Source organism: Nocardioides sp. YJ-D4 (assembly GCF_054031495.1).
Genome location: NZ_CM132932.1, coordinates 4,500,917 through 4,725,701, shown reverse-complemented (window position 1 = coordinate 4,725,701; position 224,785 = coordinate 4,500,917). Strand labels below are relative to the sequence as shown.

Genomic DNA, 224,785 nt, shown 5'->3' with positions numbered 1-224,785 from the left:
GAGCGGAGCGGGTGGTGGCGGCGTACGTTCGGACGGCCTCGGCGGCCGCGAGGGACAGGGGCGTCTGCGTTCCCGACTTCTCCATGCAGAAGACATTACGGTGACGTCCACCACAGCGCCCCAAATCACGATACAGTTATGTATCGAGCGAGGAGGCACCATGGCCAAGAAGTCGCGCACGGCAGGACTGGACCCGGAGACCGAGTTCCAGGAGATCTCGAGGCGTCTGGGGCTCTACGAGTTCCCCTGGGACACGACTCAGGCGCTCAGCTTCGCACTGTTCCGGACCTACGCGGTGCCCTCGATCGGCCGGCTGCTGGCCGACACGCACCAGTTCACCGAGAACACCCAGAAGCGCTATGACGACACCGCGCTGCTGCTGGAGGACGCGGCGATCGAGGACCTGGACAGTCCTCGCGGCCGGGCCGCGGTGCGGCGGATCAACCAGATGCACAAGATGTACGACATCTCCAACGACGACATGGTCTATGTCCTCTCCACGTTCGTGGTGATCCCCCGGCGCTGGAACCAGGAGTTCGGCTGGCGGCAGTCGACCCCCGACGAGCAGCTCGCCGCCCTGCGCTACTACCAGGCGCTCGGGAAGCGGATGGGCATCAAGGACATCCCGGCGACCTATGAGGAGTTCGAGCAGCTCCTCGACTCCTACGAGGCCGAGCACTTCGGGTACGACGAGGGCGGCCGTGCCGTCGCCGACTCGACCCTCGAGCTGCTGACGACCTTCTACCCGCGGCCCTTGGCTCCGCTCATCCGCATCTTCTCGCTGTCGCTGATGGAGCCGCATCTGCTGGAGGCGTTCGGCTATCCCGAGCCCGGGCGGCTCGCCCGGACGCTGTCGCGTGGGGCGCTGAAGGTGCGGGCGCGCGTCGTCGCGCTGCTGCCGGCACGGCGCAAGCCCGCGTACGTCCGAGACATGCCGCGCATCAAGAGCTACCCGCACGGGTTCAACACCGAGGACCTCGGCACCTTCGCGCCGGGCTGCCCGGTGCACCGTACGGCCGAGACCGCTTAGCCCGGTTCTCCCCCGCCCGTCACCACGGCTTTACCGGGCACCGCTTCGCTGTTGTCGATAACCCCATATCGACAGGAGCACGTCGTCCATGCCTGCCCCCAGCAACACTCCTGATCTCCGCCCTGACCTCCGTGGCGCCCTCCGGGGCCTCGACCGCCGCCGCTTCCTGACCGTCTCGGCCGCCGCGACCGCGCTGGCCTTCACGACCGGCCTGCCGCGTACGGGCGCCTTCGCCGCTCCGGCCGGCTCCCCCGCCGACATCACCTCGGACCCGTTCACCCTCGCCGTGGCCTCCGGCGACCCGCTGCCCGACTCGGTGCTGCTGTGGACCCGGCTCGCACCGCTCCCGCTGGAGCCCACCGGCGGGATGCCGCCGTCGCGCTTCGACGTCGGCTGGGAGGTGGCGCGCGACGCCGCCTTCAGACGCGTCGTACGCCGCGGCACCGCTGCCGCGCACACCGAGTTCAACCACTCAGTGCATGCCGAGGTCCGCGGCCTGGACGCGGCGACCGAGTACTTCTACCGCTTCCGGGTCGGCCAGTGGATCAGCCCGGTCGGCCGGACCCGGACCGCCCCGGCCGTGGGGGCCGCGGTGTCGTCGCTGACCTTCGCCCTCGCCTCCTGCCAGCGCTACGACCAGGGCTACTACACGGCGTACCAGCATCTCGCCGACGAGGACGTGGACGCGGTCTTCCACCTGGGCGACTATCTCTACGAGTACGCCGTGAACGCCACCGCCGGGGCGCGCGCCTACACCGAGCCGCTGCCGGCGCACCTCAACCACGAGACCGTCACACTGGACGACTACCGGGCGCGCTACGGGCTGTACAAGTCCGACCCGGACCAGATCGCCGCCCACCTGGCGCACCCGTTCATCGTCACCTGGGACGACCACGAGACCGAGAACAACTACGCGGCCGACATCCCGGAGAACTCGGTGCCGCCGGAGGAGTTCCTGGTGCGCCGCGCCGCCGCCTACCGCGCCTACTGGGAGAACCAGCCGCTGCGGCTCCCGCAGCAGCCGTCCGGTCCCGACCTGACGCTCTACCGTCGGCTGCAGTGGGGCCGACTGGCGCAGTTCGACATCCTCGACACCCGCCAGTACCGCACCAACCAGGCCAACGGCGACGGCTGGAAGGTGCCCTCGGCGGCGTCCGAGGCCGAGTCGATGACACTTCCGGGGAACGAGCAGGAGCAGTGGCTGATCAACGGCTGGCGACGCTCCTCAGCGCTGTGGAACATCGTCCCGCAGCAGGTCACCTTCTCGCGCCGCGACAACCCGTCCGGCGACGGCACCCGCTCGATGGACTCCTGGGACGGCTACCCCGCCTCCCGGCGCCGGATCCTCGAGGGCTGGAAGGCATCCGAGCAGTCGAACCTGATGGTGCTGACCGGTGACGTGCACGTCCACTACGGCCTCGACATCCACGACGACTTCGACGACCCGTCCTCGCGGGTGCTCGGCACCGAGATCGTCACCAGCTCCATCACCTCGGGTGGCAACGGCGCCGAGCACCCGGCCAACTGGGCCGCCTACCTCCAGCGCAACCCGCACATGAAGTTCTACAACGGTCTCCGCGGCTACACCACGATCTCCCTCGACACCGCCGGCGCCGAGATCACCTACAAGAACGTCGCCCAGGTCAGCACCCCCGGCGCTCCGCTCACCGTCGGTGGGCGCTTCGTCACGGAGTCCGGCCGCCCGGGTCTCGTGGAGGCGTAGGGATTCGTACGTTCCGGCCGCGCCCGCGCCGCTACCCTCAGAGGCGTGACCCGGCCGCGGTACTCCCCTGCTGTCGGGATCGTCGTTGCCGCGCAGGCTGCCGTGCTGCTGGCGATGAGCCCTTTCTACGGGCCGCATCGGGACGAGCTCTACTTCGTCTCCGCAGGTCAGCGGTTGGCCTGGGGATATCCCGACCAGCCGGTGCTGACGCCGTTGCTGGCGCGGGTCGCGACCGAGATCGCCCCGTACAACCTCGTCGTACTGCGGTTGTGGAGTCTGCTGGCGATGGTCGGTCTGGTCCTGCTGGCGGCGGAGTTCGCACGGCTGCTCAGCGGCAGACGTACGGCGCAGGTGCTGACCGCGGGACTCGTGGCCGTCGGGGTGGTCACGATGACGTTCGGGCACTGGCACTCGACCGCGACGTTCGACGCGCTGGCGTGGACCGCGATCCTGGTGCTGGTGGCCCGGGCGCTGGTCGCCGACGGCGGACGGCAGCGGGGGCTGTTCTGGCTGGCGGCCGGGATCGTCGCCGGGATCGGGCTGGAGAACAAGCACTCGGTGGTCTTCCTCCTCGGCGCGATCCTGCTCGGCATCGCGCTCGTTCCGGCGACCCGGCGCAACCTGACCACGCCGTGGCCATGGTTGGCCGGGCTCACCGCGCTGATCCTGTGGACTCCCAACCTCCTCTGGCAGCTCGAGCACGACTGGCCGGTGCTCGACCTCTCCGAGGACATCCGGGAGGAGTACGGCGGGCTGTCCGGACGGATCGGGTACGTCACCCAGGCGCTGATCCTGCTCAGCCCGGTGATCACGCCGATCTGGATCATCGGTCTGGTCGCGCTCTTCCGGCGACGTGAGTGGGCACTCTTCCGACCGGTTGCCGTCGCGTTCGTGCTCGTCGCGGGCTTCTTCCTGGTCGCCGGCGGCAAGGGCTACTACCTGGCCGGCCTGTTCCCGCCACTGGTCGCGGCAGGCTCCGTGGTGGTCGCTGAGCGACTGCGGCCGCGCACCGTCGGCCTTCTCGGCGCCGGCCTGGCCCTGCTGACCATCCCCGCCTGCCCGAAAGCCGAGCCCCGCCGCCAGGCACAGCATCGCCACGAGGCACACCAGCATCAGCTCTCCGCAGATGCCCGGCGCTCGCCTCAGCCGGATCACGATCCCGTCACCGGCGACCCCACCCAGCCGCCTGATCCTGCGCGTGGCGCTCCCGGCTGGACGTACGCCCTTGGTGAGCAGTCCGTGCACACCCGTCAGGAACAGCAGGATCCCGAAGCCGGTCCCCAGCAGATAGGGCCCGTACGCCCCACCGTCGGCCACCACCGACCCGACACCGATGGCGAGCCCGAGCATGGCGTTGAACACCCCCGTCACCGTCCAAGCAACGCGGCGCACCGTCGCCATCCACGGCGAGCCCAGATCCTCATCCCCGACCACGCCGTAGACCTTAAGGGTCGCCGCTGCGGCCGCGCTCGCAGCTGACGTCATTCCCGGGCGAACGAATTTTCGTTCGCCGTGTGCACGTGGTGCCTCCGGGTCGGGGTATACGTATCTCGTGATGCTGCTCGCGATCATCCTCGTTCTCGCGGCCGCCGAGGGCGCGACCTGCATGCCCTGATGAGGGCCTCGGCCTCCTCGGCCGTGATGTCCCCGATGAGAGCTCGCAGGGTGAGTCCGTCGGAGAGCGCGAGCAGCTCGACGGCGCGTGCTCGTGCCTCGTCCTCATCGAGACCGTCAGCTTCCTGGATGTGGCGGGTGCACTCCTCGACACCGACGCGGGTGGCCTCTGCGAGGATCCGGCGCACCGCGGTATGAGTCATCGCCTTGGCGACGTAGGCGTACCAGACCGTGACGCCGATCCTGCCCGCCTCGGTGGAGGGGATCTGCTGGAGCAGGATGTGGAGGAGCCGGTCCCCGGGAGTGCGGCCTTCGGTGGCCTCGTACTCGATGACGGCCCGCTTGACGAGCAGGTCGATACCGGCGACGACCAGGGCGTCCTTGGTGCCGAAGTAGTGCTGTACGCGCCCCATCGAGACCCCGGCCCGGGCGGCGACGGTCCGCAGGCTGACGCCCTCGATCCCCTGCTCGGCGACGATCTGCCAGAGACCGGCGACGATCTCGAACCGGCGCTGTTCGTGGTCGACGGCTCTTGGCATGGCGCCCAGGTTAGCAATACAGTCGCATCGCAACGGGTTTCAATGCGATCGCATCGTTATCGGGGACGAGTATGGACGAGGACATTCAGGATGAGCACATCGAATCGCGCAGGAAGCGCCGGCGCTGGCCGGTCGTGCTCCTCACCGTCATTGCGGTCGTCTCGACCGGGTGCCTGGTGATGGTGCTCGGCACGAGCGGCCCCGGCGTCGGCCACTTCCGCAGCCCTGCCGGGCGCCAGACCTACACCGAGGCGTACGACGCGGCCTTCGCCGCGCTGCCGAAGCCGACCAAGACGCACGACGTGGAGACCACCTTCGGCACGGTCCGTGCGTACGCCTGGGTCAACCCGGACCCGGTCGACGAGATCCCGGTCGTGCTGGTGCCGGGACGGGCCAGCGGCGTACCGATGTGGGGCGAGAACCTGCGCGACTTCGTCGAGCACCGCACCGTGTACGCCTTCGACGCGATCGGCGACAGCGGGCTCTCCGAACAGACTCTGCCGCTGCGCGGCATGGACGACAACGCGCGCTGGGTCGAGGAGGCGCTCGCAGGTCTTGGACTCGACCGGATCCACCTGGTCGGGCACTCCCAGGGCGGCGGGCTCGCCGCGGCCGTCGCCGTGCGTCACCCGGATCGGCTGGCCAGCCTCACCCTGCTCGAGCCGATCATGACGTTCGGCATGCTGCCGGCCTGGGCGATCGGCTGGTCGGCGGTGGCCGCTCTCCCGTTCCTGCCCGACTCCTGGCGCGACCATGCGCTGAACCGGATCGGAGGCGTCGAGGACGACGAGGTCGACCCGGATGACCCGATGGCCCGGATGATCGCCGCCGGTACGGCGCACTTCGACTCCGGCAGCCTGCCGACGCCATCGCGGCTGACCGACGATCAGATCCGCTCACTTCGCATGCCGCTCTACGTCGCGATCGCGAGCGACAAGTCGCTGGCCGGCGGCGAGGACGCCGCAAAGAGGGCCGAACTGCTCCCCCGCGCGACCGTCAAGGTGTGGCCGAAGACCACTCACTCCCTGCCGATGCAGGTGGCGTCCGAGCTCGACGCCGAGCTCGAGAGGTTCTGGGCGGGCGTACGTTGACGGCGGACGCCGCGCTCAAGCCCAGAGACCGACGTACTCGATGAACACCCTGAGTCCGCCGTTGAACTCGATCGCGTTCGCAATCGCGTTGATGAGCCGTACGACCCAGAAGACCGCCAGGGTGTAGCCGATCCCGAGCGCGATCCCTGCAGTTGCGGCGCTCGTTCCCGTTGCCTTCGCCCGGCTCACGCCGAGATGGCCGAGGACGACCCCGACGGCGATCGGGACGATCGAGGCGATGAGCAGGAGGCCTAGGATGACCCAACCGACCGGGCGGTCCTCCATGTTGTAGAAGGAGTTGTAATAGCCCTGGCTGACCTTCGGGATGCCGACGATCACCCGCACCAGAGCGACGATCACCAGCATTCCCGCCCCGACCCCCAGCCCGGCAAGCCCGAGCCCGACGCCGCTTCTCGGACCGCCAGCAGGTGCCGGAGCGCTCGTCGCGGACCACGTCGGTCCCGTCCCTGGTGCCTCGTTCGGTTGTGACATCGCGCCCTTTTTCGTCAAGTTGGACCGCGCCCGCCCTATCGGTGCTGGACGGCCTCGTATGGCCCGAGACGTTATCCCAAAGGCCGGGCCCCCACGGGCAGATCCGCGCGGGCGAGCACGTCGAGATGCGGAAGCTGCGCGGTACAAGATTTCTCGACGATTTGTGTTTGAAACCCGAAATTTGGGGTAGGAGATAGTTACCAATCGCTCCGAACGTCTTGGGGGATCCTCTCGTGAACGTCGAAATCGTGGCGCCGCAGGTGAAGACCGCGGCCAATTCCATCGGGACCGCGGCCGACGCCGTCGCCGGTCTCGATCTCGAAGGCCCGATGGGCAAGGTCGCATCCGCGCTCCCGGGAAGCACGTCGGCGGGCGCCGCGAACGGCCTCAAGACCGAGTGGAAGAGCGACAAGGACAAGTGGGTCAAGGACGCCCGCGATCACAAGACGACCACCGTCGCCGACGCCGACGCGATCGTCGAGGCCGACACCATCACGGCGCAGCAGGCGCGCTACCGCGAAGCAATGATCGGACGAGACTGATGGCCGTCACCTATGAGCAGCTGCAGAGTTGGAAGCCCGAAGACCTCGACACCGCCGCGGACCAACTCAACACCGCCCGCAAGAGCTTCCAGGACCAACAGGACGAGATGGACGCCGGCAAGGTCCCGGACACCTGGGTCGGCGAAGCGTCTACCCGTGCCGAGAACCGTCATCGCCGACTGATCGCCGACCTCAACGACATCGCGGCTCCGCTGTCTCAGGTCATCAACGCCCTCGACGAGGCCGCCGCCTCCATCAAGAAGGCCAAGGACAGCGCCAAGCACGCCTACGACGACGCCACCGGCCGAGGCTGGAAGGTCTCCTTCTCCGGCGGCGTACAGATCACCGATCCGAGCCCGGACGAGAAGGACCCGGACAAGGACAAGGGCACCATGCAGCAGCTCGCCCAGACCATCCAGGATGCGCTGACCGACGCCGCGTCCGCTGACGCCGACCTGACGGCTGTCCTCAACCACGCGACCAAGGGCGACTACGACGGTGGCGAGGGCACGATCGAGCAGGCCAGCCTCCCGCCCGAGCTGCGCAACCTGCCCGAGGACGAGCTCATCGACAAGATGCTCAGCGATCCGGGCAAGTACGACGGCTATATCGACGCCCTCCCGCCGGATGCTCAGACACGGCTCGGCAAGGAGATCAGCGACCGCCTCGACAGCACGCTCAACGACGACGACTACAAGCTCAGCAAGGAAGAGGCCGACCGTCTCAACTCCATGCTGAGCGCATACACCGACGACTCGACCGTCGCCGCCGGGCTCTACAAAGACCTCGGGGCGGACGGCACCGTCGCCAGCATGGCGAGGATCGAGGAGTACCTGCGTATGCAGATGCCGGATTCCGGCTCTGTCAACACACTCGCGTCCAACCTTCGAAGTGGTCTCGCATCGGCCTCGAACGACCCCGGTTTCCCGGCCGAACAGTTCGGCCACGACATCGTGAAGTACGCCGGCCCCTCAGGGGTCTACCTCTCCGACGATGAGCAGGATGCCCTCCGCGACCGCTACCCGAACTGGGGCGGCACCGGCGGCGCCTCGGTCCTCACCTATCTGATGAAGGACCACGACCTCAACGGCAACCTCGTGCTCGGGGCTGCCGAGGAGCTCGACCGCTTCGAGCGGGCCGACGGCGCACTGATGGATGCCAAGACCTGGTATCAGCACACAGGTCACAGCCCGCTGGACACGGGCAACGATGGCGGCTGGGGCGATGACCCGATGGCCGCCATCATGGGCAACCTCGGCGACCACCCGGAGCAGGGCTACCAGTTCTTCACCGAAGACGCGGAGCGTCAGAAGTTCTACTTCAACGACAGGACCTGGCAGGCCGACGGCTACGCGGGCATCTCGCAGGCCGCTGCCGGCATCAGCACCGATCCCGAACTGGTCAAGCAACACCCTGAAGGCACCGCGATGATCGCCTCCCGGTTCGTGGACTACGTCGCGAACAGCGAGGGGTTCAACGCTGAGGACGCGAAGCCTGCTTCCCCGTACGTATCCGAGATCCTCAAGAACTACATGCACTCGGTCGACGACGCGCTGCACGCGCGAGGGGAAGACGGGGAAGCCGGTGTCTACACGTCGACGCCTGTCGCGCTGGGTGACATCGCCAACAGCCCGAGGTTCTTCGCGAACGACATCGAGTCCTTGCTCAAGGTCGGAGCAAGCAGCCAGGAAGGGCTCGTCAATCTCGCCGAAGGCGTCGGCACTTACCAGCAGTCCCAGATCAACAACGCTGCGTACCAGATCCAGCAGAACCCCGGCGACTACCGCGACGGCAACGTGCTCAGCGATGTCATGCAGCATTCCGCCTATCTGAACGGCGCCGTCGAGCACGCGATCGGGAGCGTCGAGATCGAGGGCGCCGCGAACACCGACAAGCAGATTCAAACGTTTACCAGCCTTGTCGGCGATGTCGCTGGGATGGTTCCGCTGCCTGGCACGGGGGCCGTTGGGACGGTGGTTGAGTTCGGTGTCGGCCAGGCGATCGACCTTGCCACTGACAAGGCAGACGGGCACTTCGCCAACTTCGAAGAGGCCGCGACCGACCATGCCAACGAGCGGGCGGCGGCGTCCCTGAACGAGTCGAGGGTGAACGCCCTGGATGCGTTGGTGAAGAGCGGTGTCGTCGAACTCGCTCCGGAACACCGCGAGCGCTTCTTCCCTGAGGGGCAGCCGGTCGACCTCTCGAAGCTCAGCGACGAGGAGCTCGGCGACCTCGCGAACCTGGCCTCCAACAGGTACCTCAACGAGTATGGGATGGGAAGCATTGAGTACCAGAACGCATACGGCGCAGCCTTCCGTGAGTTCTATGAGTAATCGTCGAGCTCGAGAGTCGGACCGTGGAAAGCTTTACCCGCTGATCTGCGCTCTCATCGCCCTGGCGCTCGGCACGCCTGCGCTGACGTCGTGCGGTGAAGAGTCACCGACCACGCTGATCAAAACGGACGACTTCGAGGCGGCCAAGGGTGAGGCGCACGACGCCGGCGGCGGAATCGTCGGGATGCCGCCGTGCCGCGCCCTTCGCGAGTTCAACCAGGACCTCAACCTCGCAGCATCGGGGGAGGTGACCGGAACCACCATCGGGATCGAAGGTGGCGGCTCCGTCTTCGCCGTCGTGTTCTCGCCGACCGCAACACCTCCGTCAGCGACCGAAGTCGTCGCCGACGTCCCCGGGAACGTCGAGGACTGCGCCAAGGAGATCGCCGGCGATCCGTCCCGCAAGGTTGAAGAGCTCAGCGACCTGCCTTTGGACGCCACCGGCTTCCACGGCGAGGAGAACAACTCCACCAGCGAGTACGCGTACGCAGTCACAAGCGACGATCGGCTGCTAGTCGTAGGAACGGAGTACACCACCGGAGACAACCCACCGGTCTCCATCGACCGTCTGCTCGAGCTCGCAGCCGACCGCGCTCCCGACGTCTCTACGGACTAGATGAGCTTTCCCCCATCGTCTGCCGTCGTTCGGGTCAGGTCTTCGCGCTGCTAGTGCTAGCGACTTCGAAGGGACTTACAAGAATGCCTTCTTGGGCTACTACGCCAAGGAGTAGGTATCGCCTGGCTGTCGCACTGTGTGCCACATCGTTCCTGATGACTGCTTGCAGTGGCGACTCGACACTGCTGGACACCGAGGCGCTCCCTCAGGTCGAAGAGACCGGGGATGGAACCAGGGGAGCCCCGGGAATCGGCTGGTGTGACGCACTTGGGTACTTGGAGACAGCGAAGCTGTCGACCGCCGAAGACGGGACCACCGGCGACCAGTACGTGCTCGAGAACGGGGATGTCGTCGGCGCCACCGTCTTCGTTCCCGGGGGCGGGAAATACCCCGATGCCGGGTCGATGCTCACTGCCATTGAGGAGGCTGTTGACGAGTGCACTGCCGATGCCGCCAAGGGCGAATACGGCGAGGCGACATCGGAGCCAATCAGCGGGCTTCCAGACGGAGCAGTGGGATTCAAGTTCACGAGTACGTCGTCAAACCCCGTTGAGGTTGGCAGCACCGCATTCGCGGAGGCGAGCGATGGACGCCTCGTCGGAGTCGGCGTGACGCACAGCGGGAGCGGCGAGGCATCCGTGGACGTGGCGGACCTACTCACCACGGCACTCGATCGCGTTGCCGAGGTGGACAGCAAGAGCTGAGCCCACCTGAGACGTGACCAGCGGCGCTGGTACGACGGTTGATCCCGTCGTACCAGCGCCGCTGGCATTTCTGCCTGCGATAAGGACTTGACCTTCGATCACTACTCAGCGCTACTATGTACCAGTAGTCAGCAACACTGAGTAGTGGAAGGAGGTGCCCGATGGGCAAGCAGATGACCGAGATGCTCAAGGGGACGCTGGAGGGGATCGTGTTGGCGTTCCTGACCGGCAACCCGGCGTACGGATACGAGATCACGACCTGGCTGCGGAGCCAGGGGTTCACCGAGATCGCCGAGGGCACGGTCTACGCGCTGCTGGTCCGGATCGAGAAGAACGGACTGGTGGACGTCGAGAAGCGGCCGTCCGAGAAGGGGCCGCCGCGGAAGGTCTACTCGCTCAACGCAGACGGCGAGAAGTACCTCGAAGAGTTCTGGACCACCTGGGGGTTCCTGGCCGAACGGCTGGAGAACCTCCGTACGGAAGGGAAGTAAGGCATGTCGATCCGATCAATGTTCGAGGCCGTCGTCGGCGAGCTCGAGCTGAAGAAGCGCTGGCGGCAGCTCAAGGCCCGCAAGCAGCAGCTTCCTGAGAACCACCGCAAGGCGCACGACGCGGTCGAGCGCTACCTGATGTACTCCGCCGGCATCGCCGACGGCGCGATCGTGACGGCGATGGCCGAGGACCTCCTCGAGCTCTTCGAGCAGGGCGCCGCCGACGGCACCCCGGTCAGCGCGATCGTCGGCGACGACCCGGTCGAGTTCGCCGAGGAGTTCGCCCGGAACTACTCCGAGGGCGCCTGGATCAAGAAGGAGCGCGCCCGGCTCAACGAGGCCATCGACAACATCAACGAGGAGGACGAGTCATGAGCGCGACAGCTGCCATCTCCGTACGAGGGTTGGAGAAATCCTACAAGGACAACCAGGTCCTGCGAGGGGTCGACTTCGAGGTGGCGCGGGGCACGATCTTCGCGCTGCTCGGGTCCAACGGAGCCGGAAAGACCACGGCCGTACGCATCCTCTCGACCCTCCTGAAACCTGATGGCGGCGCTGCGCTGGTCGAGGGTGCATCGGTGGTCGACGAGGCGCAGCGGGTGCGGGAGGCGATCTCGCTGACCGGCCAGTTCGCGGCGGTCGACGAGATCCTGACCGGGCGGGAGAACCTGATCCTGGTCGCGAAGCTGCGGCATCTCCCCTCCCCCGGCGACGTGGCCGACGGGCTGCTGAAGCGCTTCGACCTGGTCGATGCGGGCGACCGGAAGGTCGCGACGTACTCGGGTGGCATGCGACGGCGGCTGGACATCGCCATGTCGCTGATCGGCTCGCCGTCGGTGATCTTCCTCGACGAGCCGACGACCGGGCTGGACCCGGAGGCACGCCTGGAGGTGTGGCGGGTCGTTCGCGAGCTGACCGCGCAGGGCACGACCGTCCTGCTCACCACGCAGTATCTGGAGGAGGCCGAGCAACTCGCGGACCGGATCGCCATCCTGCACGGCGGCACGATCATCGCCAACGGCACGCTCGCCGAGCTCAAGGCGATGCTGCCGCCGGCGAAGGTCGAGTACGTCGAGAAGCAGCCGTCGCTGGAAGAAATTTTTCTTTCACTCACCGGCTCCACCAAGGGAGGACAGTCATGACCAAGCACGCTTTCGCCGATGCCGGCACCCTGCTGAGCCGCTCGCTGCGGCACATCACCCGCAGCCCGGACACGATCATCACCACCGCACTCACGCCGATCGCGATGATGCTGCTCTTCGTCTACGTGCTGGGCGGCGCGATCCGGACCGGCACCGACAACTACGTCAACTATGTGCTCCCCGGGATCATGGTCATGGCGATCGCCTCGGGCATCGCGTACACCGCACTTCGGCTCTTCACCGACATGAAGAGCGGGATCTTCGAGCGGTTCCAGTCGATGCCGATCGCCCGCTCAGCGGTGCTGTGGGCCCATGTCGGGACCTCGATGGTGGCCAACATGCTCACCCTTGTGATCATCGTGGGAGTCGCGTTCGTGATGGGGTTCCGCACCTCGGCGGACCTGGGCGCCTGGCTCGCGGTCGCCGGGATCCTGGCGCTGCTCACCCTGGCGCTGACCTGGCTCGCGGTCATCCCCGGGCTGGCGGCACAGACCATGGAGGGAGCCACCGGGTTCTCCTACCCGCTGATCTTCCTGCCGTTCATCAGCTCGGCGTTCGCGCCGACGGAGACGATGCCCGGCCCGGTGCGCGCCTTCGCCGAGAACCAGCCGGTCACCTCGATCGTCAACAGCATCCAGGCGCTCTTCGCGGGACAGCCGGTCGGTGACGACATCTGGGTCGCGCTGGCCTGGTGCGTGGGCATCCTGGTCGTCTCGTACGTCGCTGCCATGGCTGTCTACCGGCGCAAGATCAGTTGACGGCTTCAGGTTCAGGAGCGGTGAAGAGCCGATCTACCCCTTGCGGTGGTAGGTCGGCTGCTCGCCGTCCCTGAGGTTGCCCCGGTAGAAGCCCGTACGCAGCTCGTAGGTGTATTCCTCGACCTCGGGCATGCCGACCTCGGCGGCGTACGCGATCTCGGCCTCTGCGTCGTAGGGGACCCGGACCCACTGGATGCCGAACGGCGCCTCCTGGTCGCTGTCCATCACGCCCTCGAGGATGACGTAGACCGGGGTCGGGTCGCTCATGCAGTTGCCGACGCTGCCGGTGTTGAAGACCGTGCGCCGGTGCCGGTCGGTCTCGTAGTAGGGGTCGTGGGTGTCGGCGTAGCCGACGATGTCGGGCTCCGGCCGGTCGAAGCCGGTGGCCTCGGTGTTCTGGAACAGGCCCAGGAACTCCTGCTCGTCATGGTCGAACCTGACCCGGCGATGGACCGTCTCCTCGGAGGCGTGGAAGAGCCTGATCCGGCGGCCGCTCATCGTGAAGTCGTGGGAGAACGGGAGCGTACGCAGCCACTCGGCCTGCTCCCACGCCTGCAGCCGCCACCACATCAGCCCCACCGACTCGCGGCCGAAGTCGGGCTCGGGGGTGAGCAGGAAGTCCTCCCAGTTGCCGAGGATGTTGACCTCGCACCGCTCTCGGCAGATCTCGGCCACTTCTCGACCTCTCGGGCCCTTGCCGACGTAGTCGCCCAGGTTGAAGATCCTGGTGATTCCTCGTGCTTCGATGTCTGCGAGGACGGCTTCCAGGGCGGTGAGGTTGCCGTGTACGTCCGAGATCAGCGCGATGCGCTCTGGGGTCATGGACGAAAGGCTAAGGGGTCTCGGTGGGGCTGACGGGGGCCGGTCGAGCTCATCCGTTGTCGATGATCTCGATCCCGGCAATGGTCATCCACGTCTTGGCTTCGCTGGGGAGGTTCTGAGTCACGAGCGCATGGATTCGATCGGTCGGGCACGCAGTGAACGTCGCGGAGGTTCCGATCTTGTTTGCGGTCGAGACCGCGATGACGCGCTGCGCTGAGTCGATGATCGCCTTCTTGACATCGGCGTCGTGCGCGGAGGTTGCGGTCAGCCCGGCCTCCTCGTCCCAGGCGCAGACGCCGATCACGGCGTAGTCGGCTCGGAACTCGCGTATCTCGCGGATGGCCCGGTGCCCGGTCCAGGCGAGCTCGTCGAGGTCGAGCTCCCCTCCGGGGGTGATGATCCGTGCGCCGGGGCAGCTCCCCAGCGCTGATGCGGCGGGCACCGAGAGCACGAGTGCTGTGATGTCACGCCCAGCGAGCGCCTGCGTGACGGCGGCACAGGTCGTGCCGGTGTCGATGATTACGCTCGCGCCATCGGGGATCAGCGAAGCAGCGCTTGTGGCGATGGCGTGCTTCTGCTCGACCTCGCTGTCGATCCGCATGCTGTAGGGCAGTCGCGTGCCCCGTGCGGGCAGAGTGATCGCGCCTCCGTGGGTGCGGCGCAGCATCCCTTGACGTTCGAGTTCGGACAGGTCTCGTCGGATCGTCATCGTCGACGCCCCCGTTGCACGCGCCAGTTCTCCGACACGGGCACCACCCGACACTCGCACGGCATTGATGATCGTTTTAAGGCGAACCGAACGTTGCATGTGTTCGATTCAAGCGCGAGAGTGCCGGGCATGCAACAGTCACGGATCAATCGGCGAGCGCGCACGGCGACGATGGTTGCGTTCGCCACGAACGGGGCACTCCCCGCCACGTTGCTCGCCCGCTACGCCGAGGTCAAAGACACCCTGGGCGTCGATGCGGGCGTGTTCGGGCTCCTTGTCGCAGGGTTCATGATCGGCGCTGCCGGTGCTTTCCACATGCCAGGAGCGTTCCTCCGACGCTGGGGCAGCCGAAGGGTGACCTCCCTCGGCACCGTGTGGGTGGCTCTCGCGCTGCTGCTCGCCACCGTCGGTGTCGCGACCGGTGATCCTTGGGTGTTCATTGCCGGGCTGGTCTTGGCCGGGTACGGAGACGCCGTGGTCGATGTGGCGCAGAACTCCCAGGGCCTGCGCGTCCAGGAGGCCTACGGCCGCTCCTTGTTGTCCTCGATGCACGCAGGGTGGAGTATCGGCGCCGCCGCCGGAGGGCTCGTCGGTACGTTCGCAGCCTCGGCGGGAGTGCCGCTATCGATCCACCTCGGTGCATGGGGAGTTCTGTGCGGGATCGCGATGGCCTGGGCCGCACGTTCGTTCCTTCCCGATCGTGATGCCGGGACGGAGAACGAGAACGCATCCGGCTCTCTCGGGCGGCGTGCGTTGTGGCTGCTCATCCCGCTCGCGCTCGTCGCCCTGGCAGGGGTGGCGGTTGAGGATGTCGGCAACAACTGGTCAGCGGTGTTTCTCGCTGCCGAACGCGGCGTGCCCACGTCGATGGCGGGCATCGGGTTGAGCGTGCTCCTGGTAGCTCAGTTCGTCGGGCGCATCCTCGGCGATCGTTTCATCGATCGAGTCGGCAACAAGCCGGCAGTCGTCACCAGTCTGATCCTCATCGCGGGCGGACTCATCATGGTCGCGTGGAGTCCCTGGGTCGCGCTGACGCTGACAGGCTTCGCGCTGGCGGGTGTCGGCTGCGCGATCACAGTACCGCTCGCCTTCGCCGGTGCCGACGCGCTGCCAGGCCTCAAGGCCCACGCGGGCGTGACGTGGGTCAACTGGATCATGCGCGCAGCAACCATCGCGCTCACGCCTGCAATCGGGGGCATCACGACGCTGGCCTCGCTCCCGATCGCGATCACAGCAGCATCTCTCATCGCGTTCGTCGCGCTTGCCACGCAAGTTCGATCAGCGTCGCGAACTCCAAAGCCTGAAGACCGACCTACGCTTGCCCCGTGAAGGTTCTGGTGACAGGTGGCGTCCGGTCGGGGAAGTCGCGGCATGCGGAGTCGCTGCTCGCGGCCGCGCCTTCGGTGGCGTACGTCGCGCCGGGGCCGACGGTCGAGGAGGAGCCGGATCCTGACTGGGCCGCACGGCTGGCTTCGCATCGGGCTCGGCGGCCGGAGCGGTGGCGTACGGTCGAGTCGCGGGATCTCGCGGGGGCGCTGGCCGAGGGGCTGACCAACGGCGACGCGGTGATGGTGGACTGCTTGGGCACCTGGCTCACGGCCGTCATGGACTCCCATCAGCTGTGGGAGGCCACCTCGGAGGAGGCGACCGCGGCGGTCTCGGCGCTGGTCGAGGATGCAGCTGCAGTGCTGGAGCAGCACAACGGCGATGTCGTGCTGGTGACGAACGAGGTCGGCCTCGGAGTCGTACCGGCCCATCGCTCGGGCCGCCTCTTCCGCGACCTGCTCGGGCTGGTCAACCAGCAGCTGGCCGCGGCGTGCGACGAGGTGCATCTCGTCATCGCCGGACGGGTCCTGAAGCTCTAGCCGGTGCTCAGGGTGACCAGGATGGTCGCCAACGCCGCCTCGACGGCCGCACCGAAGACGTCGCCGGTCACTCCCCCGAACCGCTTGACGGCTCGGACCAGGATCAGCGCGACGACCAGCGCCGCGAGCACGGCGGCCGATGCACCTCGCCACCAGCCGATGCCGGCCCACCACGCGGCGGCCGCCAGCGCGGCGCCCGATGCCAGCCAGACAACGGCGGTGAGGAGCGGCGAGACGGTCTGGGTGAACGTGCGCCCGAGGCCGTCCTGGCGGGCGGGCCGCACGCCGCGTACGCAGCACAGCGACAGCGCCGCGCGCGACGCACAGACCGCGACAAGGGCGAGAAGAGCCAGGCGTACGCCACCTTCACCTCCCAGCACGGAGGCCAGCGCCGCCACCTGGAGACCGAGAACCAGGACGATCGCGGTGACGCCGGCGGGGCCGGAGGTGCCGGTCTTCATGACCGCCAGCGAGCGCTCGCGGTCGTAGGACGCCGCCATGCCGTCGACCGTGTCGGCGAGACCGTCGAGGTGGAGGGCCCGGTTGCCGGCGACCACGACGCCGATCGCAAGCAGGGCGGTGACCAGGTGCGGTAGCCCGGTGAGCTGCCCCAGGAGTGCGATAGCGGCTGCCCCCAGTGCGAGCGGCAACGCCGCCAGTGGCGCGACCGCCATCGCCATCGCGGCGCGACGGCGATCGACGTGCTCGGGAGGGGGCACGGGCATCGCGGTCAGCGTGCCGACCGCGAGACGCCAGGCGTCCCGCACGAGCATCAGGCAGGGTCTCCCGGCGCGAGCTCGGAGAGCAGGGCGACGTCGCGCAGCAGGGCGACGGCGCTGCGGACGACCGGCACGGCGGCGACGGCACCGGAGCCTTCGCCGAGGCGCAGGTCGAGGTCGAGCAGCGGCTCGAGGCCGAGCTTCTCCAGGGCCATCGACTGGGCGGGCTCGGTGGAGCGGTGGCCCGCGGCGTACCAGGTCGCGGCGCCGGGCTCGATCCGGTCGGCGGTGAGGGCACAGGCGACGCTCATCAGGCCATCGAGAAGGACCGGGGTGCCGCTTCGGGCCGCCTCGAGGAGGTAGCCGGTCGTCGCGGCCAGGTCGGCGCTGCCGAGTGCGGCGAGGGTCTCGACCGGGTCGCCGGCCCGCTCACCGGCGCGCTCGAGGGCCGCAGTGATGACGTCGGTCTTGGTCCGCAGCGCGTCGTCGCCGATGCCGGTCCCACGACCGGTGACCTCGCTCGCGGGCAGCCCGAGCCCGGCGGCCACCATCGCGGCCGCGGGGGTGGTGTTGCCGATGCCCATGTCGCCGCTGATCAGCAGCTGCGCACCGGCGGCGACCTCCTCGCGCGCCACCGCGGCGCCGGCCTCCAGCGCGGCCGTGGTCTCCTCGGCGGTGAGCGCGTCCTCGAGATGGATCGCGCCGCTCCCCCGCCGGATCTTGTGCTGGGTCAGCGCCTCCCGGGTGGCGGCGTCGAGGTCAGGGAACTCCTCGTCGACGCCGAGGTCGAGCACCCGGACCTGGACACCGTGCGCCTTCGCGAGCGCGCTGACTCCGGCCCGGCCGCCCAGGAACGTACGCACCATCGCGCCCGTGATCGCCGGCGGGAACGCCGAGACCCCGTGCTGGGCGACGCCGTGGTCACCGGCGAAGATCACCAGGCGTACGTTCTCGACCGGCCGCGGCGGCACCTCGCCCTGGCACGCGGCCACCCAGACCGCCAGCTCGCCCAGGCGGCCCAGGGCTCCCGGCGGCGTCGCCAGTGCTCCGAGGCGCTCGGCTGCCTGGTTGCGTACGTTGTCGTCTGGGGTCCGGATCGTCACCAGCGCAAGGTACCCCACGCTGCCGAGGCGTCACGCGCGCTGGTCGAGAAGTCACTACGGTCGGCCGAGACGTCAGGCCCGTCGGCCGAGGCGTCACGTGCTGCCAACTCGGCCGACGTACTTGACGTCTCGGCCGACGTAACTGACGTCTCGGCTATGGGAGGGCGCGGGAGACGCCTTGGGACGCGACCTTGAGCGCGGAGACAAGGCGGAGGCGGTTGCGGCGGAGGTCGGAGACGACGATGCCGAGGGAGCCGACGACGCCGGAGCCGGTGGTGATCGGGACGGCGACCGAGCAGGCGCCGAGGGTCATCTCCTCGGCGGTGGTCGCATAGCCCTCCGTGATCACCCGGTCGAGCTGGCGCCGCAGCAGGCCGGGGGTGGTGATGGTGTGGCGGGTGAACGGCTTGAGCGGGCCGGCGAGCACCTGGTTGCGTACGTCCTCGGGCGCGTGGGCCAGGAGCACCTTGCCGACGCCGGTGGAGTACATCGGCAGGCGCGAGCCGACCGAGGAGACGATGGGTACGTTGCGGGTGCCGCGGAGCGTCTCGAGGTAGAGCACGTGGTCGTCCTCGCGAACTGCCAGGTGGACCGTCTCCAGGGTCGCGCCATAGAGGTCGTGGAGGAACGGGGACGCGACCGAGCGCAGGTCCGTGGCCACCGGCGCGAGCAGGCCGGCGTCCCACAGCCGGCGGCCGACGGCGTACGTCCCGTCCTCCTCCCGCACCAGCGCACCCCACTCGACCAGCTCGGCGACCAGGCGGTGGGCGGTCGGGAGGGAGAGGTCCGCGCGGGCGGCGAGCTCGCTCAGCGTGAGCCGACGATGGCCGGCGTCGAAGGCGCCGATGAGACCGAGCACTCGGGAGGCGACGCTCCGGCCTCCGCTGCCTCCTGCCATCTCGCCCAACCTTTCGCTCAGCGGAAGTCCCTGCTTTCATCGTACGCCTCCGCCACCTAGCGTTCGGAGCGTGACAGCGCCCACCAAGAAACCACCAGTCGAGACTCAGGCCGACCTCTCGGCCGAGATCGAGAAGCTCGAGGCCGACTCCGCGGGCCAGAACGTACGTCAGCCGCTGCTGGACTACCCGCCCTACCGGTCCAGCATCCTGCGCCATCCGACCAAGGACCCGCGCCATGCCGACCCCGAGACCATCGAGCTGTGGGCGCCGTGCTTCGGGAACTCCGACGTGGACCCGCTCGAGGCCGACCTGACCATCGCCGGCAGCAACGAGCCGATCGGCGAGCGGATCACGGTCAGCGGCCGGGTGACCGACGGCGAGGGGCGCCCCGTGCGCAACCAGCTCGTCGAGATCTGGCAGGCCAACTCCGCCGGCCGCTACATCCACAAGCGCGAGCAGCACCCGGCGCCGCTCGACCCCAACTTCACCGGCGTCGGCCGCTGCATCACCGACTCCGAGGGGCGCTACCGGTTCCAGACGATCAAGCCCGGCCCCTACCCGTGGGGCAACCACATCAACGCCTGGCGGCCTGCGCACATCCACTTCTCCCTCTTCGGCCGTGCGTTCACGCAGCGGCTGATCACGCAGATGTACTTCCCCAGCGACCCGCTCTTCGCGCTCGACCCGATCTATCAGTCGATCACCGACCAGAAGGCGCGTGACGCCCTGGTGGCGAGGTACGACCACAACCTCTCCACCCCCGAGTACTCGATGGGCTACCACTGGGACATCGTCCTGACCGGCCCGAGCCGCACCTGGACCGAGCCCGAGGAGGGCGACCTGTGAGCACCCCCGACCGCCCGACTCCGGGGCAGACGATCGGCCCGTTCTTCGGCTACGCGCTCCCCTACGAGGGCGACGCCGACCTGGTCCCGCCCGGCAGCCCCGGCTCGATCCGGCTGCACGGCAAGGTCTACGACGGCGCCGGCAACCCGATCCCCGACGCCCTCCTCGAGATCTGGCAGACCGACGCCGAGGGCAACGTCCCGCAGGCCGAGGGGTCGCTGCACCGCGATGGCTGGACCTTCACCGGCTGGGGCCGCGCCGACACCGACCTGAACGGCCACTACACGTTCTCGACGGTGCTACCCGGGGCGTCCGAGGACGGCGCGGCGCCGTTCTTCGCGCTCACCGTCTTCGCCCGCGGTCTGCTCGACAAGCTGCACACCCGGATCTACCTGCCCGAGCACCCCGCCAACGCCGGCGACCCCCTGCTGGTGTCGCTGCCCGAGGACGAGCGTGCGACGCTGGTGGCAACCGCGGACGCAACCGGTTTGCGATTCGACATCCACCTCCAGGGCGACCGCGAGACCACCTTTCTCACCTACCGCTGAGGAGTCGAATGTCGCTGCTGTGGCCGGGCGAGGAGCGCGCCGGGGACCTCTTCTCCGAGACCGCCTACCTCGCCGCGATGGTGCGGGTCGAGGAAGCCTGGCTGGCCGCTCTCGCTTCCTCGGGAATCGCTCCGGAGGAAGCACGTACGCCGCTGGCCGGTCTGGTCTCCGCCGACGACGTCCCGGCGCTCGCCGAGGGCGCTGAGGCCGGGGGCAACCCGGTCATCGGGCTGGTGAAGCTGCTGCGTGGCCGGCTCGACGGCGAGGCTGCCCGGTGGCTCCACAAGGGCCTGACCAGCCAGGACGTGGTCGACACCGCGCTCGTGCTCTGTCTCGCCGACGTGCTCGACCGGGTCGAGGACGAGCTCGCCGCGCAGGCCGCCTCGCTGGTCGGTCTCGCCCGGGACAACCGCGCCACGGTGATGTCCGGCCGCACCCTGACCCAGCACGCGGTGCCGATCACCTTCGGGCTCAAGGCCGCGACCTGGCTCTCCGGCCTGGGCGATGCCGCCGAGGCCCTCCGGCGGACACGTACGTCACTGCCCGCCCAGATCGGTGGCGCGGCCGGCACCCTGGCGGCGGTCGCCGGCCTGGCCCGGCTCCGCGGTCTCGGCGATCCCGTGGCCGCCGCACAGGAAGCGGCCGACACCGCGGCGACCACGCTCGGCCTGACCGCGCGAACCCCCTGGCACACCAACCGCGACCCGCTGACGGCGGCCGCCGACGCGCTGGTCACCGCGGCCGACACCTGGGGCCGGATCGCCACCGACATCACCCTGCTGACCCGCCCGGAGATCGGCGAGCTCGCCGAGCCGGCCGGCGAGGGGCGGGGCGGTTCCTCGACCATGCCGCACAAGTCCAACCCGGTGCTCTCGGTCCTCATCCGTCGCCACGCGCTCGCCGCTCCCCCGCTGGCCGCGACTCTCCACACCGCCGCGGCGACGTACGTCGACGAACGTCCCGACGGCGCCTGGCACGTCGAGTGGGAGACCGTGGCGACCCTCGCCCGCCGCAGCGTCGTCGCGGCCTCGCAGACCACCGAGCTTCTCGCCGGGCTCCGCGTCGACGCGCCCCGGATGCGCGCCACGGCCGAGGCCGCGGGCGCGGATCTGCTGGCCGAGCAGCGGTCGCTGACCGGGTTCGTGGGTGGCGAGATCCTCGCCGGGACCGAGGCCGCCGCAGGGCTCGACGACTATCTCGGCGCCACCGACGCTCTCATCGACACCACCGTCGCCCGCGCCCACGAAATCTGGAAGGACCTACCATGACGCCGAGGATCACCCCTGTCGAGCTGGCCGGAGGCCCGAGCAGGCCGCTCCTGGTCGTCGGCCCGTCCCTCGGCACCTCGGTGACCGCGCTCTGGGCCGCCACCGCCGAGCTGCTCGCGGACAGCTTCCACGTCATCGGCTGGGAGCTCCCGGGCCACGGCCACGGTGCCCCCACCACCGAGGCGTTCTCCATGGCCGACCTCGCCGCGGGCGTGCTCGCCTGCGTCGACCGGGTCCTCACCGACCGCGGCGAGCGCCACGGCACCTTCGCCTACGCCGGCGACTCGGTCGGCGGGGCCGTCGGCCTCCAGCTCCTGCTCGACGCACCCAACCGGGTGAGCGCCGCGGTGCTCACCAACACCGGCGCCAAGATCGGCGAGCCCGATGGCTGGAACGACCGGGCGGCGACGGTCCGCAAGGCCGGCACCGCCTCACAGATCGCCGGCTCCACCCAGCGCTGGTTCGCCCCCGGCTTCCTCGAGCGCGAGCCCGCCCGGGGCGGCGCCCTGCTCCACTCGCTGCGCGACGCCGACGCGGAGAGCTATGCGCTGGTCTGCGATGCGCTGGCGGCGTACGACGTCCTCGGCCGGCTCGCCGAGATCGCCGCCCCGGTCCTGGCGATCGCGGGTGTCGACGACGCCCCGACCCCGCCGGCCTCGCTCGAGGAGATCGCCGTCGGGGTGCGCAACGGGCGCCTCGTCACCCTCGACGCCGTCGGCCACCTCGCTCCTGCCGAGGCACCCCACGCCGTCTCCAGCCTGGTCACTTCCCACGTGACGGCATCCGACCCGGCCTACGCGGCCGGGATGAACGTACGCCGCCAGGTGCTCGGCGACGCCCACGTCGACCGGGCCACCGCCGCGATCACCGACGTCAACCGCGACTACCAGGACCTGATCACGCGCTACGCCTGGGGCACGATCTGGACCCGCCCCGGCCTCGCCCGCCGGGACCGCTCGATCGGCGTGCTCACCGCCCTGGTCGCCGGGCGTCACTTCGAGGAGCTCGAGTTCCACCTCCGCGCCGCGCTCACGAACGGGCTGACCCGCGAGGAGATCATCGAGGTGCTCCTGCAGACCTCGATCTACGTCGGGGTACCGGCCGCCAACACCGCCTTCGCCGTCGCCAACCGGGTCCTGAACGAGTAGTCATCCCGCCGTCGACCAGCGGAGCGGAGAGACTGGGGATCACTCCCCCGTCCGGTGATCGGCCCACCAGCCGGACCACCTGGTGTCGAGCTGCGCGAAGTCGGCGTCCTCGAGGCCGTACGTGCTGAGGATGGCCATCGAACCACCGGCCGGGTCGGCGTCCGACGGCGCGGTGTCGGCGATCACCAGCAGGCCCTCGCCCCACGCGTCGACCGTCACGCCCAGCTGGCGTGCCGAGCGGAACCACACCTCGCCGGCCACGTCCTCGCCCGCGAGCGTCGCGGTGTAGCGGCTGCCCCGGTGCTGCCCGGCGACAGCGTCGAGGCCGAGCCGCTCGACGACAGTGCCCGAGTAGGTGCCGCGATCGGCGAAGAACAACGTGCGGCGCGTCAGTCCGGGCCGGCGCTCGAGCGCGAACCGAAGCTGATGCAGGAACGACGTCCAGCCCTCGGTGACGTCGTCGTAGTACGCGTCCCAGTCCGGGTTGCCGGACAACGGCGCGCGAGTCAGCGTGATTCGGACGCCGTCGCCGTCCGGCTGGATCTCGAACCTGTCGCCGCCGTTCGCGACCAGCGTGCGCCGGTCGGCGACCTCGACGATGTCGGTGAAGTAGATCGAGTCGATCTCGGCCTCGATCTCGTCCGTGTCCCAGCCGTGCCACTGTCGGATGGCGGCTGGGTCCCGTAATGACTGCCACGCGGCATCGGCCGACGCCGCCACGGTGACCTCGATATGCGGCGTCTCGCCTCTCTGGATGTCATTCATCACTCTGCTCCTGTTCGGACGGGTCGGTCACCGCTGCCGGGGCGGGATGCCCGCCGATGACCACGCGGTACTGCCGACCGGTCGGGCTGTCGAAACCCTCAGCCGTACGCCGCAGCGCTTCGGTCAGCTCCTCGGTGAATCTGTGCACGTCGGCGGCGTCGGCGAAGCGCACGGCGGCCTCGATCGTGAACGTGAGCAGGCGCTTGCCCTGCTCATCCGCCTTGACCTGCATGCGGGCCACGTCCCGCACCGTCGCTGCGGCGACCCCGACGAGGTGGTCGGCGGCGAACTGGTCCTGGATCCGCCCCGCGCTCTCAGCGGACTCGGGTCCTCGGCCCATCACTGACGGGTCGACCACGAACGCACCCGGCTTCGCCCGGACGATCCGCTCGACGAATCCCCGGCGCTGCCGCTCCTCGACCAGCTCCACCAGCCCGGCCGACTCGAGCGCCCGCAGATGGTAGTTCACCCGCTGGCGAGGCAGCTCGAGCACCGCAGCGAGCCGGGTGGCCGACGTGGGCTCCCGCAGGTGACCGAGCAGCTGCCGACGAATGGGCGACAGCGCCGCGGCCACCCGGTCCGGCTCGTCGACGTAGTTGATGCCGTTGCTCACAGCTCCAGGATGCAATTGACAAACTTATTTGTCAATTGGGTCGGTGAGGTCCACGCACGCCCGGATCGCCCCAGAAACCAGATGCCTGTGGCGTACGTCCTCACTAACGTCGCACCCATGCCGCAAGCCCGTCTGCGCACCGAGCGCCTCGACCTGGTCCCGCTGTCCGAGGAGCACCTGCCCCTCCTGGTCGAGCTCAACTCCGACCCGGTGGTGCTCCGCCATCTGTTCACCCGCGCGCTCCGGCCGGAGGAGACCGAGGAGCGGATGCACAAGTGGATCCGGGTGGCGAAGGAGGCCGAGGTGCTGGGCAAGTGGATCGGGTTCTCGGCCGGCGAGTTCGTCGGTCTCTACATGTTCGACCCGCCCGACAACCCGCCGCGCACCGATGCGGCCGAGCTCGGCTACCGGCTCCCGCAGCGCCACTGGCGCAAGGGGTTCGCGAAGGAAGGCTCGCTCGAGCTGCTCCGCCACGGGTTCGAGGACCTCGGGATCGATCGGGTGATCGCACAGACGATGGCCGTCAACGAGGCCTCCCGCGCGACCATGGTCTCTGTCGGGATGAGCTTCGTGCGCGGCTTCCAGCAGGACTGGGACGAGCCGCTCGCCGGTCACGCCGACGGCGAGGTCGAGTACGAGATCACCCGCGAGACCTGGCTCGAGCGCCGCGCGGGGTAGGCTGCGAGCACGCTCGTGGCGCAGGAACCCGGTGAGAGTCCGGGGCGGTTCCGCCACTGTGACGTCCGTACAGCTGCTGGGCACGGACACAGCCAGACACTGGCCGCGGGCTATCCGACCGATCGACGGGGCGAGAACCCCTAGGAGGACCTCGGCATGGCCGACTCTGCACGCGTACGCATCGCCCTTCTGTCCACCTCGGACACCGACCTGCTCTCGGCCCGTGCCAGCGGCGCCGACTACGCCTGGGCGAACCCGTCGCGGGCCACCGACCTCGAGCAGATCGTCGCCGATGCCGACCTGGTCGTCTTCCGGCTCCTCGGCTCGCCCACCGATCTCTGGGACGGCCTGAGCGCGGTCAAGGAGCGGGGCACTCCCGTCGTCGTCCTCGGCGGCGAGCAGCAGCCGAGTGCCGAGCTGATGGAGCACTCCACCGTCCCGATGGGCGTCGCCGCCGAGGCCCACCGCTATCTCGCCGAGGGCGGGCCGGCCAACCTCGCCCAGCTGCACGCGTTCCTCTCCGACACGGTCCTGCTGACCGGCTTCGGGTTCGAGCCGCCGGCGACCGTCCCGGCCTGGGGCTTCGCGGAGCGTCCCTCGCCTGCCGACGACACCCTTCCCCGCATCGGGGTGCTCTACTACCGCGCCCACGAGACCAGCGGGAACACCGCGTTCGCCCATGCACTGGCCGACGCCATCGACGCGACCGGCGCGGCCACCGGCGTACCCGTCTTCGCGGGCTCGCTGCGCTCGGCCCCCGACGACCTCTACGAGGCGCTCGGCACCCTCGACGCACTGATCGTGACCGTGCTCGCGGCCGGTGGCTCCGTGCCCGCCTCGGCGAGCGCCGGTGGCGAGGACGAGGCCTGGGACGTGGAGCGGATGGCGGCGCTCGACATCCCGGTGCTCCAGGGGCTCTGCCTGACCAGCTCGCGTGCGGACTGGGAGGCCTCCGACGACGGCGTGACGCCGCTCGACTCGGCCAACCAGATCGCGATCCCCGAGTTCGACGGCCGGATCATCACCGCGCCGTTCTCCTTCAAGGAGCTCGACGAGCAGGGTCTCCCCCACTACGTCGCCGACCCCGAGCGCACCGCGCGGGTCGCCCGGATCGCGGTCAACCACGCCCGCCTGCGGCACACGCCCAACCCGGACAAGCGTCTCGCGCTGGTGCTCTCCGCCTACCCGACCAAGCATGCTCGCATCGGCAACGCGGTCGGCCTGGACACCCCGGTCTCCGCGATCCGGATGCTGCGCCGCCTGCGCGAGGAGGGCTATGACCTGGGCCAGGACAACGAGGTCGTACGCATCCTCGACTCCGTCGCGGCCGAAGAGGGTGGCACCGCCGCCGGCGACGCGCTGATCCACGCACTGATCGCGGCCGGCGGCCAGGACGAGGAGTGGCTGACCAACGCCCAGCTCACCGACGCCCATGTCCGCATCTCCAAGGCCGACTACGACCGGTGGACCGCGGATCTCCCTGCTGACCTGCGCGAACAGATGGTCGAGACCTGGGGGCCGACGCCGGGCAAGCTCTTCGTCAACGACAACGACGAGCTCGTCCTGGCCACGCTCCAGGCCGGCAACATCGTCATCCTGATCCAGCCGCCGCGCGGGTTCGGTGAGAACCCGGTCGCGATCTACCACGACCCCGACCTGCCGCCGTCGCACCACTACCTCGGCGCCTATCGCTGGCTCGAGCACGGCTTCGGGGCCGACGCCGTCGTGCACCTCGGCAAGCACGGCTCGATGGAGTGGCTGCCCGGCAAGAACGCCGCGCTCTCGGCGTCCTGCGGCCCGGATGCGGCCATCGGCAACATGCCGCTGATCTACCCGTTCCTGGTCAACGACCCGGGCGAGGGTGCTCAGGCGAAGCGCCGTGCGCACGCCACGATCATCGACCACCTGGTGCCGCCGATGGCGCGTGCGGAGTCCTACGGCGACATCGCGCGGCTGGAGTCGCTGATGGAGGAGTACGACCGCATCTCCTCCATGGACCCGGCCAAGCTGCCCGCCATCCGCGGCGAGATCTGGCAGCTGATGAAGGCCGCCGAGCTCCACCGCGACCTCGGCATGGAGGAGCGGCCCGAGGACGACGCCTTCGACGACTTCATGCTCCACATCGACGGCTGGCTCTGCGAGATCAAGGACGCCCAGATCCGCGACGGGCTGCACGTGCTCGGTGCCGCGCCGGAGGGTGAGGCACGCGTCAACCTGGTGCTCTCGATCCTGCGCGCCGCGCAGGTCTGGGGCGGCGTCGGCGGTGCCGTGCCCGGGCTGCGGGCGGCGCTGGGCCTCAAGGAGGGCGCCGACACCCGGGCGGTCGACGAGATCGAGACCCAGGCGCGCGCTCTGGTGGAGCGGATGGATGCGGCCGGCTGGGACCCGGCCGTCGCCGAGACGCTCCACGACGACCCGGCCGTGCGGCAGGTGCTCGTCTTCGCCGCCGAGCAGGTGGTGCCGCGGCTGAACGGGACGACCGACGAGCTGTCCGCGGTCCTGCATGCGCTGGACGGTGGCTTCGTCCCCGCGGGGCCGTCGGGCTCGCCGCTGCGCGGGCTCGTCAACGTACTTCCGACCGGGCGCAACTTCTACACCGTCGACCCGCGCGCGGTGCCGTCGCGGCTGGCCTGGCAGACCGGGCAGGCGATGGCCGACTCGCTGCTGCAGCGCTACCTGGACGAGACCGGCGACTACCCGACATCGGTCGGGCTCTCCGTCTGGGGCACCTCCGCGATGCGTACGTCCGGCGACGATGTCGCCGAGGTGCTCGCGCTGCTCGGAGTGCGCCCCGAGTGGGACGAGGCCTCCCGCCGGATCACGCACCTCGACGTCATCTCGCTCGAGGAGCTGGGCAGGCCCCGGATCGACGTGACCGTACGCATCTCCGGGTTCTTCCGCGACGCGTTCCCGCACGTGGTCTCGATGCTCGACGACGCGGTCCGGATGGTGGCCGACCTCGACGAGCCGGACACCGACAACTTCGTCCGCGCGCACACCCTCGAGGACCTCGCCGACCACGGCGACCAGCGCCGCGCGACGTCTCGGATCTTCGGCTCCAAGCCCGGTTCGTACGGTGCCGGGATCCTGCAGGTGATCGAGGCCGGCAACTGGCGCTCCGACCAGGACCTGGCCGACGTCTACGCGGCGTGGGGCGGCTTCGCCTACGGCCGCGACCTCGATGGCGCCCCGGCGGCCGACGACATGCGCGCCAACTACCGCCGGATCAAGGTCGCCGCCAAGAACGTCGACTCCGCCGAGCACGACATCGCCGACTCCGACGACTACTTCCAGTACCACGGCGGCATGGTCGCGACCGTCCGCGCGCTGACCGGCAGCGAGCCGAAGGCGTACGTCGGCGACTCCACCTCCCCCGACGCCATCAAGACCCGCACGCTGCAGGAGGAGACCAACCGCGTCTTCCGGGCACGCGTGGTCAACCCGCGCTGGATCTCGGCGATGCAGCGCCACGGTTACAAGGGTGCCTTCGAGCTGGCCGCGACCGTCGACTACCTCTTCGGCTTCGACGCGACCGCAGGCGTGGTGCAGGACTGGATGTACGAGAAGCTCGCCCGAGAGTACGTCCTGGACGAGACCAACCAGGAGTTCATGCGATCCTCGAACCCGTGGGCGCTGCGCGGCATCGTCGAGCGGCTGCACGAGGCTGCCGAGCGCGGGCTGTGGGAGTCGCCCGACCCCGAGCTCGTCGCAGCGATGCAGGAGATCTATCTCGACATCGAAGGTGATCTGGAGGAGGAATGAGTTCTTCTGACAAGCGTCGGATCAAGATCATCGGGGTCGGCCCCGGTGACCCCGACCAGGTTACCCTCGAGGCCGTGGCCGCGATGCGGTCGGTCGACTACTTCCTGGTCACCGACAAGTCGGGCACGGTCAAGCAGGGCATGCCCGACCCGCTGGTCCGGGCCCGTGAGGAGCTGCTCGACCGCCACCTCTCCGCTCCCGCGCGGGTCGTCAAGGTCGACGACGCTCCTCGCGAGCGGCGTGAGGAGTTCACCGGGACCGACGCCGAGTACCGGGCGGCGGTCGCAGCCTGGCACCGGGCCCGCGTCGAGCGGTACCTCGCCGTGCTCGCCGAGCACCCCGGCGACGTCGGCTTCCTGGTCTGGGGCGACCCGGCCTTCTACGACTCCACCATCCGCGTCGTCGACCAGATCTCCGAGCAGCTCGACATCGAGGTCGATGTCATCCCCGGGATCTCCTCGGTACAGCTGCTCGCCGCGCGGCATCGGCTCGTCCTCCACGACGTCGGGCGACCGCTCTACGTCACCACCGGCCGCGCCGTGCTCGAGGCCGTCGAGGCCGGGCACGACAACCTCGTGGTGATGCTCAACCGGGTCGTCGACCTCCCCGGGCTCGAGGACTGGCGGATCTGGTGGGGCGGCAACCTCGGCACGCGTGAGGAGGAGCTGGTCGCAGGCACGGTCGGCGAGGTCCTGCCGGCGATCGAGTCCGCCCGGGCACGGTTGCGCGAGACGTCCGGCTGGGTGATGGACATCTACCTGTTGCGAGCCCCGCGCCGATGAGCGGGCTGCTGGTCGCCGGCACCACCTCGGATGCGGGCAAGTCGGTCGTGACGACCGGGCTGTGCCGGGCGTTCGCACGCCGCGGCATCAAGGTGGCGCCCTACAAGGCCCAGAACATGTCCAACAACTCGATGGTCTGCGAGGCGCCGGACGGGACAACGGCGGAGATCGGCCGGGCCCAGTGGGTACAGGCCCTGGCGGCGCGGGTCACCCCGGAGCCGGCGATGAACCCGGTCCTGCTCAAGCCCGGCTCCGACCGCCGCAGCCACGTGGTCCTGATGGGGCATCCGGCGGGCGAGGTGTCCTCCCACGACTGGGAGGCGGGGCGCCGGCATCTGGCGACCGCGGCCCATGCGGCGTACGACGATCTGGCCTCGCGTTTCGACGTCATCGTCGCCGAAGGCGCGGGCAGCCCGGCCGAGATCAACCTGCGGGCCGGGGACTACGTCAACATGGGGCTGGCCCGGCACGCCGGGCTGCCGACCGTCGTCGTGGGCGACATCGACCGGGGCGGGGTGTTCGCGGCGATGTACGGCACCCTGGCGCTCCTCGAGCCCGATGACCAGGCCCTGATCAGCGGTTTTGTGGTCAACAAGTTCCGCGGTGATCTCGGCTTGCTGAGGCCCGGACTCGACTCGCTGGAGTCGATCACCCAGCGCCCGGTCTTCGGCGTGCTCCCCTGGGAGCCGTCGTTGTGGCTCGACTCCGAGGACGCGCTCGACCTCGAAGGGCGCCGTTCGGCGCCAGGTGCCACTCGCAAGGTCGCGGTCGTACGCCTCCCCCGGATCTCCAACTTCACCGACGTCGACGCGCTCGGGCTGGAGCCGGATCTCGATGTCGTCTTCGCCTCCTCGCCGGCCGATGTCGCCGATGCCGACCTGGTCGTCCTGCCCGGCACCCGGTCCACGATCAGCGACCTGGCCTGGCTCCGCTCACGCGGCCTCGACGTGGCCCTGACCGAGCACGTACGCCGCGGCCGCCCGCTCCTCGGGATCTGCGGTGGCTTCCAGATGCTCGGCGGCGTGATCGCGGATCCCGACGGTGTCGAGGGGTCGGTCGCCGAGGTCGAGGGGCTGGGCCTGCTCGACGTACGCACCGACTTCACCCCCGCCAAGAACCTCCGCCTGCCCACCGGCTCGGCGCTCGGGGTCGAGGCGAGCGGCTACGAGATCCACCACGGCCGGATCACCCTCGGCGACGGAGTCACCGAGTTCCTCGGCGGCGCTCGAACCGGCAACGTCTTCGGCACGATGTGGCACGGCAGCCTGGAGGGCGACGCGCTGCGCGGCGCCTTCCTCGCAGCGACACTGGGTCGCGAGCCGTCCGCGGTCTCCTTCCCAGCCGCCCGCGAGCGCCGCCTGGACCTGATCGCCGACCTCGTCGAGGAGCACCTCGACGTCGACGCCCTGCTCGACCTCGCCACCTCAACCCCCGTCGGAGGAGCCCAACGATGAGGCTGTTGATCCTGGGCGGGACCGGGGAGGCGCGGGACCTGGCGGCGCGGCTGGTCGACGACGGCGTCGACGTCACCTCCTCGCTGGCCGGACGGGTGGCGCGACCGCGGCTTCCGGTGGGCGCGGTGCGGATCGGTGGGTTCGGTGGGGTCGAGGGGCTGCGGACGGCTCTCGCGGAGTACGACGCGGTCGTGGACGCCACCCATCCGTTCGCCCGCGGGATGTCTGCCAACGCGGCCGCGGCCTGCGAGCTGACCGGCCATCCGCTGCTCCGTCTGGAGCGGCCGGGCTGGACGCCCGACCCGTCCTGGGTCTACGCCGACGGCCACGACCAGGCCGCGGATCTCGCCGCCGGCCTCGGCGCCCGACCGTTCATCACGGTCGGCCGCCAAGAGCTCGGGCGCTTCGTACCCGCACTGGCCGGGCGTGCCGCGCTCGCCCGCGTGGTCGACCGGCCCGAGCTCGAGCTGCCCGAGCCGTGGACGCTGCTGACCAGTCGCGGACCGTACGACCTCGACGGTGAGCTCGCGCTGATGCGGGAGCACCGCACCGACGTACTCATCACCAAGGACTCCGGCGGCACCTACACCCGGCCGAAGATGGATGCGGCGGCCGAGCTGGGCGTGAAGGTGGTCGTCGTCCGTCGACCGGGCGGACCTGGCGAGGTCCAGACGGTCAACGATGTCGCCGACGCGGTCGCCTGGGTCAAGGGGCTCCGGTGAGCGTCCGCGTCCTCGTCGGCATGTCGGTGACCGATGTCGACCGGCGCGGGGATCTGCTCGACTGGGCCGGTGAGCTCGGCGCGAGCCTCGCGTTCCTGCAGATGGGCGGACCCTCGCTCTCCGCCGAGCTGACCAGGCTCGCCGACTCCGGAGCCGCGACCATCATGCTGGCCGGCGTCAGCCTCGGCCCGCTCGCCCCCGGCCACTCCTGGCTGCGCCGGATCGCGGCCCACTGGTGGCGTGAGCGCCCCGGGGACCGCCCTGAGATCCAGATCGCGACCCGTCTGGCGACCACCCGCGACGAGCTCCCCGACGCGCTCGCCGAGACCCGGCCGGTCACCGGCACCGAGCCCGGGCTGACCTCGCCCGCCTGGGAGCGAGTCCCCGAGCACGTACGTCAGGTCCTGATCTGCCGCGGCCCGCGCTGCACCGCGAAGGGCTCGGAGGAGACCGCGAGAGAGGTGATCCTGGGTGCGATGGAGGCCGGTCTCGTCGACGACGACCTGCTGATCACCCACACCGGGTGCCAGTTCCCGTGCAACCAGGCGCCGGTGCTCAGCGTCCAGCCCGACGATGTCTGGTACGGAAACGTGGAAGCGGCCGCCGCCCGGGTGATCGTGCGTGATCACCTGGCCGACGGCCGCCCCGTGGAGGCCTACCGCCTCCCCCGCTGCTGAACCTTCTCGTGGCCTGCTCACAGGCTCGCGGCAAGGGCCTTTCGCTCCGCGACGGCGCGCTCCGTCGCGTGCAGCCTGATCACCAGGCCGGTCAGTGCCACTCCGATCACACCCCACATGGTGGCGAGCGTGATCAGCGATGCCCGCCGGAAGAACCACAACGTGTCGGCCGGGAAGTCCCCGACCTCGTTGACCGTCGTGAACAGCTCCCCGGCCACGACCATCACGACCAGGTAGGCCGCGATCGCGCCGACCACGGCGAGATAGGTGCCGAACCGTCCGCGCAGCCGCACGGCGGCGTACGTCACCACCACGGCAGCCACGACCGAGAGTGCCTGGAAGGCGAAGTAGACCGCGGTGCGGACGCCGATGGTGTCGCCGCTGCCGACCGCCGGCGGGGTCGCCGGATATTTGAGGAACGGCACCAGCGCGACCGCGACGAACCCGATCAGGGTGACGAGCGCCGTCGACTGTCCCGGCGTGAGCCGCCCGATCCGCCCGAGAGCGAATGCGGCGACCAGCCCGAGGATGCCCCCGAGCGCGACGCCGACGGCCAGGGTGCCGGTCAGCAATCCCCAGGTGCTCTGGTTGGTGCGAGAGACCTCGGCGGCCTCCTCCTCACCGGCCTCGGAGCCCTCGGCTGCATGCGAGTGCGAGTGCCCGTCGCCACCGGCTTCCTCCAGCGCGATGGCAGCACCGACCTGCGGCTCACCGACGGCGTACGCCACCAGGAAGGTGACGACGCCGGCGAGGAGTCCAGCTAGGAGGCCGCGTACGAGAAATGCACGCGGGCTCATCAGTGGCAGGGGTAGCCGAGCAGGTGACGACCGTCGTGGACCCACTCGTGGATGAGCGTGCCGGACGGGATCGAGACGGCGCCCTGGTCGGCGCTGATGAAGAAGAGCACCAGCAGACCGAGCAGACCGAAGAAGAGCGCCCAGGGGGCCAGCTCACGGAGCGGGATGGTGGGAAGGTCGGCGCCGGCGACGGGCGCCACAGCGTGCTGCGACATATGTCCTCCTCAGGGATACCTGCGTCCCTGTTCGTTGGGGTTGGACGGACACTCGGGTCTGACTCCACCGCCGCGAGGCGATGTCACAGTAGCGCGACTGTGCCGGAGTTCCACCGGCTTCCTCATGTCCGTTGCGTGCACTATAGCGGGATCTCAGCGGAGCCACTCGTTGCCGACGAGGTTGGTGAGATCGGCGATGTCGAGCCTCGGTTCGATCCCGGACTCGGGCGCGAGACCGAAGTGCTCCAGCGAGCGCCGGACCCACTCGGCGGCGTCGATGTTGAGCGGGCCGGAGACCCACATCGCGTAGGGCAGGTTCACGAACCTGTTCTCCTTGACGGCCGGGAGGTCGCGGGAGGCCGGGTTGGCCTTGAGCACCTTGACCTTCTCCTCGTAGGACTGCCCCGGGTAGTCCACGAAGTAGATGACGTCGGGCTCGGCGGCCGCGAAGCGCTCCCAGCCGACCTCGGTCCAGGTGTCCTCGACGTCGGCGGTCGCGTTGGTCACTCCGGCGGTGTCGAAGATCGCCTGCGGTCCCCCGAAGGATCCGGAGGTGAAGATCGCGTCGGTGCCGGAGTCGAAGAGGAACGCGGTCGGCTCCTCGTCGGGCTTCGGCGCGCTCTCCAGGGCCGCGCGACGCTCCTCGATGTCGGCGACGACCTTCGCCGCGGTCGCGTCGTGGCCGGTCAGCTCGCCGATGTTGAGCAGGTCGGTACGCAGCGCCGTCCAGGCGTCCATGGTGCCGCGGTCACCGTCTTCCTGCCGGCAGGTCTCGCTGAGCAGGTAGGTCTCGATGCCCCGCTCCTGCACCATCTCGGGCACCAGGTTCCGCGACTCGCTGAACCCGTAGCTCCAGCCCGCGAACATCAGCTGCGGGTCGAGGGCCAGGACGGTCTCCAGCGTCGGCTGGTCCTCGCCCACGATCTCGAGCTCGTCGACCCTGTCCTCGGGGTAGGCGAGCTCGAGCAGCTGCTGGTCCCGGGCCAGGCCGGTGACCGCGACCAGCTCCTCGCGGGCACCGACGGCCAGCGCGATGGAGATGATCCCGCCGTCGTAGGCGTACAGCTCGGTGACCGGCTGGTCGACCGTGAGCTTCTCCCCGCAGTTCTCGACGGTGATCGCGTCCTGACCGGCCTCCTCGGCGGCCTTCTCCGCCGTCCCGCAGGCGGTGAGGATCGTGGTGCCGAGCGCGAGCGCGGCGAGGCAGCCGAGGCCCGGGCGTACGTGGCGGGTGAGGCGCTGGTTCATGCGGATCGGTCCTTCCGAGGATGGATGAGCAGGTGGGGCTGGTCGAGGTGTGGGTGGGGCACCTGGACCGAGCCGACGCCGAAGTGGTGCTCGACGCGGATGCTGTCGAGCACCTCGACCGGCGGCCCGTGGGCCACGACGGTGGCCGGGCCGCTGTCGGGGTCGCTCTCCCGGGGCCGGCCGAGGACGGCGAGCCGGTCGAAGGAGCGGAGCGCCAGGTCGAGGTCGTGGATGGTCGCGACGAGGGTCTCGGCCCGCTCGGCGACGCTGTGCAGCAGCCGCAGCTGCCAGGCGACGTCGAGATGGTTGGTGGGCTCGTCCAGGAGCATCACCGGGCTCTCCTGGGCGAGGCCCCTGGCCATGACCGCCCGGCGCCGCTCGCCGCCGGAGAGCCGGTCGCACGGGTCGTCGATGCGGTCGGCGAGGCCGACGGCGTCGAGGGCCGCCCGGACGATCTCCCGCTCCTGCCGCCCGCCTCGCGACCAGGGCCGGGTGCGGGGCACCCGGCCCAGCGCGACCATCTCCCCGACGAGCAGCTCGGCGGAGGCGACCTCCTCCTGGGGGACGTACGCCAGTCGGCGGGCGCGTTCGCGCGAGCCGATCCGGGCGGTCTCCTGGAGCCGTCCGGACTCGTCGGCGAGACAGGCCTGCCCGGTGCTGGGCCGCAGCACCCCGGCGAGGATCCGCAGCAGCGTCGACTTCCCCACGCCGTTGACGCCGACGATGCCGAGGCGGGTGCCCACCGGCACGTCCAGGTCGACGTCGCGCAGCACCTCGCGCTGGCCCAGCCGCGCGGAGACCCCGCGCAGCCGGAGCACGGCCGCGGACCCGCTCATCGGTCGCCTCCGAAGCGGTACTGACCGCGACCGAGCAGCAGCAGGAACAGCGGCGCGCCGACGACGCCGGTGACCACCCCCAGCGGGATCTCCTGCGGGCGTGCCACCAGCCGGGCGAGCACGTCGACCCACAGCAGGAACACCCCGCCTGCCAGGGCCGCGACCGGGAGCACCACCCGGTGCCGCGCGCCCACGAGCAGCCGGGCCGCGTGCGGCACGATCAGACCGACGAATCCGATCCCACCACTGACCGCGACCAGGATCCCGACGAGCACCGCCAGGGCGACGAAGAGAGTCGTACGCAGCGCCGCGACGTTCACGCCGAGCGCGGCAGCGGTCTCGGGCCCGGCGGCGAGGGCGTCCAGCCAGCGGTGCAGCGCCAGCATCGCGAGACCGAGGACGAGGCTGAGTGCCGCGGGCAGCCACAGCTTCTCCCAGCTGGCACCGCCGACGCTGCCGAGCATCCAGAACATCACCGAGTCCGCCGCGCGCGGATCGTCGCTCATGAAGACCAGGAACGAAGCGATGGCGGAGAGCCCCGAGGAGAGCACGACCCCGGAGAGCACCAGCCGGATCGGAGTCAGCCCACCTTGGGCGGTGGCCACCAGCCAGACCAGCAGCGCCGAGCCGACGGCTCCGAGCAGGGCGCCGCCGGAGACGGCGTACGTGCCGAGACCAGCCAGCGCGCCCGTGGTGATCGCGGCCGTCGCGCCCACCGAGGCGCCGGAGCTGATCCCGAGCAGGAACGGGTCGGCGAGCGGGTTGCGGACCAGGGTCTGCATGCCGGCACCGGCCACGGCCAGCCCCGCGCCGACGGCGAGCGCCATCAACGCCCGGGGGACGCGCAGCTCCCACACGATCACGTCCCACTTCCCCGGTGCGTCGCCCTGGAGCCGGTCGACGACGGCCGCGACGACCTCGCCGAGAGGGATCCGCTCGGAGCCGAAGGCCAGGGACGCCACGGCGCTGAACGCGGCGGCGAGCAACAGCCCGACGACCAGCGGCACGAACGGCAGCCGCCGCCTCCCGGCACCGCCGGGGCTCGGGATCAGGGTGGGGGTCTCGCGGCACGGCGTCTGCACGCAGTTCGGCCTCTCAGGTCCTCTGGACCCTGGTCGCGAGGGCCGTGACGAACGTCTGAGCCGACAGGTTTTCGGACTCGGGTTCAACCGGCGACGCTGCCTTCCCAGGGACCCGTTCCCCAGTGGCTGCCTAGCGTCGCCGTCGCCCTCACCGCTGCGCGCCAGTCCCGGATTCACACCGGAGTTCCCTGGCATCCATCAGGATGCGTTCGACTCGGCGCAGAGGCTAGCACGGGTCGTCGAACCGGTGCCGGGGATGTTTCCGACGACACGGCGAAGCACAAGATCTAGGAAGTTGCATTGATGTAATTCCCGCATATAGTGGTCCTCGCAGCTGGTTCTCCCACCTCGGCGACGGGGCGGGAGAGGCAAGAGGGAACCCGGTGCGAGTCCGGGACTGCCCCGCAGCGGTGAGTGGGAACGACCGCCGTCACGAAGCACTGGGAGCAAGCCATGCCCCTGGGAAGCGACGGCCACTAGGACCAGCACGACCACGCCCACGAGTCCGAAGACCTGCCAGTGCCCACCTCATGGTGGGGTCCGCGACCTCGAGGGAAGGTCAGGGGATCGAGCGAGCACCACGTGACCGGGTCCGCCCGGCGCGCTGCCGCCGTCCTCCCTGCCCCGGCACGGATGCACGAGACATCCAGCGGGCCGCGGAGCCCGCGTGAGCAAGGGGGCATGGGGCTTGATCGACACCGAGGGTCTACCGATCCGCACCGAGAAGTCGGCGTACGTCTTCGACTATCCGATGGCCGAGGACCTGGCCAAGAAGCAGCGGAGCATCTTCTGGACGGCCGAGGAGATCCCGGTCGAGAACGACAAGCAGGACTTCCTGGTCAACATGACCGACGCCGAGCAGGCGGCGGTGAAGACCACGCTGAAGCTGTTCACCATCTACGAGCTGATCCTCGGCGGCGAGGTGTGGGGCGACCGGATCTTCCACGCGTTCCCGCGTCCGGAGGTCCAGATGATGGCCAACGCCTTCTCGTTCGCCGAGCTGAACATGCACGCGCCGTTCTACGCGAAGCTCAACAAGGTCCTCATGATCGACACCGAGGAGTTCTACGACTCCTACAAGAACGACCCGGTGCTGGCCGAGCGGATCCAGTTCGTGTGGGACGCGATCGCCGACGAGGACCTCCTCTACGCGCTGAGCGTCTTCACGCTGATGGAGAACTGCGTCCTCTACTCCAACTTCGCCTTCCTCAAGCACTTCCAGTCCGGCGGAAAGAACCTGCTGCAGAACGTGATCAGCGGCATCAACTTCTCCGCCCGCGACGAGAACCTGCACGCCACCGGCGGCGCCTGGCTGTTCAACACCACTCTGGACGAGTACGCCGCCACCGTCCCGGCCGACAAGTTCGAGGCCGAGCGCGACGACCTCTTCGCGCGGGTCCGCGGCGTGGCCGAGCACCTCTACGCCCACGAGGCCCGGATCGTGGAGATGCTCTTCGACCACGGGCCGATCACCGGCATCGACCAGGCCGACCTGGAGACCTTCGTGAGGTCCCGCATCGACATGACCCTGGAGAACATGCGGATGGAGCCGCTGTTCAACGTCGAGGCCAACCCGATCGCCGAGTGGTTCTACAGCGGCATCAACGGCACCCAGTTCCACGACTTCTTCCAGGTCACCGGCAACGAATACAACCGCAACATCGGCGAGACGGAGTTCAGCTTCTAATGAGCAACAGCAACTGGGAGGCGCTCTCCGCCGAGCGCAAGTCCCTGCAGGCCGACGGCGTCGTGCCCGCCTTCATGACCACGGCGGGCTATGCCATGTTCAAGGCCAAGTACACCGTCGCCGACCAGAGCGTCCGGGAGCGCTACGAGACCATCGCCAGCACCGCCGGCGACCTCGCCGACGAGATGTACCCCCGCGAGGACGGCGTCTCCTGGACGGAGCGGTTCTTCGAGGCGATCTGGAACGGCTGGCTCTCGCCGTCGACGCCGGTGCTGTCCAACCTCGGCACCGACCGGGGTCTGCCCGTCTCGTGCGAGGGCTCGTACGTCGAGGACTCGGTGTGGGGCTTCTACGAGACCCTCAAGGAGGCGGCGATCCTCTCCCAGAACGGGTTCGGGACCTCGGCGTACCTCGGTGACGTCCGGCCCCGCGGCGCGAAGTTCAGCGACAACGGCAAGGCCAACGGTGTGGTCCCGGTCTTCTGCAACTTCGTGGAGATGACCAACCAGATCAGCCAGGGCGCCACCCGCCGCGGTTCCTGGGCGGGCTACCTGCCCGTGGACCACCCGGACTTCTACGAGCTCGCCGACCTGATCTTCCGCGAGCCCGCCAACAAGAACATCGGCTGGATCTTCAGCCAGGCGTTCATCGACCGGATGCTGGCCGGCGATCGCGATGCTCTGGAGCGCTACCAGCGGGTGCTGAAGATCCGGGTGGTGCTGGGCAAGGGCTACATCTGGAAGGTCGACACCGTCAACGCGGCCCAGACCGAGTCCTACAAGGCCAACGGGCTGGAGAACAAGGCCTCCAACCTGTGCTCGGAGATCACCCTCTTCTCCGACGAGGACCACTCCTACACCTGCGTGCTCTCCTCGCTGAACCTCTCGACCTACGACGAGTGGAAGGACCAGGACACGGCGTACGTCGCGACCGTCTTCCTCGACGCGGTCGCCGAGGCGTTCCTGCGCAAGGCCCGCACCATCCGTGGTCTGGAGCGGGCGGTGCGCTACACCGAGAAGGCCCGCAGCCTCGGGCTGGGCGTGATGGGCTACCACGACTACCTGCAGAAGCAGCGGGTGCCGTTCGAGTCGGACAAGGCGGCGGCGCTCAACAAGGACATCTTCGAGCGGATCTCGGCGGATGCCGACGCCGCGTCGCGGTGGATGGGCTCGGTCGCGGGCATCCCGGAGTGGTGCGTCGGACGGCGCAACTCCCACCTGATGGCGATCGCGCCGACGATGAGCACCGCGGTGATCGTCGGCGGCACCAGCCAGGGCATCGAGCCGTACGTCGCCAACGTCTGGAACCAGACCACCTCGGCCGGAGAGATGCCACGGGCCAACCAGAACCTCGTCGAGGTCATGGAGGAGCGCGGGGTCTACGACCAGGCGCACATCGACGACATCGTCGACCACGGCGGTTCCGTCCAGCACGTCGACTGGCTCGACGAGCACGAGAAGGACGTCTTCAAGACGGGCTACGAGATCGACCAGGAGGTCCTGCTCGCTCGCGCATCGGACCGGCAGGTCCACATCGACCAGGCCCAGTCGCTCAACCTGTTCTTCCAGGCCGACGCGACCCCGCAGTACATCAGCAAGATCCACAAGCTGGCGCTGCTCGACCCGAACATCAAGAGCCTGTACTACCTGCGCTCGCGGGCCGGCATCCAGGCCAGCAAGCAGACCCGCACTTCGAACTGACCACCTGCGACCGAGAGGCATGACCATGAACGAGAACCCGACCACCACCGACGCCATCGACGATCTCAGCTGGGACGACTGGAGCGACGCCGCGGTCTGTGCCATCGAGAACGGCCCGGACTGCGAGGCCTGCGAAGGATGAGCGACCCCACCACCGGGCGGCCGACGCTGACGGTCTGTCGCGGCTGCTGCTGCGGGACGGAGCGGAAGTCGCCCGGGGTGGACCATGCGGCCGTGCTCACGACGCTGAACGCGGCGGCCGGGGAGTCGGCGACCGTACGTGTCGCCGACTGCCTCGGCCCGTGCGAGCGTGCCGACGTCGTGGTGGTCGGTCCCTCACCCGAGGGGCGACAGCGTGGGGCACGGCCGGTCTGGGTCGCCCGGGCCGGCTCGGTGCGGGTCGCCGACGCCCTGGCCGAGTGGACCCGCGCCGGCGGACCGGGCATCGCCGAGGCACCGCCCGCCGTCCTGGCTCGGGCGTTCCGTCACGGGCGCTGAGTGATGACGGCGTACGCCGCCGCGACCAGGGCCGCCCCGATGCCGACCCTGCGTGCCAGCGCGGTGGCGCTGACCACGTCGGCGGGGGCGGCGTCGCGGCCGTCGCCCATCACCGCGCGGTGCTCGACACGGTTGCCGTAGTAGCGGTTCGTGCCGCCGAGGCGGATGTCGAGGGCACCCGCGAAGGACGCCTCGACGACGCCGGCGTTCGGGCTCGGGTGCCGCGCGGCGTCACGCCGCCAGGCCGCCCAGGCCTGCCTGGCCCGCGACGGCGCAGCGGCCAGGGTGAGCAGGCCGGAGAGGCGGGAGCCGGGCAGGTTGAGCAGGTCGTCGAGGCGGGCACTCGCCCAGCCGAAGCGCTCGTAGCGGTCGTTGTGGTGCCCGACCATCGCGTCCAGGGTGTTGGCGGCGCGGTAGCCGAGCAGACCGGGTACGCCCGCGATCGCGCCCCACACCAGCGGTGCGACCACTGCGTCCGAGGTGTTCTCGGCGACGCTCTCGACCACGGCCCGGGAGACCTCGGAGGCGTCGAGCTCCTCGGTGTCGCGGCCGACGAGGTGGGTCAGCCGCTGTCGCGCGGCAGGTAGGTCGCCGCGGTCGAGATGTTCGTGGACGGCGAGTGCCTCCCGCTCCAGCGAGCGGCCGCCCAGGACCGCCCAGGTCGCGGCGGCGGTGACCAGGGTTCTCCCCGCTCTTCCTGGAGCGGCACATTCGGCAACCGCTCCGAGGACCACCGCTCCCCCGACCAGGGCGGCCGCGTGCAGGACCCCGCGGGCACGGTCGTCCGCGTACCAGGCCCGTTCGGCCCGCATCGCCACCGTGCCGAACCCGGCGACCGGGTGATAGCGGCGCGGGTCCCCGAGCAGCCGGTCGAGCGCGAAGCCTGCGAGGAGCCCGATCGCCCGTGCCCTCATCTCGAAGCTCCTGACCGGGGGCCGCGGGCACTTTCCCGCCATGGCGGGGATGTTCGGCACACCGGGTGGCGAGACGGCGGCATTTTCCCGCCATGGCGGGAAAGTGTCGCTGCCGCGAGGGCGATCCACTTGGGTGTCACGCCTTCACCTGCTGCTCGAGCTGGTGCAGGAGGCGGTCGGTGAGCTCGGGCGGACGTACGGCGATCCGCACCCACTCCGGACCGAGCCCGGGGAACGTGTCCGCCCGGCGTACGGCGATGCCCTGCTCGCGCAAGGCCTCACGGACTCCGGCGCCCGGGCGGGCCAGGACGAAGGAGGCGGCCGATGGGACGTACTCGATCTGCTGGTCCCGCAGGCCCGCCTCGAGGTGGTCGCGCCAAGTGGTGATCCGCTCGGCGCGCTCACGGGCCTCGGCGCTCGCCCGCTCGGTCGCGCAGGCGAGCATCGCGGCAGCCGCGGTGGCCGAGACCGACCACGGGGTACGCACCGCCTCCAGGTCGCTGATCGTGGCGGTGTCGCCGACGACGTAGCCGGCGCGTACGCCGGGGATCGACCAGTGCTTCGTCAGGCTCCGGATAACCAGCAGGCCCTCGGTGCACTCGCCGGTCAAGGTCTCCGGCTCGCCGGGGACGGCATCCATGAACGCCTCGTCGACCACGACCAGCCGGCCGGGCCTGAGAAGGGCGCGGAGGGTGGCCCTCGGGTGGAGTACGCCGGTGGGGTTGGTCGGGTTGCCGACGACGACCAGGTCCGCGTCCTCGGGGACCGTAGCCGGGTCGAGGGTGAACCCATCCTCGTGACGGAGGCAGACCTCGGTCACTCGGTGGCCTGCTTGCTCGAGCGCCGCGTGGGGCTCGGTGAACTGCGGGTGCACGACGACGGGCCGTCGCCATGGCCTGGCCCTGGCGACCAGCGTGAACGCCTCTGCCGCTCCCGCCGTCGGGAGCACCTCGGCGCGCTCGCGGCCGTGGTGCTTGGCCAGCGCCGCCCGCGCCGGCTCCTCGTCGGGGTAGGCCGCCGACGCCAGCGACTCGTGCAGCGCCTGGTCCAGCCACTCCGGTCGGGGATCCGGGTAGACGTTCACCGCGAAGTCGAGCAGCCCCTCCCCCACCTCGACATCCCCATGGTGCCGCAGCGGATCAGCGACCGCGCCCCCGCTGGTCGAGCCGTCACTCCCGCTGGTCGAGCCGTCACTCCCGCTGGTCGAGCCGCCGGAGCCGCTAGGCGGAGGCGTGTCGAGACCAACACGGTCAGCCGTCGCGCTCGAGAGGACCGTGTTGGTCTCGACACGACGTCGTTCGTCCCTCACGACGTCGGCTCGACCGACGGAGGCGACGTCGGCTCGACCGACGGGGGCGAAGGCGTGGGCGGCGTCGGCGAAGCGGCGCGCCAGGTGCGGATGGCCGGCCCAGTGAACGTGGAGGTACGAGGCGTGCAGGGTGTCGCTGCTGACGCCCATCTCGGCAGCGTCGACGGTCCACGCCGCCCGGGCTCCGGCGGCCGGGGTCGTCGTGGTGCGGTGGAACTCGTGGCCGGTGACCTGCTCGCCGGCGCGGGTGAGGAGGGAGTCGGAGGCGGCAGTGGCGACGGGGTAGCGCAGGGTGAGGCGCTCGCTCATGGCGGCCTGGGCTGGGATGGCACCGGCCATCGGTACGCCGTCGAGGGACTCGGCCAGGTAGAGGAGACCGGCGCACTCGGCGACGGTCGGCACCCCGGCCTCGACAGCCGCCCGGAGGTCGCGGAGCAGGCTCGTGTTGGCGGCGAGGTCGGCGGCGTACATCTCCGGGAAGCCGCCGCCGAGGTAGATCCCCCTGGTGCCCTCGGGGAGCGCGGGATCGGTGAGCGGGTCGAAGGGGCGTACGTCGCAGCCCGCCGCTTCCAGGAGCTCCTCGGTCTCGGGGTAGCGGAACGTGAACGCGCGACCACCTGCGACCGCGACGACCGGGCGCTCCCAGTCAGGGACGGTCTCGGTTTCCAGAGCCCGGGCCGGATCCCAGGCGACATCGTCGATGTCGGGGGCCGAGCGGGCGACGTCGAGCAGGGCCGCGAGGTCGAGGTGGGCGGCGACCTGCTCCCCCAGCCGCTCGATCAGCGCGACCGACTCGTCGCGCTCGGCGACCGGGACGAGGCCGAGGTGGCGCGACGGGGACGCGAGCGTCTCGTCGCGCGGGAGCATGCCGAGCACCGGCAGCCCGACCTGCTCCAGCGCTCGCCGGATCTCCTCGGCGTTGCGTCCCGGGGAGCAGCGGTTGAGCACGACTCCCCCGATGCGTACCGACGGGTCGAAGGCCGCCATCCCGGCGGCGATCGCGGCAGCGGAGCGGGACATCCGGGCGACGTCGAGGACCAGGACCACCGGCGAGGAGGTCAGCGCCGCGACGTGGGCGGTGGAGGCGAAGCCGTCGGTGCCGAGGCGGCCGTCGTAGAGGCCCATGACACCCTCGATGACCGCCACATCCGCGCCGGCGGCGCCGTGGAGCAGCAGCGGCACGACCCGCGACTCCCCCACCAGGTGAGGGTCCAGGTTGCGGCCCGGGCGTCCGGTGGCGAGCGCGTGGTAGCCCGGATCGATGTAGTCCGGGCCCACCTTGTGACCGCTCACGACGCTCCCGGAGGCACGCAGCGCCGCCATCAGCCCGGTGGCGATCGTCGTCTTCCCCGAGCCGGTCGAGGGAGCAGCGACCACCAGCCGGGGCAGGGTCACCATTCGATGCCCCGCTGGCCCTTCTGGCCGGCGTCCATCGGGTGCTTGATCTTGGTCATCTCGGTGACCAGGTCGGCGACCTCGAGCACGGCGGGGTCGGCGTCGCGGCCGGTGATCACCACGTGCTGGCGCCCCGGTCGCTCGGCGAGGACGGAGGCGACCTCGGCGGCGTCGACCCAGCCCCACTTGATCGGGTAGGTGAACTCGTCGAGGACAAGCAGGTCGTACGTCTCCGCGGCCAGGCACCGCTTGATCTCGGCCCAGCCCTCGGCGGCAGCTGCGGCGTGGTCCTCGGCGTCACCCTGCTTGCGGCTCCAGGACCAGCCGGAGCCCATCTTGTGCCAGTCGACCGGCCCGCCCTCGCCGGTCTCCTCGTGCAGCTTCCCGAGGCGCTCGAGCACGGTCTGCTCGCCGATACGCCACTTGGCCGACTTCACGAACTGGAAGACGCCGATCCGCCAGCCCTGGTTCCAGCCGCGCAGCGCGAGCCCGAAGGCGGCGGTCGACTTCCCCTTGCCGGGGCCGGTGTGGACCATCACCAGGGGCCGGTTGCGACGCTGGCGGGTGGTGAGCCCGTCGTCGGGTACGTTCAGCGGCTGTCCCTTCGGCATCAGGCAGCGCCCCTTCCCATGGTGGATCCGGTGAACCCGTGGACGGCGGAGGTCAGCGCCTCGGCGCTCACCTCGGCGACCGGCACGTGCTCGGCGCCCAGGTGCTCGGCCAGCTGGCGGGCCAGCCCGAGCCGCATCGGCCCGCTCTCGGAGTCGATGACGACCGTGGTGACACCGAGTCCGGCGACGTACGCAGCCGCCTGCTGCGAGCGCCGGACGGCGTCCTTGCCGTGGGTCTTGGAGTTGGCGCGACCGTCGGTGACGACCACCAGCAGCGGCCGCAGATCGGGGTCACGCAGGTGCTCGCGCTGGAGCACACGGGCGGCCTCGAGGAGGCCTTCGGCCAGCGGCGTACGTCCTCCGGCGGGCACCTCGTCGAGGCGGGCCGCGGCGAGGTCGACCGACCCGGTCGGCGGCAGCACCAGCTCGGCGCCCTCGCCCCGGAAGGTGATCATCCCGACCTTGTCGCGGCGCCGGTAGGCGTCGAGCAGCAGCGAGAGGACGGCGGCCTTGACCTGCGCCATCCGCTTGCGTGCGGCCATCGACCCGGAGGCGTCCACGCAGAAGAGCACCAGGTTGGCCTCGCGGCCCTCGCGAACCGCGGTGCGGAGGTCCTCGATCCGGAGCTCGACCTTCGCCGAGGTACGGTCCCGGGCGCTCTGCTTGCCTGCGGCCGCCTTGAGCGTCTCGACGAGGTGGAGCGAGCCGCGGGTGCTGGTGTCCGCGCCGATCCGGCGGCCGCTGCTGCCGATCGCCTTGCTCCGGCCGCCGGAGCGGCCGGTGCCCAGGCCGGAGACGGTCAGCAGGCGGGGGCGGTAGGCGGCGCCTGCGGCGGTGACCGTGTTGGTTTCGACACCGCTCGCTGCGCTCGCGGGCTCAACCATCGAAGAGTCGTCGCTCGCGGGCTCGACCGGCGGGGACTGCTGATCGGTGGTCGGGGGCTCCGCGTCGGTCGAGTCGTCGGAGCTGCCAGGCGGAGGCCCAGCGGAATCTGGCTCAGTGGGACCAACAGAGTCGTCGTGCGCGCCACCCTCGTCCGGCCCGCCGTCCGGCCCGCCCTCCGGCGGCTCGGGCGGCAGCTCCTCGTCGCCGAGGATGCGGTCGAGCAGGTCCTCGTCGAGCCCGGGAGCGTCGAAGGGGTTGCGACGGCGGCGGTGCGGGAGGGCCAGCAGCGCGGCCCGGCGGATGTCTTCGCGGGTGACCTCGGAGCGCCCGGCCCAGGCGGCGTGCGCGACCGCGGTGCGGGCGGTGACGATGTCGGCGCGCAGCCCGTCGACCTCGAACGCCGCGCAGACCTCGGCGATCTTGAGCAGCCCGGGCGCGGTGAGCCGGACCTTCCCGACGAGGGCACGCGCGGTGGAGACGCGGGCGGTCAGGTCACGCTCGGCGGCCACATAGCGCTCGACGAACGCGGGAGCATCCAGGTCGAAGGCCATCCGGCGGCGTACGACCTCGGCGCGCAGCGCCGGATCCCGGGGCGCGGCGACCTCGACGGTGAGCCCGAAGCGGTCCAGGAGCTGCGGACGCAGCTCGCCCTCCTCGGGGTTCATGGTGCCGATCAGCACGAACCGGGCGGCGTGCTCGACCGAGACGCCGTCGCGCTCGACCGAGACCCGGCCCATCGCCGCTGCGTCCAGCAGCAGGTCGACCAGGTGGTCGTGGAGCAGGTTGACCTCGTCGACGTAGAGCAGGCCGCGGTGGGCTCGCGCCAGCAGTCCCGGCTCGAACTCGACCGCGCCGCGCGAGAGCGCACTCTCCAGGTGGAGCGAGCCGACGACCCGGTCCTCGGTGGCGCCGACCGGGAGCTCGACCAGCCGAACCGGCCGGCTCTCCACGACGGCAGCGGACCCGAAGGGCCCGTCCGGCGACTCCGCGGAGGGGTCGGCCGGGTCGATCGAGAACCGATCCCCGGCGTAGACCGAGATCGAGGGCAGCACGGCCGCCAGACCGCGTACGGCCGTCGACTTCGCGGTCCCCTTCTCGCCACGGACCAAGACCCCGCCGATCTCCGGGGAGATGGTGGTGAGCACGAGCGCGAGGCCCATGTCGTCGAGGTCGTCCGCCTGGCAGCCGAGGACGGCAGAAAATGGGTAGTGCACCGGCATGAGAGGCTCCCGCTCCCTATCGCGTTGATTGGATGGACGCGGGGCCGGTCTTCGGACTTGTCGAGTCCCCGTGATGGGGCTCGATTCACCGCAGCGGGCCTGTGCCGGAATCTCACCGGCTTCCCAGATTCTCCCCAGTCGGGGCACCTCGCGCCTGTGCGGTCACTGTAGCGTCTGGCCTCATGATCGTCGTGGTGGGCATCGGTGCCGGAGGTTGGGACGAGATTCCCGTACGTCACCAGCAGCTGATCCTGCAGTCCGCCGTCCTCCTCGGCGGCAAGCGTCATCTCGACCTCGTCCCCGACGTCCCCGGCCAGCGCCGCGAGCCCTGGCCGTCGCCGCTGCGCGAGGGCCTCCCGGCTCTCCTCGAGTCGCTGCCGGACGACGCCCCCGTCGTGGCGCTGGCCTCGGGCGACCCGCTGGTCTCCGGCATCGGAACGACCCTGATCTCACTTCTCGGCCGGAAGAACGTACGCATCGAGCCGGCCGTCTCCGCCGTCGCCCTCGCCCGCGCCCGGATGGGCTGGCCGGCGGAGTCGTGCGCGGTCGTCAGCCTCGTCGGCCGCGACGTGTCGCTGGTCGCCCGCGAGCTCACCCCCGGTCGCCGGATCCTGGCGCTCTCCTCGGACGGATCGACCCCCGCCTCGATCGCGAACCTCCTGGTCACGGCTGGTTTCGGAGGGTCGATGATGACCGTGCTCGGCGACCTGGGAGCGGAGACCGAGAGCGCACGGACCGGGACCGCCTCGACCTGGACGGGCGAGTCGCCCCGGCTCAACATCGTGGCGATCGAGTGCGTCGGCACCACCCTCCTCGGCTGGGCTGCAGGCCTGCCCGACGACGTGTTCGAGAACGACGGTCAGCTCACCAAGCGTGACCTGCGCGCCTCTGCTCTGGCACGCCTGGCCCCCACCCCCAGGGCGCACCTGTGGGACGTCGGCGCCGGTGCCGGCTCGGTCGGGATCGAGTGGATGCGGGCCCACCCCTCCTGCACCACGACCGCGGTCGAGGCCTCTCCCGAGCGGGCGGCCCGGATCGCCCGCAACGCCACCCGCCTCGGCGTACCCGGCCTCGCCGTCATCCAGGGCCGTGCCCCTGACGCGCTGCGCGATCTCCCGGCGCCCGACGCGATCTTCATCGGCGGCGGCGCCACCCGCCCCGGAGTGCTCGACGCCTGCCTGGCCGCACTCCGCCCCGGCGGCCGGCTCGTCGTCCACGGTGTGACGCTGGAGACCGAGCAGCTGCTGGCCACCGCCTACCAGCAGCACGGCGGCGAGCTCACCCGCATCGCCGTCGAGACCTCCGCCCCCATCGGCACCTTCACCGGCTGGACTCCCGCACGGACGGTGACGCAGTGGTCCTTCGTCGTCCCTGCCGACGGCTCCTTCTTGGTCGGAGCGTCGATCCGATAGTGACGATCCGGTGAACGAAAATTCGTTCGCCCGCCGCGTCCCCGCCCACACCCAGGGAAGGAAAATTCCTTCCGCAACCAACGGGTCCGAACTGGAGGCCTCGCCGCCGAACGAATTTTCGTTCGCCTCCGGGCCCGCCACCGAGTGGCGGTCGCCGCGTGGAAGAAAAATTCCTTCCACCCACCAACCCACCCCGACTACGGGGGCAGGTCAAACCAGGATTCCCAAGCCCGTGCCCAACTCAAAACTCCGCGCCACACCCCTGCCGCCGACCCGATAGCCAGCCAAAATTCTCGGCGACGGCCGGTGTCAAGGATCGCCGAAGGCGACCGGCGAAGCCGGCGGCCGAAGGCCGTCCTTTACTCCGGACGGCACCGAGAACACCCTCCAAACAAGGGTCGGCGGCAAACACCAACCACGAAAAACCTCAGCGCCCCGAGAGATACCTCTCCTCATGAACCACGGACGACAGCTCCGACCGATGCCTCCACCCAAACCGCTCGAGGTCGGGAACTCCCGGGAGACCTTCGACGTGTCCGACGCAGAGCCAAGCCACCGGACGCACGTGCGACGGAAGCCCGACCAGCGACCGCAGGAACTCCTCGCGATAGAAGCTGACCCACCCGACACCGAGGCCCTCGGCAGTGGCAGCGAGCCAGAGGTTCTGGATCGCGAGGACGGTCGAGTAGAGCCCCGCGTCGGCGATGGCATGCCGCCCGAGGACCTGCGACCCACCGCGAGTCGGGTCGTAGCCGACGACGACCCCGAGCCCGGACTCGCAGATGCCCTCGATCTTGATCCGGGAGAAGGTCTCGGCCCGCTCCCCGGAGAGCGAGGACGCGAACACGTCCCGCTCGGTGGCGACGTGCTCGCGGAAGGCCGCCAGCGTCTCCGGCGAGCGCACCAGCACGAAGTCCCACGGCTGCGTCATCCCGACGCTCGGCGCGGCGTGGGCTGCCGACAGGACCCGCTCGAGCACGGCAGGGTCGACCGGCTCACCGGTGAACTCCGCACGCGTGTCCCGACGGCGGTTGATCGCGTCGTAGAGCTCCATCAGGCACCTATCGGCCTGGTGGTCGAGCTTGTCGAGACCCGCGGGCGAGCCGCGTCGTAGAGGAACGACTCGCCTCCGTCGCGGGCCAGCGCGGGCCCGGCGAGGATGACGGCAGCCTGCGTCAGACCGGCGTCCTCGACCGCGTCGGAGATGGTCGACACCGTCCCACGCAGCACCAGCTCCTCGGGCTGGCTGGCGCGGTAGACGACCACCACCGGGCACTCCGGGCCGTAGTAGGGCAGCAGCTCGGCCATCAGCTCACGGGTGCGACGGATCGCCAGGTGGAGCACGAGCGTGGCGCCGGTCGCGGCGTACGCGACGAGAGACTCCCCCTCAGGCATGGCCGTCGACCGGGCCTGCATCCGGGTGAGGACGACCGACTGCGCCACCAGCGGCACGGTCAGCTCCCGGCCCACCAGCGCGGCCGCCGCGGCGTAGGCGGGCACGCCCGGTGTGACGTCCCAGGGCACCTGGGCGGCATCGAGCCGCCGGGTCTGCTCGGCGACCGCCGAGTAGACGGACGGGTCGCCGGAGACGAGGCGTACGACCTGCTTGCCGTCCCGGTGCGCGGCGACGATCTCGCCGACGATCTGGTCCAGGTCGAGCTTCTGGGTGTCGACCAGCTCGGCCGCGGGGCTGCAGTGCGCCAGCACGTCGGGGTCCAGGTAGGTGCCGGGGTAGAGCACCACGTCGGCGGCCTCGAGCAGCCTCGTCGCGCGTACGGTCAGCAGGTCTGCCGCGCCGGGGCCGGCGCCGACGAAGTGGACGGCCCGAGGGGCGTTCACTGCACGTACCTCGGCGTCCAGACCTGCCCAGCGGCAGTCGCCCGGGTCGAGCTCGCCCCCACGATGACCAGGCACTTCATGTCGATGGTCGATGGGTCGAGGTCACCGAGGGTGGTCACCGTGAGCGACTCCTCGGCCCGCCCGACGTCGCGTCCGACGACGACCACGGTGTCCGGCTTGCGCTGCTCCAGGAGTACGTCGCGAGCCCGGCCGATCTGCTCGGTGCGCGAGCGCGAGGCCGGGTTGTAGATGGCCAGCACGAGGTCGGCGGCCGCGACCGCGCGCAGACGGTCCTCCACGACGGACCACGGCTTGAGCCGGTCGGAGAGGGACATCACCGCGAAGTCGGCCCCGACCGGGGCGCCCGCCCGCGCGGCCACCGCCTGGACGGCGCTGACCCCGGGCAGCACCCGGACGCGTACGCCGGCGTAGGCCGGATCCTCGGCCGCCTCGAAGACGGCTGACGCCATCCCGAAGACACCCGCGTCGCCGCCGGACACGACGGCGACCCGCTCCCCGGCGAGTGCCAGGTCCAGCGCGTGACGGGCCCGGTCGACCTCGACGGTGTTGCCCGACGCGTGCCGCCGCAGCCCTTCGCGTTGCGGCACCCGGTTGACGTACGGCGCATAGCCGACGACATGGCCGACCTCGGCCAGCGCCGAGCTCACCTCCGGCGTCAGCCACCCGTCCGGCCCCGGCCCGAGTCCGACGACCAGGACCTCCCCTGTGTCCCCGGAGGCCGAGCCCGTCGAGACGCCCCCGCGCGTCACCTCGACGGACTCGACCGCGGGGAGCTCTTGCCGCAGCCGCGCCGCGGCGGGTCGGGGAGCCGTGTCCCCGGGCACCACGATGAGCGAGAAGTACGGCACGGAGGACGGGTCGACATCGGCCACCGGCAGCCAGCGCTCCTCGGGCTGCGAGGCACGCTCGACGTACCAGGCACCGTCGAGCCGCCCAGCGGCAGCGAGCGCGGAACGGACCGCAGGGAAGGTCCGGCCGAGCTTCATGATGATCGCCGCCTCGGTGTCGGCGAGCCGACGGGCGAGCTCGGGCTCGGGCAAGGTCCCCGGGAGGACCGTGAGCACGTCGGTCTGGCGCACCAGCGGGGTCGAGACCGCGGCGGTGGCGGCCGCGAAGGCGGGGACGCCCGGCACGACGGAGGTCTCGTAGACCTCCTTGAACCGGTCGTGGAGGTACATCGAGGAGCCGTAGAAGAGCGGGTCGCCCTCGGCGAGCAGGACCACGTCGCGGCCGGCGTCGAGATGGGCGGAGAGCCGGACCGCGCAGGACTCGTAGAACTCGGCCATGGCACCGACATAGCCGCCCGGGTGCGAGGTGGTCCCGGTGGTGACCGGGTAGCGCAGCTCCTCCTCCACCGCGTCGGCGGGGATCAGGGACGACGCGATCCGGCGAGCGTGCGACTGCTTGCGCACCCCGGCGTGGTAGGCGATCACGGGGGCCGTGCCGATCAGCCGGGCGGCCTTGAGGGTGATCAGCTCGGGATCGCCCGGTCCGATCCCGACGACGGTGAACCGCCCGCGTACATCGGTGCTCATTCCTGCTCCTGGGCGAGTGCGTTGAGGGCGGAGGAGGTCATCGCGGAGCCGCCGCGGCGGCCTCGGACGGTGACGTAGGGGATGTCGATCCCGTGGTCGGCGGCGAACGAGGCGAGCGCCTCCTTGGACTCGGCCGCGCCGATGAAGCCGACCGGGCAGCCGACGATCGCGGCCGGCCGCGGACCGCCGTCGAGGATCATCTCGAGCAGGTGGAAGAGCGCCGTCGGGGCGTTGCCGATGGCGACCACCGCGCCCTCGAGGTAGGGCTCCCACAGGGACAGCGCCGCGGCGGTGCGGGTCGTTCCCCACTCGCGCGCAAGCGCCGGGACCCGGTCGTCACCGAGCATGCAGAGCACCTCGTTGTCGCGCGGAAGCCGGCTGCGGGTGACCCCGGTGGCGACCATCGTCGCGTCGCACAGGATCGGCGCTCCTGCCTCCAGCGCACCCCGCGCGGCCTTCACCAGTCCGGGGTGGATGACCAGGTCGGAGGCGAGGTCGACCTGCCCGCTGCCGTGGATCATCCGCACCGCGAGCCGCTCGGCGTCGGCCGGCACGGCAGAGAGGTCGGCCTCGCGCCGGATGGTCGCGAAGGAGTCGACGTAGATTGCCGGCCCCTGGTCGATGTAGTCGTAGCGCCGGGGCGGCCGCACCTGCGGCGAAGGCACGAGTACGCCACGCCACGGTGTCACCACGACCGCCGGCACCCGCTCCGCCAGCGCCGAGACCGCGGCCCGGTCCAGGGCGCCGTCCGGGGCGGCGACGTGCTCGCCACCGGGCACCGGCCCGTAGCCGAGCTCCTCGGCCGCGACCGGGACCCGATCGTCGGCCACGACCGGCTCGACCATCGGTGCGTCCAGCTCGGAGACGTGCCAGGGCGCCGACGGCCCCTCGCCGCGTACGTCCAGGAAACGTGAGGCGAGCGCGACCAGCCGGGAAGCGGCCTCGGCGAGCGGCACGACCGGCCCCCAGGAGCCGCCGACGCGCAACTGTCCCTCCGTGGCAGACAGCGCCACCACGCCCAGGTCGCACTCCCGCGAGACCAGGTCGCCGCGGCCGTCGTCGAGCACGAAGAGGAACCGGCCCGGCAGCGCGGCCAGCCGCGGCGAGGCGCACAGCAGCCGGTCCAGGGACGCCGCGACACCGCGCAGGTCGGCCCGGCCCCCGGCGAGCCCGGTCTGCGGGGAGACCATCACGTTGCGTACGAGCTCGTGGGTCTGCGCAGGCACCAGTCCGGTCGCCTTCAGCGCGGTGAGCACCTCGCCCGGCAGCCCGCCGTCGACGCTCGGCAGGCCGCGCACCTGGAGGTTGGCGCGACCGGTGAGGTAGATCCGCCCGTCGCCGTAGGTCTCCGCGACGGAGATCAGCGAGAGCAGCGCGGCGGACGAGACGGACCCGCCGATCAGGCGCAGCCGCACCAGCAGGCCGTCCTCGGCCGCCCACGGACGACCGACTCCGGGGCACCGGTCGGTTCGGACTCGCGACATCAGGACACCTGCTCTGCGTCATGTGCCCTTGCGCGGGGCACGTGGTGACCTGGCGGCGGGCGCCGCCAGAGCCAGCAGGTCTTCGGACTCGGAATCGATCGGAACGGAGCGCCTTCCCGGAGCCAGGCTCCAGTGGCTGCTCTCCCCGGAAGGAGGGCGCGCCCCGCCCGTCATCCTCACCGCTGCGCGTCAGTCCCGGACTTTCACCGGGTTCCCTGACCCCATCAGGCATGGAGTACGACTGGCAGGGCGAGACTACCGACTTGGGGACACGGCGCCGAATTGCTCGCCGCCCGGCAGGGGTTTGTGCCAATGTTCGGCTACTCGAAATCTTCCGAGGCCACCCCCATAGATGGAGTCTCCCGTGACAGGCTCGGCTCACCGGCAGTTGTTCGTTCTGGCGCCCATCCCGGCGCTCGCGCTCGGCCTGACGGCCTGCGCCACGACCTCGGAGTCGAAGGTCTCGATCGGTCTGGTCGTACCGACCTCGGGCGTCCACAAGTCGATCGGCACCGACATGAGCCGGGGCTTCGACCTCTACCTCGACCAGCACGGCGGGGAGCTCGGCGGCCGGCTGGTCGACGTGATCGAGGCCGACGAGGGCGACCGCGCCGAGACCGGCGTCGCCGCGGTGACCAGGCTGATCCAGGACGACGAGGTCCAGGCGGTCGTCGGCCTGGCGAGCTCGGAGGCGGCGCTCGCGGCCAAGGATGTCGCGAACAACAGCGAGACGCCGCTGATCGTGACCGGCGCCGGCGCCGACGAGTTCGCCGATGGCTCCGACTACCTGTGGCGTACGTCCTCGACCAACTCGGACCTGGGCGGTGCGCTCGGGACGGCGGTCGCGAAGGAGACCGACGGGGGCACGGCGTACGTCATCGGGTCCGACGACGCGGCCGGCCACGAGTTCTCCGACAGCTTCATGATCGCCCTGGAGGCGTCCGGCAGCAGCGTGGCCGGTCAGAGCTACACGCCGGCGGGCGTGACCGAGGAGTGGTCGGGGCTCTTCGACAAGGCGAAGGACTCGGGCGCGGACGCGATCTTCGCCGCCTATGCCGGCAAGGAGGCGGAGGCGTTCGTGCAGCAGTACCGCGAGTCCGGGCTGGCCAAGAGCACCCGGCTCTACGGCCCGGGCTACCTCACCGAGGGCGACGTGCTGTCCGCTCTGGGCAGCGCCGCATCAGGCGTACGGACCGCACTGCACTACAGCGACACGATGGACTCGCTGATGAACGACGCCTTCGTGAAGGACTACCGCGAGGCGTACGACGCCACCCCGACGGTCTACTCGGTGCAGGCCTACGACGCCGCGGCCGCGCTCGACAAGGCGCTCGACCTCTCCGACGACGTCAACCGCAACGAGATCGCCGACTCCCTCGGCTCGGTCGGCACCATCGTCAGCCCGCGCGGGAACTGGACCTTCGACCCCAACCACAACCCCGACCAGCCGTACTTCCTGCGGGTGGTCAAGGGCACCGCCGACGGTCCCCGCAACATGGTGGTGCAGGAGATCGCCTCAGCGGGCAGCTGAGTCCGACTTCAGCTCGGCCCGGGTGGCGGCCAGCTCCTCGCGTACGGCGGTGAGGTCCTCCCGCAACGAGGTGAGGATGGCCATCATCTCGGCGTCGGACTCCTCCTCGTGCTCGGCGAGGGTCTCGACGCTCTCCATGCCGGAGACGACCACGGCGAGGAAGAGGTTGAGGACGGCGAAGGTCATCACCAGGATGAAGACGACGAAGAAGATCCAGGCAGAGGGGTCCTCGGCCATCACCTCGCGGGCGATGTCGGGCCAGGCCTCCCCGGTCATGGTCTGGAACAGCGTGAACGCACTGGTGCCGAGGTCGCCGAAGTACTCCGGCGCGATCTCGCCGTAGAGGTTGGTCGAGATGACCACCGCGACGTACATCATCAGCACCAGCAGGGCCGCGACCGAGCCCATCCCGGGCATCGCTGCGATCAGGCCGTCGACGACGCGACGCATGGACGGGACCGAGTTGACCAGGCGCAGCACGCGCAGGATCCGCAGTGCCCGCAGCACCGACATCGGCCCGGTCGCCGGCACCAGCGCGATCGCGACGATCACGGTGTCGAAGATGTTCCACGGGTCGCGGAAGAACTTCGGGCCGTACGCCACCAGCCGCAGCACCAGCTCGACGACAAAGACTCCGAGGAGCACGCTGTCGAGGAACGCCAGCTCGTGGGCGAGGTGTTCGGGGACCATCGTCTCCACGCCGAGGACCACCGCGTTGAGGATGATCACCCCGATGATCGTCTTCTGGAAGAGGTCGTCTTCGACCAGCGCACGCACCCGGGCGCGCACCGAGATGTTGCTCGAACCCATGCTCGCGATGTCCTCCTGTGACCGTGACCGCGGCCGGAGCCTATCGGGCCGAGCCGGGTCTCAGCTTGTCGCCAGGTGCAGCGCGAGCCCGAGACCGGCCAGACCGACCAGCCAGCGCAGCGGGCGCTCGGGGGCGACCCGGACGATCGCCGGCCCCAGGAATCCGCCGATCACGGCACCCGCTCCGAGGGCGATCGCGGCGGGCCAGTCCACGGGAGCGAAGAAGACGTACGCGATCGCGGCGGTGCCGTTGGCTACGCCGGTGGCGACGTTCTTGACCGCGTTCGTGATCGCCAGGGCCTCGGTGCGCTCGAGCACCAGGACGGCCAGCGCGATGATCCCGACCCCGGCGCCGAAGTAGCCGCCGTAGATGCCGAGCACGAACACGATGACACCCCAGCCGAAGCCGCGGGCGAGCGTACGTCGCCCCTCGACGCCTGACGACGGGTCCTGCCGCGGCGGCCGCGCGGCGGCACGGGCGGCCGCACAGGACCGGATCCGGTCGCGGAGCAGCAGGAGCACCGCTCCCCCACCGACGAGCCAGGGCACCACGGTCTCGAACGCCTCGGCAGGCGTGGTGAGCAGCAGGGCCGCGCCGACCGCGCCGCCGAGGAAGGAGGCCAGGGCCAGCCAGGCGATCCTTCTGCCCTGGCCGCGCAGCTCGCGCCGCGAACCCGCGACGGTGCCGCCGGTGACGCCGAACATGGCCACCGTGTTGGTGACGTTGGCGACGACCGGCGGCAGCCCCGCGGCCAGCAGGGAAGGGTAGCTGACCAGCGAGGCCAGACCGGCCACCGAGCCGGTCAGTCCCGCACCGATGCCGGCGAGCAGGAGCCAGGCGAGCTCGGCGCTCACCGGGCTGTCAACGGACCAGGCACGGGCGCTTGGGGTCGAAGGTCCACCCCGGCACCAGGTACTGCATGGCAACGCCGTCGTCGCGTACGCCGAGCCCGTGCTCGAGGTAGAGCTCGTGCGCGGCCGCGACCCGGTCGCGGTCGAGCCGGATCCCGAGACCCGGTGCAGTCGGTACCGCGACAGCACCGTCCCGGATCTCCAGCGGCGACTCGGTCAGACCCTGGCCGTCCTGCCAGATCCAGTGGGTGTCCAGCGCGGTGATCTCCCCCGGTGCAGCGGCGCCGACGTGGGTGAACATGGCCAGCGAGACGTCGAAGTGGTTGTTGGAGTGGGAGCCCCAGGTCAGCCCGAAGTCGTGGCACATCTGGGCGACGCGGACGGAGCCGGACATGGTCCAGAAGTGCGGGTCGGCGAGCGGGATGTCGACGGCGTTGGTGCGGATCGCGTGGGACATCTGGCGCCAGTCGGTGGCGATCATGTTGGTCGCGGTACGCAGCCCGGTGGCGCGCTTGAACTCGGCCATGATCTCGCGGCCCGAGTAGCCGCCCTCGGCGCCGCAGGGGTCCTCGGCGTACGCGAGCACGTCGTCCTTGCCCGTGAGCAGCCGGACGGCGTCGGCGAGCAGCCAGCCGCCGTTGGGATCGAGGGTGATCCGGGCGTCGGGGAAGCGCTCGTGGAGCGCGGTCACCGCGGCGACCTCCTCCTCACCGGCGAGGACACCGCCCTTGAGCTTGAAGTCGGCGAAGCCGTAGCGGGCCTGGGCGGCCTCGGCGAGACGTACGACCGCCTCGGGGGTCAGCGCGACCTCCCGCCGCACGCGCTCCCAGTCGTCGGTGCCGTCCTTCTCGCGGAGATACGGCAGGTCGGTCTTGTCGGGGTCGCCGACGTAGAAGAGGTAGCCGAGCATCGGCACCGAGTCGCGCTGCTGCCCGTCGCCGAGCAGCTCGGCGACCGGCACACCCTGGGCCTGACCTGCGAGATCGAGGAGCGCGGACTCCAGCGCGGTGACGGCGTGGACGGTCGTACGCAGGTCGAAGGTCTGCGCTCCGCGGCCGCCGGCGTCGCGGTCGGCGAACCGCTCCGCGACCTGCCGCAGCAGGCTGCGGTAGCGGGTGACGGGCTGGCCGACGAGCAGCTCGGCGGCCTCTTCGATGGTGCGCCGGATCGGCTCGCCGCCCGGCACCTCGCCGACACCCTCGCGACCCTCGGAGTCGGTGAGGATCGCGATGTTGCGGGTGAAGAACGGCGCGTGCGCGCCGCTGAGGTTGAGCAGCATCGAGTCGTGGCCCGCGACGGGGACGACCTCGATCTTGGCGATGGTCGTGGTGGTCATGGCAGCTGCAGCTCGCCGTCGATCCGGCGGGCGAGGTGCCACGGGTTGTCGTCGCGTACGGCCTCCGGGAGGATCGCGGCAGGTACGTCCTGGTAGGCGACGGGGCGCTGGTAGCGCTCGATCGCGAGGCTGCCGACCGAGGTGGTGCGGGAGTCGGAGGTGGCCGGGAACGGGCCGCCGTGAACCATCGCGTGGCCGACCTCGACGCCCGTCGGCCAGCCGTTGAAGAGGATCCGTCCGGCCTTGAGCTCGAGGGCCTCGACGACCTGGGCCGCGGCCTCGTTGTCGGCGTCGGTGGCGTGGACGGTCGCGGTGAGCTGGCCCTCGAGGGAGTCCAGGCTGGGCAGCAGCTCCTCGACGGTCTCGTAGCGGACCACGACGCCGGAGGCGCCGAAGACCTCGTCGGTCACGCCTGCGAGACCGGCGGCCTCGACGAGCTGGGGCGCGGGGGCGTCGGTGTCCCCGGCGGTGCCCTCGCCGACGACGGTGACGCCGTCGGTGGCGCGGAGGGCGGCCGTGCCCTTCTCGTAGGCGGCGGCGATGCCGGAGGTCAGCATGGTCGCGCCGACGGCTTCGGCCGTGGCCCGGCCGGCGGCGGCCAGGAAGGCGTCGCCCGCCTCGCTCTTCGGGAGGAAGAGCAGGCCGGGGTTGGTGCAGAACTGGCCGGAGCCGAGGGTCAGCGAGCCGACGTACGCCGTGGCGAGCGCGTCGACGTCACCATCGAGCGCTCCTGGGAGGACGACGACGGGGTTGATCGACGACATCTCGGCGTAGACCGGGATCGGCTCGGGGCGGGCCGCCGCGGCCGCGACGATCGCCAGCCCGCCGCCGCGGGAGCCGGTGAAGCCGACGGCCTTGATCCTCGGGTCGACGACCAGGGCCTGGCCGAGCTCGATGCCGCCCTTGAAGTCGGTGTCGAGGAGGAAGGAGAAGGTGCCGGCGTGCAGCCCGGCCTTCTCGACCGCACGGGTGATGGCCTGCGCGACCAGGTAGCCCGTGAGGGGGTGGGCAGGGTGGCCCTTGACCACCACGGGGCAGCCCGCGGCCAGCGCCGAGGCGGTGTCGCCGCCGGCGGTGGAGAAGGCGAGCGGGAAGTTGCTGGCGCCGAAGACCGCCACCGGGCCCAGGGCGATCTGGCGCTGACGGATGTCGGCCCGCGGGAGCGGGGTCCGGTCAGGGATGGCCGGGTCGATGCGTACGCCCAGGTGGTCACCGCGCCGCACGACGCCGGCGAACATCTTCAGCTGGCCGGTGGTGCGGCCGACCTCGCCGCTGATCCGGCCCTCGGGCAGGTGCGACTCGGCGACGGCGGCCTCGACGATCTCGGCGCGGGCCGCCTCGATCTCGGCGGCGACGGCTTCGAGGAAGTCCGCCCGGGCCTCAGGGGATGTGGCGCGGTAGCCGGCGAAGGCCTCGGCCGCGGCGCTGGTGGCGGCGGTGACGTCGGGCTGCTCGGAGTCTGCTCCGGCGATGATCGAGCGGTAGCTCATGTTCCCTTCCTATCGGGTCGGTCTCTCAGGGGCGGATCGGCGTCAGGCGATCCGGGCGATCAGTTCGCGCAGCTCGTCGATCTCGTCCTCGCGCAGGTCGGTCAGTGGCGGGCGGACCGGGCCGGCGGGCCGGCCGATCGCGGTCAGGCCACCCTTGACGATCGAGACGGCGTAGCCGGCCGTGCGGTCGCGGATGTCGAGGTAGGGGATCACGAACTCGTTGAGACGACGGTAGACCTCGTCACGATCCTGGGCACGCACGGCGTCGTAGAACTCCACCGCCCACTTCGGCGCGAAGTTGAACAGCGCCGAGGAGTACGTGCTCACGCCGAGCTGGAGCAGCGGCAGCGCGAACGTCTCCGCCGTCGGCAGGCCACCGATGTAGATGAGCCGGTCGCCGACCCGGGCGTAGGTACGAGTCATCTGCTCGATGTTGCCGACGCCGTCCTTGAAGCCGATCAGGGTCGGGTTGCGCTCGGCGAGCTGGTCGACGGCCTCGTCCCGCAGCACCGCGTTGGCGCGGCTGTAGACGATCACGCCGAGCCCGGTCGCCTCGCACACGCGGCTGGCATGCTCGACGAGCCCTGCCTGCCCGGCCTCGGTGAGGTACGGCGGCATCAGCAGGATCCCGTCGGCGCCCGCGGCCTCCGCCGCCTTCGCCTGCGCGACCGCGTTGGCCGTGCTGCCCGTCGCCGGCGCCAGCACCGGCACGGCCCCAGCGACCTCGTCGACCGCGGCACGTACGACCTGGTCGGTCTCCTCCGCGTTCAGCGAGAAGCCCTCACCCGTGCCGCCGGCCGCGAAGAGCCCGGCCACCGGGTACTCCGCCAGCCAGCTCAGGTGCTTGCGGTAGCCCTCTTCGTCGACCTGGAGGTCCTCGTTGAAGTGGGTGACCGGGAACGAGAGAAGCCCGCTCTTGAGCTGGGCGGCCAGGTCGGTCGGGCTGTACTCGGTCACGAGTCACGTCCTTCAGGTGTTGGGTGTGCTGTGGGGAAGGTGGTGACCATCACGTTATGAACGTTCGATGATGCTTGTCCAAGCCCGAATTTGAATCTCGTGATGCTTTGGGGGCATTGCGGGGTCTGCTTGTTGCGGGCGGGTTCTTCGGGGCTGGAGGGGCGGCGCAGCGGAATATTGCCTGGGACGGGTGAGGTTGATGGGGTGTGAGGGTGGCCCTTCGGGCCACTTACCATCCACAGAAACGATGCCGTTCGCTCACCGCAAAAACAGTAGTTGACCTGGGAAAATAGATAGTCAGAACGGCGCGTGAAGCGTAGAATCAGACCCATCACAGCACACCTCCGAGGAGAGGACAGCGATGAGTCTCGGCCGCGACATCGACCACTGGGGCACCAACCCCGGCGACGCGATCGACGCTGCCCTGGCCGCCATCGAGACCGCCCTCCAAGAACTGCTGGCCACCGACCCGGCCTACTGGCGCACTGGGCAGAAGAAAGACCTGCTGGAGCGGCTGGAGAAACTCCAAGCCCAACAAGCCGCACTGAAGCTGCGGGTGCTCGCCACGGCCGGTGACATCGCCGAAGAGACCGGCGCCAAGGACGCCTCCGGGTGGATGCGGACCGAGCTCCTAGTCGACAAGGGCGTGGCACGGTCGCAGATCAAACTCGCGGCCAGCGTCGCGAAGTACGACCTCGTCGCCGCTGGTCTCACTGAGGGCGTGGTGTCTCAGGACAAGGCAAGGGTGATCACCCGCGCCCTCGACCAGATCGAGGCCGACCCCGCCGCCAGTGCCGAGGACCTGATCCTGGCCGAGAAGCTGCTGGTCGACCACGCGACCCGGTTGACGGCGAACGAGTTGAAGATCGTCGGACGCCGGATCCTCGCCGAGATCGACCCGGAACGATTCGAGGCCGCCGAAGCGAAGGCTTTGCAGCGGGAGGAGGAGCACGCCCAGCGGCGTACCTTCTTCCAGTCTCGTGACAACGGCGACGGCACTGTCGACATCCAGGCCCGGGTCTCGCGTGCGGTCGCGCTGCGGCTCCGCACATTGTTGGACTCCCTGGCCCAGCCCCGGAAGCTCTCCGCCGAGGACAAGGGCCGCAAAGCCCCCTACGACCGGTTGCTGGGCCAGGCGTTCGCACGCGTGATCGAGACCTACGACGTCGACCAGCTGCCCCGCCACGGTGGCCACGGCACCACGGTGTTCATCACCATGAGCCTCGAGGACCTCCGCAAGGACCTCGGCACCGCAGCCCTGGGCTTCGACGGAGCGAAGATCACCGCCGCCGAGGCCCGCCGGATGGCCTGCAACGCCGACCTGGTCCCGGTCGTCCTCGGCACCGACTCCGAGATCCTCGACTTCGGCCGCACCGCGAGGTTGGCGTATCCGGCCCAACACCGAGCGCTCCGGTTACGGGACAAGTGCTGCCAAGCCGAAGACTGTGACGCACCAGCAGCGTGGACCGAGGCCCATCACCTGAAACCCTGGTCTGAGGGCGGCCTCACGAATCTGGCGAACATGGTCTTGTTGTGTGCCAGTGATCATCGCCGGATCCACGACCCCGACTATGCCTATGAGCGGCTCCCGGATGGACGAATCCGGTTCACCAGGCGCCGAACCAGCTGATCGAGGCAGGGCCGGCCGGCATCGCCGTGCCGGTTCCACCCGATCCGATCCATGCACCGGTGGGGTGGGGAGCGGTTTATTGGGGCAGCGTCCCGGCCCCTCTCACGGCGACACCTTGTGAAGCGTTCACAAGGTGTCATCGTCTTGTAAAAGCACCAGGAGACCATCCGCTGCCCGGAGGCACCGGCCCCAATTCCCAAGCCCGTACGCAACTCATGGAATCCGCGCCAAACCCCGCCGCCGACCCGATAACCAGCCAAAATTCTCGCCGGAGCCCGGTGTCAAGGATCGCCGAAGGCGACCGGCGAAGCCGGCGGCCGCAGGCCGTCCTTGACTCCGGGATTCGGCGAGAACACCATCCGTAACGGGTCGGCGGCCAGTCCCTCAGCGATTCATCTCGATGATCGCATCGAGAACCCGGCGTACGACCGGACTGACAGACCCCCGCGCCCAGATCGCATGGAGCTCGACGGGGCGCTCGGGATCCTTGTCGAGGCGGGTGTCGCCGCCGCCGTGCTCGATGGGGCGGAAGACGACGCCTTCCACGTGCAGCGAGCTGGCCGAGACCGGGACGAAGCCGACGCCACGCTCGGCGGAGACCAGGAGCATGGCGGTGAGTACCTGATGCACGCGCTGCTCGATGCGCGGGTGGGCGTTGGCCAGGAAGCGTACGGAGAGCTCGTGGAAGTAGCGCGACTGCTGGGGGTGATAGCCGATGACGGGTTGGCCCTCGAAGTCCTGGGGCGTCAGCGGTCGGTCGAGCTCGGCCAGGGGGTGGCCCTGCGGGAGTACGGCCATCAGCGGCTCACGGGAGATGACTCTCGAGGAGAGCAGCTCGGTGTCGAAGGGCGGGCGGGCCAGGCCGATGTCGAGCTCGCCGTGGCGGATGCCGTCGACCTGGGCCAGGGTGACCCGCTCGGAGAGCCGCACCTCGACATCGGGGAGCTCGACGGTGAGGCGGCGCAGCAGGGGTCCCAGGATCGAGATCGCGGAGACCGCGGTGAAGCCGAGCCGGACCACGCCGGCGGCGCCCGCGTCCACCCGTCGGGCCAGGTCACCGGCGCTCTCGACCAGGTTGAGCATCCGGTAGGCCTCGTCGAGGAAGGCCGCGCCGGCACCGGTGAGAGCGACCCGGCGGTTGTCCCGCTCGAGCAGCTGCGCGCCGACGGCTTTCTCCAGCTTCTGGATCTGTCGCGACAGCGGCGGCTGCGTCATCCGCAGCCGTTCGGCCGCGCGGCCGAAGTGGAGCTCTTCGGCGACCGCCACGAAAGAGCGCACCTGGTCGAGCGTGATCATCTGGCCAGAGTAGACCACGATGCACCAAGTGGAACACTCTATGCCGAATCGGGCTTGGACCGGTATCGCTAAGACTCTTAGTGTCGGTGGTCACACGACGTCGGGCCATGCCACGTGCCATCACCAGCCCGGCCACCAGGATTTAGGAGCAACGATGCGTACCACTTCCCACCTTCTTGCCGCGACCGCAGGCGTCGCGGCCCTGGCTCTCTCGGCCTGCGGTGTCTCGAACACCACCGGAGGCAGCGGTGACGGCGAGGACTACCCCGCCGGCAACGTCGAGATGTACGTCGGCGCCTCGGCCGGCGGCTCCAGCGACCTCATCAGCCGGGCGGTCTCCAAGGGCCTCTCCGACGAGCTCGGCGCCTCCTTCCCGGTGATCAACCTGGAGGGCGCCAACGGTGCGCTCGCCGCCAACAAGGTCGCCAAGGCCGAGCCCGACGGTCAGACCATCGCGATCCAGAACGCCTCCCTGTTCGCCATCACGCCGCTCGCGGTCAGCGAGGAGGAGGCCACCAGCATCGACGACTTCGACGTCGTCCAGGGCGTCTCCCGCGACGACTACGTCATGGTCGCCGGCCCGAAGAGCGGCTTCAAGTCGCTCGACGACATCAAGGCGGCCAAGAAGAAGCTCACCTACGGCACCACCGGTGTCGGCACCGGCTCACAGCTCTCCTGCGGCCTGACGTTCGGCACCAGCAACGTCGAGGCCGAGGCCGTGCCGTTCGACGGCGGCGCGCCCGCCCTCACCGCCGTGCTCGGCGGCCAGGTCGACACCGCCTGCATCCAGGTCGGTGAGGCGATCGAGAACATCGAGTCGGGCAAGCTGACCCCGCTGAGCGTCTTCGGTCCCGAGCGGGTCGACTACCTGCCCGACGTCCCGACCGCCCAGGAGCAGGGCCTCGACGTCGAGGTCGCGCAGTACCGCTTCATGACCGTCCCCAAGGGCACCCCGGACAACGTCAAGGACACCCTCGCCGAGGCGATGCAGGCCACGTTCAAGACCGAGGAGTACCAGGCCTTCAACAAGCAGAACAGCCTCACCCCGATGGAGATCTCCGGCGACGAGGTGGTGACCCAGCTCGAGGAGGACAAGAAGCGGTACGCCGACCTGGTCGAGCAGTACGGTCTCAACCTCGGCGAGGGCTGAGCCTCTCCCGGCGGCGCAGCACCCAGCACGTACGAACCCACGAAGGCATGACGATGAGCGACGAACGCACCCCATCTCCTGACCAGGACATCCTGGCCGAGATCCAGGCCGAGGTGGCCCACGAGCTGGAGGAGGAACGCCCTCCGGCCGGCGGACCGGTCTACCAGGTGGTGGGTGCGCTCGTCGCTCTCGTCGTCGGCATCGGGGGCGCGGTCCTCTCCTACGGCTACGGCCTGGGCTCGCTGCGCCAGCCCGGGCCCGGCCTGTGGCCGTTCGTGGTCAGCATCGCCATCACGCTGATGGCCGCGGCGCTGCTCGTCGTCGGCCGGCGACTGACCGACAGCGAGAAGTTCACCCGCTCCAGCATCCTCCCCGCGGTCGGCCTGGTCACCTTCATCGTGCTGGCCCTGCTGATGCCCGTGATCGGCTTCGAGATCCCCTCGCTGCTGCTGTGCGTCGTCTGGCTGAGGTTCCTCGGCGGCGAGTCCTGGCGCAGCACGATCATCACCTCGGTCGCCACGGTCGCCGCGTTCTACTTCCTGTTCCTCTACGGGCTGCGCATCCCGCTGCCCCACCTGTTCTGAGCGGAGCCCCCAGTGGACGTCAACGCATTCCTCGACGGCTTCGGGCTCGTCACCGAACCGCAGAACCTGCTCTACTGCCTGATCGGCGTGCTCATCGGCATGCTGATCGGCGTACTCCCCGGCCTCGGGCCGGCGGCCACGATCGCCATCCTGCTGCCGATCACCTACAGCATCGACCCCGTCTCCGCGATCATCATGCTGGCGGGCATCTACTACGGCGCCCAGTACGGCGGCACGATCACCTCGGTGCTGCTCCGGCTGCCAGGTGAGGCCTCATCGGTCGTCACCGTCTTCGACGGCTTCGCCCTCGCCAAGCAGGGCAAGGCCGGCACCGCCCTCGGCATCGCCGCGATCGGCTCCTTCGTCGGCGCGACCGTCTCCATCCTCGGCCTGACCCTGGTGGCGCCACTGATCGCCGGCTGGGCGCTCAACTTCGGTGACCCGGAGTACGCGGCACTGGCCCTGCTGGGCGTCCTGCTGGTCGCCACCATCGGCAACGGCAACAAGCTCAAGGCCATGATCGCGGCCGCGTTCGGTCTCCTGCTGGCCACCATCGGCCGCGACAGCTTCAGCGGCGCCGAGCGCTTCACCTTCGGCAGTCTGCAGCTCACCGAGGGCATCGATTTCGTGGTCGTCGCGATGGGTCTGTTCGGCGTCGGCGAGATCCTCTACAACCTCGAGGAGCGGCACGGGAAGCCCCACGTACCCGCCGCCGTGGCCAACATCTGGCCCTCCCGCAAGGACCTCAAGCAGTCCTCCGGCGCGATCGGCCGCGGCTCGGTGATCGGCTTCGTGCTGGGCGTGCTACCCGGTGGCGGCGCCGTGATGTCCTCGCTGGCCGCGTACGCCACGGAGAAGCGGATCTCGAAGCACCCCGAGCGCTTCGGGCGCGGTGCCATCGAGGGCGTCGCCGCCCCCGAGACCGCCAACAACGCGGCCGCGACCTCCTCGTTCATCCCGCTGCTGACCCTCGGCATCCCGGCCAACGCGTCGATGGCGATGCTCTTCGGCGCCCTGCTCATCCTCGGCATCTCGCCCGGTCCGCAGCTGGTCGAGGAGCGCCCCGACCTGTTCTGGGGCGTCATCAACTCGATGTACATCGGCAACCTGATCCTGCTCGTCCTGAGCATCCCGCTGGTCGGCATCTTCGTCCGCATCCTGCGGGTGCGGCCGGCGATCCTGGCCCCGATCACCGCGCTGATCACGATCCTGGGCGTCTACACGATCAACAACTCCACCTTCGACATCTTCGTGATGATCGTCTTCGGTCTGATCGGCTACCTGATGAAGAAGGTCGGGTTCGAGCCCGGCCCGCTGGTGCTCGCCTTCGTCCTGGGCTCGATCGTCGAGGACGGCGTACGCCGCTCCCTGCTGATCTTCGACGGTGACCCGACCGGGTTCTTCACCCGCCCGATCTCGGGCACCATCCTGGCCGCCTTCCTCCTGGTCGCCCTCTGGCCCGCCGCCAAGGCGATCCTGACCCGGCGCAAGGCCGCCACCGTCACCGCGGCCCCGGCCGAGCGCGACGACGCCGACACCCCGACCCGCTGAGAGAGGCACACCATGACCATCCTGATCGGCTACGTACCCACACCGGTAGGTGAGGCGGCTCTCGAGGCCGGCCTGGCCGAGGCGGCAGCACGCGGCGACGACGTCGTCATCGTGAACAGCCCGCGCCGCGGCGCCACCGTGGACGCCGACCTCGTCGACGAGGTCGCGGCCGCGAAGCTCGTCGCTCGCGCCGCCGAGGCCGGGGTGAGCGCCCGCGTCGACCACACCACGCACGGCGCCGACGTCGTGGAGACCTTCGACGGCCTGGTCGCCTCGACCGGCGCCCGGCTGATCGTGATCGGGCTGCGCCGCCGCTCGCCGGTCGGCAAGGCGCTGCTGGGCAGCGACGCCCAGCGCATCCTGCTCGACGCCGGCGTGCCCGTCCTCGCCGTGAAGCCGACCGCATGAGCCGCATCTCGAAGGTCGTCGTCACCCCGGTCGCGTTCGCCGACCCGCCGCTGCTCAACGTCGTCGGCGTCCACCAGCCGTGGGCGCTGCGCGCGATCGTCGAGCTGCACACCGACACCGGCCTGGTCGGCCTCGGCGAGACGTACGCCGACGAGACCCATCTCGCCCGGCTCGACGCCGTCGCCGCCGTCCTGCCAGGACGGGACCCCTACGACACCCACGGCCTGCGACGGCTCGTCGTCGACGTGCTCGGCAAGGAGACCGGCGGGGCGGGTGCCTCCTTCGGCGGCATGCTCGACGTCTCCTCCGCCGTCGACACCGTCTACTCCCCCTTCGAGGTCGCCTGTCTCGACCTGGTCGCCCGCGAGGCGGGCCGTCCGGTGAGCGACCTGCTCGGCGGCGCGGTGCGCGACAAGGTGCCGTTCAGCGGCTACATGTTCTACAAGTGGGCCGGCCACCCCGGTCAGCCCGACGACGAGTGGGGCGAGGCGCTCAACCCCGACCAGATCGTCGCGCAGGCGAAGCGGCTGGTCGAGGGCTGGGGCTTCGGCTCGCTCAAGCTGAAGGGTGGGGTCTTCCACCCCGACGACGAGTGCGCCGCGATCGAGGCGCTGCGCGAGGCCTTCCCCGAGCTGCCGCTGCGGCTGGACCCCAACGGCGCCTGGACGCCGGAGACGTCGGTCAAGGTCGCCGAGCGGCTGGCCGGCGTCGTGGAGTATCTCGAGGACCCCACGCCCGGGATCGAGGGGATGGCGCAGGTCTCGGCCCGCACCGACGTACCTCTGGCCACCAACATGTGCGTGATCGCCTTCGAGCACCTCAAGCCCGCGATCGCGGCCGACGCGGTCCAGATCGTGCTCTCCGACCATCATCTGTGGGGCGGGCTGCGCCAGTCGGCGCTGCTGGGCGGCATCACCGACACCTTCGGGATGGGCCTGTCGATGCACAGCAACTCCCACCTCGGCGTCTCCCTGGCCGCGATGGTCCACCTGGCCGCCGCGACGCCCAACCTGACCTACGCCTGCGACACCCACTACCCGTGGAAGACCCAGGACGTCGTACGCCCCGGGGTGCTCGACTTCGACGACGGCTCCATCGCGGTGCCGACGGGTCCGGGCCTGGGCGTGGAGCTCGATCGTGACCTCCTCGGCGTGCTGCACGAGCAGTACCTCACCTGTGGGGTGCGTCGTCGGGAGGACACGGTCTACATGCGTTCGTTCGAGCCGGACTTCACACCGAACACCTCGCGCTGGTAATCCCTTTCCAGCGATACCTCGACGGTATCGTCTGATGCGATAAGTGGCTTGGACACGAATCGCGCATCCTGACAGTCTCCTGTGACCGGGGCCACACTCGGCTCCGCCCCACAACCCTGGCTGGCAGGAGCAGACATCGGTGACTGAGATCGACTCGGGAAGGACCGGCACCGTCCCGGTCGTCGGATATGCCTACCCCTGGGACGTGATCGGCGATCCAGCCTTCGCCGATCGCGCCCGGGGTCTCGGCGTCACGAAGGTCGCCCTCGCCGCGGCCTACCACACCGCTCGCGCCGCGACCCCGCTCCACCCCGAGCACCGGTTCGTCGAGGCGCGCACCGCCGCGCTCTACCGTCCGGTGCGCGCCGAGGCGTGGGAGGGCGCCCGGCTGGTGCCGCCCGCGGCGACCTGGGTCGCGGCCGAGGATCCGTTCGGGGAGGCCGCCGCCATCCTCGCCGAGGCCGGCTTCGAGGTCGCCGCCTGGATCGTGCTGACCCACTCGACCCTCCTCGGTGAGGCCAACCCGGACCTCGCGGTGGTCAACTGTTGGGGCGAGCCCTACCCCTACGCCCTGTGCTCCCGCCACGAGGACGTCCGCCGCTACGCGGAGACCCTGGCCGCCGAGGCCGTACGCGACACCCCGGCCAGCACGGCCATCCTGGAGGCCTGCGGCCAGCTCGGCTTCGGCCACGGCGGACACCACGAGAAGACCGACGGGGCCTACGACGCCGCCACCCAGCAGCTGCTCTCGATCTGCTGCTGCGCGGCCTGCCGCGAGGACTGGGCCGCCCGCGGGCTCGACCCCGCGGCAACCGTGGCGACGCTGCGTTCCGCGACCGGAGTGGATGCCGCCGGCACGACGGTGGACGCAGCGACTCTGGACACGATCCTCGCCTCCCGCCACGCCGCGGCCGACGAGCTCCGCCACCGGGTGATCGCGGCCGTCCGTGAGGCCTCCCCGGACATCGTCGAGATCGCCCTGCACGCCCAGCCCGACCCCTGGGCCACCGGTGCCAGCCCGGGCCTGACCCCAACGACGGCCGACGACGTCGACCTGGTCGTCTCCTTCTGCTGGCCGACCACCGAGGCCTCGGTGGAGACCGGGCGCCGGCTCGTCGAGGCGGTCTCCGGAAAGGCAGCGGCCGCTGCGTACGTCACCGTTCTCCCGCCCACCACCGAGGACGCCTTCGGTGGCCATGTGCGGGCACTGGTCGATGCCGGGATCGACCAGATCCACCTCTACCACCTCGGTCTGGCGGGTGCGGACAGGCAGCACCTGCTCGCCGAGGCGACCAAGGTCCCCACCACCGCCGCGACGAGGACGGAATGACGGTATGAACACCCGCAACGAGAACGGAACGCTCAAGCGCGCCTGGCGCGCGGTCGACACGGTCTTCGAGGCCTTCTGCATCCTGTGCCTGGTCGCCACGCTGCTCATCGTGCTGTGGCAGGTGTTCAGCCGTGAGCTGCTGAGCAACTCGCCCAGCTGGAGCGAGGAGACGGCCCGCATCCTGCTGGTCTGGATCGGCTTCCTCGGCGCCGCGATCGGCTTCCGCGAGGGCGCCCACATCGCGGTCACCTTCCTGGTGGACAAGTTCCCGGCGACGCTCCAGGCGGTGATCGACCGGTTCGTCCAGGTGCTGCTGCTCGCCTTCGGGCTCTTCCTGGTCGTCCAGGGAAGCCAGTTCGTCATCGACGCCCAGACGGCGACCCTGGCCGGCACCGGGCTCCCCCGCAGTGTCCTCTACCTGATGATGCCGGTCGCCGGCGCCATGATCCTCCTCTACACCGTCCTCCAGGCCTTCGGCATCAGTACCCAGCGGTACGCCGAGCCTGACGATGCAGCCGAGCTCGGCTGAGCCGCCGAAAGTCGAAGGACTCCCCCATGCCCATCGATCCTCTTGCCATCGCCATCCTGCTGGGTGGCTTCGCCGTCCTCGTCCTGCTCCGGGTCCCGGTCGCCCTCGCTCTCGCCCTGGCCGCCATCTTCGAGGCCCTCTACATCGGTCTTCCGCTGACCACCGTCGGCCAGCGGATGGTCGCCGGTCTCGACACCTTCGCCCTGCTGGCCATCCCGTTCTTCATCCTCGGTGGCGAGATCATGGGCACAGGCGGCATCTCCCGCCGCCTGATCGCCCTGGCCGGACTGCTCGTCGGCTGGGTCCGCGGCGGCCTCGGGATGGTCAACATCGGCGCCAGCACCTTCTTCGGCGCCCTGTCCGGCTCCTCGGTCGCGGACGTCTCCGCGATCGGGTCGGTGACGATCCCGATGATGAAGAAGCGTGGCTACGACACCGACTACGCGGTCGCCGTCACCGTCTCCGGCGCCACCCAGGCGGTCATGATCCCGCCGAGCCACAACCTGATCATCTACTCGATGGCCGCGGGCGGCGTCTCGATCGGCGCCCTGTTCACCGCCGGCGTCATCCCGGGGCTCCTGCTCGGTGCGTCGCTGATGGTGATGGCCTACATCGTGGCAGTCAAGCGCGGCTACCCGAAGGAGGAGCTGGTCCCGCTCAACGACGTACCGAAGATCGTCGCCGAGGGCCTGCTCAGCCTGCTGATGCCGGTGATCATCCTGGGCGGCATCCTGAGCGGCATCTTCACCGCGACCGAGTCGGCGGCGATCGCCTGCCTGTACGCCTTCATCCTGACCTTCTTCGTCTACCGCGACCTGCCGCTCAAGGCGATGATCCCGATCCTGCAGAGTGCCCTGCGCACCCTCGGCGTGGTGCTGTTCATCATCGCGGCGGCGGGTGCGTTCGGCTACTTCCTGGCGTTCCTGCAGGTGCCGGCGCTGGCCACCGACGCCCTCCTCGGCATCTCCGACAACATCGTCGTGGTCCTGCTGCTGATCAACCTGCTGCTGCTCGTGCTCGGCGCGATCATGGACATGGCCCCGCTGATCGTGATCATGACGCCGATCCTGCTGCCGGTCGCCACGGGGCTCGGCATGGACCCGGTGCAGTTCGGGATCATGCTCGTCTTCAACCTGGCCATCGGCCTGATCACCCCGCCGGTCGGCAACGTCCTCTTCGTCGGCTGTGCCATCGGACGTACGTCCATCGAGAAGGTCATCAAGATGGTCGGCCTCTTCCTCATCCCGATGCTCATCGTCCTGCTGCTGATCACGTACGTCCCGTTCTTCTCGCTCGCCCTCCCCGATGCGCTCGGCCAGTAACTCCCCCTCTGGAAAGGAACCACCCGTGAACACCTCATCCCCCACGCCGGTCGCCCGGCGCTCCCTGTTCAAGGCAGGCGCCTTCGGCGCCGCGGCCGTCGCCGGCGGCCTCGCCCTCAGCGCCTGTGGCGGCGGGTCACTCGCCGGCAGCGGCGGAGGTGGCGGCGGCTCGAAGACCTTCAAGCTGGCCGAGACCCACCCCGACGACTACCCGACCACGCTGGGCGACAAGAAGTTCGCCGAGCTGGCCGAGAAGTACAGCGACGGCCGGATCAAGATCCAGGTCTACCCCAACGCCCAGCTCGGCGAGGAGTCCGACGCGATCGAGCAGGTGCAGATGGGCTCGATCGAGATGACCCGGATCAGCTCGGCCCCGATGGGCGAGTTCGTGCCCGCGATGGGGCTGTTCAGCCTGCCGTACCTCTTCGACGACGCCGACCACCTGTGGCGCTTCCTGGAGAGCGAGAGCGGCAAGAAGCTGCTCGGCGAGGCCGACGGTGCCGGCTTCAAGGGTCTGGGCTACTTCGACCCGGGCGCCCGCAGCTTCTACACCTCGAAGAAGCCGATCAAGGCGCCGGCGGACGTCAAGGGACTCAAGATCCGGGTCCAGGAGTCGCAGGTGCAGATCGACTTCATCAAGGCTCTCGGCGGCTCCCCCACCCCGATGGACTACGGCGAGGTCTACAGCTCGCTGCAGAGCGGGCTGCTCGACGGTGCCGAGAACAACGAGCCGTCCTACTTCTCCGCGTCCCACTACGAGGTCGCGAAGAACTACACCCTCGACCGGCACATGCGCGTCGCCGAGGTGCTCCTCATCAACAAGGACACCTGGGACGGGCTCGACTCCCAGGACCAGGAGGCGCTCCAGAAGGCCGCCGACGAGGCCGCCCCGTTCCAGCGTGAGAAGTGGGACGCCCAGGTCGAGGCCGACCTGGAGAAGCTGCGCGGGGAGGGCGTCACGATCAACGAGATCAGCGACCTCGCCCCGTGGCGCGAGGCCACCAAGTCCGTCATCGACAAGCACGGCGCCGACCTGGGTGAGTACATCACCGCCGTCGAGGAGCTGCGCACCGCATGACGCAGACGATCCTGATCACCGGGGCCAACGGCGGCGTCGGGAGGCTGATGCGCACCCGCCTGGCGGGCGAGGGCCGGGTGCTTCGCCTCCTCGACGTCGTACGTCCCGAGGAGCCCGCCAAGGGCGAGGCCGTCGAGGTCATCGAGGCGTCGGTGACCGACGAGGCGGCGATGCGCGCCGCCTCCGAGGGCGTGGAGGCGATCATCCACCTCGGCGGCATCAGCGTCGAGGCCCCGTGGGACGACATCCTCTCGGCCAACATCGACGGCACCCGGGTGGTCCTGGAAGCCGCCCGGGACGCCGGGGTGGCACGTGTGGTGCTCGCCTCGAGCAACCACGCGGCCGGCTTCTACGACCTCGATGACGCACCCGCCGCGGGGCTGGCCGCCGACGCCTTCCCACGACCGGACACCTACTACGGGGTCAGCAAGGTCGCGATGGAGGCGCTCGGCAGCCTCTTCCACGACCGCTACGGCATCGACGTGACCGCGTTGCGGATCGGCTCGTGCTTCGAGAAGCCGTGGGACCGCCGCTCGCTGTGGACGTGGATGTCGCCCGACGACGGTGCCCGGCTCCTCGAGGCGTGCCTGGCCACTCCCGAGCCCGGCTTCCGGGTGGTGTGGGGCATCTCCCGCAACACCCGGCGCTGGTGGTCGCTGGAGGCCGGCGAGGCGATCGGCTACCACCCGCAGGACGATTCCGAGATCTACGCCGCCGAGCTGCTCGGCGACGCGATCGACGACGGCCCGCAGGGCCCCGAGGAGCGCCTGGCCGGAGGGAAGTTCTGCTTCACCCCGCTGGGCGAGCACCAGAAGAAATAGACCCCCATGGGGAACGGGTGGTCCGGCTGTTGCCGGGCCACCCGTTCTCCTTTTCAGCGGGTCAGGAGTCTGCGTGGGCCCGTGCAGTGGCTCCGGATGTGATCACTGCCGAAGACGGCGGCGGGTGCTGCCCAGATGCACCCGCATCGCGGCCCGGGCGGTGTCGGCGTCACCGGCGAGGATCGCGGATGCGATGTTGTCGTGCTCGCGCTGCACCCGCTCGACGTGGAGCGCGTCGCTGGGCGAGTACGCGTCGCCGAGCCGGGTGCGGGGCAGCATGATCATCATCGGGCCCAGCGAGTCCATCAGGTCGAGATAGAAGCGGTTGCCGGTCGCGGCCGCGACAGCGCGGTGGAAGGCGAAGTCGGCCTCCACCGCTCCGTCGGGATGCGCAGTGGCCAGCGCGGCGAGCGCCTCCTCGATGGCGCGCGAGCCCTGCTCGTCGAGGTGGGCGGCGGCCAGGGCCGCCGCCTCACACTCCACACCGAGCCGGAAGTCGACCATGTCGAGCACGTCGTGCTGGGTGCGGATCGCGGAGGACTCCAGCGCGAACGGCGAGGGCTCCGGCACCGCCAGGACGTACGAGCCGCGCCCCTGGAAGGTCTCGACCAGGCCTTCGGCACGCAGGCGGGTGACCGCCTCGCGCGCCACCGTCCGGGACACCCCGTAGGTCGCGACCAGGTCGGACTCCGAGGGCAGCTTCGCCCCAGGAGCGAGGTCTCCGGCGAGGATCTGGTCCTTGATCCCGGAGACGACGCGGTCGGCGAGCCCGGCACTGATCGTCATGCCGAGAACTTAGCGCTCTCGACGGTGAGCTTGCGCATCTGGTCGCTGAGCGTGAAGCCGAGACCCGGACGGTCCGGCACCCACATCTGGCCGTCGTGGATGTCGATGCGCTCCTCGAAGAGCGGGTTGAGCCACTCGAAGTGCTCGACCCACGGCTCGGTCGGGTAGGCCGCGGCCAGGTGCAGGTGGATCTCCATCGCGTAGTGCGGCGCGAGCGCCAGACCGGCGTGGGCGGCAAGGGTGGCGAACTTCAGGAACGGGGTGATCCCGCCGATGCGCGGCGCGTCGGGCTGCACGATGCCGCGGTAGCCGGCGTCGATGAGCGCCATGTGCTCGGGCACCGAGGTCAGCATCTCGCCGGTCGCGATCGGGGTGTCGAACGTACGCGACAGGTCGGCGTGGCCGACCGCGTCCCAGGCGTCGAGCGGCTCCTCGATCCAGATCAGGTCGAACTGCTCGAGCTCACGGCACATCCGGCGGGCGCGGGCACGGTCCCACTGCTGGTTGGCGTCGACCATGAACGGCGTGTCGCCGAGGTGCTCGCGCAGTGCGGCGACGCGGCGCAGGTCCTCGGCCCAGTCGGGCTGGCCGACCTTGATCTTGATGCCGCCGATGCCTGCCTCGAGCGAGGCGGTGGCCTTCTCCTTGATCTCCTCGACGCTCGCCTGGAGGAAGCCGCCGGAGGTGTTGTAGACGCGGCAGGAGTCGCGGTGGGCGCCGAGCAGCTTGGCCAGGGGCAGGCCGGCACGGCGCGCCTTGAGGTCGTAGAGCGCCACGTCGAGGGCGGCCACGGCCTGGGTCGCGACGCCACTGCGGCCGACCGAGGCGCCGGCCCACATCAGCGACTCGTAGATCTTGGCGATGTCGGAGGGGTCCTGGCCGATGGCGACCTGGGCGATCTCCTTGAGGTGGGCGTACTGCGCCGGGCCACCGGCGCGCTTGGAGTAGCTGAAGCCCATGCCCTCGAAGCCCTGCTCGGTGGTCACCTCGACGAAGAGCAGCACGGTCTCGGTGAGCGGCTTCTGCCGCCCGGTGAGCACCTTGGCGTCACTGACCGGGTTCTCGAGCGGGAGGACGACGTGGGAGAGGGTCAGTGACGTGATGCGGTCGGCGGCCATGGCGGGATGCTCCTCGATGGGCTAAGTTGTATGACAAGTTCAGAACTTATCCGATGAGTGGTGAGGAGTCCAGAGCGTGGCCGCCGATTCTCAGGTTGTCCGGCAGTTCGTCCGGCAGGTCCCCCGATGGCGCGATCTTGCGCCCTTCCTGCGACCGCGGCCGTTCCGGTGGCGGGCGGCCGACCGCAGGCTGGCCCGCTGCCTCAGCGTCGACGATCTGGAGCGGGCCGCGCGCCGGCGGGTGCCGACGGCGGTCTGGGACTACGTCTACGGCGGCTCGGACGGCGAGCACGCGATGCGCCGGAACCGGGCGGCCTTCGACCGTGTGGAGCTGCGGCCCACGGCCTTCGGTCAGGTAGGCGATCCGGAGGTGCGTACCTCGTTCCTCGGGCGGCCCGCGGCGGCACCCATCGTGCTGGCCCCGACCGGCTACACCCGGCTCAGCCACCACACCGGTGAGCGGGCGGTCGCAGCGGCGGCGGCCGCTGCCGGACTGCCCTACACGCTCTCGACGTACGCGACGACCTCGATCACCGACGTCGCGCACGCGGCCCCGCAGGGACGCAACTGGTTCCAGGTCTACCTGATGAAGGACCGGGCGGTGACGCTCGAGCATCTTGCCGAAGCTGCCGAACAGGGCTACGAGGCGCTGATGCTGACCATCGACACGACCGTGACGGGGATGAAGCGCAAGGACAAGCTCAACGGGTTCGCGATCCCGCCGCAGCTGAGCCTGCGTACGTTCGCGGACATGACCCGCCATCCCGGTTGGGTCGCCAACATCCTGACCACCGAGCCGCTGCGGTTCGCGACATTCCCCGAGGGGTCGCACTACGGCCGCTGGGGCATGTCCAACGAGCTGCGCGAGCAGGCGATCCGGCCCTCCGACATCGGCTGGCTCAAGGAGCACTGGGACGGCCCGGTGGTGGTCAAGGGCGTGCTCTCGGTCGCCGACGCGGTCGCCTGTGTCGAGGCCGGGGCCGACGCGCTGGTGCTCTCCAACCACGGCGGCCGTCAGCTCGACCGCGCCCCGGTGCCGCTGGAGCTGCTGCCCGCGGTCGTCGACGCGGTCGGCGACCGGACCGAGGTGTACGTCGACTCCGGCGTCCGCTCCGGCGGCGACATCGCGGCGGCGCTCGGCCTCGGCGCCTGCGGCGTGGTGATCGGCCGGCCGTACCTCTACGGCCTGATGGTCGCCGGGCGTCAGGGCGTCGACGCCACCCTGACGCTGCTGATCGAGGAGCTGCGGCGGGCGATGTGCCTGCTCGGCACCCCCGACATCGCCTCGATCGGCCCCGAGCACGTCCGGCTGCGGTCCTCATGACTGCGGCCGTCCCCACCGATCGAAGGAGAACCGTGACCACCGATCTCGTCCACGACCTGCGCACCGCCCTCGGCGAGAGCGCCGTGCTGACCGATCCGGCCGACATGGCGGCGTACGTCACCGACTGGACCGGCAGCTTCACCGGCACCGCCCTCGCGGTGGTGCGCCCGGCCTCGACCGCCGAGGTCGCCACCGCGGTCCGGCTGTGCGCGGAGGCCGGCGTCGGGGTCGTCCCGCAGGGCGGCAACACCGGCCTCGTCGGCGGCGGCGTACCGGACTCCGGAGGCGACCAGGTGGTGCTCTCGCTCGGCCGGATGCGTCGCATCCGGGAGATCGACCCGGTCGCCGACACCCTCACCGTCGAGGCCGGCACCGCGCTGGCGACCGTCCAAGAGGCCGCCAGAAAGGCCGGGCGGCTCTTCCCGCTCTCCCTCGGCTCGGAGGGCTCGTGCACCATCGGCGGCACGGTCGCGACCAACGCCGGCGGCACCGCGGTGCTGCGCTACGGGATGATGCGCGAGCTGGTGCTCGGTCTCGAGGTCGTGCTCCCCGACGGCCGGGTCTGGGACGGCCTGCGGCCGCTGCGCAAGGACAACACCGGCTACGACCTCAAGCAGCTGTTCATCGGCTCCGAGGGCACGCTCGGCGTCGTCACCGCGGCGGTACTGCGGCTGCTGCCGGCGACGCCGCGCCGGGCGACGGCGTTCGTGGCGCTGGAGTCGGTCTCGGCTGCGACCGAGCTGCTTCCCCTGCTGCGCGAGCACGGCGGCGGGCAGCTGACCACCTGGGAGCTGCTCGGACGCCAGGCCGTCGACCTGGTCCTCGCCCACCTGCCGGGGGTCCGCGACCCGTTCTCGGACCGGCACGAGTGGTACGGCCTCGTCGAGCTCGCCGGCACCTCCGCCGACGTCGACGAGCGGCTCGAGTCGGCTCTCGCGGCGGCTGCCGAGGAGGGGCTGCTCCTCGACGCCGTGGTCGCGGGCAGCCCCGCTCAGCGCGAGTCGCTGTGGGCGCTGCGCGAGGGCGTCTCGGAGGCGCAGAAGAGCGAGGGTGCGACCCTCAAGCACGACGTCACCCTGCCGATCACGGCGCTGCCCCGGTTCGTCGCCGAGGTCGGGCCGCTGTTGCTGGAGGCGCTGCCTGGGCTGCGGCTGGTGACGTACGGACACATCGGGGACGGCAACCTGCACTACAACATCTCCGCCCCCGTCGGCGACGATGCGGCGCTCCGCGCTCGGGCGAGCGCACTGACCCGGATCGTCTACGACGCCGTCGCCGCGCTCGGCGGCAGCATCTCCGCCGAGCACGGGATCGGGACGCTCAAGCGGGATGCTGCCGCTGCGTACAAGACCGGTGTCGAGGTCGATCTCATGCGCGCCGTGAAGCAGGCGATCGACCCCGACGGGGTCATGAACCCTCGCAAGGTGCTGTGAGGCTTCCGGTCTCCAGGATCTGCCTGAAGCAGAACCGCTTGCCGCGTGGCGCTCGCGGGTGATTGCGTGTCCGCATGCGAATCCTGGTGCTCGGCGGCACAGTCTTCCTCTCCCGGGCAGTGGCGGAGTCGGCAGTACGCAGCGGTCACGAGGTGGTCTGCGCAGCGCGCGGCCGGTCGGGAACCGTCCCGGAGGGCGCGGAGCTGGTGCCGTGGGACCGCACCGAGACACCTCCCTCCGCCCTGACGACTGCGGAGTTCGACACGGTCGTCGACGTGGCCCGGACCCCCTCGTGGGTTCGCTCCGCCGTCGCCGCCTTCAGCGAGGCCCACTGGGTCTTCGTCTCGACCATCAGCGTGTACGCCGACCACAGCACCCCCGGCGGCACTCCGGAGTCGCTCCCTGTCCTCGCTCCGACGACGGACGACGTCGAGGACGACGACCCCGATGCGTACGGCTCGATGAAGGTCGCCTGCGAGGATCTCGTCCGCGCGGGTGCAGCCTCGGCCACCGTCATCCGCCCCGGCCTGATCGTGGGCCCTGGGGACCCCAGCGGGCGGTTCTCCTACTGGCCACAGCGCCTGAAGGCCGGCGGCGAGATCCTCGCTCCCGGCTCGCCCGACGACAGCACCCAGGTCATCGACGTACGCGACCTGGCGGACTGGATCCTCCACTGCGCCACCGCCCGGGCGGAGGGCACCTTCGACGCCACCGGCCCGTCGATGCCGATCAGCACCTTGCTGACCGAGACCGCGAGCGGCGTCGGCGCCATCCCGACCTGGACCTGGCTCCCCCAGGACTTCCTGCAGGCCAACGAGGTCGACCCCTGGTCAGGCCCCGGCTCGATCCCGCTGTGGCTCCCCCGGCCTGAGTACGACGGGATGCTCGCCCACGACACCACCTCGGCCATGGCGACCGGTCTCACCACCCGCCCGATCGCCGAGACCGCCCGGGACACCCTCGCCTGGCTGCAGGCCTCCCCCGATGCGTACGTCACCGGCATCTCGCCCACCCGCGAGGCCGAGCTCCTCGACGCCTGGCGTCAGAGCCCCTGAGCGACCCGGTAGAACACCTGGTTCCACCGCACCTGGTCGGCGAAGCCGCGCCGGGTGGTCGACTCGTCGATGACCAGCAGCTCGGTGCGGGCGATGTTCGCGAACACCTCGAAGGCCTCGATCCCGGCGGCGGTCGACATCACCGTGTGGTGCGCGCCGCCGGCGGTCAGCCAGGCCTCGGCCGAGGTCGCGAAGTCGGGACGCGGGGTCCAGACGGCGCGCGCGACGGGCAGATTGGGCAGCGCCTCGGTCGGGGGGACGACGTCGACGACGTTGGCGGTCAGCCGGAACCGGTCGCGCATGTCGGCCAGGGAGACGACCACGGCGCCCTCGGTGGTGTCGGCGTCGAAGACCAACCGGACCGGGTCCTCGCGGTCGCCGATCCCGAGCGGGTGGATCTCGACGCGCGGGGTGGAGGTGGTCAGCGAGGGGCAGACCTCGAGCATGTGGGCTCCGAGGATGACCTCCGCGCCCGGGGTGAGGTCGTAGGTGTAGTCCTCCATCAGGGAGGCGCCACCGGGCAGCCCCTCCCCCATCACCTTGGCGGCACGCACGAGCACGGCGGTCTTCCAGTCGCCCTCGGCGCCGAAGCCGTAGCCCTTGCTCATCAGCCGCTGCACGGCGATGCCGGGGAGCTGGCGCAGACCGCCGAGGTCCTCGAAGTTGGTGGTGAAGGCCTTCGCGTCGCGCTCCACCAGGAACGCCTCCATGGCGATCTCCTGGCGCGCGGCGTAGCGGAGCGAGTCGTGGCGCTCGCCGCCCTTGCGGAGCTCGGGGACGACGTCGTAGAGGGCCTCGTACTCGGCGACCAGCGCATCCACGGTCTCCTCCGACACCGCCTCGACGGCCGCCACCAGGTCGTTGACGCCCCAGGTGTTGACCGAGACACCGAAGCGCAGCTCGGCCTCGGTCTTGTCGCCCTCGGTGACCGCGACGTTGCGCATGTTGTCGCCGAAGCGGACCAGGTTGAGCCCGTGGGTGGCGTCCCAGCCCGCGGCGCCGCGGACCCAGGTGCCGACGCGGCGGGTGACCGCCGGGTTGGAGACGTGGCCGACGACGGTGGTGCGGGCGACGCCGAGGCGGGTGGCGATGTAGGCGTACTCACGGTCGCCGTGCGCGGCCTGGTTGAGGTTCATGAAGTCCATGTCGATCTCCGACCAGGGGAGCTCGACATTGGCCTGGGTGTGCAGGTGCAGGAGCGGCTTCTGGAGGGCGTCCAGTCCGGCGATCCACATCTTGGCCGGGCTGAAGGTGTGCATCCAGGTGATGACGCCGAGGACGTTGTCGTCGGAGTTGGCCTCGAGCATCGCGCGGCGGATCGCCGCGGAGTCCTTCAGGACGGGCTTCCACACGACCTTCGCCGGTACGTCGCCGGAGGCGTCGAGGGCGCGAGCGACCTCCTGGGACTGCTCGGCCACCTGACGGAGGGTCTCCTCGCCGTAGAGGTCCTGGCTGCCGGTGAAGAACCAGACCTCGCGGTCGCCATAGGGTTTCAACGCTGCGGGCTTGCTCATGTGGGGTCCTTCCAGTGCTGAGATTCGGGGGACGGGCAGCTCAGTGCTGGCCGTAGACGTTCTGGTAGCGGTCGTAGAGCGAGTCGATGTGGGCCTGGTCGATCGGCAGCGGCTGGCCGAGCTGGCGCGCGATGTGCACCGTGCGGGCGACCTCCTCGCACATCACCGCGGCCTTGACGGCGGAGCGGCCGTCCTTGCCGATGGTGAAGGGACCGTGGTTCCGCATCAGCACCGCGGGGCTGCGCGACTCGCGCAGCGTCTCCACGATGCCGCGCCCGATCGAGTCGTCGCCGATGATCGCGAACGGGCCGACCGGGACCGGTCCGCCGAACTCGTCGGCCATCATCGTGAGCACGCAGGGGATCTCCTCCCCGCGGGCGGCCCAGGCGGTGGCGTAGGTGGAGTGGGTGTGGACCACTCCCCCGACCTCGGGCATGTTGGCATAGACGTACGCATGGGCGGCGGTGTCCGAGGACGGCGACCGCTCGCCCTCGACGAGGTTGCCGGCCAGGTCGCACACGACCATCGCCTCGGCGGTGATGTCCTCGTAGGCGACCCCGGAGGGCTTGATGACCAGCAGGTCCTCACCGTCGGGGTTCGGCACACGCTCGGAGACGTTGCCGGCGGTCCACACGACCAGCTCCCAGCGGGGCAGCTCGGCGTGCAGCGCCGCGACGCGCTCCTTGGCGGCGTCGACGGCGGCGCGAAGAGCGGCGGGTACGCCCGTCATCACTGGTCTCCTTCTGCTGCGTTGGGGGCGAGCGAGGCCACAGCGGCGCGCTCGATGTCGAGCCCGGCCTCGTAGCGTTCGAGGTAGCTCCGGAACCCGGCGAGGTCGGCGGCGTCTGGCTCGACGACCTCGAGGTCGATGTCGCCGAAGACGCGCTCGGCGAGATAGGTGCTCAGGCTGAGGTCGCCCTCGGCCTCGGCGGCCCGGGCGTACGCCGCCAGGACCGCGATCCCCCAGGCACCGCCCTCACCGGCGGTGCGGCCGACCGCGACCGGGGCGCCGATGGCGGCGGCGAGCAGCCGTTGCGCGACGCCCGCGGTGCGGAACAGGCCGCCGTGGGCGAACATCGCGTCGATCTCGACACCCTGGTCGGCGAGTACGCGCATGCCGAGGGCGAGGGTGCCGAAGACGCCGTAGACCTGGGCGCGGGCGAACCCGGCGAGGTCGAGACGGCTGCCGGGGGTGCGTACGAACAGCGGACGACCCTCGTCGAGGCCGGTGATCGGCTCACCGGCCAGGTAGTTGTAGGCCAGCAGGCCACCGCCGTCGGGCGAGCCCTTGAGCGCGGCGGTGAGCAGGGCGCCGAAGACGGCGTCGGGCTCGCAGGGATGACCGAGCGCGGCGGCGAACTCACCGAAGACCCCGGCCCAGGCGTCGAGCTCGCTGGCGCCGTTGTTGCAGTGCACCATCGCGACCGGGTCGCCGGCCGGGGTGGTGACGATGTCGATGGCGTGGTGCACGGTGGCCAGCGGCGCCTCGAGGACGACCATCGCGAAGATCGAGGTGCCGGCGCTGACATTTCCGGTGCGCTTGGCGACGGAGTTGGTGGCGACCATCCCGGTGCCGGCGTCGCCCTCGGGTGGACACAGCGGGATGCCGGGCTGGAGCGAACCGGTCGGGTCGAGAAGCGCGGCGCCGTCGGAGGTGAGCCGGCCGGCGGCAGCGCCTGCCGGGAGGACCTGCGGGAGCAGCCCCTCGACCCGCAGACCGGGGCGCTTGGCGGCAGCCAGGTGACCGAGCTGCTCGAGCATCCGCTGGTCGTAGGTCCCGGTGGCCGGGTCGATCGGGAAGACGCCGGAGGCGTCGCCGACGCCGAGCACGTGCTCGCCGGTCAGCGCCCGGTGGACGTAGCCAGCGAGCGTGGTGAGCGAGGCGATCTCAGGCAGGTGGGGCTCGTCGTCGAGGATCGCCTGGTAGAGGTGGGCGACCGACCAGCGCAACGGGATGTTGGTGCCGAAGATCTCCGACAGCTCGGCGGCGGCGACTGCGGTGTTGGTGTTGCGCCACGTACGGAACGGCACCAGCAGCTCGCCGGCATCGTCGAAGGCGAGGTAGCCGTGCATCATCGCCGAGACGCCGATCGACCCGAACGTGGTCGGGCGAGTGCCGTAGCGGCGCTCGACCTCGTCACCGAGGGCGGCGACCGCGCCCTGTACGCCCGCCCAGACCGCCTCGAGCGAGTAGGTCCACAGGCCGTCGACGAGCTCGTTCTCCCACAGATGGGACCCGGTGGCGACAGTCGCGTGATCGGGCCCGATCAGGCACGCCTTGATGGTGGTGGAGCCCAGCTCGATGCCGAGCGCGGTCTCTTTGAGGTCAGGCAGGTTGCCTGCTCGCTGCGTCATCACGGCTCCGTTTCTGCCCGACGGCTCGGGGTGGGGTTCGAGGCGATGTGAACGCTAACATATGACAAGCGGGTTACCGGCGTGTTCCCTGCAGAGCCAGTTACGAAAGTGCTAGTCGCGCGGGTGCGGCGCGGCCGAGGACCGCACGACCAGCTCGGGTGCCAGCAGCGGCGGTACCTCGACGGTCCCGTCGGCGATGGCCGTGATGGCCACCTCGACCGCGAGCTCGCCCAGCGACGCGAAGTCCTGCCGGACGGTGGTCAGCGGCGGCCAGAGATACGCCGCGTCCGGGACGTCGTCGAAGCCGACGACGCTCACGTCCTGCGGGACCCGGCGGCCGGCCTCGTGCAGCGCCCGGATCACGCCGAGCGCCATCGAGTCGTTGGCCGCGAAGACCGCGGTGACCGAGGGGTCCCGGGCGATCTCGGCCCCGGCCTCGTAACCGCTCTTGCTCGACCAGTCACCGAAGATCTCGGGCCCCGGCTGCACACCACTGTCCCGGAGCGCGGCCAGCCACCCCTCCCGGCGCTGCCGGGCGTCGATCCAGCCGACCGGACCGGCCACATGGGCGATGTTGCGGTGGCCGATGTCCAGCAGATACTGCGTGGCCAGCACGGCTCCGGCGTGCTGGTCGATCCCCACCGAGCGCACTCCCGCCGGCGGGTCGCTGTGGATCATGACGACCTCGACCGTCTCCGTGAGCTGGGCGACCAGGTCCTCGAACGACTGGTGTGAGACGCCGAGGAGCACGGCCTCGACCGCGTCGTCGAGGAGCGCCTCGATCGCCCGCTCGGCCGAGGTGGCCTCCAGGTGCGGGACCGGGCTCAGGATGATGTCGTAGCCTGCCCGCTGACCGGCCTGGTGCACCGAGGCGGCCAGCGTGCCCGGTCCGTAGAGGTGCGGCTGGGTGTAGAGCAGACCCAGCCGTCCCGACTTCCGCGTCACCAGAGCCCGCGCCGACTTGTTGCGCCGGTAGCCCAGCTCCTCGATCGCCGCCAGCACCCGGTCGCGGGTGTCGCCGCGTACGGCGTCGGAGCCGTTGACGACCCGGGACACGGTCTGGTGCGAGACCCCTGCCCGGGCCGCGACATCTGCCATGCTCGGCGCGTTCTTCGACTCCCCGTTGACCATGCGGTGATCCTAAGCGGGATCACCGTGCACGGCGGGACTGCCTCAGGTCTCCTCGAGTTCGGGCAGCCCGTGACGTGCTCGGGTGAGGGCCGCCGCGAGCGGGGCACAGCGTCCGCCGGGAACCAGCGACGCGAGCTCGCCCAGGTCCCCGGGCAGGCCGAGGTCGCGAGCCTGGTCGAGGAGCGGGCCGTCGATGAAGGGCGACAGCTCGGGCCACACGTCCTGCACCTCACGGCAGAAGATCCGGGCTCCCACCGGGCCGATGCGGGGCGACTCGGTGAGCGCGTCGATCAGCGCGTCTGCGCCGTCGCGCGATGTCGGGCGGAGCCGTCGCAGGTCGCCGCGACAGGTCTCCAGCAGCCACTGCGCCTGCTCTTCGAGCTTGGTCGCGGTGCTCTCGTCGTAGCGGCGGTAGTGGGCTCGGCCGAGAGCGTCCACCCGCTGCTGCCAGGTCGAGTCGAGCAGCCGGTGCGGCGTACGCCATCCGGCGGCCGACAGCTCCCGCGCCGCGGCGACCGCGATGTCCGTCGAGATCCGCGTCGAAGAGAGCATCGCCAGGACGAGGAGGCGATAGAGCGGGGACGGCTTGTCCCGAAGCCGGATGCCGGCCTCCTCGGCGTACGTCGTGCCTCCGGCGTCCAGCAGACGCCGCACCACGTCGCGTTCCCGTGTGCCCACGCTGTCGACGTACCCGCCGCGAGCCGGGCCCATGCGCGGATCGCTGAGGCCGGCCGGCGGCGCTGGAGCCTTATGCTGCCGTCATTCTCGGGCGCGGCCCGATGTCCATAGAACGGAGCCATGGATGCGCGTGCTGTTGTCGACGTACGGGTCGCGGGGAGACGTCGAGCCGCTGGTGGCGCTCGCGGTGCAGCTGCAGCGGCGGGGCGCGGAGGTGCGGATGTGCGCGCCGCCGGACGAGGAGTTCGTCGACCTGCTGGAGCGGGAGCGGGTGCCACACGTGCCGTTCCTCAAGCCGTGGCGGTCCTGGGAGCGGCCGCCGACTCCCGAGGAGCGCCACCAGCGGGTGGCCGACTTCATCACGGCGCAGTACGACACCGTGGCCGAGGCCGCTGCAGGCTGTGACGTGGTCGTGGCGACCGCGATGTCGCAGTTCGTCGCGCCCTCGGTCGCCGAGGGCCTGGGCATTCCGTACCACTACGTACTCTTCTGCCCGGACGTCGTCGACGGCCTGGACGGGCGCGGCTTCAACGAGCTGTTCAAGAAGCCGATCGACGCCCATCGGGCAGTGATCGGGCTGCCGCCCGTCAGCGATGTCACCGAGTTCATGTTCACCACTCGTCCCCTCCTCGCGGCCGATCCCACCCTCGGCCCGTGGCACGGGACGTCCAGCCTCGACGTCGTGCAGACCGGAGCCTGGCTGCTCGCGGACGACCGTCCGCTCCCGGCCGATCTGCTGGCCTTCCTCGACGCCGGGGAGGAGCCGGTGTACGTCGGCTTCGGCAGCATGCGCACGGTCGGCGAGGAGAGCGTGCGGGTCGCGGTCGAGGCCATCCGCGCCCACGGCCGGCGGGTGGTCGTCGGACGCGGATGGGCGGGGCTGGACGTCATCGACGGTCGTGACGACTGTTTCGCCATCGGTGAGGTCAGCCACCAGCGGCTCTTCGACCGGGTCGCTGCGGCCGTCCATCACGGCGGCGCGGGCACCACGACGACGGCCTACCGGGCCGGTGCCCCGCAGGTGGTCGTGGCGCAGGCCGGCGACCAGACCTACTGGGCAGGGCGGGTCGCCGAACTCGGCGTCGGGGTCGCCCATGACGGCGCCGCACCGACGGTCGAGTCGCTCACCGCCGCTCTCGGCGCAGCCTTGACGCCCGAGGTCCGCGCACGGGCCACCGCGTTGGCTGCCGCGGCCCGGGTGGACGGAGCAGCCGTAGCCGCGGAGCTGCTGCTCAGCGGCGCGGCCTGACCCTCACCGCCCCAGTACGTGACGCAGTGCCGCCTCCAATGTGGGGTGGCGGAACTCGTGGCCGCCGAGCGCGACCGGTTCGACCCGTTGACTCGCCAGCGCCATCTCCTCGGCGCCCTCCTTGCCGAGCAGGAGCCGGGGGCCGAGGGCCGGCGTGGGTAAGAGCGCGGGCCGGTGGAGCACGTGCGCGAGGGTCTGGGCATAGACCCGGCCGGTGACCGGCTCGGAGGCGACCGCGTTGACCGGGCCGACGAGCGTCTCGTCGAGGACCGCGCGGTGGTAGATGTCGACCAGGTCGTCGATGCCGATCCAGCTCAGCCACTGCTCGCCGCTCCCGAGCCGGCCACCCAGGCCGGCCGCGAACAGCGGTCGCTGAAGCCCCAGCGCTCCCCCGGCGGGCGTCTGCACGATCCCGGTCCTCACCTGGACCACCCGTGGCCCGTCCACCCGGCTCGCCGCCTCCCAGTCGGCGACCACCTCGGCGAGGAAGCCCATGCCCCGCGCCGAGGCCTCGGTGAGGAGCTCGTCGCCGCGGTCGGCGCCGTAGATCCCGATCGCGGAGGCGCTGACGAAGGTGCGTACGCCGCTGCGTGCCGCCGCCTCGGCGAGCCGTCGGGTCGGCTCGATCCGGGAGTCGCGGATCGCCGCCTTGTGCGCCGCGGTGAAGCGGCCCGCGATGGACGCCCCGGCCAGATGGACGACCGCGTCCACGCCGTCGAGCAGGCCGGGGCCGGGCGCCGACGGATCCCAGAGCCGCTCCCCGTCCCCCAATGGCGCGTGACGGACCAGCCGGATCACCCGATGGCCGCCCGTGGTGAGGAGCGGGACCAGCGCCCGCCCGACGGTCCCGCTCGTGCCGGTGACCGCGATGGTGAGGGACCTGCCCGCTGCGTACGTCCTGTGGTGGGCCGCGAGGTCGGCGGCCAGCTGAGCGTGGCGGTAGCCGAGCATCCGGTCCACCATCCGCCCGACCACGTTCGTCTCGACCCGGTCGGTGACCAGCGTCGCGTCACCGTCGGCCGCGAACTCGTGCCTGTGGGTCCACGACAGCGGCCGCAGCGAGGCGAGCCGGTCGGTGAACAGGTGCGGAGGGTCGTAGGCCTCAGGGTCGTGCCGGGCGACCCAGTCCACGCCGCGGCCGAGCGAGATCACCGCCGTCCCGTCGGCCAGGTCGGTCGTCTCCACCCGCACCTCCCCCGGCATCCACGGAGGCGTCAGCCGGTGGATCGCCCCCGGACGCCGATGCCACGCGAAGACCTCCTCGACCGGCGCCTCGACGCGCGTCGTCAGCGAGTGGACCCGGACCAGCGGGGACTTCATACCCGAAGCCTCGCGCGGATCGGCCGGGCGTACAACCCGCTCAGGCGCTGATGAAGTCGGGCCGCCGGCGCTCGAGGAAGGCCGACCGGCCCTCGGCGAACTGCCGACCTGCGAGCAGGTCGACCTGGAGGTCGGCCTCGGCAGCGAGTACGCCGTCGAGGCTCTGGTCGGGTTGGGTGAGGATGCCCCGGGTGCCGGTCACCATGGGCGCCGAGAGCTCGGCCAGACGTGAGGCCAGATCGACCGCGTGGTCGAGGGCGGCGCCATCGTCGACGACGGTCTCGACCGCTCCGATCCGCTCGGCCTCGGTCGCGTCGAAGGTGCGTACGGTCAGCAGCAGCTCGCGAGCCCGGCCCTGCCCGACGCGCCGCGGGAGCGTGTAGGCGAGCCCGGTGTCGGGGCCGAGCCCGATCTTCCCGAACGACGTCGAGAAGGTCGTCGAGCGGCCGGCGACCACCAGGTCGCAGGCGGCTGCCAGTGCGAGCCCGAGCCCGTACGCGCCGCCCTCGACCGCGGCAACGACCGGCCGGTCGCCGGTGACCAGCTGACGTACGACGGCGTTGACGACCTCGAGCCGCTGCTGGGCGACGTCGCGGTCCTGCGACATCGACCGGATGTCGCCGCCCGCGGAGAACACCGAGCCCGCGCCGGTCAGGACGACGGCACGCGCCTCCTGGTCGGCGGCCCGGAGCGCGGTGAGCAGATCCAGCCGGTCGGCGAGGTCGAGCGCGTTGCGACGCTCGGGGCGGCCGAGGGTGAGGATCCGGACGTGGCCACGGTCCTCGACTCGGACCGCGCCGGCACGGTCACCGCTCACCCCTGGAACTCCTTCACCATCTGCTTGGCGATGATCAGCTTCTGGATCTCGCTGGTGCCCTCGTAGAGCCGGAACAGCCGCGCGTCGCGGTAGAACCGCTCGACCGGCACCTCGCGCATGTAGCCGAGGCCACCGTGGATCTGGACCGCGCGGTCTGCGATCCGGTCGACCGCCTCCGTGCAGAACAGCTTGCACATCGAAGGTGCCGTCCGCCGGTCGCTGCCGTCGTCCCAGCTGCGGGCGGCCTCGAGGACCATCGCGCGACCGGCGTACGCCTCGGTCCGGCTCTCGGCGAGCATCGCCTGGATCAGCTGGAACTCCGCCAGCTTCTGGCCGCCCTGACCGTTGGTCGTGGCGTGGCGCAGGCTCTCCTCGATCAGCCGGTCCGCGAGGCCGACAGTCAGCGCCGCGATGTGCAGCCGGCCCTTGGCCAGCGATCGCATCGCCGCGGAGAATCCCTCGCCCTCGACCTCGCCGACCAGGTTCTCGGCGGGCACCCGGACACCGTCGAAGAAGATCTCCGACGTCACGGCACCGCGCTGGCCCATCTTGTGGTCCTTCGGACCGATGGTGACGCCGGGGGTGTCGGTCGGCACCAGGAACACCGAGATGTTCCTGGCGCCCTCGGCGAGGTCGCCGGTGCGGGCGAACACCATGAGCAGGTCGGCCCAGATCGCGTTGGTGATGAAGCGCTTCTGCCCGTTGATGACGTACGCGTCGCCGTCGCGGACCGCGCGCGTGCGCAGGCCGCTCGGGTCGGAGCCGGCCTCGGGCTCGGTGAGTGCGAACGAGGCCACCAGGTCGCCGCTCGCCAGCCCGGGCAGGTACTGCTGCTTCTGCCGCTCGGTGCCGCAGTTGACCAGCACCTGACCGGCGATGCCGTTGTTGGTGCCGAACATCGAGCGGAACGACGGCGTGGTCCAGCCGAGCTCCATCGCCAGCCGGACCTCCTCGGACATGGTGAAGCCGAGACCGCCGTACTCCTCCGGGATGGCGTAGCCGAACAGCCCCATGGCCGCGGCCTGCTGCCGGAGCCGGTCGGGGATCTGGTCGGTCTCCTCAATCTCGTCCTCGGCCGTGACGACCTCCTTGCGGACGAACGCGCGGACGGCGTCGAGGATCGACGTGAACTCGTCGGGCTCCATGGGTGCTGCTCCTTCGTGCGGGACGGTCAAGGCGTGGTCAAGGCGTGGGAACGGGTACGTCGGCCGGCCGGCCGACCACGCCGCCGGCAGCCAGCCGGTCGATCGCGCCGGCGTCCAGGCCGAGCTCGGCGAGCACGGCCTCGGTGTGCGCGCCGAGCTCCGGGATCGCGCCCATCGGCAGCTCGACATCGCGGAACGTCATCGGAGGCAGTACGCCGCGGACCGGTCCGGCCGGGGTGGCGACCTCGCGCCACCGGTCGCGGCCGGCGAGCTGCGGGTGCTCGACCAGGCCGGACATGTCGTTGATCTGGGCAGCAGGGACACCGGCGGCGGCGAGCCGGGCGTCGAGGTCGGCGGTGGCGAAGCCACGGGTGTGCTCGGCGACGACCGCATCGCACTCCTCACGGTGGGCGACCCGCAGCGGGTTGGTCGCCAGCCGGGGATGGTCGACGAGATCGGGCCGCTCGAAGACGTCGGTCACCAGCGCCTTCCAGCCGCGGTCGTTCTGGACGCCGATCAGGATCTCCCCGTCGGCGGTCGGAAAGGCGTCGTACGGAGCGATCGAGGCGTGGCTGAGCCCCATTCGCGGCACCTGGCGGCCGCCGTACATCTGCATGTACATCGGGTGCCCGAGCCACTCGACGGTCGCGTCGAACATCGACACGTCGACGATGCCGCCCTTGCCGGTGCGCTCGCGGCGGAACAGGGCCGCGACGATCGCCTGGCTCGTGTAGAGGCCGGCGGCGATGTCGGAGCTGGGGACGCCGGTCTTGGTCGCCGTCTCCGGGGTGCCGGTGACCGAGATCAGCCCGGACTCGGCCTGGATCAGCATGTCGTACGCCTTGCGGTCGCGCAGCGGGCCGCCGGTGCCGTAGCCGGAGATGCCGGCGACGACGAGCCTCGGGTGCCGTTCGGCGAGCTCCTCCGCGCCGAGCCCGAGCCGCTCGGCGGCGCCGGGGGCGGCGTTCTGCAGGAAGACATCGGCGCGGGCGACCAGCCGGCGCGCGAGCTCTGCGCCGTCGGGCGACTTGAGGTCGAGCGCCACCGACTCCTTGCCGCGGTTGAGCCAGACGAAGTGCGAGGCGAGGCCGTGCACCGCATGGTCGTAGTTGCGGGCGAAGTCACCCTCGCCCACCCGCTCCAGCTTGATCACGCGGGCACCGAGGTCCGCGAGGTGACGGGTGGCGAGCGGGGCCGCGACGGCCTGCTCGAGGGCGACCACGGTGATGCCCTCCAGCGGCAGCAGGTCGCTGGCCAATTCGGTGGTCATGCAGAAAGCATCCCGCGACTTCTTATGCGCGTCCAATACCTAATCCTTGGAGGATTGTTCCCACTGATGCAAGAGTTGTCCCTATGGACCTGCACCATCTCGAGGCCTTCCTGGCCGTCGCCGAGGAGCTCCACTTCGGCCGTGCGGCCGAGCGGCTGCACATCGCCCAGCCGCCGCTGAGCCGCACCATCAAGCAGCTCGAGCGCGACCTCGGCGCCCAGCTGTTCGACCGCACCACCCGGAGCGTACGGCTGACGTCGGCCGGCGAGGCACTGGTCCGGCCTGCCCAGGAGGTGCTCGAGGGCCTGCGCACCGCACGCCGGGCGGTCCGTTCGGCCGGCCGCGGCGAGACCGGCCGAGTCCGGATCGGGTTCGCCGGCCCCTCCTCCCACGTGCTCGTCGGCCAGCTCGGCCGGATCGTCCGAGAGCAACATCCCGGGATCGAGCTGATGCTGCAGAGCACGACGTACAACTACGAGGCGCTGCGCTCGCTGCAGGACGGCGAGCTCGACCTGGCCATCGCTCGGTGGCGGATCGAGCCCCAAGGGCTCGCGCACCGCGTGATCGCGGTCGAGCACTACGTCCTCGCCGTGCCGGCCGGTCACCGGCTCGCCGGCCGCGGGGAGGTCAGCATGGCGGACTGCCTGGACGAGCCGTTCGTGGCGTTGCCGGCCGACCCCGGCTCCAGCGTGCGCGACGCCTTCATCGAGACGGCATCCCAGGCCGGCTTCGTGCCCAACATCGTGCAGACCGCACCGGACAGCTGGACCGCGGTCGCGCTGGTCGCGGCCGGCGTCGGCATCACGTTCACGCTCGACACCGCGATCGCCAACGTCGTGCAGACCGGCATCGAGGTGGTCAGGATCACCGAGTGCGACCGCCCGACGTTCCAGCAGCTCGCCTGGCGGCAGGAGGACCGGAGCCCGGCGCTGCACGCGGTGCTGCGCGCCTCGGAGGAGGCGCTGCCGACACCGGAGCTGCCGTCGACTCCGCCCGCCTGACCATCGGTCAGCGGTCGGTCGCCACCTTCACCAGACCGACCTGCGACGCGGTGGCGACATGACGACCGGTCTCGTCGAACAGCTCACCGACGCCGTGGGCACGTCCGTGGGCGATCGACTCCACGCGGCAGTCGAACTGGTGCCAGCCGGTCAGGTCGGAGGCGGCATGGAACGCCAGCGCGTGGGTCAGGCTGAGGATCCGGGCGCCAGGCTTGTGCCGAGCTGACCCGAGCGCCAGGAACGACGCCTCGAGGATGCTCATGTCGCTCACGTAGGCGACCAGCGCCGCCCGTAGGACCGGGTCGTCGGGCAGCGGGCCGGTCGCCCGGAAGAAGCTGCTCTGCCGGTCGCCGGGCTCGGCGACGGTGAAGTACGGCGGGGCCACCGCGTGCCGGAAGTGGACCGGTCGGGGCAGCCGCCACCAAGGCGGGATCCGCTCGTCCGAGCCGAACCGGTCGGCCAGGTCCGGCAGCGTCTCGGGATCGGGAGCGGGCCGCGGCCGGAGCGAGCTGTGGGACGGCAGGTCGGCGCGTACGGTCGCCCACCGGGTGACCGCTCCGAAGAGCTCCTCCCCCGCGTCGTCGAGCAGCCGGCTGCGCCGGGTCGCCAGCGACGGCGCATCCGAGACGACCGTGACCTCCCAGTGCAGCGGCCGGTCCGTCGGCACCCCGCCGACGAAGTCGGCCTGCAGGCTGATGATCCGCTGGTCGGCCCCGACGCCGCGGCCGGCGGCGACCAGCGCCTGAGCCAGTAGGAGGCCACCGAAGAGCCTGCCGGCGGGATGCTGCTGCGGTTGTCCGACCCAGTGACTGACCCGGCCGGTCGGCTCGTCGGCACAGGTCAGATCGAGGAGGTCGAGCAGCTCGTCGAGAGTCACGGCAGCACGGGTGTCAGCGGCAGGAGAGGCAGGGTCCACGCGGCTCATTGTGCCGTCGTTTGTCATCACTTTCGATATCTGTCTCGAACTATTCATACGTATCCGTCAACAGTGAGCGGCGGAAGAAGTATTGGAGTTCGGCACGCTGCTGGCGTCAGGCTGGGACCACTGACCAACCCCCGCCCGCCCCCCGAGGAGCACCCATGGCCGCGCCCGACAAGGTCACCGATCTCAGCTCGGCGGTGGCCGCCCACGTACGGGACGGCATGACGCTCGCGCTCGAGGGCTTCGGCCACCTGATCCCGTTCGCCGCAGGCCACGAGATCATTCGCCAGGGCCGTCGGGACCTGACGTTCTGCCGGATGACCCCCGACCTGCTGGCCGACCAGATGATCGCCGCCGGCTGCGTCTCGAAGCTCGTCGCCTCGTTCTTCGCCAGCGGCTCGGCGGGCTCCTTGCACGAGGTCCGGCGCCGGGTGGAGAACGCCGACCCGCAACCGCTCGAGGTCGAGGAGTACAGCCACTACGGCATGGTCTGCCGCTACCAGGCGGGCGCCGCCGGGCTGCCGTTCTTCCCGCTCCGCTCGTACGCCGGCAGCGATCTGCCGAAGCTCAACCCGCTGATCCGCAAGGTCTCCGACCCCTACGGCGGACCCGACATCTACGTCGTGCCGCCGCTGCGCCCGGACGTGACGATCGTCCACGCCCAGCGCGCCGACCGCTCCGGCAACGTCCAGATGTGGGGCATCGTCGGGGCCCAGCAGGAAGCGGCGTATGCGGCGGAGACCGTGATCGCGACCGTGGAGGAGATCGTCGACGAGGACGTGGTCCGCTCCGACCCGAACCGCACCGTGCTGCCGTCCCACGCGATCACCGCCGTGGTGGAGGTTCCCGGCGGCGCACACCCGTCCTACACGCAGGGCCACTACGACCGCGACAACGCCTTCTACCGCGAGTGGACGCCGATCAGCCGCGACCGCGAGGCGGTGCTCGGCTGGCTCGAGGAGTGGGTGCACCGGGTGCCCGATCGCGCTGCGTACCTCGACAAGCTCGGAGCGGAGCGCTGGCGCGGGCTCGGTGTCGCTCCTCGGCCCTCGCAGCCCGTCGACTTCGGCCGCCGCCGGGTGGCCGCCCAGGAGGTCTCATGAGCAACCCGCTCTCGGACGTGGCTCCGTCCAGCACCGAGTTCCTCGCCGCGGTCGCGGCCCGGCAGCTCGTCGGCAAGTACCGGGTCTTCGCGGGCGTCGGGCTGCCGACGCTCGCCGTCGACCTGGCGCGCCGCACCGTGAACCCAGACGTCGAGCTCGTCTACGAGTCCGGCGTCTGCGGCGCACAGCCCGAGGGCCTGGCGGAGGGCATCGCCGACTCGGTGCTGGTCTCCGGCGCCGCGGCGGTGCTGAGCATGCCCGCGCTGTTCGGCTACGTCCTGCAACGCGGCCATGTCGACGTCGGCTTCCTCGGCGCCGCTCAGATCGACCGCTGGGGCAGCCTCAACACCAGCTTCATCGGCGACTGGGACAAGCCCGCCGTCCGCCTCCCCGGTGCCGGCGGTGCCGCGGAGATCATGCCGAACGCCGGCGAGTGCATCGTCGTGCTGCGCCGCCACGACCCTGGCGCCCTTCCGGCGCAGCTCGACTTCTGCACCTCGCCCAGCCCGGTGCGCGCGCACGAGGAGGACCCCCGGATGGTGCCTCGCGGCCACGGGGTCTCCACCGTGATCACCCCGATGGCGGTGCTGCGCCGCCCCGACAAGCTCGGCGAGCTCGAGATCAGCGAGGTCCACCCCGGCCTCACCGTCGACGACGTCCGCGCCGCGACCGGGTGGGACATCGCCGTCGCCGAAGACGTACGCGAGACCGCACGGCCGACCGTCGAGGAGGTTCGGCTGCTCCGCGACGAGATCGACACGGTGCGGCTCTACCTCCGATGAGCCCGTCCAACGTCACGTACGAACCGCGCCGGTCGGCGTACGTCGCCCTGCTGGCGTGCTCCACGCTCGGCACCCTGTCGAGCACGATCATCAGCGCGCCGATCAACGTGATCGCCCATGCGATCGGGGCCTCGCCGCGCGAGATCGTCTTCGCGGTCAGCGCGTTCACGCTCGCGATGGTCGTCTTCGCGCCGGTCTCGGGCTGGATGTGCCAGCGGTTCGGCTCCCGGCGGGTGCTCGCCGGGTCGCTGCTGCTGATGGTGGCCGCACAGGCGGGCGCGGCGTTCAGCCAGGGGCTCGGGTTCCTGGTCGTGATGCGTGCCCTGCAGGGGGTCGCGTGCTCGGCGGTGCCGCCCGCGATCCAGCAGGTGCTCGGCCGGCACTGGGCCGGCAACCGGGCCCGGGTGATGGCGGCCTGGGCGGCCGCGATCGGCGTCGGCCAGGCGCTCGGGCCGCCCCTCGGCGGACTGGTCGCGGACACTCTCGGCTGGCGGTGGGTGTTCCTCACCCACGCCTCGCTCAGCGCGGTGCTGCTGGTGCTGTGCCTGACCGTGGTGCCCGACGTGCCCGCCTCGTACGCTCCGCTCCACGTCAGCGGGATGGCGACGCTCCTGGTCGGGATCGGCGCGCTCGTCGGCGCCGTCAGCTGGCTCGGACAGCACGGCGAGGTCGCGGTGGCCGCGGGGATGGCGGCCGTGGGTGTGCTCGCCCTCGCCGTGCACAGCCAGCTCGGGCGCACCAGCGCCGGACCGTTCGTCCCACCCGGCCTCCTCACCGAGCGGAGGTTCGTCGCGAGCACGATGGCCGCCGGCACGGTGATGGGCTGTCTCGGCGTGGCGATCGTCGCCACTCCCCTGCACCTGGGCCGTGACCTCGGCCTGGGTCCGGGACACATCGGCATCACCATGCTCGCGCTGGCCCTGGCGATGACGCTCGCGGCTCCGCTCTCCTCCCGGGTCACCGAACGGTTCACCGCCCGGCGCACGCTGCGCGGCGGACTGGTGCTGCTCGCGCTCGGCCTGCTCGCCCTGCCCCTGGCCGCGAACACCTCCGGGCCCGGCACGGTCGTGGCGCTCACCGTGGCCGCGCTCGTGCTCACCGGCGCGGCGATCGGCGTCGTGCAAGCGACCTCCGCGCTCGGTCTGATGACCTCGCCGGCCGCCGCCGACGGTGTCGCGCTCGGGCTCCACAACATGCTCCGCTTCACCGGCCTCGCCGTCGGCTACTCCTGGGTCGCGATCGCCTACCCGACCGGAAACCTCTCGCTCGTCTACGGCGTCCCGGTCGCCGCGGTCGCCCTGACCTGGGCGATGGCCGGTCCCACGGCCCCGTCCTCACAGCCCTCCACAGAAAGGGTGTTCCATGACCATCGCTGACCAAGCTCCCGGGCCACTAGCCGGCCTGCGCGTGGTCGAGGTGTCCAGCTTCGTCGCCACACCGCTGTGCGGCACCACCCTGGCGCAGCTCGGTGCGGAGGTGATCCGCGTCGAGCCGCTCGAAGGCGGCCCGGACCGGACTCGCTGGCCGCTGAGCGACGACGGCGCCAGCCTCTATTGGAACGGGCTCAACCCCGGCAAGAAGGCCATCGCCGTCGACTGCACCCACCCGGAGGGGCGGCAGCTGGTCGCGGACCTGGTCGTCTCGGGCGGCCCGTCCGGCGGCATCGTGGTCACCAACACCGAGCGCTGGTCGGAACTCGGGTATGCCGCGCTGCGTGCCCGCCGCGACGACGTCATCCACGTGCTCCTCACCGGGCGCCACGACGGCGGGACCGCCGTCGACTACACCGTTCAGGCCGGCACCGGCTTCCCGCTCGTGACCGGCCCGGAAGAGCATGCGGCACCGGTGAACGGCGTGGTGCCGGCCTGGGATCTCGCGGCCGGGCTCCACCTCGCGACCGGCCTGCTCGCCGCCGAGCGCCGGCGCGCGGTCACCGGCGAGGGCGCCGAGGTGCGGGTCGCACTGGAGGACGTCGCCCTCGCGACCGCCGGCAACCTCGGCTACCTCGCCGAGGCGCAGCTGCGGCCGGAGGGCGAGCGCGGCTCGATCGGCAACCACGTCTACGGCACCTTCGGCCGCGACTTCACCACCGCGGACGGCGACCGCTTCATGCTGGTGGCTCTCACACCGCGGCAGTGGTCGGACCTGCTGGGCATCACCGGCCTCGCCGACGCGGTGGCCGCCCTGGCCCGAGCCCTCGATGCCGACTTCTCCGACGAGGGCGCGCGGTTCCGGCATCGGACCGTGCTCGGCGGCCTGATCGCCGCGTGGTTCGAGCAGCACGACACGGCGTACGTCACGAGGGCGCTGTCGAAGACCCGGATCCTGTGGTCGCCATATCGCAGCTTCCGCGACCTCGCCGCCGACGACGCCCGGCTGCTGCGCGAGCACCCGCTGTTCTCGACGATCACCCAGCCCGGCGTCGGCGAGCTGCTCGCCCCGGGCGCGCCGATCACCGTCGACGGCCACCGGAGCGCGCCCCTGCCAGCCCCCGCGGTCGGGCAGGACACCGGCGAGGTGCTGGCCGGCGCCCTCGGGCTGGCCACGGAGCGGCTGGACGACCTGCTCACCCGCGGTGTCATCGGCTCCCGGGAGGTGGTGGCGCGATGAGCACCGCCGAGATCGCTGGAAAGGCACGCACCTGGCTGTTCGTGCCCGGGGACCGGCCGGAGCGGTTCGCCAAGGCTGCCGCCGCCGGCCCCGACGTGGTGGTCCTCGACCTCGAGGACGCCGTCGCCCCGGCGCACAAGGATGCCGCCCGCGCCCAAGTCACCGACTGGCTCCCCAGGGCAGCGATCACCACCGCTGTGCGGATCAACGCCGCCGGCACCACCTGGCACGACGCCGACCTCACCGCTCTCGCCGCCCTCGACGGACCGTCGCTGGTGGTGCTGCCGAAGGCCGACAGCCCCGAGACCGTGGCGGCCGTCCTGGCCGCCCTCCCCGATGGCTCCGCCGTCGTCGCCCTGGTCGAGACCGCGCTCGGCGTCGCGCGAGCCATCGACCTCGCCCGCTCCCCCGGAGTCGTACGCCTCGCCTTCGGCAGCTACGACCTGGCGGCCGAGCTCGGGGTCGATCCCGACCATGCACCCGCCCTCGCGCCCGCGCGTGGGAACCTGGTGCTCGCCTCGGCCGTCGGCGGCCTGGCCGGCCCGATCGACGGCGTCACCGGCGACGTACGCGATCACGAGCGGCTGACCGCAGATGTCACCGCGGCCGCGGCTCTCGGGTTCGCCGGCAAGCTCTGCATCCACCCCGGCCAGGTGACGCCCGCCGTCGCGGCCCTGGCACCCACCCCCGACGAGGTCACCTGGGCCGAGCGCGTGTTGGCCGCCGCGACCGAGGACGGCGTCGCCCTCGTCGACGGCCGGATGGTCGACGCCCCCGTCATCGCCCGCGCCCGCCGCATCGTCTCCCTCAACCGACCCACCCCAGGAGCAGCCAGATGAGCAGCCTGACCCCCGACGAGCAGGACATGGTCCGGCTCGTCGCCGACTTCGTCGACGAGCGCGTACGCCCCCGGGTGCGCGAGTTCGAGGCCGACGACATCTACCCCACGGAGCTCATCGAGGAGATGAAGAAGCTCGGCTTCTTCGGCCTCCTGGTGCCCGCCGAGCACGGCGGCGTCGACGTGAGCACGGCGTGCTTCGCGCGGGTCACCGAGGAGCTCGCCCGTGGCTGGATGAGCCTGGCCGGCGCGATCGGCGGACACTCGGTGATCAGCTATCTGGTCCGCCACTTCGGGACCCCGCAGCAGCAGGAGTCCTACCTACCCCGGATGGCCGATGGCAGCCTGCGCGCCACGATGGCCCTGACCGAGCCGTCCGGCGGCAGCGACCTGCAGGGGATGCGTACGTTCGCCGACACCGACGGCGACGAGCTGGTCATCACGGGGTCGAAGACCTGGATCTCCAACGCCCAGCACGCCGGCCTGATCGGGCTGCTCTGCGTCACCGACCGTTCCGTCTCGCCCGCACACAAGGGCATGAGCGTGGTGCTGGTCGAGCCCGGCGACGGGCTCACCGTCTCGGGCAAGATCCCCAAGCTCGGCTACCGCGGCGTCGAAGCCTGCGAGCTCACCTTCGACAAGATGCGCGTCCCGGTGACCGCGGTCCTCGGCGGCACCCCTGACCTCGGCTGGAGCCACATGATGCGTGGCCTCGAGGTCGGCCGGATCCAGGTCGCCGCCCGCGCCGTCGGCGTCGGCCAGGCCGCGCTCGACGACGCGCTCTCCTACGCCCAGACCAGGGAGAGCTTCGGCAAGCCGATCTGGAAGCACCAGTCTGTCGGCAACCTGCTCGCCGAGATGGGCACCAAGATGCGCGCCGCCCGGCTGATGACCCTCGACGCGGCCGAGCGGCTCGACGCCGGCGACCGCGCCGACATGGAGGCCGGGATGGCCAAGCTCTTCGCCTCGGAGGCGGCCATGCAGGTCGCCCTCGACGCGGTGCGGGTGCACGGCGGCTACGGCTACTCCAAGGAGTACGACGTGGAGCGCTACTTCCGCGACGCCCCGCTGATGATCGTCGGCGAGGGCACCAACGAGATCCAGCGCAACGTGATCGCCGCCCAACTGGTGGCGCGCGACCAGAAGGGAAAGAACTGACATGGCACTTCTCGAGAACCGGACCGCGGTCATCACCGGAGGCGCGCAGGGCATCGGCCTCGCCGTCGCCGAGCGCTTCGTGGCGGAGGGGGCGCGGGTGGTGCTCGCAGATCTCGACGGCGCCGCCGCGGAGGCCGCCGCCAAGGAGCTGGGCCCGGACGTGGCTTCCGGCGTGGCCTGCGACGTGGTGAGCGCCGAGGACGTCGAACGCGCGCTGGAGACGGCGGTCGCGGCGTACGGCTCGCTCGACATCGTCGTCAACAACGCCGGCATCACCCGCGACGCGACGATGCGGAAGATGACCGAGGACCAGTTCGACCAGGTGATCGCCGTGCATCTCAAGGGCTGCTGGCACGGCACCCGGCTCGCCGCCGCCCGGATGCGCGAGCAGAAGTCCGGCGCGATCGTGAACATCTCCTCGATCTCCGGCAAGGTCGGGATGGTCGGGCAGACCAACTACTCGGCCGCGAAGGCCGGCATCGTCGGGCTCACCAAGGCCGCGGCGAAGGAGATGGCCCACCACGGGGTCCGGGTCAACGCGATCCAGCCGGGACTGATCCGCTCGGCGATGACCGAGGCGATGCCGCAGCGGATCTGGGACGAGAAGATGGCCGAGATCCCGATGGGTCGCGCGGGTGAGCCGGCCGAGATCGCGAACGTAGCGCTCTTCTACGCCTCCTCGCTCTCCTCCTACATGACCGGCACGGTCGCCGAGGTGACCGGCGGAAGGTACATGTGAGCTGGCGGCCGCACCGGGTGAGGTCGACCGAGACCCTCGACGCGGGTCCAGTCACCGCCCTCGGCGCGCTCCTCGACAGCGGTGCTCGGGTGCCGGCCGCCGGGGCCGTACTCCCGCCGCTGTGGCACTGGGTCGCGCTCCCGCGGTGGCCGGCGTCGTCGGTGATCGGCGTCGACGGCCATCCGCGCCGCGGTGACTTCCTGCCGCCGATCGACCTGCCCCGGCGGATGTTCGCCGGCGGCGAGGTGACGTTCCACGGCGACCTCCGGGTCGGCACCTCGGTCGTCCGCGAATCCGAGGTGGTCTCGGTCGATGAGAAGGCGGGCCGCAGCGGCCGGCTGGCGATCGTCACGGTGCACACCCGGCTCGTCGACCGCGGCAGGGACGACCTGCTCGTGGAGGAGCGGCAGGACCTGATCTACCGCGATGCCGCGCCGGTTCCGACGTCGTTCCCCGACCCTGAGCCCGCCTCGGCGATCGCACCGGCCGGCCCGCCGCTGGTGTCCGAGGACGACGGCTGGCGGTTCGTCACCGACCCGACCCTGCTCATGCGGTTCAGCGCGGCGACCGCGAACCCGCACCGGATCCACTACGACTGGCCCTACGCCACGCGGGTCGAGGGCTATCCCGGGCTGGTCGTGCACGGCCCGCTCTCGACCCTGGTGCTCGCCGAGGCCCTTCGGCTGGCCCACCCCGACCGCGTCGTACGCCGCCTGCAGCACCGCAACACCGCACCGCTTTTCTGCGGAGACCCCGCCCACGTGGCCGTCGACCGCCCCGCTCCCGACACCGCGCCCGACTCTGTCGAGGTCGCGCTGCGACGCCCCGACGGCACCGCGCTCGCCGGCCTGACGGCCGAGCTGGCCACCCTCACCCCTGAAAGGCACCAACCATGAGTGACACCGCCCGCGACGTGGTCATCTGCGAGCCCGTCCGCACCCCGATCGGCCGCTACGGCGGCGTCTTCAAGGACCTGAGCCCGGTCGACCTCGGCGTCACCGCGCTGCAGGGTCTGCTCGCCCGCACCGGCATCGACCCGGAGCGGATCGACGACGTCATCCTCGGCCACTGCTACCCCAACGCCGAGGCGCCGGCGATCGGACGGGTGGTCGGACTCGACGCCGGGCTCCCGGTCACCGTCGGCGGTCAGCAGGTCGACCGTCGCTGCGGCTCCGGGCTGCAGGCCGTCGCCAACGCGGTGATGCAGGTGGCCTCCGGCGCCAGTGAGATCGTGGTCGCCGGCGGCGCGGAGTCGATGAGCAACGTCGCCTTCTACTCCCTCGACATGCGCTGGGGCGGGGCGCGCACCGGCGTACAGATCCACGACGGCCTCACCCGCGGCCGGCAGACTCCGGGCGGCCGGTTCCACCCGGTGCCCGGCGGCATGCTGGAGACCGCCGAGAACCTGCGCCGGGAGTACGCCATCGGCCGCGAGGAGCAGGACCGGCTCGCCGTCAGCTCCCACCTGCGCGCCGTCGCCGCCCAGCAGAGCGGTGTCTTCGCCGAGGAGATCGTGCCGGTCACCGTCCCGTCGAGGAAGGGCGACGTCATCGTCGACACCGACGAGCACCCCCGCGCCGACACCACGATCGAGTCGCTCGCGAAGCTGCGGCCGATCCTCGGGTCCTCCGACCCAGAGGCGACCGTCACCGCCGGTAACGCCAGCGGCCAGAACGACGCCGCCGCCATGTGCCTGGTCACGACCGCCGACCTCGCCGAGAGCCTCGGCCTGCGGCCGCTGGTCCGGCTCGTGTCCTGGGCCGCCGCCGGCGTACGTCCTGACGTGATGGGCATCGGCCCGGTCCCCGCCACGGAGGCGGCCCTCGCCAAGGCCGGCCTGACCCTGTCCGACATCGACGTCATCGAGCTCAACGAGGCCTTCGCCGCCCAGGCGCTGGCGGTGATGCGCGAGTGGAAGTTCACCGACGAGGACCTCGAGCGCACCAACGTCCACGGCTCCGGCATCTCCCTGGGCCATCCCGTCGGCGCCACCGGCGTACGGATGCTCGGCACCCTCGCCCGCGAACTGCACCGCCGCGAGGCGCGCTACGGCCTCGAGACCATGTGCATCGGCGGCGGCCAGGGCCTCGCCGCCGTCTTCGAGCGGGTGGTCTGATGCGTACGTTCACCTCGATCGCGGCGATCGAGGCCGCTGTCGGCGAGGAGCTCGGCACCACGGACTGGGTGCAGATGACCCAGGAGCGCGTGGACCGTTTCGCGGAGCTCAGTGGAGACCAGCAGTGGATCCACGTCGACGTCGAGCGTGCCACCGCCTCCGCCTTCGGCGGCACCATCGCGCACGGCTACCTCACGCTGTCGATGCTGCCCGCCTTCGCCGCCGAGCTCTACACCATCGACACCGGGTCCGCCCGGCTCAACTACGGCCTCGAGAAGGTGCGGTTCCCCGCGCCGGTCAAGGTCGGCACGAAGATCCGGGCCACACCGCGGATCAAGGACGTCCGGGCGGTCCCGGCCGGGACCCAGGTGCTGGTCGCCTGGACCGTCGAGGCGGAGGGCACCGAGCGACCGGTCTGCGTCGCGGAGAGCATCACGCTGGTCCTTCCCTGACGCCGCACGAGTGCCGCCGATCCTCCCTTCGGGAGATCGGCGGCCTTGGCATGCCTGGGAGACCATTGGGCTCAAGAGTGATATCAATGCCATCTAGATTTGGTGTTGGACGTGCAATGGCACGGGTTCTTAGTGTGAACGCGGTCACACAGCATTCCGGTGCGTGACGACACACAACCCCCGGAGGAGCAGTCCCCATGACCCAGTCAACGCGCGTCCCCGACGAACGGATGGCCCGTAAGGCGGGCATCGCCGCGTTCGTCGGCACCACCATCGAGTGGTACGACTTCTACATCTACGGCACCGCGTCCGCTCTGGTCTTCGGGCCACTGTTCTTCAGCAACGCCGAGCCCGCGGTCGCGACCCTGCTCTCCTTCGCGACGTTCGCCGTCGGGTTCCTGACCCGGCCGCTCGGCGGTGTGGTCTTCGGCCACCTCGGTGACCGGATCGGCCGCAAGCGCTCCTTGATCCTGACGCTGCTGCTGATGGGCGTCACCACCGTCGGCGTCGGTCTGCTGCCGACGCACGCGGCCATCGGTGCCGCGGCGCCGGTGCTGCTGATCATCCTCCGACTGCTGCAGGGCCTCGCCGTGGGCGGCGAGTGGGGCGGCGCGGTGCTGATCGCGACCGAACACACCCGGGCCGACCGCGGCTTCCTGTTCGGCGCCTTCGCTCAGCAGGGCTCCCCTGCCGGCCGGATCCTGGCCACCCTCAGCTTCCTCGCCGTGACCGGCCTGCTCCCCGACGACGCGCTGCTCGAGTGGGCCTGGCGACTGCCGTTCCTGGCGTCGGCCGCGCTGGTCGTGGTCGGGCTCGTGATCAGGCTCAGCCTCGAGGAGTCCCCGGCGATGAAGGACCTCCAGGAGCGCAACGAGGTCGTCCGGGTGCCGGTGATCGAGCTGTTCCGCAGCAACTCCCGTGAGCTGACCCTCGGCGTCTTCGGCATCCTGTGCGTCTTCGTGGTCGTCTACGCCCGCGACACCTTCGCGCTCTCCTGGGCCACGACCCACCTCGGCTTCGAGAAGGACTCCTTCCTCACCATCATCCTGATCGCCAGCGTCGTGCAGTTCTTCGTGCAGCCGTTCGGCGCGGTGATGGCCACCCGCTGGAACCCGCGCACCCTGGTCACGGTCCTGCTCGCCCTCGAGATTCCCGCGCTCGCGATGATGTTCGTGCTGATGGGCACCGGGAACTGGACGCTCGCGATGATCGGCGCGGTGATGGCCACCATCCCCGACGTGATGTTCTACGCGGTCATGGCGGGCATGCTCGCCCAGGCCTTCCCGGCCCGGGTCCGCTACACCGGTATCTCGGTCACATACGGCCTCTCCGGTGCGCTGTGCGGGACCACGCCGATGATCCTGCAGTGGCTCCTCGACACCTCCGGCAGCATCGTCGTGCCTGTCGCCTTCGGTGTCGTGACCACCGTGATCTCGCTGGTGTGCTCCCGTGCGCTGCTCGGCCGGGGCGCCGCCGAGAGCGAGACCACCGACGATGCCACGACGGTGACCGCGGGACGCTGAGACACGGTCACCACCGGATCGTCACCTGGCGGCGCCCAGCGAGCTACGTGCGAGCTGGGCGACGCGCTGGTTGCTGATCCCGGTCTCCGCCGCGATCCGCCCGAACGACCAGCCGCGGCGCCGCAGCAGCCGTACGGCCCGCGCGCTCTCGTCGTTCAGATCCGCGAGATGCCGATCGACCTGGCAGCGCTGGTTCTCGAGGTCACGGAGCGTCGCGGCCGGGTCGTCCGGCAGATCGGCGATGGCCCGGCGGGTCGGCGATCCACCCGTCGCCAGCGCATCGGGCGGGTTGAACGCCCACAGCGTGTAGTCGTCGGCCCACCGGATGAACCGGGCCATGCGGCTCTCACGGTGGAATCTGTTCGGGACGTCGACGTGTCCCGCGGGACGTGTCGCCTCAGCTGCCATCTCCGGCTCCTTCACATGGTCGGGAACAGGTGGGGGAAGGTCCTCGGTATCCATGGTCCGAGGCCGGGATGACCGAGCCGTTGAGGTTCGGTAACGGGCAGGTAAGGGCTATGGGAGCGGACCAGATCCCTCCGGGAGCTCGAACACCCGGATACCCGATCTTCGGCATGCGCAAATACCCCGAGCGGGATAACGATCGAGTAACGAGGAATGAGCATCGAACCCCCAGCCGATGCCCCTCCCCCGCTGAAGACACCATCCGTCCAGGCCGCAGCCGCGCGCGCCGACGGAGCCCCGCATCTGGGAAGCGGGCCCCGCCCTCCCACGTTGACAGCGACCGCGAGGTCTCTGAAAGGGGACACGCCATGCGCTCGACACCGAGCCCGCTCATGCCTCGCGCCACCAAGCCGAGGCTCTTCAAGAGGTTGGCGGCGCTGAGCGCCACCGCCCTCGTCGCCACGACGCTCGTCGCCTCCGGTGCCGCTGCGTCTCATCCCGAGGCCAGCCTCGCCGGCAGCAACTTCGAGATCGACGTCGACGCCAACCTCAAGGTCGACGATCCGGCCCCCTCGCTCGACTGGGCGAACGTCACCGAGACCCGGGCCACCGACAAGGTCAACGGCACCGGCGACAACTCCTACGCCGGCGGCGTCAAGGAGGACACCTCCTGTCCCGGTGAGGTGACCGACTCGATCCCGCCGAACAAGAGCGACCTGCTGAGCTTCCACGTCTACCGGGAGGCCGGCACCGGAACGCACCCCGGCTTCTTGAACCTCGCCTGGAGCCGGGTGAGCGACCCGAGCGGCACCACGCTGATGGACTTCGAGTTCAACCAGTCCAGCACCAAGTGCGCCTCCGGGCCCAACGTCGTCCGCACCGCCGGCGACCTGCTCATCGAGTACGCCATCGACCAGGGCGGCTCCCGCGCGGACATCTCCGCGCGCCGTTGGACCGGCACCGCCTGGGGTCCCACCACCGACCTGGACGTCCCGTCCGCCATCTGTGGTGGCGCTCCGTGCGCGGCCGGCACCATCAACTCCTCGACCATCCCGGCCGCGGACTCCGATGGGCTGATCGCCTCCGGCTCGAAGCAGGCGCGGACCTTCGGGGAGGCTCAGCTCGACCTGCGGCTCCTGTTCCAGCCCAACAAGTGCACATCGTTCGGCAGCGCGATGCTGAAGAGCCGCTCCTCGGACTCCTTCACCTCGCAGCTGAAGGACTTCGTGGCACCCGTCGGCATCAACCTGCAGAACTGTGGCCAGGTGATCATCCGCAAGCAGACCCTCCCGGACGAGGACCCCAACGCCACCGACTTCGGCTACACCAAGGCGTTCAGCACCGACCCCACCTCTGCGAACACGTTCACGCTCCGAGATGACGGGGTGAAGGACTACGGCAAGACCGTGCTCTTCGGCTCCGGCTACACAGTCGTCGAGGACGTGATCCCGTCCGACTGGAGCTTCGTCAGCGTGAACTGCGATGCCAGCACAGGAGTCACGCCGAGCATCACCGGCGCGACGGTGACCTTCGCGATCAACGAGGACACCGACGTACTCGACTGCACCTACACCAACGAGCTCCAGCTCGGAGCGCTGAAGATCCTGAAGAACAGCACGAAGGGCGGAGCGGTCACCAACCCCGGAGCGGTCTTCTCCTACGACGGCACCAGCGTCACCGACAACGGCACCGGCGACCAGGATCCCGATGTCGGCGAGGTCTGCGTATCGGGCCTCTCCCTCGGCGACTACGACGTGACGGAGACGTCGCCGCCTCCCGGCTACGCCGACGCCCCCGGCGGCGCACAGACCGTCACCGTAGTCAGCGGGACCAACTGCACCGACAACCAGCCGACAGGTGCGGCGGTCGCGACGTTCACCAACGCGCCGCTCGCCGACATCCAGGTCAACTTCCGTGACGGCGGTTCGGGCGAGACCAGCCTGACGTCGATGACCTGCGAGAACACCGGCGTCACGCCGGACACCGGCACCGCCACCGGCTGGGACGACACGATCACCCATGAGGGCATCGCGATCGACCCGTCACCCCGGACGGTCACCTGCACCATCGTGATCGATCCCTGACCCCCCCACATCCACCCCAACCGCGGGGCCGCCCGGTTCACCGGGCGGCCCCGTCGGGCACCCCGCCGGCGCAGCGGCAACATGATCGAAACCCATGGCGACTAGCGTGCAATCATGACGCGGGTGATCGAGCAACAGTCTCGGGTGATCCACGGATACAGGCGCGCGTTCCGCATCGGCGGGGACGGCTCCGCGATCATGCTCATCCACGGGATCGGCGACAGCTCGCGGACCTGGGAGGACGTCCTGCCGATGTTCGCCCAGAACCATCTGGTCATCGCGCCCGACCTGCTCGGTCACGGCGACTCCGACAAGCCCCGCGCCGACTACTCGATCGGCGGGTTCGCCAACGGCATGCGCGACCTGCTCTCCGTGCTGGACGTGGAGCGAGTCACTCTCGTCGGCCATTCGCTCGGCGGCGGTGTCGCGATGCAGCTCGCCTACCAGTACCCGCAGCTCGTCGAGCGGATCGTGCTGGTCTCCAACGGCGGCTCCGGACGCGGTGTCTCGACCTGGCTGCGACTCGCGACCCTGCCGATGGCGCCAGAGCTGCTCAAGCTGCTGCGGCTGCCGATCTCGCGGATCGGGCTGTCCGCCTCCCTCGGCCTGCTGCGTCGCTTCGATCACGATCTCGGCGTCGATGCGCCGGATCTGACCAGGATCGTCGACGCGTTCCCGGACAACCAGTCCCGCCAGGCGTTCGCCCGGACCCTGCGCGCCGTCGTCGACTGGCGCGGCCAGGTCGTCACGATGCTCGATCGCTCCTATCTGGCCTCGAACATCCCGCTGCTGATGATCTGGGGCGACCGCGACGGCGTCATCCCCTACCGCCACGCCGAGCAGGCGCAGGCGGCGATGCCGCAGGCCATGCTCGAGGTGTTCGAGGGCGCCGGCCACTTCCCGTTCCGCTCCGACCCGGGGCGCTTCGTGATGGCCGTCGAACAGTTCATCCGGAGCACCAAGCCGGCGATCTGGGATCAGCACGGATGGCAGACGCGGCTGCGCAACGGCCCCGAACCCGAAGACGATCTTCATACGTGGACGGGCATCTGACCCGCGCATTACCCTGCGGACATGAACGACGCTGCCGCGCCCGATGCCGCCACCGGAGGGGTTCGCGAGGTGAAGTCCGCCGCCCGCACGGTGGAGATCCTCGAGTTCCTCGCCGCGCGCCAGAACCGCCCGGTGCGGCTGCGCGAGCTGAGCGAGGCGCTCGGGGTTCCCCGCAGCAGCCTGCACGCCCTGCTCCGTACGCTCGCCAAGCACGGCTGGGTACGCAGCGATGCGACCGGCACGCTCTACGGCATCGGCATCCGGGCCCTGCTGGCCGGCACCAGCTACCTCGACACCGACCCCTACCTGCCCCAGGTGACCCCGTTCCTCGTCGAGCTCCGCGAGCAGCTCGACGAGACCTTCCACTTCGGGCGTCTCGACGGCACCGACGTGGTCTACCTCGCCACCCGCGAGTCGTCGCAGTACCTCCGCCCCTACAGCCGCGTCGGCCGCAGGCTCCCGGCCTACTCCACGTCGCTGGGCAAAGCGGTCCTGGCCGCGCAGCCCGAGGACGAGGTCGCCGACCATCTGCCGGCCGAGCTCGCACCGCTCACGCCGCACACGTTCACCGACCGGGGCGCACTGGCCGCCGAGCTCGAGGCGACCCGCCGGCGCGGCTACGCGATCGACAACGAGGAGAACACCCTCGGCCTGCGCTGCATCGCCGTCGCCCTGCACTACGACGAGCCGGTCACCGACGCGATCAGCGCCTCCATCCCGATCGCCCGGCTCACCCCCGAGCGGGAGGCCGAGGTCATCGCCGCGCTGCGCCAGGCAGCGGACCGGATCGTCCGCGTCGTCGGCCCGATCCGCAACTCCCTCACGTGGGCCTGAGCCGCGACCAATCCCGAGAGCGTCCGCGGCCGGCGCCAGCTTGGACTTCTCTGGCAATTCCTGCACTTCTCTGGCGTTGCAATGCCCGAGAAGTGCAGGAATACCCGGTTAACCGGGTACTCCTGCACCGCCTCCCGGCATCGCTGTCCACACATACGAGACTCTTGTCCACAGATGTAGACGCATGACACAATCGCAGACGTGCCCTCCACCTCTCCCACCACGCCACTGAACGTGCTGGTGACCGAGCCGATCATGGCCCGGTTCACCGACGTACTGACCCGGAAGGGCACCTCGCCGCACACGTGGACGTTCGCGTGGGGTGACGACCCTCGGCTCGCCGAGGCCGCCGCGACGGCCGAGGTGCTGGTCTGCTCCTCGACGACGCCGGAGCTGCTGGCCGCGATGCCCCGGCTCCGGCTGGTGCACGTGACCGGTGCCGGCGTGGACAGGATCCCGCTCGACGCGCTGCCAGGTGACGTACGTCTGGCCAACACCTACCACCACGGCCGCTCCATCGCCGAGCACGTGGTGATGGTGTCGATGATGCTGCTGCGCGGCGTCCTGCGGTCCGAGGCCGACATGCGCCGCGGCGTGTGGAGCAACGCGATCGTCTCCGACGACTACCCCTTCGGCGGTGTGCTGGCCGGCCGCACCCTGGGCATCGTCGGCTTCGGCGAGATCGGCTCCAGCGTCGCCCGGCTCGGGTCGGCGATGGGGATGAAGGTCCGGGCCGTACGCCGCAACCCCGACGCCCCGCTGCCGCCGGGCGTCGAGCTGGACTGGGTCGGGCCCGACTCGGCCCTGCACGAGCTGCTGGCCGCCTCCGACGTGGTCGTCGTGACCGTGCCGCTGAGCGACGCGACCCGCGGGCTCATCGACGCCGCCGCCCTCGCCGTGATGCGGCCGGGTGCCGTGCTGGTCAACGTCGCCCGCGGCGCCGTGGTCGACGAGCAGGCGCTCCACGACGCGCTCACCGCCGGCACGATCGCCGGGGCCGGCATCGACGTGTGGTGGCGCAACCCCCGCGACCCCGACGCTCCCCCGCCCTCGCACCTCGACTTCGCGAAGCTGCCGAACGTCGTGCTGACCCCGCACCAGTCGGGGCACACCGCGGAGGTGTTCGCCGGCCGTGCTCAGGACATCACCGACAACGTCGACGCGCTCGCCGAGGGCCGGCCGCTGCGCAACCCGGTGGCGAGGAGCTAGCCGAGGAGCTGGTCGGCCACCAGCATGACGGCGCCGAAGATCGACACCGCGATCGCCGTACGCCGCAGCCGCACCGGCGACATCACCCGGTTGAGCAGCAGCGACAGGCCCCACCCCAGGAACGGAGCGGGCACGAGAGCGGCGGTGACCAGCAGGGTGCGCTGGTCGACGGACCCGGTGGCGGCCAGGGCGAGGAACGACAGGGCCGAGCCCACGAGGAAGAACGTGCTCATCGAGCTGCGCAGCCCGGCGCCCTCCTTCTGCTGCCACACCAACGCCATCGGCGGACCGCCGATCGAGGTGGCGGTGCCGAGCAGTCCCGAGGCCGCACCCGCGGCCACGAGGTTGCGGCGCACCGGCCGCGGCTGCCAGCCCAGCGAGTTGAGCGCTACCCCGGTCAGCACCACAGCGGCCAGCATCAGGGCGAGACCCCGCTCGGGCAGCGCCGCGACCAGCAGCGCCCCCGCGATCGTCCCGGGCACCCGGCCGAACAGCGCCCAGCCGGTGCCACCCAGATCGATGTGCTGCCGCTCGGAGACGACGACCATGATCGTCACCACGAACGCGAGCATCACCAGCGTGCCGGGCAGCAGCGCCGGGTCGACCAGCGCGACGACGGGCGCGGCGAGCATCCCCATGCCGAAGCCGATGGACGCCTGCAGGGCCGAGGCCAGGACGACCGCGACGGCGACGAGCGCGAAGGACCCGAGCGAGAGCCCCATCAGCCCGCCTGCGCCGCGGCCAGCTCCTGCTCCTCAGCCCCCAACGGGTGGAAGCACTCCGCGGTGTGACCGCCGTCGACCGGGTCGATGGCGAGCGGCGGGAGCGCGGTGGCGCACTCGTCGGTCGCCTTCCAGCAGCGGGTCCGGAACCGGCAGCCGGACGGCGGGTTGAGCGGCGAGGGGATCTCGCCGGACAGGATGATCTGCTCGCGCCGACGCTCGTGGTCGAGCGAGGGCGCCGCCGACAGGAGCGCCCCGGTGTAGGGATGCTGAGGCCGCTCGAAGGTCGACTCGGTCTCGCCCTGCTCGACGATCCGGCCGAGGTACATCACCACGACCCGGTCGGCCACGTGCCGCACCACCGACAGGTCGTGCGAGATGAACAGGTACGCCACGCCGAGCTCCTGCTGCAGGTCGTTGAGCAGGTTGAGCACCTGTGCCTGCACAGACAGGTCGAGCGCGGAGACCGGCTCGTCGCATACGATCACGTCGGGATTGAGCGCGAGCGCGCGGGCGATGCCGAGACGCTGCCGCTGGCCGCCGGAGAACTCCTGCGGGTACTTCCCCGCGTCGCCCGGCCGCAGCCCGACGAGGTCCAGCAGCTCGCGCACCCGAGCCGCCCGCTCACGCGAGGTCCTGTGCAGACCGGTGTGGGTACGCCACGGCTCGCTCACGATGTCGCTCGCCGACATCCTGGCGTTGAGCGAGGCGAACGGGTCCTGGAACACCATCTGCACCCGGCGCCGGAACGCCAGCAGGTCGGCGCCCTTGGTCGTGGTCGGGTCGACCCCGTCGAAGCGTACGGAGCCACCGTCGGGGGTCTCCAGCATGAGCAGCGTGCGGGCCAGCGTGGACTTGCCGCAGCCGGACTCCCCCACCAGGCCGAGGGTCTCGCCCCGGTGCAGGTCGAGGGTGACACCGTCGAGCGCTCGCAGCTCCTTGCGCTTTCCGGCATGGCGTACCGGGAAGATCTTGGTGAGGTCGCGGACCTCGAGGAGGGGTGCATCGTCGCTCATCGGTTCACCTCGTCGGGGAAGTGGCAGGCGGACAGGTGGCCGGGGGCGACCTCACGGGCCGCGGGCCGCTCCTCGCGGCAGCGGTCGCGGGCGATCGGGCAGCGCTCCTGGTAGACGCAGCCGGCCGGGATCGCGGCCAGCTCCGGCGGCGAGCCGCCGATCGACTTGAGCTCCGCACCGCGCTCAGCGTGCACGGGCACCGACTCCAGCAGGCCCGCGGTGTAGGGGTGCTTCGGAGCGCCGAAGACCTCCTCGACCAGACCCTGCTCGACCACGTTGCCGGCGTACATCACCACGACCCGGTCCGCCTGCTCGAAGACCAGGGCGAGGTCGTGGGTGATCAGCACGACCGCCATGTCCCGCTCCTCGCGCAGGTCCTTGAGCAGGCTCATGATCTGGGCCTGGACCGTGACGTCGAGCGCGGTGGTCGGCTCGTCGGCGAGCAGCACGGCCGGCGACAGCGCCACGCCGATCGCGATCAGCAGCCGCTGGCGCATGCCACCGGAGAACTGGTGCGGGTAGGAGTCGACCCGGGTCTCCGGCTCGGGGATGCCGACCCGGCGCATCAGCTCGATGGCCTCCTTGCGGGCGGCCTTCTTGGACAGGCCACGGTGGATCCGGAACGGCTCGGCCAGCTGGGTACCCACGGTGTAGACGGGGTTGAGCGCGGTGAGGGCGTCCTGGAAGACGATCGCCAACTCCTTGCCGGCGATGTCACGCCGGCGCCTCGCCGAGGCCGTCCGCAGGTCGGTGGTGCCACCGTCACCGGTGATGCGGACGGAACCCTCGGTCACGTCGGCGACCGGCTCCAGCAGGCCGACGACCGCAGTGGCGGTCATCGACTTGCCGCAGCCCGACTCCCCGAGCAGCGCGAGGGTCTCGCCCCGGCGTGCCTGGAAGGTCACCTTGTCGACGGCTCGGACGACACCACGGGGCGTACGGATGTCGACGCTCATGCCGTCGACGTCGAGGGCGACGGCCTTCTCGGTCAGGGTGCTGTTCACTGGGCGTCCTCCGTAACGGCCTGAGTGACGGTCGGGGCGACTGTCGGGGCGACGGTCGCGCGGCGACGCTGCCGCCGCGGGACGGTGAGCCGCCACCGCTGAGCGGGATCGGTGGCCAGCCGCACCCAGGCGGCGAGCACGGCGGCGGACACCGTCGCGATCACGATGGCCAGGCCGGGGAAGAAGGAGAGCCACCAGGCGGTCTGCAGGTAGTTCTGCCCCTGGGCGACCATCAGACCCCAGCTGACGTCGGGTGCCTGGATACCGATGCCGAGGAAGCTCAGCGACGACTCGGCGAGCATGACGTAGCAGAAGTCGAGCGTGGCGACCGTCAGCAGCGTCGGCAGCACGATCGGGAAGACGTGACGGCGGATGATGCTGAAGCTCCCCGCCCCGAACGTACGGGCCGCGTCGACGAAGACCCGGCCCTGCAGCTCGGCCGACTCGGCCCGCGCGGTGCGCAGGTAGATCGGGATGCGGGTGATCGCCAGCACGATGACGATGTTGCGCGGGCTGGGCGAGTAGACGTACAGGACGACGACAGCCATCAGCAGCGACGGGAAGCTCAGGATCACATCGGCGATCCGCATCACGAGGGTCTCGCGCCAGCCGCGGTGGTAGCCGGCCCACATGCCGATCACCGAGCCCACGACCAGCGAGATCAGCACCGCCGGGATGGCGACCCCGAGGGTCGTCCGGGTCGCGACGACGATCCGGGCCAGGACGCTGCGCCCGAGCGAGTCGGTGCCCAGTACGTAGAGCCAGCCGTCGAGCTCGAGCGGCGCCTTGTTGCCTCGGGTCAGGTCCTGGGCGTTGGCCTCGCTGCCGAGCAGGACCGGCCCGAAGACGGCCACGAGCAGGATGAAGCAGAGGATCACGGCGGCCACGGTCGCGACCTTGTCGCGCAGCAGCATCCGCCAGTAGCTGGTGCTCATCAGTTCTCCTCTCTCACACCATCGCCTTGTCGCGCACACGGGCGTCGAGCAGGGCGTAGCAGATGTCGATGGCGATGTTGAGCAGGAAGATCGTCACCGCGGTGAGCAGCACGGCCGCCTGCAGGATGGCGAAGTCGCGGCCGGTGATCGAGTCGATCATCAGCTTGCCGATGCCGGGCCACCCGAAGATCGACTCGACGACCACGGCACCGTTGACCAGCCCGACCGCCAGGTCGCCGGCCACGGTCAGCGCCGGGGCGGCGGCGTTGCGCAGGGCGTGGTGCGCGACGACCCGACGGCTGTCGGCACCCTTGCTGCGCGCCAGCCGGACGTACGGCGCGGACAGGGCCGCCACCATCGCACCGCGCACGACCTGGGTGAGCACGCCGACGGGGCGCAGTAGCAGGGTCGCGATCGGCAGGACCCAGGAGAGCAGCCCGGCGTCGACACCCGAGGTCGGCAGCACCCCGAGCATCACCGCGAAGACCCAGACCCCCATGATGGCGAGCCAGAAGTCGGGGACGCTCGCGGCCGTCATCGACAGGAACGACGCGAACCGGTCGGCCAGCGAGTTCGGACGGTACGCCGCCCACGAGCCGATCACGACGGCGAGGACGACCGCGATGAGCATCGTGGTGATCGCCAGCTGGAGCGTCGCGGGGAAGGCCCGCAACGCCATCGCGGCCGCGGACTCACCCGTGCTCAGCGACGTGCCGAAGTCGAGGCGGAGGATGCCCTGGAGGTAGTCGACCAGCTGCTGCCAGACCGGCAGGTCGAGGCCGTTGACCGCGCGGAAGGTCTCCTTCTGGGCCTCGGTGGCGTTCTCCGGCAGGTACAGGCTGGCCGGGTCGCCGGTGAGGCGGGCGAGGAAGAACACCCCGAGCAGCACCACGACGAGCGGCAGCAGCGAGGTGAGGGCTCGCTTGCGGAGGAACGTCACCATGGATGACCTCCTGGGTGAGTCGCGGCCGGGATCACTTGGCCGGCTTCATCTCGGTCACGCGCATCTCGTCGCCGGTCGCCGAGTTGGGCTCGTACTCGACGTTCTCCGACTCGCCGATGATCCCGGTCATGTGCGCGATGTAGGCGAACTGCGAGACCTTCTCCGGCTCGTCGGCGAAGATGCCGGCGAAAGCGGCCTGGCGGTCATCGCCCTCGGCCTTGTCGGCGGCCTCGATCTGGGCGTCGAACTCCGGGGTGCCGAACGTCGACTGGGCGCCGTCGCTGAGCATGTACTGGTCGACGGAGAACTGGGCGTCACCGGCCTGGTTGCCGTGCTGGACGAGGATGATGTACGGCCCGGTGTTCTTCGGGAACGGACGGGACTGGTACTCGACCGACGCGGCAGTGTCCATCATCTCGATCGAGACGTTGAGACCGATGTCCTCGAGCGCCTTCTGGACGACCTCGACGGTCTCGCCGACCTTGGGGAAGAGGCCGTTGCGAGAGATCAGCCGGATCTTGGTGTCGGTCGGCACTCCGTCGGCCTTCGCCTCGGCGATGAGGGACTTGGCCTTCTCTGGGTCGTAGGGCCACGCCTCCAGATCCGGGTTGTGGCCCACGACGCCCTCGGGCACCAGCTGGGAAGCGACGTCCGCGTAGCCCTCGAAGAGGCTGTCGACGATCGACTCGCGGTCGATCGCGTAGTTGATCGCCTGGCGCACCCGGATGTCGTCGAGCGGAGCGTACGTCCCGGTCGACCGCAGCGCGGTCGTCTCGTTGTTCGGGTAGCGGACCGCGGCGTCCCCGGAGAGGTCCTCGGGCGCGAGCCCGGTGGCGATGTCGGCCTCGTTGTTGGTGATCATGGCGGCTCGTACGCTGCCCTCCTCACGCCACTGGTACTCCGCCTTCTTGAAGGCGGGGGCGTCGCCCCAGTAGGTGTCGTTGACCGCGAGGGTCAGCTTGGTGCCGTTCTGCCAGTCCTCGATCTTGTAGGGACCGGTGCCGATCGGCTCGCGCACCTTGGCGGTGTCGCTGGTCGATGCGGGCACGACCTCGATGAAGGAGAGGCGCAGCGGCAGGATCGGGTCGGCTTCGGCGGTGGTCACCTCGAGGTGGGTGGCGTCGGCGGCCTTGACCTGGAGGTCGTCGTCACCGAAGACGTACCCCTCGACGTTGCAGCCGAAGGTGCCGTTGACCGCGCGGTCGATGGAGTGCGCGGCGGCCTCGGCGTCGAACGCGGAGCCGTCGGAGAACTTCACGCCCTCGCGGAGGGTGAAGGTCCATGTGGTCGGCTCGGTCTGCTCCCACTCGGTGGCGAGCAGCGGCTGCAGCTCACCGGAGGCAGGGTCGCGCTCGACCAGCGGCTCGGTGATGTTGGAGCGCACCACGACGCCCGTCGAGGTCAGGTTGGCATCGCAGGGTTCGAGGGTCGGCGGCTCCTGCGGGAGCACGATCCGGACCGTGTCTCCGGCCGCGCCGGCACTGTCGGAGTTGGCGACGCCACACGCCGAGAGGGTGAGCGAGACAGCCATGAGCGAGGCGCTTGCAAGTCCGAAACGGGACCGCAGCGAGGGACGAAAGTTCATGCGACTGTTCCTCCAGTCGATCGGCGACATCTACATATGTGGACGTCGTTGTCATTCGTGGATGAACCGTACGAGCGAGTTTTGTGTGACGTCAAGCACGTCAGGCAATGCCCATAGGGCATCGAACGATGCCGTCACGATGTTGGACGCGTATCGCTTCCGCTACCTAGCCTCGGGATCTCCGACGTCGTCGAACCCCTTGAGGAGACCCCATGGGCCGCTACTCCCCCACCGAGCTCCGTGACGCCCTCGGCGCCGGCCTGCTGTCGTTCCCGGTGACGCACGCGACCGCCGACTACGCCTTCGACGAGGACGGCTACCGCGCCCATCTGCAGCACCTCGACGGCTTCGAGGTCGCCGGCCTCTTCGCCGCCGGCGGCACCGGTGAGTTCTTCTCACTGACCCACGACGAGGTGTCCCGGGTCCTGCGGGCCACCGTCGACGAGGTCGGGGGCGGCACCCCGGTGATGGGCGCGGCCGGCTACGGCACCTCCCAGGCCGTCGCGATGGCGCAGCGGGCCGAGGCGGACGGCGCCGACGGCATCCTGCTGCTGCCGCCCTACCTCACCGAGCTGCCGGGTCGTGGCCTGTACGAACACGTCGCCCGCGTCTGCTCGGCGACCTCGCTCGGCGTGATCGTCTACCACCGCGCCAACGCCCGCTACGACGCCGACACCGTCGTCCGTCTCGCCGAGGAGTTCCCGAACCTCATCGGCTTCAAGGACGGCGTCTGCGACATCGACCTGCTCGCCACGCTCAACGCGCGCCTCGGCGACCGCCTGCTCTACGTCGGAGGCCTGCCCACCGCCGAGACGTACGCCCTGCCCTATCTGGAGCTCGGCGTCAGCACCTACTCCTCGGCGATCTTCAACTTCGCGCCGCAGTGGGCGGTCGAGTTCTACACGGCCGTACGCAACCGCGACCGCGACGACGTGCTCGCCCGGCTCCGCGACTTCGTCGTCCCTTACATCGCGATCCGCGACCGCGGAGCCGGCTACGGCGTCTCGATCGTCAAGGCCGGTCTCACCGCCGCCGGCCGTCCGGCCGGTCCCGTACGTCCCCCGCTGACCGACCTCACCGAGGATGAGCTGGCGGAGCTGACCGCACTCGTCAAGACCGTCATCTGACAGCCACTCGACCGACAGGAGCAACCGTGACCCGCCGCATCCTCCAGGTAGGACCGCTCAAGCCGTCGCTGGCCGAGACCCTCACCGACCGCTACGACGCCCTGGTGCTGCCCGACGACGACAGCCGCGCCGCGTTCCTCGCCGAGCACGGGCCCTCGATCGGCGCCGTGGTGACCACCGGGCGTACCGGCGTACCGGCCGAGCTGATGGCCCAGCTGCCCGCGCTCGGCGCCGTGATCAACTTCGGGGTCGGCTACGACACCACCGACGTCGAGACCGCGGCTGCACGTGGTGTGCTGGTCTCCAACACCCCCGAAGTGCTGACCGACTGCGTGGCCGACACCGCGATCGGCCTCGCCATCGACACCCTGCGCCAGCTCAGCGCGGCCGACCGGTTCGTACGCCGCGGCGACTGGCCGCAGGCCGGCAACTTCCCCCTGGCTCGTAAGGTCTCGGGCAAGCGGGTCGGGATCCTGGGCTTGGGCCGGATCGGCCAGGCCATCGCGACCCGCTTCGAGGCCTTCGGCTGCCCGCTCTCCTACCACTCCCGCAGCGAGGTCCCCGGCTCGCCCTACACCTACGCCGCCTCGCCCACGCAGCTCGCCGCCGACGTCGACATCCTGGTCCTCGCCACCTCCGGCGGCAGCGGTACGCAGCACCTCGTCGACCGCAAGGTGCTCGAGGCGCTCGGGCCGGAGGGCTACCTGATCAACATCGCGCGTGGCTCCGTGGTCGACCAGGACGCGCTGGTCGAGCTGCTCCTCGACGGTGGCATCGCCGGCGCCGGCCTCGACGTCTACACCGAGGAGCCCACGGTCCCCGCGGAGCTGATGGACCTCGACAACGTGGTGCTCCTCCCGCACCTGGCGAGCGGCACCGTCGAGACGCGTGCCGCCATGGAGCAGCTGACCCTCGACAACCTCGACCGCTGGCTCGCCGACGGCACCGTCCTCACTCCGGTGCCGGAGGTGACGTCTCGGGGCGCAGCGCGATCTCGGTGATGCGGTTGCCGTTCCGGGCGGTCACCTCCAGCGTGCCGTCCCGGAGCGCCAGCACCTCCCCGACCTGCGGGATGTGCCCCAGCCGAGCGATGAGGTAGCCCGCGACGGTCTCGTAGGCGCCGTCCTCGAGCTCGATGCCGGTGGTGTCGGCGAAGTCCTCGATCGTCATCGCGCCGTCGATCCGGGACAGGTCACCGTGGTCTCGGATGCGGGCCTCGCCGTGGTCGTACTCGTCGCGGATGTCGCCGATCATCTCCTCGACGAGATCCTCGAGGGTCACGATGCCGTCGGTGCCGCCGTACTCGTCCACGACCATCGCCAGATGGGTGCCGCCCTCGCGCATCGTGGCGACCGACGGGATCACCCGCTTGCTCCCCGGCAGCGAGAGCACCGGGCGGCAGATGTCCCGGATCGTGCGCTCGTCCGTCACGACGACACCGAGCAGGTCGCGCACGTGCAGGAAACCGAGGATGTCGTCGAAGCCCTCGCCGGTCACCGGGTAGCGGGAGTAGGGCAGGTCACGCACGGTCTCGGCTGCCGCGGGAAGCGGCATCGAGGCGGGCATGAAGGTGACATCGCCGCGCGGACGCATCACCTCCCTCAACGTCGTCTCGGTGGTGGCGAACACGTCACGCAGGATCCGGCGCTCCTCCTCCTCGAGGTCCCGGTTGGTGGAGACCATCTCGCGCAGCTCCTCCTCCGAGACCTGCTCGGCCGAGGCCTTGGGGTCACCGCCGAGCAGCCGTACGACGGCGTCGGTGGAGACCGAGAGCAGCCAGATCACCGGCCGCATCACGGTGGCGAACCTGTCCAGCACGGGCGCGACGGCCAGCGAGATCCCGGCGGCCTTCTGCAATGCCAGCCGCTTGGGCACCAGCTCGCCCAGCACCAGGGAGAGATAGGCGATGAACAGGGTCAGCACGATCAGCGCCGTGGTCTCGGCGAGCGCCTCGGTCAGGCCGAGACGCTCGAGGTAGGGCGCGACGTCGGGAGCGATCGCCGACCCGCCGTAGGCCGCGGAGAGGAAGCCCGCGACGGTCACGCCGATCTGCACCGCGGCCAGGAAGCGGTTGGGGTCGCGGGCCACCTCCGCCACCCGTGCGCCACGTGCACCCTTGCGCTCGAGCGCGGTCAGCTGGCTCTCCCGCAGCGACACCAGCGCCAGCTCGGTCGCGGCGAACACGCCGCCGACCAGCACGAACACCAGCACCAGCCCGAGGCTGAGAAATGTCTGGCTGTCCATCAGGCCCGCTCACCGTCCGATGTGAATCCAGGTGAGCGGTAAGTACTTCGAGGCCTCTTCACAGGGAAGAATCTACAGGTACGCCCCTTCCGCGCTGGTTGCGAAGTGCTCGCTTGTCGAGCTTGCCCACCGAGTTCTTCGGCAAGGCATCCAGCACATGGATCGCGGTGGGTCGCTTGTAGCCGCTGAGCTGCTCCTGGCACCGCGACATCAGGCCCTCGACGTCGACCGTCGCGCCCGGGCGGGCCTGGACGAAGGCAACGACGACCTCGCCCCACTTCTCGTCGGGCAGACCGATCACCGCGACCTCGAGAACGGCCGGGTCGCCGGCGAGGACGTCCTCGATCTCCTTGGGGTAGATGTTCTCGCCACCTCGGATGATCATCTCCTTGGACCGGCCGACGATGGTGAGGTAGCCGTCCTCGTCGAGGTGGCCGAGGTCGCCGGTCGTGAGCCAACCGTCCTTGATGACGGCGGCGGTGTCGTCCGGGCGGCCGAGGTATCCGCGCATGACGTTGGCTCCTCGGACGGTGACCTCGCCGTTCTCGCCGGGAGGCACCGGGTTGCCGTCCGCGCCGAGGATGCGCAGCTCCTGGCCGGGGAACGGCAGCCCGACGGTTCCCGCCTTGCGCGGGCCGCCGACCGGGTTGATGGTGGAACCGCAGGTGGCCTCAGAGAGTCCGTAGCCCTCGATGAGCGGGAAGCCGAAGCGGTCCTCGAACCGGGCGAGCAGGTCGGCTGATGCCGGGGCGGCGCCGCAGACCGCGAACCTGACCGAGCTCGTGTCAGGACGTACGTCCTCGGGGAGGGCGGCAAGCATGCTGTAGATCGTGGGGACCGCGGAGAAGAACGTCGGACGCTCCTTCTCGATGGTGTCGAAGAACGTGTGCGGGCTGAACCGGTCCGCGATGACGACGCTGGCACCCACGAGGAGCGGGGTGAGGACGCTGACGACGATGCCGTTGACATGGAAGAGCGGCAGGATCAGCAGGCAGCGGTCCTCGCGACCGACCTCGAGGGCATCGCGCCCCATCGCGGTCATGGCCTCGAGATTGGCGTGGTCGAGCATCACCCCCTTGGGTACGCCGGTGGTGCCCGAGGTGTAGATGAGCAGGGCCAGGAGCGCACTGTCCACGACCGGCGGGGCGGGCTCCTCCGGCACGGGCTCCCGACGCAGGTCGGAGACCGAGAGGGCGGGTACGTCACCGACCGGGTGGGCGCCGTCTTCGACGACGTGCAGCCTCGCACCCGAGTCGTCGAGCTGCCGGGCGACCTCGGCGTCGGTCAGAGCCGGGTTGACCGGTGTGATGGTCGCTCCCAGCCGCCACGCTGCGAAGAGCAGTACGACGAACTCGACGCGGTTGGTGAGCTTGAGCGCGACGACGTCCCCGGCACCGATGCCGAGCTCGGCGAGATGTGCCGCGCCGGCACGGACCAGGTCGAGGAGCTCGGCGTTGCTGAGCCGCTGGGACGAGTCGGCGATGGCTGGACCGGCCGGGTTGTCGGTGGCGCGCCGGTCGATGATGGTGGAGAACGTCATGGTTCAGGCCTTCAGGTGACGGGTGAGGAACTCGGTCTGGTCGGCGACGACGGTCTCGAACGCGTCGCCGAGGTAGATGTCGAAGTGGCCGGCGTCGTACCGCTTGATCTCGCCGCGAGGCGCCGTGCGCGCGTAGGCGAGCGTCTCCTCGGGCGGCGTGACGGAGTCGTGGTCGCAGATGCAGAAGAGGATCGGCATCCGTACGTCCTTGGCGACCTTGCCCGGACGATGGCGGGTGATGGTGGGGGCGACGCGGGCGGTGACCTCGTTGACGAAGCCGGTGTCCTCCGGGACGAGGGCGAGGTAGCCGGGCAGGGCGTCCGGAGCGGTCATCAGCGCCTTCTCCCCGGGCGCCCCGGCCAGCGTGATGAGCACGGGGTCCCGCCGCAGGGTCGCGGCGACGAGGTCGCGAGCGACGGTGGGCAGCAGCCGCATCGTGCCGACCGGGCCGAGGGCCCGGGCCGACGCGAGGCCGTCGGTGAACGGGCACTGGGACACCGCCGCACGCAGCTCCGGATGGCGGGAGGCGACGACGATGGCATGACCGCCACCGAACGAGCTCCCCCCAGACCGCGACGCGAGTGCCGTCGACGTCGGAGCGAGTCTTGACGTGGGCGATGGCGGCGTCCCAGTCGGCCAGCTGCCGTTTGATCGACAGCAGCTGCCGGGGCTGGCCAGTGGAGTCGCCGAAGTGGCGATAGGTGAAGGCCAGCGCCGCGATCCCGGCCTGGGCGAATCGCTCGGCGAACGCGTCCAGGCGCATCTCCCGGGTGGCGCCCAGGCCGTGGCCGAGGATCACGACCGGAGGGTTGGTGACGCCGTCGGGCAGGAAGAGCCAGGCGGCGCAGGTGTCGCCGGCCGAGTCGAAGCCGATGTCGTGGCGGGTGACGGTGTGGCCGCTCATCGCCGGGCCTCCTGACGCTCAGCCCCGGCACCACGGGTCGTGCCGGCCTGGAGCACTTCCTCGAGGACTCCGGGCTGATAGAGGGGCAGCTCACCGGCCGCCTCCGTGTTGGCCATGTAGTCGAGCATCAGCTCTTGGCCGATGTCGGAGAGCGCGGTGGCGAGGAACTCGGCGCGCTCGATGTGCAGCCCCTCCTCCAGCCCTGTCGAGCCGCCGAAGTAGACCGATCGCTTGATCGCCGCCCGCGACGCCTTGGGGCGCGATCCGAGGTGCTCGGCCAGCTCGATCGCTCGGTCGAGCAGCTGATCCGGCGCCACGACCTCGTCCACGGCGCCGATCTCCAGAGCCTGGGCCGGGGTGAACGGCTCACCGGACAGGATCGCCAGCAGCGCCTTGTGGTTGCCCACCAGGCGGGGAAGCCGCTGGCTGCCGCCTCCGCCGGGCATGATCCCGAGCAGGACCTCGGGCTGGCCGATGACGTACTCGCCCTCGGCCATGACCCGCAGGTCGTTGGCCCAGCTGAACTCGGCTCCGAGACCGAGCGCCGACCCGTTCAGGGCCGCGACGAAGACGACGCCGCTGCGGTTCATCTTCAGGAACGTCTGGTGCACCCGCTCCAGCTGGACCGCCGGCCACAGCGGCGTCCGGCCGAGCGCTGCCTTCAGTCCGCCGGCCCGATTCACCCCGCGCGCCGTGTGGGCCAGCGCGGAGGCACCCCGGACACCGACCGACGGAACGGTGGCCCCGCCCTCCTGCAACCAGCGCACCTCGGCGTGCGAGACGAAGCGGTCCGGATGGGTGCCGGTGAACACGACCGCCTGGATCGCCGGATCGCCGTCCGCGCGGTCGACGAGCGCGTCGAGCTGCTCGGCGATGTCGTTGCCGAACAGTCCCAGCGGACCGCCGTCGACGCGCGCGACCAGCACCGCGCCGCGGTCCTCGATCTCGAGGTCGCCTCGTACTTCTTCTGTCATCACCGGTCTCCGTTGCAAGTGCTGCGAGCGCGTTCGTGCGACGCTTGTCACACGACAATAACGAAGTTATCGTGACGCCACAACCCCGAGGAGATGTCATGAACAGCACCATCCATCCCCCGTTCGACCACGACTGGGTCGTGGTCGGATCCGGCTTCGGCGGGAGCGTCGCAGCCCTGCGCCTGGCCGAGAAGGGTCACCGGGTGGCGGTCCTCGAGCGCGGCCGCGCGTACGCCGACGAGGAGCTGCCCGAGTCGGCATCCGACAGCCGCCGCTTCATCTGGGCGCCGGCGGTCGGGCTGCGCGGGATCATGCGCAACGTGCTCTTCCGGCACGTGTTCAGCTCCACCCAGACCGGAGTCGGCGGCGGAAGCCTCGTCTACGGCGGCGTCCTGTTCCGCCCCCACGAGGCCTTCTTCGCCAACTCCCAGTGGGCAGGACTCGACCGATGGGAGGAGATCCTCGAGCCTCACTACCGCGAAGCGGAGCGGATGCTCGGGGCGCGTACGACGCCGTGGGAGTCGGTGACGAGCGGACTGACCCGTGAGGTCGCCGACCGGTTCGGCGGCAGCTTCTCCGCGGCGCCGGTCGGGGTCTTCTTCGGCGAGCCGGGCGTCACGGTTCCGGATCCCTACTTCGGCGGCGAGGGCCCGGACCGCACCGGCTGCACCCGATGCGGGCAGTGCATGACCGGGTGCCGTACCGGTGCTGCCAACCGGCTCACCAAGAACTACCTCTGGTTCGCCGAGAAGCACGGCGCCCAGGTCTTCGCGGAGCGCGAGGTGGTCGACGTGACTCCGCTCGGCGCGGCCGATGGGAGCGACGGCTACCGGATCACCACCCGCAGGTCCGGGGTCCGGGGCGGCCGCCGCACGAGTATCACCACGCGTGGGGTCGTGTTCGCGGCCGGCGCGGTGGGCACCAACGCTCTCCTCGCGGACTGCAAGCACCGCGGGGCACTGCCCGCGGTCAGCGATCGTCTGGGCCACCTCGCGCGTACGAACAGCGAGGCCGTGCTCTCCGTCCTGCTCCCCGAGGATGTCGGCACGTGGCGCGACGTCACCGCGAGCAGTCGGGTGGTCCTCGACGGCGACACCCAGATCGAGTTCCTCACCTATGGGCCGCGAGGCGACTTCATGCGCCTGATGTTCACGGTCCTGGTGGGCGAGGGCCGGGGCGTACGTCGCCTGTCGGCCTGGCTCCGCACCGTGGTGCGGCACCCCCGCCGTTGGTTCTCGACGATGCGATCGGGCTGGTCGGCACGCACCTTGATGATGCTGGTCATGCAGCCGCGAGACAACGCGATCCGGTTCACCGCGAGGCGGCGGCTCTTTGGTCGGGGATATCGGCTGACCACCGAGCGCGACCGCGAACGGCCGGCGCCGACGTACATCGACGCAGGTCACCAGGTCGCGAAGTGGCTGGCGCAACGCACCGGCGGCGTCGCGCAGAGCAGCGTCTTCGAGGTGTTCGGCAACCGGCCGATGACCGCCCACGTGCTCGGTGGCGCCGTCGTCGGCGCGAGCCGGGCCACCGGAGTCGTCGATGCGAGGCTGCAGGTGTTCGGCTACCGGAACATGCTCGTCTGCGACGCCGCCGCCCTGCCCGCCAACCCCGGCGTCAACCCTGCGCTGACGATCACGGCGCTGGCCGAGCACGCCATGTCGCACATCCCCGACGCCGGTTTGGGACGATGACGGCCATGGCGAGAGATTCGACGGCGACGGACAGCCCCTCCAACAGCATCCCGGAGCGACTCATCGCCGCCGCCGTCACGATGCTCGCCGAGGAAGGCCCCTCGGCCATCAAGGCCAGGACGGTCGCCGCGAAGGCCGGCATGTCGAGCATGGTCGTCTACAACTACTTCGGCGGCGTCCCGGAGCTGCTCGGTGCCGTGGTGGACCACGGCTTCGACCAGCTGGGCGAGGCGTTCGCTCAGATCGGTGCCGGCGAGGACCCCATCGCCGACCTGTTCACCATGGCACTGACCACGCTGTCCTACGCACAGGCGAACCCACACCTGTACGACGCCATGTTCGGCCTCTCCACCCGGGCGACCTACCGACCCACCCCCAAGGGCGAGCGGCGAGCCGGCCACTCCCCCGCGTTCAACGCCGCCTACGTGCACGTTGTCGAGGCGACCACCCGGTTGAGCACCACCGGTGACCTCACCATCGACAACCCGAGGGCCGCCGCCGGAGCCATGTGGAGCTACGTCCACGGCTACATCACCCTCGACCTGGCCAACCACTTCGTCGAGTTCGCCGACCCGGTCCGAGAGGTGCTGGTCCCGATGGGCGTCACGTTCTGCGTCGGCCTCGGGGCCGACCCCGCCGCCGCCCTCGCCTCGCACGAGACCGCCCTCCGGCGAGCCTGGCACCCGGCCCCATAGTCGTCTGACGCCGGGTTGGCTACGCACCCGCTCGTCGCGCCTGCGGGAGCTGCGGGTACGGCGGTTCGTCGATGCCCAGCACCCCGGTGCAGGCCAGCGGGCGGGCCTGCAGGAAGACACCGACGCGATGGGTCTTCTGCTTCAGCGCATGGCTCATGGCGCTGGCATGGCCGCCCTTCTTGTAGGCGAAGTCGCGGGCCAGGGCATAGGTCTTCCAGAGGCTGATCGAGGTGTGCTCGTACGGCAGCTGCGCCGAGATGTCGATGCTGCCGCGGTGCCCGGGGTGGTGGGCGGCGCGGCTCGCCGCATGCAGGTTGTTGCGCATGAACTCGAGGAGCCGGCCGTGCCGGAGGATGCCGTGGACGACCGCGACCATGGGCTCGCCATCGACGAGCGGCTCCGCCCCTTCGGCGGTGGGCTTCCAGCCGTGCCAGTGATCGCGCTCGGACTCGGAGTCGATCCTCACCCGCACGATCTCGCTGTCGAGGCTGAACCGTCCGGGGCCATCGATGGCGCGGCGCAGCGGGCCGGCGAAGGCGGCCTCGGCCGCCTCCGCCGACTCCCACGCGGCGACGAGCGCACAGCCGCCCGGCAGGAGGTTCGGCGCGAGGGAGTGCGTGCCGTTGTTGGCGTAGTTCACCGTGACCCCACGCAGGCCGGCGACGCCGGCGTCGATCGTGCGCCTGAGGTCGCGCCGCCATCCGATCCGCCCGCCGGGCGGCCGCAGGAAGGCATCGACGGTCAGGAAGTCCGGTCGGCTCATCGCTGCCTCAGGACGCCGCGGACTCGGTCTTCGAGCCGAGGAAGTCCAAGACCTCGGGGACGAACTCGTGGTGGTACTGGAACACCCCGCCGTGGCCGGAGGCCGGGTAGATCCGCAGTCGGGAGTCGGGCAGCCGGGCCGCCATGTCCTTGGAGTGCTCGCTGGCGACCATCAGGTCCTTGTCACCGTTGGCGACGAGGACCGGGATCTTGATCTGCTCCAGGTCGTCGGCGGGGTGCATGCCCGCGCTGGTGATCGCGCGCAGCTGTGCCAGGCCCGCCTGCGCGGAGATCGGCTTGTCCCGACCTGTCGTACGCTCCGCGAGCCGGTCGAAGTAGGCGTTGGCCGCCTTCTTGCCTTCGGCGGTGCGTGGGAAGAAGAGGAAGTGACGCGGGTCCTTCCGGGTCAGGAACGCCTTGGTGTAGGCGCCGCCGACGATGAACGGCATCTTCCAGATGCCGCCGCCACCGCGGGGGCCGCTGCCGGCGACCACCATGCGACGTACGAGGTCGGGCGCCTGGAGGGCGATCATCTGGGCGACGGCGCCGCCGAGCGAGAAGCCGATCAGGTCGACCTCCTCGTGGCCGAGCGCACGGATGAAGGCGATGGCGTCGGCGCCCATGTCCTCGATGTCGTTCGGCACCCGGCCGCCGGTAGCGCCGACGCCGCGGTTGTCGAAGGCGATCACATGGTGCCGGGAGGCGACGCCGTCGAGGACGCGCGGGTCCCAGTCGTCGAGGACGGCGGTGAAGTGGTGCAGGAACACCACCGGTACGCCGCCGGGCTTGCCGAGCTCGCGGTAGGCGAACGAGGTGCCGCCGACGTCGATCGTCTTGTTGGGTGTGGTCTTCCAGGTGGTGGTCATCGCTTGTTCCTTCGTGAAGGTGCCGCCGGGACGGCGGCGGGAGGCGTGGAGAGTCGGGCGTCGAGACGGGCGAGGACGTCGAGGATGCGGCGGTCGCGGGCGAAGCGGGAGTCGAGCGTGGGCCCCAGGAAGCCGCGCCAGGCGGAGACCGGACGCCACAGACTCGGCCGGATGACACGGGCCGCGCGCGCCTCGAGCCCGTCGGCGATACCGGCCGCGGCCTGGGCCGGAGTGATCCGCTTTAGCATCGCCTTGGGGAGCGCGCCGAGCAGGTCCATGACGACCGGGTCCTCGTCGACGCCGCGGGCGATCATGTCGGTCTGCACCAGCGAGAAGTACGCCGTCAGGACCGAGACACCGTGGTCGGCGAGCTCGACGCGCAAGCCGCGTCCGAGCTGCTCGACGGCCGCCTTGCTCATGGCGTACGGGATGGCGCCCATGCCGTTGAGGAAGGCGAACACGGAGCTGATCAGGACGACCTGGCCCCGCCGAGCGATCACCTGGGGCAACGCGGCCGAGACCGTGTTCACGACACCCGTCACGTTGACCGCGAGGGTGGTCTCGATGTCCGCGGTCGGCGTGTTGCGCAGCGTGGCCGCCTTCGCGAAGAGCCCGGCGTTGGCGATCACGACGTCGAGCCGGCCGAATCGGTCGACGGTCTGGCTGACCGCCGCCTCGAGCGAGGCAGGGTCGCGGACGTCGGCGACGCAGCCGAACGAGTCGGTCGCATGCAGCGCGCCGGCTCGCACGGGCGTCGTCGGATCGATGTCGGCCACCGCCACCCGGGCTCCCCGGTCGAGCAGGGTGCTGACGGTGGCGGCGCCGATCCCGCCGTTGCCACCGGTGATCAGGACGACCTTGTCGGCGAGGTCGTAGGCGCGGCGGCTCATTTCAGGCCCCGGCGCGACGCGAACGACACCCGGCCGTTGCGGCGCACCATGGCTACGGCGGTGCGCAGCACACCACGGTCGAGATCCGGCTCCTGCCCGCGGGCCAGCCGGTGCATCTGGTCGGTGTTCCAGGCGAGATTGAGGACTCCGTCGAGGGCCTTCAGATCCGCGAACCGGCCGAGCAGACCTCGCATGCCGGCGCCGATCTCGTGGGTGCTCAGCTCCGCTGCGCGTCCCCGGAGGATCGCATCGGCGGAGTCGGTGGTCGTCACCGTCGGGCGGCCGATGCCGACGAGGTCGCAGTCCCCGGCGGTGAGCGCGTCCTGCATCCCGGAGCGGGAACGGAAGCCGCCGGTCACCGCGAGCGGTACGTCCCCGGCCGCCTCGCGGACAGACCGGGCGTAGTCGAGGAAGTACGCCTCACGCGCCCGGGTCGAGGAAGCGGCCGTCCCGGACATCGCCGGTGACTCGTAGTTGCCGCCGCTGACCTCGATCAGGTCCACGTCCTCCAGCGCCAGGGCCTGCACGACCGCGCGCGAGTCGTCCTCGGTGAACCCGCCACGCTGGAAGTCGGCGGAGTTGAGCTTGACCGACACCGCGAACCCAGGACCCACCCGGGCACGAACGCGGCGTACGACCTCGATCAGGAAGCGCATCCGCCGCTCGGCGTCGCCACCCCACTCGTCCTCGCGCAGGTTGGTCAGCGGCGAGAGGAACTGGGTGGTGAGGTAGCCGTGCGCCGCGTGGATCTGTACGCCGTCGAAGCCGGCGTCCTCGCAGACCTTGGCCGCGACGGCGAAGCGTTCGATGATCTCCTCGATCTCCGCACCGGTGAGCTCACGAGGAACGCTCGCTCCGGGGAACGCAAGCGGCACGGGGCTCGGCGCCACCGGCTGGTGACCGAGGTCCATCAGGTTGGACTGACGGCCCGGATGGTTGAGCTGGGCGAAGATCGCGGCGCCGCCGTCGTGCGCGGCCTTGGTCCACGCGGTCAGCTGCGGCAGGGCGCGGTCGTCCTCGATCACGATGTTGCCCGGCTCCCCCAGGTGCCGGCGGTCGACCATGATGTTGCCGGTGACCAGCAGGCCGTAGCCGCCCTGCGCCCACCGGCGGTAGAGCGTGACGATGCGCTCGTCGGGCGAGTTGTCCGCATCGCCCAGCGCCTCGCTCAGCGCCGCCTTGGCGATGCGGTTGGGCAGACGTACGCCGGAAGGAAGGTCGAGCGGATCAGCAAGCGAGGCCATGGATGCTCCAGTTCGTGGATTGCAGTACGTTCGTAATAGTATGATCGTAATGCTAGGATTCTGACAACCCCTGGAAGGAGATCCACCTCATGGCGAGATACAGCCCGGAGCACAAGGAAGCGACCCGGCGCCGGATGATCGAGACCGCCGGCCGCCGGTTCAAGAGCGACGGCATCGACGGCTCCGGCATCGCGACCCTGGTCGCCGACGCCGGCCTGACCAACGGAGCCTTCTACGGTCACTTCGACTCGAAGGACGACCTCGTCGCCTCGGTCGTGACCCAGCAGCTCGCCGACCAGGTCGCCGTCGTCGACGCGCTTCCCACCGGCCTCGCGTCCGTCGAGGCCTTCCTCCGCGAGTACCTCTCTGCCGCACACCGCGACGATCCCGCCGAAGGCTGCCCCTCGGCCGCCCTCCTCGACGAGATCGGACGCTGCGACACGACCACCCGAGACGCCTACACCGAGGGCGCCCGCTCGATGATCGAGGCGATCTCGCGCCACCTCGACGAGGGCGGCGGCCAGCAGACCGACGAGCGTGCGATCGGCATGTTCACGCTCCTGGTCGGTGCGCTGCAGCTGGCTCGTGCCGTCACCGACACCGAGATGTCCGACCGCATCCTCGCCGCGGCCTACACCCAAGCCATGACCATCGCGGGAGCTCGTCCCGCAGGAACACCCACCCAGGAGTCACCATGAAGGCCTTCGTCGTCACCCGCTACGGTCCGGACGGGCTCGAGGCGGCCGACGTCCCGCCGCCGACGGTCGGACCTCGCGACGTCCTCGTCGACGTCCGCGCCGCGAGCATCAACCCGCTCGACAAGATGGTCCGCAACGGGGAGTTCAAGCAGCTGCTGAAGTACAAGCCGCCCTTTACCCTCGGCCACGACGTCTCCGGCGTGATCACCGAGGTCGGTTCGGAGGTCCGCGACTTCAAGGTCGGCGACGCGATCTACTCCCGGCCGCGCGACCTGCGCATCGGCACCTTCGCCGAGCAGATCGCCATCGACGCAGACGACGTCGCCCTCAAGCCGGCGTCGTTGTCGTTCGAGGAGGCCGCCGCCGTACCCCTGGTCGCGCTCGCCGCGTGGCAGGCCATGGTCGGCCTGGCCAGCGTCAAGCCTGGCCAGAAGGTCCTGGTCCACGCCGGTGCCGGCGGCCTCGGCTCCACCGTCGTCCAGGTTGCCAAGCACCTCGGTGCCTACGTCGCGACCACCGCCCACAGCAAGGACATCGAGAAGGTCCGCGCGCTCGGCGCCGACGAGGTCGTCGACTACACCAGCACCGACTTCGCCGATGTCCTGTCCGGCTACGACGTCGTGCTCGACTCGCTCGGGACGGCCAGTCTCGAGAAGTCCCTGACCGTCCTGAAGCCGGGCGGTCTGGCCATCAGCGTGGTCGGCCCACCTGACCCACACTTCGCGACCCAGCTGGGCCAGCCGCTCCTCAAGCCCGTCGTGGCCCTGTTGAGCCGCAAGATCCGGTCCCGCGCCAAGAAGCTCGGCGTGCGCTACTCGTTCCTCTTCATGGAGGCGAACGGCACCCAGCTCACGACCCTCGCCGCGCTCTACGACGACGGCATCCTCCGGCCGATCCTCGACCGCACGTTCCCCTTCGCGGAAACGCTCGAAGCGATGGCGTACGTCGAGCAGGGCAAGGCCAACGGCAAGATCGTGGTGACCCGATGAGCACCCCCGGCAACGAGCCCGTCATCACGTCCTACGAGCAGGCCCCGACCCGCTCCGTCACCGTCGGCGACGTGACCTACGCCTACCGCGAGCTCGGCCCCAAGGGCGGCGTACCTGTCGTCTTCTTCGTGCACCTCGCCGCGACTCTGGACAACTGGGACCCCCGCATCGTCGACCCCATCGCGGAGAAGCGACACGTCATCACCTTCGACCAGCGCGGCGTCGGCGCCTCGACCGGGAAGGTGCCCGACACCATCGAGGAAGCCGCCGACCACGCCTACGAGTTCATCGCGGCGCTCGGGTTCGAGAAGATCGACATCTTCTCCTTCTCGATGGGCGGCTTCATCGCCCAGGATCTGATCCTCGAGCACCCCGAGCTGGTACGCAGGCTGGTGCTGACCGGGACCGGGCCCCGGGGCGGCAAGGACATCGAGAAGGTCGCCGGAGTCACCTACCGGGACATCCTCCGAGCGACCCTGACCAGGTCGGACCCCAAGGAGTTCCTCTTCTTCAACCGCGACGCGGCCGGGAAGTCGGCCGCGAAGGCCTTCATCAAGCGGCTCCAGGAACGCACCACCGACCGTGACCGGCCGGCCAGCATCAAGGCACTGCGAACCCAGCTGAAGGCGATCCAGAGGTACGGTCGCTCCGCCCCGTCAGATCTCTCGGTGCTCACCCTGCCGACGCTGATCGCCAACGGCGACCACGACCGGATGGTGCCCACGGCTCTCTCCGAAGACCTCCATCGCCGCATCAAGGGCAGCCAGCTGATCATCTACCCCAACTCGGGTCACGGCGGGATCTTCCAGTTCCACGAGGAGTTCGCCCCCGTCGCCGCCGGCTTCCTCACCGACTGACCTCCGCACCGGTACGAACGTGCGGGCCCAAGGGACATGCCCTTGGACCCGCACGGAGAGTCACCTCAGAGCTGGCTGATCACCGCCTGCGCGTCCCGAACCAGCGCGGCACGCGCCTCGGGGTCGGCGACGTTGAGCGAGCTGGCCGCCAGGTCGGCGTACTCCTGCAGCTGCGACCGCGCAGCGGCGAGGCGCCCGGCCTCGGCGTGCTTGGCGGCCTGCCTGAGCCGTTTCTCGAGGACACTCTCCCCTGCCGGCGTGACATCGCCGGAGCGAGCGAGCCGTTCGGTCAGGGCGGTGAGCTCGGTCAGCGACGTGGTGGTCGTGAACGTCACCGTTCTCGTCGTCGCATGTCCGGCCTTGTCGGTCGCGGTGACCTCGAGGGTGTGCGACCCGAGCGAGAGCCGCCACAGGGCGAGCTCGTCGCCGGCGACCGCGGCATCGTCCAGGGTCGCGGTCACGGACCCGACACCGGAGGTGGCGTCGGTGGCCGACCACGAGGCATCCCCGGAGTTGCCGTCGGCGGCGCCGTCGGCGACACCGTCGACCGCGACCTGCGGAGCGGTCTTGTCGATCCGCACCACGACCTGCCCGACGTCGGAGACGTTGCCGCCGTTGTCGGTCGCGCGGTACTGCACGGTCGTGACACCTTCCGCGGACACCGTGAGCGGGTTGTTCGCGTTCTCCCAGGTCTGACCGCCGTTGGTCGAGCGCTGCCGTGAGGCAACGGTGCCGTTGTCGGTCGCCGCCACGGCCACGGACACGTTCCCCGTCCACCAGCCGTTCTGCCCGGTCGGCTCCGCCGGATTGAGCGTCGCCGAGACCGTCGGCGGCGCGACGTCGGCGAAGCCGTCGCCCACGAACCTGATCCGATCCAGGGTGACGCCGCCGGTGGAGGTCACGAACAGCTCGCCGCTGCCCGACGGCGCACCGGTCAGGTCGGACGTCGTCTCGGACCAGCCCTCGCTGGCGACGTCGAACGAGGCGAACGGCGTCGCGTCGGCCGACCCCCATCGCAGCTTCACGCTGCCGGTGCCGCTGGCGCGCAGCTTCGCCGAGGTGATGCCGGCGAGGTTCACAGGCTTCCAGGAGAGCCAGTCGCCCGCATCGAGCGAGGTGACCTTCCGCAGGCCGCTCGCCGTGTCGTCCGGAGCGATCGCGACGCCCTCGGAGGCGTCGGCCCACTCGGCCTCCTGCGACTTCGGGTTGAGGATCATCGACACCTCGGACCTGGCCGCCGGCACACCGTTGGCGCCGTTGTCGGTGTAGCCGATGACGACGACTCCGTAGATGTTCTCCGTCTCGCCGTGCTCGGTGGCATCGGCGGGCGTCGGGATCGCGAATCGGCACCCGGTCCCCTGGCTGAGCGGGTGGGCGTGGACGTCGTGCCCGAGCCCGAACGTCCAGGTCACCCGTGAGCACACCGTCGCGTTCCCGTCCTCGGCGTCATCGGTCGTCACGTCGAACGGCACCGCCTGACCCCAGTCGAAGAAGCCTCCCTCGGCCGGCGTGGCCACCTCGATCGTCGGCGCGACGTTGCCCACGCTGATCGAGGTCGAGGTGATGCCGCGACGTCCCTCGGCATCAGTGACGCGGAGCCGAGCGGTGTAGCGGCCGAGCTCGTCGTACGTGTGCGACGTGGTCGCCCCGGTCGCGTCGAAGGTGCCGTCGCCGTCCAGGTCCCACTCGTAGGTGAGCGCACCGCCCTCGGGGTCGACCGAGCCCGAACCGTCGAACTCGACGGTCAGCGGCGCCGAGCTGCTGGAGATGGGATCGGCGACGATGTCCGCACGCGGGGCCTTGTTGCCGACGCTGTAGTCGATCCGATAGAGCCCGGCATCGGGGTTGGCGCGGAAGAAGCCGTCACCGTAGTCGAGGACGTAGAGCGACCCGTCCGGCCCGAACTCGACGTCGATCGGGCTGTCGGTGATCGGCTGCCGGTTCGTCTCGAGATCGGTGTTGGGCAGGAACTGCTCGATGTGCGAGACCGGGCCACTGGGCCAGTCGACGGTGAACGCCGCCAGGTAGTCCTGGGAGAACTCGGCGAAGAACGCCTTGCCGTCCCAGTACTCGGGGAACTTCGTCGGCGAGGGGTTGTCCGCGTCGTAGTGGTACACCGGACCGCCCATGGGCCCCTGGCCACCGGCAGGGCTGAAGTCGGTCAGCTCCGGCCACGGCTGGTGGGTGTTGTTGTCGCCGTAGTAGAGGGTCGCAGCGGTGGCCGGCGGAACGGTCGAGAGTCCTGTGTTCCACCGCGAGTTGTTCTCCGCGCCGGCGGCGCAGTCGAAGAACTCCCGCGGCGTCGCCGTCTCGAAGTTCCATTCGTTGTAGTTGAACTGGTCGCCGGTGCAGTAGGGCCAGCCGCCGTTGATCGGCTCGTCGATCGCGGTCGTCTGCCACTCGACGTACCCCATCGGGCCACGATCCGGGTTCGGCGCCCCGGCGTCCGGGCCGTAGTCGCCCCAGCTCACCGAGTCCGTGGCGGGGTCGACATCGATCCGGAACGGGTTGCGCAGACCCATCGCGAAGATCTCCGGTCTCGTGCCCTCCGTGCCGGGGGCGAAGAGGTTTCCCTCCGGAATGGTGTACGAGCCGTCCTCCTGGACCGCGACCCGCAGGATCTTGCCACGCAGGTCGTTCGTGTTGCCCGCGCCGCGGCGCGAGTCGAAACCGGGGTTGAAGCCGGGGGCGTCGTTGTTGGGGGCGTACCCGTTCGCACCCGGGGTTCCTGCCGGGGTGTTGTCACCCGTGGCCAGGTAGAGGTTGCCCTGGTCGTCGAAGTCGACGTCGCCGGCGACGTGGCAGCACTGACCGCGCTGCACCTCGACCTTGAGGATCACCTGCTCGGTGGCGAGATCCAGCTTGTCGGCGGCCTCGTCCCACTTCACGCGGGTGAGCTGGTTGTAGCCCTTCCACTGGTCCCAGTAGGCCTCGGTCTGACCGGCGGGCAGCGTGTTGGGCGCCGAGCCGGACGGCGTGGTCGTCGGGTAGGGGCCGGTCATGGTGCGCGGCGCGTAGTAGAGGTAGACCCAGCCCGACTCCTCGAAGTCGGGTGCGAGGGTGATCGTCTGCAGACCGTCCTCGGAGTTGTTGTACGTCGCGATCGTGTTGACCACGCGGGTCGTACCGGCGTCGGGGTCGACGAGCCGGACATCGCCGTTGCGCGCCGTCGTGAGCACGCGCCGGTCCGGCAGGACGGCCATGTCGATCGGCTCACCGGTGTCCTTGGTGAGGGTGACCTTCTCGTAGTTGGACCAGTCCAGGGCGAGGCCGGCCCCGGGTTCGGTGCCGTGATCGACACCGTCGTGGGCGGCAGCGGGCGTCGCTAGTGCGAGCCCGGAGGAGAGAGCGAGCGCGAGACCGGAGGTCACCGCGAAGAGTGATCGCCGGGCACGCCGGCGGGGTACCCCACCGGCTGAGCTGTTCATGGGCATGACGATTCCTTGGAGAACGAGGGCGGAAGATGCCGAAGAAGGGCGTCCGAGCACGCCGGTGGCCGGAGCGCGACCCGATGAGGGCGCGCTCCGGCGGTTCGCGAAGCGAGATGTGGCGGCCGGTCAGCCGCGGAGCTCGTCCATGTTCTGGTAGCTCAGCTTGGCGAAGGCGAGGGACTGGCCGGGGTTGGCCGCACCGCCGGGCGCGGTGTCCTGCTCCCACATCGGGTTGTGATAGCCGCGTGCCGGCATGTCACCGAAGAAGGCCTGGTAGTCGATGTCGCCCTCCCCGAACGGCGCCATCACGTAGCCGTTGGCCTGCGTCGCGTCCTTCTTCCCGTCCTTGGCGTGGAAGAGCGGGAAGCGCATCGGCGCGGACTTGACGACCTCGAGCGGGTCGAAGCGGTCCTCGACGAGACTTCCGTCGGGGGCGGTGTAGGTGTGGTGCTTGTGCTGCGCGACGTGCGCCCAGTAGATGTCCATCTCCAGCGAAACGTAGCCGGGGTCCGTGTTCGCCAGGAACCACTCCAGCCGGCGTACGCCGGAGGACCGGGTCGGGCGGCCCAGCGCGTCGGTCGGCCCACTGTCCAGCAGGAAGCTGTACGCCACGTCGTGGTTGTGCGTGTAGAGCTTGAGCCCGTGCCCAGCAGCGCGCTCACCGAGGATGTTCCAGCGATCGGCCGCGGCCTGCCAGTCGGCGAGGTAGGCCGACCCGGTGGGATCGCTTCCGGTCCCGATGTGCCTCATCCCCAAGATGTTCGCGACCTCGCACGCCGCGTCGAACGCGGCCAGTGACGCATCGGTGATCGTGGAGGGAACCGACCCGTGATTCCCCTCGGCCTCGAGACCGTTGTCATCGAGCCACATCCGCAGCAGGTGAGCGCCCTCGACGTTGTTGACGTTGCCGCCCGGCGCGTTGGCGCTCTGGTTGAAGCCGGCGAACTCGATCTGCCGGTAGCCGATCTTCGAGAGCTCCTCGAGAACCGCCTTGAACCCCGAGGCGTACGGGCTGGTGGCCGGGTCGCGACTGATCGCGTCGCGCACCGTGTAGAGGATGATTCCGCGCCGCGGCCGCGGGATCAGCAGCGCGTCGGCTGCGGCGGATCCGGCGAGAGGGACACCGCCGAGGGCGATTCCCGCCGCGGCCATGCCTGTTGTGGCCGCCAGCAGCTGCCGACGGTTGAGCCCGAGCTTGCGTGCGATAGCCGGAACCTCGTGGTTCGCGGCAGGGGTGGGACGGTTGCGCATCAGTGCTCCTTCGGGAGGGTGAAGCCAAGTGAGCCGCAACTGTGACCTGTGTCACGTTGTGCGATCGTCAACTTACGGTTCCAACGAAGCACCCGTCAATAGTTCAAACTGATCATGCAAAAGTCTGAAAGTATCTTTCGAAAGTCGGGGTGGCCCTATCGGCCCACCCGGCGCACGAGGCGCGGGGTGAGGCATTGCAGCGACCGAGATCTCGCGGCTCCGAGCCAGAGTCCGGCACCGTAGGCGAGGTCGTCGAGGCGGCGGCCGAGGAGGGTCGTGGGCCGGACGTCGCTCTCGTGGAGGGCGATGGCGGTGTCGACGACGAGCGCGGCGATCACCATGCGGCGTACGGTTCGGCTGAACAGGCAGGCCACCAGCGTGAGCGGCCACCAGTGGCGCAGCAGGAGCGCCGACTCCTGGCGCAGCGACCAGCCGAGTCCTCTCACCGCAAGCCGGGCCGCAAGGCCACGGCGGCCGGGTACGTCAGGAAGGGCATCCCAGACGACGCGGCCGCCCCAGACCAGCGAGGCGAGCGCAGCGGGCGCCGACCACCAGCGGCAGGTGAGGATCGCGGCGCCGGCGGCGGCCATGGCCGGAGAGAGTACGGCCGGGGCGACCGCGGAGCCGTGACGGCGGCCGAGCTCGGCGCCGCCGGTGCCGTAGACGAGCTTGCGGCCGAGCCAGCCGCGTACGGTGCCGCGGACCTCGTGGAGGGCCTCGAGATCGGGCGCGTAGCGGACCACATGCCCGGCCTCGACCAGCCGCCAGACCAGGTCGACATCCTCGCCCACGCGCAGGTCGCCGGCGAACCCGCCGACCTCGCGCAGGGTCGAGGTGCGGGCGACCAGGCAGGCCGACGGCAGCCAGCTGACGGCCGCGCCGGGACGCACCGAGCATGCTCTGGTGCCGAGGGAGAGCGAGGAGGCGGCCATGTCATGGCGTTCGAACCACGCTGGCCGAGCCTTGTCGCTGTGACCCCGCACCAGCGGCCCCACCAGCGCGACCCGAGGGTCCGCGAGATGGCCCGCCAACTGCGCGAGCATCCTCGGCGCGGCTGCGACGTCGGAGTCGACGAAGGCGACGTAGGACGTGGCGACCCGGGCGAGTCCGGCGTTGCGGGCGCCGGCGGCTCCCAGGTTGTCGGTCAGCACGAGAAGGGTGGCGCCGTGGCGGCGTACCACCTCCGCGACGGCTTCCGGGTCGCGGGAGGCGTCGTCGACGACGATGACGCCGAGCCCGCTCAGCGCGGCCAGGCAGCGGTCGAGGAGCTCGGGCCGGTCGTGGGCCGGGACGACGACGGTGAGCTCGGCCGGGTCCACGGGCGTGAGCCCCGCGGGATCGGCGAGGTTGCCGTCGAGCAGGCGGCGAGCGACGAGGTCGGAGGTGGCATCGTCGACCTGCACCTGCCGGCCGGCCACGCGGTCGGCAGCCGTGGAGGCCAGGCGCATCGACCGCAGCGGGGAACCGCCGACCAGCGACAGCCCGCCGTCTGCCGTGGGCAGGAGACGTACGTCATCGCGCACCCGCACCGTGAACCCATCCGGCAGCCTCATCCGCCGAAGCCTCCGTCGGCGGCGACGACCGAGCCGTTGAGCACCGCCCCGGCACGCGAACAGGCGTGCACGACGGTGGCGGCGACCTCGTCGGGGGCGAGCGGGCGGCGCAGCAGCTGGTGTGCGGCGAGATCGGCCGGGCCGACCCCATAGAGGTCGGCGGTCGCGGCGAGCATCGCGGTGTCGGTGGAGCCCGGCGAGACGGCGCAGGCAGTCACCCCCGTCCCGGCCAGGTCGGCGGCCAGGCCCCTCACCAGACCGATCACGGCATGCTTCGCGGCGTTGTAGGCGGCGAGGTGGAACAGCCCGCGCGAGCCCGCAGCGGAGGCGAGCGCGACGAATCGGCAGCCGCCAGGATCCGGCCCGGCGAGCATCGCCGGGACGGCCGCCGTCGCGGTGTTCCAGACCCCGGCCACGTCGATCTGCCACTGCAGGTCGAGCGAGGTGTCCTCCCACAGCGGGCGCCCGCCGGCGATCACGGCCGCACCTGCGACCGCGATGTCGAGCCGTCCCCACCTCGCCGTCGCGGCATCGACCGCGGCGGTCAGCGCCGCCGGGTCCCGTACGTCACCGACGACCGGTTCGACCGAGCCGGCCGGGAGCGAGGCGACCAGGGTGTCCAGGTCGGCCTTCGTGGCCTGGGGATAGCCGGCCGGAGATTCCTCCCCCGCGCACCAGTCGAGCGCGACGACGCGTACGCCCTCGGCCACCAGCCCACGCACCGTCGCGGCGCCGATCCCGCGCGCGGCGCCGGTCACCAGCGCGACCCGTGTCGTCTCGGCACTCATCGTGCCGCGGCTCTCATCCGGAGCCGGTCATAGGCAGCGACGACCATCGCGTCGAGGATGCGCTTGCCGTGCTCGGCGCTCGCTCCGGTCGGGTCGCCGAGAACGCCGTTGGCCGAGACGGCTTCGACGCCGCCGGCCCGCATCGCCGGCAACAGCTGGGCGATCGGGCGGGTGTTGCCGGGGACGGCCTGCCGCAGACGTACCCGTTCCGGGGCCAGATGGAGCATGAGCGAGGTCTCGGTCTGGCCGGCGTGCGGATCCGCGCCCGGGACCTGACAGGGCACCCAGGACACCTCTCTCCCCTCGGCGCGAAGGACCGTCACGGCGGCCCTGACCGCGTCCAGGTTGCCGCCGTGACCGTTGACGAAGACGACCCGGGTGGCCCAGGTGGTCGACGAGCGGCCGAGCTCGACCAGGACCGAGGTCAGCACCGCCGTCCCGATCGAGATGGTCCCGGGAAACGACTGATGCTCCCCGCTGGCACCGATCGGCACCGCCGGAGCGACGGAGGCGCCGATGAGCGGGGCGAGCTCGTCGGCCACCGCGGTCGCGATCACCGTGTCGACGTCGAGGGGCAGGTGGGGGCCGTGCTGCTCGGTGGACCCCACCGGCACCAGGACCGCGCCGCCCGGCACGATCTCCGGCCAGGGGCGGTCGACCAGGCTCACGGCCGGCCCGATGGTTGGTCCGATGGTTGACCCAGGGCGAGCTCGAAGCCGTCAGGGATCACCAGATCCTCTGGTGTGAGGTCGTGGATGGAGGCCTTGCCCATGCCGAGGACCGCGGAGTCGAGGCCGTTGCGGAGGATGTCGAGGACGTTCTCGACGCCGGCCTGGCCGTTGGCGCCCAGGCCCCACAGGTAGGCGCGCCCGACCATCACCGCGCGTGCGCCCAGGGCGAGCGCCTTGGCGACGTCGGAGCCGCGGCGTACGCCACCGTCGAGGAGCACCTCGATCTGGTCGCCGACCGCGGCGGCGATCGGGGGCAGCACCCGGATGGCGGCCGGGGTGCCGTCGAGGTTGTTGCCTCCGTGGTTGGAGACCGAGATCGCGTCCACGCCCGCGTCGACAGCGCGCAGCGCGTCGTCGACCCGACAGACGCCCTTGAGCATGAACGGTTTGTCCCCGCTCAGCTCTTTCCAGGTGGCCGCCATCCAGGCGACGTCCTCCCAGGACGGCGGCGGCGTGGTCATCCACTCGTAGTAGGCACCGAAGAACGTAGGCGGCTCCCCCAGGCTGCCGTCGTCGGCGATCGGCGCCAGGTTGGGCGCGGTGAGGTCCGGGATGCCGCCGCTGCGGGCGTACGCCGCCATCCACCTGCCCCGGCTCATCACCTGCGGCGCGAACCTGAGCATCGCGGAGAGGTCGACCTTCTCCGGGATCTCCGGGCTGCCCCAGTCACGGCCCATGGAGAACGACCAGTCGAGAGTGGCGATCAGCGCCTTCGCGCCGGCGGTGTGGGCCCGGCGCATCCGGCGGACCATCACTTCGCGGTCACCGGTCCAGTACATCTGGAAGAACGTCGCCGCGTTGGCCGCCACGACCTCCTCGACCGACTTCGAGGCGAAGTTGGACAGCCCCATCACGGTGCCCCGGGCCGCCGCCGCTCGGGCCACCGCCACCTCACCGTCGGGATGCACAGCCTGTACGCCGGTGGGCGAGATGATCACCGGGAACCCGATCTCCTGGCCCAGGACCGTGGTCGCCAGCTCACGTTTGTCGTGATGGCCGGCCACGTGCGGCGCGAGCCCGAGGTCGGCGAACGCCTGCTGGTTGTCCGCGATCGTCTGGCCGCGCTCGGAGCCGGCCAGCAGGGCTGCGTACACCGGCTTCGGCAGCCGCTTGCGGGCACGCTCCTGCGCGACCGCGACGGACTCGAACCACGGGTTCTGCTTCCAGGGGTTCTTCCAGGCCATGTCAGTTCTCGCTTCTGTTCTCAGGGGTCAGTTGGGTGCGAAGCCGGCCAGCGGCGACTCGGCGCACGCACTCACCGGCGGGGCCAGATCAGAGTCCGGACGCCGTCGCGAGAGCGTCAGCAGCACCGGTGCGTTACGGCTGGGAGCGCTGCGGGAATGGTCCTGGCTGACCGCCGGGATCGTCCGCGCTCCCGCCAGGGCGGACTCGCCGTACCCCTGGACGCACTCCGGGTCCGGCCCGTCCAGCGGCAGACCGGTGAAGAACTTCGCAGCCATGCAGCCACCGCGGCAGGAGTCGTAGTGGGCGCAGCCCGAGCAGGCGCCACCGGTCTGCGGCTCGCGCAGCTCCTGGAAGAGCGCCGAGGTCTTCCACACCGCGTCGAAGCCGCCGTCGGTGAGCAGGTTGCCGGCCAGGAACTGGTCGTGGATCGCGAACGGGCAGGCGTAGACGTCGCCGACGGGGTCGATCAGGCACACCACCCGGCCGGCGCCACAGAGGTTGAGACCGGGCAGAGCGCCGCTGCCGTCCTCGGGCCCGAAGGCGGCCAGATGGAAGAAGGAGTCCCCAGTCAGCACGTTGTCGCCGTTGGCGACAAGCCACTCGTAGAGCTCGCGCTGCTGCTCGGGCAGCGGATGGAGCTCGTCCCACACATCGGCTCCACGGCCCGAGGGACGCAGCCGGGTCAGCCGCAGCGTCGCCCCGAATCGGTCGGCGATCGCCTTGAACTCGTCGAGCTGACCGATGTTCTCCCGGGTGCAGACCACACTGAGCTTGGCGTCGCGGAACCCCGCCTCGTGCAGGTTGCGCAGCGCCGTGATCGCGGTGTCATACGATCCCGTCCCCCGCACCCGGTCGTTGACCTCGGCCGTGGCACCGTCGAGCGAGATCTGGACGTCCACATAGTCGCTGCCCGCCAGCCACTGCGCCCGCTCCGGGGTGAGCCGGACGCCGTTGGTCGAGAACTTCACCCCGACGTCATGGGCCACGGCGTACTCGACCAGGTGCCAGAAGTCGGGGCGCACCGTCGGCTCGCCGCCGCCGATGTTCACGTAGAAGACCTGCATCCGCTGCAGCTCGTCGATCACCGCCTCGCACTGCTCGGTGCTCAGCTCGCGCGGGTCGCGCCGGCCGCTGCTCGACAGGCAGTGCGCACACTCCAGATTGCACGCGTAGGTCAGCTCCCAGGTCAGGCAGATCGGCGCATCCAGGCCGAGCTCGAAGTGCTCCACCAGCTTCATCGTCACGCTCCTTCTCAGGCGGATTCGGGTCGGGCGGGTCGGATCATGTCGGTCCGGGCGAGGCCGGAGAGCGCAGCGACGTACGCAGCGTGCTGGTCCTCCGGCACCCCCGATGCCACGAGCGCACCGCGTACGTCCGGGTGCGACCCCAGGGCACGCACGACCGCCACCAGCTCCGGGCGTTTGAGGAAGGTCAGCTTCCGGTTCCCGAAGTGGTAGGCCAGCGCCCCGAACGGCTCGGGACGCAGCTCGACCGACGGCGACAGCGCCCACGCGCTGTCCAGGCTCACGGCGTTCATCAGCTCGGGATCAGTAGACGCCGCACATGCCGTCGATCGAGACCTCCTCGATCAGCGACTCATCGGTCAGGGCCTCGTCCACGACCTGAGTGTTCTCTTCAGGGTTCATGACAGCTCTCCTTCATCTCGGGTGACGCAGGACACATTAATGACACTCAGGGTCAAAAAGATAGGGGTTCACCCGAACCGGCAACACTTTTGCGCTTCGGCACGACCGAGGCTGCTGATAGATTCCGACGAATGCCGACCCGCCCCGCCCCCGCGCCGCGGCGCAGCTCGCTCCGCGGACGACCCGCCGCGACCACGCACGCGGAGATCGAGCAGGCCGCCTTCCGGCTCTTCATGACCAGAGGCTTCGAGGCCACCACTCTCGACGACATCGGCGAAGCCATCGGCGTCGGCAGACGCACCATCACCCGCTACTACCCCTCCAAGAACGACATCCCCTGGGGCCAGTTCGACCGCACCCTCGACGGCTTCCGCGAGATCCTGCGCTCCATGCCGACCGAGCTCCCGCTGCACGAGGCGGTCCACCGCGGCGTACTCGCCTTCAACGACTTCCCCGCCGATGCCAGCCCCAGCCACCGCGACCGGATGCGCCTGATCCTGACCACCCCGGCGCTCCAGGCCCACTCGGTGCTCCGCTACACGAGCTGGCGGGAGGTCATCGCGGAGTACGCCGCCGAGCGCACCGGCACGCGCCCCGACGACCTCCTCCCCCAGACCATCGGCCAGGTCTCGCTCGCCCTCGCGCTGACCGCCTATCAGGCATGGCTCGCCGACGAGGACGCCTCGCTCCCTCATCTGCTCGACGCCGCGATGGCCCACCTGCGCGCCTACCTCTCGAGCTGACGCTCGACCGACGGTCGCGCCGGGTCCGCAGCGAGTCGGGAGCTCATCGGACCAGGTCGTCGATGCAGCGGTTCCAGGCGACGAGATCGAGCCGACTCACGCCGTTCGCCGTGCATCGGGTGACCGCCTGGGTCAGGGTCAAGACGCGATCGACGGGTTCACGGACAGGATCCGGAAGCGGCTCGGCGACCTTCTCGAGAGTCGCGTCGGCCTCGTTCTGCTCCTGCTCGGGCGGCGAAGCGGGAGCCTTCTCCGGGGCAGGCGATCTGGGGTTGGACCCCGTGGCGCCCTCCCCGCTGTCCCGACCACCAGCCTCACGTTCCGGAGCGGAGCCCGGATGCCCTGTGGCACCGTCGTCACCCCGTGCGATCCGCCTTGGTCTCGGCACCTCCCCTTGGCCGTCACCCCCAGCTGAAGCCCGCCGGCTGGTGCCGGAGCCATAGGTCACCGGTATGGCCTGACCGGGCACGGCAGTGTAGTCGCCCTTCAGGTATGCAAGGCGGGTCTGCAGCACCTGGTCGGCGTAGGACCGCGAGTGGTTGTAGCGGAGGACCGCTGTGCGGCGCTCGGCCTCAGTGCCGAGACTCTGAGAACCCGAGCACAAGTGCACCGCTGCGGCCAGCGCGGCGTCGTTGATGTCCTGGGGATCCCTCTGCCCGTCGCCGTCAGCATCCACACCGACGGCCGACCATGTGGCGGGGATGAACTGCATCGGACCGACAGCACGATCCCAGACCGTGTCCCGGTCGTACTGCCCGGAGTCCGTGTCCGCGATCGCCTGGGTCTTGTTCGTACCGTCGAGAGGAATGCCGTAGATGCCCGGACGAGAGACACCGTCGGCCCCCAGACTGCTGCCGCCGAAGCGGCCGTGGTCCGACTCGACGCGACCCACGGCCGCGAGCAGCTGCCAGTCGAGGTTGCACGTGCTGTCCGCAGCGTTGATGACCGTCTCAGCGCGCTGGTAGGCGGCGAGCGCAGCGTTCGGGACCCCCGCCGTCGAAGCGCCTGACGCAGCCTGCCTGACCTGCCTCTGCGGGACGCCGACCGCCACGACAGCCGGTTGCGAATAGCTCGCCGGGTCTCGGACCGCCGCCGTCGGCACCGAGACGCCACCAGGAGGCGCGGAGCCCGGCCGGTTCCCGCCGGCGGACGCAGACGGGATCGCCAGGTGGACTACGCAGACGACCGAGACAGCGAACAGATGGACGAGTGGGACGACAGGCCGGGACATCTTCGCGCCCGATGTCGGCATTTCAGCACGCTGCATCCGTGTCATCAAGTCTCCTCCTAGGCTAAACGTTGGACTAAATCTATCACCATTAGGTTTAAAGAGAGTGGTGTGCGCCACATTTTGCCGATCGGTCCGGCGACTGACGTGAGTTGAAAGCGGCCGGCGCCCAGCTACAGCGCCGCGGCGACGGATGTGCCCTGGGCGATCGCGCGCTTCGCATCTAGCTCGGCCGCCAGGTCCGCGCCACCGATCAGGTGCGGCGTACGACCGGCGGCGACCAAGGCGTCGTAGAGGTCACGCACCGACTCCTGGCCGGCGCAGACCACGACGGTGTCGGCCTCGATGGTGCGGGAGACGCCGTCGACGACGACATGGAGTCCGTGGTCGTCGATGCGCTCATAGGACGCGCCCGGGACCAGCTCGACGCCAGCTTGGCCGAGCACCGCTCGATGGGCCCAGCCCGAGGTCTTCCCGAGGTCCTTGCCGATAGCGGTCGCCTTACGCTGCAGAAGCGTGACCTTGCGGGACGGCTCGTGCGGTCGCGGCTCGGTGAGCCCTCCTGACTGCGTCAGGGTGGGGTCGACGCCCCACCGCGCCAGCCATCCGTCGAGGTCCTCCGTGGGATCGTGGGTGAGCCAGTGGGAGACGTCGACGCCGATGCCGCCGGCTCCCACCACCGCCACCTGCTCGCCGGGCGTCACCCGCCCGGCGAGCACGTCGGCGTAGCTCGCGACCTTGGTGTGGTCGATTCCCGGGATCCGCGGGATCCGCGGCCGGACGCCGGTGGCGACCACGACCTCGTCGAATCCGTCGAGGTCGGTCGGCGATGCGGCAGACCCGAGGCGTAGGTCGACGTCGAGCACCTCCAGACGACGCCGGAAGTAGCGCAGCGTATCGGCGAAGTCCTCCTTGCCGGGCACCTCCATCGCAAGCCGGAACTGTCCGCCGACCTCCTGCTCGCGCTCGAAGAGGATGACCGCGAGTCCGCGCTCGGCGGCGGTCACCGCGGCGGCGAGGCCGGCCGGTCCCGCGCCGACGACCGCGACGCTGCGGCGCCGGGGCGCGGGCTGGATGGTCCACACCGTCTCCCGGCAGGCGCGCGGGTTCACCAGGCAGGACGTCTCCAGCCCGGAGAAGCCGTGGTCGAGGCACGCCTGGTTGCAGGCGATGCAGGTGTTGATCTCGTCGGCTCGCCCGGCGGCGGCCTTGGCGACGAAGGCCGGGTCGGCCAGCAGCGGCCGGGCCATCGCGACCAGGTCGGCGTCGCCGGCAGCGACGATGTCGTCGGCCAGCTGTGGGGTGTTGATCCGGTTGGAGGCGCACACCGGGACGGCCACCGCGGCCTTCAGCAGCCGGGTGTAGCGCAGCCACGCACCGCGTGGCACCTGGGTGATGATCGTCGGGATCCGCGCCTCGTGCCAGCCGATCCCGGTGTTGAAAGCCGTCACACCCTCCTCCTGCAGGGCCTGCGCGAGCTCGATGGTCTCCTGCCAGGTCTGGCCGCCGTCGACCAGGTCGAGCAGGGAGATCCGGTAGAGGATCGGGAAGTCCCGACCCAGCTCGGCCCGGATCCGCCGCACGATCTCGACCGGCAGCCGCCTCCGGGCGTAGGCCGTGCCACCCCACTCGTCGGTGCGGTCGTTGGTCCGGGGCGCGAGGAACTGGTTGATCAGGTAGCCCTCCGAGGCCATGATCTCGACCGCGTCATAGCCGGCGGCCCGAGCTCGCGCGGCGGCCGCCGCGAAGTCGTCCACGACCTGCCAGACCTCCTCGCTGGTCAGCGCGCGCGGCTGGAACGGGTTGATCGGGCTCCTGATCTCGGAGGCGCCGACGCTGGCGGTGTGCCGGCCGTAGCGGCCGGCATGGATCAGCTGCAGCGCGATCCGGCCGCCCTCGGCGTGCACCGCGTCGGTGATCGGGCGGTGGGCGTCGATCCGGTCATCGGTGGCGATGTCGCCCGAGCCCTCCTCGAGGCGACCCTCGGCGTTGACCGCGTACGCGCCGGTGATGATCAACCCCGCACCGCCGCGGGCACGCTCCGCGAAGTAGCCGGCCAGCCGCGGGACGTCCTCGTCGGCGTCCTCCAGGCCGGTGTGCATCGAGCCCATCACGACGCGGTTGGGCAGCTCCAGGGTGCCGAGGCGCAGGGGGCTCAGCAGGTGGTCGAACATCGTGCTCCTCGGGTCGGTCGGCCGGCGGTGAGAGCGGTCAGGGCGGCCTCCAGGAACGGGACGACCGCGAATCCCGCGGTGTCGTTACCGTCCTCCGGTGCGCCCTCGGCTCGCCAGCGGTAGTCGATGCCCGCGGCGATGACGGCGATCTTGTAGTAGGCCAGCCCGAGATGGACCGGCCAGTGCTCGAGCTCGATGCCGCCGACGCGCTCGTAGCGGTGGGCGAGGGTCTCGGCGTCGGCGAGTCGCGGGCTGGTCCACGCCGTGGGGAAGCCGAGGACGTGGTCGAAGGCGGGGTGCCGGTAGGCGCACATGGTTGCCACGTCGGCGATGGGGTCACCGATCGTGGAAAGCTCCCAGTCGACGACGGCCGCGACCCTCGGCGTCGCGCCGGACAGGTCCAGCAGCGCGTTGTCGATGCGGTAGTCGCCGTGGACGATCGAGGTGTGCCGCTGGTCGGGAACCTGATTCTCGAGCACGGCCCGCACCTCGTCCGCGGCGTCGCGCATCTCGGCGCCGGCCGGAGCGACCAGCTCCCATTGGCTCGACCAACGGGTGATCTGACGACGCACGTACGCGTCGGGGCGGCCGAAGCGTTCCAGGCCGACCGCGACGTGGTCCACCCGGTGCAGCGCCGCCAGTGCCTCGACCAGGGCATCGATGATGCCGTCGACGACGTTCTGGTCCAGGCCCTCGAGCTGGTCGCGAGACTGGACCGTCACCCCGTCGACGAACTCCCACACCGAGAACGGGCCGCCCAAGAGGGCCTCGTCGTCGCAGAAGACCACCGGTGCCGCGACCGGCACGTCGGTGCCGGCCAGACCGCTGGTGACCCGGAACTCGCGGCCGACGTCGTGCGCCGACGGGGTGCGGCCGTGCCGCGGGGGCGTGCGCAGCACCCAGCGGCGTACGCCATCGTGGAGGAGGACGGTCAGGTTGGAGCGGCCACCGGAGATCAGACTGCCGCCCAGGCGGGGGCCGACCTCGGCGCCGGCTGCCAGCATCTGGGTGCGCACCGCGGCCAGCTCGAAGTCGGTGAGCACGGACGTCATGACAGGTCTCCCGCGATCCGGCGCACCGCGCGGCGGGCGATCGACCAGCGATGCACCTCGGAGGGACCGTCGTAGATCCGGAACGGGCGCAGCTCGCGGGCGATCCGCGCGACCGGCAGGTCGCGGGAGACCCCGAGGCCGCCGCACATCTGGACCGCCCGGTCCGCGACCCGGCACAGCGCCTCGGCGGCGAACGTCTTGGCGATCGACGTCGACTCCGAGGCCCGGCCGCCGTCGTCGAGCTCGCGACAGGCCGCCAGGAGCAGCGCCCTGGTGGCGGCCAGGTCGATCTCGTTGTCGGCGATCATCTGCTGCACCATCCCCTGCTCGGCGAGCCGGGCCCCGAACGCGCGGCGGTCGGCGACGTGACGTACGGCGGTCTCGTGGGCGCGGGTGGCGGCGCCGGTCCAGCGCATCACGTGCGTCATCCGGGCCGGGCCGAGACGTATCTGGGCGTAGCGGAACCCGTGGTCGACCTCGCCCAGCACGGCGTCCTCGCCCACCTCGACGTCGGTGTAGGTGATCTCGCAGTGCCCACCCAGCATCGAGCGGTCCTGGGTGCCGACGTGGCGTACCAGGTCGACGCCGAGAGCGTCCGCGGCCACCAGGAACATCGTCGCCCCGCCCGCTCCACCGGGCTCTCCGGACGTACGCGCCATCACGATGTGGAATGCCGCCCCGTCGGCTCCGGTGATGAACCACTTGTGGCCGTTGAGCCGCCATCCTGCCGCGGTGCGCTCGGCGCGGGTGACCAGCGCCGAGGGGTCGGCGCCCGCGCCCGGCGAGGGCTCGGTCATCGCGAAGGCCGAGCGCACCTCGCCCCGGGCCAGCGGGGCCAGGAACCGCTCCTGCTGCCTCTCGTCGGCGACGTGGGCGAGCAGGTGGATGTTGCCCTCGTCGGGTGCGTTGATGTTGAGCGCCATCGGGCCGAACAGCCCCCGCCCGGCGGCCTCGAAGACCGGGGCGCGCTCGACCATGCCGAGCCCCAGCCCGTCGTACGCCACCGGCGCATGCGGTGCGAAGACTCCTGCGGCGCGGGCCTCGGCCTGCAGCCGGGCCCGCAGGGTCTCTCCGCCCGCGGCCTCGACGTCGCCGTCATGCTCGTCCTCCACCGGGAGGACGTGGGTCTCCACCAGCTTCCGGGTCGTCTCCGCGATCGCGGCCACTTCGGTCATCGCCTGCTCCTTGGTTGATCCGAGCTGTCTGAATTCATGGCGCCTCAGCCCTGGCCGGCACGGAGGCCGAGAAAGAGCGCGCGGGCGTCGGCGCAGAGGAGCTCGCCATCCCAGATCTCGCCCACCAGGTAGCGCTTGCGGCCCGACTCCTTCTCGAACCGGGCCCGGACCGTGAGCGGCTTGTCGACCTGCGTCACCGCCCGGAAGTTCACCGTCAGGCCGGCAGTGCGCCCCGGTGGCCGTCCGCAGGTGTCGGAGAGACGTCCGAGCACCTCGTCGAAGAGCAGCGCGACCGCTCCCCCGTGGACGGCGCCGTGACCACCGAGGAAGTAGCGCCCGAAGGTGACGGTTCCCTCTACGCTGTCCTGGCCGCGGCTGGTGAGCACGAACGCAGGCGCCATCACCTGACCGCGGCCGTCCAGGTCGACGCGGTGGCCGAACGCCTGCCGCGCCTCAGGCACCTGATGCTGCCGCAGCCGGTCCGACCACTCCTCGACCTGGCGGGTGAGCGCGACGACGCGCTCCTGGTCGGGGAGCGAGCCCGCGAGGTCGTCGAGGAACCCGCGCACCGCGTCGACGAGCGGCCCCCACACCTCCCCGCCTGGCAGCTCGGACTCCGTCCCGGGCGTGGACACGGTGAACGACTCGGGTACGCCGATGCGGGTCTCCCAGGGTTCGGCGTGGTCGGTCACCGTGCCATCAGCTTCGCCGCCCACCTCAGCGCGGCGCCATCCGGATCGCGCCGTCCAACCGGATCACCTCGCCGTTGAGCATCGGGTTCTCGACGATGTGGGCGACCAGACCGGCGTACTCCTCCGGCCTGCCGAGCCTGCTGGGGTGCGGCACCTGGGCGCCGAGCGAGTCGATGGCCTCCTCCGGCAGCGCGTTGAACAGCGGCGTGTGGAACAGGCCGGGCGCGATCGTGTTGACCCGGATCCGATGGTTGGCCAGATCGCGGGCGATCGGCAGGGTCATCCCGACGATGCCCCCCTTGGAGGCGGAGTACGCCGTCTGGCCGATCTGGCCGTCGAAGGCGGCGACCGATGCGGTGTTGACGACCACGCCGCGCTCCTCGCCGTCGATCTCGGTGCCGGCCACCATCGCGGCAGCGGCGAGCCGGAGCACGTTGAAGGTGCCGACCAGGTTGACGTTGACGATCTTGGTGAAGTCGGTCAGCGGGAACGGCGAGCCGTCCTTCCCGACGACCCTGATCGCGTTGCCGATGCCGGCGCAGTTCACCGTCACAGCCAGAGGTGCATCCGCGACGGCGACGTCGACGGCTGCCTGCACCTGCTCCTCGTCGGTGACGTCGGCCGGCACGAAGACGGCGCGCTCACCGAGGTCGGCGGCGACCTGCTTGCCGTCGCTGCCGGGCAGGTCGAGGATCACGACGTGTGCCCCGGCCGAGTGGAGCCTGCGTACGGTGGCGAGGCCGAGTCCGGAGGCACCGCCCGTGACGAGGGCGGACTTGTCGGTGATGTTCATACTGTTCCTTCCAGTGGTTCAGGCCTGTGGTGCGGAGGGTCAGAGGCGCTCGATGATGGTCGCGTTCGCCATCCCGCCGCCCTCGCACATCGTCTGCAGTCCGTAGCGGCCGCCGGTCTCCTCGAGGTGGTTGAGGAGGGTGGTCATCAGGCGCGTGCCGGAACCGCCCAACGGGTGGCCGAGCGCGATGGCACCGCCGCGCGGGTTCAGCCGCACCGGGTCCGCGTCGAACTCCTGCGCCCAGGCCAGCGGCACCGGCGCGAAGGCCTCGTTCACCTCGTACGCATCGATGTCGGCGATGCTCAGGCCGGACTTCTTCAGCGCCTTGTGGGTGGCCGGGATCGGGCCGGTGAGCATGATCTCGGGGTCGGACCCGGAGACCGCGAAGGTGTGGAAGCGCGCCCGCGGGGTCAGGCCGAGCTCGGCGGCCCTCTCCTCGCTCATGATGAGCGCGGCCGACGCACCGTCGGTCAGCGGCGAGGAGTTGCCAGGCGTGATGTGCCAGCCGATCTCGGGATAGCGGGCGGCCATCTCCTCGCTGTGGAACGACGGCTTGAGCCCGCCAAGCCCCTCTGCGGTCGTAGCGGGCCGGACGGTCTCGTCGACGACGTGGGTGCTGCCGTCGGGCAGCGTCACCGGGACGACCTCGGGACCGAAGCTGCCGGAGAGCGCGGTCGCGGCGGCGCGGCGGTGCGACTCCGCGGAGTACGCGTCGATCTGGTCGCGGTCGATCTTCCAGCGCGCGGCGACGAGCTCGGCGCCGATGCCCTGGTTGGGCAGGCTCGGGAAGCGGGCCGCGAGCGGCGCGAAGGGGTCACCGTCGCCGACCGAGGTGCCCATGGGCGCCCGGCTCATCGACTCCACACCACCAGCGATGACGATGTCGTACGCCCCGGCGATCACACCCTGAGCGGCGAAGTGCGCAGCCTGCTGGGAGGAGCCGCACTGCCGGTCGATGGTCGTGCCCGGAACCTCGACCGGCAGCCCGGCCGCGAGCAGCGCGGTGCGGGTGATGTTGAGCGCCTGGTCGCCGTACTGGATGACGCAGCCACCGATGACGTCGTCGACCAGGGCCGGGTCGAGATCGTTCCGCTCGACCAGTGCCCGCAGGACCGTTGCGAAGAGGTCGGCGGGGTGGACTCCGGAGAGCGCACCCCCTGACTTCCCCTTGCCCGAGGCTGTCCTGGCGATGTCGACGATCACGGCGTTGGTCATAGGAGCTCTCCTGATGTTCACAGCTATGGGATCGCGATCACACTAAACCTTCTGTCGTTAGGTTTACAAGAGCGTAACCAGCAAATCACGCCCGAGCCGTCGGCGATTCGGTAAAGACATGCGAGAATCTAAAGCGATGCGGTTATCGAGGGCCGCAGGACCAAGGAGGGCACCATGGCACGACCGAGCACACCGCTGATCAGCCGAGAGGCGACCATCAAGGCCGCCCTGGAGATCATCGACGGAGACGGCATCGATGCCCTGAGCCTGCCGCGGCTGGCCCGCGAGCTCAACGTCAAGGCGCCCTCGCTCTACCACCACTTCAGCGACAAGGACGAGATCCTCGCCGCGGTGGCCCACGCGATCGTCGCCAAGACCCCCCTACCCCGCAAGCCGGGCCAGAACGACTGGGCGGAGTGGTTCACCCAGCTCGCCCTGAACTTTCGCGCCTCGGTGCTGCGCCACCGCAACGCCGCCCCGATCCTCCTCCGGTTCATGCCGCGCGACCTGCTCACCGAGATGTACGAGCAGGCCGCCATCTACCTGAGCGAGTGCGGGGTGCCGGTCGACCTGCACGTGCAGATCCTCGACGGCCTGGAGAAAGTCTCGCTCGGCGCCGCGATCGCCGAGGCGATGCGTCCGCCCTCGCGCGCCCGGGTCCGCTTCGAGCACGCCGACCCCGAGCGGTTCCCGGCACTGACGGCAGCCGGCGGGGCGAACCAGCTCAACACCAAGCAGATCTTCGAGCACACCGTTCGCAGCTACCTCCTCGGCGTCGCCCACTTCGGCAGCATCGACTCCGCCGCCGGCACCGACACACCCGCTTCGGACGCCGACTTCGCCCAGACCGCCTGACCCAGGCCCGCCCGATCCTGCCCCGCGGTCACCCCTGGCGGAGACGTACGTCTTCCAATAACCTACTGTCGATAGGTTTACTGGAAGGGGATGGACATGGAGAGCGACCTGTTCGAGACGGACCACGAGGAGTTCCGGGAGGTGGTCCGGGAGTTTGTCGCCCGCGAGGTCCAGCCGAACCTCGAACGCTGGGACGAGCAGCGTGAGATCGACCGGGAGACCTGGCTGGCCGCCGGCCGCCAGGGGCTTCTCGGTCTGGCCGTGCCGGAGGAGTACGGCGGCCCGGGCGAGACGGACTACCGCTACCGGATGATCCTGCAGCTCGAGATCGCCCGGGTGGGTGCCAGCTCGCTGCAGTCGGGCTTCTCGACCAACGACGACATCGTGCTGAACTACCTGCTGAGGCACGCGACACCGGAGCAGGCCAAGCGCTGGCTGCCCGGGTTCGTCACCGGCGAGACGATCGGCGCGATCGCGATGACCGAGCCGGGCGCCGGCAGCGACCTGCGCGGGATCACGACCAGCGCCGTACCCGACGGCGATGGCTGGCTGATCAACGGCGCCAAGACGTTCATCACCTCCGGCATCCTGGCGGACCTGGTCATCGTCTTCGCCCGCACCGGTGACTCCTTCAGCCTCTTCGTCGTCGAGGACGGCACGCCCGGCTTCACCCGCGGCCGCAAGCTCGACAAGGTCGGGCTACGTGCCCAGGACACCGCCGAGCTCTCCTTCGATCAGGTGCACGTCCCCGCGGACAACCTGCTCGGCGAGGTGGGTCAGGGACTGGCGTACCTGAAGCAGAGCCTGCCCCTGGAACGGCTCGGCATCGCCATCGCCGGGCAGGCCTCGGCCGAGGCGGTGCTCGACTGGACGGTGGAGTACGTCAAGGAGCGGACCGCCTTCGGTCGCCGGATCGCCGACTTCCAGGTGCCCGCGCACAAGCTGGCGCACCTGCGCACCGCCGTCGAGGTCTCCCGGGCCTACATCGACCGCTGCGTACGCGAGTGGAACGCCGGCACGCTCTCGCCGGTCGACGCGGCCAAGGCCAAGGCCTGGGCCACCGACCTGCAGCACGAGGTCATCGACGCCGGCGTGCAGCTGCACGGCGGCTACGGCTACATGCTGGAGTATCCGGTCGCACGGGCGTTCGTCGATGCGCGCGTGCAGCGGATCTACGGGGGCGCGAACGAGATCATGACCGACATCGTCGCCAAGGACCTGCTGCGCTGAAAAGCAGACCTGCTGGTCGAGCCGCAGGGGCTCGACCAGCAGGGAGCTGGATCAGCGGCGGTAGATCGACTTCGCGACCAAGTAGGGGTCCAGCCCCTCCGGACCGAGCTCGCGGCCCAGGCCGCTCGAGCGGACCCCACCGAAGGGCGCGTTGATGTGCAGCTCGTAGTGGTTCACACCCACCGTGCCGCTGCTGATCCGCCTGGCCAGGGCGAGGCCGTGCTCTTCGTCCGCGCTCCACACCACACCCCCGAGCCCGTAGTCGGAGGCGTTGGCCAGCGCGACGGCCTCGTCCTCGTCGGCGTACGGGGTGATCACCAGGACCGGCCCGAAGATCTCCTCCTGGGCGATGACACTGTCGTTGTCGACGTCGGCGAAGACGGTCGGCTCGACGTACCAGCCCGGGCGGTCGGGGATGCCGCCGCCGGTCGTGAGACGGGCGAGGTCGCGGCCCTGCCGGATATAGCCGGCGACCCGCTGCTGCTGGGCCTGCGACACGAGCGGACCGATCTGGGTGGCGCGGTCCAGGGGATCGCCGACCCTCAGCGCGTGCACCGTCTCGGTGACCGCGTCGACGACCTCTGCGTACCTGCTGCGCGGTGCCAGGATCCGGGTGGCGGCGTGGCACGTCTGGCCGTTGTTGGGCAGCGAGACCTCGAGCAGCTTCGCGGTCACCAGGTCGAGATCGGCGTCCTCGGCGACGAGCGATGCGGACTTGCCCCCCAGCTCCAGTGTGGCCGGGCGCAGCAGACGGCCGGCCGTCGCGCCGATCACCCGGCCGGCACCTGTCGAGCCGGTGAAGGCGACCTTGTCGACGCCGGGATGCTCGACCAGGTGGGCGCCGGCGTCACGGTCACCCGGAAGTACGTTGAGCACGCCCGGCGGCAGCCCGACCTCCGCGGCAGCGTCGGCGAAGACGAAGGCGTCCAGGGCGGTCTCGGGCGCCGGCTTGAGCACCACCGTGCATCCGGCCGCGAGCGCCGGGGCGATCTTCATCACCGCGAGCGGCTGCGGATAGTTCCAAGGCGTCACCGCGGCGACCACGCCGACCGGCTCGCGGACCACCAGGGTGCTTCCGCCGGTCGGGCTGGGCCGGGTCTCCTCGAGGCTCAGCGACGCGGCCAGCTCGGCGTAGTAGCCGGTGATGAAGCCGGGAGCGATGCCGTTGACGACGTGCGAGAGCGAGATCGGCATGCCGTTCTCCCGGGTGACCAGGGCGGCGGTCTCCTTGCGGCGGGCACCGAGCGCTGCGGCGAACGCGCCGAGGAGCTGGGCCCTATCGGACGGCGTCATCCGGCTCCACGGACCGGACAGCGCCGCACGCGCTGCGGCGACGGCGGCATCGACGTCCTCGGCGGTGGCGAGCGCGGTGGTGGCGAAGGCCTCGCCGGTGGCGGCCTCGATCACCTCGTAGGTGGTCCCCTTCGCCGGATCGGTCCATTCTCCGTCGATGAAGAGTCGGGGGCGGTCATACATCGTGAGCTCCTTCTCAGAGGGTCTGTTCGCTGCCGAGGAGCACCGAGCTGACCAGCGGTGCCATCGGTCCGCCGATGAAGAGCGAGGTGTCGGCTCGGTCCACTTGGTTGGTCGAGGCGCCGCGGATCTGCCGCACGGCCTCCACGGCCAGGCCCATGCCGTTGACGAACGAGTCGGCGATGTTGCCGCCGGCGGTGTTCACCGGCAGCGAGCCGCCAGGGGCGGTGAGGTTCTCGACCGTCATCACCTCGGCGGCCGCCGGTCCGGGCGGGCAGAGCCCGTGGTCGATCAGGGAGGCGACCGCGGGCCCGCTGAAGTTCTCGTAGACCTGGACGACGTCGACCTCGGCCGGCTTCACCCGGGCCTGCGCCCACAGCCGCGAGGCGACGCCGGTCCCGGATGAGGAGTCGGCGAAGCCCGCCGAGGTGTAGGGCTCGTCGTTCTCGTTCAGCGCCGAGTAGCCGCCCGGTGCCCCTTGCGCGGCCCCCAGGACGTACGCCGCGGGGCGGCCCAGCGCGCGAGCGCGCTCGGCCGAGACCACGATGAGCGCGACCGCGCCGTCGTTCTCGCGCGAGCAGTCGAAGAGGTGGAACGGCTCGACGATGAACGGCGAGGCGTCGTAGCCGGCCTCGTCGAGCGGCTTGCCGTAGCCCGCGGCGCCCGGATTGTTCTGGGCGTGCTGGTAGGCGGCCAGGACGAGGTTGCGCATCGCGGAGCGGGGCACTCCGTCGTGCTCCAGCATCCGCTGCGTACGCAGGGCGCAAACGTGTGCCGGGGTGGCGACACCGTGCGGCAGGTAGTTGTTGTCGAAGTAGTACTTGGCGTAGCCGAGACGACCGGTCTCGCGCTGGGACATCCCGCGGAAGGCGACCACGCACTCGGCCTGGCCGGTGGCGACGGCGGCCGCCGCAGCGCCGATGGCGGCTGCCGCGCCACCTCCTCCCCCACCCCAGACCATGCTCGACCAGCGCAGCTCGCGCACACCCAGGTCGGCCGCGAGCACCGGCCCGCTGTTGTCGCCTCCGGCGTAGGAGGTGAACCCATCGATGTCGCGCGGTGAGATCCCCGCGTCGGCGCACGCCTCCAGGATCGCCTGGAGGACGAGCTCGCGCTCGCCGACGGGCGCCTTGCCCCGTGGGTGATGGATGTCGGCGACCCCTACGACCGCCGTGGCTCCGCGCAAGGTCATCGGTCCTCCCCTCCGGCGAGCTGCCAGCGGAGCACCGGCCACTCGGCGTTGTCGGGCTGATGGATCACGCCAGTGACCCGGTCGCCGATCGCCGGACGCGGATCCTCGCCGAGGAGGATTCCCAGCAGCCGCACCGGGGCGTCGTCGAGCTGCACCAGGACGGTGACGTACGGGACGGGGACGTCGAGCTCGCTCATGAATGCGCGTGCGCTGCGGACCCAGGTGTGCACGGTGCCCTCGGGCCTGACCTGCGACCACTCGGTCCGGAAGGACCAGCAACCGGAGCACATGACCCGGCCGAGCGCACGGCTCTGTCCGCAGGCGCCGCACCGCGGCAGCAGGAGACGGTCCTCGCGGAGCCCCTCCCAGAAGGGGCGGTCGCTGTCGTCGCCTGCGGGGCCGGTCGGGAGGACCTCGGTCGTGGCTGCGGTCATCCCTGGCTCGCCGGGTCGAAGTTCTCCAGCGAGTCGGCCTTCCAGACGCCGTCGACGAGGCCCCAGCCCGAGCGGAGGCCGATGGTGCCGTCGGGGGTGGTGTAGACGGCCTCGCCGACGCCACGCTCGCCGTCCACCACAGCCGAGCGGATTTCGGCACCATCGACCTGGGCGCCGGGGACCTGGACTCCTTCGAAGACCGCCGGGACCGAGCCCGGGGCCATGTCGGCGAGCACCGCCTTCATGTCGCCGGCGACGACGCCGTCGACATGGGCGCGGTAGATCGTCTCGAAGTCGGGTGCGGATGCAGTCATGGGGCTCTCCTCGGATAACGGGTTTCAGGACAGTTCGAAGGTGGCGTCGGCCGCGACGTCGAGCTTGGCCCCGGCCAGGTCCTCGGCCGCCAGACGCTCGGCGATCTCAGGTGCGTCCGACCGCGCCAGCGTCCGGCCACCTCCGGGCGTACGCAGCGCCGCCATCGCCGTCGTCGCCCAGCCGTCGCGGTCGTGGGCGACGGTCCAGGCCTCCAGCTCGGCGGGCCCGCTGTAGGCCGTGACCACCGGCGTGGGCGCGACCGCGTCGGCCTGCGCCTGCGCCGAGGCCCGGCGGAAGCCGTCGCCGGGGGTGGGCGCGTAGATGCCCACGGCGTGCTTGGTCAGGTAGCCGCTGTTGGCGGTGACCAGCCCGGGTCGCTGGGTCCGGCGCACCTCGCGCAGCATGGTGGCGATGGCGTGGGTGCTGTAGTTGTTCCACGGTCCGCCGGCGAAGGTGAGCCCGCCGGTGACCGTCAGCGGGCGGCCGGGGTCGTCCAGCGGCAGCCCGATCGCGTTCGCCGCGACCTGCACCGCCGACGGGAAGCAGGAGTAGAGGTCGACCGGGCCCAGATCGTCGAGCGAGAGACCGGCCAGGTCCAGTGCGGTGCGCGCGGCCGCAGCGATCGCGGGCGAGGCGTCGAGCCGCGGCCGCGCCGCGATCTGGGCGGTGTCGGAGGCCTCGCTCCCCGAGCGGAGGAAGACCCAGCGGTCCTCGGGCACGCCGTAGCGTCGGGCCGCCTCGACCGAGCAGACCAGCACCGCAGCCGCCTGCTCGACGCTGTTGTTGGAGTTCATCAGCTTCGTATAGGGCGAGGAGACCATCCGGTTGGCCGGCGACGCGGTGGCGATCTCCTCGGCGGTGCAGCGCCGCCGCACCCAGGCGTCGGGGTTGCCGACCGCGACCTCGTTGAACCTCGCCCACAACGCGGCGATGGCATCGCGGTGCTCGTCGGGAGTGCGCCCCGAGGCGATCCGGATCGCCTGCTCGAAGAGCGGATAGACGTACGCCGGGCGGTCGAGTCCCGCCGCGACCTCGGTCGAGTCCCGCATCGGCACGTCGGGACGGCTCTCGGGAACCGGCACGGAGTCGTCCTGCCGGGTCCAGTCCGGGCGCTCACCACGGGCTTTGAGCGCCATCCGGGTCCGCCACGCCTCGGCGCCACCGACCAGCACGACCTCGCAGCGTCCCGCGGCGATGTCCTCGGCGGCGTCGTTGACCAGCGCCTGCGGATGGCTGCCACCGTTGCCGGTGTAGACGGTGTGCCGCACCCAGGCCGCCAGCCGCTGGGCCACGAGCAGGCCCGGGTCGCGGTAGCGCCACGAGAGCATGCCGACGAGTCGGATCGAATCGAGCCGCTCGACCAGCTCGGCAGCACCCGCGTCCGCCGCGGCGAGCCGGGCCGCGCGGGCGATCATGTCGACCGGCTCCTCAGGCTCTACCCCGATCTCCGGGCGCTGGTTGAGCTGCCCGCCGCCGACGAGCACGGGAGTACGTGGGTCCAGGCTCATGCATCGGCTCCTGACCGCGCCACGGTGAGCATCTCCTCGATGTCGACCAGCTTCACGCGGGGCCGCCGGGCCGCACGGCCGGCACCGGTCTCATAGGTGTCGATCTGCCGCCAGCCCTCCAGCCCGACGTGGCCGGGCAGCCGCGACTCGATGTCGTCGGACGCCTGCTGGGGCGAGGGCAGGGTGCCCCCTTCGAAGTCGGCCAGCAGGTGTGCCACGGTCTCCCTGGCGCACTGCTTGTTGGTTCCGATGACCCCGCTCGGGCCCCGTTTGATCCAGCCGGCCACGAACAGACCCGAAACCGGCTCGCCGGCCTCGTGGACGCGACCGCCGGTGTTGGGCACCACGGCACGTACCTCGTCGAAGGGGACGCCCGGCACCGCGGACCCGCGGTAGCCGATCGAGCGGAAGACCAGGCCGCAGGCGAGCTCCTCGAGATCGTCGGTGGGCACCGGCCGGACCACTCCGGAGGAGTCCGCCTCGAGCCTGTTGTGCTGCAGCCGGATTCCCGCCACCCAGTCCTCGCCGAGGACGGCCTCGGGCGAGGCCAGGAAGCGCAGGACCACCCGCCGGGGCGCGGTCAGAGGACGCGATCCCAGCTCCTGCAGCAGGCGCTGCTTCTCGGCTGCGGCCGATCCGGGCTCGGCCTCGGCCGGGGTGAGCTCCTCGCTGCGTACGACGACGTCGATCCCGGGCGTCTGGATCAGGCCGAGCAGCTCCTTGGTGGTGAACGCCGCCTCCTGCGGTCCGCGCCGTCCGATCACGACGACCTCGCGGATGTTGCTCTCCCGCAGCTGCGCGAGCGCGTGGTCGGCGATGTCGGTGCCCGCCAGCCGCTCCGGGTCCGAGGCGAGGATCCGGGCGACGTCGAGGGCGACGTTTCCGTTACCCACGACGACGGCACGCTCGCTGGAGAGGTCGAAGGTGCGGTGGGCGAAGTCGGGATGGCCGTTGTACCAGCCGACCAGCTCGGTCGCCGAATGACTGCCCGGGAGATCCTCCCCCGGGATGCCGAGGCGCCGGTCGTCCAGAGCACCGACGGCGACGATCACGGCGTGGTACCGCGCGCGCAGCTCGTCGACGGTGATGTCCCGGCCCACCTCGGTGTTGAGGAAGAGCCGCAGGCCCTTGCGCTTCAGCGTCCGCGCGAACGCGACCGACGTCTGCTTGGTGTCCTGGTGATCGGGTGCGACCCCGAAGCGCACGAGCCCGCCCGGGATCGGCAGCCGTTCGTACATGTCCACGGCGACGTCGAGGCCGCGCCTGCTGAGCAGCTCCTCGGCCGCGTACGACGCCGCTGGACCGGATCCCACGATCGCCACCCGAAGCTGCTCCCCCGTCCGCCCGGCCCACGTGGTGGAACGGGACGCGACGGGCGCCTGTGCATAGTCGCGACGCCCATCGCCATCGAACCAGGAGGCGTTGATCCGTTCGTACGGCTCCTGGTCGGCGGCGAGGTCGTAGTCGGCGCTGATCGCTCCGACCGGGCACACCTCGACGCAGGCCCCGCAGTCGATGCACGCATCGGGGTCGATGTAGAGCATCTCGGCGGTGCCGTAGTCCGGCTCGTCCGGGGTCGGGTGGATGCAGTTGACCGGACAGACCGGTACGCAGCTGGCGTCGTTGCAGCAGGCTCGGGTGACGACGTGGGTCATGGCGACTCGTCAGGCCTTGAAGTCGATGACGCCGCGGAGGTTGAGCCCGGCGTGCATGTCCTCGTAGCCCTGGTTGATCTCCTCGAGGGCGTAGCGGCGGGTGATGAGCTCCTCGAGCTTGATGTTGCCCTCGCGCCACAGCTGCAGGATGTCCGGCACGGCACGGGTGGGCTGCATCATCCCGAACAGGGAGCCCTGGATCCGCTTCTGGTACATCGCCAGCTCGAAGAGGCTCACCGGGATGCCGTACTCGGTCACGTTGCACATACTGGTGAGCACGATGGTGCCCGCCTTGCGGGTCGCCGCGAAGGCCTCCGCGACGTGCTCGCCGTTGGCGACACCGACGGTGACGATCGCCGAGGCGGCGCCCTGACCGTTGGTGAGCTGCTGGGCGCGGTCGGTGGCCTGGGCGATGTTGACGAACGCCTCGGTCGCACCGAGCTCCAGCGCCTTCTCGCGGTGGAACTCCACCGGGTCGACGGCGAGGATGTGCGACGCACCGGCGAACTTGGCGCCCTGCACCGCGTTGATCCCGATGCCGCCGATCCCCATGATGACGACCACGTCACCGGGGCGGACCTGGGCCGCGTTGACCGAGGAGCCCCAGCCCGTCGGCACCCCGCAGCCGACCAGCGCGGCGATCTCGAGCGGGATGTCCTTGTCGATCTTGATCGCGCCCCACTCGGGCAGGATGGAGTACTCGGAGAACGTCGAGACCAGCGAGCACTGGCCGACGTCGGTGCCGTCCTCGGTGTGCAGGCGGAAGGTGCCGTCGAGCTGGGTGCCCAGCATCATGTAGGCGCCGTTGTCGCACAGGTTCTGCATGCCGCGCGCACACCACGTACACCGGCCGCAGCCGGGGATGAAGGCGGCGACCACGTGGTCACCGACCTCGAGATCGCGTACGCCGGGACCGACCTTCTCCACGACGCCGGCACCCTCGTGGCCACCCGCGAACGGGTAGGCCATCGCGGGGACGTCGCCCTGGGCGTAGTGGTCGTCGGAGTGGCACAGGCCCGCGTGCGAGAACCGCACCAGGACCTCGAACTCCTTGGGCTCGTCGACCTCGACCTCGATGATGTCCCACTTGCCGGGGCCGTCGAGAAGAACTGCTGCTCGTGACTTCATCGTTCAGTTCCTCACTCGAAGTCGATCTTCGCCATGGTTTCCTGGATGTACATGAACGCAGGCATGTTCTTGAGCATCTGCGCCATCTTGCCGCGCACGCGCAGCTTGCCCCGGGTCATCGCGACCGTCGGGTTGATGCTGCCGTCGAAGCAGCCCTTCCAGGTGTCGCTGGAGCCGCTGATCAGGAAGTCGGCGTTGTCGAGATCCTCCTGGGAAGCGTCGCGGACGCTGGTCACCTGGCCCTTGTCGAAGCTGACGAAGAACTGGCCCTCGAGCGGCGCCTCGTACTTGTAGGCCATGTCGAAGTCGATGTTCTTGCCCTTGTCGGCCCAGACCGGGTCGTTGTTGAGGGCATCGCCCATCGCCTGGTAGAACTCCACGGTTCCGAACTTGACGGTCATCTTGGGTACTCCTTTGGTTGGGATGCGAGATTGCGGGTACGACGGGTCAGATCGACTCGCCGAGGAAGAGCGGGAGCGAGACCACGCCCTTGACCTGGCTCAGGTGACGCTCAGGCGGGTTGTCGGGGTCGAGGCGGTAGTCCGGGATCCGCCGGTGGAGCTCCTCGAAGGCGACGCGCAGCTCGAGCCGCGCCAGGTGCGACCCGACGCAACGGTGGTTGCCGGCGCCGAAGGCGAGGTGCGGGTTGGGATCGCGGGTCAGGTCGACTACGTCGGCGTCGGGGTACACGCTGGTGTCGTGGTTGGCCGCGCCGAACGGGATCAGGATCTTGTCGCCCGCCCGCAGCTGTACGCCGTCGAGGACGTAGTCCTCCTTGACGACCCGGGCCGGGCAGACCGCCGACTCCCAGCGCAGCATCTCCTCGACCGCGGTGGGCACCAGCCCGGGGTCGTCGACGAGCTGCTTGCGTACCTCGGGGTGCTCGGCCAGATAGATGACCGAGTGGGCCAGCTGGCCCTGCACCGTGTGGAGCCCGCCGATGAGGAAGAGGAACAGGATGTTGAGCACCTCGAACTGGGTCAGCTCGCGGTCCTCGAACGTGCCGTTGATGAGGATCTGGGTGATGTCGTCGGCGTCACCGGACTCGGCGCGCTCGTCGATCATCTCGCCGAAGTAGGCGTAGACCTCCATGGCTGCCGCCATGCGCACCTCGGTGGCGCGCTCCTCACTGGCACCGGGCTCCCCCAGCACGATGGTGTCGGCCCAGTGGTTGAACTGGGCGCTGTCCTCGAGGTTCCAGCCCATCAGCGCCAGGAACACCCGGCTCGGGAACTCCTTCGCGAACGCCTGGATGAAGTCGACCTGCTCCTTCTCCAGCATCTGGTCGATCAGCTCGTTGGCGATGTCGCGGATCTGCGGCTCGAGCGCCGCCATCCGCTTCGGCGAGAAGAGCGGGTTGATCAGCTTGCGGTAGATGCCGTGGTCGGGCGGGTCGACCTCGATCGGGATCATCGGCCCGTCCTGCCCGATGGTGCCGGGCACGTTGACCGACTCGCTGGAGAAGACCGTCGGGTTCTTGAGGATCTCATGGATGTCGTCGTACTTCGTCGCGACCCAGTGCCCGCCGTAGTGCTTGCTGTGCGCGACGGGGCACTTGCTGCGCATCTCGTCGTAGACGTCATAGACGGTGTCGGCGATGTCGGGTGAGTGGATGTCGAAGTCGGTCTGGATCTCCGGGCTCTCGGCGTCCTTGAGCTCGCTCATGACGGTGTCTCCTTCTTCCGGTGGCTAGTGCGTGGCTGCGGAGGACGCGAACGCGATCGCGCGCTCCGGACAGTTGTTGACGGCGCGTTCGAGGGCGGCGGTGTCGCCGGGGGTCGTGGCCTCACCGACGACGACGCCGAAGCCTTCGTCGTCCGCGTCGAAGACGGCGGGCGCCAGCATGTAGCAGCGGCCGTGGCCCTTGCAGATCGTGCGGTCGATCGATGCCTGGCTGGTCATGGTCACTCCCACTCGCTGCCCACGACGCCGTACGCGCGCAGGTCGATGTCGGTGTCCAGCGCCGTGTAGAGGCTGCGGACCTTGGTGTAGGCCAGGAGGCCGTCGCGGCCGTTCTCCTGTCCGACGCCGCTCATCCCGCGCCCGGCGAGCGGAGTCTTGGTGACGTCGGCCTGGGCCGCGTCGTTGATCCAGGTCAGCCCGCCACGCATCCGCAGCGCGACCTCGCGGGCGCGCACCAGGTCGGTGCCCCACACCGCGGCGGCGAGGCCGTAGCGGGTGTCGTTGGCGATCCGAATCCCGTCCTCGACGTCGGAGTAGCGGATCACCGAGAGCACGGGCCCGAAGATCTCCTCGTGCGCGGCCGGGTTGTCGTTGTCGAGGTCGACCAGGACGGTCGGGCTGACGTAATGGCCTCCGGCGGGCAACCCGGTGGGGGCCTCGCCGCCGACGATCGCCCGGGCGCCTGCCTCCAGCCCGGCGGCGACGAACTTCTCGACCTTGATGCGGGCGGCGTCGGAGATGACCGGGCCCACGTCGGTGGTGAAGTCGGCTGCCGGACCGACGGTGAGCACCTTGGCGCGCTGCTCGAGCAGGTCGACGAACTCGTCGTAGCGTGAGTCCGGAACCAGCATCCTCGTCAGCGCCACGCAGGCCTGACCGGCGTGCATCATGCTGGAGAAGAGCATGCCGCGTACGGCCAGCTCGGCGTCGGCGTCGGGCAGCACCAGGCCGGCCGACTTGCCGCCGAGCTCGAGGATCACGTCCTTGGCGGTGGCGGCCGCAGAGGCCATCACCTGGGTGCCGACCGCGGTGCTGCCCGTGAAGCTGACCATGTCGACGTCGGGGTGGGCGACCAGGGCCTCACCGGCGATCCTGTCACCATGGACGAGGTTGATCACGCCGGCCGGGATGCCGGCCTCCAGGCTGGCGGCGGCGAGTGCCTCGGGCCCGATCGGGGTCAGGGGTGAGGGCTTCAGGACCACCGTGTTGCCGGCGAGCAGTGCGGGGGCGACTTTCCAGACGGTCATGAAGAGCGGGAAGTTGTAGGGCGTGAACGCCCCGACCACGCCGATCGGCTCGCGGTGCAGCTCCCACTGTCCCAGCGCCGGCCCGGCCTGGAGCGGGAAGGACTCCGGCGTCTCCAGGTGATGGGCCATGTCGGCGAAGTCGCGCAGGTGAGCGAGCGGTGCACCGACCTGGAGCATCGGGGCGAACCGCGCGGTTGCGCCGCTGTCCATGATCAGCTCCTCGACCAGGGTGTCGAACCGCTGCTCGAGCGCGCCCGCGAGCCGGCGCAGCGCTTCGGCGCGGTCCCCGACCGACATGCGGGCCCAGGGGCCCTCGAAGGCCGTCCGCGCAGCCCGGACAGCGGCGTCGACGGCAGCGGCGTCGGAGTCCGGCACCAGCCCGTAGACCTCGCCCGTGGACGGGTCATCGGCAGGGATCACGCCCTCGGCGTCGATCCACTCGCCGCCGATCAAGTTCTGGAATGCACGCATCACATGTCCTTCGTTCACTTGCCGCACGAGGGAGCCGGTGTGGCGCCCCTCACAGTCGCAAAACTTATACAATTAGGTTTACGTGGTCAATGCCCTACCCCGCACACGGCGTGGCGGCCAGTCCTCAGAGGGCCCTGACGTAGAGCAGGTCCGACTGGTCGTGCTGGAATCCGAGCGCCCGGGAAGCACCCACGAAGGCCTCGGACAGGGCATCGACGTACATCTGGGCGACCCGGGCGCCGTCGGCCTGGACCCGCAGGAGCGCGGTCGCGAGCAGGGCCCGGAGGTCGTCGGCGGCCATACCCGCGGTGTCGACTGCGATGCAGGCCGGATGGCCCGCTGGATCCTTCTCGTCGACGCCGACGAGGACGCTTCCGGCGGGCGCGACCAGACGGGTCCGCGCCCGCGCGAGCACAGACCGCTCCCCAGGCGCCATCGCGGCCAGATGGCCCTCGACCGTCTCGGCCGGACCGTCGAGGTCAGGCTCGACGGCCGGCTTCAGGTCCTCGCCGACGAACGGACGGGACCCGCCGATGAAGCGCAGGGTCTTGAAGAGCGCATGGTCGACCCGCGCGCCGAACCGACGTGCCATCCGCTCGGCGGCGGGGTGCGCGCCGTGCGCCCACGCCCGCAGACGGCGTACACCCTCGACAGAGGACCAGCCGGTGGGTTGCTCGTCGAGGAGCTCGGCCAGCAGCGTGGCGATGCCGTGGGAGCGGAACTCGGGTCGCACCACGAGCTGAACGTCGGCCACCTCCCCCCGCACATCGAGACGCAGGTACGCCACGACGGGCACGTCCGGCAGCCGGTCGAGCGCGACACTGCCCCGCTCGCCGGGTGGCGCGATCGAGACCAGCAGGTGGCAGACCTCCCCGCGATCCGCCGTGGTCGGGGTGGCCGTCGAGAAGCCGGCCTCGGCGTCGTACTCGACCGCATGCTCGAGCAGGCTCTCGACGTCCGCCAGCTCGTCGTCGGCCAGCTCGGCACGCCACGCGTAGGTGATCATGCCTGGCCCGTCTCGTTCGTCTCGGAGGTCTCGGCCAGGAGGCGTTTGAGCAGGCGTCGGAACACTTGGTTGGCGACCTCGTTGCGACCGAGCACCATCGACCCGGCATCGGCACTGCCCATCGCACTCTGGGAGTCGCGCAGCACCGGGAAGTCCTCGGCATGGAGCACCGCGAGCAGGATCTGCCAGTTCTTCTCCCACAGGTACTCCCAGCGTTCCTGGGTGATGCCGGCCTCGTCTGCGGACGGCACGATCAGGCGCATCTCCATGACGGAGTGCGTCGGCGAGGTCGGGTGCGGGCGGAAGGTGAGCAGCTGGAAGTGGTCGGGCTGCTTGAGCAGCGTGCTGTTCGGGCCGAGGAAGTGGGTCTCGGTCACGTCCTCGACGAGGCTGCGGTCGCCGGGCTCCTCCTCGAGCCAGCGGTCGATGCTCTTACGCGGGGCGATGAAGCGGCAGTGCCGATCGAAGTCCTCGAAGACCATCACGTTGGTGTGGATGTACTTCGCGGCGGAGTTCGGGTGGGCGTACTGGATGTGGTAGCCGTCGAGGAACGCGTCCTGCATCACCTTCCAGTTCACAGGTTCCTCAAAGCCCTCGGCCCGGATGCAGCCGAGTCCGCCTAGGTCGTAGCCGGCGAGGATCTCGTCCATCTCCGGACCCAGCCAGGCAGCGACATCGATCTCCGCGTCGGCGTTGTCGACGACCCAGATGAAGCCGTGGCGCTCCTCTGCGGGGAGCTCGACGAGGCCGTAGTCGGCCTGGTCGAGGTCACCGACGGTGGTGTCCCGCGTGATGGTGCGCAGCGTGCCGTCGATGTCGTAGGACCAGCGGTGATAGGGGCACGAGAAGAGCCGGCGCTTGCCGCACGGATCACCCTCCAGCAGCCCGCCGCGGTGGCGGCAGAGGTTGACCAGGGCCTTGACTCCGCCGTCGCGCTGACGAGTGATGATGATGTTGTTGCGTGGCAGTCGCACGGTCTTGAAGTCGTACGTCTTCGGGATCTCGGACCCGTGGGCGACGATCGTCGGCACCCGCCCGAAGATCAGGTCGCGCTCCCGGGCCGCCAGGTCGGGGTCGGTGAACTCGTGCGCCTCGAACGGCTCGACCTTCTCGAACTGGTCCGTCGTGTCGTTACGAAGGTGGTCCAGAGCACGCCTGATCCGCGCCTCGCGGTCGGTATGGACGTCGTCCGTCATGACGTACCTCCTCTTAACTAATGATTTTAGATATTACGAGTGATGACTGTACGCCGCCGGCCGGTCTGGCGCAGCGGGTCAGGTCCGAGCGGTGCCCTCGGGGCGGCGCAGCATCGACTGCCATGAGAGCCGGTCGGCGACAGCGGTGCGCAGCTTCATGAGCGGCCCGGTGCGGTCGAAACCGAAGGCGCCGACCAGCTGGCCGTCGTAGCGGTACTGGGCGAGGAACGGGTCGGTGGCGCCACCGTGGCCGATGAGCTCGACCTGATCGGCCGGCTCACCCAGGAGCTGGAGCTTGTGTCCGTACCACTCCGACCAGAAGTACGGAGTGATGCTGCACGGGCGGCGGTCGGTGGTCAGCGCGTTACGGACCACGAACTCGGCCTGCTCGCCGGTAGATGTCCAGTGCTCCATCCTGGTCGACCGCCCGTTCCACGGGTTGACCCAGCGGGCGACGTCGCCCACGGCATAGACCCCGGGAACCGTGCTCTCCAGGTAGGGAGAGCAGGCCACGCCGTCACTGATCGCCACCCCCGAGCCGCGCAGCCATGCGGTTGCGGGCTCGACGCCGATGCCCACGATCACCAGGTCGGCCGGCACCGTGGTGCCGTCACTGAGGGACACCTTCTCCGCCCGGCCCTGGCCACGGATCCGGCGCACCTTGGTGTGGGTGAGGAGCTCGACGTCGTACTGCCGGTGCAGATAGGCGAGACGCTCGGCGACGAGCGAGCCGACCGCGTCGACCAGCGGAAGCTCCCGGGCCTCGACCAGCGTCACCTCGGCGCCACGGGCGCGGGCGCTGGAAGCGACCTCGCCGCCGATGAACCCGGCCCCGACCACCACGACACGTGCGCCGGGCTCGAGCGCGGCTCGGATGGCTCGCGCCTGGTCCAGCGTACGCAGCGTGGTGACCCCGTCGAGCTCGGCACCGTCGACCTCGAGCGGTCGCGGCTGGGCACCGACGGCGATCACCAGCGCGTCGTAGTCGATATCCCACTTGTCGGTGCGGACCCGCCGGTTGCGCGAGTCCAGCGAGATCGCCTTCGTGCCGGTGAAGAGCTTCACGTCCTGCGAGTCGGGGTCGGGCAGGTGCCAGAACGGCGCCGGGTCCTCCTCCCCCGCCAGGAACTCCTTGGTGAGCGGCGGCCTGTCGTATGGTCCGTGCGGTTCCTCGCCGATCACGGTGATCTCGCCGGCGAAGCCGATCCGGCGGGCCTCCTCCACCACACGCGCGGCCCCCAGGGACGCGCCCACGATGACGAGCCGGCGGATCCCGTCGACCAGCTCGACGTCGGCCATGTCAGCGGCCCTTCCACTCGGGATTGCGTCTCTCCGCGAATGCCCGAGTGCCTTCCCTGAAGTCCTCCGAGCGCATGATCCGGGCCATCGCTCGGTCATTGATCTCCCAGGGCCCCCGGTCCCAGTCGGAGCCGGCCGCGAGAGTGCGGTGGACGGCCTCCTTGGTCGCGGCGACCGACAGCGGCGCGTTCGCGGCGATGCGGTCGGCGAGCTCCAGGGCGACCTCGAGAGCGGTGCCGGCGGGCGCGACCCGGTTGGCCAGGCCGAGCTCGACGGCCCGCTCCGCGCTCACCGGTTCACCGGTGAGCGCGATCTCGAGGGCGTGCTTGAGCGGCACCTGCCGCTGGGTACGGATGACCCCGCCGGCCGCCGCCATCAGGCCACGCTTGACCTCCGGCAGACCGAGCTTGGCCCCCTCGTCGATCACGGCGAGATCGGAGGCGAGAACGATCTCGGTGCCCCCACCCAGCGCGAACCCGTTGACCGCCGCGATCGTCGGGATCGAGACGTAATGACGTACGTAGCCGGCGAAGCCCCACTCCGGATGGTCGGGGTCGTCGACCCGCTCGTCCCGCGAGAGCGCCTTGAGGTCCGCGCCGGCACAGAACGCCCGCCCGGTTCCGGTGACCACGAGCACGCGTACGTCCTCGTCCGCGTCGGCCTCGGCCAGAGCCGCGCCGAGGCCGACCGAGACCGCCGAGTTGACCGCGTTCATCGCCTCCGCCCGACGGATGGTCGCCACAGCGACGTGGCCTCTGCGCTCCAGCGTGACGATCTGGTTGTCGGCTTCGACCGGGGCTGTGCTCATGGATGGCTTCCTTCTCGTCATACGTCGTGCATGGGCGGGCTGGCGGCGGACGGGTCAGCGGACCTTCTGGTACTGCTCGACCAGGTCGGCGTACTCCGTGCGGATGTCGGTCTTGCTGATCTTTCCGCTGGGCAGCCGCGGCAGCGGCTCGTCACGGAGCACCACGTAGCGGGGCACCTTGAAGTCGGCCAGCACCTTGGACGCCTCCCGGATCACGTCCTCCTCGGTGAGGTCACCGGAGGCCTGGATGATCGCGGCCGGCGTCTCGCCGAACTTCGGGTCGGTGGCCGCGATCACGGCGACCTCACCGACCCCGGGGATCGCGGCCAGGACCTGCTCCAGCTCGACCGGCGAGACGTTGATCCCGCCGGTGATGATCAGGTCCTTGAGGCGGTCGACGAACCTGATCCGACCATCCTCGTCGCAGACGCCGAGGTCGCCGGAGTGCAACCAGCCGTCCCGGAAGACCTGCGCGTTGATCTCCGGCGACTCCCAGTATCCGGGGGTGACGCCCGGCCCCTTGATCACCAGCTCACCGGTCTCGCCGGGAGCGGCGAACTCGCCGTCGGCGGTCATCACGGCGACCTCGGTGAAGATGTGCCCGGCGCCGCAGCTGTCGGGGTGGTCGCGGAACTCGCTGACCGGGGTCGAGGTCGCGATGCCGCCGGCCTCGGTCATCCCGTAGATCTGGCGTAGCGCGACGTCCTTCTTCGCCCACGCCTCCAGAAGGGTGCCTGGCACGGCCGCGCCGCCGACGACGGCGGTCGAGAGCGAGGACAGGTCGGCGTCGGCGAACTCCGGGGCCCCGGCGATCGCCTGGTAGATGAGCGGAACGCCGAAGATGGCCTCGACACGGTGCTCCTCGATGAGCTGGACCGCCCGCGAGGGCACCAGCTGCTTCTCGATCACGAGCTTGCCGCCGAGCACGGTCGACATCAGCATCCCCCACACCAGCCCCGGCGTGAACGCCAGCGGCAGCACCAGGAGCGCGATCGAGCCGCGGTGGAAACCCTCCTCGACGAGACTGGCCTCGAAGACGATGTTGAGCAGCGTCCGGTTGGTCAGCACGACACCCTTGGACCGGCCCGTGGACCCGCTGGTGAAGATGACGGAGATCGGGTCCTCCTCACCACGGTCGATGCGGAAGGTCTCGGCATCTCCGTCGCGCAGCGCGGTCAGGTCGGCGTAGGGGACCACCGCCACCGGGGACCCGCTCGCGCCGGCCTCGGTCGCGGTGCCGACGAGCGAGTCGTCGGTCACCACGGCGGTCGCGCCGGCGTCGTCGAGCACCTTGCGCAGCTCGGTGGCGGTGAACCGGCTGTTGAGCGGCACCAAGACGGCGCCGGCCTTCAGGATCCCGAACGCCGCGACCGGCCACGGGACGTCGTTCGGGGCCATCAGCCCCACCCGGTCACCGGGTCGGACACCGTCGGCCTGGAGGCGGAGCGCGAACCGGCTCGACCAGTGCTCGACGGTCGCGTAGTCGAGCGTCTCGTCCTCGAAGACGAAGGCTGGTGCGTGCGGCTGTGTCCGCGCCCACCAGGCAAGAGCCGAACCGATGGTTGCGCTCATGGCATCTCCTTCAATAAACCTATTGGTTGTAGATAACAGATTTGTAACCCGTGACGTGCGTCACTGTCAATGCCCCGAGAGCGATTCAGAGGTCAAGAATGAGCGGGCCCGTGCGGCAGCGGCCGACGCAGATCATCATGCAGTCGTTGGCAGCCCGCTCGTCGTCACTGAGCACGGAGTCGCGATGGTCGGGAACCCCGCCGAGGACCCCGGTCTCGCAGGTCCCACAGGTGCCCTCGCGACAGGAGAAGTCGACCTCGATCCCGATACCGGCAAGAGCGTCGATGATGCTCTCGTCCTCGGCGACCTCGACCCGCGCACCAGTCGAGGAGACCTCGACCTCGAACGCGGCCCCACCGGTCCCGACCGGCTCCTTCGGCGCGAAGCGTTCGGTGTGCAGGGTCTCCCCCGGCCGCGTACGCATCTCCTGCTCGACCGCCGCCAGCAGCGGCTCCGGGCCACAGCAGTAGACGCGCCGGCCGCCGACCGGCTCGCCGAGGATCGCGGGCAGGTCGAGCAGCCCGCGTTCGTCCTGGGGCCACAGGTCGACCCGATCCCCGTACGCCTCCAACTCATCGAGGAACGCCATCGATCCACGCGAGCGGCCGCCGTAGACCAGGCTCCAGTCGGAGCCGGCGGCCGTCGCAGCAGCGATCATCGGCAGGATCGGCGTGATGCCGATGCCGCCCGCGATGAAGATGTGGCGCTCGGCCGGCTCGAGGCGGAAGTGGTTGCGTGGGCCACGGAGGTCGAGCTCGTCTCCCTGCACAAGCTTGTCGTGGATGCGGACCGAACCGCCGCGACCGTCCTCGACCCGCAGCACCGCGACGCGGTAACGGGTGCGGTCACCGGGCTCGCCGCACAGGCTGTACTGCCGGATCTCACCGCCATCAGGAAGGACGTCGACGTGCGAGCCCGGATCCCATGACGGAAGCTCGCCGGTGAGCGGCTCCAGCACCAGGCCGACGACCCCGTCGGCCAGGTCCTGTCGCTCGACGACCCGGACTCGCCTGCACTCCTCGGTCATCCGTCTCACCTCTCTTCCGATGCGTCACTTTATCTAATCATGTTAGGTTTGTGAACCACAACGCACAGATTCCCCCGGAGGTGGCCATGAACCCGCTCGACCTTTTCCGCATGGACGGGCGCACCGTCGTCGTGACCGGCGCGAGCAGCGGCCTGGGTGCCGGTTTCGCCCGTGCCCTCGCCCACGCAGGAGCGAACGTCGTCGCCGCCGCCCGGCGCGAGGACCGGCTCAAGACCCTCGCCGACGAGCTGCGCGAGATCGGTCCGGAGCCGGCGATCGCGGTCGCCGACGTCGCCGATCCCGACGACTGCGAGCAGGTCGCCGAGGCGGCGATCTCGGCGTTCGGCGGCATCGACGGACTGGTCAACAACGCCGGCCTCGGGTCCGCGGTCTCCTCCCTGAAGGAGACACCCGCGGGCTTCCGCCGCTTGATCGATGTCAACCTCAACGGGACGTTCTGGATGGCCCGGGCCTGCGCCGCGCGGATGGAGCACGGCGGCTCCATCGTCAACGTTGCCAGCGTGCTCGGCCAGGTGGCGCCGCGCTACCCGCAGGCCGCCTACGCCGCCAGCAAGGCCGGCGTCATCGGCCTGACCCGCAACCTCGCCGGGGAGTGGTCAGCGCGCCGCCGGATCCGGGTCAACGCGCTGTGCCCGGGCTACTTCGACTCCGAGATGACCGCCGGCGAGGGTGAGCTTCTCCGCGAGATGGTCGCCGAGCAGAGCATGCTCGGCCGCTTCGGGGAGCAGCACGAGCTCGACGCGGCACTGCTCTTCCTGATCAGCCCGGCCTCGACGTACGTCACCGGCACGACACTCACCGTCGACGGCGGCCTCACCTCCTACTGAGCCGATCCCGAGCCGGGCCAGCGCGGACCGTACTCGGGATAGTCGCGGGGCACCCGGAGTGGGAAGGCCGGGTCGCGTTTCTCCAGGAAGGCCGCGACCCCTTCACCGACATCGCCGAGGCCGGGCAGCTCGTAGACGCCGCGCGACTCGATCCGGTGAGCCTCCCACGGGCTCGGCGCCGCCCACATGCTCCACATCAGCTGCTTCGACAGCGAGACCCCGACGGTCGAGGCTCGCTCGGCGATCTCGGTGGCGATGGTGTACGCGGCGTCGAGGAGGTCGGCGTCGGGAACGACACGGCCGGCCAGCCCGCCGGCGACCACCTCGCCGGCGGACAGCAGGCGGCCAGTGAGGACCCACTCGGTGGCACGGGCAGTGCCCACGAGTCGCGGCAGGAACCAGCTTGCTGCGGACTCGATGAGCATCCCGCGCCGGGTGTAGACGAAGCCCACCCGGGTCGACTCCGCCACCACCCGGATGTCGGCGGGCAGGATCATCGAGGCACCACCGCCGACAGCGGCGCCGTTGACCGCTGCCACGACCGGCTTGAGCATCGCAGCCATCCGAAGGGTGACCACGCCGCCCGCATCGCGGGGCACGCCGCCCAGAGCACCGAAGCGCTCCACGAAGGCCGCATGCTCGGGCGAGGGGTCACGGTCGCCGTGATGAAACCCCTCGTCGAGGTCGGCGCCGACGCAGAAGTTGCGGCCCCTCCCGGTCAGCACGACCACCGCGACCTCGTCGTCGGCCTCGGCCCGGTCGATCGCGTCGACCAGCTCGCCGCACAGGCGCAGCGTCATGGCGTTGCCCTGCGCACGGCGGTCGAGAGCGATGGTCGCCACCCTTCCCTCGACCTGGTAGTCGACCACGGGACCAGCAGTCATCTCAAAGCTCCTGACATTGGCAGATAAACCGTACGGCATTAGGTTAATCTGAAACCAGGAGGAAACAACATGGCTGCTGAACTGCTCTTGACCGGAGTCCGCGTCGCCGATCTGGGAGACGCCGTCGGAGAGGGCGCCGCCCGCCTCTTGGCGGATCTCGGCGCCGAGACGCTGAAGCTGGAACCCCCGGAAGGTGCCCGGACCCGGACCGACGAACCCGTCGTGGACGGCCGCTCGCTGCCCTACAGCGTCCGCAACGCCAACAAGTCGGCGCTGGTCGCCGACCTCGCCACCGCCGAGGGCCGGGCGGATGCTCACGCGCTGGTCGCGGAGGCGGACATCGTCTTCCTCTCCCCCGCCACGGCCGATGCCATCGGTCTGGCGGCGCTGCGCGCGGCCAGTCCAGGCCTGGTCGCGGTGATCTCCTCACCGTTCGGGCTCACCGGTCCGCGACGCGACTGGCAGGCGACCGGCCGTACGCTGCTCGCCCTCGGGGGCGCGATGTCGCGCTCCGGCAGACCGGGCGCGGCACCGCTGGTTCCGCCCGCGCAGCTCGCGACCGCGACGGCCACCGCTCAGGCCGCCTGGCTGGCGATCGTCGCCCACACCCAGCGGACGCGAACCGGCCTGGGACAGACCATCGACCTGTCCCATCACGAGGCCGTGGCGACCGGGCTCGACCCGGCGTTCGGGGTGCAAGGATCGGCCGCTGCCGGGCGCTCGGGGAAGTTCCGGCGTGGACGTCCGCCGGCCGACTCCTATCCGATCTACCGCTGCGCGGACGGCTTCGTACGCCTGTGCCTGCTGTCCAAGCGCCAGTGGCGGGGCATGTTCGGCTGGCTGGGCGAGCCAGCCGAGTTCGCCGACCCCAGCTACGACTCGATCACCGCTCGTGTCGCCGCCTCCGACCGGCTCGAGCCGCTCATCGAGGCGCTCTTCGCCGACCGAACCGCGGCCGACCTGGTCGATGAGGCGGCCACGCGCGGGATCCCGCTCGCCCAGGTGCTCTCCCTCGGGGAGGCGCTCGCCGCGGACCACTTCACCAAGGCCGGGACCGTCTCGAGCACGGAGGTGGCTCCCGGCCTGACCGCGAACCTACCGATCGGCTACCTCACCGCCGACGGACACCTGCTCGGCCTGCGCACGCCAAGTCCGGACCTGCCGACGCAGGTCGCCACAGCCGACGCGTGGACGCCTCGCGAAGAGCGGGTCCACCTGAGCCCGGACGCGGACGATGCTCCGTTCGCCGGTCTCCGCGTCCTCGACCTCGGCGTCATCGTCTTCGGCGCCGAGGCGGGACGCGCCTTCGCCGATCTCGGCGCCGACGTGATCAAGGTCGAGAGCCGCACCTACCCAGACGGGCTGCGCCAGACCCGGCACGGCGAGGCGATGAACGCCTCGTTCGCGTGGGGGAACCGCGGCAAGCGCAGCCTCGGGCTGGACCTGCGCACCGACGAAGGACGACGGCTCTTCCTCGACCTGGCCCGGCACAGCGACGTGGTGCTCTCCAACTTCAAGCCGGGCACGCTCGACTCGCTCGGGATCGGATTCACGGCCCTGGCCGCCGCCAACCCGGGCATCGTCGTCCTGGAGAGCTCGGCCTTCAGTGCCGACGGGCCGTGGGCCCAGCGCCTCGGCTACGGCCCGCTGGTACGCGCGGCCTGCGGGGTGACCAGCCTGTGGAAGTACGCCGCCGGCGACACCGCGTCCTGGGACGGCGTCACGGTCTTCCCGGACCATGTCGCCGCCCGCCTCGGCGCTCTCTCCGTGGCCGCCGCTCTGCTCGCGCGCAGCCGCGACGGACGCGGGCGTCACCTGCGGATGGCCCAGTCCGACGTCGTCCTCCACCAGCTCGCCGACCTGGCGCTGCTGGAGAGCCTGCGACCGGGGTCGGTCTCGGCTGTCGGCAACCGCGGACGGGAGGTCTTCGGCGGTGTCTTCGCCTGCGCGGGCGACGACGAGTGGTGCGTGATCGACGCGCGCACCCCCGGCGAGGTCGAGACGCTCCGCGACGCCGTGGAGGCAGGTGATCGGGAACTCGCCGACGCGGTCGGCGCCTGGACCGCCGTACGCTCGCCGGCCGAGATCAGCGAGCAGCTTCAGGGGCGCGGGCTGCCGGCCGCACCGATGCTCCGGCTGCCCGAGCTGCGCGAGGACCCCCAGCTGATCCATCGCCGGACCTACACGACCTTGAGCCACCCGCTCCTGGAGCAGACGCTGCCGGCGGAGGACCCGACGGCGGCGTACGAGCGGCTCGAGGTGCCGACCCTCGGGCCGGCCCCGCTGGCGGGGGCCGACACCGAGTCGATCTGCCGGGACCTGCTGGGGCTCGACGAGGACGGCCTCGCGGACCTGCTGGCCCGCGAGGTCGTCTTCGTCCCCTGAGCTCAGCCGGCCGGGGTGCTGGGCGGAGCGTCCGGGTCCTTGGGACGGTAGTCGTCGGCGTACTCGACCTCGGCAGCCTTGATCTGGCGGCCCAGCCACGTGTTCCATGCCTTGGTCTGAGCCTGGGTCGTCAGTGTCTGGGTCAGGGTCTGGGCGGCCTGGTCGAGGCTGACCGGGATCGGCTCGGTGATCTCGGTGACCAGGCCGACGTTCCAGCCGTTGCTGGTCTGTACGGGGCCGAAGGCCTTGCCACGCGGAGCCGCGAAGGCGCTCTTGGCGTAGGTGTCCTCGAGCTGGGAGGCCTGAACGGCGCCGAGGCTGCCACCCTTGGCCGCGGTGCTGGAGTCGCGGGAGGTGGTCCTGGCGAGCGTCGCGAACGCCGTGCCCTTGCCGAGCTCGGCGAGCACCTGCTCGGCCTCGGCCTCGGTTGCGACCACGATGTTGCTGATCGAGCGCTGCTCCGGGGTGACCATCTCGGCCTTGTGGTCCGCGTAGTAGCTCTGGACCTCGGCCTGGGTGACCTCGGGGACGCTCGAGGTGATCTCGGAGTAGAGCCGGCTGGTCGCGATGACGCGGGTGATCTCGGCGAGGACCTCGGTCTCGGTGACCCCGGCGGTGGCGAGGAACTGTTCGTACGTCCTCTGGTCGCCAAGCATCTGCGACTCGATCACCTTGTCCAGCTGCTGCTGCGCCTGGGTGCGGGTGACCGTGATGTCCTTCTTCTTCGCGGCCCGCTCGAGGATGAGGCTGACAGCCATCGACTTGGCGGCGTCGCGACGGAAGGAGGCCTTCTTCGCCCCCTCCGTGGGCTGCTTGACGTTGTAGAGCCCGCCGAGCACCTTGATCCGCTTGTCGAGCTCGGAGATCTTCACCGTCCGGTCGCCGACCTGCATCACGGCGTCGGAGGGAAGCGCGTTGGCGCGTTGCACGACGAGGAACGCGCCCGCGCCGACGACCGCAACCGCCACCACGGCGGCGAGCAGCCGAGGCCACCAGATCGGGACCATCGAGCGTAGGTGGAGAGGTTTGATGGCGAGCTTGGTCATGCGCTGACCTCCTGGAGTTCTCGTGTGGGTGGGTGTTCGCCGGACTCAGGCTCCGGAGCCTGGTGCTCCGTCGTGCCGAGCAGGCGGGCAACCAGATGGGCGGCGGCGTACGAGCTGATGACGCCGGCCGCGAGCAGCAGCCCGAAGTCGCGGAGCACGGTGAGGCCAGAGAGCCCGAGGGCGAGATAGCCGACCGCGCCGGCGATCGCCGCGGTCAGGACCGTCCGGCCCGACGAGGCCAGCAGTCTTCGCTCTCCGAGCATGGTGACGAACTCGCACGACGTGACCGTCACCAGCGCCCCGATGGCGAGGGTGAGCGGGCTCAGGTCGATGCCGACGAGCCGGACGGCGGCGAAGAGCCAGCCGGCGGCGAGCAGGGCGGTGGCCAGGACGCGTACGCCGGCACGCCACGAGCGCAGCCCGAGCCCGACCAGGAGCGCGGCGACGAGGATGCCGACCGCGTTGACGGTGTAGCGGGCATCCTCCATCGCGCTCAGGCCGTCGGCGGCGAGCACGGGCAGGCCGACGATCTCGACGCGGTAGCCCTTCGGTGGCTCCGGCAGCTCCCGGCGCAGCGACTCGATGAGCCGGCGCTGGGCGCGCACGTCGTCGAGCGTGATGCCGTAGGTGGCGACCGCGGCCTGGTGGTTGCGGGACAGCACGGCGTCGGCGAGATAGTCCGGGACGACCTCGGTTCCCGCGCGGACCTGGGCCGCGGTGGCGCTGCCCCCGAGGAAGGCGAGCAGCTGGCTGTACGTCAGCAGCGGCCGCATCTGGTCGGCGTGCTCGCGCACGACGAGGCTTTGGGCCTGCTGCGACCAGGCGATCGCCTCGGGCGAGGCGACGTTCTTGCCACGCAGCACGATGTCGAGCTCGCCGGAGAAGCCCAGCGTCTGCTCGATGCGGGCCGCGTCGGCCAGCTCGGGTACGCCTTGGGCGAGCTCTTCGGGGCTGGACTGGATCCGCATCCCCGGCAGCATCACCCAGCCCGCGATCGCGGCCGCTGCGAGCACGACCATGCTGCCCTTGGCCACCTTGGGCGACAGACTCAGCGCGCGGCGCGTCCTGCTCGCCGCGGCTCGCGGCTCGACCCGTCCGATCATCAGGCGCAGCACCAGGGCCCAGCCCACGGTCAGCACCAGGCCCAGGGCGAGAGCGAGACCGAACTCGCGCACGAAGGGCAGTGGGGTCAGCGCGAGGCTGGCGAAGGCCGCGGCCGCCGCGCCCGCCGTGACGAGCACGCCGCGCAGCCGCTCGGCCTGCAGCAGGTAGAGCGGGAAGTCGCTGCCCACGCCGAGCAGCACCGGCAGGAACGCGGCGGCACCGAGCGAGAGCGGCACCCCGAGCAGGCCGAAGACCGCGACGGTGGTCGCGGTCCCGAGCAGCGCGCAGCCGAGCGGCAGCAGGCTGTGCCTGCGCCGCCGGCTCCAGCCCGCGCAGACGAGCACCAGCGCGACCGCGCCGAGCGCCACCGCGCCGAGCCGGAGGATCTCCGTGTGAGCGCGGTCGGCGACACCGGAGACGACGACGGGCACGCCCGAGACGACCGGCCGCTCGATGCTCAGCCCGGAGCCGCGTACGGCCTTGCGGATCTCCGCCACCAGGCGCCGGGTCTGCTCCTGGTCCAGGCCGGGCTCGGGCCGGACGAGCAGGGTGGCCGACTTGGCGCTGGGCACCAGGAACCGCCACTCCGGGCGGGGGTTGCCGGCACGGTCCATCAGCACCGAGGCGACGAACTTCTGGTTCTGGACTGTCGGGAGGCCGACCAGCAGCGCCTCGGCGAGAAGCTTGCCGTAGCGGCGGTCGAAGGGGGCGAGCGCGGCGTCGCCGGCCGCGGTGATCTCGGCCTTGCTCTTGTGCTGGCGCCGAGCCTTGGCCTCGGCGACGTTGCGGATCTGGTCACGCGCGCCGGCGACCTGGGCCAGCATCCCCTTGACCGAACCCGCGGTCTGGTTGAGCACCGTGCCGGGCCCGTAGACGCTGTGCACGTTCGGCAGGCCCGACAGCGACCCCTCGAGGCGGATCAGGCGCACCAGCTCGGTCGGGTCCAGGACCAGCCCGAGCTGGGTGGTGCCCTTCATCTCCACGACGACGGCGTCGCCGCCGAACGTCTCCTGATAGGCCCGCAACTGCCGGTCGGCGCTGTCCCCGGCGGGGACGAAGGAGTCGACCTTGGTGTCGACCTCCACGCGCGAGATCCCCAATCCCACCGCCACGAGGACGAGGAGCACCAGCAGCGCGGACCTCCAGGTCACTTGTCCTCCTCGACCCGCGGAGCCTTGCCCCTGAACGGTGCCGGCTCGTCCGCCTGCCCCGGAGCCGGGTAGGGGTTGTTCCAGTGCAACGGGTTGATCGTCTGCAGGTTCAGCGGGTTGCCGCGCACCGAGTACTCGTTGAAGATCGTCGCCAGCCGCGCCGGCGCGACCCCGTTCTCGAGCGGGATGTCGAACGCGCCGCCGAAGTTGCCGAAGAAGGAGCCGATGTCGTTCGCGTACGGCTCGATGTAGGTCAGCATCGGGTTGATGTTGCGCAGCAGCAGGTCGAGGTAGGGCGTGATCGCGATCAGGTTGCGCGAGAGCGCCGGCAGCTGGTTGACGGTCTCCGGCGCGATCTTCAGCGCACCGTTCATGTAGGGAAGCAGCGCCTCGAGGCTGGCGGTGACCGAGGGCAGGTTCACCAGCGCCGCGTTGAGGTCGGGCGCCGCCTGGTCCAGAGAGCGTACGACCGGGCTGAGGTCGCCGGAGAGCTCACCGAGGGATCCGGTCGCCACCCGCGCGCTGCTCATCAGTCCGGGCAGGCGCTGCATCGTCGCTGCCAGCGCCTCCTGCTGCCCGGCGGTCGCCTGGGTGATCCGCTGGGTGTTGTCGATCACCGAGACGATCGCCCCGCGGTTGGTGTCGGCGGCGGCGAGGATCGCGTTCGTCTCCTGCACCAGCGACTGCAGATCGTCGTTCTGCGCGGCCAGAGCGTCGACCGCGGTGTAGCCGGTGCCGCCGATCTGACCCAGCCCCTCCATCACCTGGGTGATGCTCTGCTGGGTGCCGTCGGTCGTCGTGCCGAGGTCGGTGAGGGCCGCGGCGAGCTGCTTGCGGGTCTGCGGCGTGAACGTACGCACGACCTCGTCGATGTCGGTGGCGGCCTGGACCGACTCCGGCGACAGGGTGGTCCCGTCCGGGATCTCCTCGCCGGTGCCGTCCTTGACGTCCACGAAGGACTGGCCGATGACGGACTTGACGCCCACGCGGACGGTCGCGCCCTCGTGCAGCGGCGCCACCTCGTCGTCGAGATCCAGCACGACGCGTGCGGTGCGGCCCTCGACCTCGGTCGAGGCGACCCGGCCGACGATGACTCCGGCGACGCGAACCTCACCGGCCTCCTGGAGGTTCTTCAGGTCCGCCGACTCGAAGGAGACCTGGTAGGCGCGGTCGCCGCCCGGGAGCGTCCCGCCGGCACCCTTCCACAGGTAGCCGAACCCGAGCACGCACAGCAGCGCGATGGCCAGGATCACCACGACCGACGTACGCGGCCGAAACCGGGAGCGGGTGGTCGGGATCGTGCGCAGCGTGACACTCATGGGGTGTCTCCCTTCTTGCCCTGGTCGATGCCCTCGTCGGCGAGTCCGCCGGTGGGGTTGGTCAGGTCGACGTGGAGGTTGGCGCGGCCCATGCCGCCGTTGGCGTCGTAGAGGCTGAACGAGGACGAGGTCTGGTAGGTGAAGGCGGCCAGGTCGTCCATCCACGGCACCAGCTCCTTGGTGGCCTGGGGCAGGTAGCCGACGACCGGCTTCAGGTCGGCCAGCGCCGGGTTGGCGTCAGCGACGAAGGGACGCAGGTCGTCGACCACCGGACCGGCACGGTCGACGACGGGGGCGGCTCCGTTGATGAAGTTGTGGACCGAGCCGACGGTGCCGTCGAGGTTCTCGACCGCCTCGGGCAGCGTGTCGGAGGCCTTGTCGAGATCCTTCAGGGTCGGGTCCAGCTGACCGGTGAGATCGTTGACCTCGCCCATCGACCCGGAGAGCTGCTCGGTGAACCCGGGCAGGGTGTCCAGCGACTCGGAGAGCTGCTTGTCACGCTTCGCGACGGCGCTCAGGGTCCTGTCCATCGAGGTCGTCAGCTCGGTGAGCCGTTGCCTGTCGTGGCCGACGGCCTCCGAGATGGTCGTGAGCGAGGTGACCAGCTGGGAGATGTTCGTACGCCGCTCGTTGAGGGCGTTGATGACCGGCTCCCACTGCTTCATGGTCGCGGTGGTCGCGTCCAGTCCCGCCGGGAGCGTGGTCGGCGCGTCCTTCAGGCCGATCTGCGTCTGGTCGATCAGCGAGGTCAGCGCCGCCCGGGTGCGCGCGTCGAGCTTGTCCAGGACCTCGTACGGCTGGACGGCCCGCTTGGTCTGCGCGACCGGGAGCGCACCCCCGTCCTCGAGCAGATCGGCGGGCGGGCCGCCCGGGTCGAGCTCGATGTACATGACGTTGAGTGGGGCCTTGGTGCGGAGGATCGCGGTGGCGTTGCGGTAGATCCGCTGCTCCTTCTCGAACTCCACGGTGACCTGGGCGGTGCCGGAGTCGGTCGGGTCGGCCGCGGTGATCCGGCCGACCGGCACACCGGCGATCCGGACCTCCTGCACCGCCTCGGGACGCACGCCGGGGGCCGCGGTGAACTCGATGGCGACCGACTGGCGGTCCTGCCACGGCAGCCGGATGTGCTGGTTGCCGAGAACGTAGACGGTCGCGGCGAGGCCGGCCACGAGCGCGATGGCCACCGCGATCGTGTCACGCTTGAGCCCGGGGGTGTTCCGGATCCGGTCGGCGAGGGTGCTGAGGCTTACCATCAGTTTTCACCTTTCAGCTGCGGGATCAGCTGGGCGAGGGCGTCGTCGAGGTTGAGCGGCGCGACGCTGCCGGCGCTGACACCGGCCTGGAAGTTGAGCAGGCTGCCCTGCGCGTCCTGGGTCATCGAGGCCCGGTCGAGGTTGGTCACCATGTAGGCGAGCTCCTGATAGAACTTGTTGTCCGCCTGGACGCCACCGCCGGTGTCCTTGAACGGGCCGGTCCCGCGGTAGGTGCTCCCCAGCGACTCCAGGACGGGGCCGTTGACGCGGTCGATCACTGGGCCCTTGATGTCCGTCAGGATCGGCTTGGTGGTCCTCGCCGTCGGCACCAGGTCCTGGACCAGCGGCTGGGCGTCCTCGAGCAGCCCGGGGAGCTTGGCCGCGACCGGCCTGGTGTCGGCGAGCATCGGCTCGAGGGTCCTGACCAGCGGGCCGACCTCCTCAGCGGTGGGCTGCAGGCCGACCGCGGTCCGATCGAGCTGACGCAGCGTCGGGGTGAGCTGGTCGGTGGCGGCCTTCGTCTCGTCCAGGGCCGTGGGCAGGCCGGCGACGGTCGCGGAGAGGTCGTCGCTGTGGTCGGCCAGCGTGGTCGTCGTGATGTTCAGGTTCACCAGGCTGCGCGCCAGCGCGGCGTCCTGCTCGTTGAGGGTGGCCGCGAGACTCTCCACGTTGCCGATCAGCTCGGGCAGGTCGCGCTGCGGCCGGGAACCCTGGACGGAGGTCAGCAGCTTCGTGGAGGGGTCGAGGACCTGCGGCGCCTGACGGGTGAACGACCGGATGGACTTCTGGTTCTTGTTCGACAGGGTCGCACCGGCTTCCTTGATGGTCCCTTGCAGGTCCTTCCTGGTCTCCGTCGGCAGCGCGGCGAGGATCGCGTCGAGCTCGACGGGAACATGGGTGCGGCTCTTCGGGATCGTCTCCTCGGAGTACTCCCCCGATCCGCCCGGCACCAGGTTGAGGGCGTACTGGCCACCGAGGACGGTCAACGGCTCCACCCGGGCGCTGGGCTTCGCGCCGAGCCGCTCCTTGACGCCGTCGTCGATCTTCATGTCGACGTGGGTGGTGCCGTCGGCGTCCTGACGTACGTCCGAGACGACACCGACCTGAAGCCCGGCGACCTTCACCTTCGTCTTGCCGGAGACCAGGCCGTAGTTCTGGTCGAAGGTCGCGTGGATGGTGTCGCCCGACCGGAGCAGCAGCGACAGCTGGGTCTTGAACGCCAGCGCCGTGAGGACGGCGACCAGGACGACGATGAGCACCACCGCCCGACGAGTCAACACAGACATCAGCACTTCCCCTTTCCGTACTTCAGGCCGTGGGAGAACGCCTTGCCCGGACCGGAGTACGGATCGACGTTCGCGAGCGGGTCGGGCTGGCTGGCGACGTAGACGCCCGGGAAGACGAGCATCGCGCTGAAGTAGTGCTTGTCCGGTCCGTAGTTGCCGCTGAGCAGGTCGTGCTCGCAGAAGAGCGTGCCGGCGTCGGGGGCGTACGGGCTGAGCACCTCCAGCGTCGGTGCGGTCCTGCCGAGCGTCTCGCGGGCGCGCCCGACGGTCGGCTCCGCCTTGGTGACGGCGGGCACCAGCGTCCCGACCGGCTCCGCGGACCCTTCGGCGAACTTCTTCACGGTGACCGCGACCGGAGGCGCCTCCACCAGGAAGTCGCGCAGGTTCGGCACCGACTCGACCAGGTCGTCGACGCCGGGGCGCAGCTCGGTGACCGCATTCGCCGTGTCGTCGAGGGCCGGGTTGATCTCGGCCAGACCCTGGCGGGTCGTCACCAGCGTCTCAGGCGCGTCGGCCACGGTCCGGCGAAGCGGCTCGGTGTCGTCGGTGTTGACGGCGCCGAGGGTCGTGTTGGTGGTGGTCACGAGCGTCTGGATCTGGCGCTCGTGCCCGTGGATGTGGGAGACCAGCCGGTCGCCGGTGACGAGCAGGCCGTCCAGGTCGGTCTTCGGGTCGGATGCCGTGTCGAGCACGAGCGTGGCGTCGTCCAGCATGCCGGGCGCGACCTGAAGGGCGCTGTAGAGGTCCTTCTGGTGGCCCGAGACCCCACCGCCGACCTCGCGCAGCCCGACCTGCAAGCCCTCGCGAGCCTTGGGCGGCAGCGCGGAGAGCACCGTGTTCAGGTCGGCCGACCTCGTGGTCTTCTCGGCCGCGATCGGCTTCCCTCCGAGCAGGCCGGAGCTCGCCGTGCCGGGATCGAGGGAGACGAACTTGCGGCCGAGGACGGAGGCGTTGCCGACCGCGGCGGTCGCGTCGGCGTACAGCTCTCGGTCGCCGTCCAGGCGCATCCTCACCAGCGCCTGGTCGTTCTCGTAGGAGATGTTCGTGACGACGCCGATGCGGATGCCGTTCTGGGTGACGTTCTGCTGGGGTTTCAGAGTGCCGACGTCGTCGAAGTACGCAGACACCTCGGTGTGGTCCTTCAAGGGCAACGCACCGCCGCCTTGGACCAGGGTGCCGACGTAGGCGATCACGCCGCCGGCGGCGATCGCGACGATCCCGATCAGGAGTCGCCGGGCGTCTTGTCGGTGCAGTCGTGCGCTCATGAGTGGCCTCCGATGAGCTGGTCGAGGAGGTTCTGCTCCTGCGAGGACGTGAGTCCGGTCGCGCTGTTGGGATCGGTTGCCTCGGTCAGAGGGCCGGTGAGGTCCGGGAGCGCTTCCTCGGTCTTGTCGGCGCCCTTCGAGGGCTTCTCCCCGCCGACGGTGCCGATGTTCGGCAGCACCTCGGCGCCGACGAGCGAGTTGAGCGCCTCAGGCGTGACGTGGACCAGTCCGCGGAAGTAGTGGCTCAGCCCGTCGCGGGAGTTGGTGCTCAGCGCCCACTTGGTGACGAACGACATCAGGTCACCCAGGTGCTCGTCCAGGAGCTCGTCACCCACGGGCCGCAGCTCCGAGGCGGTCGTACGCAGGTTGTCGCCGGAGGCGCGCAGGTCCTCGGTGATCGGCTTGATCCGCTTCAGCAGCGCGTCGAGCTCGGCGAAGAGCGGCCCGAAGGAGTTGAAGGCCGGGTCGGCGTAGGGCGAGAACCGGTTGATCTCGTCGGCGATCTCGGCCAGGTCGCGGGTGACCGGGCGGGCCTTCTTCAGGGTGGGGGTGACCGTCTCGGAGACGGTCTCGAGAGAGGTCAGCGTGCGCTGGGCCTCCTTCAGCGTGGCCGGCAGCTCGGCGATGGTCGCCTCGAGCGCCGCCTGCTCATCGGCCAGGGCGTCCAGCGTCTGTCGCGCACGCGAGATCAGCAGGTCGAGCTGCTTCCCGTTCTCGCCGGTGAGCGATGCGGCGACCGGGTCCGCCTTGGCGATCAGGTCGTTGAGCACCTCGTTCTGGCTCCGCAGGATGGCGCCGACCTGGTCGAGGTCCTTCATCAACGGTGCGAGCGCCTTGAGAGCATCGGCCATCTTCTGGCCGCCGCCGTTCATGGTGCCCTCGCCCAGCGTGCTGACCAGCGCCGCGAGCGCGGTCGAGGTCGGGTCGTCGAGCGTGTCCAAGACGTCTTGGAGGTTGACGGCCGAGTCGGTCTGCTTCAGCGGGACCGTGTTGTTCCTCAGATAGGGCGAGGACTCCTTGCCCGGCTCGATGGAGACGTAGTTCTCGCCGAGGGCGTTGATCGGCTGGATCAGCAGCTTCGCGTCCTCGTGGACCGGGAGCACGTCCTCGTCGAGATCGAGGGTGACCCGGGCGACGCCCTTCTCGAGCTTGATCGACTTGACCTTGCCGACCTGGACACCGGAGGTGCGGACCTCGTTGCCGACCTCGAGCGGGCTGGCATCCTCGAAGTAGCCCACCAGCTCGGACCGGCTCGCGGAGCTTCCCATCAAGTTGGTGCCGGTGACTGCCGTCGCTGCCCCGACCACGACGGTGGCGGAGATGACGGTGACTTTCGAGAGGATCATCAGTTGATCCCGTCCCCTTCTGCATCGGTCCACGGCTGGCCGGCGATCGAGCCCGGCAGCGGCCGCGCGTCCTGTTTCATGCCCGGCGGCATGACGCCGGGGTTCTGGTCGAAGCTGCTCGCCGAGGCGGTGATCAGCGCGCGGGCGTAGTGGCCGGAGGCGTCCCGGCTGCCGAAGACGCCGTTCCAGTTGCTGAGCCAGCCGACGAGCTCTGGCGTGTACGGCCGCAGGTAGGAGACCATCGGGCCGGCCTGCTCCAGCGCGCTGGTCGCGGTCGGCAGGATGGCGTTGGCGTCGTTGACCAGGCCCGGCGTGTACTGCAGCAGCTCCTGGGCATCCGCGAGGGTGCCGGGCAACATGGCCAGAGCGGGGCGTACGTCGGCAAGGACCGGATTGGCCTGCTTGGCGATCGCCGGAAGCCGGTCGGTCGACGGCCGCAGGGTGCGGAGCACCTTCCGGGTGGAGTCGACCGGCTCGGGGACCGCCTCCAGCGCCGTGGTGGCCGAGTCGATCGTCTCGGGCAGCTTCTCGATGCTCTGGGAGAGCTCGGCCTGGCGCGCCGCGATCTGGGCCGTGAGCGTGTTGAGGTTGTTGATGCTGGCCGCCAGCTCGGCGTCATTGGCCGAGACGTTGGAGGTCACGCCGTGCAGCTCCTTGATGATCTTCTTCAGCGCCGGCCCGTCCTGGGCGATCGCGCTGAGCAGATCGGCGATCGCCTTCACCGTCGGCCCGGCGTCGGCCAGGGTCTTCCGCAGGTCCGGCTGGTTGCCGGCGAGCGTCTTGTTGAGCTGGGCGACGAGGGTCTGCAGCTGCTTGCGGGTGGGCGCGTCGAGGGTGGCGAGCAGCTCGTCGATGTCGACGGCCTCGGCGTTGCCGGTGACCAGGTGCCCTGAGGGCATCTCCGGGTTGGTCCTCGCCCCGGGGACGAGCTCGATCATCCGGGTGCCGAGCACGGACGCCCACTTGATCCGGGCGGTCGTGCCGGCGCGGAGCGGGGCGTACTCGTCCTCGATGGCGACCTCGACCTCGGCCTGCCCATCGCGGACGCCGACCGAGGTGACCTTCCCGACCCGCTGGCCCTTGATCATGACACCGGCGTCCTCGAAGGTCGTACCGGCCGAGGGCATCAGCAGCGTCAGGTTGTAGTCGGGCCCGGAGGTGAACTTGACGAGGCCCCAGGTGAGGAGGGAGCCGACGATCACCAGGGCGATGACGCCCTTGGCACCGGCTCGTTGACGGATCGCGTTCATCGTGGCTCCTCAATCCATCCCGAGCGGGCCGTCGGCGGCCCCGGCAAGGAACTGACGCACGAACGGATCGTCGGAGGCGAAGGTCTCCTCGGCGGTGCCGGCGTGGACGATCTGCCCCTTCCACAGCACGGCTACGTGGTCACTGACCTCCTGGGCGGTCGGGATGTCGTGCGTGATCACGATGTAGGTGCCGCCGTGCTGGCGGTGGACCTTCTGGATCAGACGCCCGAGCAGCTTCGTGCGGACCGGGTCCAGACCCGAGTCGGGCTCGTCGAAGAGCACCACGTCAGGCCGCATCACCAGCGCTCGCGCGAACCCGGCACGCTTGCGCATGCCGCCGGAGATCTCGTTGGGCGCCTTGTCCACGGCCGCCTCGAGGCCGACCTCGCTGAGGTGGAACATCACCGTGTCTCGGATCTCGGCCTCGGAGAGGTCGGTGTGCTTGCGCAGCGGGAACGCGATGTTGTCGTAGATGTTCATCGACCCGAAGAGCGCACCGTCCTGGAAGAGCACGCCGAACCGCTTGCGCAGCTCGTAGCGCTCGTGCTCGGAGACGCCCCAGATGTCGCTGCCGAAGACGCGTACCTCGCCGGCGTCGGGCTCGAGCAGGCCGACGATGTGCTTGAGCAGCACGCTCTTGCCGGTGCCGGACGGACCGAGGACGGTGGTGATGGCGTTGTGGACGAACGTGAGATCGATGCCATCGAGGATGTTGCCGGAGCCGAACGACTTGCGGACGCCGACCAGCTCGATGCTGTGGGGGCTGTTCTGCGACTGCTCGAAGTCGGTGTGCGGAATCGTGAGATTCGCGGTCATCTTTTCCTCCCGTGGACGTGGCGCGCGAGTCATCTAGTTGCCGATCGGTGCGTTGGGGGTGTTGCCGTAGAAGAGCTGGACCAGAGCCATGCCGATGAGGCTGACGAGGACGAGGTTGACGAGCATCGACCGCGCCGTGTTGAGGCCGACTCCGACCGGGCCGCCCTTGGCCGTGTAGCCGAAGTACGAGGCGACGGTGAGGATCACGATGCCGAGGACCGTGCCCCAGATGACCGCGAGGACGAAGTCCCGCGGGTTCTGGAACAGGAACAGGTAGTACTGGAAGCCACCCGAACTGACCGTCTGCAGCAGCTGGACGTTGAAGAGGAACCCGGCGAAGAAGTTGACCACCATCGAGGTGACGAAGATCAGGGGCATGGTGATGGCTCCCGCGATCACCCGGGTGCTGACCAGGTAGGGGATCGACCGGATACCCATGACCTCCATGGCGTCGATCTCCTCGGAGATGCGCATCGCGCCGACCTCGGCCACGATGCCGCAGCCGATCTTCGCCGCGACCATCCAGCCGAAGACCACCTGGATGATCCCGCGGACCCCGGCGACCGAATTGACGGCGGCGATGTAGGAGTCGATGCCGATGCTGGCGAAGAGGAAGTTGGCGGTCAGACCCATGACCGCGCCCATCATGAACAGCATCGCCAGGATCACCAGGCTGTTCTCCCGGACGATGGCGCTGGCGTGCCGCACGATCTCCGAGGGGTACAGGCGGATCGCGACCGGGATCTCGGCGAAGACCTTGCCAACGAAACCGACGAACTCCCCCACCCCGTCCAGGCGGCCCTTCGGCGGTGCGGCCGGTCGGCGGCGCCGGGTGGCGACGGGCGCGACGGGGCGTACCGGGCGTACGGGCTCGGCGGCGGTCATCGGAAGTTCCCCAGGTTCGGGAAGAGACCGAGCAGCAGGGCGTTGAAGGCGAGCTGGAGCACCCACACCCCCACGAAGGAGAGCACCACCGCCTGGTTGACCGCGCGGCCGAGGCCGATCGCGCCGCCGGAGGCGTGGAGGCCCTTGTAGCAGCAGATCGTGCCGATCAGCAGGCCGACCAGGAAGCAGTTGGCGACCACCGCCAGCACCTGCACCGGAGAGACGTTGGCGAACAGGTTGCTGTGGAAGTCAGCGCTGGTCTGGCCCGCGACGTAGTTGGCGCCGACCTGCATCGAGACGATCGTGACGATGATCGACGGCACCGAGATCAGGGTCGTGAGCAGGGTCAGCGAGACCACGCGGGGAACGGCGAGGTCCCGGATCGGGTCGACGCCCATGACCTCCATGGCATCGATCTCCTCGCGGACCTTCCGGGCCCCGATGTCAGCGGTCAGTGCCGAGCCGATCACGCCCGCGACGACCATGGACACGATCCACATCGTGAAGGTCCGCATCGCCTGCAACAGCAGCAGCGGGCCGAAGAGCTGTGTGGCTCCGGCCATCGCGAAGAACTGGACCGTCAGGATCGACATGAAGATGAGGAACCCGAAGATCGCGGCGGCGATGGGGAGCGAAGCCTGCTTCAGGGTCTGGTACATGTCGTCGGCGACGTCGACCCAGTAGCCGCGCGGATGCAACACGGCGCTCTTCACGATCTTCACCAGCAGGTCGACCATCCCGCCCGCCTCGACCACCGGTCGCCGAACCTTCGGCGGCAACCATCTGAGCGAGTTGGACAACGGGTTGTCGTAAGGACCACGCCTGACGATCGGCGGGGCAGCGGCACCTGTGCTCATACCTGTCTGCGCTCCTCGTGCAACTTGATGGGACGGGCAGGAACACCACCCGAGGCGGGTTCCAGCTCGGCGCATCGGGATGCGACGCGCATCACACTCAACGAGGTCATGTGATGCAGGTTACGGGAAAATCCGTATGGCTTTAGGTTTTTTTTCTATAGATATTAGTTTTACGTGACGATGCCTCGCCGGCTTCGACATGGGCAGCACGCTGCCAGGCGCCCCGACGGCCGGCGTCAGCGCGACGCACCGGAGGTGCGCGCATCGGAGCGAAACGATCCGAGTCCGCCCATGACGTCGCGCAGAGGCTCCGAGAGCGGAACGACAATGTGCCTCAAAGCGATCGAGCCGCGTTCTCAACCTTCGGTGAAGGTTCAGAACGCGGCTCTGATCAGGTGTTTCGGTGGAGGTGAGGGGACTCGAACCCCTGACCCTCTGCATGCCATGCAGATGCGCTACCAGCTGCGCCACACCCCCGTGGCGTTGTCCCGGTTGATCACCCCGGGCAACGAGAAGAACAGTAGCGGAATGCTCCCGCGATCACGAAATCGGGGTGCCCATTCCGTACGTCGCGAGTCGCCAGGGCGCCGACGGAATGAGTCCGTGGGCGGACTCCCGGGCGGTGAGCTCGATCCAGGCGCAGTTCGTCAGCGGGGCGAGGGTGGTGACGACGGACGGGTCCCAGCCGAGGAAGGCGGCCAGGCCCTGCCGGATGGCACCGCCGTGAGCGACGACCACGACGGTCTCGCCGGGCGCGACGGTCTCGGCGACGTCGTGGAGCGCGCCGCTGAAACGTGCCGCGACGGTGGGCCAGGACTCGCCGCCGTAGGGCTCCCAGCTGGCCGGCATCTCACCGAAGCGCTCGAGGATCTGGGCGCGGTTCATCCCTTCGGCCTCCCCCGCGCAGACCTCCCGCAGCCGCGGGTCGTACGCGGCCTCGAGACCGGTCTCCTCGGCGACGTACGCAGCGGTCTGCCGGGCCCGCATCAGGTCCGAGGAGACCAGGCGGGTGACGGCGAAGGTCGTCCCGAGAGCGCGAGCTGCGGCCTTGGCCTGCTGGTGGCCGGTCTCGGCCAGCTCGATGTCGGTCTGGCCCTGGTAGCGGCCGTCGGCGTTCCAGCCGGTGACTCCGTGGCGGAGCAGGATGAGGCGACGGATCTCCGCAGGCTCGACCACCGGACCTCAGCCCTCGGAGACGATGTCGGCGGGAAGCGAGATCGAGGGGCAATCACGCCAGAGCCGCTCGAGGGCGTAGAACTGGCGCTCCTCCTCGTGCTGGACGTGCACCACGATCTCGCCGTAGTCGAGCAGCACCCAGCGCCCCTCCTTGTGCCCCTCGCGGCGCAGCGGCTTGGAGCCGAGGTCTCGGAGCTTCAGCTCGACCTCGTCCACGATCGACTGCACCTGCCGCTCGTTGGGGGCGGAGGCCAGCACGAAGGCGTCGGTGATGGCCAGCTGGTCGCTGACATCGAAGGCCAGGATGTGCCCGGCCTTCTTGTCCGAGGCCGCCCGGGCGGCGGTGATGGTGAGCTCGATGGCGTGCTCGGTCGCGGTCATACGCGGTCCTTATTGTGGAGAGGCTTGGATTGAGGGGCCCTGGGTTCCCTGGGCCGGTAGAGGTCGTGCTTGCCGATGTACTGCACCACGCCGTCGGGGACGAGATACCAGACCGGCTCGCCACGGCGACGCCGCTCGCGGCAGTCGGAGGAGGAGATCGCCAGCGCGGGGATCTCGAGCATGGTGATCCGGTCGGAGGGGATCTTCGCGATGACCTCGGGATCCATGGCGTAGCCCGGGCGCGTGCACCCCACGAACTGGGCGAGCTCGAAGAGCTCGTCGGTGTCGCGCCAGGTGAAGATGTCGGCGAGCGCGTCGGCCCCGGTGATGAAGTAGAGCTCGGCGTCAGGAAGCGCCTTGGCGAGGTCGCGCAACGTGTCGCGCGTGTAGGTGCGGCCAGCTCGGTCGATGTCGACCCGGCTCACGGTGAAGCGCGGGTTGGCGGCGGTCGCGATGACCGTCATCAGGTAGCGGTGCTCGGCCGGCGAGACATCCCGGTCGGCCTTCTGCCACGGATCGCCCGTCGGCACGAAGACGACCTCGTCGAGGTCGAAGAACGACTGCACCTCGGAGGCCGCCACCAGGTGGCCGTGGTGGATGGGATCGAAGGTGCCACCCATCACCCCGACGCGGCGCTTGCCGGTCAGGCCTTCCAGACCTGGCTCGGGCGCTCCCCCGCTGCCCATCGGATCAGCGCTCAGGAGTGCTCACGGCCACCGGCGAACCAGACCAGCACCAGGAGCGCGAAGACCAGGATCGCCAGGGCGCCGCCACCGATGACCCACTCGATGCCAGAGGTGCCGTGCTCGGCCCCGTGCTCAGCGGAGGTGATGATGCTCGACACAACAGAGTTCGACATGGCGCACAGATTACCTTGTGGCTGCTGCCGCTAGCGCACGTGCCCGTCCCCGGTGACCACATACTTCGTCGAGGTCATCTCGGGCAGACCCATCGGGCCCCGGGCGTGCAGCTTCTGGGTCGAGATCCCGATCTCCGCGCCGAAGCCGAACTCACCGCCGTCGGTGAACCGCGTCGAGGCGTTGACCATGACCGCGGCGGAGTCGACGGCGGCGGTGAACCGCCGGACGGCGCCCAGGTCCTCGGTCAGGATCGCCTCGGTGTGACCGCTCGACCAGCGCCGGATGTGGGCGATGGCGGCGTCGAGGTCGGGTACGACCGCGGCGCTGATCTTCAGCGCCAGGAACTCGGCGGCGTAGTCCTCGTCGGTGGCGGGCTCGACGAGGTCGTACGCCTGGAATGCCTCGTCGCCGTGGATCTGCACCCCACGCTCCTGCAGGGCGGGGACGATCATGGGCAGGAACTCCTTGGCGACGTCGGCGTGGACGAGCAGCGACTCGGCGGAGTTGCACACGCTGGTGCGCTGGGTCTTGGAGTTGATGACGATCGAGACCGCCTTCTCGAGATCGGCGGCCTTGTCGACGTAGACGTGTACGTTGCCCACCCCCGTCTCGATGACCGGCACCGTCGACTCCTCGACGACGCTGCGGATCAGCCCGGCGCCACCACGCGGGATGAGCACGTCGACCAGACCGCGGGCCCGCATCAGCGCCTTGACCGAGTCGTGGCCATCACCGGGCACGACCTGGATCACGTCGGCCGGGAGACCGACGGAGACGACGGCGTCGCGCAGCACCGCGGCGATCGCCACGTTGCTGGACGCGATGTTGGAGGAGCCGCGCAGCAGCGCCGCGTTGCCGGACTTCAGGCAGATCCCGGCCGCGTCCACGGTCACATTGGGACGCGCCTCGTAGATCATCCCGACGACGCCGAAGGGCACCCGCACCTGGCGCAGCTCGAGGCCGTTGGCGAGGGTGCTGCCGCGTACGACGTCTCCGACGGGGTCCGGGAGCGCGGCGAGCTCGCGGAGCGCGGCGGCGATGCCGTCGAGACGCTCCGGGGTCAGGGTGAGGCGGTCGATGATGTTGGCCGGGCTGCCCGAGGCCTCGGCACGGGCGACGTCGTCCGCGTTGGCCTCCAGCACCTCGTCGGCCCGCGCCAGGAGGGCGTCGGCCATCGCGTGCAGCGCCGCGTCCTTCACGCTGCGCGGCGCGACCGCGAGCTCGTAGCTCGCCTCTCGTGCCTTCGCCGCCACCTCTCGGATCACTGCCTCTGCACTCATGCGAGAAAGCCTATGCCGTCGGCGGCACGCGGCCATCACCCTTTCGCCGTGCGGACCGCAGGGTCGGGGTCAGTCCTCGTCACCGAGGCCCAGCAGCACGCCGAGACCTCCGAGCGGGTCGAACGGGCTCTCGGACGGCTCCGGCGTCGCCATCGGCTCGCCGCTCCCCGATCCGGAGGCCGAGGGCCGGACCTTGCGCGGCGCCTTCACCGGCGTCGGCTCGGGCGCGCCCGTCGGTCGCGTCGAGGGCGACCTTCGCCTGTCCTGCTTCGCCGCAGCGGACGGCGAGGTGCTCGCCGCAGGCTCGGACTCGGTCATCGCCGGGTAGTCCACCGGCGGCCGGTAGGACTTCCGGACGTACGCGATCCCCGATGTCGCACCTGCGAACAGCGCCGACAGCACGAGCGCCGAGATCCAGGGCGTCCAGCCACGCCACCAACTTCCGGCGGGGCCCCGAGCCCCGTCGAACTCACTCACTCCCACAACCATCCCCCAGGTTGCGCCGGCACCGTCCGGCGCGCTCCGATCCTAGCCGCGATCGGCGCCCTCCGGGGCGGTGTGGACATCCCCGGATCGGGCGATCTCGAGCAGGAGGTCGTGTGCCCGGGCGGCCACCGGATTGGCGGTACGCCGCGCCCCGAGCTCGACCAGCGCGACCAGGTCCGCGGCGCGGGCCAGCTCGAGAGCATCCGTGGCACTGCCCCCACGCACCGCGACGTAACCCTCCAGCACCCCTGAGACGTACGCCTCCCCGCGATCGAAGCGCACCAGGTTGCCGAGGTCGGCGAACGGTGAACCGGCGTGGGCGAACTCCCAGTCCAGCACCGCGCGGACGCGTAGCGTCTCCGGGTCCACGATGAGGTTCTTGGGGTTGAGGTCGCTGTGCACCAGGCTCGCCCGGGAGACCGTGTCGAGCAGGTCCTGGGCGTCGGCGGCCACGTCCCGCAGACCGTCCAGGTCGGCCGGTGACCAGTCGAGACGCTCGGCGTACGACTCGACCCACTCGGTCAGGTCCAGGGCGAACGCCTCGACCCGCAGGTCCTTGTCGGCGAAGGTCCCGGCGGTCAGGAAGGGCATCCCGGCCAGGGTGCCCGCGACCTCTCCGAAGCCACGCCCGAGCCTGCCCTGCTGCGCCTCGTCCAGGTCGGGGAGCAGCAGGTCGCCGCGTACGCCCTCGACGAACTCGGTCACCAGCAGCGCGGGCGTGCCCGTGGCCGGGTCGGCGCGGCGTACCTCCAGGACGTCCGGGACCGGGACGAGGCCCCGCACCAGACGGTGCAGGGCCTCGTGGACCTCCGCGGCCTGCGGGTGGTGGCGCGGGTCGGCGAAGACTCGCACGACCGACCTCTCCCCGCCGGCCTCTGCCAGGAACGTCTCGCCCGACCAGCCGCCGTCGAGCGGCCGAAGGCCCCCACCGAGTTCACCGAAGCTCACCCGGCGAGGGTAGCGGCCCGACGGTCAGGCGCAGGGGCGGGTCTTCGGCTCCAGGTAGATGCGGTGCGTGGCCCGCGGGCTGTCCCACATCTTGTTGAACCGAGCGGTGTAGGCGGTGTAGTAGCTCTTCGAGGTGAACCGGAAGGTGACCTCGTCGTTGCTGAACGAGGGCGGCGACCAGTTCTCCGAGCCGGTCCAGACGCTGTAGGTGCCCCGGTCCGCGTAGCGGCCGTTGACGCTCATCCACTTGTAGTGGGAGTAGCAGCGCGAGCCGTAGACGATGTTGTCGCCGCTGGTCGACTTCTTCTGGCCCCAGTCCCAGGCGGCGTCGCGCGCCGGGATGCCGACCGCCCTCAGCTTGCGGTAGACCACGTTGCTGGTGACCGAGCCGATCACCCGGACCACGCAGCCGCGCTTCTTCAGCCGGACGACCTCGTCGGCGATGCGCTCGCCACGACGGCCGTACCAGGCGTACATGTGGATCCGCAGGATCGTCTTGCCCTTGGTGCCGTAGCCACTCGGCGCGCTGCAGCCGATCAGGCGCAGCCGGTCGATGACCCGGTCGCCGGTGCCGCGGGCGTAGATCTCGTCGCTGGTCGTGCCTGGACGCGTGCGCTGGAAGCCGACGGAGGTGCCGCCACCGGACCACGACACGTAGCGCGGCGTGGCCTTCTTGTCGGCCTTGAGCTCGTTGAACATCCGCAGCCAGGTCTGCCACAGGCTGTCGTTGGCGTAGATCGTCTGGGCGTCGTTCCACTGCGAACCGGCCGCACCGCCACCGAGGTTGCCGGAGCTGTTGATGATGACGTTGCGCTTGGCGCCGATCTGGGTGAACGAGTGGATCTTGATGTGCAGGTTGCCGGTGTCATAGCCGCGGCAGGCGCCGGCGCAGCCGTAGATGAAGCTCGGCCGGGAGCGCCTGGTGCCGAGCTGGGCGGCCAGGTTCCGTTCCCCGCTGCTCCACATCTTCCGGTTGACCAGGATCTGCACGTGCACCCCGCGCTTGTGCGCGGCGATGAGGTGCTTGACGGTGTCGGCGCGGTCCAGGTTGTAGGTGACGAACCGGATGTAGGAGCCCTTGGCCGCGTAGCGGATGCTGTTGTTGATCCGGTGGACGATGAAGTTGCGCTGCGTCGCGTCGCCGGTCGGGTTGTTGAAGAACGGTCCCGCCGGCGGCGTCCAGGTCGCCGCGGTCGCCGGTGTCGAGACCACGGACATCGTCGCGATGACCATGGCCGCCACGCAGCCAGCCACAGCCGAAGCGATCGAGATCTTCCGGGTCGTCCTCGACCTCAGCGCATTCACCCACATGCGGCCGGACTATACCCAGCGACGTATGGCCCGCAACGACAATTCCCAGAACAAGATGCCAAACCGAAAGAAACCCGCCTCCGAGCCGTGCTCGGAGGCGGGTTTTGGGACGTACGTCACACGCACATGAGGTCGGTCTCGACCCGCGGTCACAGCCTCGCAAGCTCGGCTGTGCGCTCGCTCGACCCCTTCGGGTTTGTCCGGCGCAAGCGCCGGACAACCTCAGGCCTTAGCGGCCTTCACAGCCTCGGTGACGGCCGGGAGGACGGTGTGCAGATCGCCCACCACACCGAAGTCGACGAGCTCGAAGATCGGTGCCTCCTCGTCCTTGTTGACCGCGACGATGGTCTTCGAGGTCTGCATACCGGCACGGTGCTGAATCGCACCGGAGATCCCGTTGGCCACGTAGAGCTGCGGGGAGACGGTCTTACCGGTCTGGCCGACCTGGAAGGTGTGCGGCATCCAGCCGGAGTCGACCGCGGCACGCGAGGCACCGACAGCGGCACCGAGCGCGTCGGCGAGACCCTCGACGGCGGAGAAGTCACCGCCGGTGCCACGACCACCGGAGACCACGATCGCGGCCTCGGTGAGCTCGGGGCGGCCGGAGGCCTTACGCGGCTGGGAGGCCACGATCTGGGCGGTCTTGGCGGCGTCGGAGATGGTCACCTCGAACGGGGTGACCGCGGCAGCGCCGGCCTTCTCGACCGGAGCGGCCGAGTTGGGCTTGACCGTGATGATCGGGGTGCCCTTGGTGACCTTGCCCTTGACCGTGAAGTTGCCGGCGAAGACCGACTGGGTCGCCACACCGGACTCATCCAGGTCGACGGCGTCGGTGATCAGACCGGAGTCGAGCTTGATCGCCAGACGAGCGGCGACCTCCTTGTTCTCCGCGGAGGAGGGCAGCAGGATCGCGGCCGGGGAGGCGGTGCCGGCCAGCTGCGCGAGCGCCTCGGCCTTCGGGGCCACCAGGTAGCCCTTGATCTGGGCGTCGTCGATGACGTAGACCTTCTCGGCGCCGTAGCCCTTGACGGCCTCCGCGGCACCAGCGGCGCCGTCGGCGCCACCGATGTAGACGGCGGAGGGCTCGCCGAGCTTGGCGGCCAGGGTGAGCAGCTCGTAGGTCGGCTTCTTGACCTGACCAGCCACGTGGTCGATGAGAACGAGAACTTCAGCCATGATTCAAAGATCCTTTCTCGGCCTCAGATGAACTTCTTGGACGCGAGGAAGTCGGCCAGCGCCTTGGCGCCCGAACCGTCCTCGTCGGTGACGATCTCGCCAGCGGTGCGCGGCGGACGCGCTGCGGTCTCGAGAACCTCGGTGTAGGCAGCACCCAGACCCACCTGGGCGGCGTCGACACCGAGATCGGCCAGCGACCACGTCTCCAGCGGCTTCTTCTTGGCCGCCATGATGCCCTTGAACGACGGGTAACGCGCCTCACCGGACTGGTCGGTGACCGAGAGGACCAGGGGCAGCGTGCCGCCGATGACCTCGGTGGCCACGTCACCGTCACGCTTGATGCGGATCTGGTCGCCCTGGGCCTCGACGACCGAGGCCAGGGTGACCTGCGGCAGGCCGAGGCGCTCGGCCAGCATCGCCGGGACGACGCTCATGCCGGCGTCGGTCGAGGCCAGACCGCCGACCACGAGGTCGACCGGACCGAGCTTCTCGATCGCCTTGGCCAGCACCAGCGAGGTGGCGATGGAGTCCGAGCCGGCGATCGCGTCGTCGACGACGTGGACGCCCTTGTCGGCACCCATCTGCAGCGCCTTGCGCACAGCGGCCTCGGCCGCCTCCGGACCAACGGTCAGCGCGGTGACGGTGATCTCCTCACCCTCGCGCTTCTCCTTGATCTGCAGCGACTGCTCGACGGCGTACTCATCGAGCTCGGAGAGCAGACCGTCGACGTTCACGCGGTCGACGGTGAAGTCGTCCTCGAACTGCCGGTCCGCGGTCGCGTCCGGCACGTACTTCACAAGCACAACAATGTTCATGATGGTGCGGCCTTGCCGGCCCCTCCTGGAATGGTCGTAGTTCGCCAGCGATGTTACCCGTCAGTCACATACGGATGACAGGTGCCTACGCGTTGAGAATGTCACATGGGCTCAGGGCCGGATCACACCGGCCACGATGCGGCCGACGATCAGCCACGCCAGCGCACCGATGCCCCAGTTGAAGAGCGCGTTCTTGATCTCGGCGTCCTCACCGCTGAACTGCTTGATGCCGTTCTCCCGTGAGAACAGGCCGAGGTCGGCGATGTCGGCGAGGTCGAGGATGAACGCCACGAGGGTGTTGTCCTGGTTCGCCTTGAGCGCGATCAGCAGCGCTCCGATCGCCAGCGCCAGCGCGGCGAGCAGCGCGATCGCCCAGACGATCCTGGAGGCGTAGGAACGGATGGTGTGGACGATGCCCGGGCCGGTGGACGTCTTGGTGTCGGACACGCGATTCACTTCCCTTCGAAGTTGGCTTTGCCGGGGCCGTGCTCCAGGAACGATGCCATCCCGGTCTGGGAGTCCTTCGTCGCGAACACGCCGGCGAACTGCTGCTGCTCGAGGGCCAGCCCGGTGGCGAGGTCCACCCCGAGCCCCTTGTCGATCGCCGTCTTCGCCGCCGCCAGAGCGTACGGTGCCGCCTTCTTGAACTGGCTCGCCCACGCGAGCGCCTCCTCATAGACCGAGGCCGCCGGTACGAGCCGGTCGGCCAAGCCGATTGCAAGCGCCTCGTCTGCCTTGACGAAGCGGCCCGAGAAGATCAGATCCTTGGCCTTGGACGGCCCGATCAGCCGTGCCAGCCGCTGGGTGCCGCCGGCACCGGGGATGATGCCGAGCAGGACCTCCGGCTGACCGAAGGTCGCGTCGTCGGCGGCGATGCGGAAGTCGGCCGCGAGCGCCAGCTCGCAACCTCCACCCAGCGCGTAGCCGGTCACCGCGGCCACCACCGGCTTCGGGATCTCCGCGACTGCCGTCACGGCAGCCTGCACGCCGGCGACCCGCTTGGCCATCTCGGAGTAGGAGAGGCCGGCCATCTCCTTGACATCGTTCCCGGCGGCGAAGAGCCGCTCGCCGCCGTAGACCACGACCGCGCGTACGTCTTCGTCGGCTGCCGCCTCGGTCGCGACCTCGAGCAGCTCGGCCTGCACCTGGAAGCTGATCGCATTCATCTTCGGCCGGTCGAGGCGGATCGTGCCGACGCCGTCCTCGACGGTGAGGTTGACGAAGTCACCCATCGTGGCGCTCCCCTGTCTGTGAAGGCGGTTACATGTGTCCGGAACACTATCGGGTGCCTTCCACCTCTTGTGTGCCGGTTCGCGGTACAGGCGTTGCGTGTATCGCGTAACCCGCGCCGGTAAAGGGACGTTTCAATAACATGACCGATATTCGTTCCAGTCGCGCCAGGGTGAGCCTCGGTGCCGCGCTGAGCATCGCCCTCGGCGCTTTCGTGCTGGTGACGCCGGTCTCGGGTGCCGCGCTCTCCACCACTGATGACATTGCCACCACGGCCGACGTGTCCCGCTCCGGCGGGCTGCTCGGTCACGAGGCCGATGCCGGCCTGGACGTACGCGACCGCGTGCTGCCCACCTCAGCCCAGGAGTCCGCGGCCCAGGCCCTGGACGCCGTCGACATCCGCTGGAACGCCCACGGGACGCCGACCTCGCTGATCACCGCCGACGGCGTGCTGGCCACGGCCGGCTCCTCGGACCCGGTCACCGCCGCCCGGGGCTTCCTCGCCGACAACGCGGCGGTCTTCGGGCTCACCGCGGCTCAGCTGGGCGACCTCGAGCTCGTCAGCGACCAGAAGCTGGCAGGCGGGGGCGGTCATGCCGTGCTCTTCCGGCAGACCTACGACGGCCTGTCGGCCGCCACGGAGGGGATGGTCACCGTGGGCGTGGCCGACGGCGCCATCACCTACGTCTCCTCCTCGCTGTCCAAGGTGACCGGCACCCCGGCGAAGGCCGAGCTCACCCCGACCGAGGCGTGGCTGAAGGCGGCGGCCTCGGCCGGACGCCCGATCTCCGGGTCGAAGGTCGGCGAGATCGTCACCGACGCCGCCGCGAAGCTGACCGACTGGACCAAGCTGACGGTCCCCGGCCTGGCGACCGACCAACTGGTGCGGCTGCGGGCGCTCCCCGTCCCCGGCGAGGGCGTACGTCCTGTCTTCCAGGCCACCGTCGTCGACTCCGCCGCCGCCACCCTCCTGGGGCAGACGGTGCTGGTCGACGCGGTCACCGGCGAGGTGCTCCTGCGCCGCGACAACGTCGACCACGAGAACGACGTCGAGGGTCCGTTCACCGGCACCGCGCTCGGGGCCTGCGGCCCGAAGCACACCTTCGAGATCTCCGACGACAAGACCCGCACCCTGGCCGCGGTCGCGATCGGGCTGCCGACCGACGACTTCACCGTGAAGCTGTTCGCTCCTGATGGGAAGCTGCTCGTGGAGGGTGACCTGCTCACCAGCCCTGAGACCGCGACCTACACCGCCGAGAAGATCGACCCCGGGACGTACGCGGTCCAGGTCTGTCCCTTCGACGACTCGCTCCTCGTCGGCAGCTACACGGTGACCGTCGCGTCCTCCGATGCCGGTGCGGAGACCGGTGACCTGCCGGGCAGCAACCCGCGCTGGTCCTACTTCCCCGGCACTCCCGACGCAGCCTCGACCGGCGGTGACGCGGTCCCGGCCAACGACGTGATCGCGTGCTGGACCAAGGTGGCCGAGTGCACCGGGCCGGAGCTGAAGAGCCTGGCCAACGCCGGTCCGTGGGACACGCTGCTCAACACGGCCGTCGGCGTGCCGAGCCTGACGACCATCGGCAACAACGCCAACACCCACGAGGGCTGGCTGTCGCCGCTGGCCGCCGGTGGCCTCGAGCAGGCGCCGATCTCGCCGGTGCGTGACTACACCGGCACGTTCACCGACGCCTGGAACAACTCCAAGTGCGCCCCCACCAACATGGTGCCGGGCGGCAACGACGTCAACTACGTCGTCGGCAACCTGTTCGCGAGCCACAACCGGATGCACGACTGGTCCTACTTCCTCGGCTTCACCGAGGAGAACTACAACCTGCAGACCGACAACCTGGGTCGTGGCGGACGTGGCCTCGACGCCGAGGTCGGCAACGCGCAGGCCGCGGCGCTCGACTCCCAGGTCGTGGAGCAGACCGGGCTGCTGACCGGTCGCAACAACGCCAACCAGCTCACCCTGATGGACGGCGTCCCGGGCATCACCAACCAGTACCTCTTCCAGCCCGCTGCCGGCGCCTTCTACGCGCCCTGCACCGACGGCTCGCTGGACTTCGGGATCGTCGGCCACGAGTACACCCACGCAATCTCCAACCGGATGGTCGGTGGCCCCGACGACGGCCTGACCTCGGAGCAGGGCGGCGCGATGGGTGAGTCCTGGAGCGACCTGGCCGCGGCCGAGCACATGTTCGCCCACGACCTCTACAACGGCGGCAGCCCGTGGGCCGTCGGCTCCTACGCCACCGGCAACACCGACGTCGCGATCCGTGACTTCGCGATCGACAAGAACCCGCTCAACTTCTCCGACTACGGCTTCGACAGCACCGGGCCCGAGGTCCATGCCGACGGCGAGATCTGGAACGGGACGATGTGGTCGGTCCGCCAGGCGCTGGTCGACAAGTACGACGCGACCTACCCCTACGCCGACAGGGCCCTGCAGCGGCGCTGCTCGGTCGGGACGACCACCGCCTCGCCGCTGGCCGCCGACAAGTGCCCCGGCAACCGCCGCTGGATCCAGCTGGTCTTCGACTCGTTCCTGCTCCAGCAGGGTGCGACCTCGATGCTGGACGCCCGCGACGCGTTCCTGGCCGCCGACCAGATGCGCTTCGGCGGAGCCAACCGTCAGGTGATCGCCGACGCGTTCGCCCGGCGCGGCATGGGCCAGTACGCCACCACGACCGCCGACGACCACGAGCCGACCCCGAGCTTCGCCTCGCCGGCCTCGCGCAACGTCAAGGTCACCTTCACGGCGCCGGCGGCCGGGAAGGTCTACGTCGGCCGCTTCGAGGCGCGGGCGACCCCGATCGCCGACACGCTCTCCGGCACCGCGCTCGGGTCGGTGGCTCACTTCGTGCCGGGGACGTATGAGCTCCTCTACGTCTCCGCCACCGGTGGCGCCCAGCGCAAGACGGTCACGGTCTCCCCCGCGGAGATCACCAAGACCGTCTCGTTCGCGACCGGGACCAACCTGGCTGCGGCCGCCAACGGGGCCAAGGTGCTCACCTCGACCGAGGGCTCGCGCAACCCGGCCGCCCTGATCGACGGCACCGAGGGCACCAACTGGGGCGGGGTGACCGCGGACAACGTGGACGCCACCACGCCCTCGATCGCCGTGGACCTCGCCGGTGGGACGCGCACGGTGAAGACGGTCAACGTCAGCGCCTACCTGTCGCCGGCCACCGACACCGACGCCGACTCGGGGTCGCGCTTCACCGCACTCCGGAAGTTCGCCCTGGAGGCGTGCGTCTCCGCGTGCGACACGGCCGGGGCGACCTGGAAGCGCTTCTACACCTCGGCCGACGACGCCTTCCCCGGAAAGCGCCCGCGGCCGGTCGCGCCCAACCTCAACCTGCGCACCTTCGACGTCCCCGACACCTCCGCCGCGGCGGTCCGTCTGGTGGCGTTGGAGAACCAGTGCACGGGCTACGCAGGTTACGCCGGTGAGCAGGACGCCGACCCGCTCACGACGACCGACTGCAAGACCGGCTCCGACCGCGGCACCATCGTCCACGCCGCCGAGCTGCAGGTCTTCGGGCAGTAGCCGGACCCCGTTCTACCCTGGCATCCGCGCGGACGCCAGGGTAGAACGGGACGCAGCGGCGGGCGGGGGTCCTGCCGGTCTGGAGATCGACGATGAAGGCTCTGAGGTACGTCAAGATCGGCGCTGCGCCGGAGATCAGCGAGGTTCCGGTGCCGGAGCCGGCACCGGGCCAGGTGCGGGTGAAGATCACCGCCGCCGGCGCCTGCCACTCCGACTCCTTCCTGATGGGCCTGCCGGAGGATGCCTGGCATTCGTTCGGCTACCCGCTGCCGATGACGCTCGGGCACGAGGGCGTCGGGGTCGTCGACGCCCTCGGCGACGGGGCGCACGGGATCGAGCCCGGTGAGCCGGTGGCGATCTACGGACCGCAGGGCTGCGGCCGCTGCTACCCGTGCGCGCAGGGCAAGGAGAACTACTGCGAGCGCGCCGCCGAGCTCCACATCAGCCCGCCAGGGCTCGGCACCGACGGCACCATGGCCGAGTACGTCCTCGTGCCGGACGCCCGCCACCTGCTGCCACTCGGCGACCTCGACCCGGTCGCCAACGTGGCGCTCACCGACGCCGGCCTGACGCCCTACCACGCCATTAAGGGCTCCCTGCCCAAGCTGGTCGCCGGCTCGACCGCCGTCGTGATCGGCGCAGGCGGCCTCGGCCACGTCGCGATCCAGCTGCTGCGGGCCCTCTCCCCCGCGACCGTGATCGCACTCGACCTCAACGAGGACAAGCTCGCCCTGGCCACCGACGTAGGCGCACACCACGCCTTCCTGTCCGACAAGACAGCCGCCGACAACATCCGCAAGGTAGTCGGCGCCCGCGGCGTCACCGCCGTCTTCGACTTCGTCGGCGCCCAGCCCACCGTCGACCTGGCCTCATCCGTGATCGGCGTGGAGAGCGATCTGGTCATCGTCGGCGTCAACACCGCCAGCGCCCAGGTAGGCACGCTCGCCAAGCCGTACGACGCGGTGATCCGGGCTCCCTACTGGGGTTCGCGCTCGGAGCTGATGGAGGTCTTCGACCTCGCCCGCGCCGGGCTCGTGCACGTGGAGACGGAGCGGTTCTCCCTGGACGAGGCACCGGAGGCGTACCGGCGACTTCACGAAGGCACGCTTCGCGGCCGCGCCGTCGTCGTCCCCTAGTCCGGCCTCGCCGCAAACGCGGCTCCAGCAAGCAACGCAGCAACGACCACAGTCCCAGCAAGAACCCAGTAGAGCGCGTCATACCCGCCCAAGACCGTCGCAAGCGCAGCCCCCACAGCAGGAGCAAGCGCACCAGCAACCCCAGCAGGAGCCGAGTAGACACCGTTGAGCGCGGCGTACCTCTCCGGCCCCCACACGTCACTGACGACGGTCGCCGCGATGAGCGTGTAGAGCCCGCGAGCGGTGCCGGTGAGCACCGCGACGACGATCATCACCCAGCCGACCGCAGGCAACAACGGAAGCAGCGCGACAGAGGCGGCGAACCAGAGCACTCCCCCGAGCATCCGGGCGCGGACACCGAAACGCCGCGCCAGCATCGGATAGAACGCACGCCCCGCGACCTGACCGGCGCCGCTGAGCCCGAGAGCCCAGGCGGCGGTGGTGGCGCTCAGCCCGTGCTCGACGAGGAACGGGACCAGGTGGACGATCGAGGCGAACACGGCCAACGAGACCAGCGTGCCGGCGAGGGTGAGGAGCACGAACCGGCTGCTCCGCAGCACGTCCCGGTCCCGCACAGGACGGCCGTCCTTGGCCGGAGCAGCGGGCTGCCAGGCGAGATCGAGCACGACGACGCTCGGCACGAACGTCAGCACGACGAAGGCGCCGGCCAGGATGACGTACGTCCATCGCCACTCCACCCACCCCGCCAGCGCATCGGTGAGCGGCGCGAAGATCGTCGAGGCGAATCCGCCGGCGAGGGTGAGGGTCGTGATCGCATCGACTCGCCGCGTACCGAACCAGTGGGTCAGCGCCGCGAAGGCCGGCGGGTAGAAGGTGCCGGCGGTCGAGAGCCCCACCAGCAGCCAGCCCAGGGCGAAGATCCAGTACGAGGGCGCAGCCGCGACCACGAGCAGCGACACCGCCCCCAGCAGACTGGCCCCGGCCATCACCCACCGCGGACCGAAACGCTGGATGACCCGCCCGACAGGGATGCCCGCGACGGCGCCCACCAGCGTCCCTGCGGAGAAGGCGGTCGTGATCGCGGCCGCCGACCATCCGGTGGTGTCGACGATCCGCGGCTGCAGGACGGTGAAGGCGTAGTAGAGGACGCCGTACGCCGCGGTGACGGTCACACAGAGCGTGACCAGCACCGCGAGCAGTGGCCGACCCTCGACCCGCTCTTCCATCGCCGACCTCCCAGCAGCAGCACGTAGGTCGTCACCCTTGCACGCGCCACCTCGGGGCCGGCGTCGGCCTCAGCGTTCCAGCTGGACCTGCTCGACGACGCCGCTGAGCTTGGAGGGGTTGCGTACGTAGTAGAGGCCGGTGACCTTGCCGTCCTCGACGTGCAGAGTGACGACGCCGTCGACCTCCTCGCCGAAGTAGACCAGCATCCCGGGGGCACGGTTGACGCTGGTCAGCTCGAACCTGGGGATGCCGAACTTCGTGGCCAGGCCCTCGAAGAACCGGAGCACCTTCTCGGCGCCGTGGATCGGCCTGCGGGCCGCCTGCACCACACCGCCGCCGTCGGAGAAGAGCACGACGTCGGGGGCGAGCACGTCCAGCAGCGACTGCAGGTCGCCGCCGGTCGCGGCGTCACGGAACCGCTCCAACGCGCGCCGCGCCTCGGCCGCCGAGACCGACTCGCGCGGCCGCCGCTCGGCGACGTGGTCCCGCGCCCGGTGGGCGATCTGCCGCACCGCGGCGGGCGACTTGTCCACCGCCGCCGCGATCTCGTCGTAGCCCAGCGCGAAGACCTCGCGCAGCACGAAGACCGCCCGCTCCGTCGGCGAGAGCGTCTCCAGCACCAGCAGCACCGCGGTCGAGAGCGAGTCGGCGAGCTCGGCGTCCTCGGCGACGTCCGGCGCGGTCAGCAGCGGCTCGGGCAACCACGGCCCGACGTACGTCTCCTTGCGGCGCGACAGCGTCCGGATGCGGTTGAGCGCGAGCCTGGTCGTGATCCGCACCAGATAGGCGCGGTGGTCGCGCACCTCCTCCAGCGGCACCTCGGCCCAGCGCAGCCAGGTCTCCTGGAGCACGTCCTCGGCGTCGGCGGCCGAGCCGAGCATCTCGTACGCCACCGTGAAGAGCAGGTTGCGGTGGGCGACGAAGACCTCGGTCGCGGCGCCCGCGCTCGCCCCCTGGGACTCACTCATGCGCCCGACCCTACCGACGCGGGAGTCAGCGGGTTCGCTGCCTGCGGGATCCTGAACGTGCTGGGCATCGTTGCCCTCCTGTGTCGTGGGATCATCTCGTCACCCATCCAGACACCGGCAACCCCCAGGTTGTGACAGTCCGGGCTCGCTAGGGTGGTCGCGTGAGCGAGCCAGAGACGACGACGGTGGCGGAGGGCGTTGCCCGGATCGAGTGGGCCGCGGGCGAGGCCGTCGATGTCGTACGCCGTGAGGTGGCCGCCGCGCTGCTCACCCATCATCGGGTGGAGGCGCTGGTCGACCCGGACGACCCGTCCGAACAGCGCACCGCGACGTGGTCGGGACTTCACCGCGAGGGGCTGCTCCGCGGCGTAGCGGGCGGCAAGGACCGGATGATCTACGCCCGGGTCGCGAGCGATGCCCCGGTGGAGGCGCCCGAGGGCTTCCGGGCGCTGCTCAACTCGTTCCTCCCGCGCAAGCGCGCGATCGGGCAGATGCTGGTGCGCGACGCCGAGGAGCGCGTCCTGATGTGCCAGCTGACCTACAAGAAGGACTGGGACCTGCCCGGCGGCATCGTGGAGGTCGGGGAGTCGCCGAAGCTCGCCACCACCCGCGAGATCGAGGAGGAGCTCGCCCTCGTCCTCCCCGCCGGCGACCTGCTGCTGACCGACTGGCTGCCGCCGTGGGGCGGCTGGGACGACGCCGTCTGCCTGGTCTTCGACGGCGGCGTCCACCCGGCATCGATCGTCGAGCGCACCACCCTCCAGCCTCGCGAGATCCGCTCGGTGGCGTTCTGCACCCTCGACGAGGTCCGCGAGCGGGCCGCCGACTTCACCGCGCGCCGGGTCGAGGCCGCTCTGGCGGCGCTGAAGGGCGGCCCGACCTATACCGAGTCGGGCCGCCCCTAGCCCTGGCTCACCTCGACGCGGTCAGCTCCGCGACGACCACCGCCCTCGGACGGAGGCTGACCGGCCCGATCAGACCGGAGGTCGGCGGGACCTGGTTGGCCTTGCCACGCTGGTTCAGCAGCGTGTTGGTGACCCGGACCTCGATCGTGTTGGCACCGGCACGGAGCGCCTCGGTGGCGTCGATGACGTACGGACGCCACAGCGCCCGCGGCAGCACGACCCCGTTGATGGTGACCTGCGCGATGTCGCGCACCTCGCCGAGGTCGAGCAGCATCCGCCGTCCGGCCAGATCGGCGGCGGTGACGTCGACGGAGGTGCGGTAGGTCGCGCTCCCGGAGAAGCGGGGGTCGATGGTCGTCCACGATCCCAGCGGCCGGGTCTGCTCCGTCTCGCCTTCCCGCTCGAGCTTCACCGTCCACGGACCGTCCAGCGCGATCGGCTGCAGCGGGTCGGTCGTCGTGGCCTCGCCGCGGTAGGTCCGCTGCCCGTCCTTGCCGGTGAGAGCCGTCGTCCCGGGCTCGTCGACCAGGACGGTCGCCTCGAGCGCCTTCCCGCTCCGGGTCACCGACTCGGCGACCTGGTCGCCGACCAGGTGAGCCCCTGGCGTGGTGCCCTTCTGGAAGACGATCGCGAGCGTCTCGTAGGGATCGAAGCGCAACGGCACGGTGGTCTCCTTGCTCCCGCCCTCGTCGTACGTCGCGGCGACCTCGGTGCTGCCGTCCCGCGGATCCCAGATCTCGGGCACACCGTCGACCGGGAGGGTCGCCGAGGTGGTGACGGCCTGGTCGCTCTCGTTGTTGACCAGGAACGCGACGTCCCCGTCCCGGCTGGTACGCAGCACCCGCACCGCCGGTGCGGCCGGGCTGAGTCCGGCCGCGGAGACACCGGCGGAAGCCGCGAGCCCACCGAGCGCGTCCGCGTCCGCGACGACGGCGATGTGGCCCTCGCCGTGGCGGGTCCACCCCGCCGAGGCGCCACCGAACAGCGAGCGCAGCTCCCGGTCCAGCTCTGCGGTCCGACCGCCGGCCTCGAGCTCGGGCAACGGCCCGACGGCCGCCACGCGGCCGCCGCCGCGTGCGAACTTCTTCAGGGTCCGAGCCGTCTCCAGGTCCAGGACAGGTGTCGTCGGCAGCACGAGCATCCGGTAGCTCGCCTCGCCGACCTTCAGCACGCCGTCGTCGGAGCGCGCCTGATAGCGAGTGCCCGGATCACCGGACAGCGAACCGTCGCTGACCAGGTCGAAGTCGACCTGGCCACGCTCGAGCGCGAAGGCGGCGCCGCTGAGGTGGTCGTCGAGCTCGTGCTCCGCGTCCGTCGACCTGGTCTGCTCCGCGGCCCGCTGCGGCTGGACCAGGGCGGTCCGAGCGAGCGAGTCGCCCCGGCCGAGCTCCATGACCCGGCCGATCCAGGCGTCGACGTCGCCCATCGCGTCCCAGTAGGTGCTGGCGGGCCCGAACGGCGGCGCGAAGTAGACCTGCTTCTCGTCGGTCCACATCGCGTGCAGCGCGGTGAAGTTGGCTCCCCGGGTGGCCAGGGCACCGATCGTGGCGTGCATGTACTCCGGTGCCACACCCCAGCCGGAGTTGCCGAACACCTCCACCAGGGCACGCTCCGCACCGCTCTGGTGGGCCGCCGAGGCGGCGTTGCGCATCAGGGTGGTCTGCTTGCCCGCGGTGTAGTCGGCGGTGATCATGTCGGTGCCCGGGACCTGGGCGTACTGGTTGTTCTTGGCCAGGTCGCCGGTGCTGTGCATCCGCTGCTGCGGGCCCTCCTCGTCGAGGAGCGGGTTGGTGATCAGCTGCAGCCCGTGCTCGCCCATCCAGGCGGCCTGGCGCTGGTAGTAGTTGGTCGCGAACGCGTCGTTGACCGCCCGCCAGTAGGTTCCGGCGTACTGCTCACCGGTGCGGCCGAGCTGGTCGGAGGCGGCGGTGAACGCGACGCCCGGGGACCCGCCCGCGTCCTCGATCAGGCCCGCGAGACCGTCGGACCAGGCGAGCCGCTTGAACGGCCACGGCTCGGCCGAGGAGATGAACGGCTCGTCGTCCCAGAAGCCGGGCACGACCGAGCCCATCGCCCAGCCGAAGCGGCGCAGGTACTCGCCCTGCACCACCTCGAGCAGCCGGTCGGTCGCGTCGGGGTCGAGCAGATTGAGGTAGCCGCGGTGGTAGCCGCTGGTGTCGTCGACCAAGGTCGTGTGGGCGAAGGTGTCGACCTGCCAGCGTCCCGCCGGCACCGTCCAGGAGCCGTCCTCGAGGTTCGGGGTGAGCTCGACCAGATCGCCGCCGTCGGTCGATCCCGTCGGGCGAGCCGCGGCCGCGACCGTGTCCTTCAGCCTGACCAGGGGGCCGCCGAAGTCGCCGATCGCCTCGCTGTCGTCGAAGGTCTCCGACCACAGCGCGGCCCCGGCCGGGTCGGTCACGGTCAGGTCGTTCCACTGCACGCGCTGAAGGCCCTCGACCGCGTCCTCGATCCCGACGCCGCCGAACTCCGCGCTGACCGCCGGAGCACCCGTGGCGTACGTCGCGTCGACCGCCACCGGCTGGACGGTCTTGTTGATCACCGGCTGGATCCGGTCGCCGGCGACGGTGACGCTGATCGTCTGCTCCCGACGTGGCGAGAAGCCCGGCGTGTTCACGCCGGTGGTCAGCCGGGTCCGCGAGCCGCCGTCGAGGCGCCAGACGCTGGCCTTGCCCTTCACGTCGACGTCGACGAGGTAGCCGCGGCTGCCGTCCTCGGAGGCGCGTACGACGAGCTGCGCGCCGGAGGCGGTCAGGGTGACCTTCCCGGTCGCGGTGTAGTCGCCCCAGGTCGCACCGGAGCTGATCGGGTGCGCGCCCTCGCGGATGGCCGCGTCCACGACGAGCCGTCCGCCTTCGACGCTGAGACCGCTGGACTCGGCCGGGTCGATCGTCACCGGGCCCTCGACGACCCGCGTCGAGCGCTGCAGCGCCTTGAGCCGCAGCTCGGGGCTCGGCTCGTACGTCTTGTCCCCCACCGTGCCGCCGTTGGCGATGATGCCGCCGGCCTTGCCGCTGGGGAAGTTGCTGTCGTTGAACAGCCAGATCCTCATCCCGGTGCGCTGCGCCTCTCGCAGGACGTGCTCGACGATGTCGAACCAGGCCTCGGTGAAGAACGCCGGCTGCATCTTGTCGCCGCCGTAGGGGAAGAGCACCGCCTCGTAGACGCCCTTGTCACGCATCTCCGCCATCTGCGCGTCGACGACGTCCGGGGTCACGTTGCCCGTCCAGTACCAATAGAACGCCGGGCGGCTGTCGCTGGGCGGATCGGCGAAGGCCGCCGGATCGAAGCCACGCGCCTCGGTCGCCGCCACCGTCGCCTGGGTCGCCACCGCAGGATCGGTGGGTACGGCGCCGAGCGCGAGCGAGGTCGCCAGGGCCACGGTGCCGGCGAGAACGCCGGTGAGTCGGATCATTTTCTGCTCCCTACCTGGTGATGAACGTGTACGTGCCGGTCCCGACCTCGAACTCGGCGAACCCGGGAACCGTCGAGGTCACCCGGCGGGCGCCGTTCGGGGTGGTGACCCGGACGCCCTCGGCTGCCGGGACGCGGACGGTCGCGGTGGTGTTCGGCGGGATCGTGACGGTGAGCCGGACCTGTCCGTCCGCCCGGACCCACGAGCTGGAGATCGTGCCCCGGACCGACTCGAAGGAGGACGCTGCCGACTCGACGTCGCCGACGAGCGCGGGCTCGATCACGACCTTCTTCCAGGCGACCGAGTCGTCGGCCTGGGTGATGCCGGCGACCCCACCGGTGAACCAGGCGTCGATCGCGCCGAGCATGTAGTGGTTCTGCGAGGCGCCGGAGCTGGTCCAGCTCTCCGGCAGCGAGGTCGCGCCGGCGGCGAGGAACTTGCCGTAGCTGACTCCGTCGTCGCGCTGCACCCAGTCGTGGAGCACGTCGTCGAGCCGCTCCCGGGAGAGCAGGTCGACGGCGGCGTACAGACCCACCTCGCCGACGACGATGTGGTCGTCCGCGGCGCGGATCTGCTGGACGAACCTGTCCAGGACGCCGGCGCGCAGGTCGGCCGGGACGAGGTTCTCCTGGAGCGCCAGGGCCTGGCTGGCCTGGTCGCCGTTGCCGTAGAGCCCGGTCTCCGGGTGGTAGAAGGTCGCGTGGAACGCCGTGGCCACCTCCGCCGCCTTCTGCTCGTACGCAGCGGCGGCCGCGTCGCGCCCGAGGGCGCCCGCGATCCGGCTCATGTGGGTGAGGATGCGGTGGTAGGCCCAGGTCTGGGTCAGCGCCGGCGGGGTGGCGGGCGAAGCCGGGGTGATCCAGTCACCGAGGCCGCCGGGGACGATGCCTTCCTTCGAGATCGAGGCCAGGTAGTCGGCGTACTCCACCATCTGCGGCCAGTGGGCACGCATGGCGCTGTCGTCGCCGTACCACTGGTAGATCTGCCAGGACGAGACCGCCAGGGTCGCGCCCCAGTTGGCGTCGTGCCGGAAGGCTCCCGCGAAGAGGGCGTCCTCGGGTGCGGTGGTGGGAATCAGCCCGTTGCCCTGCTGGGCGTCCACGACGTCCTGCAGCATCTTGCGGTAGTGCGCCTGGACGTCGTAGCCGTACGCGAGGGTGTCGAAGACCAGGTTGGTCTGGTCGAGCCAGCCGAGCTTCTCGCGGTGCGGGCAGTCGGTGAAGACGGAGTACATGTTCGACTGCACCGAGCGGTCGATGATCCGGTGGATCCCGGTCATCTGCGGGTCGGAGGTGATGAACGAGCCGACCGCCCGGTCGGTGGCGCGCAGCACCAGCCCCTTCACCGTCTCAGCGGTCGGTGCGGTGGTCAGCCCCTCGACCTGGAGGTAGCGGAAGCCGTGGTAGACGAACCTCGGGGTGAACGTCTCCTCGCCGGCGCCGGCCAGGGTGAACCGGTCCCGGATGTCGCCACCGACGCTGCCCTGGTCCACGGTGCCGTCGGCCTTGAGCTTCTCGGCCGGGCGCATCGTGATCGTGGTCCCGGCCGGGCCGCTGGTCGTCAGCTGCTGCCAGCCGGCGAAGTTGGTGCCGAGGTCGAAGACGTACGTCCCCGCCTTCGGCTCCTTGACCGCAACGGTCTCCAGGGTGTCGACCTGGCGGATCGGCGGGCTCTGCTGAGCCACCAGCTCCGGGTCGCCCGCCGGGGCGCCGATGTCGACCGCGTCGAGCCAGCCGTCACGGTCCGCGCCGGGCTCGTTCCAGGCGCCGAGGTCGCGCCGGGCGTCGTGGTCCTCGCCGCCGTACCAGTTCGAGAAAGTGACCTCACCGAGGGTCGACTTGAACGAGGAGCCGGTCGCGACCGTCTGACGCCGGCCGTCGCGGTAGGTGATCTCGAGCTGACCCATCGCCCGCGGGGCGCCGTGCCCGGCGGCGGCCTTCATGTAGCGCTTGGGGATCTCGGGGGTGTTGAAGACGTTGTAGATCCCGTTGCCGAGCTCGATCCCCCAGGTGTTGCTGCCTCTGCGGAGCAGCCGGGTCACGTCGTACGTCGCGTAGGGGACCCGGACGCTGTGCTCGGTGTTGCCGGGCTGCAGCAGATCGGGCGAGACCGGCTCGCCGTTGAGCGAGGCGTCGTAGACGCCCTCGCCGGTGACGTAGAGCCGCGCGGAGGCGACGTCGTCACCCGCGGTGAAGTCTCGGGCCAGCACCGGCAGTCCGTCCGGAGAGGCGTGCAGGTTGGAGACGGCGGTCACCTTGGTCCGCGGCCCGACCTTGGTGAAGGTCGTGTCGTCGGTGGAGACCGAGACCTGGAAGTCGCGGGGGAAGTTCGGGGTGGTGCCGTAGTCGCTGGGCGCGTCCCACAGCGAGTAGAGCCGGACCGTGTCGATCGCCGTCGGCTCGCCGAGGTCGATCGTGATCACGATCGGCTGGTCCTGGACGTCGGTCTCGGGGTGGTAGTCGCTGCGGTAGCCGCGCGGGTCGTCCGCGGTGGTGACCTTGCCGTCGGTCAGGTAGGCGGGATCCCACACGCCCGGCTCGGAGTTCTCCTCGGAGACCGTCACGGTGGCGCCCTCGGCCAGGTTGGCCCCGTCGGCGCCGTGGGTGACCTCGATCTCGCCGAGCTCGAGGCGCGGCTTCCAGTTCGGGTCGTCCAGGGGCTCGCCGGGTCGGCCGAGGTCGATCACGGTCAGCCGTACGTAGCGGGCTTCCTGGGCACCGATGCTGACGTCCTGGTGAAGCGGAGCGGCCCAGCGCTCGTCGGTGATCCACCGGCCCTGCCAGTCGGACTCGTCGAGCAGACCCATCTCGAAGGAGGCCGGCCGGCTCCACTCGCTCACCTCGCCGGCGGCGTCCCACACCCGGACCTGCCAGGAGGCCTTGTCGCGGGAGCCGAGGCGGTCGCCCGCGTAGGACGTCGCCATCGCGGCCGAGCGGACGCGGCCGCTGTCCCACAGGTCAGGGTCGCCCAACCTGCTGCGGGTGGATGCGACCCGGACCTGGTAGGCCGTCTGCCGGGCGACACCGACACCGTTGCGCCACTGCAGATCGGGGGTGAGGTCGTCGATGCCGATCGGGTCGCTCACCCCTCCGACGCTGAGTCGGGCCGGGGCGGCGACCCCGCCGGACGGGTCGCTCGCGACCGCCGCGGACGGCATCAGACCGACGGCTGACGCCACCAAGGCCAGGGTGACCAGGGCTCTCATCGCACCTCCTGAAACGATTCAACTCCAACGGAGGCTCAGTATGGCGCACGTCACACGTATGACGGGAGGCCCAGTGCCGGACTGGCCGCATGTGGCCAGTCCGGCACTCAGGTCAGGAGAGCGCTCAGCGGCGCTTCCCGCTCTCGACGAGATCCGGGAGCGGCCCGGCGACCCCACCGGACCGTGGCAGGCGTACCACTCCCTGAGCGACCAGCGCCCCGATCACCAGGAGAGCGCCACCGGCGAGCTCGCCCGCGCTCGGCACCTCCCCGAGCAGGAGCCAGGCCGAGCCGATCGCGACCGGGGGCACCAGCAGGATCCACGGCACCACCGACGACGCCGGGTGCCGCGCGAGCAGCGAGTTGAAGATCCCGTAGCCGACGAACGAGGCCAGCACCACCGTGTAGGCCGTGGAGACGAGTGCCTCCCAGCCGAAGGCGGCCACTCCCTCACGGACCCCCTCTGGTCCGTCGAGAACCAGGGAGAGCGCCAGCAGCGGGAGCGGAACGACGAGGGCCGACCAGACCGTCAGCGAGAGGCCGCCGGGCACCTTGGCCGCCCGGGAGATCACGTTGCCGATCGCCCACGACAGCGCGGCGAGCAGGCAGAGCACCAGCGCGACGACGGGCACGTGACCACCCCGTCCGAGCGCCACCACGACCAGCCCCAGAGCGCCGGCGACGACGCCGACCACCTGCATGAGGGTGGGCCGCTCGCGCAGCACGCCGGCCGCGATGACGATGGTGAGCACGACCTGCGCTTGGAGCACCAGCCCGGCGAGCCCAGGCGGCATCCCGGCCGCCATGCTCGTGTAGAGCAGACCGAACTGGCCCAGGCTCATGAAGATCCCGACCGCCGCCACCACCCGCCACGAAGCCTTCGGCCGCGGGAGCAGGAACACCGCCGGGAAGGCGACCAGGACGAACCGCACCGCGAGCAGGAGCAGCGGCGGCACCGCATGCCCGTCGCGCGTCTCGAGGCCCCAGTCGATGACGACGAAGTTGAAGCCCCACAGGACGGCGACGAGGACGGCGAGCAGCGAGTCACGGCGGTTCACACCGTCAACGATGACAACAATGACCATGAAGCACCAGCGAATGATTCTTCATCCGATGACGTAGCATTTCTTCATGATCGACCTCGCCTCGCTCGTCGCCCTCCGCACCGTCGACACCCACGGCTCGGTGGTGGCGGCCGCCGACGCCCTGGGCTTCACGCCCAGCGCCGTGTCGCAGCAGGTCAAGCGGCTCGAGCGGCAGGTCGGCGTACCTCTTCTGGAGCGGATCGGGCGCGGCGTGATGCTCACCCACGCCGGCCGGCACCTGGTCGAGGAGGGGTCTCGCCTGCTCGCCGACATGGAGTCGCTGGAGTCAGGGCTGCACGAGCAGGCGACCACCGTGGCCGGTCGGCTGCGGCTGACCGCCTTCTCGACCGCGATGCGCGGACTGGTCGCGCCGGTCGCGGGCCGCCTCCGCGTCGACCATCCCGAGCTCGCCCTCACCCTCTCCGAGCGCGAGCCGTGGGACACCGTCGACCTGGTGGCCACCGGGCACAGCGAGATCGGCGTCGTGCACTCCTGGGGAGACGTGCCGCTCTCCATCCCCGACCATCTCGTCACCACCGAGCTCCACCGCGACATCGCCGACGTGATCGCCCATCGCGACCATCCGCTGGCCCAGCTCGCCAAGGTGACCCCGCACGACCTCGTCGCCGAGGACTGGATCGCGACACCGGAGGGCACGATCTGCCGGCAGTGGCTGAACCGGATGTACGCCGGCACCGGCCAGCTACCGCGGATCGCTCACGTGTCGATGGAGTTCGACAGCCATCTCGCCCTGGTGCGAGCCGGGCTCGGGATCGCGCTCATCCCACGCATGGGCAGGGCGGCGCTGGGTGAGGACCTGGTCGCCGTACGCGTCGTCGACCCGGTCCCCACGCGCGAGATCCTTGCGCTGCACCGGCGCACGATGGCCGCCTCACCGGCGGTCACCGCCGTGCTGACCGCCCTCGCGGCTGAGAACGATCGAGATCAGAACAGGGCAGAGGCCAGCGACTGACGGCCCTTGAGCACCCGCTCGTCGTCGTTGCCGACCGCGGCGAAGAGCCCCAGCAGGTGCTGGCGCGCCTTGTTGCGCTCGTCCCCCGACGTACGTCGCACCAGCTCGACCAGCCGGAGGAAGGAGTCCTCCACGTGGCCGCCGAGCAGGTCCAGGTCGGCGACGAGCGTCTGCGCGTCGACGTCGTCGGGCGCGGCCGCGGCGGCGGCACGGGCAGCGTTGAGGTCGACCCCCTGCGTACGCTGCAGCACCTTGGCCATCGCCAGCCCGGCGGCGGCCTCGGAGTCGGCGGGGTTGGAGGCGATCAGCTTCTCGTACTCGGCCACGGCGGCGTCGATGTCGCCGCGCTCCAAGGCGTCCTGGGCCGGGGCGTAGCGCGGATCCATCGCCGGCTCGTCCCCGTCCTCGGACGCCACGGCACCGCCGAGGGCGTTGGGCTTGTGCCGCCCGCCGATCCCCTGGGTGGTGAGCTGCTGGCCGAGCTGCTGGAAGACCGTACGCAGCTCCTCGAGGTTGAGCGCGCCCGGGATCGGCTGGGTGACCGGCCGGCCGTCGAGCAGGATGTAGAGGAGCGGCACCTGGGGCACCTGCAGCGCCTGCGCGATCTGCGGGTTCTTGTCGATGTCGACCAGGCCGACCAGGAAGCGGCCGTCGTACTCCTCCACGACCGTCGACACGTCGCGCGCGTAGGTGACGCTCTCGGGAGCGCGGGAGGCCGAGTAGAAGACCAGGACGACCGGAGCGGTCATCGACGCCTCGAGCACCGACTGGAAGATCTGCTCGTCGACCTCGACGGTGTAGGAGCCGGCGCTCCGCCCCTGGGCGGGAGCCGCATCGGCCGGACCGCCGAAGGGGGCGTCCTGTGCGGGCGTGGTGCTGGCGAGCCCGGAGAGGTCGACGGCTCCGGGACGGGAGAACGGCTGCTGCGTCATGCGGTCAATCCTATGGGGTGGCCTAACCCACGCTGCCGCGGAGACCCGCGCGCTGGACGACGCGCTGGATGGTCAGGTCTCGCTCGTTCGGCCGGCCGACGAAGTAGATGTTGTTGAGGCCCTGCTCCTGGGCGGCCGACTCGAAGACGAAGTGGCCGTAGTTGAAGATCTGGCCGGTGAACGACTGCTTCACGGTGATGTCGAGGACTCGGGCCAGCGGCATGGTCGCCAGCTCGCTCGAGAGCACGCCGTGGACGCGGAAGATCCGCATGTTGGTGACCACGAACCGGTCCCGGCTGACCACCAGCGCGCGCCAGAACGCGTGCCCGACCAGCGCGAAGGCGAGCAGCACGATGATCCAGGCGACGTTCATGTCGATCGTCGCCGCGACGATCATCAGCGCCAGCCCGAGGATCGCCTCGCCCACCGGACGGAGGTAGGAGACCCAGTGATGGGTGACCTCGTCGACGACGACCTCACCTTCGTCGCGAAGGAGGTGCTTGGAGATGTCGACACCGAAGAGGTTCACACCGCCCACGATAGTGACTCCGCCGAACCCATGGCGAGAGAACAGGCCGTACGCCGGGACAACTCTAGTCGTCGAGGAGGGTGTCGGCGGCGGCGTACGGGTCCCGTACGCCCTTGACCACCTCTGCCGCCAGGGCGTCGAGGTCGCCGTCCGAGCCGACGCTCGACCATCGCGCGCGCAGGGTCTCGACGGCGATGGCCTCGACCTCGGCGCGGGCCCGACGCGTACGCCGCAGCTCCAGCGTCCCGCTGGAGCGCAGCCACTCGCGGTGCTCGTCGAGCGCGCCGACCACCTCGGCCAGCCCCTTGCCGGACTGGGCGACGGCGGTGAGCACGGGCGGGGTCCAGGCCCCCTCGGTGCGGTCGGTGAGGCGCAGCATCCCGCGGAGGTCGCGCTGGACCTTGGTCGCGCCGTCGCGATCGGCCTTGTTGACGACGTAGAGGTCGCCGATCTCCAAGATCCCGGCCTTCGCCGCCTGGATGCCGTCACCCATGCCGGGCGCGAGCAGCACCACGGTGGTGTCGGCGAGCCTGGCGATCTCGACCTCCGACTGGCCGACCCCGACGGTCTCGACCAGCACCACGTCGAACCCGGCGGCGTCCAGCACCCGGATCGCCTGCGGCGCCGACCAGGCCAGGCCGCCGAGGTGGCCGCGGGAGGCCATCGAGCGGATGAAGACACCCGGGTCGGTGGCGTGGTCGGTCATCCGGATCCGGTCGCCCAGCAGCGCGCCGCCGGAGAACGGCGAGGACGGGTCGACCGCCAGCACCGCCACGGTGCGCCCTTCCGAGCGCAGCTCGCGGACCAGCGCGGAGGTGGTGGTCGACTTCCCGACCCCGGGCGCGCCGGTGAGCCCCACGATGTGGGCGTTCCCGCCGTGAGGCGCGAGCGCGGCCATCACCTCGCGGAGCCGCTCTCCCCCACCGACCGGGGCGTTCTCGACGTACGACACCAGCCGCGCGACCGCCCGGGGCTCACCGCCCCGGGCGCGCGCGACCAGGTCGCTCACCTCAGCGATGGCTCAGGCCTTGGGGACACGCACGATCAGGGCGTCGCCCTGACCGCCACCTCCACACAGCGCGGCGGCACCGGTGCCACCGCCGCGGCGCTTGAGCTCGTTGGCCAGGTGGAGGACGACCCGCGTACCGGACATGCCGACGGGGTGGCCGAGGGCGATCGCGCCGCCGTTGACGTTGACGATCTCGGGGTCGAGGCCGAGCTTCTTGGTGGACTCGATGCCGACGGCCGCGAACGCCTCGTTGAACTCGACGAGGTCGAGGTCGGCGGCGGTGATGCCCTCCTTCTCGAGGGCCTTGGCGGTCGCGTTGGCCGGCTGCAGCTGCAGCGAGGAGTCGGGGCCGGCGACCATGCCGTGGGCACCGATCTCGGCCAGCCACTCCAGACCGAGCGACTCGGCCTTCTCCTTCGACATGACCACGACGGCGGCAGCACCGTCGGAGATCTGCGAGGCGGAGCCGGCGGTGATGGTGCCGTCCTTGGAGAACGCCGGACGGAGCTTGCCGAGCGACTCGACGGTGGTGTCGCCGCGCACACCCTCATCGGCGCTGATCACGATCGGGTCGCCCTTGCGCTGCGGGATGGAGACCGGGACGATCTCGTCGTCGAAGACGCCGTTCTTCTGGGCCGCGGCGGCGCGCTGGTGCGAGGTGGCGGCGAAGGCGTCCTGCTCCTCACGGGTGAGCTTCACGCCCTCGGAGTTGATCTGCTCGGTCAGCCCGCCCATCGCCTGCTGGGTGGCCTGGTCGTAGAGCGCGTCGTACGCCATCGAGTCGACCAGCGTGGTGTCGCCGTACTTGAAGCCCTCGCGGGACTTCGGCAGCAGGTGCGGCGCGTTGGTCATCGACTCCATGCCGCCGGCGACGATGATCTCCGCCTCACCGGCGCGGATCAGCTGGTCGGCCGTGGCGATGGTGTTGAGGCCGGAGAGGCAGACCTTGTTGATCGTGATCGAGGGCACGTTCATCGGCAGCCCGCCGGCGATGCCCGCGGCGCGCGCCGGGTTCTGGCCGGCACCGGCCTGGATGACCTGGCCCATGATCAGGTAGTCGACCTGATCCGGCGAGACGCCCGCCTTCTCCAGGGCGCCCTTGATGGCGATGCCGCCCAGATCGGCCGCGGACAGGCTCTTGAGCCCGCCGAGCAGGCGGCCGATCGGCGTGCGCGCCCCGGCGACGATGACGTTGGACATGGGTCCTCCAAATGTTGGTGGTGCTGATCTGCTCCGAGGTTACTAATTAGTAACCTCAGTTGGAAGAGTGTTGAGCGCAGCCCGGTGTGGCTGTCATCACACATTGTGCCCGTTGCCCCCGACCTCAAGGAGAGTAGGCCCATGACATCCGTAGAGATCCCACCGCACCTGTTCACCCAGATCGACCACGTCGGTCTCGCCGTCGCCGACCTGGATGCGGCGATCGACTTCTACGAGAAGACCTTCGGCATGAAGCTCGCCCACCGCGAGACCAACGAGGAGCAGGGTGTCGAGGAGGCGATGATCGCGATCGGCGACTCCGACAACAAGCTCCAGCTGCTCGCCCCGCTCAACGAGAACAGCACCATCGCCAAGTTCCTCGACCGCAACGGCCCCGGCATGCAGCAGCTCGCCTACCGGGTGACCGACGTGGAGCAGGTCTCGGCGATCCTCAAGGAGCGGGGCGTACGTCTTCTGTACGACGCACCGCGCCGCGGCACCGCCGACTCCCGGATCAACTTCATCCACCCCAAGGACGCCGGCGGCGTCCTGGTCGAGCTCGTCGAGCCGGCCGCCGACGCCGCCCACTGAGCCAGAGCCCACGACGGCACGTGAACGATCCAAGAGTCATGTGTCACATCAGGCTGGTCATTGCGGTTACTCACCAGTAATGTCCACCGAACTAGAGTCAACCGCGACCCCTACGACGACGCAGGAGCCGACCATGCAACACATCCTCGACGCGATCCTCGCCGGCGATACGCCCGGCGAGGAGTTTGCGAACCTCGAGATCCCCGACCACTACCGTGCCGCCACCGTCCACAAGGACGAGGTCGACATGTTCGAGGGCGTCGCGACCAAGGAGAAGGACCCGCGCAAGTCCCTCCACGTCGAGGACGTCGCCCTGCCCGAGCTCGGTCCGGGCGAGGCCTTCGTCGCCGTGATGGCCTCGGCGATCAACTACAACACCGTGTGGACCTCGATCTTCGAGCCGGTCTCCACCTTCGGGTTCCTGGAGCGCTACGGCAAGGAGTCCGAGCTCGGCGCCCGCCACAACCTCGACTACCACGTCGTCGGGTCCGACCTGTCCGGCGTCGTGCTGGCCGTGGGCGCCGGTGTGACCAAGTGGAAGCCCGGCGACCGCGTCGTCGCCCACTGCCTCTCGGTCGAGCTCGAGGCCCCCGACGGCCACAACGACACGATGATGGACCCCTCCCAGCGCATCTGGGGCTTCGAGACCAACTTCGGCGGCCTCGCCGACGTGGCGATGGTCAAGGCCAACCAGCTGATGCCGAAGCCCGAGCACCTGACCTGGGAGGAGGCCGCCTCCCCCGGCCTGGTCAACTGCACCGCCTACCGCCAGCTCGTCTCCGCCAACGGCGGCAACATGAAGCAGGGCGACAACGTCCTGATCTGGGGTGCCTCCGGCGGCCTCGGCGGCTTCGCGACGCAGTACGCCCTCAACGGCGGCGCCAACCCGGTCTGCGTGGTCTCCAACGAGGAGAAGGCCAAGATCGTGCGCAACATGGGCGCCGAGATGGTCATCAACCGCTCCGAGATGGACTTCAAGTTCTGGAACGAGGACGGCACCCAGCAGAACCCGAAGGAGTGGCTGCGCCTGGGCAAGGCCATCCGCGAGCTCACCGGCGGCGAGGACATCGACATCGTCTTCGAGCACCCGGGCCGCGAGACCTTCGGTGCCTCGGTGTTCGTGACCCGCAAGGGCGGCACCATCACCACCTGCGCGTCGACCTCGGGCTACATGCACGAGTACGACAACCGCTACCTGTGGATGAACCTCAAGAGGATCATCTCGAGCCACTTCGCGAACTACCGCGAGTCGTGGGAGGCCAACCGCCTCATCGCCCAGGGCAAGATCCACCCGACGCTGTCGCGGACGTACACCCTCGAAGAGGTCGGCCAGGCCTCTCTCGACGTCCACCACAACAAGCACCAGGGCAAGGTCGGCGTGCTCTGCCTGGCTCCCGAGGAGGGCCTCGGCGTCCTCGACGAGGAGAAGCGCTCGGCTCACATCGACAAGATCAACCTGTTCCGCGGAATCTGAGACGGCCAGCCCGGGTAAATAGCCCATTTGAGACTGGATTCACGGCCGGTCTCCCCTTGCGCGAGGGGTGACCGGCCGTAGTCTTGCCCTTTGGGAGCAGAGGGCAAGACACAAACCCCCCTAAAGTGTGAGGAATCCGCCACAAATGACGAATGAGGGACTATCCATCTTCAACGAGGCTTCAGAGCCTCGGAAGAAGCCTGACCAGGACTCGACGGAGACGCAGGTTCTCCCACGGGTTCCTGGCGCTTCCGGATCGCCCAGCTCCGGCCACAACTCGGCTCCACCGGCTCCTGGCTCACTCCCAGCCTTCCCGGTCGTGCGGCGTGGCGGATACGACCCCGGCACGGTGAACGCGCGGGTGCAGCAGCTGCTCCAGGCCAACGGCCAGGGCCAGTCGGCGCTGCGCAACGCCCAGCGCCGCATCGCTGAGCTCGAGCGCAAGGTCACCGACCTCAAGGCCGCTGCCACCCAGGGCAACGAAGCCCCGTCCTACGCCTCCCTGGGTGGTCGCGCGAGCGCGATGCTCCGGCTGGCCGAGGAGGAGGCCGCCGCGGTCAAGGAGTCCGCCGAGAAGGAGGCCGCGGTCATCCGCGAGGCCGCCCAGCGTGAGGCCGCCGCGACCAAGGCGTCCGCCCAGCGCGACATCGAGGCGCTGCGTACGACGCACTACAAGGAGATCGACGATCACCGCGAGAAGGTGACCTCGGAGGTCCAGCAGGCCCGCAAGATGGTGCAGGCCGAGAGCGACGAGCTGCTCGCCGCTGCCAAGCGCGAGGCCGACCAGATCCGGCTCGCCGTGCAGCAGGAGGTCACCCAGCTGCGTACGTCGACCCAGCGTGAGGTCGAGAAGGCACGCGCCGGCGCGGACCGCGAGGTCCAGGAGGCCCGGCGGATGCTCGCCGTCGAGCGCGAGCGTCTCGCCCGCGAGGCCGCCGACCACCACGACCAGGCGATGGCCGAGACCGCTCGCATCGTGACCGAGGGCGAGACCCGCGCCGCGGACGCCGAGGAGCGGGCCCGGATCGCTGCCCAGCACGTCGCCGACCAGCGCGCCGAGCTGGCCAAGGAGTCCGAGGGGATCATCGCTCGCGCCCGCCGCGACGCCGAGGCGATCCTGTCCAAGGCTCGCGCCGAGGCCGACCACCTCGCGTCCACCGCGACCGTCGAGGCCGAGAAGGGCCACGCGATCATCAAGGCCGAGGTCGACCGCCTCACCAAGCGTCGCGACGCGATCGCCGCTCAGCTCTCCTCGCTCACCGACCTGGTCTCCGGGTTCGGCAAGACCGAGGACCCGGCCGAGCTGGAGGCGCCGAAGCCGATCACCGAGGACGAGGACATCGTCGACGGTGAGCTGGTGGTCGACGAGAGCGTCACCCTGGTCGACTCCGACGACGACCTCGACGACGACTACGACGACTACGACGAGCCCTCCGAGAAGACCGCCATCCGCGAGCCCGAGACTGCGACCGAGAGCCGGTGAGCGGGGCCGCTGCCGACCGTCCTGCGGACGGTCCGGAGACGACGTCTGCCCAGACCGACTCCACCGACGACGCGACGGTCGACAGCGAGGCCGCGATCGCCATCGAGGAGCCGGAGCAGGAGAGCGAACGGGACAAGCGGTTCGGTAAGCCCGGACCGCCGTTCGACCGGAGGTCGCCCTACCTGTTCGGGCTGCTCCTGGGCCTCGGTCTGCTGACCGCCTACGCAGCGGGCAACCTCCTCACCACGATGGGGAGCGTGATCCTCCAGGTGGTGGTCTCGCTCTTCATCGCCGCGGGGATCAACCCGATGGTGGTGTTCCTGCAGCGGCGCGGCTTCCCACGGCCGTGGGCGGTGCTGAGCGTCATCCTCGGCGTGCTGGGCGCCCTCGTGCTCTTCTTCGTGGCGCTCGTGCCGGTGATCAGCGACCAGGTCGCCAAGATCTCGGCCAACGTCCCGGACTGGGTCGATGAGCTCCAGCGCAACCAGCGCATCCAGCAGCTCAACGAGGAATACCAGATCCTCGACAAGGTGCAGGACTACGTCGCCAGCGGCGACTTCGTCAGCAGCGCCTTCGGCGGAGCGCTCGGGGTCGGCCTGGCGGTGATCAACGTGCTCGTCACGGGCTTCATCGTCATCGTCCTGACGCTCTACTTCATCGCCGCCTACGACCAGACGAAGAACGCCATCTACCGTCTCGCCCCGGCCTCGCGCCGCGAGCGGGTCAGCAAGCTCGGTGACCGGGTCTTCGAAGGCATCGGGGGCTATGTCTCCGGGGCGTTCGTCGTCGCACTCTGCGCCGGTCTGTCCACCCTGGTGCTGCTCTTCGTCATCGGGATGGGCGAGTACGCCGTCGCCCTGGCCTTCGTCGTCATGATCACCGACGTGATCCCGATGATCGGGGCCACCATCGGCGCGGTCATCGTCTGCGCGATCACCTTCGCGACGACCGACCTGAAGACGGGCCTCATCGCGGTGATCTTCTACATCGCCTACCAGCAGTTCGAGAACTACGTCGTCTATCCGCGGGTCATGTCCCGCTCGGTCGACATCCCCGGCGTCATCACGGTGATCGCGGCCCTCATCGGTGCCTCGCTCCTCGGCGTCGTCGGCGCCCTGCTGGCGATCCCGACGGCGGCCGCCATCCTGATGCTGGTCCGCGAGGTCTACGTCAGGGCCCAGGACGAGCGCTAGCTGTACCCGGCCATGAGGTTGGTAGCGGCAGTTCGTTGACGTGAGGAGAACCTCCGGGTGAGGTGTGGCTTGTCGAAGAGCTACGCCAAACACCCGGAGGTTCCATGTCTCACGGTAGTGCCCGGTTGACCGTTCATGGTCGGCTGCTGATCGTCCAGCGCCATCAGGCCGGCTGGAAACAGGCCCACATCGCCGCCGCGATGGGCATCTCCCGCAAGTGTGTGCGGACCTGGATCGACCGGTACGCCGCCGAAGGCGAACCCGGCCTCGTGACGCGTTCGTCGCGACCGCACGCGACCCCGACCCGGACCAGCGAGGAGATCGAGCAGAAGGTCCTCAAGGTGCGAGCGAAACAACGCTGCGGCCAAGACGTCCTCGGACCCCAGGTCGGCGTCCCGCCGCGCACAGTGGCCCGGATCCTGCGGCGCCACGGCGTGCCTTACCTGCGCGAGTGCGACCCGATGACCGGCGAGATCATCAGGTCCTCCAAGCAGACCGCGGTGCGTTACGAACGCGACAGACCGGGCGAGCTGGTCCACGTCGACGTCAAGAAGGTCGCCAAGATCCCCGATGGCGGCGGCTGGCGTGCGCATGGTCGAAGCGAAGAGGTCCGCGGCCGTGGCATCGGCTACGACTTCATCCACTCGATGGTCGATGACCACTCCCGATTGGCCTACTCCGAAGTCCTGACTGACGAGCTCGGTGCGACCTGCGCGGGCTTCATCCTGCGGGCCGCCGAATACTTCGCAGCACACGGAATCTCCCGCATCGAGCGGGTCATCACCGACAACCACCTCAGCTACCGCAAGTCCCACGACGTGCGCGATGCCATCGCTGGAATCGGCGCCCGACACAAGTTCATCCGCCCCCACTGCCCCTGGCAGAACGGCAAAGTCGAACGCTTCAACCGCACCCTGGCAACCGAGTGGATCTACCGCCAGGTCTTCACCAGCAACGCCGCACGCGTCGCTGCTCTTGCGCCCTGGCTCGAGCACTACAACACTCGACGCAGTCACAGCGCACTCGGAGGACCACCGATCAGCCGACTGTCACCAACGTGATGGCCGGGTACAGCTAGCTCCACCCGCCTGTGAAGCGCCGCACGCAGCCGATGCGTGCGGCGCTTCGCGTTGTCAGGAGGCGGTCGTCGACTGCTCTCCCTGCTGGACCGCGATGATGCCGACCAGCACGACCAGCCCGCCGATGAGCTGAATGAGGCCGGGCGCCTCGCCGAGCAGCAACCAGGCGACGACGACGGCCGAGACGACCTCGAGAAGCCCCACGAAGGACGAGAGCCGCGAGCCGAGAGTGCGGGTGGCGGCGATGCCGGCGGCGTACGCGACCGAGCAGGTCAGCACGCCGAGGCCGATCAGCGGGCCCCACCACGGCATCTCCAGGCCCGCCAAGACCACGGGCGTGGTCTCCATCGCGAACGGGATGGCTCCGACCAGGCAGAGCAGCGCGAGCAGGACCGTGGCGCCGGTCAGACCGAGCCAGGCCAGCGCGAGCGGCGGCAGCGTGGTGCTGGAGTGGGCGTTGAGCACGTAGTAGCCGGCCAGGCCGACGGCGGCCGCGGAGCCCCACAGGATGCCGAACGGGTGCACGTTCGCACCGCTGACCAGGTCGAGGACGAGCACGAGCCCGGCGATCGCGACCAGCGCGCCGACCATCGTCAGCCGCGAGGGCCGCTCGCCGTGCCGCAGCCACATCCAGGCGACGACGAGCACCACCCCCATGTACTCCAGCAGCAGCGCCGGCCCGACGGCCATCCACTGCACCGCCGAGAAGAAGGCGAACTGGGGCACCACGATGGCCAGCAGTGCGTACGCCACCACGACCCGCCAGCTCGCGGCCGCACCCCGCCACCGGCCGGCGAGCGCGCGCAGCGCGAAGGGGGCCAGGACCACCGCGCCGATGCCGACGCGGAAGATCAGCACGCCGCCCGTCGACCAGCCGGTGTCGAAGAGGCCGCGTCCCAGCGGGCCCGAGAGGCTGAACGTGACCGCAGACACGACCGCCAGGAGC

At 70.3% G+C, this 224,785-nt stretch carries 203 protein-coding genes, 1 tRNA gene, 2 pseudogenes and 5 riboswitches (2 of these 211 cut by a window edge); of the genes and pseudogenes, 81 read left to right on the top strand and 125 right to left on the bottom strand.

What is annotated here, in order from left to right; all coding sequences use genetic code 11:
* On the bottom strand, positions 1 to 85 hold the 5' portion of the coding sequence (locus ACW14X_RS22650; protein WP_457163394.1) for a hypothetical protein. 1,013 nt of this gene lie to the left of the window's left edge; only the first 85 of its 1,098 coding nucleotides appear in the window; its start codon is at positions 83 to 85; its stop codon lies beyond the left edge, outside the window.
* 75 nt (positions 86 to 160) lie between these two features.
* Between ACW14X_RS22650 and ACW14X_RS22645 the strand changes: the two genes are divergently transcribed.
* From ACW14X_RS22645 to ACW14X_RS22635, 3 genes are all read left to right on the top strand, one after another.
* Positions 161 to 1,030, top strand: a complete 870-nt coding sequence (locus tag ACW14X_RS22645) for an oxygenase MpaB family protein (protein ID WP_457163393.1) — start codon at positions 161 to 163, stop codon at positions 1,028 to 1,030.
* A gap of 88 nt (positions 1,031 to 1,118) precedes the next feature.
* On the top strand, positions 1,119 to 2,753 hold the full coding sequence (locus ACW14X_RS22640) for an alkaline phosphatase D family protein (RefSeq protein WP_457163392.1): 1,635 nt from the start codon (positions 1,119 to 1,121) through the stop codon (positions 2,751 to 2,753).
* 45 nt (positions 2,754 to 2,798) lie between these two features.
* Complete coding sequence (locus tag ACW14X_RS22635) at positions 2,799 to 4,232, top strand: ArnT family glycosyltransferase (protein WP_457163391.1); 1,434 nt, start codon at positions 2,799 to 2,801, stop codon at positions 4,230 to 4,232.
* An 89-nt stretch (positions 4,233 to 4,321) separates the two neighbouring features.
* Here the strand turns inward: ACW14X_RS22635 and ACW14X_RS22630 are convergent, their stop codons facing one another.
* A complete protein-coding gene (locus tag ACW14X_RS22630) occupies positions 4,322 to 4,906 on the bottom strand; it encodes a TetR/AcrR family transcriptional regulator (RefSeq protein ID WP_457163390.1) in 585 nt (194 codons plus the stop codon).
* A gap of 71 nt (positions 4,907 to 4,977) precedes the next feature.
* On the opposite strand from ACW14X_RS22630, the gene ACW14X_RS22625 reads away from it, so the two are divergent.
* Complete coding sequence (locus tag ACW14X_RS22625; protein ID WP_457163389.1) at positions 4,978 to 5,997, top strand: alpha/beta fold hydrolase; 1,020 nt, start codon at positions 4,978 to 4,980, stop codon at positions 5,995 to 5,997.
* A gap of 15 nt (positions 5,998 to 6,012) precedes the next feature.
* On the opposite strand, the gene ACW14X_RS22620 is transcribed toward ACW14X_RS22625, so the two are convergent.
* A complete protein-coding gene (locus tag ACW14X_RS22620) occupies positions 6,013 to 6,489 on the bottom strand; it encodes a hypothetical protein (RefSeq protein WP_457163388.1) in 477 nt (158 codons plus the stop codon).
* 233 nt (positions 6,490 to 6,722) lie between these two features.
* Here ACW14X_RS22620 and ACW14X_RS22615 point away from each other — a divergent pair, with 233 nt between their 5' ends.
* From ACW14X_RS22615 to ACW14X_RS22580, 8 genes are all read left to right on the top strand, one after another.
* Complete coding sequence (locus ACW14X_RS22615; protein WP_160028122.1) at positions 6,723 to 7,031, top strand: hypothetical protein; 309 nt, start codon at positions 6,723 to 6,725, stop codon at positions 7,029 to 7,031.
* Positions 7,031 to 9,364 (top strand): hypothetical protein, encoded by a 2,334-nt coding sequence (locus ACW14X_RS22610; protein WP_457163387.1) that lies wholly within the window; start codon positions 7,031 to 7,033, stop codon positions 9,362 to 9,364. The genes ACW14X_RS22615 and ACW14X_RS22610 overlap by 1 nt, the downstream gene beginning before the upstream one ends.
* Complete coding sequence (locus ACW14X_RS22605; RefSeq protein WP_457163386.1) at positions 9,357 to 9,980, top strand: hypothetical protein; 624 nt, start codon at positions 9,357 to 9,359, stop codon at positions 9,978 to 9,980. Before ACW14X_RS22610 ends, ACW14X_RS22605 begins: the two co-directional genes overlap by 8 nt.
* 155 nt (positions 9,981 to 10,135) lie before the next feature.
* A complete protein-coding gene (locus ACW14X_RS22600; RefSeq protein ID WP_457163385.1) occupies positions 10,136 to 10,684 on the top strand; it encodes a hypothetical protein in 549 nt (182 codons plus the stop codon).
* Positions 10,685 to 10,845: 161 nt separating this feature from the next.
* Positions 10,846 to 11,175: a PadR family transcriptional regulator gene (locus ACW14X_RS22595; protein WP_160028116.1), complete on the top strand. Its 330-nt coding sequence runs from the start codon at positions 10,846 to 10,848 to the stop codon at positions 11,173 to 11,175.
* 3 nt (positions 11,176 to 11,178) lie between these two features.
* Positions 11,179 to 11,550: a DUF1048 domain-containing protein gene (locus ACW14X_RS22590; protein ID WP_350840010.1), complete on the top strand. Its 372-nt coding sequence runs from the start codon at positions 11,179 to 11,181 to the stop codon at positions 11,548 to 11,550.
* Positions 11,547 to 12,317 (top strand): ABC transporter ATP-binding protein, encoded by a 771-nt coding sequence (locus tag ACW14X_RS22585; RefSeq protein ID WP_457163384.1) that lies wholly within the window; start codon positions 11,547 to 11,549, stop codon positions 12,315 to 12,317. Before ACW14X_RS22590 ends, ACW14X_RS22585 begins: the two co-directional genes overlap by 4 nt.
* Positions 12,314 to 13,075, top strand: coding sequence for an ABC transporter permease (locus ACW14X_RS22580; RefSeq protein ID WP_457163383.1), 762 nt, complete (start codon positions 12,314 to 12,316; stop codon positions 13,073 to 13,075). The genes ACW14X_RS22585 and ACW14X_RS22580 overlap by 4 nt, the downstream gene beginning before the upstream one ends.
* Positions 13,076 to 13,108: 33 nt before the next feature.
* Here ACW14X_RS22580 and ACW14X_RS22575 read toward each other — a convergent pair whose 3' ends face one another.
* Both ACW14X_RS22575 and ACW14X_RS22570 read right to left on the bottom strand, forming a co-directional pair.
* On the bottom strand, positions 13,109 to 13,897 hold the full coding sequence (locus ACW14X_RS22575; protein ID WP_457163382.1) for a metallophosphoesterase family protein: 789 nt from the start codon (positions 13,895 to 13,897) through the stop codon (positions 13,109 to 13,111).
* 49 nt (positions 13,898 to 13,946) lie between these two features.
* On the bottom strand, positions 13,947 to 14,705 hold the full coding sequence (locus ACW14X_RS22570; protein ID WP_160028108.1) for a DeoR/GlpR family DNA-binding transcription regulator: 759 nt from the start codon (positions 14,703 to 14,705) through the stop codon (positions 13,947 to 13,949).
* A 30-nt stretch (positions 14,706 to 14,735) separates the two neighbouring features.
* Between ACW14X_RS22570 and ACW14X_RS22565 the strand changes: the two genes are divergently transcribed.
* Together ACW14X_RS22565 and cobU are read left to right on the top strand one after the other, a co-directional pair.
* Positions 14,736 to 15,935, top strand: a complete 1,200-nt coding sequence (locus tag ACW14X_RS22565; RefSeq protein ID WP_457163381.1) for an MFS transporter — start codon at positions 14,736 to 14,738, stop codon at positions 15,933 to 15,935.
* Positions 15,932 to 16,471 (top strand): bifunctional adenosylcobinamide kinase/adenosylcobinamide-phosphate guanylyltransferase, encoded by a 540-nt coding sequence (gene cobU / locus ACW14X_RS22560; protein ID WP_457163380.1) that lies wholly within the window; start codon positions 15,932 to 15,934, stop codon positions 16,469 to 16,471. The genes ACW14X_RS22565 and cobU overlap by 4 nt, the downstream gene beginning before the upstream one ends.
* Here the strand turns inward: cobU and ACW14X_RS22555 are convergent.
* The 3 genes from ACW14X_RS22555 to ACW14X_RS22545 all read right to left on the bottom strand — a co-directional run bounded on the left by ACW14X_RS22555 (position 16,468) and on the right by ACW14X_RS22545 (position 19,191).
* Positions 16,468 to 17,244 (bottom strand): adenosylcobinamide-GDP ribazoletransferase, encoded by a 777-nt coding sequence (locus ACW14X_RS22555; RefSeq protein WP_457163379.1) that lies wholly within the window; start codon positions 17,242 to 17,244, stop codon positions 16,468 to 16,470. The two genes, cobU and ACW14X_RS22555, sit on opposite strands and share 4 nt — an antisense overlap.
* Complete coding sequence (gene cobT / locus ACW14X_RS22550) at positions 17,244 to 18,293, bottom strand: nicotinate-nucleotide--dimethylbenzimidazole phosphoribosyltransferase (RefSeq protein ID WP_457163378.1); 1,050 nt, start codon at positions 18,291 to 18,293, stop codon at positions 17,244 to 17,246. The genes ACW14X_RS22555 and cobT overlap by 1 nt, the downstream gene beginning before the upstream one ends.
* A gap of 154 nt (positions 18,294 to 18,447) precedes the next feature.
* Positions 18,448 to 19,191 carry an IclR family transcriptional regulator gene (locus ACW14X_RS22545; RefSeq protein WP_457163377.1) on the bottom strand — a complete coding sequence of 248 codons (744 nt, stop codon included), beginning with the start codon at positions 19,189 to 19,191 and terminating at the stop codon, positions 18,448 to 18,450.
* 70 nt (positions 19,192 to 19,261) lie between these two features.
* Between ACW14X_RS22545 and pcaH the strand changes: the two genes are divergently transcribed.
* The 4 genes from pcaH to pcaDC are packed head-to-tail and all read left to right on the top strand — an operon-like array spanning position 19,262 to position 23,002.
* The gene (gene pcaH, locus ACW14X_RS22540) at positions 19,262 to 20,038 is read left to right on the top strand and encodes a protocatechuate 3,4-dioxygenase subunit beta (protein WP_457163376.1); all 777 of its coding nucleotides are present in this window, start codon (positions 19,262 to 19,264) and stop codon (positions 20,036 to 20,038) included.
* Positions 20,035 to 20,586, top strand: a complete 552-nt coding sequence (gene pcaG, locus ACW14X_RS22535) for a protocatechuate 3,4-dioxygenase subunit alpha (protein WP_457163375.1) — start codon at positions 20,035 to 20,037, stop codon at positions 20,584 to 20,586. Before pcaH ends, pcaG begins: the two co-directional genes overlap by 4 nt.
* Positions 20,587 to 20,594: 8 nt before the next feature.
* Positions 20,595 to 21,854, top strand: coding sequence for a lyase family protein (locus tag ACW14X_RS22530; protein WP_457163374.1), 1,260 nt, complete (start codon positions 20,595 to 20,597; stop codon positions 21,852 to 21,854).
* On the top strand, positions 21,851 to 23,002 hold the full coding sequence (gene pcaDC, locus ACW14X_RS22525; RefSeq protein ID WP_457163373.1) for a bifunctional 3-oxoadipate enol-lactonase/4-carboxymuconolactone decarboxylase PcaDC: 1,152 nt from the start codon (positions 21,851 to 21,853) through the stop codon (positions 23,000 to 23,002). The genes ACW14X_RS22530 and pcaDC overlap by 4 nt, the downstream gene beginning before the upstream one ends.
* 39 nt (positions 23,003 to 23,041) lie before the next feature.
* Here pcaDC and ACW14X_RS22520 read toward each other — a convergent pair whose 3' ends face one another.
* Positions 23,042 to 23,767, bottom strand: coding sequence for an SRPBCC family protein (locus ACW14X_RS22520; protein WP_457163372.1), 726 nt, complete (start codon positions 23,765 to 23,767; stop codon positions 23,042 to 23,044).
* Entirely contained in the window at positions 23,760 to 24,380 is a 621-nt protein-coding gene (locus ACW14X_RS22515) for an ArsR/SmtB family transcription factor (RefSeq protein ID WP_457163371.1), read from the bottom strand. Before ACW14X_RS22515 ends, ACW14X_RS22520 begins: the two co-directional genes overlap by 8 nt.
* Before the next feature lie 117 nt (positions 24,381 to 24,497).
* On the opposite strand from ACW14X_RS22515, the gene ACW14X_RS22510 reads away from it, so the two are divergent.
* The 6 genes from ACW14X_RS22510 to ACW14X_RS22485 all read left to right on the top strand — a co-directional run bounded on the left by ACW14X_RS22510 (position 24,498) and on the right by ACW14X_RS22485 (position 32,455).
* Entirely contained in the window at positions 24,498 to 25,058 is a 561-nt protein-coding gene (locus ACW14X_RS22510; protein WP_457163370.1) for a GNAT family N-acetyltransferase, read from the top strand.
* A riboswitch (cobalamin riboswitch) is annotated at positions 25,054 to 25,163 on the top strand. (Overlaps the previous gene by 5 nt.)
* A 51-nt stretch (positions 25,164 to 25,214) precedes the next feature.
* Positions 25,215 to 28,820, top strand: a complete 3,606-nt coding sequence (locus ACW14X_RS22505) for a cobaltochelatase subunit CobN (protein WP_457163369.1) — start codon at positions 25,215 to 25,217, stop codon at positions 28,818 to 28,820.
* A complete protein-coding gene (cobF, locus tag ACW14X_RS22500) occupies positions 28,817 to 29,602 on the top strand; it encodes a precorrin-6A synthase (deacetylating) (RefSeq protein WP_457163368.1) in 786 nt (261 codons plus the stop codon). The genes ACW14X_RS22505 and cobF overlap by 4 nt, the downstream gene beginning before the upstream one ends.
* Complete coding sequence (locus ACW14X_RS22495) at positions 29,599 to 31,056, top strand: cobyric acid synthase (RefSeq protein ID WP_457163367.1); 1,458 nt, start codon at positions 29,599 to 29,601, stop codon at positions 31,054 to 31,056. Before cobF ends, ACW14X_RS22495 begins: the two co-directional genes overlap by 4 nt.
* Positions 31,053 to 31,778 carry a cobalt-precorrin-6A reductase gene (locus ACW14X_RS22490; protein WP_350844733.1) on the top strand — a complete coding sequence of 242 codons (726 nt, stop codon included), beginning with the start codon at positions 31,053 to 31,055 and terminating at the stop codon, positions 31,776 to 31,778. Before ACW14X_RS22495 ends, ACW14X_RS22490 begins: the two co-directional genes overlap by 4 nt.
* Positions 31,775 to 32,455 carry a (2Fe-2S) ferredoxin domain-containing protein gene (locus ACW14X_RS22485; RefSeq protein ID WP_457163366.1) on the top strand — a complete coding sequence of 227 codons (681 nt, stop codon included), beginning with the start codon at positions 31,775 to 31,777 and terminating at the stop codon, positions 32,453 to 32,455. Before ACW14X_RS22490 ends, ACW14X_RS22485 begins: the two co-directional genes overlap by 4 nt.
* Positions 32,456 to 32,472: 17 nt before the next feature.
* On the opposite strand, the pseudogene ACW14X_RS22480 reads toward ACW14X_RS22485, so the two are convergent.
* From ACW14X_RS22480 to ACW14X_RS22460, 5 genes and pseudogenes are all read right to left on the bottom strand, one after another.
* Positions 32,473 to 33,234, bottom strand: a pseudogene (locus tag ACW14X_RS22480) (CbtA family protein); the annotation flags it as partial.
* 17 nt (positions 33,235 to 33,251) lie between these two features.
* On the bottom strand, positions 33,252 to 33,467 hold the full coding sequence (locus ACW14X_RS22475) for a CbtB domain-containing protein (protein ID WP_160028078.1): 216 nt from the start codon (positions 33,465 to 33,467) through the stop codon (positions 33,252 to 33,254).
* 153 nt (positions 33,468 to 33,620) lie between these two features.
* Positions 33,621 to 34,715: an ABC transporter substrate-binding protein gene (locus tag ACW14X_RS22470; protein WP_457163365.1), complete on the bottom strand. Its 1,095-nt coding sequence runs from the start codon at positions 34,713 to 34,715 to the stop codon at positions 33,621 to 33,623.
* Positions 34,712 to 35,551 carry an ABC transporter ATP-binding protein gene (locus ACW14X_RS22465; protein WP_457163364.1) on the bottom strand — a complete coding sequence of 280 codons (840 nt, stop codon included), beginning with the start codon at positions 35,549 to 35,551 and terminating at the stop codon, positions 34,712 to 34,714. Before ACW14X_RS22465 ends, ACW14X_RS22470 begins: the two co-directional genes overlap by 4 nt.
* The gene (locus ACW14X_RS22460; protein ID WP_201451412.1) at positions 35,548 to 36,567 is read right to left on the bottom strand and encodes an iron ABC transporter permease; all 1,020 of its coding nucleotides are present in this window, start codon (positions 36,565 to 36,567) and stop codon (positions 35,548 to 35,550) included. The genes ACW14X_RS22465 and ACW14X_RS22460 overlap by 4 nt, the downstream gene beginning before the upstream one ends.
* Positions 36,568 to 36,678: 111 nt before the next feature.
* Positions 36,679 to 36,862: riboswitch (cobalamin riboswitch) on the bottom strand.
* A gap of 88 nt (positions 36,863 to 36,950) precedes the next feature.
* Positions 36,951 to 37,168: riboswitch (cobalamin riboswitch) on the top strand.
* Between the two features lie 132 nt (positions 37,169 to 37,300).
* On the opposite strand from ACW14X_RS22460, the gene ACW14X_RS22455 reads away from it, so the two are divergent.
* The 3 genes from ACW14X_RS22455 to ACW14X_RS22445 all read left to right on the top strand — a co-directional run bounded on the left by ACW14X_RS22455 (position 37,301) and on the right by ACW14X_RS22445 (position 40,518).
* Positions 37,301 to 38,320 (top strand): ribonucleotide-diphosphate reductase subunit beta, encoded by a 1,020-nt coding sequence (locus tag ACW14X_RS22455; RefSeq protein WP_350844725.1) that lies wholly within the window; start codon positions 37,301 to 37,303, stop codon positions 38,318 to 38,320.
* Positions 38,320 to 40,020, top strand: a complete 1,701-nt coding sequence (locus ACW14X_RS22450) for a ribonucleoside-diphosphate reductase subunit alpha (RefSeq protein WP_457163363.1) — start codon at positions 38,320 to 38,322, stop codon at positions 40,018 to 40,020. The genes ACW14X_RS22455 and ACW14X_RS22450 overlap by 1 nt, the downstream gene beginning before the upstream one ends.
* Before the next feature lie 138 nt (positions 40,021 to 40,158).
* The gene (locus ACW14X_RS22445) at positions 40,159 to 40,518 is read left to right on the top strand and encodes a (2Fe-2S) ferredoxin domain-containing protein (protein ID WP_350844721.1); all 360 of its coding nucleotides are present in this window, start codon (positions 40,159 to 40,161) and stop codon (positions 40,516 to 40,518) included.
* Here ACW14X_RS22445 and ACW14X_RS22440 read toward each other — a convergent pair.
* The 4 genes from ACW14X_RS22440 to ACW14X_RS22425 all read right to left on the bottom strand — a co-directional run bounded on the left by ACW14X_RS22440 (position 40,506) and on the right by ACW14X_RS22425 (position 46,852).
* Entirely contained in the window at positions 40,506 to 41,432 is a 927-nt protein-coding gene (locus ACW14X_RS22440; protein ID WP_457163362.1) for a cobalamin biosynthesis protein, read from the bottom strand. The two genes, ACW14X_RS22445 and ACW14X_RS22440, sit on opposite strands and share 13 nt — an antisense overlap.
* 136 nt (positions 41,433 to 41,568) lie before the next feature.
* On the bottom strand, positions 41,569 to 44,139 hold the full coding sequence (locus ACW14X_RS22435) for a cobyrinate a,c-diamide synthase (RefSeq protein WP_457163361.1): 2,571 nt from the start codon (positions 44,137 to 44,139) through the stop codon (positions 41,569 to 41,571).
* Entirely contained in the window at positions 44,133 to 44,747 is a 615-nt protein-coding gene (cobO, locus tag ACW14X_RS22430; RefSeq protein ID WP_160028064.1) for a cob(I)yrinic acid a,c-diamide adenosyltransferase, read from the bottom strand. The genes ACW14X_RS22435 and cobO overlap by 7 nt, the downstream gene beginning before the upstream one ends.
* On the bottom strand, positions 44,747 to 46,852 hold the full coding sequence (locus ACW14X_RS22425; protein ID WP_350838104.1) for a magnesium chelatase subunit D family protein: 2,106 nt from the start codon (positions 46,850 to 46,852) through the stop codon (positions 44,747 to 44,749). Before ACW14X_RS22425 ends, cobO begins: the two co-directional genes overlap by 1 nt.
* A gap of 25 nt (positions 46,853 to 46,877) precedes the next feature.
* Positions 46,878 to 47,018: riboswitch (cobalamin riboswitch) on the bottom strand.
* Between the two features lie 16 nt (positions 47,019 to 47,034).
* On the opposite strand from ACW14X_RS22425, the gene cbiE reads away from it, so the two are divergent.
* Complete coding sequence (gene cbiE, locus ACW14X_RS22420) at positions 47,035 to 48,264, top strand: precorrin-6y C5,15-methyltransferase (decarboxylating) subunit CbiE (RefSeq protein ID WP_457163360.1); 1,230 nt, start codon at positions 47,035 to 47,037, stop codon at positions 48,262 to 48,264.
* A 427-nt stretch (positions 48,265 to 48,691) separates the two neighbouring features.
* Here cbiE and bluB read toward each other — a convergent pair whose 3' ends face one another.
* The 5 genes and pseudogenes from bluB to ACW14X_RS22395 form a co-directional block, all read right to left on the bottom strand.
* On the bottom strand, positions 48,692 to 49,318 hold the full coding sequence (gene bluB / locus ACW14X_RS22415) for a 5,6-dimethylbenzimidazole synthase (protein WP_350712985.1): 627 nt from the start codon (positions 49,316 to 49,318) through the stop codon (positions 48,692 to 48,694).
* On the bottom strand, positions 49,318 to 50,103 hold the full coding sequence (gene cobM, locus ACW14X_RS22410; protein ID WP_457163359.1) for a precorrin-4 C(11)-methyltransferase: 786 nt from the start codon (positions 50,101 to 50,103) through the stop codon (positions 49,318 to 49,320). Before cobM ends, bluB begins: the two co-directional genes overlap by 1 nt.
* Complete coding sequence (gene cobJ, locus ACW14X_RS22405; RefSeq protein ID WP_457163358.1) at positions 50,100 to 51,659, bottom strand: precorrin-3B C(17)-methyltransferase; 1,560 nt, start codon at positions 51,657 to 51,659, stop codon at positions 50,100 to 50,102. The genes cobM and cobJ overlap by 4 nt, the downstream gene beginning before the upstream one ends.
* Positions 51,656 to 52,264, bottom strand: a complete 609-nt coding sequence (locus ACW14X_RS22400) for a precorrin-8X methylmutase (protein ID WP_457166080.1) — start codon at positions 52,262 to 52,264, stop codon at positions 51,656 to 51,658. The genes cobJ and ACW14X_RS22400 overlap by 4 nt, the downstream gene beginning before the upstream one ends.
* A gap of 690 nt (positions 52,265 to 52,954) precedes the next feature.
* Positions 52,955 to 53,143, bottom strand: a pseudogene (locus ACW14X_RS22395) (nitrite reductase); the annotation flags it as partial.
* 56 nt (positions 53,144 to 53,199) lie between these two features.
* A riboswitch (cobalamin riboswitch) is annotated at positions 53,200 to 53,403 on the bottom strand.
* Between the two features lie 104 nt (positions 53,404 to 53,507).
* Here ACW14X_RS22395 and ACW14X_RS22390 point away from each other — a divergent pair.
* A complete protein-coding gene (locus tag ACW14X_RS22390; protein ID WP_457163357.1) occupies positions 53,508 to 54,674 on the top strand; it encodes an ABC transporter substrate-binding protein in 1,167 nt (388 codons plus the stop codon).
* Here ACW14X_RS22390 and ACW14X_RS22385 read toward each other — a convergent pair.
* The 5 genes from ACW14X_RS22385 to kdgD (ACW14X_RS22365) are packed head-to-tail and all read right to left on the bottom strand — an operon-like array spanning position 54,660 to position 60,119.
* The gene (locus ACW14X_RS22385; RefSeq protein ID WP_160028050.1) at positions 54,660 to 55,484 is read right to left on the bottom strand and encodes an ion transporter; all 825 of its coding nucleotides are present in this window, start codon (positions 55,482 to 55,484) and stop codon (positions 54,660 to 54,662) included. The genes ACW14X_RS22390 and ACW14X_RS22385 overlap by 15 nt on opposite strands.
* Before the next feature lie 60 nt (positions 55,485 to 55,544).
* Positions 55,545 to 56,339 carry a sulfite exporter TauE/SafE family protein gene (locus tag ACW14X_RS22380; RefSeq protein WP_350838095.1) on the bottom strand — a complete coding sequence of 265 codons (795 nt, stop codon included), beginning with the start codon at positions 56,337 to 56,339 and terminating at the stop codon, positions 55,545 to 55,547.
* Positions 56,340 to 56,346: 7 nt separating this feature from the next.
* Positions 56,347 to 57,672, bottom strand: a complete 1,326-nt coding sequence (locus ACW14X_RS22375; protein WP_457163356.1) for an enolase C-terminal domain-like protein — start codon at positions 57,670 to 57,672, stop codon at positions 56,347 to 56,349.
* Complete coding sequence (locus ACW14X_RS22370) at positions 57,669 to 59,162, bottom strand: aldehyde dehydrogenase (NADP(+)) (RefSeq protein ID WP_457163355.1); 1,494 nt, start codon at positions 59,160 to 59,162, stop codon at positions 57,669 to 57,671. The genes ACW14X_RS22375 and ACW14X_RS22370 overlap by 4 nt, the downstream gene beginning before the upstream one ends.
* Positions 59,163 to 59,204: 42 nt before the next feature.
* Positions 59,205 to 60,119, bottom strand: coding sequence for a 5-dehydro-4-deoxyglucarate dehydratase (kdgD, locus tag ACW14X_RS22365; RefSeq protein WP_160028042.1), 915 nt, complete (start codon positions 60,117 to 60,119; stop codon positions 59,205 to 59,207).
* A gap of 361 nt (positions 60,120 to 60,480) precedes the next feature.
* Between kdgD (ACW14X_RS22365) and ACW14X_RS22360 the strand changes: the two genes are divergently transcribed.
* Positions 60,481 to 61,749 (top strand): DUF222 domain-containing protein, encoded by a 1,269-nt coding sequence (locus tag ACW14X_RS22360; RefSeq protein ID WP_457163354.1) that lies wholly within the window; start codon positions 60,481 to 60,483, stop codon positions 61,747 to 61,749.
* Between the two features lie 384 nt (positions 61,750 to 62,133).
* Here ACW14X_RS22360 and ACW14X_RS22355 read toward each other — a convergent pair whose 3' ends face one another.
* A complete protein-coding gene (locus ACW14X_RS22355; protein ID WP_160028038.1) occupies positions 62,134 to 63,045 on the bottom strand; it encodes a LysR substrate-binding domain-containing protein in 912 nt (303 codons plus the stop codon).
* Positions 63,046 to 63,199: 154 nt separating this feature from the next.
* Between ACW14X_RS22355 and ACW14X_RS22350 the strand changes: the two genes are divergently transcribed.
* From ACW14X_RS22350 to ACW14X_RS22305, 10 genes are all read left to right on the top strand, one after another.
* Positions 63,200 to 64,195 (top strand): Bug family tripartite tricarboxylate transporter substrate binding protein, encoded by a 996-nt coding sequence (locus ACW14X_RS22350; protein WP_457163353.1) that lies wholly within the window; start codon positions 63,200 to 63,202, stop codon positions 64,193 to 64,195.
* 53 nt (positions 64,196 to 64,248) lie between these two features.
* Positions 64,249 to 64,779 (top strand): tripartite tricarboxylate transporter TctB family protein, encoded by a 531-nt coding sequence (locus tag ACW14X_RS22345; RefSeq protein WP_350712996.1) that lies wholly within the window; start codon positions 64,249 to 64,251, stop codon positions 64,777 to 64,779.
* A gap of 12 nt (positions 64,780 to 64,791) precedes the next feature.
* The gene (locus ACW14X_RS22340) at positions 64,792 to 66,330 is read left to right on the top strand and encodes a tripartite tricarboxylate transporter permease (protein ID WP_160028032.1); all 1,539 of its coding nucleotides are present in this window, start codon (positions 64,792 to 64,794) and stop codon (positions 66,328 to 66,330) included.
* 12 nt (positions 66,331 to 66,342) lie between these two features.
* Positions 66,343 to 66,738, top strand: coding sequence for a universal stress protein (locus ACW14X_RS22335; RefSeq protein WP_457163352.1), 396 nt, complete (start codon positions 66,343 to 66,345; stop codon positions 66,736 to 66,738).
* Positions 66,735 to 67,994, top strand: a complete 1,260-nt coding sequence (locus tag ACW14X_RS22330) for a glucarate dehydratase family protein (protein ID WP_160028028.1) — start codon at positions 66,735 to 66,737, stop codon at positions 67,992 to 67,994. Before ACW14X_RS22335 ends, ACW14X_RS22330 begins: the two co-directional genes overlap by 4 nt.
* A gap of 139 nt (positions 67,995 to 68,133) precedes the next feature.
* Positions 68,134 to 69,324, top strand: a complete 1,191-nt coding sequence (locus ACW14X_RS22325; protein WP_457163351.1) for a hypothetical protein — start codon at positions 68,134 to 68,136, stop codon at positions 69,322 to 69,324.
* Between the two features lie 4 nt (positions 69,325 to 69,328).
* The gene (locus tag ACW14X_RS22320) at positions 69,329 to 69,853 is read left to right on the top strand and encodes a TRAP transporter small permease (protein ID WP_160028026.1); all 525 of its coding nucleotides are present in this window, start codon (positions 69,329 to 69,331) and stop codon (positions 69,851 to 69,853) included.
* A gap of 26 nt (positions 69,854 to 69,879) precedes the next feature.
* The gene (locus ACW14X_RS22315; protein WP_457163350.1) at positions 69,880 to 71,175 is read left to right on the top strand and encodes a TRAP transporter large permease; all 1,296 of its coding nucleotides are present in this window, start codon (positions 69,880 to 69,882) and stop codon (positions 71,173 to 71,175) included.
* Positions 71,176 to 71,200: 25 nt separating this feature from the next.
* Positions 71,201 to 72,253: a TRAP transporter substrate-binding protein gene (locus ACW14X_RS22310; RefSeq protein ID WP_457163349.1), complete on the top strand. Its 1,053-nt coding sequence runs from the start codon at positions 71,201 to 71,203 to the stop codon at positions 72,251 to 72,253.
* Positions 72,250 to 73,074: an NAD-dependent epimerase/dehydratase family protein gene (locus tag ACW14X_RS22305; protein WP_457163348.1), complete on the top strand. Its 825-nt coding sequence runs from the start codon at positions 72,250 to 72,252 to the stop codon at positions 73,072 to 73,074. Before ACW14X_RS22310 ends, ACW14X_RS22305 begins: the two co-directional genes overlap by 4 nt.
* Before the next feature lie 102 nt (positions 73,075 to 73,176).
* Here the strand turns inward: ACW14X_RS22305 and ACW14X_RS22300 are convergent, their stop codons facing one another.
* Positions 73,177 to 73,860 carry a FadR/GntR family transcriptional regulator gene (locus ACW14X_RS22300; RefSeq protein ID WP_457163347.1) on the bottom strand — a complete coding sequence of 228 codons (684 nt, stop codon included), beginning with the start codon at positions 73,858 to 73,860 and terminating at the stop codon, positions 73,177 to 73,179.
* On the bottom strand, positions 73,857 to 74,978 hold the full coding sequence (locus ACW14X_RS22295) for an L-talarate/galactarate dehydratase (RefSeq protein WP_160028018.1): 1,122 nt from the start codon (positions 74,976 to 74,978) through the stop codon (positions 73,857 to 73,859). The genes ACW14X_RS22300 and ACW14X_RS22295 overlap by 4 nt, the downstream gene beginning before the upstream one ends.
* A 76-nt stretch (positions 74,979 to 75,054) precedes the next feature.
* On the opposite strand from ACW14X_RS22295, the gene ACW14X_RS22290 reads away from it, so the two are divergent.
* From ACW14X_RS22290 to ACW14X_RS22280, 3 genes are all read left to right on the top strand, one after another.
* On the top strand, positions 75,055 to 76,302 hold the full coding sequence (locus ACW14X_RS22290; RefSeq protein WP_457163346.1) for an alpha-hydroxy acid oxidase: 1,248 nt from the start codon (positions 75,055 to 75,057) through the stop codon (positions 76,300 to 76,302).
* 32 nt (positions 76,303 to 76,334) lie between these two features.
* Entirely contained in the window at positions 76,335 to 77,735 is a 1,401-nt protein-coding gene (locus ACW14X_RS22285; protein WP_457163345.1) for an FAD-binding oxidoreductase, read from the top strand.
* Positions 77,736 to 77,809: 74 nt separating this feature from the next.
* Entirely contained in the window at positions 77,810 to 78,790 is a 981-nt protein-coding gene (locus ACW14X_RS22280) for an NAD-dependent epimerase/dehydratase family protein (protein WP_457163344.1), read from the top strand.
* On the opposite strand, the gene araA is transcribed toward ACW14X_RS22280, so the two are convergent.
* From araA to ACW14X_RS22255, 5 genes are all read right to left on the bottom strand, one after another.
* Complete coding sequence (gene araA, locus ACW14X_RS22275; RefSeq protein WP_457163343.1) at positions 78,778 to 80,304, bottom strand: L-arabinose isomerase; 1,527 nt, start codon at positions 80,302 to 80,304, stop codon at positions 78,778 to 78,780. The genes ACW14X_RS22280 and araA overlap by 13 nt on opposite strands.
* Positions 80,305 to 80,344: 40 nt before the next feature.
* A complete protein-coding gene (locus tag ACW14X_RS22270) occupies positions 80,345 to 81,034 on the bottom strand; it encodes an L-ribulose-5-phosphate 4-epimerase (RefSeq protein ID WP_457163342.1) in 690 nt (229 codons plus the stop codon).
* Positions 81,034 to 82,659, bottom strand: a complete 1,626-nt coding sequence (locus ACW14X_RS22265) for a xylulokinase (protein ID WP_457163341.1) — start codon at positions 82,657 to 82,659, stop codon at positions 81,034 to 81,036. Before ACW14X_RS22265 ends, ACW14X_RS22270 begins: the two co-directional genes overlap by 1 nt.
* A 111-nt stretch (positions 82,660 to 82,770) precedes the next feature.
* A complete protein-coding gene (locus ACW14X_RS22260) occupies positions 82,771 to 83,790 on the bottom strand; it encodes a LacI family DNA-binding transcriptional regulator (RefSeq protein WP_457163340.1) in 1,020 nt (339 codons plus the stop codon).
* Between the two features lie 42 nt (positions 83,791 to 83,832).
* Entirely contained in the window at positions 83,833 to 84,468 is a 636-nt protein-coding gene (locus ACW14X_RS22255; RefSeq protein WP_457163339.1) for an endonuclease, read from the bottom strand.
* A gap of 124 nt (positions 84,469 to 84,592) precedes the next feature.
* Here ACW14X_RS22255 and ACW14X_RS22250 point away from each other — a divergent pair, with 124 nt between their 5' ends.
* Positions 84,593 to 85,717, top strand: coding sequence for a glycosyltransferase (locus ACW14X_RS22250; protein WP_457163338.1), 1,125 nt, complete (start codon positions 84,593 to 84,595; stop codon positions 85,715 to 85,717).
* Positions 85,718 to 85,720: 3 nt separating this feature from the next.
* Here ACW14X_RS22250 and ACW14X_RS22245 read toward each other — a convergent pair whose 3' ends face one another.
* From ACW14X_RS22245 to ACW14X_RS22230, 4 genes are read right to left on the bottom strand one after another with little or no spacing between them, the layout of a single operon-like run.
* A complete protein-coding gene (locus tag ACW14X_RS22245) occupies positions 85,721 to 87,037 on the bottom strand; it encodes a TIGR01777 family oxidoreductase (RefSeq protein WP_457163337.1) in 1,317 nt (438 codons plus the stop codon).
* A gap of 40 nt (positions 87,038 to 87,077) precedes the next feature.
* Positions 87,078 to 87,854, bottom strand: coding sequence for an enoyl-CoA hydratase/isomerase family protein (locus ACW14X_RS22240; protein WP_457163336.1), 777 nt, complete (start codon positions 87,852 to 87,854; stop codon positions 87,078 to 87,080).
* On the bottom strand, positions 87,851 to 88,999 hold the full coding sequence (locus ACW14X_RS22235; protein WP_457163335.1) for an acyl-CoA dehydrogenase family protein: 1,149 nt from the start codon (positions 88,997 to 88,999) through the stop codon (positions 87,851 to 87,853). The genes ACW14X_RS22240 and ACW14X_RS22235 overlap by 4 nt, the downstream gene beginning before the upstream one ends.
* A 37-nt stretch (positions 89,000 to 89,036) precedes the next feature.
* Complete coding sequence (locus tag ACW14X_RS22230; RefSeq protein ID WP_457163334.1) at positions 89,037 to 90,269, bottom strand: CaiB/BaiF CoA transferase family protein; 1,233 nt, start codon at positions 90,267 to 90,269, stop codon at positions 89,037 to 89,039.
* Positions 90,270 to 90,352: 83 nt separating this feature from the next.
* Between ACW14X_RS22230 and ACW14X_RS22225 the strand changes: the two genes are divergently transcribed.
* Positions 90,353 to 91,270, top strand: coding sequence for a LysR family transcriptional regulator (locus ACW14X_RS22225; RefSeq protein WP_457163333.1), 918 nt, complete (start codon positions 90,353 to 90,355; stop codon positions 91,268 to 91,270).
* 7 nt (positions 91,271 to 91,277) lie between these two features.
* Here ACW14X_RS22225 and ACW14X_RS22220 read toward each other — a convergent pair whose 3' ends face one another.
* Positions 91,278 to 92,186 carry an acyl-CoA thioesterase gene (locus ACW14X_RS22220; RefSeq protein WP_457163332.1) on the bottom strand — a complete coding sequence of 303 codons (909 nt, stop codon included), beginning with the start codon at positions 92,184 to 92,186 and terminating at the stop codon, positions 91,278 to 91,280.
* Positions 92,187 to 92,350: 164 nt separating this feature from the next.
* Between ACW14X_RS22220 and ACW14X_RS22215 the strand changes: the two genes are divergently transcribed.
* The 11 genes from ACW14X_RS22215 (at position 92,351) to ACW14X_RS22165 (ending at position 103,513) form a co-directional block, all read left to right on the top strand.
* The gene (locus ACW14X_RS22215) at positions 92,351 to 93,295 is read left to right on the top strand and encodes a CoA transferase subunit A (protein WP_457163331.1); all 945 of its coding nucleotides are present in this window, start codon (positions 92,351 to 92,353) and stop codon (positions 93,293 to 93,295) included.
* A complete protein-coding gene (locus ACW14X_RS22210; protein WP_457163330.1) occupies positions 93,292 to 94,077 on the top strand; it encodes a CoA-transferase subunit beta in 786 nt (261 codons plus the stop codon). The genes ACW14X_RS22215 and ACW14X_RS22210 overlap by 4 nt, the downstream gene beginning before the upstream one ends.
* Positions 94,074 to 95,453: an MFS transporter gene (locus ACW14X_RS22205; protein ID WP_457163329.1), complete on the top strand. Its 1,380-nt coding sequence runs from the start codon at positions 94,074 to 94,076 to the stop codon at positions 95,451 to 95,453. The genes ACW14X_RS22210 and ACW14X_RS22205 overlap by 4 nt, the downstream gene beginning before the upstream one ends.
* Positions 95,440 to 96,687, top strand: a complete 1,248-nt coding sequence (locus tag ACW14X_RS22200) for a CoA transferase (protein ID WP_457163328.1) — start codon at positions 95,440 to 95,442, stop codon at positions 96,685 to 96,687. The genes ACW14X_RS22205 and ACW14X_RS22200 overlap by 14 nt, the downstream gene beginning before the upstream one ends.
* Positions 96,684 to 97,526 (top strand): HpcH/HpaI aldolase/citrate lyase family protein, encoded by an 843-nt coding sequence (locus ACW14X_RS22195; protein ID WP_457163327.1) that lies wholly within the window; start codon positions 96,684 to 96,686, stop codon positions 97,524 to 97,526. Before ACW14X_RS22200 ends, ACW14X_RS22195 begins: the two co-directional genes overlap by 4 nt.
* Positions 97,523 to 98,683, top strand: a complete 1,161-nt coding sequence (locus ACW14X_RS22190; protein WP_457163326.1) for an acyl-CoA dehydrogenase family protein — start codon at positions 97,523 to 97,525, stop codon at positions 98,681 to 98,683. Before ACW14X_RS22195 ends, ACW14X_RS22190 begins: the two co-directional genes overlap by 4 nt.
* A gap of 1 nt (position 98,684) precedes the next feature.
* Positions 98,685 to 99,422: a 3-oxoacyl-ACP reductase FabG gene (gene fabG, locus ACW14X_RS22185; protein ID WP_457163325.1), complete on the top strand. Its 738-nt coding sequence runs from the start codon at positions 98,685 to 98,687 to the stop codon at positions 99,420 to 99,422.
* Positions 99,419 to 100,318, top strand: coding sequence for an FAS1-like dehydratase domain-containing protein (locus ACW14X_RS22180; protein WP_457163324.1), 900 nt, complete (start codon positions 99,419 to 99,421; stop codon positions 100,316 to 100,318). The genes fabG and ACW14X_RS22180 overlap by 4 nt, the downstream gene beginning before the upstream one ends.
* Positions 100,315 to 101,538: an acetyl-CoA C-acetyltransferase gene (locus ACW14X_RS22175; RefSeq protein WP_457163323.1), complete on the top strand. Its 1,224-nt coding sequence runs from the start codon at positions 100,315 to 100,317 to the stop codon at positions 101,536 to 101,538. The genes ACW14X_RS22180 and ACW14X_RS22175 overlap by 4 nt, the downstream gene beginning before the upstream one ends.
* Positions 101,538 to 101,990 carry a MaoC family dehydratase gene (locus ACW14X_RS22170; RefSeq protein WP_457163322.1) on the top strand — a complete coding sequence of 151 codons (453 nt, stop codon included), beginning with the start codon at positions 101,538 to 101,540 and terminating at the stop codon, positions 101,988 to 101,990. The genes ACW14X_RS22175 and ACW14X_RS22170 overlap by 1 nt, the downstream gene beginning before the upstream one ends.
* Positions 101,991 to 102,187: 197 nt before the next feature.
* Complete coding sequence (locus ACW14X_RS22165) at positions 102,188 to 103,513, top strand: MFS transporter (RefSeq protein ID WP_457163321.1); 1,326 nt, start codon at positions 102,188 to 102,190, stop codon at positions 103,511 to 103,513.
* A gap of 21 nt (positions 103,514 to 103,534) precedes the next feature.
* Here ACW14X_RS22165 and ACW14X_RS22160 read toward each other — a convergent pair whose 3' ends face one another.
* The gene (locus ACW14X_RS22160) at positions 103,535 to 103,921 is read right to left on the bottom strand and encodes a hypothetical protein (RefSeq protein ID WP_160027966.1); all 387 of its coding nucleotides are present in this window, start codon (positions 103,919 to 103,921) and stop codon (positions 103,535 to 103,537) included.
* Between the two features lie 365 nt (positions 103,922 to 104,286).
* Here ACW14X_RS22160 and ACW14X_RS22155 point away from each other — a divergent pair, with 365 nt between their 5' ends.
* The 4 genes from ACW14X_RS22155 (at position 104,287) to ACW14X_RS22140 (ending at position 109,098) form a co-directional block, all read left to right on the top strand.
* On the top strand, positions 104,287 to 106,002 hold the full coding sequence (locus ACW14X_RS22155; protein WP_160027964.1) for a prealbumin-like fold domain-containing protein: 1,716 nt from the start codon (positions 104,287 to 104,289) through the stop codon (positions 106,000 to 106,002).
* Positions 106,003 to 106,116: 114 nt separating this feature from the next.
* Positions 106,117 to 107,055 (top strand): alpha/beta fold hydrolase, encoded by a 939-nt coding sequence (locus ACW14X_RS22150; RefSeq protein ID WP_160027962.1) that lies wholly within the window; start codon positions 106,117 to 106,119, stop codon positions 107,053 to 107,055.
* A gap of 21 nt (positions 107,056 to 107,076) precedes the next feature.
* Positions 107,077 to 107,889: an IclR family transcriptional regulator gene (locus tag ACW14X_RS22145; RefSeq protein WP_160027960.1), complete on the top strand. Its 813-nt coding sequence runs from the start codon at positions 107,077 to 107,079 to the stop codon at positions 107,887 to 107,889.
* Between the two features lie 201 nt (positions 107,890 to 108,090).
* On the top strand, positions 108,091 to 109,098 hold the full coding sequence (locus ACW14X_RS22140) for a 2-hydroxyacid dehydrogenase (protein WP_457163320.1): 1,008 nt from the start codon (positions 108,091 to 108,093) through the stop codon (positions 109,096 to 109,098).
* On the opposite strand, the gene ACW14X_RS22135 is transcribed toward ACW14X_RS22140, so the two are convergent.
* The 6 genes from ACW14X_RS22135 to ACW14X_RS22110 are packed head-to-tail and all read right to left on the bottom strand — an operon-like array spanning position 109,095 to position 115,303.
* Complete coding sequence (locus tag ACW14X_RS22135; RefSeq protein WP_350713053.1) at positions 109,095 to 109,820, bottom strand: sulfite exporter TauE/SafE family protein; 726 nt, start codon at positions 109,818 to 109,820, stop codon at positions 109,095 to 109,097. The genes ACW14X_RS22140 and ACW14X_RS22135 overlap by 4 nt on opposite strands.
* Complete coding sequence (locus tag ACW14X_RS22130) at positions 109,820 to 110,836, bottom strand: ABC transporter ATP-binding protein (RefSeq protein WP_457163319.1); 1,017 nt, start codon at positions 110,834 to 110,836, stop codon at positions 109,820 to 109,822. Before ACW14X_RS22130 ends, ACW14X_RS22135 begins: the two co-directional genes overlap by 1 nt.
* Positions 110,833 to 111,792, bottom strand: coding sequence for an ABC transporter ATP-binding protein (locus ACW14X_RS22125; protein ID WP_457166079.1), 960 nt, complete (start codon positions 111,790 to 111,792; stop codon positions 110,833 to 110,835). Before ACW14X_RS22125 ends, ACW14X_RS22130 begins: the two co-directional genes overlap by 4 nt.
* A gap of 44 nt (positions 111,793 to 111,836) precedes the next feature.
* Positions 111,837 to 112,775, bottom strand: coding sequence for an ABC transporter permease (locus ACW14X_RS22120; protein ID WP_457163318.1), 939 nt, complete (start codon positions 112,773 to 112,775; stop codon positions 111,837 to 111,839).
* 13 nt (positions 112,776 to 112,788) lie between these two features.
* The gene (locus tag ACW14X_RS22115; RefSeq protein ID WP_091048109.1) at positions 112,789 to 113,718 is read right to left on the bottom strand and encodes an ABC transporter permease; all 930 of its coding nucleotides are present in this window, start codon (positions 113,716 to 113,718) and stop codon (positions 112,789 to 112,791) included.
* 31 nt (positions 113,719 to 113,749) lie between these two features.
* The gene (locus ACW14X_RS22110; protein WP_160027950.1) at positions 113,750 to 115,303 is read right to left on the bottom strand and encodes an ABC transporter substrate-binding protein; all 1,554 of its coding nucleotides are present in this window, start codon (positions 115,301 to 115,303) and stop codon (positions 113,750 to 113,752) included.
* A 212-nt stretch (positions 115,304 to 115,515) separates the two neighbouring features.
* On the opposite strand from ACW14X_RS22110, the gene kdgD (ACW14X_RS22105) reads away from it, so the two are divergent.
* On the top strand, positions 115,516 to 116,430 hold the full coding sequence (kdgD, locus tag ACW14X_RS22105) for a 5-dehydro-4-deoxyglucarate dehydratase (RefSeq protein WP_457163317.1): 915 nt from the start codon (positions 115,516 to 115,518) through the stop codon (positions 116,428 to 116,430).
* Between the two features lie 26 nt (positions 116,431 to 116,456).
* Positions 116,457 to 117,431: a 2-hydroxyacid dehydrogenase gene (locus ACW14X_RS22100; protein WP_457163316.1), complete on the top strand. Its 975-nt coding sequence runs from the start codon at positions 116,457 to 116,459 to the stop codon at positions 117,429 to 117,431.
* Here ACW14X_RS22100 and ACW14X_RS22095 read toward each other — a convergent pair.
* From ACW14X_RS22095 to ACW14X_RS22080, 4 genes are all read right to left on the bottom strand, one after another.
* Positions 117,382 to 118,674, bottom strand: coding sequence for a hemolysin family protein (locus tag ACW14X_RS22095; RefSeq protein WP_457163315.1), 1,293 nt, complete (start codon positions 118,672 to 118,674; stop codon positions 117,382 to 117,384). The genes ACW14X_RS22100 and ACW14X_RS22095 overlap by 50 nt on opposite strands.
* A gap of 58 nt (positions 118,675 to 118,732) precedes the next feature.
* Positions 118,733 to 120,214: a class I adenylate-forming enzyme family protein gene (locus tag ACW14X_RS22090; protein WP_457163314.1), complete on the bottom strand. Its 1,482-nt coding sequence runs from the start codon at positions 120,212 to 120,214 to the stop codon at positions 118,733 to 118,735.
* A 3-nt stretch (positions 120,215 to 120,217) separates the two neighbouring features.
* Positions 120,218 to 120,712 (bottom strand): hypothetical protein, encoded by a 495-nt coding sequence (locus tag ACW14X_RS22085; protein ID WP_457163313.1) that lies wholly within the window; start codon positions 120,710 to 120,712, stop codon positions 120,218 to 120,220.
* Between the two features lie 402 nt (positions 120,713 to 121,114).
* A complete protein-coding gene (locus ACW14X_RS22080; protein ID WP_457163312.1) occupies positions 121,115 to 122,092 on the bottom strand; it encodes an enoyl-CoA hydratase/isomerase family protein in 978 nt (325 codons plus the stop codon).
* A gap of 98 nt (positions 122,093 to 122,190) precedes the next feature.
* Here ACW14X_RS22080 and ACW14X_RS22075 point away from each other — a divergent pair, with 98 nt between their 5' ends.
* Together ACW14X_RS22075 and ACW14X_RS22070 are read left to right on the top strand one after the other, a co-directional pair.
* Positions 122,191 to 123,789: a GMC oxidoreductase gene (locus ACW14X_RS22075; protein WP_457163311.1), complete on the top strand. Its 1,599-nt coding sequence runs from the start codon at positions 122,191 to 122,193 to the stop codon at positions 123,787 to 123,789.
* Positions 123,790 to 123,794: 5 nt separating this feature from the next.
* Positions 123,795 to 124,484 carry a TetR/AcrR family transcriptional regulator gene (locus ACW14X_RS22070; protein WP_457163310.1) on the top strand — a complete coding sequence of 230 codons (690 nt, stop codon included), beginning with the start codon at positions 123,795 to 123,797 and terminating at the stop codon, positions 124,482 to 124,484.
* A gap of 19 nt (positions 124,485 to 124,503) precedes the next feature.
* On the opposite strand, the gene ACW14X_RS22065 is transcribed toward ACW14X_RS22070, so the two are convergent.
* Genes ACW14X_RS22065 through ACW14X_RS22050 form a run of 4 tightly spaced genes read right to left on the bottom strand, consistent with a single transcriptional unit; the run spans position 124,504 to position 128,246 of the window.
* Positions 124,504 to 125,247 carry a hypothetical protein gene (locus ACW14X_RS22065; RefSeq protein ID WP_457163309.1) on the bottom strand — a complete coding sequence of 248 codons (744 nt, stop codon included), beginning with the start codon at positions 125,245 to 125,247 and terminating at the stop codon, positions 124,504 to 124,506.
* A gap of 7 nt (positions 125,248 to 125,254) precedes the next feature.
* Positions 125,255 to 126,112 carry an alpha/beta fold hydrolase gene (locus ACW14X_RS22060; RefSeq protein ID WP_457163308.1) on the bottom strand — a complete coding sequence of 286 codons (858 nt, stop codon included), beginning with the start codon at positions 126,110 to 126,112 and terminating at the stop codon, positions 125,255 to 125,257.
* Entirely contained in the window at positions 126,109 to 127,002 is an 894-nt protein-coding gene (locus ACW14X_RS22055) for an SDR family NAD(P)-dependent oxidoreductase (protein ID WP_457163307.1), read from the bottom strand. The genes ACW14X_RS22060 and ACW14X_RS22055 overlap by 4 nt, the downstream gene beginning before the upstream one ends.
* Positions 126,999 to 128,246 (bottom strand): NADH:flavin oxidoreductase/NADH oxidase family protein, encoded by a 1,248-nt coding sequence (locus ACW14X_RS22050; protein WP_457163306.1) that lies wholly within the window; start codon positions 128,244 to 128,246, stop codon positions 126,999 to 127,001. The genes ACW14X_RS22055 and ACW14X_RS22050 overlap by 4 nt, the downstream gene beginning before the upstream one ends.
* A gap of 89 nt (positions 128,247 to 128,335) precedes the next feature.
* Between ACW14X_RS22050 and ACW14X_RS22045 the strand changes: the two genes are divergently transcribed.
* From ACW14X_RS22045 to ACW14X_RS22035, 3 genes are read left to right on the top strand one after another with little or no spacing between them, the layout of a single operon-like run.
* Positions 128,336 to 128,944 carry a TetR/AcrR family transcriptional regulator gene (locus ACW14X_RS22045; protein ID WP_457163305.1) on the top strand — a complete coding sequence of 203 codons (609 nt, stop codon included), beginning with the start codon at positions 128,336 to 128,338 and terminating at the stop codon, positions 128,942 to 128,944.
* Positions 128,941 to 129,933, top strand: coding sequence for an NADP-dependent oxidoreductase (locus ACW14X_RS22040; protein WP_457163304.1), 993 nt, complete (start codon positions 128,941 to 128,943; stop codon positions 129,931 to 129,933). The genes ACW14X_RS22045 and ACW14X_RS22040 overlap by 4 nt, the downstream gene beginning before the upstream one ends.
* Positions 129,930 to 130,790, top strand: a complete 861-nt coding sequence (locus ACW14X_RS22035) for an alpha/beta fold hydrolase (protein ID WP_457163303.1) — start codon at positions 129,930 to 129,932, stop codon at positions 130,788 to 130,790. Before ACW14X_RS22040 ends, ACW14X_RS22035 begins: the two co-directional genes overlap by 4 nt.
* Before the next feature lie 65 nt (positions 130,791 to 130,855).
* Here ACW14X_RS22035 and ACW14X_RS22030 read toward each other — a convergent pair whose 3' ends face one another.
* The 9 genes from ACW14X_RS22030 to mftA form a co-directional block, all read right to left on the bottom strand.
* On the bottom strand, positions 130,856 to 134,218 hold the full coding sequence (locus ACW14X_RS22030; RefSeq protein ID WP_457163302.1) for a PQQ-dependent sugar dehydrogenase: 3,363 nt from the start codon (positions 134,216 to 134,218) through the stop codon (positions 130,856 to 130,858).
* Between the two features lie 129 nt (positions 134,219 to 134,347).
* Complete coding sequence (locus ACW14X_RS22025; protein ID WP_457163301.1) at positions 134,348 to 135,472, bottom strand: sugar phosphate isomerase/epimerase family protein; 1,125 nt, start codon at positions 135,470 to 135,472, stop codon at positions 134,348 to 134,350.
* A 155-nt stretch (positions 135,473 to 135,627) separates the two neighbouring features.
* A complete protein-coding gene (gene mftF / locus ACW14X_RS22020) occupies positions 135,628 to 137,025 on the bottom strand; it encodes a mycofactocin biosynthesis glycosyltransferase MftF (RefSeq protein ID WP_457163300.1) in 1,398 nt (465 codons plus the stop codon).
* Positions 137,022 to 137,813 (bottom strand): mycofactocin-coupled SDR family oxidoreductase, encoded by a 792-nt coding sequence (locus ACW14X_RS22015; protein ID WP_457163299.1) that lies wholly within the window; start codon positions 137,811 to 137,813, stop codon positions 137,022 to 137,024. The genes mftF and ACW14X_RS22015 overlap by 4 nt, the downstream gene beginning before the upstream one ends.
* On the bottom strand, positions 137,810 to 138,481 hold the full coding sequence (gene mftE / locus ACW14X_RS22010) for a mycofactocin biosynthesis peptidyl-dipeptidase MftE (protein WP_457163298.1): 672 nt from the start codon (positions 138,479 to 138,481) through the stop codon (positions 137,810 to 137,812). The genes ACW14X_RS22015 and mftE overlap by 4 nt, the downstream gene beginning before the upstream one ends.
* A complete protein-coding gene (gene mftD, locus ACW14X_RS22005) occupies positions 138,478 to 139,728 on the bottom strand; it encodes a pre-mycofactocin synthase MftD (protein ID WP_457163297.1) in 1,251 nt (416 codons plus the stop codon). Before mftD ends, mftE begins: the two co-directional genes overlap by 4 nt.
* A 27-nt stretch (positions 139,729 to 139,755) precedes the next feature.
* Positions 139,756 to 140,967: a mycofactocin radical SAM maturase gene (mftC, locus tag ACW14X_RS22000; RefSeq protein WP_457163296.1), complete on the bottom strand. Its 1,212-nt coding sequence runs from the start codon at positions 140,965 to 140,967 to the stop codon at positions 139,756 to 139,758.
* A gap of 14 nt (positions 140,968 to 140,981) precedes the next feature.
* Positions 140,982 to 141,266: a mycofactocin biosynthesis chaperone MftB gene (mftB, locus tag ACW14X_RS21995; RefSeq protein WP_457163295.1), complete on the bottom strand. Its 285-nt coding sequence runs from the start codon at positions 141,264 to 141,266 to the stop codon at positions 140,982 to 140,984.
* Between the two features lie 10 nt (positions 141,267 to 141,276).
* Positions 141,277 to 141,375: a mycofactocin precursor MftA gene (gene mftA / locus ACW14X_RS21990; protein WP_457163294.1), complete on the bottom strand. Its 99-nt coding sequence runs from the start codon at positions 141,373 to 141,375 to the stop codon at positions 141,277 to 141,279.
* A 131-nt stretch (positions 141,376 to 141,506) separates the two neighbouring features.
* On the opposite strand from mftA, the gene mftR reads away from it, so the two are divergent.
* Positions 141,507 to 142,118, top strand: a complete 612-nt coding sequence (mftR, locus tag ACW14X_RS21985; RefSeq protein WP_457163293.1) for a mycofactocin system transcriptional regulator — start codon at positions 141,507 to 141,509, stop codon at positions 142,116 to 142,118.
* A gap of 43 nt (positions 142,119 to 142,161) precedes the next feature.
* Here the strand turns inward: mftR and ACW14X_RS21980 are convergent, their stop codons facing one another.
* The 7 genes from ACW14X_RS21980 to ACW14X_RS21950 all read right to left on the bottom strand — a co-directional run bounded on the left by ACW14X_RS21980 (position 142,162) and on the right by ACW14X_RS21950 (position 150,447).
* Positions 142,162 to 143,394, bottom strand: a complete 1,233-nt coding sequence (locus ACW14X_RS21980) for a lytic transglycosylase domain-containing protein (protein WP_457163292.1) — start codon at positions 143,392 to 143,394, stop codon at positions 142,162 to 142,164.
* Between the two features lie 125 nt (positions 143,395 to 143,519).
* Positions 143,520 to 145,520, bottom strand: coding sequence for an oxidoreductase (locus ACW14X_RS21975; RefSeq protein ID WP_457163291.1), 2,001 nt, complete (start codon positions 145,518 to 145,520; stop codon positions 143,520 to 143,522).
* Positions 145,502 to 146,572 carry a phosphotransferase family protein gene (locus ACW14X_RS21970; protein ID WP_457163290.1) on the bottom strand — a complete coding sequence of 357 codons (1,071 nt, stop codon included), beginning with the start codon at positions 146,570 to 146,572 and terminating at the stop codon, positions 145,502 to 145,504. The genes ACW14X_RS21975 and ACW14X_RS21970 overlap by 19 nt, the downstream gene beginning before the upstream one ends.
* Complete coding sequence (locus ACW14X_RS21965) at positions 146,569 to 147,747, bottom strand: acyl-CoA dehydrogenase family protein (RefSeq protein WP_457163289.1); 1,179 nt, start codon at positions 147,745 to 147,747, stop codon at positions 146,569 to 146,571. The genes ACW14X_RS21970 and ACW14X_RS21965 overlap by 4 nt, the downstream gene beginning before the upstream one ends.
* Before the next feature lie 44 nt (positions 147,748 to 147,791).
* Positions 147,792 to 148,439 carry a hotdog domain-containing protein gene (locus tag ACW14X_RS21960; protein WP_457163288.1) on the bottom strand — a complete coding sequence of 216 codons (648 nt, stop codon included), beginning with the start codon at positions 148,437 to 148,439 and terminating at the stop codon, positions 147,792 to 147,794.
* A 25-nt stretch (positions 148,440 to 148,464) separates the two neighbouring features.
* Positions 148,465 to 149,232 (bottom strand): 3-hydroxyacyl-CoA dehydrogenase, encoded by a 768-nt coding sequence (locus ACW14X_RS21955; protein ID WP_457163287.1) that lies wholly within the window; start codon positions 149,230 to 149,232, stop codon positions 148,465 to 148,467.
* Between the two features lie 39 nt (positions 149,233 to 149,271).
* Positions 149,272 to 150,447: a thiolase family protein gene (locus ACW14X_RS21950; RefSeq protein WP_457163286.1), complete on the bottom strand. Its 1,176-nt coding sequence runs from the start codon at positions 150,445 to 150,447 to the stop codon at positions 149,272 to 149,274.
* 174 nt (positions 150,448 to 150,621) lie between these two features.
* Here ACW14X_RS21950 and ACW14X_RS21945 point away from each other — a divergent pair, with 174 nt between their 5' ends.
* A complete protein-coding gene (locus ACW14X_RS21945; RefSeq protein WP_457163285.1) occupies positions 150,622 to 151,302 on the top strand; it encodes a TetR family transcriptional regulator in 681 nt (226 codons plus the stop codon).
* Between the two features lie 96 nt (positions 151,303 to 151,398).
* A complete protein-coding gene (locus ACW14X_RS21940; RefSeq protein WP_457163284.1) occupies positions 151,399 to 152,532 on the top strand; it encodes an acyl-CoA dehydrogenase family protein in 1,134 nt (377 codons plus the stop codon).
* A gap of 51 nt (positions 152,533 to 152,583) precedes the next feature.
* On the opposite strand, the gene ACW14X_RS21935 is transcribed toward ACW14X_RS21940, so the two are convergent.
* From ACW14X_RS21935 to ACW14X_RS21855, 17 genes are all read right to left on the bottom strand, one after another.
* Positions 152,584 to 154,008, bottom strand: coding sequence for an aldehyde dehydrogenase (locus tag ACW14X_RS21935; RefSeq protein ID WP_457163283.1), 1,425 nt, complete (start codon positions 154,006 to 154,008; stop codon positions 152,584 to 152,586).
* Between the two features lie 13 nt (positions 154,009 to 154,021).
* Positions 154,022 to 155,197, bottom strand: coding sequence for a thiolase C-terminal domain-containing protein (locus tag ACW14X_RS21930; protein WP_457163282.1), 1,176 nt, complete (start codon positions 155,195 to 155,197; stop codon positions 154,022 to 154,024).
* The gene (locus tag ACW14X_RS21925) at positions 155,194 to 155,631 is read right to left on the bottom strand and encodes a Zn-ribbon domain-containing OB-fold protein (protein WP_457163281.1); all 438 of its coding nucleotides are present in this window, start codon (positions 155,629 to 155,631) and stop codon (positions 155,194 to 155,196) included. The genes ACW14X_RS21930 and ACW14X_RS21925 overlap by 4 nt, the downstream gene beginning before the upstream one ends.
* On the bottom strand, positions 155,628 to 155,945 hold the full coding sequence (locus tag ACW14X_RS21920; RefSeq protein ID WP_457163280.1) for a hypothetical protein: 318 nt from the start codon (positions 155,943 to 155,945) through the stop codon (positions 155,628 to 155,630). Before ACW14X_RS21920 ends, ACW14X_RS21925 begins: the two co-directional genes overlap by 4 nt.
* Positions 155,946 to 155,969: 24 nt before the next feature.
* Positions 155,970 to 157,454, bottom strand: a complete 1,485-nt coding sequence (locus ACW14X_RS21915) for an acetyl-CoA acetyltransferase (protein WP_457163279.1) — start codon at positions 157,452 to 157,454, stop codon at positions 155,970 to 155,972.
* Positions 157,451 to 159,109 carry an FAD-dependent oxidoreductase gene (locus ACW14X_RS21910; protein WP_457163278.1) on the bottom strand — a complete coding sequence of 553 codons (1,659 nt, stop codon included), beginning with the start codon at positions 159,107 to 159,109 and terminating at the stop codon, positions 157,451 to 157,453. Before ACW14X_RS21910 ends, ACW14X_RS21915 begins: the two co-directional genes overlap by 4 nt.
* 9 nt (positions 159,110 to 159,118) lie before the next feature.
* Positions 159,119 to 160,237: an NDMA-dependent alcohol dehydrogenase gene (locus ACW14X_RS21905; protein ID WP_457163277.1), complete on the bottom strand. Its 1,119-nt coding sequence runs from the start codon at positions 160,235 to 160,237 to the stop codon at positions 159,119 to 159,121.
* Between the two features lie 11 nt (positions 160,238 to 160,248).
* Positions 160,249 to 160,638 (bottom strand): SCP2 sterol-binding domain-containing protein, encoded by a 390-nt coding sequence (locus ACW14X_RS21900; protein WP_091047968.1) that lies wholly within the window; start codon positions 160,636 to 160,638, stop codon positions 160,249 to 160,251.
* A gap of 46 nt (positions 160,639 to 160,684) precedes the next feature.
* Positions 160,685 to 161,902 (bottom strand): cytochrome P450, encoded by a 1,218-nt coding sequence (locus ACW14X_RS21895; RefSeq protein ID WP_457163276.1) that lies wholly within the window; start codon positions 161,900 to 161,902, stop codon positions 160,685 to 160,687.
* A gap of 24 nt (positions 161,903 to 161,926) precedes the next feature.
* Positions 161,927 to 162,139, bottom strand: coding sequence for a ferredoxin (locus ACW14X_RS21890; protein WP_350713095.1), 213 nt, complete (start codon positions 162,137 to 162,139; stop codon positions 161,927 to 161,929).
* A gap of 2 nt (positions 162,140 to 162,141) precedes the next feature.
* The gene (locus ACW14X_RS21885; protein ID WP_350713096.1) at positions 162,142 to 163,638 is read right to left on the bottom strand and encodes an aldehyde dehydrogenase family protein; all 1,497 of its coding nucleotides are present in this window, start codon (positions 163,636 to 163,638) and stop codon (positions 162,142 to 162,144) included.
* Positions 163,639 to 163,762: 124 nt separating this feature from the next.
* A complete protein-coding gene (locus ACW14X_RS21880) occupies positions 163,763 to 164,644 on the bottom strand; it encodes an N-acetyltransferase family protein (protein WP_457163275.1) in 882 nt (293 codons plus the stop codon).
* Positions 164,641 to 165,840, bottom strand: coding sequence for an aromatic ring-hydroxylating oxygenase subunit alpha (locus ACW14X_RS21875; RefSeq protein ID WP_457163274.1), 1,200 nt, complete (start codon positions 165,838 to 165,840; stop codon positions 164,641 to 164,643). The genes ACW14X_RS21880 and ACW14X_RS21875 overlap by 4 nt, the downstream gene beginning before the upstream one ends.
* A gap of 78 nt (positions 165,841 to 165,918) precedes the next feature.
* Positions 165,919 to 167,139: an NAD(P)/FAD-dependent oxidoreductase gene (locus ACW14X_RS21870; RefSeq protein WP_457163273.1), complete on the bottom strand. Its 1,221-nt coding sequence runs from the start codon at positions 167,137 to 167,139 to the stop codon at positions 165,919 to 165,921.
* A 1-nt stretch (position 167,140) separates the two neighbouring features.
* Entirely contained in the window at positions 167,141 to 167,947 is an 807-nt protein-coding gene (locus tag ACW14X_RS21865; RefSeq protein WP_457163272.1) for an enoyl-CoA hydratase-related protein, read from the bottom strand.
* A gap of 54 nt (positions 167,948 to 168,001) precedes the next feature.
* The gene (locus tag ACW14X_RS21860; RefSeq protein ID WP_457163271.1) at positions 168,002 to 169,519 is read right to left on the bottom strand and encodes a class I adenylate-forming enzyme family protein; all 1,518 of its coding nucleotides are present in this window, start codon (positions 169,517 to 169,519) and stop codon (positions 168,002 to 168,004) included.
* A gap of 85 nt (positions 169,520 to 169,604) precedes the next feature.
* A complete protein-coding gene (locus tag ACW14X_RS21855) occupies positions 169,605 to 170,546 on the bottom strand; it encodes a PDR/VanB family oxidoreductase (RefSeq protein WP_457163270.1) in 942 nt (313 codons plus the stop codon).
* Positions 170,547 to 170,632: 86 nt separating this feature from the next.
* On the opposite strand from ACW14X_RS21855, the gene ACW14X_RS21850 reads away from it, so the two are divergent.
* Positions 170,633 to 171,394, top strand: a complete 762-nt coding sequence (locus tag ACW14X_RS21850) for an SDR family NAD(P)-dependent oxidoreductase (protein WP_457163269.1) — start codon at positions 170,633 to 170,635, stop codon at positions 171,392 to 171,394.
* On the opposite strand, the gene ACW14X_RS21845 is transcribed toward ACW14X_RS21850, so the two are convergent.
* Positions 171,388 to 172,278, bottom strand: coding sequence for an enoyl-CoA hydratase-related protein (locus tag ACW14X_RS21845; protein WP_457163268.1), 891 nt, complete (start codon positions 172,276 to 172,278; stop codon positions 171,388 to 171,390). The two genes, ACW14X_RS21850 and ACW14X_RS21845, sit on opposite strands and share 7 nt — an antisense overlap.
* Positions 172,279 to 172,347: 69 nt before the next feature.
* Here ACW14X_RS21845 and ACW14X_RS21840 point away from each other — a divergent pair, with 69 nt between their 5' ends.
* Positions 172,348 to 174,663, top strand: coding sequence for a CoA transferase (locus ACW14X_RS21840; RefSeq protein ID WP_457163267.1), 2,316 nt, complete (start codon positions 172,348 to 172,350; stop codon positions 174,661 to 174,663).
* Between the two features lie 2 nt (positions 174,664 to 174,665).
* Here ACW14X_RS21840 and ACW14X_RS21835 read toward each other — a convergent pair whose 3' ends face one another.
* The 24 genes from ACW14X_RS21835 to ACW14X_RS21720 form a co-directional block, all read right to left on the bottom strand.
* The gene (locus tag ACW14X_RS21835) at positions 174,666 to 175,709 is read right to left on the bottom strand and encodes a peptidyl-prolyl cis-trans isomerase (protein WP_457163266.1); all 1,044 of its coding nucleotides are present in this window, start codon (positions 175,707 to 175,709) and stop codon (positions 174,666 to 174,668) included.
* Positions 175,706 to 177,964, bottom strand: coding sequence for an MMPL family transporter (locus tag ACW14X_RS21830; RefSeq protein ID WP_457163265.1), 2,259 nt, complete (start codon positions 177,962 to 177,964; stop codon positions 175,706 to 175,708). The genes ACW14X_RS21835 and ACW14X_RS21830 overlap by 4 nt, the downstream gene beginning before the upstream one ends.
* Positions 177,961 to 179,283, bottom strand: a complete 1,323-nt coding sequence (locus ACW14X_RS21825; RefSeq protein WP_457163264.1) for an MlaD family protein — start codon at positions 179,281 to 179,283, stop codon at positions 177,961 to 177,963. Before ACW14X_RS21825 ends, ACW14X_RS21830 begins: the two co-directional genes overlap by 4 nt.
* Positions 179,280 to 180,536: an MlaD family protein gene (locus ACW14X_RS21820; protein WP_457163263.1), complete on the bottom strand. Its 1,257-nt coding sequence runs from the start codon at positions 180,534 to 180,536 to the stop codon at positions 179,280 to 179,282. Before ACW14X_RS21820 ends, ACW14X_RS21825 begins: the two co-directional genes overlap by 4 nt.
* Positions 180,536 to 181,822, bottom strand: coding sequence for an MlaD family protein (locus ACW14X_RS21815; protein ID WP_457163262.1), 1,287 nt, complete (start codon positions 181,820 to 181,822; stop codon positions 180,536 to 180,538). The genes ACW14X_RS21820 and ACW14X_RS21815 overlap by 1 nt, the downstream gene beginning before the upstream one ends.
* Positions 181,822 to 183,087 carry an MlaD family protein gene (locus ACW14X_RS21810; protein WP_457163261.1) on the bottom strand — a complete coding sequence of 422 codons (1,266 nt, stop codon included), beginning with the start codon at positions 183,085 to 183,087 and terminating at the stop codon, positions 181,822 to 181,824. The genes ACW14X_RS21815 and ACW14X_RS21810 overlap by 1 nt, the downstream gene beginning before the upstream one ends.
* Positions 183,084 to 184,433: an MlaD family protein gene (locus ACW14X_RS21805; RefSeq protein WP_457163260.1), complete on the bottom strand. Its 1,350-nt coding sequence runs from the start codon at positions 184,431 to 184,433 to the stop codon at positions 183,084 to 183,086. The genes ACW14X_RS21810 and ACW14X_RS21805 overlap by 4 nt, the downstream gene beginning before the upstream one ends.
* Positions 184,433 to 185,683, bottom strand: coding sequence for an MlaD family protein (locus tag ACW14X_RS21800; RefSeq protein WP_457163259.1), 1,251 nt, complete (start codon positions 185,681 to 185,683; stop codon positions 184,433 to 184,435). The genes ACW14X_RS21805 and ACW14X_RS21800 overlap by 1 nt, the downstream gene beginning before the upstream one ends.
* 9 nt (positions 185,684 to 185,692) lie before the next feature.
* A complete protein-coding gene (locus tag ACW14X_RS21795) occupies positions 185,693 to 186,499 on the bottom strand; it encodes an ABC transporter ATP-binding protein (protein ID WP_457163258.1) in 807 nt (268 codons plus the stop codon).
* Between the two features lie 33 nt (positions 186,500 to 186,532).
* Complete coding sequence (locus tag ACW14X_RS21790; protein ID WP_457163257.1) at positions 186,533 to 187,384, bottom strand: MlaE family ABC transporter permease; 852 nt, start codon at positions 187,382 to 187,384, stop codon at positions 186,533 to 186,535.
* On the bottom strand, positions 187,381 to 188,241 hold the full coding sequence (locus tag ACW14X_RS21785) for an MlaE family ABC transporter permease (RefSeq protein WP_350713116.1): 861 nt from the start codon (positions 188,239 to 188,241) through the stop codon (positions 187,381 to 187,383). The genes ACW14X_RS21790 and ACW14X_RS21785 overlap by 4 nt, the downstream gene beginning before the upstream one ends.
* Positions 188,242 to 188,645: 404 nt before the next feature.
* Positions 188,646 to 188,718, bottom strand: a tRNA-Ala gene (locus tag ACW14X_RS21780).
* Positions 188,719 to 188,781: 63 nt separating this feature from the next.
* Entirely contained in the window at positions 188,782 to 189,417 is a 636-nt protein-coding gene (locus ACW14X_RS21775) for a histidine phosphatase family protein (RefSeq protein ID WP_160027860.1), read from the bottom strand.
* A 6-nt stretch (positions 189,418 to 189,423) separates the two neighbouring features.
* The gene (gene rsfS / locus ACW14X_RS21770; RefSeq protein ID WP_091047921.1) at positions 189,424 to 189,798 is read right to left on the bottom strand and encodes a ribosome silencing factor; all 375 of its coding nucleotides are present in this window, start codon (positions 189,796 to 189,798) and stop codon (positions 189,424 to 189,426) included.
* Positions 189,795 to 190,484, bottom strand: coding sequence for a nicotinate-nucleotide adenylyltransferase (gene nadD / locus ACW14X_RS21765; RefSeq protein ID WP_457163256.1), 690 nt, complete (start codon positions 190,482 to 190,484; stop codon positions 189,795 to 189,797). The genes rsfS and nadD overlap by 4 nt, the downstream gene beginning before the upstream one ends.
* 11 nt (positions 190,485 to 190,495) lie before the next feature.
* The gene (locus tag ACW14X_RS21760) at positions 190,496 to 190,657 is read right to left on the bottom strand and encodes a hypothetical protein (protein ID WP_160027856.1); all 162 of its coding nucleotides are present in this window, start codon (positions 190,655 to 190,657) and stop codon (positions 190,496 to 190,498) included.
* 30 nt (positions 190,658 to 190,687) lie between these two features.
* Positions 190,688 to 191,938: a glutamate-5-semialdehyde dehydrogenase gene (locus ACW14X_RS21755; RefSeq protein ID WP_457163255.1), complete on the bottom strand. Its 1,251-nt coding sequence runs from the start codon at positions 191,936 to 191,938 to the stop codon at positions 190,688 to 190,690.
* 69 nt (positions 191,939 to 192,007) lie between these two features.
* Complete coding sequence (locus ACW14X_RS21750; RefSeq protein WP_457163254.1) at positions 192,008 to 192,415, bottom strand: hypothetical protein; 408 nt, start codon at positions 192,413 to 192,415, stop codon at positions 192,008 to 192,010.
* A 51-nt stretch (positions 192,416 to 192,466) separates the two neighbouring features.
* Entirely contained in the window at positions 192,467 to 193,372 is a 906-nt protein-coding gene (locus tag ACW14X_RS21745; RefSeq protein ID WP_457163253.1) for a phosphotransferase family protein, read from the bottom strand.
* A gap of 24 nt (positions 193,373 to 193,396) precedes the next feature.
* On the bottom strand, positions 193,397 to 194,605 hold the full coding sequence (locus tag ACW14X_RS21740; RefSeq protein ID WP_350838108.1) for a phospholipase D-like domain-containing protein: 1,209 nt from the start codon (positions 194,603 to 194,605) through the stop codon (positions 193,397 to 193,399).
* Positions 194,606 to 194,905: 300 nt separating this feature from the next.
* The gene (locus ACW14X_RS21735; RefSeq protein ID WP_457163252.1) at positions 194,906 to 195,859 is read right to left on the bottom strand and encodes an electron transfer flavoprotein subunit alpha/FixB family protein; all 954 of its coding nucleotides are present in this window, start codon (positions 195,857 to 195,859) and stop codon (positions 194,906 to 194,908) included.
* Positions 195,860 to 195,882: 23 nt separating this feature from the next.
* On the bottom strand, positions 195,883 to 196,674 hold the full coding sequence (locus ACW14X_RS21730) for an electron transfer flavoprotein subunit beta/FixA family protein (protein ID WP_457163251.1): 792 nt from the start codon (positions 196,672 to 196,674) through the stop codon (positions 195,883 to 195,885).
* 111 nt (positions 196,675 to 196,785) lie between these two features.
* Positions 196,786 to 197,121 (bottom strand): hypothetical protein, encoded by a 336-nt coding sequence (locus tag ACW14X_RS21725; RefSeq protein ID WP_350713124.1) that lies wholly within the window; start codon positions 197,119 to 197,121, stop codon positions 196,786 to 196,788.
* Between the two features lie 5 nt (positions 197,122 to 197,126).
* Positions 197,127 to 197,906: an enoyl-CoA hydratase/isomerase family protein gene (locus ACW14X_RS21720; protein WP_457163250.1), complete on the bottom strand. Its 780-nt coding sequence runs from the start codon at positions 197,904 to 197,906 to the stop codon at positions 197,127 to 197,129.
* Positions 197,907 to 198,046: 140 nt separating this feature from the next.
* Between ACW14X_RS21720 and ACW14X_RS21715 the strand changes: the two genes are divergently transcribed.
* Positions 198,047 to 201,457, top strand: coding sequence for a M36 family metallopeptidase (locus ACW14X_RS21715; RefSeq protein WP_457163249.1), 3,411 nt, complete (start codon positions 198,047 to 198,049; stop codon positions 201,455 to 201,457).
* A gap of 92 nt (positions 201,458 to 201,549) precedes the next feature.
* Positions 201,550 to 202,593: an NAD(P)-dependent alcohol dehydrogenase gene (locus ACW14X_RS21710; RefSeq protein ID WP_457163248.1), complete on the top strand. Its 1,044-nt coding sequence runs from the start codon at positions 201,550 to 201,552 to the stop codon at positions 202,591 to 202,593.
* Here ACW14X_RS21710 and ACW14X_RS21705 read toward each other — a convergent pair.
* Both ACW14X_RS21705 and ACW14X_RS21700 read right to left on the bottom strand, forming a co-directional pair.
* Positions 202,590 to 203,780: an MFS transporter gene (locus tag ACW14X_RS21705; RefSeq protein ID WP_457163247.1), complete on the bottom strand. Its 1,191-nt coding sequence runs from the start codon at positions 203,778 to 203,780 to the stop codon at positions 202,590 to 202,592. The two genes, ACW14X_RS21710 and ACW14X_RS21705, sit on opposite strands and share 4 nt — an antisense overlap.
* Before the next feature lie 69 nt (positions 203,781 to 203,849).
* Positions 203,850 to 204,749, bottom strand: a complete 900-nt coding sequence (locus tag ACW14X_RS21700; RefSeq protein ID WP_457163246.1) for an RNA polymerase sigma-70 factor — start codon at positions 204,747 to 204,749, stop codon at positions 203,850 to 203,852.
* Between the two features lie 161 nt (positions 204,750 to 204,910).
* Here ACW14X_RS21700 and ACW14X_RS21695 point away from each other — a divergent pair, with 161 nt between their 5' ends.
* The gene (locus tag ACW14X_RS21695) at positions 204,911 to 205,654 is read left to right on the top strand and encodes an NUDIX domain-containing protein (protein WP_400465403.1); all 744 of its coding nucleotides are present in this window, start codon (positions 204,911 to 204,913) and stop codon (positions 205,652 to 205,654) included.
* Between the two features lie 7 nt (positions 205,655 to 205,661).
* Here ACW14X_RS21695 and ACW14X_RS21690 read toward each other — a convergent pair whose 3' ends face one another.
* The 3 genes from ACW14X_RS21690 to ACW14X_RS21680 all read right to left on the bottom strand — a co-directional run bounded on the left by ACW14X_RS21690 (position 205,662) and on the right by ACW14X_RS21680 (position 213,349).
* On the bottom strand, positions 205,662 to 209,087 hold the full coding sequence (locus ACW14X_RS21690) for a glycosyl hydrolase (protein WP_457163245.1): 3,426 nt from the start codon (positions 209,085 to 209,087) through the stop codon (positions 205,662 to 205,664).
* Positions 209,088 to 209,097: 10 nt separating this feature from the next.
* Entirely contained in the window at positions 209,098 to 212,292 is a 3,195-nt protein-coding gene (locus ACW14X_RS21685; protein ID WP_457163244.1) for a family 78 glycoside hydrolase catalytic domain, read from the bottom strand.
* 124 nt (positions 212,293 to 212,416) lie between these two features.
* Positions 212,417 to 213,349 (bottom strand): EamA family transporter, encoded by a 933-nt coding sequence (locus tag ACW14X_RS21680; protein WP_457163243.1) that lies wholly within the window; start codon positions 213,347 to 213,349, stop codon positions 212,417 to 212,419.
* A 73-nt stretch (positions 213,350 to 213,422) separates the two neighbouring features.
* On the opposite strand from ACW14X_RS21680, the gene ACW14X_RS21675 reads away from it, so the two are divergent.
* Positions 213,423 to 214,349 (top strand): LysR family transcriptional regulator, encoded by a 927-nt coding sequence (locus ACW14X_RS21675; protein ID WP_457163242.1) that lies wholly within the window; start codon positions 213,423 to 213,425, stop codon positions 214,347 to 214,349.
* On the opposite strand, the gene ACW14X_RS21670 is transcribed toward ACW14X_RS21675, so the two are convergent.
* The 4 genes from ACW14X_RS21670 to ACW14X_RS21655 form a co-directional block, all read right to left on the bottom strand.
* Positions 214,322 to 215,281, bottom strand: a complete 960-nt coding sequence (locus ACW14X_RS21670) for a co-chaperone YbbN (RefSeq protein ID WP_350713136.1) — start codon at positions 215,279 to 215,281, stop codon at positions 214,322 to 214,324. The two genes, ACW14X_RS21675 and ACW14X_RS21670, sit on opposite strands and share 28 nt — an antisense overlap.
* Positions 215,282 to 215,303: 22 nt before the next feature.
* Positions 215,304 to 215,810 (bottom strand): PH domain-containing protein, encoded by a 507-nt coding sequence (locus tag ACW14X_RS21665; RefSeq protein WP_160027818.1) that lies wholly within the window; start codon positions 215,808 to 215,810, stop codon positions 215,304 to 215,306.
* 64 nt (positions 215,811 to 215,874) lie between these two features.
* Positions 215,875 to 216,819, bottom strand: a complete 945-nt coding sequence (gene meaB / locus ACW14X_RS21660) for a methylmalonyl Co-A mutase-associated GTPase MeaB (protein WP_457163241.1) — start codon at positions 216,817 to 216,819, stop codon at positions 215,875 to 215,877.
* Positions 216,820 to 216,831: 12 nt separating this feature from the next.
* On the bottom strand, positions 216,832 to 218,019 hold the full coding sequence (locus ACW14X_RS21655) for an acetyl-CoA C-acetyltransferase (RefSeq protein WP_160027806.1): 1,188 nt from the start codon (positions 218,017 to 218,019) through the stop codon (positions 216,832 to 216,834).
* A gap of 141 nt (positions 218,020 to 218,160) precedes the next feature.
* Between ACW14X_RS21655 and mce the strand changes: the two genes are divergently transcribed.
* The 5 genes from mce to ACW14X_RS21630 all read left to right on the top strand — a co-directional run bounded on the left by mce (position 218,161) and on the right by ACW14X_RS21630 (position 223,821).
* Complete coding sequence (mce, locus tag ACW14X_RS21650) at positions 218,161 to 218,610, top strand: methylmalonyl-CoA epimerase (RefSeq protein ID WP_350837934.1); 450 nt, start codon at positions 218,161 to 218,163, stop codon at positions 218,608 to 218,610.
* A 133-nt stretch (positions 218,611 to 218,743) separates the two neighbouring features.
* A complete protein-coding gene (gene ccrA / locus ACW14X_RS21645) occupies positions 218,744 to 220,084 on the top strand; it encodes a crotonyl-CoA carboxylase/reductase (RefSeq protein WP_457163240.1) in 1,341 nt (446 codons plus the stop codon).
* Between the two features lie 319 nt (positions 220,085 to 220,403).
* Positions 220,404 to 221,567 carry a coiled-coil domain-containing protein gene (locus tag ACW14X_RS21640; RefSeq protein ID WP_160027800.1) on the top strand — a complete coding sequence of 388 codons (1,164 nt, stop codon included), beginning with the start codon at positions 220,404 to 220,406 and terminating at the stop codon, positions 221,565 to 221,567.
* Positions 221,564 to 222,760, top strand: a complete 1,197-nt coding sequence (locus tag ACW14X_RS21635) for an AI-2E family transporter (protein ID WP_457163239.1) — start codon at positions 221,564 to 221,566, stop codon at positions 222,758 to 222,760. The genes ACW14X_RS21640 and ACW14X_RS21635 overlap by 4 nt, the downstream gene beginning before the upstream one ends.
* Before the next feature lie 104 nt (positions 222,761 to 222,864).
* Complete coding sequence (locus ACW14X_RS21630; RefSeq protein WP_457163238.1) at positions 222,865 to 223,821, top strand: IS481 family transposase; 957 nt, start codon at positions 222,865 to 222,867, stop codon at positions 223,819 to 223,821.
* 72 nt (positions 223,822 to 223,893) lie between these two features.
* Here the strand turns inward: ACW14X_RS21630 and ACW14X_RS21625 are convergent, their stop codons facing one another.
* A protein-coding gene (locus ACW14X_RS21625) for an EamA family transporter (RefSeq protein ID WP_350837930.1) crosses the window boundary here: on the bottom strand, positions 223,894 to 224,785 show its 3' portion. The gene runs 71 nt beyond the window's last position; 892 of the gene's 963 nt are visible here — the last part of the coding sequence; its start codon lies beyond the right edge, outside the window; it ends in the stop codon at positions 223,894 to 223,896.

Excerpts from the sequence above, each read along its gene's own strand:
- ACW14X_RS22645 (WP_457163393.1), top strand. The coding sequence starts at position 161 with ATGGCCAAGAAGTCGCGCACGGCAGGACTGGACCCGGAGACCGAGTTC.
- ACW14X_RS22640 (WP_457163392.1), top strand. The coding sequence starts at position 1,119 with ATGCCTGCCCCCAGCAACACTCCTGATCTCCGCCCTGACCTCCGTGGC.
- ACW14X_RS22630 (WP_457163390.1), bottom strand. The coding sequence starts at position 4,906 with ATGCCAAGAGCCGTCGACCACGAACAGCGCCGGTTCGAGATCGTCGCC.
- ACW14X_RS22625 (WP_457163389.1), top strand. The coding sequence starts at position 4,978 with ATGGACGAGGACATTCAGGATGAGCACATCGAATCGCGCAGGAAGCGC.
- ACW14X_RS22620 (WP_457163388.1), bottom strand. The coding sequence starts at position 6,489 with ATGTCACAACCGAACGAGGCACCAGGGACGGGACCGACGTGGTCCGCG.
- ACW14X_RS22610 (WP_457163387.1), top strand. The coding sequence starts at position 7,031 with ATGGCCGTCACCTATGAGCAGCTGCAGAGTTGGAAGCCCGAAGACCTC.
- ACW14X_RS22605 (WP_457163386.1), top strand. The coding sequence starts at position 9,357 with ATGAGTAATCGTCGAGCTCGAGAGTCGGACCGTGGAAAGCTTTACCCG.
- ACW14X_RS22600 (WP_457163385.1), top strand. The coding sequence starts at position 10,136 with ATGACTGCTTGCAGTGGCGACTCGACACTGCTGGACACCGAGGCGCTC.
- ACW14X_RS22595 (WP_160028116.1), top strand. The coding sequence starts at position 10,846 with ATGGGCAAGCAGATGACCGAGATGCTCAAGGGGACGCTGGAGGGGATC.
- ACW14X_RS22590 (WP_350840010.1), top strand. The coding sequence starts at position 11,179 with ATGTCGATCCGATCAATGTTCGAGGCCGTCGTCGGCGAGCTCGAGCTG.
- ACW14X_RS22585 (WP_457163384.1), top strand. The coding sequence starts at position 11,547 with ATGAGCGCGACAGCTGCCATCTCCGTACGAGGGTTGGAGAAATCCTAC.
- ACW14X_RS22580 (WP_457163383.1), top strand. The coding sequence starts at position 12,314 with ATGACCAAGCACGCTTTCGCCGATGCCGGCACCCTGCTGAGCCGCTCG.
- ACW14X_RS22575 (WP_457163382.1), bottom strand. The coding sequence starts at position 13,897 with ATGACCCCAGAGCGCATCGCGCTGATCTCGGACGTACACGGCAACCTC.
- ACW14X_RS22570 (WP_160028108.1), bottom strand. The coding sequence starts at position 14,705 with ATGCAACGTTCGGTTCGCCTTAAAACGATCATCAATGCCGTGCGAGTG.
- ACW14X_RS22565 (WP_457163381.1), top strand. The coding sequence starts at position 14,736 with ATGCAACAGTCACGGATCAATCGGCGAGCGCGCACGGCGACGATGGTT.
- ACW14X_RS22555 (WP_457163379.1), bottom strand. The coding sequence starts at position 17,244 with ATGCTCGTGCGGGACGCCTGGCGTCTCGCGGTCGGCACGCTGACCGCG.
- ACW14X_RS22545 (WP_457163377.1), bottom strand. The coding sequence starts at position 19,191 with ATGGCAGGAGGCAGCGGAGGCCGGAGCGTCGCCTCCCGAGTGCTCGGT.
- ACW14X_RS22530 (WP_457163374.1), top strand. The coding sequence starts at position 20,595 with ATGTCGCTGCTGTGGCCGGGCGAGGAGCGCGCCGGGGACCTCTTCTCC.
- pcaDC (WP_457163373.1), top strand. The coding sequence starts at position 21,851 with ATGACGCCGAGGATCACCCCTGTCGAGCTGGCCGGAGGCCCGAGCAGG.
- ACW14X_RS22520 (WP_457163372.1), bottom strand. The coding sequence starts at position 23,767 with ATGAATGACATCCAGAGAGGCGAGACGCCGCATATCGAGGTCACCGTG.
- ACW14X_RS22510 (WP_457163370.1), top strand. The coding sequence starts at position 24,498 with ATGCCGCAAGCCCGTCTGCGCACCGAGCGCCTCGACCTGGTCCCGCTG.
- ACW14X_RS22505 (WP_457163369.1), top strand. The coding sequence starts at position 25,215 with ATGGCCGACTCTGCACGCGTACGCATCGCCCTTCTGTCCACCTCGGAC.
- cobF (WP_457163368.1), top strand. The coding sequence starts at position 28,817 with ATGAGTTCTTCTGACAAGCGTCGGATCAAGATCATCGGGGTCGGCCCC.
- ACW14X_RS22495 (WP_457163367.1), top strand. The coding sequence starts at position 29,599 with ATGAGCGGGCTGCTGGTCGCCGGCACCACCTCGGATGCGGGCAAGTCG.
- ACW14X_RS22490 (WP_350844733.1), top strand. The coding sequence starts at position 31,053 with ATGAGGCTGTTGATCCTGGGCGGGACCGGGGAGGCGCGGGACCTGGCG.
- ACW14X_RS22475 (WP_160028078.1), bottom strand. The coding sequence starts at position 33,467 with ATGTCGCAGCACGCTGTGGCGCCCGTCGCCGGCGCCGACCTTCCCACC.
- ACW14X_RS22470 (WP_457163365.1), bottom strand. The coding sequence starts at position 34,715 with ATGAACCAGCGCCTCACCCGCCACGTACGCCCGGGCCTCGGCTGCCTC.
- ACW14X_RS22465 (WP_457163364.1), bottom strand. The coding sequence starts at position 35,551 with ATGAGCGGGTCCGCGGCCGTGCTCCGGCTGCGCGGGGTCTCCGCGCGG.
- ACW14X_RS22450 (WP_457163363.1), top strand. The coding sequence starts at position 38,320 with ATGAGCAACAGCAACTGGGAGGCGCTCTCCGCCGAGCGCAAGTCCCTG.
- ACW14X_RS22445 (WP_350844721.1), top strand. The coding sequence starts at position 40,159 with ATGAGCGACCCCACCACCGGGCGGCCGACGCTGACGGTCTGTCGCGGC.
- ACW14X_RS22440 (WP_457163362.1), bottom strand. The coding sequence starts at position 41,432 with ATGAGGGCACGGGCGATCGGGCTCCTCGCAGGCTTCGCGCTCGACCGG.
- ACW14X_RS22435 (WP_457163361.1), bottom strand. The coding sequence starts at position 44,139 with ATGGTGACCCTGCCCCGGCTGGTGGTCGCTGCTCCCTCGACCGGCTCG.
- cobO (WP_160028064.1), bottom strand. The coding sequence starts at position 44,747 with ATGCCGAAGGGACAGCCGCTGAACGTACCCGACGACGGGCTCACCACC.
- ACW14X_RS22425 (WP_350838104.1), bottom strand. The coding sequence starts at position 46,852 with ATGCCGGTGCACTACCCATTTTCTGCCGTCCTCGGCTGCCAGGCGGAC.
- cbiE (WP_457163360.1), top strand. The coding sequence starts at position 47,035 with ATGATCGTCGTGGTGGGCATCGGTGCCGGAGGTTGGGACGAGATTCCC.
- bluB (WP_350712985.1), bottom strand. The coding sequence starts at position 49,318 with ATGGAGCTCTACGACGCGATCAACCGCCGTCGGGACACGCGTGCGGAG.
- cobJ (WP_457163358.1), bottom strand. The coding sequence starts at position 51,659 with ATGAGCACCGATGTACGCGGGCGGTTCACCGTCGTCGGGATCGGACCG.
- ACW14X_RS22385 (WP_160028050.1), bottom strand. The coding sequence starts at position 55,484 with ATGGGTTCGAGCAACATCTCGGTGCGCGCCCGGGTGCGTGCGCTGGTC.
- ACW14X_RS22375 (WP_457163356.1), bottom strand. The coding sequence starts at position 57,672 with ATGACCACCACGACCATCGCCAAGATCGAGGTCGTCCCCGTCGCGGGC.
- ACW14X_RS22370 (WP_457163355.1), bottom strand. The coding sequence starts at position 59,162 with ATGAGCTACCGCTCGATCATCGCCGGAGCAGACTCCGAGCAGCCCGAC.
- ACW14X_RS22360 (WP_457163354.1), top strand. The coding sequence starts at position 60,481 with ATGAGTCTCGGCCGCGACATCGACCACTGGGGCACCAACCCCGGCGAC.
- ACW14X_RS22355 (WP_160028038.1), bottom strand. The coding sequence starts at position 63,045 with ATGATCACGCTCGACCAGGTGCGCTCTTTCGTGGCGGTCGCCGAAGAG.
- ACW14X_RS22350 (WP_457163353.1), top strand. The coding sequence starts at position 63,200 with ATGCGTACCACTTCCCACCTTCTTGCCGCGACCGCAGGCGTCGCGGCC.
- ACW14X_RS22345 (WP_350712996.1), top strand. The coding sequence starts at position 64,249 with ATGAGCGACGAACGCACCCCATCTCCTGACCAGGACATCCTGGCCGAG.
- ACW14X_RS22335 (WP_457163352.1), top strand. The coding sequence starts at position 66,343 with ATGACCATCCTGATCGGCTACGTACCCACACCGGTAGGTGAGGCGGCT.
- ACW14X_RS22330 (WP_160028028.1), top strand. The coding sequence starts at position 66,735 with ATGAGCCGCATCTCGAAGGTCGTCGTCACCCCGGTCGCGTTCGCCGAC.
- ACW14X_RS22320 (WP_160028026.1), top strand. The coding sequence starts at position 69,329 with ATGAACACCCGCAACGAGAACGGAACGCTCAAGCGCGCCTGGCGCGCG.
- ACW14X_RS22315 (WP_457163350.1), top strand. The coding sequence starts at position 69,880 with ATGCCCATCGATCCTCTTGCCATCGCCATCCTGCTGGGTGGCTTCGCC.
- ACW14X_RS22305 (WP_457163348.1), top strand. The coding sequence starts at position 72,250 with ATGACGCAGACGATCCTGATCACCGGGGCCAACGGCGGCGTCGGGAGG.
- ACW14X_RS22300 (WP_457163347.1), bottom strand. The coding sequence starts at position 73,860 with ATGACGATCAGTGCCGGGCTCGCCGACCGCGTCGTCTCCGGGATCAAG.
- ACW14X_RS22295 (WP_160028018.1), bottom strand. The coding sequence starts at position 74,978 with ATGGCCGCCGACCGCATCACGTCACTGACCCTCTCCCACGTCGTCCTC.
- ACW14X_RS22280 (WP_457163344.1), top strand. The coding sequence starts at position 77,810 with ATGCGAATCCTGGTGCTCGGCGGCACAGTCTTCCTCTCCCGGGCAGTG.
- araA (WP_457163343.1), bottom strand. The coding sequence starts at position 80,304 with ATGAGCAAGCCCGCAGCGTTGAAACCCTATGGCGACCGCGAGGTCTGG.
- ACW14X_RS22270 (WP_457163342.1), bottom strand. The coding sequence starts at position 81,034 with ATGACGGGCGTACCCGCCGCTCTTCGCGCCGCCGTCGACGCCGCCAAG.
- ACW14X_RS22265 (WP_457163341.1), bottom strand. The coding sequence starts at position 82,659 with ATGACGCAGCGAGCAGGCAACCTGCCTGACCTCAAAGAGACCGCGCTC.
- ACW14X_RS22260 (WP_457163340.1), bottom strand. The coding sequence starts at position 83,790 with ATGGTCAACGGGGAGTCGAAGAACGCGCCGAGCATGGCAGATGTCGCG.
- ACW14X_RS22250 (WP_457163338.1), top strand. The coding sequence starts at position 84,593 with ATGCGCGTGCTGTTGTCGACGTACGGGTCGCGGGGAGACGTCGAGCCG.
- ACW14X_RS22245 (WP_457163337.1), bottom strand. The coding sequence starts at position 87,037 with ATGAAGTCCCCGCTGGTCCGGGTCCACTCGCTGACGACGCGCGTCGAG.
- ACW14X_RS22235 (WP_457163335.1), bottom strand. The coding sequence starts at position 88,999 with ATGGAGCCCGACGAGTTCACGTCGATCCTCGACGCCGTCCGCGCGTTC.
- ACW14X_RS22230 (WP_457163334.1), bottom strand. The coding sequence starts at position 90,269 with ATGACCACCGAATTGGCCAGCGACCTGCTGCCGCTGGAGGGCATCACC.
- ACW14X_RS22225 (WP_457163333.1), top strand. The coding sequence starts at position 90,353 with ATGGACCTGCACCATCTCGAGGCCTTCCTGGCCGTCGCCGAGGAGCTC.
- ACW14X_RS22215 (WP_457163331.1), top strand. The coding sequence starts at position 92,351 with ATGGCCGCGCCCGACAAGGTCACCGATCTCAGCTCGGCGGTGGCCGCC.
- ACW14X_RS22210 (WP_457163330.1), top strand. The coding sequence starts at position 93,292 with ATGAGCAACCCGCTCTCGGACGTGGCTCCGTCCAGCACCGAGTTCCTC.
- ACW14X_RS22205 (WP_457163329.1), top strand. The coding sequence starts at position 94,074 with ATGAGCCCGTCCAACGTCACGTACGAACCGCGCCGGTCGGCGTACGTC.
- ACW14X_RS22200 (WP_457163328.1), top strand. The coding sequence starts at position 95,440 with ATGACCATCGCTGACCAAGCTCCCGGGCCACTAGCCGGCCTGCGCGTG.
- ACW14X_RS22195 (WP_457163327.1), top strand. The coding sequence starts at position 96,684 with ATGAGCACCGCCGAGATCGCTGGAAAGGCACGCACCTGGCTGTTCGTG.
- ACW14X_RS22190 (WP_457163326.1), top strand. The coding sequence starts at position 97,523 with ATGAGCAGCCTGACCCCCGACGAGCAGGACATGGTCCGGCTCGTCGCC.
- fabG (WP_457163325.1), top strand. The coding sequence starts at position 98,685 with ATGGCACTTCTCGAGAACCGGACCGCGGTCATCACCGGAGGCGCGCAG.
- ACW14X_RS22175 (WP_457163323.1), top strand. The coding sequence starts at position 100,315 with ATGAGTGACACCGCCCGCGACGTGGTCATCTGCGAGCCCGTCCGCACC.
- ACW14X_RS22170 (WP_457163322.1), top strand. The coding sequence starts at position 101,538 with ATGCGTACGTTCACCTCGATCGCGGCGATCGAGGCCGCTGTCGGCGAG.
- ACW14X_RS22165 (WP_457163321.1), top strand. The coding sequence starts at position 102,188 with ATGACCCAGTCAACGCGCGTCCCCGACGAACGGATGGCCCGTAAGGCG.
- ACW14X_RS22160 (WP_160027966.1), bottom strand. The coding sequence starts at position 103,921 with ATGGCAGCTGAGGCGACACGTCCCGCGGGACACGTCGACGTCCCGAAC.
- ACW14X_RS22155 (WP_160027964.1), top strand. The coding sequence starts at position 104,287 with ATGCGCTCGACACCGAGCCCGCTCATGCCTCGCGCCACCAAGCCGAGG.
- ACW14X_RS22150 (WP_160027962.1), top strand. The coding sequence starts at position 106,117 with ATGACGCGGGTGATCGAGCAACAGTCTCGGGTGATCCACGGATACAGG.
- ACW14X_RS22145 (WP_160027960.1), top strand. The coding sequence starts at position 107,077 with ATGAACGACGCTGCCGCGCCCGATGCCGCCACCGGAGGGGTTCGCGAG.
- ACW14X_RS22135 (WP_350713053.1), bottom strand. The coding sequence starts at position 109,820 with ATGGGGCTCTCGCTCGGGTCCTTCGCGCTCGTCGCCGTCGCGGTCGTC.
- ACW14X_RS22130 (WP_457163319.1), bottom strand. The coding sequence starts at position 110,836 with ATGAGCGACGATGCACCCCTCCTCGAGGTCCGCGACCTCACCAAGATC.
- ACW14X_RS22125 (WP_457166079.1), bottom strand. The coding sequence starts at position 111,792 with ATGAGCGTCGACATCCGTACGCCCCGTGGTGTCGTCCGAGCCGTCGAC.
- ACW14X_RS22120 (WP_457163318.1), bottom strand. The coding sequence starts at position 112,775 with ATGAGCACCAGCTACTGGCGGATGCTGCTGCGCGACAAGGTCGCGACC.
- ACW14X_RS22115 (WP_091048109.1), bottom strand. The coding sequence starts at position 113,718 with ATGGTGACGTTCCTCCGCAAGCGAGCCCTCACCTCGCTGCTGCCGCTC.
- ACW14X_RS22110 (WP_160027950.1), bottom strand. The coding sequence starts at position 115,303 with ATGAACTTTCGTCCCTCGCTGCGGTCCCGTTTCGGACTTGCAAGCGCC.
- kdgD (WP_457163317.1), top strand. The coding sequence starts at position 115,516 with ATGGGCCGCTACTCCCCCACCGAGCTCCGTGACGCCCTCGGCGCCGGC.
- ACW14X_RS22095 (WP_457163315.1), bottom strand. The coding sequence starts at position 118,674 with ATGGACAGCCAGACATTTCTCAGCCTCGGGCTGGTGCTGGTGTTCGTG.
- ACW14X_RS22090 (WP_457163314.1), bottom strand. The coding sequence starts at position 120,214 with ATGACGTTCTCCACCATCATCGACCGGCGCGCCACCGACAACCCGGCC.
- ACW14X_RS22080 (WP_457163312.1), bottom strand. The coding sequence starts at position 122,092 with ATGACAGAAGAAGTACGAGGCGACCTCGAGATCGAGGACCGCGGCGCG.
- ACW14X_RS22075 (WP_457163311.1), top strand. The coding sequence starts at position 122,191 with ATGAACAGCACCATCCATCCCCCGTTCGACCACGACTGGGTCGTGGTC.
- ACW14X_RS22070 (WP_457163310.1), top strand. The coding sequence starts at position 123,795 with ATGGCGAGAGATTCGACGGCGACGGACAGCCCCTCCAACAGCATCCCG.
- ACW14X_RS22065 (WP_457163309.1), bottom strand. The coding sequence starts at position 125,247 with ATGAGCCGACCGGACTTCCTGACCGTCGATGCCTTCCTGCGGCCGCCC.
- ACW14X_RS22060 (WP_457163308.1), bottom strand. The coding sequence starts at position 126,112 with ATGACCACCACCTGGAAGACCACACCCAACAAGACGATCGACGTCGGC.
- ACW14X_RS22055 (WP_457163307.1), bottom strand. The coding sequence starts at position 127,002 with ATGAGCCGCCGCGCCTACGACCTCGCCGACAAGGTCGTCCTGATCACC.
- ACW14X_RS22050 (WP_457163306.1), bottom strand. The coding sequence starts at position 128,246 with ATGGCCTCGCTTGCTGATCCGCTCGACCTTCCTTCCGGCGTACGTCTG.
- ACW14X_RS22045 (WP_457163305.1), top strand. The coding sequence starts at position 128,336 with ATGGCGAGATACAGCCCGGAGCACAAGGAAGCGACCCGGCGCCGGATG.
- ACW14X_RS22040 (WP_457163304.1), top strand. The coding sequence starts at position 128,941 with ATGAAGGCCTTCGTCGTCACCCGCTACGGTCCGGACGGGCTCGAGGCG.
- ACW14X_RS22035 (WP_457163303.1), top strand. The coding sequence starts at position 129,930 with ATGAGCACCCCCGGCAACGAGCCCGTCATCACGTCCTACGAGCAGGCC.
- ACW14X_RS22030 (WP_457163302.1), bottom strand. The coding sequence starts at position 134,218 with ATGAACAGCTCAGCCGGTGGGGTACCCCGCCGGCGTGCCCGGCGATCA.
- ACW14X_RS22025 (WP_457163301.1), bottom strand. The coding sequence starts at position 135,472 with ATGCGCAACCGTCCCACCCCTGCCGCGAACCACGAGGTTCCGGCTATC.
- mftF (WP_457163300.1), bottom strand. The coding sequence starts at position 137,025 with ATGAGGCTGCCGGATGGGTTCACGGTGCGGGTGCGCGATGACGTACGT.
- ACW14X_RS22015 (WP_457163299.1), bottom strand. The coding sequence starts at position 137,813 with ATGAGTGCCGAGACGACACGGGTCGCGCTGGTGACCGGCGCCGCGCGC.
- mftD (WP_457163297.1), bottom strand. The coding sequence starts at position 139,728 with ATGGCCTGGAAGAACCCCTGGAAGCAGAACCCGTGGTTCGAGTCCGTC.
- mftC (WP_457163296.1), bottom strand. The coding sequence starts at position 140,967 with ATGAAGCTGGTGGAGCACTTCGAGCTCGGCCTGGATGCGCCGATCTGC.
- mftB (WP_457163295.1), bottom strand. The coding sequence starts at position 141,266 with ATGAACGCCGTGAGCCTGGACAGCGCGTGGGCGCTGTCGCCGTCGGTC.
- mftA (WP_457163294.1), bottom strand. The coding sequence starts at position 141,375 with ATGAACCCTGAAGAGAACACTCAGGTCGTGGACGAGGCCCTGACCGAT.
- mftR (WP_457163293.1), top strand. The coding sequence starts at position 141,507 with ATGCCGACCCGCCCCGCCCCCGCGCCGCGGCGCAGCTCGCTCCGCGGA.
- ACW14X_RS21980 (WP_457163292.1), bottom strand. The coding sequence starts at position 143,394 with ATGACACGGATGCAGCGTGCTGAAATGCCGACATCGGGCGCGAAGATG.
- ACW14X_RS21975 (WP_457163291.1), bottom strand. The coding sequence starts at position 145,520 with ATGTTCGACCACCTGCTGAGCCCCCTGCGCCTCGGCACCCTGGAGCTG.
- ACW14X_RS21970 (WP_457163290.1), bottom strand. The coding sequence starts at position 146,572 with ATGACGTCCGTGCTCACCGACTTCGAGCTGGCCGCGGTGCGCACCCAG.
- ACW14X_RS21965 (WP_457163289.1), bottom strand. The coding sequence starts at position 147,747 with ATGACCGAAGTGGCCGCGATCGCGGAGACGACCCGGAAGCTGGTGGAG.
- ACW14X_RS21955 (WP_457163287.1), bottom strand. The coding sequence starts at position 149,232 with ATGAACATCACCGACAAGTCCGCCCTCGTCACGGGCGGTGCCTCCGGA.
- ACW14X_RS21950 (WP_457163286.1), bottom strand. The coding sequence starts at position 150,447 with ATGACCAACGCCGTGATCGTCGACATCGCCAGGACAGCCTCGGGCAAG.
- ACW14X_RS21945 (WP_457163285.1), top strand. The coding sequence starts at position 150,622 with ATGGCACGACCGAGCACACCGCTGATCAGCCGAGAGGCGACCATCAAG.
- ACW14X_RS21940 (WP_457163284.1), top strand. The coding sequence starts at position 151,399 with ATGGAGAGCGACCTGTTCGAGACGGACCACGAGGAGTTCCGGGAGGTG.
- ACW14X_RS21935 (WP_457163283.1), bottom strand. The coding sequence starts at position 154,008 with ATGTATGACCGCCCCCGACTCTTCATCGACGGAGAATGGACCGATCCG.
- ACW14X_RS21930 (WP_457163282.1), bottom strand. The coding sequence starts at position 155,197 with ATGACCTTGCGCGGAGCCACGGCGGTCGTAGGGGTCGCCGACATCCAT.
- ACW14X_RS21925 (WP_457163281.1), bottom strand. The coding sequence starts at position 155,631 with ATGACCGCAGCCACGACCGAGGTCCTCCCGACCGGCCCCGCAGGCGAC.
- ACW14X_RS21920 (WP_457163280.1), bottom strand. The coding sequence starts at position 155,945 with ATGACTGCATCCGCACCCGACTTCGAGACGATCTACCGCGCCCATGTC.
- ACW14X_RS21915 (WP_457163279.1), bottom strand. The coding sequence starts at position 157,454 with ATGAGCCTGGACCCACGTACTCCCGTGCTCGTCGGCGGCGGGCAGCTC.
- ACW14X_RS21910 (WP_457163278.1), bottom strand. The coding sequence starts at position 159,109 with ATGACCCACGTCGTCACCCGAGCCTGCTGCAACGACGCCAGCTGCGTA.
- ACW14X_RS21905 (WP_457163277.1), bottom strand. The coding sequence starts at position 160,237 with ATGAAGTCACGAGCAGCAGTTCTTCTCGACGGCCCCGGCAAGTGGGAC.
- ACW14X_RS21900 (WP_091047968.1), bottom strand. The coding sequence starts at position 160,638 with ATGACCGTCAAGTTCGGAACCGTGGAGTTCTACCAGGCGATGGGCGAT.
- ACW14X_RS21895 (WP_457163276.1), bottom strand. The coding sequence starts at position 161,902 with ATGAGCGAGCTCAAGGACGCCGAGAGCCCGGAGATCCAGACCGACTTC.
- ACW14X_RS21890 (WP_350713095.1), bottom strand. The coding sequence starts at position 162,139 with ATGACCAGCCAGGCATCGATCGACCGCACGATCTGCAAGGGCCACGGC.
- ACW14X_RS21885 (WP_350713096.1), bottom strand. The coding sequence starts at position 163,638 with ATGCGTGCATTCCAGAACTTGATCGGCGGCGAGTGGATCGACGCCGAG.
- ACW14X_RS21880 (WP_457163275.1), bottom strand. The coding sequence starts at position 164,644 with ATGATCACCTACGCGTGGCGTGCCGAGCTGGCCGACGACGAGCTGGCG.
- ACW14X_RS21875 (WP_457163274.1), bottom strand. The coding sequence starts at position 165,840 with ATGACGGACGACGTCCATACCGACCGCGAGGCGCGGATCAGGCGTGCT.
- ACW14X_RS21870 (WP_457163273.1), bottom strand. The coding sequence starts at position 167,139 with ATGGCCGACGTCGAGCTGGTCGACGGGATCCGCCGGCTCGTCATCGTG.
- ACW14X_RS21865 (WP_457163272.1), bottom strand. The coding sequence starts at position 167,947 with ATGAGCACAGCCCCGGTCGAAGCCGACAACCAGATCGTCACGCTGGAG.
- ACW14X_RS21860 (WP_457163271.1), bottom strand. The coding sequence starts at position 169,519 with ATGAGCGCAACCATCGGTTCGGCTCTTGCCTGGTGGGCGCGGACACAG.
- ACW14X_RS21855 (WP_457163270.1), bottom strand. The coding sequence starts at position 170,546 with ATGACCGAGGAGTGCAGGCGAGTCCGGGTCGTCGAGCGACAGGACCTG.
- ACW14X_RS21850 (WP_457163269.1), top strand. The coding sequence starts at position 170,633 with ATGAACCCGCTCGACCTTTTCCGCATGGACGGGCGCACCGTCGTCGTG.
- ACW14X_RS21845 (WP_457163268.1), bottom strand. The coding sequence starts at position 172,278 with ATGACTGCTGGTCCCGTGGTCGACTACCAGGTCGAGGGAAGGGTGGCG.
- ACW14X_RS21840 (WP_457163267.1), top strand. The coding sequence starts at position 172,348 with ATGGCTGCTGAACTGCTCTTGACCGGAGTCCGCGTCGCCGATCTGGGA.
- ACW14X_RS21835 (WP_457163266.1), bottom strand. The coding sequence starts at position 175,709 with ATGACCAAGCTCGCCATCAAACCTCTCCACCTACGCTCGATGGTCCCG.
- ACW14X_RS21825 (WP_457163264.1), bottom strand. The coding sequence starts at position 179,283 with ATGAGTGTCACGCTGCGCACGATCCCGACCACCCGCTCCCGGTTTCGG.
- ACW14X_RS21820 (WP_457163263.1), bottom strand. The coding sequence starts at position 180,536 with ATGGTAAGCCTCAGCACCCTCGCCGACCGGATCCGGAACACCCCCGGG.
- ACW14X_RS21815 (WP_457163262.1), bottom strand. The coding sequence starts at position 181,822 with ATGTCTGTGTTGACTCGTCGGGCGGTGGTGCTCATCGTCGTCCTGGTC.
- ACW14X_RS21810 (WP_457163261.1), bottom strand. The coding sequence starts at position 183,087 with ATGAGCGCACGACTGCACCGACAAGACGCCCGGCGACTCCTGATCGGG.
- ACW14X_RS21805 (WP_457163260.1), bottom strand. The coding sequence starts at position 184,433 with ATGATCCTCTCGAAAGTCACCGTCATCTCCGCCACCGTCGTGGTCGGG.
- ACW14X_RS21800 (WP_457163259.1), bottom strand. The coding sequence starts at position 185,683 with ATGAACGCGATCCGTCAACGAGCCGGTGCCAAGGGCGTCATCGCCCTG.
- ACW14X_RS21795 (WP_457163258.1), bottom strand. The coding sequence starts at position 186,499 with ATGACCGCGAATCTCACGATTCCGCACACCGACTTCGAGCAGTCGCAG.
- ACW14X_RS21790 (WP_457163257.1), bottom strand. The coding sequence starts at position 187,384 with ATGACCGCCGCCGAGCCCGTACGCCCGGTACGCCCCGTCGCGCCCGTC.
- ACW14X_RS21785 (WP_350713116.1), bottom strand. The coding sequence starts at position 188,241 with ATGAGCACAGGTGCCGCTGCCCCGCCGATCGTCAGGCGTGGTCCTTAC.
- rsfS (WP_091047921.1), bottom strand. The coding sequence starts at position 189,798 with ATGACCGCGACCGAGCACGCCATCGAGCTCACCATCACCGCCGCCCGG.
- nadD (WP_457163256.1), bottom strand. The coding sequence starts at position 190,484 with ATGGGCAGCGGGGGAGCGCCCGAGCCAGGTCTGGAAGGCCTGACCGGC.
- ACW14X_RS21760 (WP_160027856.1), bottom strand. The coding sequence starts at position 190,657 with ATGTCGAACTCTGTTGTGTCGAGCATCATCACCTCCGCTGAGCACGGG.
- ACW14X_RS21755 (WP_457163255.1), bottom strand. The coding sequence starts at position 191,938 with ATGAGTGCAGAGGCAGTGATCCGAGAGGTGGCGGCGAAGGCACGAGAG.
- ACW14X_RS21740 (WP_350838108.1), bottom strand. The coding sequence starts at position 194,605 with ATGGTCATCGCGACGATGTCCGTGGTCTCGACACCGGCGACCGCGGCG.
- ACW14X_RS21735 (WP_457163252.1), bottom strand. The coding sequence starts at position 195,859 with ATGGCTGAAGTTCTCGTTCTCATCGACCACGTGGCTGGTCAGGTCAAG.
- ACW14X_RS21730 (WP_457163251.1), bottom strand. The coding sequence starts at position 196,674 with ATGAACATTGTTGTGCTTGTGAAGTACGTGCCGGACGCGACCGCGGAC.
- ACW14X_RS21720 (WP_457163250.1), bottom strand. The coding sequence starts at position 197,906 with ATGGGTGACTTCGTCAACCTCACCGTCGAGGACGGCGTCGGCACGATC.
- ACW14X_RS21715 (WP_457163249.1), top strand. The coding sequence starts at position 198,047 with ATGACCGATATTCGTTCCAGTCGCGCCAGGGTGAGCCTCGGTGCCGCG.
- ACW14X_RS21710 (WP_457163248.1), top strand. The coding sequence starts at position 201,550 with ATGAAGGCTCTGAGGTACGTCAAGATCGGCGCTGCGCCGGAGATCAGC.
- ACW14X_RS21705 (WP_457163247.1), bottom strand. The coding sequence starts at position 203,780 with ATGGAAGAGCGGGTCGAGGGTCGGCCACTGCTCGCGGTGCTGGTCACG.
- ACW14X_RS21700 (WP_457163246.1), bottom strand. The coding sequence starts at position 204,749 with ATGAGTGAGTCCCAGGGGGCGAGCGCGGGCGCCGCGACCGAGGTCTTC.
- ACW14X_RS21690 (WP_457163245.1), bottom strand. The coding sequence starts at position 209,087 with ATGATCCGACTCACCGGCGTTCTCGCCGGCACCGTGGCCCTGGCGACC.
- ACW14X_RS21685 (WP_457163244.1), bottom strand. The coding sequence starts at position 212,292 with ATGAGAGCCCTGGTCACCCTGGCCTTGGTGGCGTCAGCCGTCGGTCTG.
- ACW14X_RS21675 (WP_457163242.1), top strand. The coding sequence starts at position 213,423 with ATGATCGACCTCGCCTCGCTCGTCGCCCTCCGCACCGTCGACACCCAC.
- ACW14X_RS21670 (WP_350713136.1), bottom strand. The coding sequence starts at position 215,281 with ATGACGCAGCAGCCGTTCTCCCGTCCCGGAGCCGTCGACCTCTCCGGG.
- ACW14X_RS21655 (WP_160027806.1), bottom strand. The coding sequence starts at position 218,019 with ATGTCCAACGTCATCGTCGCCGGGGCGCGCACGCCGATCGGCCGCCTG.
- mce (WP_350837934.1), top strand. The coding sequence starts at position 218,161 with ATGACATCCGTAGAGATCCCACCGCACCTGTTCACCCAGATCGACCAC.
- ccrA (WP_457163240.1), top strand. The coding sequence starts at position 218,744 with ATGCAACACATCCTCGACGCGATCCTCGCCGGCGATACGCCCGGCGAG.
- ACW14X_RS21630 (WP_457163238.1), top strand. The coding sequence starts at position 222,865 with ATGTCTCACGGTAGTGCCCGGTTGACCGTTCATGGTCGGCTGCTGATC.